Genomic DNA, 229,464 nt, shown 5'->3' on the forward strand with positions numbered 1-229,464 from the left:
GCCGGCATCTGGCACAACTGGGCCACCGACACACCCCGCAAACGATCACTAATCGCCTACGACCACTAACACCAGCTTCACGGAATCATTCATCTAGGCTCGGTGCATGGCGAAGTACTTCGATGTGCATCCGGAGAACCCGCAGCGGCGTGCGATCGGCAAGGTGGTCGACATCGTCCGCGCCGACGGTTTGATCGCCTACCCGACGGACTCCTGTTTCGCCCTCGGGTGTCAACTGGGCAACAAGGACGGCATCGACCGGATCCGCTCGATCCGCCGCCTCGACAACCGGCACCACTTCACGTTGGTGTGCCAGAACTTCGCACAGCTGGGGCAACTCGTGCACATCAACAACGTGGTCTTCCGCGCGATCAAGGCGTCGACGCCGGGCAGCTACACGTTCATCCTCCCGGCGACCAAGGAGGTGCCGCGCAGGCTGCTGCATCCGAAGAAGAAGACCGTCGGTGTCCGGATTCCCGATCATGCCACCGCTCAGGCATTGCTGTCCGAGCTCGGCGAGCCGCTGGTGTCGAGCTCGCTGCTGCTGCCCGATCAGGACGAGCCGTTGACCCAGGGCTGGGAGATCAAGGAGCGGCTCGATCACGATGTGGACGCGGTGCTCGATTCCGGTGACTGCGGCACCGAGCCCACCACGGTGATCGACTTCTCGGACGATGAGGAACCCGAGATCATCCGCCGGGGCGCCGGCGACACCACCCGGTTCGAGTGACACCGGCGGGATCGTACGCACGCTCACCGTTTCCCGATGCCCGGGCTCGGCTTTCGGCTGTGCTGCTCGGGGTGAGCCCGGCGAGCAGCTCTTCGATGCGGGAAGTCGTGCCGGTCGCCCGGGATGCGGCCGCACGCTTCGGCGCGCACCATGGCCGCAAGCGCCGTGGTGGAGCTTTGCGGCCCATCACCGCAGCGTGGTGACGAGTCGATCCCGCGGGGGAACGGGATCTCTGCGGGGCAGTGGCAGGAGGCTGAAGATGTGCGACATCGGTGCCGAACGACGCGAGGTGGAGTTCGAACCCGTCCCCGGGAGCTCACCTGTTGATCCCGATCGGACTCCTTCGGCTCCCGAGTCGACCCCACCGGTGGAGACATCGGCGAGGGCATCGGAGTGAGCAGCGGTCCCGTCGGCTTCGGCGGGCCGCCTGCGCTGGTGCCGCAGGAGTTGCGCGGGTACCGGCGCTTCCTGCTCACCGGCGGGAATCTGTGGCCGCCCGTCCATGCCGACTGCGGCCCGTGGGACGCTCGGCTCGAACGCGCGACCTGCGGGCAGGGTTCCGAGCACGCGGCGCCGGATGCGGAGTGCGGCTGTGGCCTGTACGGGTGGTACCACCCCAGCAGGGCCACCCGTTCCTCCGGATTCGGTGATGTCAGCGCCGTCATCGCCGCGCGAGGCCGCATCATCCTCGGCGAAGACGGTTTTCGGGCTGCCGGTGCCCGGATCGAAGCCGTCACCGTGCCCACGCGCGCACGCTTGTGGCCGGGGGCGTCCCACCGGATTCAGCGATTGCTCGCCGAGCGGTATCCGCAGACCGTGGTGTACCGCTCACGACGGCGGATGCTGCGCGATCATCCAGCCGGTGACCTGCGCGAACTGGGGATCACCGTGCGGGTGAGCACCACCGCTCGCTACGTGCGCAGCGCTCTGGGCGTCTGGGTGCTCGGCGTCCTCGCTCTCTGCTCGGCGGCGTTGCTGCTGCCGACATCGATGGTGCAGGCGAGGCCTGCGGTCTGGGCCACCGTGCTCGGCGGTGTCGTGCTGTGGCAGGCACTGCTCATCTGGTTGGCCGGCCGGTGTTCCGAGACCCCACGAACGCCGCCGCCCCGATAGGTGGTTTCTTTCCTCGGACGCAGGGCGCGAAGCTTCGGCAAGCGGGTCAGTGCGTGGCGAGAAGATGGCGGTAATGGGGGCGGTGCTGTGGTTCGACGATCGCGTTGAGTACGAGCGCGGTCTGCTTGGTGACGTAGTCGTCGAACCGGAGTGTTTGCTCGAGGTACCAATGTTTGAGGGCCCAGCCGTGGGCCATCAGCAGGAGATCGTGGGCCACCAGTTCGGTATCGACTGCGATGAGGAGCCCTGAGCTTGCGCCGTCGCGAATCGCGGCACGTAGTGGCTCGCTCGTGTCGATTTCCATGCTCTTGATCTTGTTGCGCCCTTCGGAGCCGAGGGTCCTGCTCTCGCGGTAGGTGAGAACCGCCGCGTGCCGGTGTTCGTCGATCACGTCGCAGTAGGCGCGAAATGCGGCCGCGATCCGCTCGACCGGGTCGTTGCCCGCTTCCTCGACCGCGGAGGGTACCCGAGTTGCGAACGCCTCGAGCACGTCGACGATCACGGCCAGCAGCAGGTCGTCCTTGCCGCCGAAGTATCGGTAGATCAAGCCGACACTGACGGAGGCCTCTTCGGCCAGGGCCTGCATGGAGACGCCGTGGAAGCCGTCCCGTTCCATGAGTCGGGCCGCCGCGTCCAGCAGCTGCCTGCTGCGCCATTCGGCGCGGGCCGCGCGGGCCGCCTCATCCGGGTCCTGGGCTTGTGAGCGAGGGCGCGAGGGCACGTGATCTCCATGAACATCGATTGCGGGTCCATAGTCACAAAAGGTTCGGTCGGCACATCGCCGCGGGTCGGTATCCACCGCTGTCGGTGTGTCCCTTGACACGTCGAACTTGATGAATCATTCTTCATCATAAGTGAATATGGATTCATCGCAAGTGAGTCCTTGTTCGTCCCATCGACCTCCCCGATCTGTCTCGGCGATCCGAGATGACCTCGACCATCACCAGGAGCACAAGCGATGGAATTCACGCTGTCGCCGGCACAGGAACAGTGGCGTGATGCGGCACGGTGCTTCGCGCAGCAGCGACTCGCTCCGCGATACCAAGCGCGGGAACAGCAGGGCCGCATCGAGCCGGAGGTACGGCTGGAGATGGGCGAGCACGGCTTCATCGCCCCCGAACTTCCGGCTGCGCTGGGAGGGCGCGATCTCGACCGGATCACCTCCGGGCTCCTCGTCGAGGAGGTCGCTCGCGGGGACTTCTCCGTGGCGTACTTGCAGATCGTCGGTTCCCTGGTCGGTCAGATCCTCGTCGACAACGCCCGAGCCGATGTCGCGGCCGACTGGGTACCTGCGATCTGCCGCGGGGAGCGGATCGTCGGCATCGGACTGACCGAACCGCACGCGGGGTCCGATGCCGGGATGCCGGAACTGCGAGCCCGGCGCGAGGGCGACGAGTACGTCCTCAACGGCGTCAAATCCCTGTCCTTCTGCAACGAGGCGGCCGCCGTCGTGGTCTTCGCGCGCACCAGCGAGCAGCAGCGTCGCGGCAAGGGGATCAGCACGTTCCTCGTTCCGCTGGACTCCGAGAGGATCACCCGGGAGCTCTGCTCGGACATGGGCACCAAAGCCGTCGGCCGTGGGGAGGTACACCTCGACGACGTTCGGGTCCCCGCCGATCACCTGCTCGGGGAGGAAGGAAGGGGATTCACCCAGGTGATGCGCGGCTTCGACTTCAGCCGGGCGCTGATCGGGCTGCAATGCCTGGGCATTGCCCAGGTCACCGTGGACGAGACCTGGCAGTACGTCAGCAGGCGGGAAGCCTTCGACCAGCCGTTGAGCACGTTTCAGGGAGTGTCCTTCCCGCTGGCCGAGTCCGAAACGTTGCTGTCGGCGGCCCGGTTGCTGTGCTACCGGACTCTGTCGCTGAAAGATCAGGGGCAGCCGCATACCGCGGAGGCCGCGATGTGCAAGTGGTGGGCGCCGAAGACGGCCTTCGACGTCGTCCAGAACTGCCTGCTGCTGCACGGTCAGTACGGCTACCGCACCGAGTTGCCGCTGGAGCAACGCCTGCGGGACGTGCTCGGACTGCAGATCGGAGACGGCACCGCCCAGATCATGAAGCTCGTCATCGCCCGGGAACGAGTGGGGCGCGCTCTGGCTCCGTGAAACGGCGTCAGCACCACGTTCTCGGCACGAGTCGCGCCCGCCGTTCGCCATACGAGTCGGGCCTGCACACATCGGGAGGGAAACGCACCATGACACGACTGGACGACAAGATCGCCGTGGTCACCGGAGCGGGCCGCGGGATCGGCCGGGCCATTGCCGAGAAACTCGCCGCCGAGGCGGCCACCGTCGTCGTCTCGGACGTCGATGAAGCCTCCGCGGTGGCGACCGCCCATGCGATCGGGGGCAAGGCCGTGGGGTTGCGTGCCGACGTGGCCTCCACCGAGTCGGTCGAGGCTCTGGTCGGCGACGTCAGGAGCCGATTCGGACGGATCGACGTGCTCGTCAACAACGCGGGCTGGGACAAGGCGGAACCGTTTCTCGACAGCCGTGAATCCGACTGGGAACGCATCATCGCGATCAACCTGGTCGGCACCCTCAACACGACCAAGGCGGTTCTGCCGCTGATGGTGGAGCAGGGTTCCGGTTCCGTCGTCAACCTCGGCTCCGATGCCGCCCGCGTGGGTTCCTCCGGCGAGGCGGTGTACTCGGCAGCAAAGGGTGGCGTGGTTTCCTTCACCAAGACGATCGCGCGCGAGATGGCCAGGCACCGGATCACCGTGAACTGCGTGTGCCCCGGACCGACCGACACCGAACTGTTCGCCTCCATCGGTGGGGACGACCCCAAACTCCGGGAATCGCTGACCAAGGCCATCCCGTTCCGCCGGCTCGGTGATCCGCAGGACCTCGCCAACACGGTGGCCTTCTTCGCCTCGGACGAGGCCGGCTACATCACCGGACAGACCGTCAGCGTCAGCGGTGGCCTCACCATGAGCTGAGATCTCCGTGCTCAGCGTCCCGACTGTTTCGATCTCGACGAGGAGGGCGGGAACATGACGACTTACGACCCGGCGGCGTACCGGGAGTTCTTCGAGCGCGAGTTCACCTACCTCGCCGGTTTCCGGCGCAACACGCACCGCTATGCCGACCGTGTGGCGATGCACTGCCCGGTGACCGACACGAGCTGGACCTATGCCGAGTTGGGGACCCGAGTCGACCGGTTGGCCGTCGGCCTGACCGAAGCGGGTGTGCGACCGGGCGACGTGGTCGTGTACCAGCTCTACAACACACCGGAGTTCGCGCAGCTGTATCTGGCCACCCAGGCGTGCGGTGCGGTGGGGGCGCCGATCAACTTCCGGCTCTCCCCGGGAGAGACGGCGTTCATCCTCGACGACAGCCGCCCGAGGGTGTTCGTTTACGACACCGCGCTGGCCGAGACTGCATCGGAGGCACTGGAACGTGCCGAGCACCGGCCCGACCTTGTCGTGGCCGTCGGTGGGGGAGAAGCGCCATCGCGTCCGGACGGTGGTCCGGTGGCACGGTTCGACGAGCTTTTCGCCTCCGAGGGACCGCCGCCGACCGTGTCGGGCACGGTTTACGAGGAGACCACCAGGCTCTACACCTCGGGCACCACGGGAATGCCCAAGGGAGTGCCGTTGAACAGCGTGATCGAGATCTTCACCGCGCACGACGTGATCATGCACTTCCTGCTCACCCCGGAGGATCGCACGCTGAACATGACGCCGTGGTTCCATCGCGGCGGCCTGTACGCAGGCGGGCCGAACCCGGCGTTCTACCTGGGTGCCCAGATCGTGCCGATGCGGGCGTTCGATCCCGAACTGTGTCTGGACTACGTGGAGCGATTCGGGATCACCTTCCTCATCGGTGCGCCCACGAACCTGGCGATGCTGGCGAATGTGCAGTCCGCGCGGCCGAGGGATCTGTCCGGTTTGCGCGGGATCGTCACGATGGGCGCGCCGCTGGAGCGTGAGGCAGCACTTCGCTATCAGGAGATCCTGTGCCCGCGGATCTTCAACGGGTACGGAACCACCGAAGCGTTCTGGAACAGTTTCCTGCGTCCGGCGGACCTTCCCGAGCACGCGGGAAGTGCGGGCAGGGCGTGCACCGACGACGACATCGCGGTGGTGAAGGTGTTCGACGATCGGTTGGCGAGTCCGCACGAGACGGTCGCCAAGGACGATGCGGAAGTGGGCGAGGTGATCGTGCGGTCACCGAAGTGCGGTTACGCCTACGCCAACGCGCCGGAGCAGGAGGCGGCCAAGTTCCACAAGGGGTGGCTCTACATCGGTGATCTGGCCACCTGGGACTCCGAGGAGTTCGTGACGATCGTCGGCCGCAAGGACGACATGATCGTCTCGGGTGGGGAGAACATCCATCCGGTGCAGGTGGAGGAGGCACTCAACGAGCACCCCGGCATCGACGATTCGATGGTGGTCGGTATCCCCCATGAGCAGTGGGGGCAGCTGGTGGTGGCCTATGTCGTGCCCGCCGAGGATGCTCTGACCCCCGACGACTGCGACCGGCATTGCCGCGGGCACCCCATGCTGGCCGCATACAAACGCCCCCGCGGCTACCGGCTCGTCGACGCTCTGCCGGTGACCGCCACGGGTAAGAAAGTGCACTACAAGGCACGCCAACAGGCGGCCTCGGACTACGCGCAGGGGCTGTTCACCGGCACGGAACCGGCCGGCACCAGCGAGACACCCCGGACGAAGGGAGCCACTCGGTGACATACTCCGACTACAAACAGCTGACGTTCGAGCACCGCGACAACGGTGTTCTGCTGATCACCCTGAACCGGCCGGACAAGTACAACGCCACCGACGAGGAGATGCACACCGAGCTGGCTCGGGTCTGGAGGGACGTCTCCGAGGACCCGGACACGCGAGTTGCGGTGGTCACCGGCGCGGGCAAGGCATTCTCCGCCGGCGGTGATCTGGACATGGTCGAACGCATGGCCGGCGACCACGAGCGAGTGGCGCACATGCTCTCCGAGATGAGCGACCTCGTCTACAACATGATCAACTGCGAGAAACCGGTGGTCTCGGCGATCAACGGTGCCGCGGTCGGCGCGGGCCTGGTCGTGGCACTGCTGGCCGACGTCTCGATCTGCGCCGAGGACGCCCGACTCGGGGACGGCCACGTCAAGCTCGGTGTCGCCGCCGGAGACCATGCGGCCATCGTCTGGCCGCTGCTGGCAGGGATGGCCAAGGCCCGTTACTACCTGCTCACCGGTGAGATGCTCAGCGGCGCCGAAGCCGAACGCATCGGCATGGTCACCAAGGCACTACCCCGGGACGGGGTACTCGACGAGGCGCTGTCCGTCGCCGAGACCTTGGCCACGGGCTCCCAGTTGGCGATTCGTTGGACGAAGCGCGCCCTCAACAACTGGCTCAAGACCGCCGGGCCGATCTTCGACCAGTCCGCCGCCTACGAGATGCTGGGTTTCATGGGGCCCGACGTCCCCGAGGGGGTCGCGGCGCTCCGCGAGAAACGTTCGCCCCGGTTCCCCTCCGCCCACCCGGCCACGTGATCTTCTCGTGCCGTTCCGCCTGCGCCGTGGTTGCCGGTGCAGGCGGAACGGTCTGCGCCCCTGTTCGATCTGTATGGCCGATCCCGCCCCGCGTCGGCAGGGGAAGCCGGAGGCGGTCTGGGTGGTCGGCGGGCGGCACGGGGACACCTACCACCGCTGGATGGAAACCGGTGCCGGGTGGTCGCTCACCAGCCATCCGGTGCTGAGTGTGCCGGTGGGTTCCAACAGCAAGGGCCTGCCGATGGGGGTGCAGATCATCGGCAGGAACAACGTGGATCCGGAGGTCCTCGAACTCGGCTACGCCTACGAGCAGGCGACCGACTGGGTCCACCGCATGCCCCGCCTCTCCTCGGTCGGGGCTGACAGTTCCCGGAACTCGCCGGTGCTCGCACGTTCAGACCGTGGCGAAGGGGGAGACGAAGCCGGTCCGGCGACCGTCGTGCCCGATGCGGTGGCAGAGCCGCTTGGCGAAGTGCGGGGTGATCCACCGGTCGAGGATGCGGGTTCCGGCGAACCTCGTGGTGAGCAGCATCTCGAACCGGTCCAGATGTTCGAGGCGGTGCAGCCAGATCTGCGCGACGAGGTTGGCCTCGCTGCCGATGGTGACGCAGAGCCGGATCTCCGGCAGCCGTGCGATCGCGGCGGCGACCGATTTCAGGTCGTGCTGGGGGACGTCGAGCCACAGTGTTGCCGCCACCTGCCACCCCGCCACGTAATGCGCGATCTCGCACCGGATCGCGGCGAACCGGGACTCGACGACGCGCGTGATCCACCGGCCTGCCGTGCTCGGTGAGCACCCGAGTTGTTCGGCGACGGTCGCAGCCGGAATCCGCGCGTCCGGTCCGAGTATCCTCAGCAGTTCGAGATCCCGCGGGCCCGGGCGGGAGGCGCCGTCGCGGGTGGGCGTCGGTGTCAGCGCGTGCCGCTGTTCCGGGGACAGGGCGTTGAGGCGCCAGCTGGAGCCGTCCCGGATCATCGATCGGAAGAAGTGCGTCCGGGTCGCCCGCACGCCGGGAATCGTGGCGACGGAGGTGTCGACCTCCTCGTCGAGATCGACGATGCTCGGCGCGACCATGGTCAGCATCAGGTCGCGCCGTCCGGACGTGGCGTCGATGTTCCACACGCGAGCCTTGCCCGCCAGTTCGTCCATGACCGTCTGGCGGTGGCCGGGAAAGCATTCGACCTCGACGAACGCGTGCGCCTCCCAGTCGTGCCCGGTCCAGTCCTTGCTTCCGGACGGGTAGCAGCTGAACCACGCCAAGCCCTCCCGCGTCAGCCGCGACCAGCGCCGGGTGAGCGTCGAGGCGTCGACGTCGAGGACGCGAGCCAGTCGGGACCAGGGGAAGCGGGGCTGGAGTTGCAGCGCGTGCACCAGAGCGAGATCCGTCTCGTCCAGATGTGAAGAATCCTGCACCGTGCATATTCCAACGAAATTTTCCTGCGATATCAAGGCACCGTCTGCAGGTTCGGCATACTCCTCGGGAACTGAGCCGAAGCACCCGTCCAGGGTGAGGTCCGGCCTTGGCCGGACACTCCCATCGACCGTTACCGGAGGTCCCACGTGAACACTCCAGGTATCGCCCACTCGCCGATCCTGTGGCTTGCGGTGTTCGGCGTTTTCGTGGTGATCGCAGTGCAATCCGTCGTCTACCTGCGCGCTGCGAAGCGCGCGGCGCCCGCGGCGGAGATGAGTCACGGCGAACTCGTGGCCGCCTTCCGGACGGGTGCCGTCTCCGCGCTGGGCCCCTCGCTGGCCGTGGTGTTCGTCGCGATCAGTCTGCTGTCGGTGTTCGGCACCCCTGCGGTCCTGGCCCGCATCGGGCTGATCGGTTCCGCTGCCTTCGAGACACTGTCCGCGCGTACGGCGGCCGAAACGGCCGGGGTCGAACTCGGCGGTGCCGGATACGACAACGCGGCGTTCGCTCTCGTGCTGTTCACGATGAGTGTCGGTGGTGCGGCCTGGATGGTCAGCACGCTGATCTTCACTCCGCTGCTCCGGCGTACCGACGACAGGATCCGTGCGCTGAACCCGGCCATCATGGCCATCGTGCCCAGTGCGGCGATGATCGCCGCGTTCTCCTATCTGGGACTGGACGAGATGCAGAAATCCCGGACGCATCTGGTCACCTTCGTCACCGGGGCCGCCGCCATGCTCGGTCTCCAGCTCGCCGGCGCCCGGCTGAAGGTGCGCTGGCTCAAGGAGTGGTCCCTCGGCATCGCGATGGTCGTCGCCCTGACCGCGGCCGGCATCACTCTGTGAGCTCGACACACCGACCGGCGCAACGAGCGTCGACCCCATGCTCACTGTGCTGGTCGCCGTGCTGCCCGCCGACGACGCCCTCCGATTGACGCGGCATCCGCGGGGAAGGAGCCATGCCGCATGTCCACCACCGCCCCGATCGACCTGTTCCACCGCACCACGTCCCGCTGGGGCCGGGCCACGATGCTCGCCGCGCTGGTGATCTCGCTGGCCGGGCCGACGTATCTGATGTTCGGCCTGGGTTATTGGCCCGGCTGGGGCCCGGTCCTGCAGGCCTGGTTGTCGATCGCCGCCGTGTTCGCGGTGATCTGGATCGCCGAGCCGATCACCTACTATCCGATGCTCGGTCCCGCGGCCACCTACCAGGCCTTCATGATCGGCAACATCTCCAACAAGCTGCTGCCCTCGGCGCTGGCGGCGCAGAACGTCGTCGGCGCCAAGCAGGGTACGGCGAAGGCCGAGATCACGGCGGTCACCGCCATCGTCGGTGCGGCCCTGGTGCACCTGCTGTCGCTGCTGGTGTTCGTGGGATTCCTGGGCAGCTGGATCGTGGCGACCATCCCGACCTCGATCCAGCAGGTTTTCGAGTACGTCGTGCCCGCGATCTTCGGGCCGGTGCTCATCCAAGCAGTGATGTCGGCGGGGCAGCGTCGCACTGTCGTGATCGCGCTCCTGTGCGGTGCGGCGGGGGTCTTCGTGCTGGTGCCCCTCGTGTCCTCGGCATCGATCTACGCCATGGCCGTGTGCGCCGTCGCCTCCGTGACGCTGTCCGTGCTGCTGCGCACCAAGACCGAATCCACGGCCGAAGAGGAGAAAAGCGAGGTAGCGGTATGACCTCTCCGGACACCACCGCCCGCACCGCCGCCGAAACGGTGCTCGCCGGGCTGGACGACGTGCGCAGCAGCCTGCACGGTCTCTACCGGCATCTGCATGCCCACCCCGAGTTGTCGATGCAGGAGCACGAGACCGCGCGGCTGATCGAGTCGCACTTGGCGGAGCTCGGTGTTGCGACCTTCCGGTGCGGCGGGACCGGAGTCGTCGGAGTCCTCGAGAACGGTCCGGGTCCGGTCGTCGCGTTCCGCGCCGACACCGACGCGCTGCCGATCGCCGAGCAGACCGGGCTCGATTACGCCTCGAGTGCGACCGGTGTGCTGGCGGACGGAACCGAGACGCAGGTCATGCACGGCTGCGGCCACGACACGCACACGGCGTCACTGCTGATCAGCGCCACGCTGCTGGCACGGTCGCGGCACGCCTGGTCCGGGACGATCGTACTGATCTTCCAGCCGGGAGAGGAGATCGCCGCAGGTGCCCGGGCGATGGTCGACGACGGGCTCTGGGATCGCGCACCGCGGCCCGACGTGGTTCTGGGCCAGCACGTCGGCCCGGAGCCTGCGAGAACCGTGCAGTACCGGACCGGCACGTCGGCGTCGATGGCCGACTCGTGGCAGGTGACGATGTTCGGGCGTGGCGCGCACGGTTCCCAACCGCATCTGTCCGTCGACCCGATCGTTCAGGTCGCGCACACCATCACCCGGATTCAGACCATCGCCGCGCGCGAGGTCGACCCGATGGACTCGGCCGTCGTGACGATCGGGCGGATCGCGGGTGGGATGAAGGAAAACGTCATCCCCGACTCGACGATGTTCACGGTCAACGTGCGTACCTTCGACGAGCAGGTGCGCGAGCGGGTCCTCGACTCGCTGCGGCGCATCATCACGGCCGAAGCCGCCGCGTCCGGCGCGCCGGAGCCGCTGATCACCGAGCTGTCGACCTTTCCGAGGCTGGTCAACGACGAGGCCACCACCACCCGGGTGATGACCGCGCTCGGCGAGTTCTGGGGCCCCGACAGCGTCGGTGAGGGACAGCTGCTGATGGGCAGCGAGGACTTCGGAGTGCTGGGGGAAGCAGCCGGTGCCCCGTACTGCTTCTGGTTCATCGGCGGGACGGATCCCGAGTTGTACGCGAAAGCCGAGGCCGCCGGTACGATCCCGAGCAGCGTGGCAGGCAACCACTCGCCCTTCTTCGCGCCCGAGATCGAGCCGACGCTGTCCCGCATGGTCGAGGCGGCCGTCGTCGGCATGGTGACGTTCCTGCACGACTGAACGCAGCGGGTCGGTGGTGTCGACGCCGGGGGCCGTGCAGCCGTGGCCGGGTCCCACACGATCAGCGTTCCGGCCCGGCCATGAGGCCGAGCGTGAGCAGCATCCGGTCCCGTGGATCCGCGACCTTGCGCCCGGTCAGGGTCTCGATGCGCTGAAGACGGTAGAGGACGGTGTTGCGGTGGCAGTACAGCCGCTGCGCGGCATGGGTCGCCGAGCCACTGCAGGCAAGCACCGCCTCGAGCGTGCCGAGAAGTACCTGCCGGTCCGCTTCGGGGAGGTCGCGCAGCTTCCCGAAGGCGACCCGGCGCAGCCGGGGTAGCAGTTCCGGGCTGCGCAGCAGCAGTGCTTCCGGCAACCGGTCGTCGAGCGTGGCCAGGCCGGGTTCGCGCAGCGTGTGCGCGGCGGTTTCGGCCATCCCGTAGGCGATGCCCACCTCGGCGAGCCCGTCGATCACGGGAGAGACCCCCACCCGGCCGGTCACGGCCGGTTCCAATGCCCGGAGTACCTCCGTGACGGAGCGGTCGCCGAGTGCGACCAGCCCGGCGACAGCGGCCGGCCGGACGTGCCAGGAGGAGACGAACCCGCGCGTGGCGAGCACGTCGTGTGGTGCGTGCAGCGGCTCGTCGCGGGGCGAGTCGACCGGCGCGACCAGGCACAGCAGCGGGCCGTCCTCCGGAAGTCCCAGGGTCTGCGCCGCCTCCCGAGCGAGCCCCGGCTCGTCGCCGCGACCTTCGAGCAGCGCGGTGACGAAGAGGTTGCGCCGGTCCAGCTCTTGGCTGCGCACCCGTGCCTCCTCCTCGCGGTAGGCCTCGGTCAGGGCGGAGGAACTGCTGTCGATCATCCGCCACACCTTGCCTGCCGCGTCCAGCAGCACGCCGTCGTACTCGCCCGCGCAATGCTCGCGGGAGGCGGTCAGCAGAGCCTCCCAGATCATCCGGCCGCCCAGCCGGTAGGCCCGCAGCACCGCTTCCAGCGGGATTCCCTGGCGGGCTCGTTGGCGCCCGGTTTCCCGGGAGACGTCCTGCGGGTCGGCACCTTGCGGAACATCGCCGGCCAGCGACTGGAGACCGCGTTGCACGTTGCTGCGGAGGCCGTTGCGGAGTTCCTCGTGGGCCACGAGGTCGAGCTGCGCATAGGACGGTTCGCGTTTCAGGACCATCTGCGTCAGCCGATCCGCCAGATCGTCGAGGTCGTCGAGTACCACGTGACTCAAGGTGAGCAGCGCTTCCGCCGCGGAGGCGGGCAGGGGACGAGCAGCAGACCGACCCGTCGGTATGTGCATACCGAACGATGGCATGCACCGGCCCGGGTGTCCATATCCCTACGGGCGCAGCGCCCAGAATCGGAAAAGATGTTTGGGCGCTGCGCCTATGGCTCCGGCCCGGTCCCTGCCCGCAATCTTGGAGCTCGGATCGTGGTCGCAGTCACCCTCCGAGGAATGCGGAGAGGAGGAGCATGGCATCGCCGGAGCAGCCCGACACGCATCGCTCGAACACCGGCACGGCGGGCGCCTCACCCGGCAGCGGCCCCCTGTTCGAAGCCGAGGGTGTCTCCGTGCGGTTCGGTGGCCTCGTGGCCCTCGACGACGCGTCACTGTCGGTGGCACCGCATCGGGTGCACGGCGTGATCGGGCCCAACGGCGCGGGAAAGACCACGCTGTTCAACGTCTGCTGCGGCTTCGTGCGGCCGTCGAGCGGACGGCTCACGTGGCGCGGCAGCGCGATCCCTGAGCTGCGCCCGCACCGGCTCGCCGGGATGGGCATCGCGCGAACGCTGCAGGGAGTCGGGCTGTTCCCAGGCCTCAGTGTCGTCGACAACGTCATGGTCGGCGCCGACCATCGCCGCAGGGCCGGCTTCCTCTCGGCGCTGTTCGCCCTGCCCCGGTCGGACACCGACGAGCGGCGATTGCGCGCGATCGCGATGGCCGCTCTGCGCGAGCTGGATGCGGACTCCTACGCCGACCGGTTCCCCGCGAGCTTGCCCTATCCCGTGCAGAAGCGGGTCGCCATGGCCCGGGCTCTCGCCGCGGAACCGGAGTTGCTGCTGCTGGACGAGCCGGCCAGCGGACTCGGATATGACGAGATCACCGAGCTCGGCGCACTCGTGCGCACACTCGCCACGCGCATGTCCGTGGTGGTGGTCGACCACCACATGGACCTCGTCATGTCGATCTGTGACCGCATCACCGTCCTCGACTTCGGCAGGGTGGTCGCCACCGGAACTCCGGAGGAGGTCCGGGACGATCCCGCCGTCATCGACGCCTACCTGGGTGAGGACGCCCGATCCCCGGAAAGGAGTCGGGATGACTGAGACGGCCGCTCTGGAGGTCCGGGACCTCACCGCCTCCTACGGTCCGGTCACGGCGCTGGACGGCGTGACGATCCGTGCCGAGCGCGGCCGGATCACCGCCGTGCTCGGTGCCAACGGGGCGGGGAAGACGACACTGCTGCGCAGTGTCTCCGGGTTGGTGCCCACCAGTTCGGGGCAGGTGCTTCTCGGTGACCGGGAACTCACCCGTGCCTCGGCCGAGACGATCGCGCGGGCCGGTATCGCCCAGGTACCGGAAGGGCGCGGCGTGATCACCGAGCTCACCGTGGAGGAGAACCTGCGGCTCGGTGACCTGCTCGGTACGGCGCGCCGCAGGCAGCGTCACCGGTTGGAACAGGTCTATGCCCTGTTTCCGGTCCTGGCCGAGCGCAGGCGCCGGGACGCGCACTCGCTGTCCGGTGGCGAGCGCCAGATGCTCGTCATCGGCCGGGCACTGCTGTGCGCGCCGGAGGTGCTGCTGCTCGACGAACCCTCTCTCGGGCTCGCCCCGCAGATCGTCGCGCAGATCTTCGGGGTGCTGCGCGAGCTGGTCGACCACGACGGGATGACGGTGCTGCTCGTCGAGCAGAACGCACGCAGTGCGCTGTCCATCGCCGATGCCGGGTTCGTGCTCAACCTCGGTCGGGTCGTGGCCGGCGACAGCGCCGCGGTGCTCGCCGCGGATGACGACCTGCGGCACGCATACCTCGGTTTCTAGATGAACAGTTCCAAGGATTTGCCGGGGTGGTTGCTCCCACCGCCGTCCCACGCGGCGCCGCGACCACCATGTCGGAACCGCTCATCGAGGGAATTGCCGGGAGGAATCGGCGCACCATGCAACAGTTTCTCAATGTCGCGCTCAACGGGCTGAGCCAAGGCGCGATCTATGCGGCCTTCGCGCTCGCACTCGTGCTGATCTGGCGTTCCACGCGGATCATCAACTTCGCGCAGGGCTCGATGGGCATGTTCACCACCTACATCGCACTCGCCCTGATCGAAAGCGGCCGGTCCTACTGGGTCGGGTTCGCCGTCGCGCTGCTGGCCGGGTTGCTGCTCGGCGCGTTGGTGGAGCGCCTGGTGATCCGCCGTGTGGAGGGCGGGCCGGAGCTCAACGCGGTGATCGTCACCCTCGGCCTGTTCGTGGCGCTGCAGGCCCTCGCGGCGATCCTGTTCGGCGCGACCTACCGCTCCTTCCCGGCCCCGTTCGGGCTGCACGGATTCGATGTCGGCGGCGTCAACATCGCACTGACCCCGTTCAACCTGTTCGCGATCGGAGCGGTCGTGGTGGTGATGCTGGCGCTGGTCGCGCTGTTCCGGTTCACCGATGTCGGGTTGCGGATGCGGGCCTCGGCGTTCAACCAGGAGGTTTCCCGACTGCTCGGGGTGCCGGTGGGGCGGATGCTGACGCTCGGCTGGGCGCTGGCCGCGATGGTGGGTTCGCTGTCCGGACTGCTCATCGCGGGCGGGAGCCTGGTGTTTCCGGCCTATATGGACGCGGTCATCGTCTACGGTTTCGTGGCCGCCGTGCTCGGCGGTCTGGACAGTCCGGTCGGAGCGGTCGTCGGCGGTCTGGTCATGGGGATGACGTTGTCCGTTGTCAGTGGCTACCTGGGTAGCGAGCTGGTCGCGCTCGCAGCACTGGCCATCCTGGTCACGGTGCTGCTGGTGCGCCCGCGCGGCCTGTTCAGCCGGACTGCTGTGAGGCAGGTGTGATGGTTTCCCTCGTTGCCGGCGTGCGTCGCCGACTCCCCGCTTCCACTCTGGGGCGCAACCTGCTGCTGGTACTTGCCGCGCTGGTCGTGGTGGTGCTGCTGCTCGAGCTGACCGACCCGTTCCGCAACTCGCAGCTGGCCACGATGTCCTACTACGCCATCGCCGCCGCCGGGCTGACCGTGCTCACCGGACTCAACGGGCAGATCTCGCTGGGCCATGGCGCCCTGATGGCGGTCGGTGCGTACGCCATGGGGCTGCTGCTGAACACCGGCGTCGTACCGTTCCCACTGGCGATGCTCGCGGCCGCCGCGGTCACCGCGGTGGTGGGCGTGGTGGTCGGTGCGGCGGCTGCTCGGCTGCACGGCCCGTACCTGGCCGGGGCGACCCTGGCGTTGGCGATCGGCGTGCCCGGGCTGGCCATCCATTTCGACGGGGTGTTCGGTGGCGAGCAGGGCCTGCAGATCAGCTCGCCACGGCCGCCGGACTGGTTCGCCGACGTGATCTACTTCCTGTTCGCCAACGAGGCAGGCAGCGCGAAGTATTTCGCCTACATCGGCTGGCTGACGCTGCTCGCGGTTCTGCTGCTGCTGTCGAATCTCGTCGCGAGCCGCTACGGGCGGGTGTGGCGGGCGATTCGGGACGACGAGGTCGCCGCCGAGCTCGCCGGGGTGCCGCTCGGGCGGCTCCGCGTGCTGGCCTTCGTGGTCAGCGCCGCATGCGCGGGGCTTGCCGGGGCGGTTCTCGGGATCGTCGTGCGGCTCGCCGCACCCAGCGGCTTCACCATCGTGCTGTCGCTGTCGCTGCTCACCGCCGTGGTGGTGGGCGGGCTCGGCAGCCTCGGCGGTGCGCTGCTCGGCAGCGCCCTGCTCGTCTTTCTGCCGCCGGCCGTCACCGGGCTCGGAATGCAGGCCGGGTTGACCGGTGTGCAGGCCGCTCAACTCGCGCCGCTGGCCTACGGCGTGGTGCTCGTGACGGTCATGCTGCTCGCCCCGGGCGGGGCGATGGGAATCGCCCGCGCGCTGTGGCATGCCCGGCCGCGCCGGCGCTTCGCGCAGCAGCCGGCGAACACACACCGGATGGACGAGGAACCGAGCACGACGGATGCCACCGAGCCAGGAGGTCGGACATGAACAAGCACATCGGACGCCGTGATCTGCTGCGGGCCGGAGGATGGGGACTCGCGGCCGCGACCGCGGGCTCCCTGTTCGGGGCGTGCGGCGCCGGTGGTCGCCCGGGCGGCTCCTCGGAGGTCGGCATCACCGGCAACACCGTGAAGATCGGCGCGCATTTCCCGCTGACCGGTGTCGCCGCGCCCGGGTACAGCGACATCCCCACCGGCACCAAAGCCTACTTCGACTACGTCAATGCCCACGGGGGAGTCAACGGCCGCAAGATCGAGTACATCTTCCGGGACGATGCCTACAACCCGAGCAACACCAGTCAGGTGGTCAACGAACTGGTGCTGCAGGATCAGGTGTTCGCCATCGTGGGCGGGTTGGGAACGGCGCCGCACAGTGCGGTGCTCGACTTTCTCAACAGCGAGGGTGTACCCGACCTGTTCGTCTCCTCCGGCTCGTTGCTGTGGGACCAGCCGAAGAAGAATCCCTACACCTTCGGCTGGCAGCCGGACTACGAGGTCGAGGGCAAGATCATCGGCCGGTACGTGCACCGGAACATGCCGAACGCCAGGGTGGGGCTGTTCCTGCAGGACGACGACTTCGGTGACGACGGCGAGAAGGGAGCGCGGGCCTACCTCGGCGATCAGGTCGTCGCCGCGCAGCGCTACGTGTCGGGCAACACCGATGTCGCGCCCCAGATCGCGGCACTGCAGGCAGCCGGCGCCGACCTCGTGCTCGGCTTCAACGTGCCCTCCTACACGGCGCTGAGCCAGCTGGCGTCGCTGAAGCTGAACTACCGGCCGCAGTGGTTCTACAGCAACGTCGGTTCCGACCCCGCGCTGGTCGGCTCCCTGCTCAGCCGTTTCTCCAAGGGCGAGGTCAGCGGTGCGAGCATGCTCGACGGGGTCATCACCACCGAGTACCTGGCCGGGGTCGAGGAGGCCGACGACCCGTGGGTCGAGCTGTGGCAGCAGGTGTGGGACGCCCATGGCGGCGAGGGCGAGCTCACCAATTTCCGCCTCTACGGCATGGCCGAGGCCTACACCTTCGTGCAGACCCTGCAAGCGGCCGGGCCCGACCCGACACGGGACGGACTCGTCGCCGCACTCGAGAAGGTCGGGGCCGAGTTGCAGGGGCCGGGGCTCGCGCCGTTCCGCTACTCGGGTGACTCGCACGCGGGAATGGCGGGGGTGAAGGTGTCCCGACTCGCGGGGAACTCCACGGAGAAGCTCAGCCCCGTGTTCGTCACCGACAACGGCAAGGCCGAGATCACCGAGTACACGGGCAGGAACCCGGGGCCGCCGCCCAACGGGATCCCCAGTGTGGAGCCGGTCGGCTGAGCAGCACCTCCTCGAGTGGTGAGGTGTCGTCGGCGAGGACAGCAGTCGCCGACCGCATCGCCACGGCGCCGGCACAGCGGGCCTTGCGGAGTTGGTGGATCGACACGCGCGATCACGGCGAGTGATTCCTGCGGCACTTGCATACGGCTTCACGTTTTTGGGTATTGCGGAATCACGACATCGAGCCCGCATTCCCAGTGGGGTGCTGTGCAAGGAGGTACCGATCAGTATGGCCAACACCGCACATCTGTTGACCGCAGGCGCCGGCCAGGAGATACGGATCGTCGTGCGCGACGACCGAGGGACTTCCGTCGCGGATCGGGAACTGTTCCCGGCGTCCGAATTGTCCCGGGCGGACAGTCAACTTCGTGCTGCCGGCTGGAACCGCAGTGCCGAGTGGATCGCCGCCAAAGACGGGTGGATTGCCCCGGTGATTCCCGTGTGATCAGCAGGAACAGCGCTGATCGGAAAAAAACGGGCTGATGTGCTCTTCGCCTTTCTTCGAATTGTGCGCCCGTGGAGTGAAGGAAGGAGTAATCGGTGGGTGTCCTCAGCTGGATCCTGTTCGGTTTGATTGCAGGTGCCATTGCCAAGCTCGTTCTCCCGGGCAGCGATCCGGGTGGCATCTTCGTGACGATCATCGTCGGAGTCCTCGGTGGCCTGCTCGGAGGGTGGCTCGGCAGTTCGGTCTTCGACAGCGGTGGGGTGTCCGGCTTCAACCTCACGAGTTTCGTCTGGGCCGTGATCGGATCGTTGATCCTGCTGGTCCTCTACCGCCTGGTGTCCCGCCGGGCGCGCGCGTGACGTGAGGGGCACCCGGAGGGCTGCCGGCGACCGTGGCGGCCCTCCGGGACCGCGCTCGGTTCCACGCCGGGGACTGTCGGACTGCTCACGGGCCCGGAAAACCCGAGTAGGCGGTGCCGGTAGTGGCTATGCCTCTGTGGGCGTGGCTTCGACGTACGGCCGCCGAGGTGGGGAAGGATGTGGCACTTGTGAGCAACGGCGAGCACGACGACGCACGCGCGATCCCCGACGATCCGCAGGACAAGCCGGAGGAAACCGTGGAGGCACTCGAGGAACGTGCCCTCGGGACGCCGGAGCACCGAGTGGGAGAGGAGGAATCCGAGGAGGAGTCCCCCGCGATCGAGCAGGATCTCGATGCCCAGGACATGCATGTGGGCAGATACTCGGAACCTCCGGACTGACCCGGTGTCGCCGATCACCACGACCCTGAACCGTCCGCGGTGCCAGCGGAGCGGGAACAGTGTGTACGGCAGGCCGCGTGGTGGTGGTGCCGACCGGCCTCGGATTCCGACAGGGCAGGGTGGTTCGCCGGGCCGAGTGGTTTGGAAGCCCCGGCCCGCGGGTAGAAAGCCATGCGGGAGCTCCGTCCCCGCATCGGGGGAGAGACCGGAGCGTTCCGGCATCGCCGGGAGTCACCCGTCCGGAACGGTCATGCGCGGCCGTGCGGGCATCACGAGAGACCGGGAAAGCCGCCAAGGAGAATCATGTTGGTTCGCAGCCTCGAAGACGTCGAGGGCACCGACGACGACATTCAAACATCGAACTGGCGCAGCAAGCGCATCATCCTCGCCAAGGAGAAGGTCGGCTTCTCCGTGCACGAGACGACGTTGTCGGCGGGGACGGTGAACAACTTCTGGTATGCCAATCACGTGGAGGCAGTGTTCATCACCCAGGGCGAGGGGGAGCTCACCGACCAGGAAACCGGCGTGACCTACCAGTTGCGGCCGGGCACGCTGTACCTGCTCGACGGCCACGAGCATCACCAGGTCCGGCCGAAGACCGAGATCAAGGCTGTCTGCGTGTTCAACCCGCCGGTGACCGGCCGCGAGGTTCACGACGAGAACGGCGTGTATCCCTTGATCACCGAGGACGAGTGATCCCGCTCGACGTGCAGGGTGCCGTCGTTGTCCATACATTGGATGTTCAGGCTGTTCCGGCGGCTGGAGGAGGGGTTGTGACTACGACGACGAGGACTCGATCCGGTGGGGCCGGTGGCACCCGGTCCAGGGACGCGGCGCGTGGCTCGCGAGCCCGGGGCATGAGCGCCGTGCCCGGCGAGTCCTCGCCCGGAGTCACGTCGTCGGAGGGGCAGGACCGGTCGCGGTCGAGCTCGACGAGTGCTTGATCCGCGATGCCGGTGAGCGTGGGCGCACTTGCCTCCCGATTGCTGACGCCGGTGACGGCTGCGGTCCGCACCGTCGCCCGGCTCGGCGCTTCCCGGGCCACCTGGTCGTCGAACGGCCGAGCCTATGTTGCGGCGCGGGGAGTGCACGTTCCCGGCAACGAGGAGCGGGCCGGGCTGATCTCCCGGCATCTGGAGCACCTCGGCGGAGTCGAGTGGGCGGAAATCAACGCCGCACTCGGGTGCGTGGTCGTCGGCCACGACCCGGAGACGATCGGCGTTGCCGAGTTGGCCGACGCGGTGGAGGAAGCCGAGCGCTTCAGCGGGTTGGCGGATGAGCCCCATGCCGAGGCCGGCACCATTCACCCGGCGAATCCCGGTAGCGCTTTCGGGCATGCGCTCGTGATTGCGGCGAATCTCACCGGTCTGGGCTATGCGACGGTCGCCCGGGCTCTGCCGGTGCCCGCCCTGCCGGAGTCGGTCCCGGCCATGCTGACGACCGCCGACTCGGCCCCACAGATCCGCGGGCCGTTGGAGGAACGCCTGGGGCGGGTTGGTGCCGATCTGGTGCTCAGTCTGGGCAGTGCCGCGGCGCACACGTTCGCCCAGCAGCCGACCAGCTTGCTCGCCGAGTCCGCGCTGCAGTACTGCCTGTTGCGGGAATCCCAGGCGTCCCATCGCAGTTGGCTGCGGTGGGACGCCCGATTCGGCACCCCGCCCGAGACGCGTCGCAGCGTCCCGCAGGATGTGCAGGACCGCCCCGGCTCGCTGCCGTTCGGGCCGGTCGAGCGGGTCGGCCACAGTGCGGTACTGGCGGGGCCCGCGGCATTCGCGGCGGCGCTGGGGATGACGCGCAACGTGCAGCGGGCGCAGGGTTTTCTGGTGGCGGCAGCGCCGCGTGCGGCCCAGCTCGGCCGGGAGGCCTTCGCCGCGCAGCTGGGTTTCGGCCTGGCCGAGAAGGGCACGCTCGTGCTGGATCCGCGCGCCTTGCGCAAGCTGGATCGCCTCGACACGGTCGTCGTCGATGCCGCCGCACTGACCACCGGGAGACGGGCCGTCCAAGATCTTGTTCCGCTGCACGACGATCTCGACAGCGCAGAGCTGTGGGAGTGGGCGCACGCACTCATCGGGCAGGGCGAATCCGTGGAGACCCCCGCGGAGGGCTGGAGTGCCCGGCCGGTGCGCGACCGCTCCACGCTGCCGCACCAGTGGCGGAACGGACCCACGACCCCGGGTGGTCGGTTCTTCTCCCTGGACCGGGGTGCCGACACGGTGGCGATGCTCGAGGTGGCCGACGAGATCGACCCGTTGACCGACAAGCTGCTGGCCGCAGCGCGCGGGGTCGGGACCGTGCGGATCGCCGGGCGCGGAAGCCGCCTGGCCGAGCGGCTCGGTGTGGAGGAGACGGTCCCCGGAGGGACCCATCTGGCGGGATCCGTACGCGCGTTGCAAGCCGAGGGCAGAGGCGTCGCCGTCGTCTCGCCGCACGGGGGTGCCGGTCTCGCCTCGGCCGACCTGGGGATCGGTATCGCGCGGGAGAAGAGCCCGCCGTGGGGCGCGGACATCTTCGGTGGTCCTGGCCTGGGGGAGAGCTGTGCGGTGCTCGGGCTGAGTCCGCTTGCGCGCACGGTCAGCCGGCGCAGTGCGCAGTTCGCCGCCGTCGCTTCGGTCAGTGGGGCGGTGCTGGCCCTGCTCGGGCCGGCCTACCGCAGCCAGGGCCGCGCCGGAGTGCCTGTTTCCGCCGCGACCGTGCTCGCCTTCGGTGCCGGCACCTGGTGGGGCATGCAGGCTGCCGGACGTCCGATGCCGCAGGCGGCCCCGCGCACTCCCTGGCACACCATGTCTCCGTCCACTGTGCTGCAGTTGCTGAGCAGCTCCCCGGATGGTTTGTCCGATGAGGAGGCACGGAACCGCGGGACGGAGCAGGCGCAGCGGCCCGAACGCCGACAGGTGAGTCTGGTGCGGGCGACCCTCGAGGAGCTGGAAAGTCCGTTGACTCCGGCTCTGGTCGGGGGTGCCACGCTCTCGGCGGGTATCGGAGCCGTCACGGATGCCGCCGTGATCGGTGCGGTGCTCGGCATGAATGCGCTGATCGGCGCGGTGCAGCGCCTCAGGGCCGACCGCGCGCTGGGCAAACTCCTCGAGGCGAGCACGATTCCCGTGGCGCTGCGCCGCGACGGCAGGCAGGTCAGCGTCGTCGAGAACGAGTTGGTGCCCGGCGACGTGGTCGAACTGGTCTCCGGCGATTCCGTGCCCGCCGACTGCCGCCTGCTGCACGCCGACGGTCTCGAGGTCGACGAGTCCAGCCTCACGGGGGAATCGCAGCTGGTGACCAAGACCGAGGCGGCGACACCCGCGGCAGCGGTCGCGGAACGACGCAGCATGCTGTATCAGGGCACGGCCGTCGCCGCCGGTGAGGCCAGAGCGGTGGTGGTGGCCACCGGGACGGACACCGAGGCCGGGCGCACGGCCGGGTTGGAGGAGGGCCCGGCTCGTACCTCGGGGGTGGCGGCGCGGCTGCAGTCGTTGACGAAGGTGACGGTTCCGCTGTGCGTGGGTGCCGGAGTCGTGTTGCTGGCAGCGGACCTGCTGCGTGGCCGCGCTCTGGGAGTGGCGGTGGGGCGCGCGGTGAGCTTGGCCGTGGCCGCGGTGCCCGAAGGCCTTCCGTTCGTGGCCACCGCCGCGGAGCTGGCGTCGGCGCAGCGGTTGTCCCGGCGGGGCGCTCTGGTGCGCAATTCCTCGACCATCGAGGCTCTCGGGCGTGCCCAGGCTCTTTGCTTCGACAAGACCGGCACGCTGACCGAAGGGCAGATCTCGCTGCGCTACGTCTCCGACGGCACGCGCAGTCTTCCCGTCGAAGAGTCCGCACGGGTGCATCGCAGGGTGGTCGGCGCGGCGTTGCGGGCCAGCCCCGCGGGGGAGAACGGGGAAGTCCTGCCGCATCCCACCGATCGTGCCGTGGTCGAGGGGGCGCAGGAACTCGGTGTGTCGCCGGACGAGGGTATGCCGGGGTGGTGGCGTCTCGAGGAGTTGCCGTTCGAGCCGTCCCGCTCCTATCACGCGATACTGGGGACTTCCGAGCAGGGACAGCTGCTCAGCGTGAAAGGTGCCCCGGAAGTCGTGCTGGCCCAATGCACGCACCGATATGCCGACGGCGAGCGGGTCCCGCTCGACGACGCAGCTCGGCAGTCCATCATGGACGAAATGGACAGGTTGGCGCGCAAGGGGTTGCGGGTGCTCGCCGTCGCCGAACGACCGGCCTCCGATCGTCGCGATCTCGACGAGTCCCGGATTCGTGACTTGACGTTGTCCGGCATGGTCGCCTTGGCGGACACGATCCGGCCCACTGCGGCCGAATCCGTTGCCCAGCTCCAGCAGGCCGGTGTTCAGATCGTCATGGTCACCGGCGACCATCCCAGCACGGCCCAGGCCATCGCCGCCGATCTCAATGTCCTCAATGGACACAGTGTGATGACCGGTCCGGACCTGGATGCTCTCGATGACACGCAACTGTCGACGGTGGTCGGTGATGTGGCCGTGTTCGCGCGCGTCACGCCCGAACAGAAGGCCCGCATCGTCCGCGCGTTGCAGGAGATCGGTCGCATCGTGGCGGTGACCGGTGACGGCGCCAACGATGCTCCCGCGATCAGGCTCGCCGACATCGGTATCGCTCTGGGCGCGCAGGCCACCCCGGCCGCTCGTGGAGCCGCCGATCTCGTGGTCACCGAGGACCGTATCGAGACCATCGTCGATGCCCTCGTCGAGGGCCGCGCCATGTGGGCCTCCGTGCGTGATGCGCTGGCGATCCTGCTCGGCGGCAATCTCGGCGAAATCGGCTACACCGTCATCACCGGCCTCGTCACCCCTCGGGGCGGGATGAACGCGCGACAGTTGTTGCTGGTCAACGTTCTCACCGACGTTCTCCCGGCGATGGCGATCGCCGTTCGCCCCCCGCCGCAGATCACCCCGCAGATGCTGCTGGCCGAAGGGCCGGAAGCCTCCCTCGGTGCTGCCCTGACCCGCGACATCTACCGCCGCGGTGCCATCACCGCCGGCGCCGCCACCGCGGCATGGTTCCTCGGCCGCATGACCGGCACCGCCCGGCACGCCAGTACGGTCGCCCTCGTTGCCCTGATCAGCGCGCAACTCGGTCAGACCATGGCCATCCGCGGGCGCACCCCCCTGGTTCTCGGATGTGCCCTCGCCTCGGTGGCCGCTCTCGTCGTGGTCGTCCAGCTTCCGGGGCTGAGCCAGTTCTTCGGCTGCACCCCGCTGTGGCCACACGGCTGGGGCATCGCACTCGGTGCCGCGAGTGCCGCGACTCTGGCCGGTCTCGCCGTCCAGTGACGGTGCCACCGGCCCGGGTCCTTCTGGTTCAGTATGCCCGCGCGGGCATACCTATCCCCATGATCAACCTTGCTGTGAAGGCGCTACACTGACTCGCGTCACTCGCTCGTGACCCCTGCGAGTGAACGTTCCGATGCCCTGAACACGTCTCCCCCCGCGTGTTCAGGGCATCTCCCGAGCGTCAGCACGGTGGCGCAGTACCGGCACGGGGGGTAGGTATCGCCGAGTCCGGGGACCTGCCACCGGGTGTGCGGTAGCGCGGATTCGAGGGTCATTGCGGAGCGTGGCCGGCCGGATCCCGCCTGGCCACGTAGACGGTGTTGGCCGACTGTCCGGCCGTGTAGGGGTTGTGGAAGGTCACCACGTGTGCCTCCGCGCTCGCGAAGACCTCCGCGAGCGCGGCGGTGACGTCGTCGTCGGGCGGATCGTCCGACCACAGCGCGAAGACTCCACCCGGGTGGAGATGGTCGGCGAGTCGACGCAAACCCTCGGGCCGGTAGAACGCGGCATGGCTCGGATGCAGAACCCGGTGTGGCGTGTGATCGATGTCGACGAGAACGGCGTGGAAGCGCCGCCCCGGCACTTCGGGGTCGAATCCCGAGTCGCTACCGGCCATCGCGAAGAAATCGCCGTGTACGAGCCGGCTTCGCGGATCCGCCGTCACGGAGGTGGCAAGGGGGAGCAGCTCACGCCGGTGCCACTCGATCACCTCGTCGAGCGCTTCCACCGCGATCAGTGAGCGCACACGCGAGTCCTCCAGCACGGTTCGGGCGGTGTAGCCGAGCCCGAGCCCGCCGACCACGACGTCGAGCTCGGTCCCCGCCTGCTCGGCCAGGCCGAGCCGTGCAAGCTCGATCTCGGCCACCGTGAACAGGCTCGACATGAGAAACTCGTCGCCGAGTTTGACCTCGTAGACGTCCGCTTTCAGGACGGGATCCAGTCTCCGCCGGAGACTGATGGCGCCGATGGGGGTCTCACGCCAATCGATTTCCTCGAAACGTCCACTCACCGAGCCCATCCGTTCCTCGCCGTATCGCGTGCCCCGGAATCGTACGGCGTTTCGAGCCCGACCGGCCGGCCCAGGTGCGGGAGTCGGGAACACGTACCGGCTGCGGTGGCAGCCTCTTTCAGAACAGCTCCCGAGCGAACAGCCCGGCCCCGGCCTTGGGATGGAAGCACGTCGACTTCGGCGGCATGACCAGCCCGGCATCCGAGACGGCCATGACTTGCTCGACGCTGGGCGGATGGGGAAAGAACCCGATCGCGTCCCGCTCGGCACACCAGCACGTGGCCCCGCCGGTGTTCTCCGCGGCGAACACCGGTGCGCCCCGGGGCCGGGATTCGACGGTGCCGAACATCGCGGGAAGGAGCTCCTCGTCGAGCGTGACAATGTCGAGCGAGGCACGAACGTGCTCGCTCTCCCGTGGCGCGCGGAGCCACAGCCGGTAGGAACGGCCGTCGAGACGCACCGTCACGATGCCGGGCGCGGGGCTTGCCGTCTCGGTGGAGGCGCATTCCTCGACCCGCGCGGTCACGGGCTGTGCGGCGAGCCGTTCGAGCACGTCCGACGCGGACATTCCTTCCGGAAGCGGGAGGCAGCGGTGGTAGCCGAGGATGCGCATCTCGTCGCTCGGGAAGAGCGCGGCGAGCGTGAAGGCCCCGGCATGGTCCTCGCCGAGGCGGCTGCGCCTGCCGGCGTATCGTTCCGCGGCCGCCATCCGGTGGTGCCCGTCGGCGATGTACAGCGTGTCGATGTGTCCGAGCTCGTCCTGGATGGTTCGCGCGAGTTCGGCGTCGTGCCGGATCCAGGCGGTGTGGGTGATCCCGTCGGCGGCGTCGAGGTGCACATCGGGTTCGCCCGCCGCGATCTCGGTGAGCAGCGAGCTCAGCCGAGCACGGCTCGGGTGGGCGAGGGTCACCGGCATGTGTTCGATACCGGTGGCCTCGATGATCTCGTTGAGTCGGCGCTCGCGTTCGGGCTGGGTGGCCTCGTGACGACGAATACGGCCGGTGCGGTAATCGTCGATCGACACCTCGACCACGACTCCGGTCTGCCGGTGCCGGTCGGAGCCCATCCGGTACACGATCACGGCCGGTGCGGGCGGACGGGTGTAGCCGCCGGTGTTGAGGTGCTGCCGTATCCGCACCGGGTCGGTGGCCCCCTCGGTGGTTCCCGCGCATCGTTGCGTGGCCACCAGTACGCGCGGCGGGCGCGTGGTGATCCCCGTGGTGCCTGCGGGGGATTCGGGCGCGGTGGTCGTCTGCTGGGCGTGGGAAGCGTTCATGAGACACCGCCGGAATCCAGCGACGACGTGATCCGGTCGGGCTGCACCGGCAGTGCGGTGTCGAGGTTGACGCAGTGCAGGACCCGGCCTGACTCGAACGTGTCGATCATCCGCACGACCTCGTCGGCCACCGCCTGCTGCGCCTGTTCGGTCGACGCTCCGATGTGGTGGGTGCCGTAGACGTTCGGATGCTTGGCCAGTTGTGAGTCGATGCTGCCCGTGCTCGCGCCCGGTTCGTCCGCGAACACGTCGAGGCCGGCGCGCACCCCCTTGGTTTCCATCGCCTCGATGAGTGCGTCCTCGTCGACGAGCTCCCCGCGCGAGGTGTTCACGATGAGTGTGCCGGGCTGGACGTGGGTGAGCAGGTCGCGGTCGATCAGCTGCCGCGTGTCCTCGGCTGCGGGCACGTGCAGGGACAGGACATCGCACGTTCGTGCGAGTTCCTCGAGGGTGTCGACGAAGCTGATGCCGATCGCCCGGGCCCGGTCGAGGGTCTCCTGGTCGCGCCCCGGCTTGGCCACGGCGTGGACCTGCGTGCCGAATGCTGCGGCTCGTTCGGCGAAGGCCAGCCCGATCTGGCCCAGCCCGACGACGCCGACCCGGCGCCCGAAGATGCCTTGCGCCCGGGAGTAGCGCTTCTTGTCCCAGCGGCCCGCGCGCAGGTCGGTGACGCTGTCGGCGATGTTGCGGTCCAGCGCCAGCATCAGGGCGCAGGCGAGCTCGGCCACCGCGAGTGCGTTCCGCCCCGGCACGTTGCAGACGTAGATCCCACGCTGGGCGGCCGTGTCGCAGTCGATGGTGTTGGTGCCCGAACCCGCTCGGATCACCAGACGCAGGGTGTCGGCTTCTTCGAGAACCGAGGCGGGGACTTTGGTGCTGCGTACGACGAGGACGTCACATCCCGCGAGCTTGTCGGGAAGCTGCTCGGTGGTCGTGTCCGGTTCGTAGGCACAGTCGTGAGCGCGCTCGGTCAGCTCGCTCAGGGACGCGTCCGGGAAGGCATCGGCGACAAGGATCCTCATCGGCTACCCCCTTGCGATCGGTGGACTCATCCGGGCGGTTCCCTGTGTGTACCCAGGCCCGGCGTCGTCCATGAGTCGAGCGGTGAGTCCTGACGCGGCACCATGCCCCACAGAACTTCCCTGTTGCTCATTGCGCAAGATATTGCTTATAGCGCAATGGTGGCTGCGCCGGTGGGGGACGTCAACACCCGCGCCCGAGCGGGTGGCGCCGACTCGCTCGGCAGCGTGACCACGCGTGTTTCGGTCTGCGAGCCGAGGTCGGAGTGGCTACCATGCGGGTCTGCGGTAGGCAATATCCGACTGCCATCACGGCAACGGCATCGGCGGGGCGCGTGGGCGCCGATGAGGTCCCTGTGGTCCACGAGAGGAAACGCGATGTTGGACGTGATTGGTGCCGGCTTCGGTCGTACCGGTACCGCCTCGTTGAAAGCCGCTCTGGAGCATCTCGGCTTCGGCCCCTGCTACCACATGTTCGAGGTCATCGCCCGGCCCGAACGGATATTCGAGTGGGCACGGGCGATCGATGACGAGTCCGTGTGCTGGGACGAGGTGTTCGACGGTTATCGAGCCAGCGTGGACTGGCCGGGAGCTGCCTTCTGGCGGGAGCTCACCGAGACCTACCCGAGCGCCAAGGTGATTCTGACCGTCCGTGACCCGCAACGGTGGTACGACAGCACCTACAACACCATCTACCGGTTCTCCGAGCAGACCCGCGATTCCGCCGGTGTGCTGCCGGTGGAACGAGGCTTTTCCGATCGATTCTCGTCCACGATCGACCGGATCATCTGGGGCGGCACCTTCGACGGCCGTTTCGCGGATCGCGAGCACGCGATCGAGGTGTTCGAACGGCACAATGCCGAGGTACAGCGCAGCGTTCCCGCTGAGCGTCTGCTGGTCTACCGGGTCGGCCAGGGCTGGCAGCCGTTGTGCGAATTCCTCGGTGTGGACGTACCGGACGAGGATTTCCCGCACGTCAACGAAGCGGCGTCGCTGCCGGAGCTGGCGGAGACGGTCCGGCGTGAGGGCCGGATTCCGTCACCGTTCACTTCGCCGAGCTGATACGTCGCTCAGAGCGGCAAGTCGCTCCCGCGCCGGTGTTGTTTCCCGGTACGGGAGCACAGGTGGGCGCTGAGTCCCTTGCAGGAGGAGAAATCGGCCGGTCACCACTCATTCTTTCCGCAAAGCTGAGACATCGCCCAGCAGCCGGGTGGTCGCCGCGCAGGCTTCGTCGGTGATGATGTGCTCGGTACCGGGATCGATGCGCAGGTCGACCCCGGCACCGGCGTGGGTCAGCAGCGCTGCGGTGTCTTCGACCCGGGAACGGGGAACCCACGGGTCCCGGTCGATGCTGCGCAGGACGGCGGGAACTTCTCGCAGCGGTTCGCCTTCGGGTGCTTGCCGTGGTCCCGGACCGAGATAGCCGCCGGTGAACAGGATGATCCCGGCGAATCGCCGCGGCGAGGACAGTACGTAGTGGGAGAGCAGGCAGGCGCCTTGCGAGAAACCCCAGAGAACTGTCCGGTCCGGCCCGAATCCGACCTCGGCGAGGTGGCCCAGACACAGGTCGATGGTGTGCAGGGCCTCGTCGAGATCAGGCTGGTTGCGTTCCAGTGGTTCGAGGAACGGCTGGGGATACCAGCTGTTGCCCGCGGCTTCGGGAGCGTAGAACCGTGCCGGACTCGCACCGAAGCGCTGCGCCGTCTGCTGCATGAACGTCGGGTCCTGGCCGCGCCCGTGCACGGCGAGCACCGCCAGTTCGGCGTCGGCCCGAGCGACGCCGAACTGCAGCATGGCGCCACCGTCGTGCCTGTTCGACAGGTACTGATGCATGCTCAAGCCAGCACCGCCGCTTCGTCGAGTGCGTACCACGTTCGATTCCGGTAGACGAGCGGCGAGTCGAGGTGCCGGCCGGCCTGCACGTGCAGGACACGGACGATGACCACGGTGGCGCTGCCTGCTTCCACCCGGTCGACCGTGCGCCCGCGCAGCCAGCTGTCCACTCCCGCCAGCAGCGGTTCCCCGGTTGCCAGGCGGGTCCAGCTGCCGGTGTCGGCGAACCGGTCGATCCCGCCGGTCGCGAACCTCCTGGCCAACTCCAGCTGGTCGGAGCCGAGCAGGTGGACGACCACCGTGTCGGCGCGTGCGATCAGCGGAGTGGCCGAGGAACTCGACGACAGCGAGAACGCGAGCAAGGCCGGCTCGGCGGAGACCGAGATCACCGAGGTGGCGGTCAACCCGGACGGTCCGCTGCCGTCATCGGCGGTGATGATGGCCACGCCCGCGGGATGGTTGCGGAAGGCGGCCTTGAAATCCGCGGTGACGGGCGTCTCCGACGGCAAGTCCCCGGTGGAGTCGGTGGGCGCGCTCGCGTCGTGCGAAGCCATGTCGTCGGCAACCTCCTTCGACGTTGTCGAGCATTCGCGCGGAAGCGGTTCACTCCTGTTCTTGCAGGTCCAGGAAAACCCACTGCGCATCGGGGGCCAGACCGCTCAGCCACTTGCCGCAGTTCTGCAGCACCACCGGACCGGAGGTGATGTGCTGGGTGCCCGCGTGGAGATCGCGGAAGTAACGCTGGAGAACGCCTCGCCGCAATGCGGCCGTAGCCGCCCACTTGTACACCGTTTGCCCCACGTCCTGCACGGACCATGTCGTGTTGTTCAGCATCAACCGGGTCAGGGTCTCCTGTTCCGTGCTGAGGAATTCCCCTCGATCCAGCGCCGCCTCGTTGTTCGCCCAGACCTCCATGGCCCATGCATGCGCCGACCGGAGCTTGCTCTCCGCGTTCGCGTACTCGGCATGGAACTGGTCGGTGTCCACCGGGGATTTCGGTGCTCCGGTTTTCTTCTCGGCCAGGGATTTCATCTCGTCCAGCATCCGGCGTCCCACACCGAGGGCCCACCCGGTGTGGCAGATCCCGGACATGTTCGCCAGGCCCATGCGGTAGATCGCTCCGCCGTTGCGGACGTCCATCGTGGCCACGTCGTGGACGTGGCTGTCGGGAACGAAGACGTCGTCGCAGGTGTAGTCGATGCTGCTGGTGGCTCGCAGCCCCATCACATCCCAGTTGTCGATCAACCTCGCCTGGTCCTTGGGCAGGGTGAACACCAGTGCCCGACCGTTTTCCTCGCACAGCGCGGCGGTGTGGATGTGGCTGGCCAGCGAGATGCCGGAGGCGAAGTGCCAGTGGCCGCTGATGCGGTAGCCCCCGTCGACCTGCACCGCTTTCCCGAGTTTGGTGCCCTGCCCGGCGATCAACGCATGGTGGCCGCCGGCGACATCGGGATAGAGATCGCGGGCCGCCTCCTGCCCGAGGTAGGCCGCCGTCGTGCCGGTGACCATTTGCAGCGCCATGAACGCCCAACCCGCGGAGGCGTCCGCGTAGGAAATCCGGGCGATGGTTTCGATCACCTGGCGCGGCGAGAATTCGTAGCCGCCCAGGCTGCGCGGGATCCCCACTCGGAAGGCGCCCGCTTCGTGCAGGGCCTTCGCCACCTCGTCGGTGAGCTGCCCCAGTTCCTCGCCTTTCTCGGCGTTGTCGCTCAAGATGTGGCTGATGCCGTCCAACCGCTCCAGGAGCGCATCGAACTCGTCGCTGACGTTGATGCCGGGCGTGGTCGTGAGCTCGGTGGTCATGCTTGTTCACTCCTCGATGGGCGTTTGATCGTGCTCGGTGATCCAATCGATGACCGGTGTGATCGTGTGATCGGAGTTCGCTTCGAAGGTCAGGCCGTGCCCGTTTCCGGTGATGCCGTACTCGGGCAGGTGCACGGGCTCGGCGCGGGCGCCTGCGGTGTTCAGGAAGTCGACCACGTGGGGGGCGAACTCGGCGAAGGCGGACGAGCCGCCGCTGACCACGGCGATCGGTGTGTCGGCGAGTGCGGGAATGCGCAGCGTGGCCGGGTCGGCGCTTTCCGCCTCCTCGGGGCGGTGCAGTGGCGGGTCGTAGGTGATCCGGTGCGCGGTCAGGCCCCAGGCGAGTTTGCCGAGGCCGGGGAAGTCCGCGAACGGCGGTCCTACCGGTTCGATCGCTGCGATCGCCGCCACCTGCTTCGGCCGGGAGTCGGCGACCAGCCATCCGACCGGTCCGCCCGCGGAGTGGGTGACCACCACGGCCGGCCCCACGATGTCCAGCAGGCGGGCGAGCCGGTCGGCATCCATGCGTTGCGATTCGGCCAGGTCCGCGGGCAGTGATCCCATGGCACCCAGCAGCTGATCGAGATCGTCGGAGCCGATGTCGCGCTCGTAGGTCCATTGGGTGTGCGTGGTGCGGGCATCATCGGGCAGGAACAGTGCCTGCGCTGCCTCGTAAGGGAACTGCTCGCCCATGGCGCCGACGATGTCCGGGTGGAGCGGGGAGCGGCCGTGGCCGCAGCGATCGACCACGTAGACCGCGAAGCCGGCCTCGACGAAGCGGGTTGCCCATCCGGGGCGCCCGTCCGGGGTGCCCGTCCAGTCGGTGCCCTGCCCACCGCCACCGTGGACGAGCACGAGCGGCTCCGGACGTGTGACCACCGGCGGTGCCTCCCAGTGGACGAACATCGGTGCCCGCTGAACGGTTCCGTGTTCGGCCTCGACCCGTTCCCCGGGGATCCAGAAATGCCCGCGCCTGACGGTGATCTCGTGGCCGGTCGTCAGGTGTGGTGCTTGCTGCGGTGTCATCGCACCTCCTTCGACGTTTGCTCGAAGCCCCGAAAATCCCTTAAATGTCGATCTTTTCCAACCGCTCGAAAATCTCCTCGCGGCGGTGCTCGAACTGCTCGGGCAACTGGAACCTGGTGCCCAGTTCCCGAGGGGATTCGTCGCAGGTCCATCCGCCGCCTTCGTGGGTGACGGCGAGTTCGAAAAGGGCGCCGCTCGGGGTGCGCACGTAGACGCTCTTGAAGTACTTGCGGTCCTTGAGTTCGGAAATGTCGGTGTAGCCGCGCCCTTCGATGGCGAACTTGACATCGTCCTGGTTGGTCAACGTGTCGACGTTCCAGGCGAAGTGGTGGAAAGTTCCGGCCCCGTACCCCCAGGTGCCCTGCTCGTCGGTGCGGTTGACGGTGATCTCCAGATGGTTTCCGTACTTCTGGTTGCCGATCTGCAGCGCGGCCTTGTCGCCTTCCTCCAGCAGCCGCCCTTGCGAGTGGAAGGACTCGTCGGCGAACTCCACCATGCGGTCGGGGGTGGTCACGTGGACGCCCACACCGTGCAGCCCACGAATGGCGTGCTCCTGGGGAACGCCGTAGCCCGCATGGCCGACACGTTCGTCGGCGGTGTTGCCGACGAGGACGTACTCGATTCCGGACGGGTGCCGAAACGCCAGCCGGCGTTGATCGAACACGTCGATGTTGTCGACGTCGATGCCGTGCTCGGTCAGCCGCTGGTGCCAGTAGTTCATCGATTCGTGCGGAACCGACAGCAGCACTTCGCGAGCCTGGTTGGTGCCGCGCTTGCCGTGGAATCCCGCTTGCGCCCACGGGAATGTGGTGACCACGCTGGACGGATCACCGTGCGCATTCGAGTAGTAAAGATGGTAGATGGGCAGTGCACCGTCGAACAGGACCGTGCGCTTGATCATGCGCATCCCCAGCACTTTGACGTGGAAATCCACGTCTTCCTGGGCACCTGCCACGGACAGGGTGACATGATGTGAGCCCTCGACGTACGCCATTGGTTTCTCCTCACCGAGTGCCGAGCGTTGCTGTTGCTTTCCGCAACCGGATCGGTCCGCTTCCGAGTTGCGTGGCGGAAACGCTAGGTCACCGGTTGAGCAGCGTTCATCGCTTGTGCGTGCACAGGAATGTCGAATGCGTGCACAGCAAATCCCTCAGCGCTTGCCGGCCGCGCCTCGCTGTCGTAGCAGCGAAGTGCGCTGTCGAATCCGTGCACGGATCAGGCGATGCCGATCTTGTACCTGATCGGGATATCCCGGCCCGGGCAGCGTCAACGGCGACCGGCGGCTCATGATCACATTTGTATGGTGACGTAGATCACACTGTGCTCTGGATCTCAGCATGTCAGACTCAATCCACTTCTTCGAAAACTGGCGTCTCCGCGCGGAGGCGAGGACGAGACTGCGAGCGGTTGGAGAAGAGGATGACGTTGCCGGTGGACGAGTTGCTGACCTCCGGGCTGGTGTCCCGCGACAGGGGGCCGGAGGTCGCCTTCGACTCCTGGAAGACCGTTGTTCAGCGCAGTGTCCTGCGGTTCGACTTCGACTGCGACCATCCTCGGGCGTTCAGGGGTGCCGTCAGTCGACGATCCCTGGCCGGGGTCGACTTCGTCAGCATGGAGTCCGAGAAGCACGGCGCGTATCGGGGTCCGGAGACGATTTCCTCGTCGGACATGGGGTATTACGTGATGTCCCTGCAGATGTCCGGAGAATTTCGGATGTTGCAGGACGGCCGGACTGCGGTGCTCAGGCCCGGCTTGTTCGCGATCTACGACTCCTCCAAGCCGGTCACCCTCGTTTCCAGTGACGACTACAAGTCGGTGTGCATCAAGTTTCCGAAGGAATCCATCGGGGCCCGGCGCGAGGACTGCCTGGCCGGCATCACTGCGACGGCGTTCGACTGCGGCGTGGGATTGTCGTCCGCGGTCTGGGCGATGGTGCTCAGCTTGAACCGGAGCTTGGGTTCACTGGGGCACAGTGGCCCGCTGGCCGTTCGCAACATGATGGAGCTGGTGACGGCCATGTTGCGCACGGAACTCGGCCAGAACGAGCTCGACGAGGCGGAACCGCGGGAGGCGCTGCTGCGACGGATTCGCGAGTACATCGACGCTCGGTTGTCGGATCCGGACCTGAGTCCGCATACCGTTGCGGCGGCGCACTACATCTCGCCGAGATACTTGCACAGCCTGTTCGCGGGGACGGATTTCACGGTGTCGGCGTGGATACGGGCACGGCGGATCGAACTGTGCCGGCGTGATCTCGCGGACCCGCGGATGGTGGATGTTCCGGCCGTGGCGATCGCCGCGCGCTGGGGCTTCAAGGGCGCCTCCCATTTCGGCCAGGTGTTCAAGCGGGAGACCGGATCGACTCCGGCGGAATTTCGCAGGCAGGCCATGGCGCAACTGCACGAGAGTCGGGGATGCTCGAGCTGAGAGCGTTCCCGCAGCCTGGCGAGGCTGGAATTCTGGGACTCGTCGCTGCACAGCCGCTGTATCCGGGCCTCCACCGTGCTTCGTTTCGGGGGACCGAGACCGCCGAGTCGCCGGCAGGGGCGAGTGCGTGACCGAGATGGGGCCGTGCCCGTCGAGGATCTCTCCGGGAGCAGGGCCTTCTTCCGGCAGCGTGCCTGCGGGGTTCGTTCAGTGTGGGAGTCTCCGCCTGCGAGCGCTGCGGGGGCGGTCGGGGTCGGTGCGGTGGAACCGGATCCGTTGCCCCGGCCGGGCCTGTGCCGCCGCGTCGACGTCGCTGGAGACGACCACCGCGATCACCGGGTAGCCACCGGTGGAGGGGTGGTCGGCGAGGAACAGGGTCGGTCGGCCGGACGGTGGCACCTGCACGGAACCGGCCACCATGCCTTCGCTGGGCAGTTCGGTGTCGGTGCGGCGCGCCGGCACCGGGCCGGACAGGCGCATGCCGATCCGGTTGCTGTCCGGCGTGACCTCGTACGGTTCGCCGAGCAGCGTGGCCAGGGCCTGCTCGGTGAACCAGTCGTCGCGGGGCCCGGTGACGACGGCGAGGGAGATCTCCCCCGCGCCGGGTGGGGCCACCGGCGCGGTCTCCACCGTCGGGAACTCCGCGGGTGCGGGCCCGACCGGCAGCAGGGTTCCGGAGGTCAGGGGATCCGGGCCCAGCCCGGCGAGCACGTCCGTGCTGCGCGAGCCCAGCACCGGCTCGACGGCGATCCCGCCGCGCACGGCCAGATAGCTGCGCAGCCCGCGGTCGGGTCTGCCCAGACACAGCTGTGCTCCCGCGGGCAGGCGCAGCACCGTGTTCGGCGCGGCACCGCGCCCGTTCACGGTGATCGGGCAGGGTGCCCCGGTGACGGCCACCGTCAGAGCTTCCCGTGCCCGCACGACCAGCCCACCGAGGGTGACCTCGACAGCGGCCGCGCCCTCGTCGTTGCCGACCAGGCGGTTGGCCAGCCGCAGCGATCCCCGGTCGGCTGCTCCCGAGGTGCCGACGCCGATCTCGGCCAGCCCCGGGCGGCCGAGGTCCTGGATCGTCGCCAGAGGGCCCGGTTCGACGACGTCGAGGCCGGGCTCGTGGCGCCGGTGGGTTCGCCGTGTGACGGGTTCGGTGCGGTTCACGGATCGACCTCCTCGAACCGCACCCGCACCCCGGGGCGCAGCAGCGCGGGCGGGTCCCGATCGACCTGCCAGATCCGCAGGTCGGTGTGCCCGATCAGCTGCCATCCTCCCGGGGAGGCTTGTGGGTAGATGCCGCTGAACTCGCCGGCGAGTCCGACCGAGCCGGCGGGAACCCTGGTGCGGGACTCGCTGCGCCGGGGGACGTGCAGCGTGCCGTCGCCGCCGGTGAGGTAGCCGAAGCCGGGGGCGAATCCCCCGAAGGCCACGGTCCACTCGGTTGCGGTGTGGGCCTGCACGACGGCCCGCTCGGACAGGCCGGTCAGGCGCGCGACCTCGGCGAGGTCCGCACCGTCGTAGCGCACGGGTACGGTCACCTGCCCGCGATCGGCCAGGGTGCCCTGTCCGGTGGGTGCGGATCGCACGGCCCGTTCCACCTCGGTGATGTCGGCCTGCTGCGGGTCCAGGCGCAGCAGCAGTGTGCGTGCGGCGGGGACCAGGTCGGTCACTCCGGGCGGTGGCCGGTCGGCCAGTGCGTTGTAGAGCGCGAGCACACCTGCGAGCTCGTCGAGCTCCACGAGCAGGCCCGAGTCCGCGCAGCGCAGCAACCGCACCGTGATCACTCCTGCCCGTCGGGGCGGGTGAAGGGGGCGATCGTGATGCCGTCGGCGGTAAGCGCGTCGCGGACCGCGCGAGCGATCGCCACCGCCCCGGCGCTGTCGCCGTGCACGCAGATCGACTCCGCCTCCACCGTGATCGGGGATCCGTCGATGGCCTCGATCGGCTCCCCGCGCACCAGTCGCAGGCAGCGCTGCGCGATCACTTGCGGGTCGTCGAGGACCGCGCCGGACTCTCGGCGCGACACCAGTGTTCCTTCCGGGGTGTAGGCGCGGTCGGCGAACGCCTCCCGGTAGCACCGCAGGCCGGCCGACTCGGCCAGGGTCAGCCACTGCGATCCGGGCAGCCCCAGCACCGCCAGGTTCGGGGCGTAGCGCAGGATGGCCTCCACGAGCGCCGAGGCCTGTTCCCGGTGCTGCACGATCGCGTTGTAGAGCGCGCCGTGCGGCTTGACGTAGGTGACCTCGGTCCCGGCCACGCGGGCGAACGCCGACAGCGCGCCGATCTGGTAGAGCACGTCGTTGACCAGGTCCTCCGGGGCGACGTCGATGAACCTGCGGCCGAACCCGGGCAGGTCGCGGTAGCCGACCTGGGCGCCCACCGCCACACCCCGCTCGGCGGCGCCGGTGCACGCCCGGCGCAGCACGCTCGGATCCCCGGCGTGGAAACCGCAGGCCACGTTCGCGCTGCTGACAATGCCCAGCAGCGCCTCGTCGTCGCCGAGTTCCCAGCGGCCGAACCCCTCCGCCAGGTCGGCGTTCAGATCGATCCGCGCGGTTGGTGCCATCGGTCTCGCTTCTTTCGGTTTCGTCCTGTCTGCATCGCGTGGCGGGTCATTGCCACAGGGCGGCGATCCCGCCGAGGGAGTTCGCGCCCAGGTACACCGTGAGTGCCCACGCCAGCGCACCGAGCACGAGCAGCCAGCGCGGGTAACGGTAGCCGCCGAGCAGGTCGCTGCGCCGGGCCGCGGCCCACATCAGCACGCCGAAGCCCACCGGAAGGATCAGCCCGTTGAGCGCCCCGGCCAGCACCAGCAGGGTGGTCGGGGTCTGGTCGACCATCAGGAACACCGCCGCCGACACGGCGATGAAGCCGACGACCAGCCAACTGCGCACTCGTTGCAGCCGTGGCGAGAAGGTCACGAGGAACGACACCGACGTGTAAGCTGCGCCGATCACCGAGGTGATGCCGGCCGCCCACAGGATCATCCCGAACAGCCGCAGCCCGACCTGTCCGGCGGCCTGCTGGAACGCGTCGGCGGTGGGGTTGTCCTGTGCCAGCGACACGCCCCCGGCGACGACGCCCAGCACGGCCAGGAACAGCACGATACGCATGACGCCGGTGACGACGATCGAGGTGATCGAGCTGCGGGTCACCTCCCCCACCCGGTCGGGGCCGGTCACACCGGCATCGACCAGCCGGTGTGCTCCGGCGTAGGTGATGTAGCCGCCCACGGTGCCGCCGAGCAGGGTGGTGATCGCCAGGAAGCTGACCTGCTCCGGTAGCACCGTCTGGCGCAGCGCGTCACCGACCGGTGGCTGCGAGACGACCGCGACGTAGCAGGTCAGGCCGATCATCAGCAGGCCGAGAACGACGACGATACGGTCCATCGCGATCCCGGCGCGCTTGCTGAGAAACACCGCGATCGCGATCAGCGCCGAGAGCAGTCCACCGCTCTCGGTGTCCATGCCCAGCAGTGCGTCCAAACCGAGTGAGGTGCCCGAGACGTTGCCGATGTTGAACACCAGCCCGCCGAAGACCACCAGCGCGGCGATCACGTAGCCGGCGCCGGGCAGCACCCGGTTGCCGAGGTCCTGAGCCCGCATCCCGGATACTCCGATCACCCGCCAGACGTTGAGCTGGACCGCGATGTCGAGCAGGATCGAGATCAGGATCGCGAAGGCGAACGTGGCACCGAGTTGCACGGTGAACTCGGTGGTCTGGGTGATGAAGCCGGGGCCGACGGCGCTGGTGGCCATCAGGAACACGGCACCGAGTACCGTGCCGCGCCCGACCGGCTTGCGCGTGCTTCCGGTTGCCGCGGCGGGTTCGTCCGTCATGCCACTCCGTTCTTTCCCCGGATGTGCTCCGGTCAAGCCGGATCGGTCCGTTGTCCTGCGGCGGCCGGTCACCACGTGCGTAAAACGCCGGTGCGTGCCCGTCGAAGGTGGCCGGAAGACTATTGAATTGTTGAACAATCCGTCAATCCCCGGGTAGACTGCTAAACTCCGGCCACGGATCACGGCAGGCAGTCACACGAGGACGGTGCAGGAAGCGACAATGACCACGACCGACCCGTGGATGGAGGCGCTCGCGGCGGACCGGGAACTGCTCGAGCGCACCGGGACGGCCGAGCGGGTCGCCGATGTACTGCGCCGGCACCTCATCGAGGGGCGCCTGCTCCCCGGAACGCGGCTGTCCGAGGAAAGTGTCGGGCGCGCGCTCGCAGTCTCCCGCAACACGTTGCGAGAGGCCTTCCGGTTGCTGGTGCACGAGCGGCTGTTGGTGCACGAGTTCCACCGCGGCGTGTTCGTGCGGACGCTGACCGTCGACGACGTCGCCGATCTCTACCGCCTGCGGCGGATGTTGGAGACCAGCGCCGTCCGGCACGCCCGCACTGCCGACTCCGAGACGATCGCGACCGTGGTCCGCGCTGTCGAGGAAGGGGAACAGGCCTCCCTACGGCAGGACTGGCAGGAGGTGGGCACGGCGAACATGCGCTTCCATCAGGCCATCGCCGCGCTGGCCTGCAGCCGGCGCGTCGACGAGATCATGCGTCAGCTCCTTGCCGAGCTGCGTCTGGCCTTCCACGCCATGTCCCGGCCCCAGGACTTCCACGGGCCCTATCTCGGTGTGAACCGCGTCATCGCCGACCTGCTCACGGCCGGGGAGTACGACCAGGCCGAGCGTCGCCTCGACGAGTACTTCGACACCGCCAGTACCCAGTTGGTGCGCGCCTACGAACAGTTGTGATCGGTTATACGTAGCGCGCAGACCCGGTTTCAACCGTGGGAGGACGTCAACTCGGAGCTCGGCGCCGGGTACATCATGCGGGCTCCTCACCGCCGGAAGCGGCGGTGAGGAGCGTGACCGCAGCAAGAACCCGTGTGGGTGCCGACGCTAGTCCTGCCGAGTGAGCGCTGTTTCCGGCGTCGACGGTGCCGGACGGCGGCCGAAGTACAGCAATCCCGTCAGCAGTGCGGCCACCAGGAGCACCGCCATCACGATCAGCAGCGGGACCGCCCCGAATTGCGCGATCAGCGGAATCGCCGAGGCGGTGACGAGTCCGCCGCCGAAGAAGGGCTCGACGATGAGCTGCTTGTACCCGAAAGCCGGATAAGCCGGGGTGCGCAGTTCCGGATCGGCGATGCGCATGAGGATCAAACCGGTGGCCGTCACGCCCATCGACTGGCCGAAGTCGCCGATGCCGCGTTCGAACCAATGGTCCGGCAGCATGCGCGGGGCCAGCAGCAGGAAAGCTCCGGCACACCAGATCAGACCGCATCCTGCCAGCAGCAGGAACGGAACGATGTTGTTGGCGATGACTTCCAGGGACAGCGTGCCCAGCGCCGCAATGATCAACATGTCGAGGGCGAATCCCTGGATCCGCTCGATCATCAACCGGTCGACGATCTGTGCCCGGTCGAAACGGTCGATGACGAACTGCAGCAGGATGCCGCCGAGCATCGCCAGGGGAAAGAGGGGAACGTAGCCGAAGATCTCGATGGTCTCGACCCACAGCATGTTCTCCAGCGCTTGGAGTCCCCACAGCAGGAGCTGGCCGATGATGATGGCCACTGCCAGGAGGCCGAAGTGCAACGCGAGCGGTTCGATGGAGGAGGGGTGCACGGTCAGTGTGGCGGCAGCGCGCCGGTTTTCCTTTTCCACCAGGCCCATTCGCTCGGCCACCGACGGTGTGGCGTCCGAGCGCAGTTGCGTGGTGCGGCCGCTGCGGACTCCCCAGTTGATCAGCACGATACCGAGGACGATGCCCGAGATCAGGCCGATGGTGGCCATACCGAGCGCGAGGTCCTGCCCCGCGGGGAATCCGACTTCGGAGAACGTGTTTCCCAGGCCGGCGGCAGTGCCGTGTCCGCCCTCGAAACCGATCTCGATGAGCGCGCCCGACAGCGGCGGCAGCCCGAACACCGGAGACAGCAGCAGCAGAGCCAACAGCAGCCCCACGACATACTGGCCGCTGCTGAGTGTCAGCCCGAACGCGATCTGGGGTCCGGCGAGCCGTCCGGCTTCCCGCATCTTGGGCATCTTCTGTCCGAGGAACAGGCCGGCGAAGACCACCGAGATGAGCAGGCCGGGCAGCGAGGACCAGACCTGCTGGATGTCCGAGCCGAACAGCCCGCCCTCGGTGAACCGGTCGGTTCCCAACGCCGAGGCGATATTGCCGAATACGTCGGGGCCAAGGAGCAGAGCGATCGCCCCGCCGATGATCGAGCCCGGCAGGAACAGTCTCTGCGCCAATCGCCACTTCACTCGTACGAGCTTGGCCACGAGCAGCAGCACTCCCAGCAGCAGGAGCGCGAACCCGATGTTGTCGGCAGACATGCTCACCTTTCGACAGCCGGTGGTTACGGCGATACCGCCACGGACGCGTCCGAGAGTGTCGGACCAGGAGCCGAACTGTGTTTACGGCGGCGCAATCCTAGAACCTGCTCGGTTGATCACGGAGTGCGGTTGCGGTACCAGAGGTGGAGACCGGCTGCGGTGGCGCGGTGGAATCCGGATGCCTACGGGCGCAGCGCTGCGGTGTCGACGGCGTCGAGGCGTGCTGTCCCGTCGTAACCACCGGCGGGCTCGGTGAGCTGGAACAGGGAACCCACGGTGGGGGCGATGTCGACCGTGCGGGCCGGTGCCGCCGAGATCTCGCCTAGGCGCACAGCGGGATGCCCACCGGAGACGAAGAACGGGATCGGCTCGGTGACCGGGTGTCCGTGGTTGCCGGGGATCGGGTTGGACACCACGGTCGGCTCGGTGAAGCGCCATCCGGGCAGGCAGTAGGCGACGAGGTCACCGGCTTCGGTACCCAGCCGCAGGTCCGCCGGGGCGTGCACGGCGAGCACTCCCTCGGTGGAGGAGGCGATCGTTCGCATGCGGTCGACGGCGTCCGCCCGGCGATCGGCGGGGCCGGTGTAGCTGAGCAGGTCGGCCCCGCCGTTCTGCGCGATCACCACGTGCCCGACCAGCATCGGGTCGGCGTCCATGACGGGCTGCAGCGAGACAGCCCTGTGCGGCAGGGACCAGTCCATGGAATGGTCGGCCAGGATCAGCAGAATGCTGGAGCTCCACCGGCCGGTGTGCACGAGGTGGTCGACGAAACGACCGACCTGGAGGTCGGTGGCGGCCAGCGCACTGGTGCGGGCTGCCTGCAGCGTCGTGCCGGTCACGTCACCGTGGCCGACGCGGTCCACATCGCCGAGGTTGGTGAAGATCAGATCGGGATCGGCGTGGTCGACCATCGAGATCAGCGCGTCGACGGTCGCGGCGTCGGGTGCGTGCTCGCTGACCGGGATCACCGGCTTCGGTTCCCAGCGCACGCTCGCCCGCTGCCCGAAGATCCCGTAGAGGTACTCCTTGCTGAGCACGCTGCCGGTGACTCTGCCGGTGCCGCGGAGCCGGTCGAGCAGCGTCGGAAACGTCAGATCGGAAGGCCGGTCGAGATCGCGCACGACCCCTTCGGCACGGTCGTAGACGGAGTTGGCGGGCACTCCCGAACGGTCGGGCCGTACCCCGCTCATCATCATCACGTGGTTGGGGATGGTCTCCATGACCGGCAGTGAGCGTGCCCGAGGATAGGTCGTTCCCGCGTTGCGCAACCGGTGCAGTCGGGGTGTGAGCACCGGGGTGATCTCGTCGGGCCTGCACCCGTCGACCACCACCGTGTAGACGCGCAGCCGCTCGCCCTGCGACGCACCGCCGGCGAGCGCTGTGCCGGAGGTCGACAGCGTGACGGCGGCGCCACCCGCGCCGGCCAGTCGCAGGAAGGTGCGGCGGTCCAGGGTGTGCTCGTGTCGTGCGCGGGTCATCGCAACGGCTCCTCGGCGGTGGTCACGTGCTGGGTTCCTGCGGGCACGGCGAACGAGGCGGCGCGGCCTACGCGGAGTGGATGTCGCCGGTCAAAAAGACGGTGTTGTGCACCCCGTTGCGCCGCAGCGTCGAGAACAGCTCGGCCCGGTCGGCGGTGTATCCGTCCCACTGGTCGACGTTGTAGGGCACACCCTCCACGGGAGGAGTACCGGTGAGCTCGTGGAGCGCCTGTCGATCCCGAGTGGACAGATTGGAGGGGAATCGCACCGGGGCGATCATCACCGGGTTCCCGATGAGCTTCCACTGCGCCTCGGTGGTGGTCACCCCGTTGGTCAGCCAGGTCATCTGCGCGTCCCCGGTGATGGTGCGCGCGGGATCGTCGATATCCGGGTCGGCCGGGCCGGAGGCCTGCTTGCTGCGGTAGGTGCGCAGGTCGAGCATCGACAGCTGCGCCAGACCGCCGAACGTGAAGCGGCGGTAGAGGTAGTCGCCGAGATGCAGTACGAGATCGAGGTCGTCCCTTCTTGCGAGGTGGCGGTAGGCCGCGAAGTGACCGGCCTGCCAGTTCGAACAGGACACCACGCCCATCCGCAGCCGGGAGACGGCCGCTCCGCCGGCGGGGGCCGTGCGGGTGCGCCCGACCGGGGAGGTCTCGGCGCCGCACCGGAACCGGTACCAGTACCGGGTCGCGGGGTTCAGACCTCTGACGTCCACTTTCACTGTGTGGTCGCGTCGGGCTCCGGTTCGGAGACTGCCCCGTGCCACGACCTGCCGGAACTGCTCGTCCGTGGCCACTTCCCACCGCACCGCGACGTCCGGGCCGTTCCCGGAACCCGGGGTGGCGTCCTCGGAGGGGGTGACCCGGGTCCACAGCAGCACGCTGTCGGGAAACGGGTCGCCGGAAGCCACTCCGTGCCGGAACGCCCGTCCGGTCGGGGCCGCGGCTGCGCCGGAGTTCGACAACGGGGTGGCGGCCACTCCGGCGACGAGCGCACCGACTTTCAACACGCCACGACGATCCACGGGACTCACGCGGAGCAACCTGCCAAAGTGAACCCTGCTCGTATCACTCCTTCGGGGAGACTGTCGATCGCTATTCACCCGAGCGATGCTCCTGCTTCTCCGTTTTCGTCGGTTGCCGCCCGGGTCGTGTCGCCTGCCGTACCGGGGCGCCGACTTCGACGACCTGCTGGAACGTCGGCCGGTTGACCCAGTCGATCTCCGGGATCGAGGTGAGCCCGAGTGGGGAGTGGACGATGGCGTCATCGGCAGGCACACGGCGCCAGCCCCGGACGGAAGGCGAGCCGAAGTCCTTTTCCAACTCACCGGCGACCGCCGACAGTGACTTCCACAGCGCGTGCCTGCACGCCTCGAGGTCACCACCGCCGCAGTATGTCGCTTGGAAGCGGTCGCGTACCGGCTCGTTCAGCACCTGCCGCAGGTCCTTGACGACGTGGCTGCCCGCACCGCCGTTGAAGGCGGAGCCGGTGTGGGTCAGTGGGGAATTGGCGATCGGGATGCTCAGGGTCGCGAAGGTCTTCCCGAAGATCGCTTCGATCAGCTGCGACGAGGCGTTCGGGTTGGTTTCGGTGTCGGTTGTGGCATCCGGCGCGCCACCCCACCAGGCGTCCATGATCGCAATGGCCGCGGCGTGCTCGTAGCTGCCGTCGGCGTCGTGGTCGCGCCGGTGTCCCAGATCGTCGGCGGCCCAGGCCCGCAACCGGTTCCACATGTCCTGGGTGCGGGGATCGACACCGTCCGGGGCCTGGCGGCCCATCACCCGATGCAGCCACGGCATGATCTCCTGAGCGCGCAGGTCCGTGGTGCCGGCCAGTGCCATCACGTCGACCAGGTCGCCGCGGTCCACCGGCCCCTCGGCGAGTTTCGCCCGCAGTCGCTGTTGCAGCATGTCGCTGCGATACACCGGCCCGTAGGCGAACTCGGCGTCGTTGGCCGCAAAGCCCGGAGCCTGCTTGTTGTTCCACGAGATCAGCGCGCCGTCCGGCGGGTTCACCGCATGGGGCTGCTCGGCGAAACCGAGATGCCCCTCGTGGTCGAACTCGCCGGTGCCCCACACCGGCAGGTACGGGTCGATGCCGTCGGCCCGGTCGGGGCACTTGCACGAGTGCTGGTAGGCGATGTCGTCACCGTCGACGTAGAACCAGTTGAAGGTGTAGTCGATGCCCGTGCCCATCGCTTCCCGGAAGGCTTCGGTGCCGCCGGACATGAACTGCGGGTCGTTGACCCGGGAGAAGCCGACCGTGGAGGTCACCTCCGACCGGTACGTCGACCGGTCGGAGGTGATCGCGATCGGGGTTCCGTCGGTGGTCTTGCCTCGGGCGGTCAGGAAGCCGTAGTGCTCGGTGCGCTGCACTTCCTGGTTCCACACGATCTCGTCCGCCGTATCGATGCTCGGCAGTCCGCCTGCGCTGGGCTTGGCGACCACGGTGTGGTCGAACGACTCGATCGGCAGGCACCGCCCGTGGTGGCGGTATCCCATCGATCGCACGGTCGGTGTCCCGCCGCCGGGTTCGCACAGCTCGAGCGTCCAGGTGTCGACGTTGTCGGCCCCGGCCGAGGTCGCCGACCACGCGTAGTCGGTGCCGCGGCCCATCTGGACGTAGAGGTCGGTGCCGGCGAAGGCCACGCCACGGGCGTCGATGCCGGGACCGTGGATGTCCTTTTCGACGAGCAGCTGCGGGCTGAAATACCCCGTCTGCGGACCGAAGACCGCGATCGGGTTCCCGCTGCCGGTGTGCTTGCCGCTGACCAGCAAAGCATTGCTCGCGGCCTGCTGGAAGGGCAGCCGGATCGTGCCGAGCGGGCCGTCGATGACGGCCGGTGCCCGCCGGCCGCTGTCGGCGGGATCCCAGCCGGTCTCGGCGGCTTCGGCGCCGTCGCCGCCCTCGGCCGGCGGTACGGGTGCCGCGGAGACGATCGCGTCGACGAGGTCCTCGGGTTCCGGGGCGCCGGGCGCGATCGGTTGCAGCGTGCCGCAGTCGATCCGCGGTGTGGCGGCGGGATCGGTCGGCCCCGCGGCGGTCATGTACGGAAACCGCCGCTGTGTCGTGGTCGGTGCCTCGGCATCGTCGGCGAAGTGCAGATCGTCGAAGGTAAGCCGTGCTTGCTCGGCGCTGCCGGTGCTCTCGGACAGTGCTCGCAGGTTGCAGTAGTTGGCCAGCTCGGAGCCGCCGCCCTTGCCGAAGATGCCACCCACGAGCGAGGCGATCGCGACGATGTCGGTGAGCTTCCACTGTTCCGGTACCTGTTGCAGCGCGGGATATTCGGCGGGCAACTTGGTCGGGTCGGCGATCGCCTCACGGATGTAGGCGTTGACTCCCGCGCTGTAGGCCGTGGCGTCACGGTGGATGCGGCGCCCCATCGGACCGCGGTTGCGCAGCCGCTCGACCTGCTGCCGCAGGTCCTGCTCGGTGTAGGGCGCGACCGCCAGCTGGCTGCGGTCCATGGCGAGGTTGGCTGCCGAGGGGCCGAGGAATTCGGACAGGCGCGCGCGGCCGAGGTGACGCAACACGTCCATGAGGAACAGCCGGTCCTCGGCGGCCGTGTAGCCGGCGGCGAACATGGTGCCCTGGCGGGTGTCACCGAAGATGTGGGGCACGCCGTGGCTCGCATCGCGCAGCACGACGACGTCGTCACGCCCGCCGGGACGGTAGCGGCGGGCGATGTCGCCGGGGGCTGCCCCGAACGAGGCGTCCTTGAAGTGCTCCAGCAGGTCGGCGTCGGTGAACCCCGGTGTGGCCTGCTCGTGGACGAGTTCCTCGTACCTCGCCAGCTGGTCCGTGACATGCGGAGGGTAGTGCCCGGTTCGGGCGGCGAGTGCCTCCGGCGCGTTGAGCGTGCCGTCCTGGCCCGGCGGCATGATGTTGACGAACCCGCCCGGGTCACCGAAGTCCCGGTAATGTCCGTCCACCTCGGTCGCCGCTGTGGTGATCTCCCCGGCGTGCGAGCGTGCTGCCGGCGCAGTGGGAGCGGAAAACCAGGCGGCGGCCAGAGCCAGGACGGTGACGGTGCGGGGCATGCGCATGCTCCTGAGCGGTCCGGTATTCGGCTGTCCGGTGGCTCGCCCGCAAGCCGGGAGCTGGCCTCGCGGCAGGGCGATCGTGCGGCCTCGTGTGGCAGAAGATCGTGCCGGACCCGACCGCGGCCGGGCAAGAGGCGAATCAGGTGATCGACGGCAGGATCATCACCCGGCTCCGAAAGCGCCCTGCTCGCGCTCTTGTGGCCTCTTTCGACCGTGTCCTTATCGGACTGCTGAATCCGGGTGAGGCGGCGTCACGTCCGGCAGTGTGATTCGTTGCACTCGGCATGGGCAGTAGTGGATTCCGATTGTTCGCGGTCCTCGCGATGACGTTCTCGTTTCTGGTCGGCGGGATGCTTCCGGCTCATGCCGGTGACGGGCCGGCGCTGCGGACCCCACAGTGGAGGCTGGAGCAGGCTCTGGAGTGCGGCGAGAAGGTCGCGAGCGCCGAGCGGACACCGGTGATCCTGGTTCACGGGACGGGAGCGACACCGGAGGAGAACTGGTCGGGCGGTTACGTGCAGGCGCTGCCGCGGGCGGGTTTCCCGGTGTGCACCGTGGAACTGCCCGAGCGGGCACTGGTCGACCTGCAGGTCTCCGCGGAGTACGTCGTCCACGCGATCCGAGAGGTGTACGAGCTCAGCGGCCGAGAGGTCGGTCTCGTCGGGCACAGCCAGGGCGGTCTGCATCCGGTGTGGGCACTGCGCTTCTGGCCAGACCTGGCCGACATGGTCGAGGATTCGATCGGGCTGGCCGCGCCCTATGGTGGCACCGCCGCGGCGAACGCGGATTGTGGCGACGGTTCCTGCGTGACCGCCTACTGGCAGATGCGGCGCGGGGCGGACTACATCACGGCATTGCGGCGGCAATCCCCGCCTGCGGGAGTGGCCTACACCTCGATCGGCACCCGCACCGACGAGCTCGTGCAGCCCGCACCGGAGGCGACGCACCTTCCGGGCGCGCGCAACATCTTCGTGCAGGATGTCTGCCCCGCCCGGCCGGTCGACCACCTCGCGATGGCTTTCGACGCGGCCGGTTACGCGCTGGTGCTGGACGCGCTCACTCATCCCGGCCCTGCCGAGGTATCCCGGATTTCGCCGCTGGTGTGCACGCGGCTGTTCGGTCCGGACATGGACCCGCCGCGGGTCCTGCTCGGTGGCCTGTCGTATCTCGAGGCCGAGACCAGCAGGACCATTGAGGGCTATCCGGAGCGTGACAGTGAGCCGCGGCTGCGCCCCTATGCCCGATGAGGCGGGCAGCGCTGTTCTCTGCTGAGGGCATGCCTGCCTGATCACGATGAACGGCAGTTTTGCCTCGGTCGATCGCGGGGCTGGCCGCGACGTGCGTCCGGCGCCAGTAATGTCCGGCTGCGGGAAGAGGTGCCAGTCGAGGGGGACCCGTGGCCGTGTGGATGTTGCTGCTTGCCGGAGTGATCGTGCTGGCCGGCGCCGTCGTGCAGGGCTCCGTGGGTTTCGGGATGAACCTCGTCGCGGCACCGCTGCTGGCGATCGCCGACCCGATCCTGGTGCCCGTGCCGCTGTTGCTGGTGTCCTCGGCATTCGCGCTGCTGCCCGTGCTGCGCGAACGGAGTCACACGGATTGGCACGGCGTGGGCTGGGGGATGCTCGGCCGGGTGCCCGGTACGGCACTGGGCGTGGCGGCGCTGGCGCTGCTTCCGGCGCGGTGGGTGGCGATCCTGATCGGTGTGGTCGTGCTGATCTCGGTGGGGCTGTCCCTGCTGGCCTGGCGTCCCAGGCCGACGCGGCCCGCCCTGCTCACTGCGGGCATGGCCAGCGGCACGTTCGGGACTGCCGCCGCGATCGGGGGACCGCCGATCGCGCTGGTCTATCAGCACACCGCCGGCCCGACCGTGCGGTCCACGCTGGGGGCCTACTTCGCCGGGGGCTCGGTGCTGTCGATCCTGGCGCTCTCGTTGGGCGGGCAGGTCCACGCTGACCAGCTGCTGGCGGCGCTGGCCCTGTTCCCGTTCGCCGTGACCGGTTTCCTGATCTCCGGGCCCCTGCGCAAGGTGCTCGACGCGGGCCGCACCCGGCCCGCGCTGCTGGTCGTGGCCGCCCTGAGTGCTCTGGCTCTGCTGCTCAAGGCCATTCTCTGACCACCCCCGGATCCCGCCGGGCTCGCTCGCCGCCCTCCGTGTCGCACCCGGGACGCGCACCCGAGGCACGTGTGCTGTGCGCGGCGCGGTGGCTCCTGGTAGAAGCACGGTCATGCAGACAATGTCCGAACAGCAGTGGCGGGAATTCGCCCTGCACGGCACCCGCACCGGCAAGCTCGCCGTGACCAGGGCCAATGGTGCCCCGCACGTCACCCCGGTGTGGTTCACCATGGACGGCGATCACGTCGTGTTCACCACAGCGGTCACCTCGGTCAAGGGCAGAGCGCTGCGGCACGAGCCGCGATTCGCCCTGTGCGTCGACGACGACGCGCCGCCGTACTCGTTTGTGCTGATCCGGGCACAGGCGCAGTTGTTCGAGGACACCGAGCAGCTGCTGCGGTGGGCCACTGTGCTCGGCGGGCGCTACATGGGTGCCGAACGTGCCGAGGAGTTCGGCAGACGCAACGCGGTTCCCGGCGAGTACCTGGTCCGTGGGCGGATCACCGAGGTGACCGCACTGGCCGGAATCGCGGACTGACCGGCCCTGGGGCAGGCGAGCTGTGCGCGAATACCTGTGCAACCACGGTGGGGATTCGAGTTGACACCGCCGCAGCGGGCACGGTTATTCTGAACGCACTATGAAGAACTGACATCGAGTCCGGCCCGCGCCCGAGGCCTGCGCGAGCGTTGCTCTCGCGCGTTTCCGTGCCCGGCGGGTATCCCTACCGCACTCCGGTCGGTGCTCCTCGATGTCTGCTTCCGCTCTGCTCGCTCGTGATCTCGCCAAGTCCTACGGACACATCCGCGTTTTCGACGGTGTGTCGATCACCGCCGCGCCGGGCCGTCGCATCGGGCTGGTCGGTGACAACGGCGTCGGCAAATCCACCCTGCTGCGCCTGCTCGCCGGTGTGGAAGACCCCGATGCCGGGGAGATCACCCGCCCCGATGATGCCGGGTTCCTGCACCAGGAGCTGCCCTTCGACCTCGCCGGCACGGTCGGTGACGTGCTCGAGGACGCGCTGGCTCCGCTGCGCGCCGCCGAACGCGAACTCGCCGAAACGGCCGAGGCGCTGACCCGGCGGCCGGACGATGCCGACCTGCTGGCGACCTATGGACGGTGTCTGGAGTGGGCCCAGGTCCACGAGGTCTGGGACGCCGACCATCGTGCCGGGAGGGTCCTCGACGGACTGGGGCTGGAGGGCGTCTCGCGGCAGCGAGTGCTGGCCACCCTGTCCGGTGGCCAGCGGTCCCGACTCGGGCTGGCCGCGTTGTTGCTGCGGCAACCTGGTGCCCTGCTGCTGGACGAGCCGACCAACCACCTCGACGATGCCGCGATCTCCTTCCTGCAACGGCATCTGTGCGACCTGCCGGGTGTGGTGGTGCTGGCCAGCCACGACCGGGTGTTTCTCGACGCGGTGTGCACCGACATCGTCGATATGGATCCCGGACTCGACGGGCCGACCCGCTACGGCGGTGCGTTCTCGGACTACCTGCGAGCCAAACACGCCGAACGGGCGCGCTGGGAACAGCGTTATGCCGCCGAGCAGGACGAGTTGGATCAGCTCCGGCACGCGGTGGCGGTCACCGCACGCAACGTCAGCCACGGTGCTGCGCGTGGCAACACCAGCAAGTTGGCCTACGACTACAAGGGTGCCCGGGTGGAGAAGCAGGTTTCCCGGCGGGTGCGCGACGCGCGGCAGCGCCTGGAGGAACTGGACCGCAGGCAGGTGCCCAAACCTCCCGCGCCGCTGCGCTTCGCCGCCGCGCTGACCAGTGCCGCCACGACCGGCGACGTGAGCGTGCAGGTGCGCCGGGCAGGGGTGCGCGGTCGACTGTGGATCGACGAGCTCGACCTGTCCGGTGACGGTCGCCTGCTGATCACCGGCCCGAACGGTGCGGGCAAGTCGAGCCTGCTGTACCTGCTGGCCGGGTGGCTGCACCCGGAGTCGGGCACGGTGTGGCACCGTCGCGGTCTCCGGGTCGGTCTGCTGGAGCAGGATGTGGTTTTCGCCGACGGTGCCCGCACACCACGCCGGGTTTATGCGGAATCCACGTCCGGGCGTGGTGACGTTCCCGCCTTGTCCGAGCTCGGGCTGCTGCCCCCTCGGGACATCGATCGTCCGGTGGGGACGCTGTCGGTGGGGCAGCGGCGCCGGTTGGCGCTGGCGACGCTGATCGCCGACCCGCCGCGAGTGTTGCTGCTGGACGAGCCGACCAACCACCTGTCGTTGACCCTGGCGAGCGAGCTGGAGGAGGCGCTGCGTACGGCGCCGGGGGCGACCGTGGTGGCCAGCCACGACCGGTGGCTGCGCCGCCGCTGGGATGGTGCGAGTCTGGCCCTGGTCTCCGGCAGGATCGCCTGAGAAAGTGTGCGGATTGGCGTGTGTGGTGGGGCGGAATCGACATCGATTCCGCCCGGTTTTCGCGGCCGAGAACCTGTTCTGCTCACTTCACGTGGGTCGCGAAGAACCGCGTGGTGGCCTCCCAGGAGTCGAGCGCGGCTGCGCTGTCCGGGCCGTCGTTGAGGAGCCCGCGCAGGAAGCCGTGCCCGACACCCGGGTAGATGGTGTGGTCGTAGGAAGCCCCGGAAGCGCGCATGGTGTCGCGGAATTGGTGCATCTGGTCGGTGCCGATGTAGTCACTGTCGCCCCAGAACGCGAGCACGTTGCCGGTGATGTGGTCGGTGAGGTCGATGGGACGTGGCACGGGGTCGGGATTCGGGTTGGACACGCCGAAGGGGAAGGCGTAGTAGCAGGCGGTTTCGAGATCGTCGCGCCGGGCGGCCAGGTCGAGGGCCAAGGTGCCGCCGAGGCAGAACCCGAGTGTGCCGAGCCGGGTACCGGTTGTCTCGGGCTGCCGGGACAACCAGTCCAGAGCTGTGTCGAGGTCGTGCAGCGCACTGCGCTCGCTGAGCCGGGAGTGGCGGGCGAAGGCCTCGTCGCGGGTGTCTTCGGTGAGACCGCCTTGCCGGAAAAAGTAGTCGACGAGTAGTACCACGTACCCGTCGCCGGCAAGTCGGTCCGCGATCGCCTGGTAAAAGGGTGTCGGCCCGTAGATATCGGTGATGAGCACAATCCCGGGACCGGACCCGTCGAGCGGTGTGTAGCAGGTCGACGGGAGAGCCTCGCCGGAATCCAGCGGTATGTGCACCTGCTGCGACGGCATGCCGAGGTCGTACGGGGGCGTGTCATGGCGGTGGCACATGGGGTTTCCTTGACGTCGGCTATGTGCAGGGGCGGTGAGGAATTCCCGGGTTGGTGCGTCGGCCGCAGGCTCGGTCGGTGGGTGATCCGAAAATGCCCGTTCCTGTTGAGGAAAAGTCCGTTGTGGACCGGTCTCGCAGTTGAGCTTTGTGGAGTTGGCGTTCGTGCTGAATGCGGTTGCTGTGGAAGGTGTGAACCGTGGCCGCCGGTGCGAGCCCTGGGAGGCTGCTGTCCGGGGCCGGTCGACTGCCTGACTGGCAGTCGTATGTAGCCGCTTTGCGTACAAAGCGACCGTTATTCGGTAATTTCGTTACTGTGGCTCGAGCCGTGCGGCCTGTCAAGAGTCAACGCGAGACGGGCCCGCTTCGCTCGATGTGGCGGCCCCCGGCGGACACAGTGCTCGCCGACGGCGAAATGCTTCCGCGTCTGCATCGATGGTTCGAACGAGCGGATGAGCAAATCCTGATTGCGGCATTCCTGTACGAGTTCTTCTCGGATGTGGTGGCACCGGAGCACCCCGGACGGTGGTCCTTCCCGGGGCTGTGCGGGCACATCATGAAATGTTCGGGATTCGCCGAAATTTCCTCTTGACAGGGACTGTGCCCCACTTCATAGTAGCGAACACCGGATAGCGGACAAATAATACGCATTGCGTACATCGGAGGGGCCCATGCGGATCGACCCCCGGCAACTCAGGAACTGTCTCGGCCACTTCGCGACCGGTGTCACCGTGATCACCTGCGACGTGGAGGGCGAGCCGCACGGCGCGACGGTCAATGCCTTCAGCGCTGTCTCTCTCGACCCGCCGCTGGTGCTGGTGTCGCTGGATCGCAAGACCAAGGCGTGCCAGTACCTGGAGGGCCGGCCGTTCACGGTGAACGTGCTGCAGGAAGGGCAGGACGACGTCGCCCTGCACTTCGCGGGCAAGCCCCGCAGCGAGCCGATCGAGTGGGTGCGTCCGGAGGGGGTTGCCCCCTGGTTGCCGGGGTCGCTGGCCCGCGTCTCCTGCCGGCCGTGGGATGCCCACGACGGTGGGGACCACGTGCTCTATGTCGGTGAGGTCGAGGAGTTCGAGTTCGACGATGGTCGGCCGCTGGTGTTCTACCTCGGCGCCTTCCGCCATCTGGGCGAGGCGTTCGAAACGGTGCCGTGGCTGGAGACGGGCGACTGCCCATCGGGTTTGAGCCGTCTGGTCGGGATGCCTGAGCCGGTGCGGGACGAACCCGTTGCCCAGTAACGAACCGCATCACCCAATGAACAGGAGTGACGACGTGACATCGCAGGAACAGCAGGCGAACCCGGAAGTCGCCCCGGAGGCCAAACAGCGTCCGATGACCGGCGAGGAGTACATCGAAAGTCTGCGCGACGGCCGGGAGCTGTTCGTCTACGGCGACAAGGTCGATGACGTCACCACGCATCCGGCGTTTCGGAACTCGGTGCGGATGACGGCGCGGATGTACGACGCGCTGCACGATCCGGACACCAAGGATGTGCTGACGACGCCGACCGACACCGGCAACAACGGGTTCACGCACCCGTTTTTCCGCACGCCCTACACCAGCGAGGATCTGTTCGCCGACCGCAATGCGATCGCCGAGTGGGCCAAGATCTCCTATGGCTGGATGGGCCGCAGCCCCGATTACAAGGCCTCGTTCCTCGGCACGCTGGGAGCCAACGCCGATTTCTACGAGCCCTTCGCCGACAACGCCCGCCGGTGGTACACCGAGTCGCAGGAGAAGTGCCTGTACTGGAACCACGCGATCATCAATCCGCCGGTCGACCGCGACAAGCAGCCCGACGAGGTCAAGGACATCTTCATCCACGTCGAGGAGGAGCGCGACGACGGCCTGATCGTTTCCGGCGCGAAGGTCGTGGCCACGGGATCGGCGATCACCCACTACAACTTCATCGCCCACTACGGCCTGCCGATCAAAAAGCGCGAGTTCGCCCTGGTGTGCACCGTGCCGATGGGTGCGCCGGGAATGAAGCTGATCTGCCGCACTTCGTATTCGGCCATGGCCGATCAGATGGGCAGCCCCTTCGACTACCCGCTGTCGTCCCGGTTCGACGAGAACGACACGATCTTCATTCTCGACAAGGTGTTCATCCCGTGGGAGAACGTGTTCATCTACGGTGATGCGGAGAAGGCCAGCACGTTCTTCCCCGGTTCGGGCTTTCTGCACCGCTTCACCTTCCACGGTGTGACCCGGCTGGCCGTCAAGCTCGATTTCATCGCCGGGCTGCTGATGAAGGGTGTGGAGTCGACCGGCACCAAGGACTTCCGCGGCATCCAGACCCGGGTGGGCGAGGTCATCGGCTGGCGCAACATGTTCTGGGCACTGTCGGATGCGATGGCGGCCAACCCCGACGATTGGGTCGACGGCGCCAAGCTGCCGAAGCTGGACTACGGGCTGGCCTACCGGTGGTTCATGACCGTGGGCTATCCGCGGATCCGCGAGATCATCATGCAGGATCTGGGGAGCGGACTGATCTATCTGCCGTCCAGCTCCGCCGACTTCGCATCCCCGGAAATCCGGCCCTACCTCGACCAGTACGTGCGTGGCTCCAATGGATACGACTCGGTCGAGCGCGTCAAGTTGATGAAGCTGATCTGGGACTCCATCGGCAGCGAGTTCGGCGGCCGCCACGAGCTGTATGAGCGCAACTACTCCGGCAACCACGAGGGCGTGCGTGCCGAGCTGCTGTTCGCCGCGCAGAATTCCGGTGCGGCCGATGCCATGAAGGGCTTCGCCGAGCAGTGCATGGCCGAATACGACCTCGACGGCTGGACCACCCCGGACCTGTTCAATCCCGACACCCCCGAGTGAAGATTCGGGTGGTGACCGGAGGTCCTCACCGGTCACCACCCTTTCCCGTGTTTCCTCCAGCGGCGGCACCGGTGCGCGCCCGCTGAACGAGAAAGGAGTGATCATGACGACGACGGAGAACACCTCTCCCACGGCCGCGGGTTCCGGCGCGTCGGCCACGCAGGCCTTCCGCGCCAGTCAGCAGCAGGGGGCGCCCGAGGGTGGTGTGTCGGCCGAGCGCGTCAGCACCGTGGTGCAGGCGGTGCTGGCCGGTGTGCACGAGGCCATCCACACCCACCAGGTCACCTACCCGGAGTTCCAGGCTGCCAAGCAGTGGCTGATCGACGTCGGCGAGGGCGGTGAGTGGCCGCTGCTTCTCGACGTGTTCGTCGAGCACGAGGTCGAAGACGTGGCTTCCCGAACTCAGCAGGGCAGCAAGGGAAGCATCCTCGGCCCGTACTACCTGCCCGACCAGCAGAAGCTGCCTGCGGTGACCGCACTGCCGATGCGCGCCGACGAGCAGGGCACGCCGCTGACCTTCGCCGGCCAGGTCCGCGACACCGCGGGCAACCCGTTGCCGGGTGCCGAACTGGACATCTGGCACGCCGACGACGAGGGCTACTACTCCGGGTTCGCCCCACACCTGCCGGAAGGCAATCTGCGCGGGGTCGTCGCCGTTGACGAGCAGGGTCGGTTCGAAATCGACACCATCCAACCGGCCCCGTATCAGATCCCCACCGACGGGCCGACCGGCATGCTCATCACCGCCGCAGGCTGGCACCCGTGGCGGCCGGCGCACCTGCATCTGATCGTGCGCGCGCCCGGCCACCGGTCGATCACCACCCAGTTGTACTTCGAGGGCGGCCAGTGGTTGGACAGCGACGTCGCACAGGCCACCAAGCCCGAGCTGGTGCTCGACCCGCACCCTCAGGAGGACGGTCGGCTGCGCTCGGAGTACGACTTCGTCCTCGAACCGGCCTGAGTCCCGGGCGCCGACGCATTCGTGGTGGCCGGATGTTTCCGGTGCGGGCATCCGGCCACCACGGGCCGCTCCGCCCGATCTCTGGCATCCCCTTTGTGGTGCGCATCCTGAACGAGTCCATCCGGCCGAGAGGCCGAGAAGGAGAGCCGTATGTCGTCCTTGACGATCCAGTCCGTTGACACGGTCATCGTCGACCTGCCCACGCGTCGCCCGCACAAGTTCAAGTCGGTCACCATGGATTACCAGAGTTACGTGATCGCACGGGTGCGCACCGCCGACGGGATCGAGGGCATCGGGGAATCGACGACCCCGGGCGGGCCCTGGTGGGGCGGCGAGAGTGTGGAGACGATCAAGGCGACCATCGACACCTACCTCGCCCCCGAGCTGATCGGACAGCAGGCTTCGCGAATCGACCTGCTGCTGGAGCGGATGGATCGCATCGCGGCGGACAACCAGTTCGCCAAGGCCTGCGTCGAGATGGCCTTGTTCGACGCCTGGGGCAAGGCTCTCGGAGTGCCGGTCCATGATCTGCTGGGAGGCCTGTTCCGGGAATCCATCCCGGTGACGTGGGCTTTGAGTGCCGACGACGCCGACATCGTCATCGGCGAGGCCGAGGAGAAACTCACGGCCGAGGGACACCGCAGCTTCAAACTCAAGGCGGGAGCCCAGCGGCCCGAGGAAGACGTCTCCCGCATCCTGTCGGTGGCCAAAGCTCTCGGTGATCGGGCCAGCGTGCGCGTCGACTTCAACGCCGCCTGGGACGCCAACACCGCGGCGCGCTGGTTGCCCAAGCTCGAGTCCGGAGGCATCGATCTGATCGAGCAGCCGATTCCCGGCTGGAACATCGAGGCCATGGGCCGTCTCGCCGCACAGCTGACCATCCCGATCATGGCCGATGAGAGCGTGCGCAGCGTGCAGGACGCCTACACGGTCTGCCGCTACGCCGCCGGCGACATCTTCTCGCTCAAGGTCAACAAACTGGGCGGATTGTCGCGGACCAAAAAGACTGCCGCAGTCGCCGAATCGATGGGAATACCGTGCCACGGTGGCACCAGCATCGAAAGCTCCATCGGCACGGCCGCTGCCGCGCACGTGTATGGTGCGTTGCCCAACGTGACCTTCGGCAGCGAACTGTTCGGTCCCAAACTGCTGGCCGATGACCTCACCGAGGAATCCCTCGTCTACGACAAGGGTGAGTTGCAGGTGCCCGACGGGCCGGGGTTGGGAGTTCGTCTCGACGAGGTCAAACTCGCCGAGTACCGGCGTTCGTGACGAAGCGGGTGCGGAGAGGAGGCCGCCATGCCAACCACCGTTTCACATGCGGTTCACCAGGAGCCGCTGGTTCTCTCGGGGCCCGGTGCGCTCGGTGAACTGGGGGACGCATCGGACCGACTCGGTATGGACCGGATCGTGGCCGTGTGCTGCTCGCAGGACGTGCCTGTCGCTCTGGGGCAGGTGATCGGCATACTCGGTAGCCGTGTCGTCGCAGTCGTCGACGACGCCGAGGAACTCCCCACGCCGCAGGCCGTGTTCGCCGCCGCCGATATCGCGGTCACCAGCGAGGCCAATGGTGTCCTCGCACTTGGCCGGCCCGGCCCTGTCGAGTTGCTCAAGGCTCTGCCCCTGGTCGTGGATGTGCCGACGGCAGTGGTGTCGGCGACGTGGCCGAACACGGCCGACGAGTGGTGGGCACTCAGCGATGGCGGCATCCTCACCAGTGGTCGACAGCAGCACGCACATCTGCGTCTCGTCTGCGACGACCCGCTTTTGAACACGCACCACTAATATACGATATGCGGCACATTTCACCGCTATGCGGCAGAAGACGAGTCGAGGGAGCACGATGGTGAAGCCGCAGGAACGCAGGGACTACCTCCAGTCCCTGGAACGAGGATTGTCGGTCATCCTCGCGTTCTCGAATCATCGTCCCCACCTCAGTCTCGGCGACTTGGCCGAAGCCACCGGGTTGAGCAGACCGACCGTACGTCGCATCGTGCTCACCTTGGAAGAGCTCGGCTACATTCACAGCGAAGGCCGCCAGTTCTCCCTCACACCGCACGTACTGGCGCTGGGCAACGCCTACCTCTCGTCGCTGAACATCACCGAGGTCGCCCAACCGTTCATGGAGGAGGTCACCCGGATCACCGGGCAGACGTGCTCCTTGGCCGCGCTCGACGGTGACCACGCCATGACCCTGGCACGCGTGCCCACGCGACGAGTTCTGAGCATCACCCTCACCACCGGATCCCGGCTGCCTGCCTACGCCACCTCGATGGGCCGGGTGCTGCTGGCCGGACTTCCCGACACCGAGCTGGACTCGTTCCTCGAAAACGCCGAGTTGGACCCGCTGACACCGCGGACCACGACGGACCCCGATCAGCTGCGCACGATCATCGCCGAGGTCCGTCAGCAAGGATGGGCGCTGGTGGACCAGGAGCTCGAGGAAGGGGTCCGTTCCTTCTCGGCGCCGATCCGGGACTTCACCGGGCGGGTCCTCGCCTCCTTGAGCATGTCGTGCGCGACCGTTCAGGTCTCCTTGGAGACGATTCGCGAAGAACACCTCCCCGCTTTGATCAAGACCGCACGGGACATCAGCGAACGTCTCGGTGCTCACATCGGACGGGACGACGAAGCGGGATAGCCGGTATCCGGATCGCGTCGCCGATGCCGACCGTGGCTCGGTCGAGGACGTCTCAGCTCATGAGCGCGATGTAGCGCCAGTCGAGCACATCGATGACTTCGTCGTCGGCGGGGTTGCTCGCGCGCACCAGGGAGCGCAAGTGCACCAGTCCGCCGCCGCGTGGCAGGGGTTCGGTGTTTTCCACCGTGACCGTGGAGAACAGGGTGTCGTCCTCGTGGACCGGTCCGGTGTGGTCGCAGGAGTGCCATCCGAGGACGGTCACCAGATTCGGGAGCGCGCGCAGGGTTTGGTGCAGCGCCAGCCCGATGGTGTGTCCGCCGTAGACCAGCCTCCGGCCGCCTGTGGTCGCTGTGCGGTCGTGGTGCACGGCGGCGATGTTGCCGGTGAGTCTGGCCAGTTCCGGAGCGCAGGAGACCACGTCTCCACCGTCGACGCGCCAGGTCGTTCCGGGGCTGATGTCGGCGAAGTGCATACCGGGGACTGCTCGACGGAAACGCGCCAGGTCCCAGGTCGACGCGACCTCTGCCATGGTCCGGGTATCGGCTTCGGCCCCGACTCGGGAGAAGTCGTCCGTGTGGCCGGTGTCCGTGCCGGCGCTGCGCAGCGGGAGCATCGCGCAGCGCCAGAAGTCCAGTACGGTGCGCTCGTCCTGGTCGGTGGTGGTCATGCGCAGTACCGCCAAGCCGGTGGGCCGGGATCGGTTCTGTTTCAGTGCGACGACTTCGGTCCTGGTGTGCAGGGTGTCGCCGATCGAGGGTGCGTGGTGGAAGGCGAATCCGCGGTAGAACAGGTTCGCCACGACGCGGTGGGTGACCAGGGTGCTCTGGCCGATGGCGACATCCCAGACCAGGCCCGGATGGGCGAGGGGGCGTTCGCGCCCGGTCACGTACCGCGACAGTCGCTCGTCGAGTGCGAGTCGCATCCGGTTGCCGAGCACCGACTGGTGCGTGGTGGCGTGGCCTGCCGTGAGGGTCACGGCGGGGGCCTGGTCGACGACGTCTCCCACAGCCAGATCCTCGAAATACGGACCACCACTGACGAACTCCGTGTTCGTCGGATTGCTCATCGGCATTCACCTCTCGCTGTTGACAATGCACGCGGGGACTTCACTGCCACGGCTTCGTCGCGCTTGCGGCCGGTGCACGAGGGCATGGTCACTCACGACCACCGACGATGCCCGCGTCTCGCAGTCGGCCGAATTCGAGCTGGGTCAGGCCCAGCCCGCCGCACAGCACTTCCTCCGTGTGCTCGCCCAGCGCCGGAGCAGGGGTGGGGCAGAGGCCGGTACCGGACCACCGCAGTGGTGAGCCGGTGGCCAGGACGGGGCCGACCTCGGGCTGGTCGACTTCGCCTGCGAGCGGGCCGGCCTCTCCGGCGGCCGCTTCGGCGGCGACATCGCTGACGCCGCGGTATCGGCTCCACAGCACTCGGGTTCCACCGAATGCCGTGGTGATGTCGTCGATGGTGCGTCCGGCGAACCAGGGGCGCAGGATCGCGGCGATGGTTTCCCGATGCCGGTACCTGCCCTCTTCGGAAGCCAGTTCGGTACCGAGGGAGGCTTCCAGTTCCGTGAAGACGGTGCTGGTTCCGGTGACCTCGGTCAGTGCGTGCCACTGTGCGGTGGTGAGTGCGACGATCATGACGCGGCCTGCGTCCGCGGTGGGAAAATCGCACCCGAAAGTGCCGTAGAGATAGTTGCCGTGGCGAGGGCGTTCCTGGCCGCTGAGCTGGGTTTCCGCGAGCCAGCCGAGATCGCCGAGGGCGCTCAGGGCGACATCGGCGAGAGCGAGCTCGATGTAGCGGCCGTGGCCGTTGCGGTCGCGGTCTCGGAGTGCCGCGAGCAGGCCCGAGACCGCCGTCATCCCCGTGAGCAGGTCCCATGCGGGCAGAACATGATTGACAGGTGCGGCGTGCTCGCTGGGTCCGGTCCATTCCGGAACGCCCATCTCGGCGTTGACGGTGTAGTCCACGGCCGGCCGCCCGTCGGAGTGCCCTTGGATGCGCAGATGAATCAGGTCCGCACGACGCCGGCTCAGGTTCTTGTGGGAGGTCCAGCCGTGATCGGGAGCGTTGTTGAGGAAGATCCCCCGGTCGGGACCGGGGCGGGTGATGAGTGCGGAGGCGAGCTCTCGCCCCTGTTCGGAACGTAGGTCCACGGTGATCGACCGCTTTCCCTTGTTCAGCCCGGTCCAGTACAGGCTTCCGCCATCCTCGGCCAGCGGCAGCCTGCGGTGGTCGGCCGCACCGCCGACGGGGTCGATGCGGATCACGTCGGCACCCATCCGTGCCAGGGCCATCCCGCCCGACGGGCCTGCGACGAAGGTGGAGCACTCCACGACCTGCAGCCCGTCCAGTGGCTGGTGTGCGTGCGATCCGTCGGCGTGTGGATCGCCGGAATGCGGCATGGCCGGCCTCCTGTCGTATTTCGCTCGTGGTTCTTCTGCGGTGAGTACCGCTCAACGAGCGGAGCCCTCTCCCCGGTAGCGCTGGTCCAGCGCCCCGGCAGCAGGTCTCCACTCGATGCGGCCGGGTGCCCAGCCGGAGGCCAGCGGTCCCCAGAAGAAGAAGGTGACCTTGCGCTCGCGGAACCGCCATTGCCCGTCCGAATCGCGAACCACATCGTCCTGGTAGCGCCCGGCGGCGATGTGGGCTTCACCGTCGACGACGCAGGGCTGATCGAGCCAGGTTTCCCCCCGGGCCTCGTCGCCGTCGACGGTGATGGTCTCGTTGCTGCTGAAGTGCCACCACGCCTGCAGCGGGCCGCTTTGCAGTTCGGCGAAGAAGGTGCGCAGCTCGTCGCGCCCACGTGCGGTGGAGAGCCCGACGAAGGCACCGTCGGCGGTGAACAGCTCGGCGAGCTCGCTCCACCGGCCGTCGTCGAGGTACTGGCAGTAGCGGGCGCGGAGTTGCCGGATCTCCTCGATGTCCTCGAGTCGGCGGATGCGTGCTTCCAGATCTGTCCGGCTCATTCGATGCTCATCTGCCCTTCCGGAGTGTGTTGCGGCGACTGCTGAGCGGGCTGGGAGGTCTCGTAGAGATCGCGGCGGAAGTGCTCGCGGATGGTGAACACCGATACGAACGTGATCGCGGCCATCGCGATGATGTACAGCGATACCGACCAGGCGGAGACGGTCACGGCCAGCAGGGCGGTCATGATGAACGGAGCGAAGCCACCGGCGAACACCGACGCGATCTGAAAACCCAGGGACGCCCCCGAGAAGCGCACGTCGGCCGGGAACATCTCGGCATACATGGCGGCCTGGGGCCCGTACATCACGGCGTGAATGGTGAATCCGAGGGCCAGCGAGAGCAAGACCAGCGGCAGCGACCCGGTGTCGATCAGCCAGAACAGCGGGAAGGCGAAAGCCGCCATCAGGACCGCTCCGGCAAGGTACTGCTTGCGACGCCCGAAGCGATCGCTGAGAGCACCGAACAGGGGGATGCTGATGATCTGCGTGGCGCCGGCTGCCATCACGCAGACCAGCGCGGCCGTGCGTGACATTCCGACCTGCTCGCTGGTGGCGTAGCTGAGCATCCCGGAGATGAGAATGTAGAAGGTGCCGTTGACGACGAAGAACGCGCCGGCCGCCTGCAGGATCTCTCGCCAGTAGCGCCGGAAAGCCACCCCGAGGGGCGTCTTGCGGACCCCTGCGGCTGCGTGTGCCGCTGCCGACTCCCGGCGCATCGCTTGGAACACCGGAGTGTCTTCGATCTTGAGCTGCACGTAGATCCCGATGGCGACCAGCAGCAGGCCCGCCAGAAAGGGGATGCGCCAGCCCCACGCCTCGAATTGGGCGGCGGAGAGAGCGCTGGTCAGCGCGAGGAACATCGCGTTGCCCGCCACGGCTCCGATGATCGCGCCGGTCTGAATGAGGCTGCCGTAGTACCCCCGGCGTTCGGTGGGGGAGTGTTCGACGAGCAGCAGGGCCGCACCACCCCACTGCGCTCCCACGCCGAGCCCCTGCATCAGCCGCAGGACGACCAGCAGGACCGGAGCCCACAGGCCGATCGAGGCGAAGCCGGGCAGCACGCCGATGCCGAAGGTGGCCACGCCCATGATCACCATCGCGGCGACCAACGGCGGTTTGCGCCCGAACCGGTCACCGAGGTGACCGGCGATGATCCCGCCGAGCGGGCGGGCGAAGAAGCCGGCACCGAAGGTCGCGAATGCCGCCAGCGTGCCGGCCACTCCGCTGAACGACGGGAAGAACAACGTCCCGAAGACGAGCGCGGCGGCCGTGGAATAGATGATGAAGTCGAACCACTCCAGTGCCGTGGCCGTCACCGCGGCCGCGGCGAGATTGCCCATCTTGGTGGGCACGGCCGTTTGGTCGGGAGGAAGGTCCAGATCCGTGCGCATTCGTGTCACCTCCGGGCTGCCGCTCCGCAGCCTCAGTACGAACGATCGTTCACAACGTAAGCGGGACCGCGGGAACTGACAAGGTGTGCGGCGAAATTCCCTCAGGGCCGTGCTTCGAGCAGGGCCAGCGCGTAGCGGGACTGCTCTTCGGCCAGCTGTGTCTTCGACAGCCGTCCCTCGGGGCGGTACCACGTGGAAATCGCCGAGCACATCGCCGTGATGTTGCGGGCGGCATCGCCGGGGTAGGGGGTGGTGAATTCTCCCGCGGAAACCCCGTCGGCCACGATCTCCTCGAAGATCGCCTGGGTCTGGTCGCGTGCTTCGACGACGTGCTCGCGGTTCTTGCCTGCGAGGTAGCGGATCTCGCTGATGGCGACCAGGGCGGCGACCTGGTGATCGACGACGAAGCCGACGTAGGCCTTCACGGCTGCACGCAGGCGTTCGGCGGCGGTGGTGGCTTCTGCGTTCGCAGCGTGGCGGGTGCGGGCCAGTTGTTCGTCATTGGCGCGCCGGAGCAGTTCGGCCAGCAGTTCGGATTTGGACGGGAAGTAGTTGTACAGGTTGGACAGGCTGGTCCGGGCACCGCGGGCGATGTCGCGCATGGAGGCGCCGTTGAACCCTTGTTCGCCGAATGCGTCGAGGGCCGCGTTCAGGATCGCGCTCTCGTTCCCCCGGGTGGAGGGAGCGATCAGTTCCGGCGCAGGAGAACGATCGTTCATAACCAGAGGCTATGGAGGGTCGCTCGGGGCGTCAAAAGGGGGTCGCACTCTTGACTGTGCTTGCCGTGCCTGCTTCTCTGAAGTGAACGTTCGTTCTCTGGAGGAGTCCGATGACCCACCGTCCGTCCCAGCGCGCGGAGCCCGCTCCGCACTACCTCACCGAGGAACGCCGGGAGATTCGGAAGTTGGCGCGGGAGTTCGCGATGAACGAGGTGCTGCCGCTGGCCGATGAACTGGATCCGCAGCACGGAACCATTCCCGACTCGTTGCGGGATCGCATGGGTGAGATGGGATTCTTCGGGATTCTCATCCCCGAGGAGTACGGCGGTCTCGGATTGGGTGTCTTCGAGTACTGCCTGGTGGCCGAGGAGTTGGCTCGGGCGTGGCTGAGTGTCTCCGGCTTGCTGGCCCGGGGCAACGGCATGGGAGGAGGCTTCACCGAGGAGCAGGAAGCTCGCCTGCTTCCCCGGGTGGCCCGCGGGGAGTACCTGGGTGCCTATGCGCTGTCGGAGGCCGATGCCGGTTCCGACGTCGCCAATCTCGCGTGCCGTGCACGGCGGGACGGTGACGAGTGGGTGGTGCACGGCACCAAGATGTGGTGCACCTACGCCGATGAGGCCGACTACCTGGTGCTGTTCGCACGGACCGATCCGGACAAGGACCCGCAGCGCCCGCACCGCGGCATCAGTGCCTTCCTGGTCGAGAAGGAACGCGGCTCGTTTCCCGCCGGGCTCACCGGCACGCCGGTGCGCAAGATCGGCTACTTCGGGTGGAACACCTGGGAGCTGTCCTTCGACGGCCTGCGGTTGTCCGCCGATGCCCTGCTCGGTGAGGAGGGGCGTGGTTTCTACCTGGCGGTGAGCGGGCTGGAGGTGGGTCGTGCCCACACGGCAGCGCGCGCGATCGGCCTGGCCCGGGCCGCGCTGGAGGATTCCCAGGCCTACGTCAAGCAGCGTGAGCAGTTCGGCCAACCGCTGGCCGATTTCCAATCGATCCGGTTCAAGATCGCCGATATGGCCTCCCGGATCGAGGCGGCACGGCAGTTGATGTACTCGGTGGCCACCGAGATCGACAGCGGCGGTCGCTGCTCGAAGGAGGCCGCGATGGCCAAGTTGGTCGCCAGTGAGATGGCCGAGCGGGTCACCAGCGAGGCGCTGCAGATCCACGGTGGTGCGGGCTACACCACCGACTTCGCCGTGGAACGGCACTGGCGCGATGCGCGACTGACCAAGATCTTCGAAGGAACTTCGGAAATCCAGATGCGCGTGATCGCCGACGAATTGCTGGGGAGGGCATGATGACCACGAGTGCTGCGCAACCGTCCTCGGCCACGGCCACCGGCGAAGGCGGGGAGAGGTATTTCGAGGACTTCGCCGTCGGGCAGCGATTCACCAGCGCCACGCGGGAAGTCACTCAGCGGGACCCGGAGGCGTTCACGGAGATCAGTGGTGATGCGCATCCGTTGCACACGGATCCGTCCTACGCCGCCACCACCCGATTCGCCCGGCCGGTATTGCAGGGCCCGTTCGGTATCGCCGTGGTGGCGGGGCTGTTCCACGACCTGGCTGTGGTGGACTCGACGGTCATCGCGATGCTGGACACGCACTGGCGCTACCTGCAGCCGATCCATGTCGGCGACACTCTGCACTTCGAGATGACCATCACCCGCTGCCGCCGCAGTTCCAGCGGTGACCGGGGTGTGGTCAACCGCCACGTGGCACTGATCGACCAGCACGGGCAGCGGGTGCAGGAGGGCACCACGGCGGTGCTGGTGCAGGCCCGCGAGACTCGGGACCCGAGCGAGGATCCGGTTGGTTGTGCCTTCGGGACCGCCGCCTGGGGTGAGGCGCTGGCGCGGCGACTGGAGGCCGACCGGGAGTTCGGTTCGGCCACCGCGAGCTGGGACGGCACGTTCGGGCTGCGCTGCGGCGAGGACGAGGTGCACCTGCGCGTCTACCGCGGGCGGGTCCTCGAAGCGACCCGCCGGGCGCCGCTGGGAGCCACGTTCACCGTCGAAGCCGACGAGCTGACCTGGACCGAGTTGCTGACCGGCCCCCGCAACGACTTCACCCACCGGGCCATGCGCGGCCAGTTCCGCACGCGCGGCAGCGGCTACGACTATCTCCGATTCACCAAGGCCCTGACGGTGCTTGTCGACAACGCACGCAGCCTCGCAACCGAGGAGACCCGATGATCCACGCCCAGTACTCGGAGATCGACGGTGCGTCGGCCTATGTCGAGCAAGCCGGCGCGGGAACGCCCGTGCTGTGCCTGCACACGGCCGGACAGAGCGGGGTGCAGTGGCGGCACGTGATCCGGGAGCTGGCCGAGCTCGGATATCGCGCCGTGGTGCCCGACCTGCCCGGGCACGGCCGTTCGGAACCCGCGCCCTCCGGCCCGGTCCGGGACTTGAGTGTGTACGCGGACTGGTGCCGGTCCCTGATCGGGGCGCTCGACCTGCAGCGCCCGTACGTGGTCGGCTGCTCGATCGGAGGCAAGATCGCTCTCGATCTGGCCGCCCGTGCAGGCAGTGCACTGTCCGGTGTGGTCGCCATGGCCGCCGACGCCCACAACGGAAACGTCAGCCTGCGAGGGCTGGAGCGCGAACTGGAGGACGCGGCCGCTCCCAGCCGCACCGACCGCACCTACTACGGCACCCTGGCCTCGGTCGGACGTTCGGTGCCTGCCCGGCAGGCGGAGCTCATCGCCACGATGCACCGCCGCGAGGACCCGGCGGTGTCGACCTCCGACCTGATCGGCTGGGGCAGCCACGATCTGCGCGCCGCGCTGCCTGCCATTGCCTGCCCGGCTCACCTGGTGGTCGGTGAGGACGACCCCTGGCTGGATTCCGAAGCGGTGCGGTGGGCGGCCGCGCAGATCCCGGGTGCGTGCTGCACGGTTCTGGAAGGGATCGGCCACTACCCGATGGAGGAGCTCGACGGATTCGCTCACGTCCTGCACGGGTGGCTGGCCGAACTGGGTGAGTCGGTTCCACGCGAGGCGGTGCGGCCATGAAGGTGCTGTGGCTCTCCGCCCATCCGGTCCTGCGAGACCACCTGGTTCCCGGACAGACGGGATCGGGCGTCCACGTGAAACGGGGTGAGACGAGATGAAGCACCGAGTCACCGACGAATCACCGCACGACCTGCTGTCCTTTCTGGAGGCACTCGTGCGGCAGGATCCCGACGCCATCGCCGTGATCGACGCGGATCCGGAACAACCTGTGCTGGTCAGCCGTGCGCAGTTGTGGCACCGCACGCTGCGGCTGCGCCACGATCTGCGGCAGTCCGGGATCGGCCGAGGCGACTGTGTGGCGGTGTGGCTCCCGAACTGGTCGGATGCGCTGTGCTGGCAGTTCGCCGCCGCCTCATTGGGTGCGCACGTGATCGGGGTGAACACCCGCTACAACGTCGACGAGGTCGCCCACGTCCTCGAGCGTGCCCGCCCCCAGGTCATGGCCCTCGCCCACGAGTTCCACACCCTCGACCTCGCCGACCGGTTGCACCGTGCGGTGCAGGCCGCGGATGCTTCTCCACCGGTGGTGGCGGTGGTGTCCGGGCCCGGCCGACCACCGGCCCAGGACCCGGCTCGCTACGACGTGGGGGCGGGAAGCTGGGTGCCTGCCACCGGTGCGGAGGACGCACCGTCGAGCCACGAGGCATTCGCCGACGAGTTGGCGGTGGCCTTCACCACCTCGGGCAGTACCGGCAAACCCAAGCTGGCCGCGCACACGCAGCGGGGGGTGACCGCGCACGCTCGAGCCGACGCCGGCGCGCTCGGCATCGGAACCGGCGACGTCATGCTGTGCGCGCTGCCGTTGTCGGGCGTGTTCGGGTTCAACACCGCCATGGCCGCCCTGGCCGGCGGCGGGACCTGCCTGTTCGAGCCGGTCTTCGACGAGAACGCCGTGGTCGCCGACATGGCGCGGTTCGCCGTCACGCACGCGGTCGGTGCCGACGACTTCGTCGTGCGTCTCGAGCGGGCCTGGCAGCACCGGCCGCACGACCTGACGAGCTGGCGCTGGCTCGGCATCGCGGACTTCCTCGGCAAGGTCGCGGAGCTGGCCGAATGGGCGCGGTCGGAGTTCGGCACGGTCACCGCCGGGGTCTACGGTTCCTCCGAGTTGTTCGCCCTGACCGCGTTCTGGCCGCACGACGAGCCGTCACCGCGACGATGGTCGGGCGGTGGCCGGGTGGTGTCGCCGGACATCCGGGTTCGGGTGGTCGATCCGGTGTCCGAGGAGGTCCTGCCCGCCGGACCCCGCGGTGAGCTCCAGTTCCGCGGGCCGAACGTGGTCGACGCCTATCTGGGTGATCCGGAGGCCGCGCAGCGCTCGTTCACCGCCGACGGCTGGTTCCACAGCGGTGACCTCGGCGAGCTCGACGCGGACGGCAGTTTCTCCTACGTCTGCCGGATGGGCGATGTGCTGCGGTTGCGCGGTTTCCTGGTCGAACCCGCCGAGATCGAGTACCGGCTGGTCGCGCACGAGGCGGTCGAAACCGCCAAGGTGGTCGGCGTCCGGGATGCCGAGGGGGCTGACCAGGCCGTCGCCTTCGTGGTCGCAGGCCAGGGGAGCACTGTGGAGGCCGAGGAGCTGCGCGCCTGGTGTGCGCAAGGGCTCGCCGGTTTCAAGGTGCCCCGGGCGGTGCACGTGGTCGAGGAGATGCCCACGACCTCGGGGACCAACGGCACCAAGATCCGTGCGGCCACGCTGCGGGAGTGGGCACAGCAATGGGAAACGGAAAAGCAAGGGGTGAGTCGGCAATGATGAGCGAGGTCGTGATCTGCGAGCCGATCCGCACACCGGTGGGTCGCCAAGGGGGAGTGTTCGCCGGGCTGGATGCCGCCAACCTGGCGACCACGGCCCTGACCGGGCTCGTGGAACGCACCGGCCTGGGGGAGGGCGATGTCGACGATGTGCTCCTCGGCCAGTGCTATGCCAACGGTGAGGCCCCTGCCCTCGGGCGGGTGGCCGCGCTGAATGCCGGTCTCGGTGTCGATACCGGCGGTCTGCAGATCGATCGGCGGTGCGGGTCCGGGCTGCAGGCCGTGCTGTACGCCTGCCTGCAGGTGGCCGCCGGGGTGAGCAATGTGGTGATCGCCGGCGGGGCGGAATCGATGAGCCAGGCCGAACATTACGCTCTCGGCCTGCGCAAGGGGGTCCGCGACGGTGGCGTCGAGTTGCGGGATCGCATCGCCCGGGGCCGCGTGACCGCCGGGGGAGATCGGTACCCGGTCCCGGGTGGCATGCTGGAGACCGCCGAGAACCTCCGAGCGGAGTACGGAATCTCGCGCCAGGAGCAGGACGAGCTCGCGCTGCGCTCGCAGCAGGCCGCCGGCGCCGCGGCGCGTGAAGGCCGTTTCGACGACGAGATCGTCGGTGTCACGGTACCGGCCACCCGCCGCGCTGCCGAGCGTGTGATCACCGCCGACGAGCATCCCCGGCCGGAGACCACCGGGGAGGAGTTGGCGTCCCTGCGGCCGGTCCGACTGGGGGTGGACGAGGACTCGACCGTCACCGCGGGCAATGCCAGCGGCCAGAACGACGGTGCAGCCGCCTGCGTGGTCACCACCCGCGAGCATGCCGAGCGGTTGGGGATTCGCCCGCTCGTGCGGCCGCTGTCCTGGGCGGTGGCCGGGGTGCCACCGGCCACCATGGGCATCGGTCCGGTACCGGCCACCGCCGAGGCTCTGGCCAAGGCGGATCTCACCCTGGCCGAGATCGACCTGATCGAACTCAACGAAGCCTTTGCCGCCCAGGTGATCGCCTGCTTGCGCGAATGGAAATTCACCGAATCCGATTACGAGCGCCTCAACGTCAACGGCTCGGGGATCTCCCTCGGGCATCCGGTCGGCGCGACCGGAGCTCGCATCCTGGCCACGCTGACTCGCGAAATGCACCGCCGGGACCACCGCTACGGGCTGGAAACCATGTGCATCGGTGGGGGACAGGGTCTGGCCGCGGTGTTCGAACGGGTCACGTGACCACGGGGACGCCGGTCATTCGTGGCGCCGGATGGCGGTGTTGAAGGCCTCGTAGGAGCCGTTGTCGAAGAGCACGAAACGCACCACGTCGACGTCGGTGGCAGTGTCGTGGACGGCCCGCACGGCGATGTCGGCGGCCTCGTCGAGCGGGTAGCGGTAGACACCGGTGGAGATGGCGGGGAAGGCGAGAGTGCGGGCCCCGAGGGTGTCGGCGACTTTCAGCGATTCGCGGAAACACGAGGCGAGCAGCTCGGAGCGGTCCTCGGAGGCGGCATAGGTGGGCCCGACGGTGTGGATCACCCACCGGGCGGGCAGCTTGCCCGCGGTGGTGGCCACTGCCTGCCCGACCGGGAGCCCGTCCGGGTAGTCGCCGGCTCGGAGCTTCTTGCAGGCTTCGAGGATGTCCGCGCCGCCGCGCCGGTGGATCGCCCCGTCCACGCCGCCCCCGCCCAGCAGCGCCGAGTTCGCCGCGTTGACCACGGCGTCGACGTCCTGCTCGGTGATGTCGCCCTGCACCGCTGTGATCCGCATACCCGGCAGTGTGCCACCCGTCCGCAGCGGTCACCCCGAACGACGCGTCCCCCGTCCCGGTAGCGGTGCGGTATTCGGCGCGCTGCGGGAGCAGTGCACCGGCATTAGCCTGCTGCTCGCCGGAAGTGGGAACATTTCGAGGACACGGGTGCGAGGACGGGTGCTATGGCCGAGTCGATCACCGGCAGAGCCGGGTGGAAGGTGATGTCGGTGGCGGCGGCCGCCGCTCTGATCCTGGTGGGGTGTTCCCCGCCTCCGGCGGATACTGTGGCCGGTGCCGACGGCCCGCAGGCCGCGCCCGCGCCGGCCACGGAGACCGGTGAGGACAGTCGTCCGGAACCCGTTCGGGTGATGTTCACCGGGGACATGCTGCCCAACGACGAGTTGCTGGCCCAGGCGAAGCGCAACGCCGGCGGCCGGGGATACGACTTCATGCCGATGCTGGAGGACATGGCCCCGATCATCTCCGCCGCCGACTGGGCCGTGTGCCAGCAGGAGACCCCGATCTCGGCGGACAATTCCACGATCAGCACCTACCCGCAGTTCTCCGCGCCCCACCAGCTGGCCCGGGCCGAAAGCGCGATCGGCTATGACGCCTGCAGCACGGCCTCCAATCACAGCGCGGACTACGGCGCCACCGGGATTCGGTCCACTCTGGAGGCACTGGATCGCTACGGAATCCGGCACACCGGCACCGCCCGCAGCCGCGCCGAGGCACGCGAATCGACGATCTACGAGGTCAAGGGCGCGCGGATCGGGCACCTGGCCTACACCTACGGGCTCAACGGGCTGCCCGAGCCCGAACCGTGGTCGGTCGATCTCATCGATGCGGAACAGATCCGAGCCGACGCACGCCGCCTGGATCGGGCCGGCGCCGAGATCGTGACCGTGAGCCTGCACTGGGGCACGTCGAAGCGCAAGCAACCCTCGGAGTATCAGCAGCGGGTGGCCGATGCGGTGCTGCGCTCGCCGCACATCGACCTCATCGTCGGCCATCACGCTCACGTGGTGCAGCCGATCGAGCAGCGCGCGGACGGGCAGTGGGTGCTCTACGGGCTGGGCAACTTCCTGGCCCAGCAGGACGTTTCCGCCTCCGATCCGAACCCGCCGCACCGCGACGGGATGATCGCCGAGGTGACGTTCACGCCCACATCCGGTGGCGACTGGCGGATCGACCGGGTCGGCTACATCCCCACCTTCTACGACGCCTCCCGCGGGCGGGTCGTCGTGGCTCCGCCGTTTTCCCGCAAGCGCACCACGAAAACGGTGACCTCGATGGGCGCCGACGTGGTCGAGCGCACTCCCGCCGAGCCGAACTGATCCGCACACTCTCTTACTGACCGCGCGGATTGGGGTCGGCTGACCGGTTGTTTGCGGTCGTTTCGGCAAGCGGCGTCAGCCGCTTCCTTTTCCACGTAGGCAGCCGGCACCGCTGCGGGTTCTCGCCGCACAGCCTCGCGAGGACAGTGCCGACGTGATGTAGTGACTACCTGATGTCGGGGCTCCCGCAGCGAGGCGCAGCCGGAGGTTCCGCCACCCGCACCGCCACCCAAGCCCATCCGCATACTCTCTTACTTGCTTTTGTTCTGCTCGACGATGGTCTGCCGGGCGGGCGTGACCCACAGGATGACGCGTTCGGACTTGATGCCTTCCGGCGGGTACTGCTTGCCGAGGTACTTCTGGGCCAGCTCGTCGATCTGCTCGCGCGCCTGCGGACCCGTGGTCGTCGCCGTGACCTCGCCGCGGACCTCGGCATAGCGGTACGGGTCGTTCTCGTCGCGGATGAGGACGGTGATCCGCGGATCACGTGTGATGTTCTGATATTTCGTGCGGTGGGTTTCGGTGTTCAGCACGATCTTGCCGTCCTGGGCGTGCACCCAGATGAATTGGGTCTGGATCGTGCCGCTGGGCAGCAGGGTCGAGATCGAGGCGTAGTTCTTTCCGGTGGCCAATTCCTCGGTCACCGGGTGCAGATCCGGACCGTTCTTCGTGTCCGCCATCGCGGAGCTCCTCTCGTGCGTCGGTGTCTTGGAACCAGCCGTTCGGAGTCAGTCGTACCGCACATGTGCCGGCCTTGCTGCCTCGGTGACCGGCCCGGCCGTCGGCATGGCAGCGCCGGTGAGCGGGTAACCGGGAGTGTCCCGCGTGGGTAACCGGAGGATCGGAGGGCTGCTGTGACGAGGGTGACCGTGCTGGGTACCGGGTTGATGGGGGCCGGGATGGCCCGGAACCTGGCCGGTGCCGGGCTGGACGTGACGGTGTGGAACCGCAGCGTGGACAAGGCGCGTCCGCTCGCCGACGCGGGCGCCACCGTCGCCGAGGACCCCGCCCGCGCCGTGTCGGAAGCGGACGTGGTCGTGACCATGCTGTTCGACGCCGATGCCGTGGCCCGGGTGATGGAGCAGGCACTGCCCGCTGTCGGCTCGGAGGCGGTGTGGGCGCAGACCAGCACGGTCGGTCTCGACGGCACCACCCGGCTCGCAGAGCTGGCCGAGCAGCACGGTGTCGGATTCGTCGACGCACCGGTGCTGGGCACGAAGCAGCCTGCCGAACAGGGAACACTCATCGTGCTCGCCGGTGGTTCGTCGCGGCTGCGCGAGGCCGTCACGCCGGTGTTCGACGCGATCGGCTCGCGCACGGTGTGGGTGGGGGAGCGGCCTGGTGACGGGCACCGGCTCAAGTTGGCCGCCAACTCGTGGGTGCTCTCGGTCGTCGGCGCCACGGCCCAGGCCATCGGGTTGGCCGGTGGCCTGGGGGTGGATCCGCAGCAGTTCCTGGATGCCATTTCCGGAGGGCCGCTCGACTGCGCCTATGCCCAGAACAAGGGGGCGGCGATGATCGACGGGGAGTTTCCGGCCGCGTTCACTCTCGGTGGGGCGGTCAAGGACACCGCGCTGATCGCCGAGGCGATGCGCACCGGCAGTACCGACGATCGGCTGATGGAGGCGCTGCACCAGCAGTTCCGGACGGCGGCCGAGGCCGGGCACGACGCGGAGGACATGGCCGCGGTGATCCACGCCCTGCGCTGCTGAGGAGCGTGCCTCGCCGCGTGCGAGCGGGTGCGCCCCTTCGTGATGTGCCCCGAAAGGGATCGATACAGCTGCCTTGTTCGCTCGGCGAGTTCGGTCCTTTTCATGCCCCTTTATGGGGAAAGTCAGACTGTGCCTGCTGCCGTAGAATGCGTGTTGAAATTGCGTTCCCCGTCTCCGCTGTCATGGTTGTTGCTTCCGGTCCGATCCTTCTTGTCACCTACTTTTGTCCTCGTGGAACCGGCCGAGACCGCATCGGTCGTTCGGATTCCGGTAAGGGGGTGTCGGTCGTGAGTGATCTCCCCGGCTTTGCCGGTGGAAGTACCGAGCCGGCTTTGTGCGTGTGGTGCCGGGAGCCCCTGGGCACGTCACCCTCGGACGATTTCTGCTCGGAGGGCTGTCAACAGACGTGGCACGCCACCCATCAGGCCGACCTGGCCATCACGAGGAACCAGCGCTCGGCGGCCTGACGCGGTGCTGCTCGGTGGGTTTGAGGGCGGTCAGTCGTTGGATCGCTCCGAGCCGGAAGTGTCGACGGTAGACGATGGTGAAGCCGGTATCGCGGACCAGCGGGGTGACCCGGCGGGTCTGGAAGTCCTGGACACCTCGTCGGGCGGAGAGCCGTTCGAGGAGGTGCTGCGCGGCGCGGACCGGACGATGGGGACTGGCGACATGCCCGAGCAGGATCAGGTGTCCGCCGGGACGCAGGACACGGTGCATCTGAGCAACCGCGGCCCGGTCGTCGGGGATGCTGCTCAGTCCGAGAGTGCAGAGCACGGTGTCGAAGACGGCGTCGGCGAACGGCAGATCCTGGGCATCTCCTTCCACCAGGTCGACCGAGAGCTCCGACTCGTCGGCCCGAGCGCGGGCGAGCGCGAGCATTCCGGGACTGAGGTCGATGCCCGTCAGGTGCACCCCCGGTGGGTAGTAGCCCAGGTTGCGTCCGGTGCCGACGGCGACTTCCAGGGTTTCCCCGCGGGCCTGTGAGCAGGCCCAGGACCGGCCGTCATCGAGCATGGCCCGTTCGTAGAAACTCGTCTCGGAGTCGTAGCGCGGTGCGTAGGCGTCGTAGTGGTGGCGCGCTCGCGTGGTCGCGTCCTGTTCGGTCATCGAGGGTGTCCTGTCGGGTCGGGGCCTGGCCATTGTGTGGTGCCGAGGATGCCGGGATGTTGCTGCTGCGGCTGTTCCGATGTGTCCACGACTCATTTCGGGGTTCTCCCCGATGCACCGGAGTGGTTCGCGTGGTGAGCTGAGCTCATGGTGACGAGGCTCATGAAGGTGCTCGATGCGGCTTTTGGTCATCCGCGTGGTCTCAGCGGACGGGTGGGCGGCATCATCATGGCACGCGGGAACGCGGAACAGGAGCGCTGGGCGGTACGGCAGGCCGGATTGCGCCCCGATGCGCGGGTCTTGGTCGTCGGGCACGGGCCGGGTATCGGGGTGGCCATGGCCGCAGCTGCGGTCCGGCCACCCAGCGGGCACGTCGTCGGTGTGGATCCGTCGTCGACGATGCGTGCCATGGCCGCTGAGCGATGCTCATCCCGGGGCGTGACCGGGCACGTCGAGCTCCGAGAGGGCCGTGCGGAACGGACTCACTGCTGCGATACCTCGATGGATGTCGCGATCTCGGTCAACAACATCATGCTCTGGGACCGAGCTGCGGGGTTCGCCGAACTCCATCGGGTGCTCAAGCCGGGCGGACGGCTGGTGGTCACCGTGCATCGGCACGTCCTCGACACCCGGCCGGAACAACTCCGCACCGACGCGGTCGCGGCCGGGTTCGTCAACGTCGAGGTCGCCCTCCGACAACGTCGCCTCAACAGCCCCGCCGTGGACCTGCGCGCGCAGCGTGCGCAGGTCCACGATCGGGTGGCCGATCCCGGCCGCGAGTAGTCCTCAGTGCAGGCCCATGAGGTGCTCCAGGGCGAGTTGGTCGAGTGTTTCGTAGTGCATTCCGCGGGTGGCTGCGGCCTCGGGATCGAAGTCGTCGCCGGAGGTGAGCAGATCCTCCGGTTTCTCACCGGAAGCCATGGTCGCCTGCGCCAGTTCGGATGCTCGGGTGGCTTCCCGAGCTTGTTGCACCCGTGGGTCGGCGCGGAAGGCCGCGGCACGTTCCTTGAGGATCAGGTAGTTGCGCATACCCCCTGCGGCCGAGGCCCACACGCCATCGTCGTTCTCGGTGCGCGGGGGTTTGAAGTCGAAGTGCCGCGGCCCGGCATAGCCGGCTTGCTCCAGGAGGTCGACGGTGAAGAAGGCGTTTTTGACGTCGCCGGCGCCGAAGCGCAGGTCCTGGTCGAATTTGGCGCCGTGTTGGCCGTTGAGGTCGAGGTGGAACAGTTTGCCCGCCCAGAGTGCCTGGGCGATGCCGTGGACGTAGTTGAGCCCGGCCATCTGTTCGTGCCCGGTCTCGGGATTGACGCCGACCATGTCGGGATGCTCCAGCTGTTCGATGAATGCCAGGGCGTGTCCGACGGTCGGTAGCAGGATGTCGCCGCGCGGCTCGTTGGGTTTGGGCTCCAGGGCCAGCCGCAGGTCGTAGCCGCGATCCCGGATGAACGCGCAGACGAGATCGATACCTTCCTTGTAGCGGTCGAGGGCGACTCGAATGTCCTTGGCCGCGTCGGTTTCGGCTCCTTCGCGCCCACCCCAGGCGACGAAGGTCTTGGCACCCAGTTCGGCGGCCAGTTCGACATTGCGCAGCATCTTGCGCAGCGCGAAGCGGCGCACGTCGCGATCGTTGGCGGTCAGCGCGCCGTCCTTGAACACCGGATGGCCGAACAGGTTGGTGGTGATCATGGGCACGACCAGGCCGGTGGTATCCAGCGCGGAGCGGAACCGGGAGAGTATCCGGCTGCGCTCGGATTCGGTGGCGCCGAAGCCGAACAGGTCGTCGTCGTGGAAGGTGATTCCCCAGGCGCCCAGGTCGGACAGGCGGTGCACGGCCTCGACCGGATCGAGTTCCGGGCGGGTGGCGGCGCCGAACGGGTCAGCGCCCCGAAACCCCACGGTCCACAGTCCGAACGAGAACTTGTCCGCACGGGTCGGTGTGTAGTCGTTCACGGGTGTTCCTCCTCGGTGCCGGCCATCGACGGTGGTGCACCGCCCGGCCTCGCTCGGTGTTGCAGCCTCTCGAACATTCGGGGGCGCGTGTGCGTTCCGGTTCAGTCGCCGGAGCCGAAGGCGGCGTCGAAGGCCGCAGCGGGTGGGGAGAAGTTGAGCTTGCGGACGAACTCGAGTGCTTCGGGTGCGCCGGTCAGGCGATCCATGCCTGCGTCCTCCCACTCGATGGAGATGGGGCCGTCGTAGCCGATCGCGTTGAGGGTGCGGAAACAGTCCTCCCAGGGCACGTGCCCGTGCCCGGTGGAGACGAAGTCCCAGCCGCGCCGCGGGTCCCCCCACGGCAGGTGCGATCCCAGCACCCCGCTGCGGCCGTTGCCCGTCTGCAGCCGGGCCTCTTTGCAGTCCACGTGCAGGATGCGGTCCTGGAAGTCCCACAGGAAGGTCACCGGGTCAAAGCCCTGCCAGACGTAGTGCGAGGGGTCGAAGTTGAGCCCGAACGCCGCGCGGTGGCCGATCGCCTCCAAGGTGCGCACCGTCGTCCAGTAGTCGTAGGCGATTTCGGTGGGGTGGACCTCGAGTGCGAATCGCACCCCATTTTCGTCGAACACGTCGAGGATGGGGTTCCACCGGTCGGCGAACTCCCGGTAGCCGCGTTCGATCATGGAGTCCGGGGTGGGTGGGAACATCGCGACGGTGTACCAGATCGGGGATCCGGTGAAGCCCACGACGGTGTCCACCCCGAACTTCGCCGCGGCCCGTGCGGTGTTCTGCATTTCCTCGGCGGCTCGTTGCCGAACGCCTTCCGGGTCGCCGTCGCCCCAGATCCGCGCGGGCAGGATCGCCTGGTGGCGCTCGTCGATCGGGTAGTCGCAGGTCGCCTGGCCGACCAGGTGGTTGGACAGGATCCGGCAGGAGAGGTTGTATTTGTCCAGCACTTCGCGCTTGCGCTGGACGTAGGTGTCATCGGCGAGTGCCTTGTCGACCTCGAAGTGGTCGCCCCAGCAGGCGATTTCGAGGCCGTCGTAGCCCCATTCCGAGGCCAGTCGGGCAACTTCCTCGAAGGGAAGGTCGGCCCACTGGCCGGTGAACAGTGTGATCGGTCGTGCCATGATCGTTCCTTCCGACGGATCCGGTGTGGATTCAGGTGGTCGATGTGGCCGGCTGTCGCAGCCCGGACAGTCGCAGCAGCAGGTCTTTGATCTCGGTGGCGTGGTAGCGCTCCCGGCCGTGAGCGGGGTCGGAGCACAGGAGTACGGGGCCGTCGGCCGGGGCGTCGGGCAATCGGCCGTGGGTGCCGCGCACCGGTGAGGGGTCGAGTCCGACGACGTTCATCCGGTAACGGAATCCGAGCTTCTTGCGGGCCAGCGCGGTCGCCGCCCGGAGTCGGACCGTGCGGTCTGCCGGGTCCATGAACAGCTCGGCGGGGTCGTAGCCGGGTTTGCGGTGGATCTCCACGTGCGTGGCGAAGTCCGGTGCCCGGTCGTTGTCGAGCCAGTAGTAGTAGGTGAACCACGCCCCGGGTTCGGCGATGGCGACGAGGTCGCCGGCGCGTTCGTGGTCGATGCCGTAGCGGGCCTTGCCGTCGACGTCGAGAACCTCGTCGACGCCGGGCAGCGCCGCGACGAGGTCGCGCACGCGGGGTCGGTCGGCCGGGTCGCGGACGTAGAGGTGCGCGGCCTGGTGGTCGGCCACGGCGAAGGCCCGCGAGGTCCACGGGTCGAGGTATTCCATGCCCGCCTGCGTGTGGACGTGCAGCAATCCCTCCCGGCGCAGCGCGCGGTTGATGTCGACCGGGCGACTGGCCGGTGTGATGCCGTACTCCGACAGTGCGACCACGGTCGCGCCCTCGGCATGCGCCTGGTCGAGCAGCGGGGCCAGGGCGGCGTCCACGTCGCGGGCGGCGGTGACGGCCTGCGGGCTGTCCGGCCCGTAGCGCTGCAGGTCGTAGTCGAGGTGGGGGACGTAGGCCATCGTGAGGTCGGACGAGCGGGTGACGAGCAGGTGGCGGGTGGCGCCGGCGATCCACCGCGACGAGGCGATCGAGGCGGTCGGTCCCCAGTAGTGGAACAGCGGGAACGTCCCGAACTCCTCGGTGAGTTCGTCGTGCAACTCGGGGGGATGGGTGTAGCAGTCCGGGGATTTGCGCCCGTCGGCGTGATAGACGGGCCGTGGGGTCACGGTCTCGTCGGTGGTCATCCCCATCGCGTACCACCAGCAGACGTTGGTGGCCCGGTAGTCGGGGGCGCTCTCGCGGGCGGTCTCCCAGATCTTCTCGCCCTGCACCAGGCGGTTGTGCTGGCGCCACAGGTACACCTCGCCGAGGTCGCGGAAGTACCACCCGTTGCCGACGATGCCGTGCCCGCCCGGGTAGCGGCCGGTGAGCAGGCTCGACTGCACCGAGCAGGTCACCGCGGGAAACACCGTGCCGAGTTCGGCCTGAAAACCTCGTTCGGCGACACGCCGGAGATTCGGCATGTGTGCCAGCAGCCGCGGGGTCATGCCCACCACGTCGAGCAGCAGGACCGGCGTGCGCGCGGCAGGGGGAGCGTTCATCGGGTGACCTCCGTGAGTCCGAGTGCGAGCAGGTGGCGGCGGGTCCAGTCGAGTTCGGCGGCGATGCCCTCCACCGGGCCGCCGGCCGGGCGTTGTTCGGCGGGGAGCACGTTCCAGGTGTAGGTCTCGACCTCGATGTGCCGGGTCCGGGCCGCCTCGCCGCCCAGCAGCTCCTCGAGGGAGGAGGCCAGCACCGGGCGGGTGGTGGCCAGCGGCGGGGGCGGGTCGGCGTGCAGCGGCACGTGGAAGTGCACGCGCCAGGGCTGCTCGCCGGGCAGTGGCCCGTGCTCCGCGAGCGCCTCGTCGAGGTCGTCGGTCCCGTGTGGACGCCCGATCGCGGCTTCCCGGGTCTGGTGCAGGAAACGTGGTTCGACGAAGGACTCCAGGGCCGCCCGGGCCTCGGGCCGATGTGGGTCCGGCACTTCCAGGGCGCACGAGGCCTGCGCCTTCACCACCGGCAGGCCGGCGGCAGCCAGGCGTTGCCACGCCTGTCGCGGGTCCTCGAAGCCGACCGCGAGGTGGCAGGTGTCGAGACAGACCCCGAGGTGGTCGGTGTCCACGCCCGCCAGGCGGACTGCGGCGTCGGCGGTGGTTTCGACGACGCAGCCCGGCTCCGGTTCGAAGCCCACGCGGATCGTGCGGCCTCGCTCGACGGCGGTCTTGGTCAGGCCGGCGGCGAGCTCGTCGAGCAGAGCACGGCTCTCCCGCGCGTGCTCGTCGGTCCACGGCAGGCGCCAGCCCAGCGGCAGTGTCGAGATGCTGCCCTGTTCGACGTCGTCGGGCAGCAGCCGGGTCAGCAGCCGCGCCAGGTCGAGCGTGTAGTCCAGCCGGGCGCGCTGGGTCCAGTCCGGGCGGTAGACGGCGTGCTTGACCACCGGCTGCTGGAAACCCCGGTAGGGAAACCCGTTGAGGGTGACCACCTCCAGGCCCCGCGCGACCAGCTCGGCACGCAGCCGCGCCAGTGCGGCACCGTCCTCGGTCAGGGTGGTCGCGACGTCGCGAGCCAGCCACAGGCCGAGCCCGAGCCGGTCGGTGCCGAGGCGTTCGCGGATCGGTACGGCACAGCGGTCGAGTTGCGCGATGATCCCGTCGAGGTCCTCGGCGGGATGCACGTTCGTGCAGTAGGCGAGATGGACGGTCGAGCCGTCGGGATGCCGCAGTCGCATGGGATCAGCTCTCCGGCCGCGCGCCGCGCAGGATGGAGTTGCCCGCGAAGGTCGCACTCCGGTCGACGGGGATGTCCGTGTCGCCGTCGAGGTCGAGCTTGCCGCTCTGGGCGTAGAAGGCGACCGGGTTGTGCCAGAGCACGGTGTCGACGTCGTCGTCGGTGAATCCCGCCTTCAACATCGCCTGCGCGGTCTTGGCCGTTTTCAGCGGGTCGCTCTTGCCCCAGTCGGCGGCGGAGTTCACCAGCATTCGCTCGGTGCCGTACTCCTGCAGGAGCGTCACCATCCGCTCCTCGTCCATCTTCGTGTCGGGGTAGATGGAAAAACCCATCCAGCAGCCGGTATCGGCCACCAAGTCCACGGTCACCTCGTTGAGGTGGTCGACCACGACATGCTCGGCGGCGATGCCGGACTCGCGGACGACGTCGAGGGTGCGGCGAGTGCCTGCGATCTTGTCGCGATGCGGGGTGTGCACCAGGGCGGGCAGTTCGTGCTCGACGGCCAGCGCGAGCTGGGCGGCGAAGACCTCGTCCTCCTCGGCGGTCATCGCGTCGTAGCCGAGTTCGCCGACGGCGACGACGCCGTCCTTGGCCAAGTACCGCGGCAGGATGTCGAGCACCTCGCGGCAGCGCGGGTCGTTGGCTTCCTTCGGGTTGAGCCCGATGGTGCAGTGGTGGCGGATGCCGTACTGGGCGGCCCGGAACGGTTCCCAGCCCACGAGCCCGTCGAAGTAGTCGACGAAGGTCTCCACGGAGGTGCGGGGTTGGCCCACCCAGAACGAGGGCTCCACCAGTGCCCGCACGCCCGCCTGGTGCATCGCGGCGTAGTCGTCGGTGGTTCGCGACGTCATGTGGATGTGTGGATCGAAAAGGCGCATCATGCCTCCCGGGACAGGGTGATGTCGGTCGGGTCGACGAGCCCGAGCACGTCGGCGGGGACGTCACGCCCGGCGGCTCGGCGTTCGCGGGCGTAGTCGGTGAGCATCCGGGCGAGTTCGGCATCGGCGCGCTCATCGAGCCCGGCGATGTCGGCCAGCGGGATGCCGAGGAAGACGCACTTGAGCACACCCTGGCGATACGCCGCCGGCTGCAGGTACCGGGCGCCGTAGGAGGCCAGGGCGGCGGTGATGAGCCGGGTGTCGTTGGTCCGCAGGCCGTCGTGGACCAGCGGTAGTGCGTGGTCGCCGAGCTTGCCGTCGGTGTCGAGCGGTCCCAGGCCGCGCAGCACCCCGCGCTTCTCCGCGGCGTCGCCGTACCGGTACAGCGCGGCCACCTCGTCGCCGAGGTCGGTGCCGTGCAGCGGCAGAGCCGCCATCATGAGCGTGCGCGCGGCGTCGTCGACGGTCCATCCCCGGAACCGGGGGTCGGGCGGGCGGGAGGATTCCACGTCGAGGAGGGGACCGCGGCCGCAGCGCCGCCCGGCCGCCGGGAACAGCGCTCCGATGGCAGCGCGGTCCTGGCGGGTCCGGTCTAGCGCGGCGGTCAGCCACTGCTCGCCCTCGCCGGTCAGCCGAGTACCGAGCAGAACATGCAGCTCGTCCGGGCTCGTCTTCCGAGTCATGCGGGCACCTTTCGCGACGCGTGCTCCAGGAAGTGGATCGAGCGCTGCGAGACGGCCGGGGCGGCGTGGCTGTGCCGGGGCAGTTCGACGGAGACCAGGCCGGAGTAGCCGACCTCGGTCAGTGCCGCCAGCACGGGCGGGAAGTCGATCTCGCCTTCGCCGAACTCGAGGTGTTCGTGCACACCGCGGCGCATGTCGTCGATCTGGACGTTGACCAGCCGCGTGCCCGCGCGGCGCACGCAGTCGGGCACGCTTGTCGGTTCGAGGCAGCGGCAGTGTCCGATGTCGAGCGTCATCCCCAGCGACCGCGGGTGCCCGAGTCGGTGTGCCAGCTCCTCGAAACCGTCGAGGGTCTCGACGAACATGCCGGGTTCGGGTTCGAAACCGAGCGTGACACCGTGTTCGGCGGCGGTGTCCAGCACGGCCGAGCACCCGTCGGTCAGGCGCTGCCATGCCTCGTCGTCACCGAGGTCCGGTGGTCTCGTGCCGCTCCAGAAGGACACCGCCTCGGCGCCCAGCTCCGTTGCCAGGTGCACGGCCCGGCGGAGGAAGTCGATCCGGCGTTGCTGCCCGGGATCCGACAGGAGAGTGGGGTGGTGCTTGTGCCGGGGGTCGAGCAGGTAGCGAGCGCCGGTCTCGATGACGACGCTCAGGCCGAGCCGCTCGAGACGGCGGCGAAGCCGCGCCGCGTGGGCGGAGGCCTCCGGGGCGAAGGGGTCGAGGTGCGCGTGATCCAGCGTGAGCGCCACTCCGGAGTAGCCCTGCTCGGCGAGAACGTCGAGGGCGTCGTCGAGCCGGTGATTGGCGAAACCGTTCGTGCCGTAGCCGAAGCGCAGGGCCTGCCCGGAGGAGGTGCCGGCCGGGGGAGCAGCCGGACGGGAGAACGTCGGACCACTCATGTCGGTGACACCTTCCTGGAGAGCCGTCGTGCCAGGGGGAAGGCCGCCATGACGGTGGCGGCGGAGCGGTAAGCCCCGCGGCTCGCGGCGAGGGAGGACTGCAGCGGGATCATCCCGAGAATTCCCGCACCGACCGCTCGCTGCAGCTGTCTCGGTTCCGGCCTGAGTACGGCCTGGATCTGGGCGCGGCCCACACTGGTGGTGTAGACGGCCAGCGGTGCGAGCCTGCATGCGGCGCGCAGGAATCCGCGAGCCGTCCGGCCGCTGCGGGCCGTGGTGTTCGTGGTCCCGGTGGTGTCGGTGCGCCGGGTGGTGTCGGTGATCCCGACCGCGGCCGTGACCCCGGCGGTGGCGGCCAGCGCGGTCGCGGGCAGGCGCCGGTCCGAACCGGTGACTTCGGCCCGGCTCAGCGTGGTGACCGCGAGCGTGTGGGCGCCCATCGTCACGGCTGCCGGAGCAGCTGGGCGCAGCCTGCCCGCACCTGCTCCGTGGAGCACGTCCAACGCTCGGGCGGTCGCCATCGCCGCGGGCCCCGCGGGGGTGTTTTTCAGCCCGAGGTTGTAGCCCCACACCGTGGCCGTCAGCGGTGCCGTGACCGCGAGCGCACGCCGCCCTCCGGCCAGCGCGGCGATTCCCAGGCCCGCTGCGGTGAGCCCGCTCGCCAGCCCCAGCGCGAAACGGGCGCTGACCTGTCCGGCCGGGATCGGTCGTGCGGGCCGTTCGGCCGCGTCGATGTCGCGGTCGGCGTAGTCGTTGAGTGCCATCCCGGCCCAGTACAGGCAGCAGGACGAGGCAGCCAGCGCCGGTGTTGCCGCACCGAACGTTCGTCCGGCCGCGGCGCCTGCGAGGACGTCTCCCGGCACGGACAGCGCCGCCGGTGCGCGGACCAGCTGGATCACCGATCTCGGTTCCATCATTGTGTCCTTCCCAGCGAGCCCGCGAAGTCCCGCAGCATCTCGTACTGCGGGATCAGCCGGTGTTCGTCGACGCCGAGCGGGTCTTTGAAGAAGAAGGCGAGTTTCTCGAGGGGGCCTGCGTGCCCGGTTTCGTGGGCGCGGGCGAGCAGCCGTGCGAGGTCGAGGATGAGGGGGGCGGCGAGGGAGGAGTCGCATCCCTGCCAGGTGAACTGCAGGGACATGCGGGCGCCGAGGAAGCCTTCGAAGAGGATGTGGTCCCAGGCGGTCTTCCATTCGCCGAGTTCGGGGACGTAGTCGATGTGCACGTTCCCGTCCACCGGGTAGCCCAGCGATTCGCCGATGGCCCGTTGCTTCGAGGTCGTCTTGCTCGTCACGGTCGTCGGGTCGGCGAGGTTCTCCCCGTCGCCGCCGCCGAGCAGGTTGGTGCCCGACCAGGCCAGAACATCGAGCCTGCGGGAGGCGAACATCGGCAGCAGTGCGGATTTCACCAGTGTCTCGCCGGTCTTTCCGTCGCTGCCTGCGTAGGGAAGTCGCTGCTTGCGGGCGAGTTCGTCGAGCGCGGGCAGGCGTGCTCCCAGGGAGGGAGTGAAGTCGACGTAGGAGCAACCGGCCTGCAGTGCCGCGTAGGCGTACAGCGAGCTCGGTGGCAGGACGCTCTGTCCACGGAGGGTTGTGTTGTCCAGTGCCCGTTCCAGTGCCGCCAGTTCCGCGTGTTCATCGCGTGGTTCCGGCCGTGGCTCCGTCGACGACACGTTGATGACGACGACGCGGGCGAGGTCGTGGCGTTCGCGGAACGAGCGCAGGTCTTCGGTGAGGATCGCAGCGGTCTCGCGCTGGCTGCGGTCCGCTTCGATCGCCGGGGTGCCGGGGCGTATCTCCGCGTCGGCCGCCGTGAGATCGGTGTGCACCAGGTCGGGGAGCTGTCGTGGGACGACGCCGGCGTGGGCGAGCTGCTCGGCACGCTTGGGCAGCGATGTCTCGGCGATGTCGTGACCGCCGAAGACCAGGTCGCCGAACGCGGGCAGCGTGGCTGCGGCGAAGTCCGGACTCTCGGTGACGCATCCGGTCGTCGGGGTGATCCGGTCACGAACTCCCGCTGCTCCCATGATCGCGGTTGTCGCGACCGAGCCGCGAGCGCCGACGAGCCAGACTCCGGTCCGGTATGTGGTGGGGGTGTTCGTCATGGGTTTCCCTCCGGTCCACCCTCGGAAATCTGGGGCCCTGGCGCGGGCGGCGAGGTCGGTGCTCGCCGCCCGCACCGGGGCGAATTTGCGGTTGCGGTCGCATCGACCGCTGCCTCGATCGCTATTCCATCAGTGACAGATCTTGTGGACACGGGCATGACGGAACTGCACCGATGTAGGCGGATGGTTCTGCAGACCGATGTAGCCCTCGGACAGGTCCACGCGCGGATCGTCGTCGACCCAGTGATTGACCTGCGTTCCGTTCAGGTGCACCGTGATCGCGTCCTCGCGAACGACGATCTTGTAGTGATTCCACTCGCCGATCGGGTTGGAGGCTCTCGCCGCAGGCTGCTTTTCGTTGTAGACCGCACCGGTCTTCTGCGGATCGCCCCCCGGATTGTCGTTGATCTGGATTTCCTCGCCCTCGCGCACCGCGCCCCAGGGATCGTCACCGGGGTCGGGGAAGCCGACGAACACACCGGAATTGTTGCTCTCGTCGAGCAATCGGAAATCGAGGTGCAGCGCGTATTCCTCGAATTTCTCCGCTTCATACCACAGCAATCCCATGCCGCCCTGAGTCTCGATGACTCCGTGCTCCTCCACGGAGAAGGAGCCGGGTCCGGCCATGTGCCATCCCTGCAGCGGGTTGGCACCGTCGAGCAGCTTGGTCGGTTTGGCGCACTGGTTCCCACCGCGCCCCTGGGGTGTTGCTTGCTCTCCGGCCACCGCCACGCCGCTCGTGAGCGGCAGGATCAGAGCAGCCGACAGTGTCAGCGCTTTGGCTAGTGTACGCAATGTATTCGCTCCTCCTCGGAACGTGTCACTCGGTAAACCCCTGTTTCCCGGGAGCCGCGATCCGTGCGAAACCCGGAGTTCTTCGCTCACCTGCCGATATCGGAACGGCCGGCGGCGCGCATGATGCGGCCCTTCTCCTTGCCGGAGATGACGTCGGCCGCCATGAGTTCGTTGGTGACCCGGTTGACGTGGCTGACGAAGGCACCGTGGTTGGCGTAGGTGGCGTCTTCGGCGATCAGGTCGTTGATCGTGCAGCCGTCGCCGGTGTTGGCGTTGTCCACGCCGGTGTCTTCGTCGCCGACGATCACCGTGTCGCGGGTGTCCGAGTCGGGGCAGGAATCCTCGGGTGCCGGTTCGGCCACGGTGAACGTCACCGATTTCGGTGTGGAGGTGTTCCCTGCGGTGTCGGTGGCCCGGTAGCTCACCGTGTGCTCACCCAGTTGGTTCACCACGATGGGACCGGTGTAGAGCGCGTAGGGATCCCCGTCCACCGAGTACTCGATGTCGGCAAGACCCGACTGCGCATCCTGGGCCGATACTGTCACTGTTGCCGACTCGACGTAGTTGCCGTCGGTGTCCTGTTTCCCGGATACCGTTGCCGAGGTTTGTGGTGCGGTGGTGTCCTCGGGTGCCGGTTCGGCCACGGTGAACGTCACCGTTTTCGGTGTGGAGGTGTTGCCCGCGGTGTCGGTGGCGCGGTACTGCACTGTGTGCTCGCCCGGCTGGTTCACCGTCACCGGGCCCGAATACTGCGTGTACGAAGCACCGTCCAGCGCGTATTCGACCGTGGCCACCCCGGACTCGCTGTCGCTGGCCGACACTGTCACCGTCGCGGCACCCACGTAATTTCCGTCGGCGTCCTGGTCTCCGGACACAGACGCCGAGACCTGTGGAGCCGTGGTGTCCTCGGGTGCCGGTTCGACCACGGTGAACGTCACCGTTTTCGGTGTGGAGGTGTTGCCCGCGGTGTCGGTGGCGCGGTACTGCACTGTGTGCTCACCCGGCTGGTTCACCGTCACCGGACCGGAATACGCTGCGAACGGTTGCCCGTCCAGCGCGTATTCCACCGAGTCCACTCCGGACCCGCCGTCCTGGGCCGATACTGTCACTGTTGCCGACTCGACGTAGTTGCCGTCGGTGTCCTGATTGCCGGATACCGTTGCCGAGGTTTGCGGTGCGGTGGTGTCCTCGGGTGCCGGTTCGGCCACGGTGAACGTCACCGTTTTCGGTGTGGAGGTGTTGCCCGCGGTGTCGGTGGCTCGATAGCTCACCGTGTGCTCGCCCGGCTGGTTCACCGTCACCGGGCCCGAATACTGCGTGTACGAAGCACCGCCCAGCGCGTATTCGACCGTGGCCACCCCGGACTCGCTGTCGCTGGCCGACACTGTCACCGTCGCGCTGCCCACATAGGCACCGTCCGTGTTCCGGTCTCCGGATACTGAGGCGGACACATCGGGGGCCGTGGTGTCCTCGGGCGCCGATTCGACCACGGTGAACGACACCGAACCCACCTGCGAGACGTTCCCTGCAGCGTCCGTGGCGCGGTACTGCACCGAGTGCTCACCCGGATCGTCGACCGTCACCGGACCCGAATACGGCTGGAAGCCGGTATCGTCGATCTCGTACTCCACCGAGTCCACTCCGGACTCGGAGTCGTTCGCCGAGACGGTGACGGTGGCACTACCCACGTAGTTGCCGTCCGGGTCCTGCTTCCCGGAGACGTTTCCCGAGACCTGCGGCGCCGTCGTGTCCCCACCACCGTCATCGGTGACCACGAGTTCACCGCTCATCGTGTGACCGTTGATCTTGCAGAAGTAGTAGTACGTCCCCGGTGTGAGGTCGACCTGGACCTCGTAGCGTCCTCCGTTGGAATCGAAGGGGTTGGCCAGGATGTCGACGTCGACGTCGTGGTTGTAGCCGGGCTTGGAGACGTCGAAGGTCAGGGTGTGCGACATCCCCATGGTGTTGCCGGTTTCCGTGCTGTTTTCGAACACGAGCGTCGCCGGCCCTGCCGTCGCCGTCGTCGGCGCGGAAACGTACTCGGAGACGCTGTTGCCTGCGGTCCAGGTGAGTACCTGCTCTTGTGCCTGCTTCGCCTGTGCCTGCGCCTGGGCAGCGGCCGGTAGCGGCACCAGCCACAGCGCTGTCAGCGCCGCGCCCAGCATCGCCGCAACCATGCGACGTGCTGTCGGCGGTCTGTACACCGTCCGTCGACGGCCGCCGGGCATGGCGGAAAGAAACCGTTCGAACATGGAAGTGCTGCACCTCTCGTGATCTCCGGAAGCCCCGGGCAGGCACCACGCTGCTGGTGGAACCGAGCCGGCCGGGTGGGTGCCGGGGACGGCCCCGGCACCCGTACCGGCTGACCACCGGGCTACGGCTCCCGTATCCGAATGTTGCGGAACTTGGTCAAGTTGTTGTCGCCGTGGTCTGCAGACCCACGGAACCGTTGCTGAGCCGGGTCACCTCGGTCCGGTCCCGCCGGTCCGCCCGGTGTTGTCCTTCTTGCCGATGTCGGACCTTCCCGCCGCGCGAGAGAGCATTCCCTTCTCGCGGCCGCTGATGATGCCGTCCTTCTTCAGCCGGTCGGCCAGCTCGCCCACGTAGCTCACGAACGTGCCGTGGTCGGACCAGTCGCTCTCGTCGTCGATGAGGTCGTTGATTGTGCAGCCGCCACCGAGCTGATGGTTGGCCACGCCCGTGTCGGTGTCGCGCAGCCGGACCGTCGGTCGGGTGTCGGGTGCTGCGCATTCGACGTTGACCTCGGTTTCCGTGGTCGCTGTCGCACCGTCGGCGTAGGTCACCGTCAGCGTTGCTGTGTAGGTGCCGCCGCTGGTGTAGGTGTGCGTCGGGTTGGCCTTGGTTGATGTGGCACCGTCGCCGAAGTCCCACTTGTAGGAGACGCCACCGGACCTCTCGCCGGTGAACGCCATTTTCATGGGGGTGTTCTGCGCGGCGGGTGTCGCCGACGCTGTCGGTGCCGGCGTGGCCGGACCCCCCTCGTAGGTGATGCGGATCAGCTTCTGGTTGTCGGTCAGGCTGAAGAAGCCGCCACCGTAGTCGATCATGTAGAGCGCACCGTCCGGACCGAACTGGGCACCCATCCAGCTCTGGAGCTGGTTGTCGCCGCCACCGACCTGGATGATGTGGCGCAGGCTTTCGGCGAACACGGGCGGGGCCTGCTTTTTGACTCCCTCGGAGGTCACGCTCACCGCGACCCGATTGGCCGGGTTGCACTGGTCCCCGATGAACCACTTGTCGTTCCAGTGCGCCGGCCAGGCGACACCGCTGTCGGTGTTGACCTCGGACCGGTGGTAGACCGGCCCGGGCATGATCGCCTGGCAGCCGCCCTTGACATAGGGCTCGGTGTAGGTCGCGTCCTCCTGCCTGTAGGTCGGGACGCCGCTGCCGTCGCCGCGCTCCGGGAAGACCGGCCCGCCACCTCCCGGCGAGTACCAGATCATGTTGTCGCGGGCATCGGGAATGTCGACGAGACCGGTGTTGCGTGGCGAGGTGTTCTTGAGGTCGTCGCAGTCGTACCAGTTGGTGGGGACACTGGCGTCGGTGTTGCTGCGGTTGCGGTAGGGCTGGCTGTTACCCATGCAGTAGGGCCAGCCCTGGTTGCCTGCGGAGGTGATGACCGTGGCGGTGTCATATTTCGCCGGGCCCCAGGTCGGGCTCGGCTCGAACGCGTCCGGGCCGACCCATCCGGTGTGCAGCCAGCCGGTTTCCTCGTTGATGTGCAGCCGCGTGGGGTTGCGCACGCCCATCACGTAGATCTCCGGGCGGGTCTTGTCGCCCGGGTCTTCGGACTCGGGGAACAGGTTTCCCTCGGGGATCTCGTAGGTCGAATCGACGCCCGGGGTCGGCTGCTCGCCGTCCGGGATCGGTAGCGGGTCGATACGCAGGATCTTGCCGTTGAGGTTGTTCGTGTTTCCGGAGGTGCGCCGCGCGTCCTGGAACGAGAGGCCCTTGTAGTCCTTGGTCCAGTTGTTGCCGGAGTACCCGCTCGATCCGCGGGAGGAGTTGTTGTCACCGACGGCGATGTAGAGGTTGCCCTCGTCGTCGAAGTCCAGCCCGCCGCCGGCGTGGCAGCAGCTGTGGATCTGGGCGTTCCACTGCAGAAGGTCCACGCGGGAGCTCGTGTCGATCGACTCCGTGGCGAAGTCGTAGGTCAGCCGCGAGACCGTCCGCTTGCCGATCCGCTTGTCGCGGTCGATGGACTCGTGCGGCATCCAGTAGATGTAAATCCACCCGTTGTCGGCGAAGTCGGGGTCGAGGGTGATGCCGATGAGGCCTTCCTCGGTTTTGACCAGCTCGCTCCCGCTGCCCCGGTTGCCGAACACATCCAGCGTGGTCAGCAGCTTGACCTTCTTGGTCTCCGGGTTCCACTGGTGGATGGTGCCGCAGCCGAGGCCGACGTCGGGGTTGTCCCAGTCGCGGACCGGGCCGGACGGGCAGGCCGCCTTGCCGATGTAGAAGACCGTGCCGTTGGGGCCGATGGTCAGGCCGTGCATCTCGCCGTGCTGGTCGAGCTGTCCCGACTTGTTCTCACCGGTCAGTCGCTCGATCTTGTAGTTCGATGCGATGGTCGCCTGGCAGTCACCCCGAACCATGCCGGTCGTCCACTGGATGGCGCCGAGCAGGTGGCTGCGGAAATTCTGCTCGGTGTAGCTGGCCTTGGTGGCACCCATGCCGGTGTAGAACGATCGCCCGCCGTCGTAGTCGCGGCACCACGAGATCGGGTGGAACGGGCCGTTGGCGCCCTCGCCCGGCTTGTACTCCTTCTCCTTGACCTGTGCGACCGTGTGGACCTTGCCGACCGGGTTGGGGGACCAGTTGAGCCACTGGTCGGAGCGGGTCCAGGTGAGTGGTAGTCCCTGGTTGGCCGGATGTTGCCGGTCGACGAGGCTGACGACGGCTTTCTGCACGTTCGTCGGGCTGGGCCCCGGGCGGGTGCCGATGAGGCCGGTGAACCAGTCGGAGCCGGATTGGGCGCGTGCGGCGTCGTGGATGCCGAGGAAACCGCCGCCGCCCTGGATGTAGTTCTGGAACGCGGTCTTCTGGTCGGCGTTGAGTGTCACGCCCTTGGCGGACAGGAACACCACGCCCCGGTACTGCTCCAGGTTCTCGGTGGTGAACACGCCCGGGTCCGTGGACTCGTCGACGGTGAAGCCGTTTTCCTCGCCCAGTTCCTCGAACGCCGTCGTGGCCTGGCCGACCGGATCGCCTTGCTTGGCTGCAGGGCCGTGGAACACCAGCACGTTCACCGGAGTCTTCGGTGCCCCGGGGTTTTTCGGTTTGCCGGGAGTACCGGGTTTCCCGGGGTTTCCCGGTTTCCCAGGGTTGCCGGGCTTTCCGGGAGTCCCGGGCGCGGCCGAGACGGGGATCGCGGAGAGCCCCAGAGCCAGCGCAACGCTGGTTATCAGAACCATCGCGCGTCGCCATCTCTTCGGCCGTGCATGTCTCTTGTGCGATGAGAGCAAAAGAGATCTTCGATCCATGCCTGCTCCTTCACTCGTGGTTCGACTCGGCGGAGTTGTGGGCTGGCGGACCCATGAGGTCTCCTAGCCGCCGTCGCGGTAGCGGTCCAAGGCGGCTTGTGCGCCGTCGGGAACGCTGCCGTCCTCGTTGAGGACGAGGAAGATCCCGGCCATTCCTTGGTCGGAGTGGAACTGCACGTGGCAGTGGTACATCCACGCTCCCGCCCCGACGCCTTCCCCGGCGATCACCTGGAATCCGAACGAGTCCCCGGGGTTGAGGTCCTTGTTGTCGATTGCCGGGCTCGGGTCATTCGGGCCTTCGAGCATGCCGGTGCGGTTGTCCACCCAGCGGTGGGCGTGCATGTGGAACGTGTGGAAGGTGTTGCCGTGCCCGATCGCGATGAACTCCACCCGTTCGCCGAGCCGAGCTTTGTACAGTGGCGCATCCGGGGCTATCCGGTTGTTGATCGTCATGTCGTTGAACACGACCGTGAACTGCCGGTCGGGCGTGATGTCGCCCTTGCGTCGAACGATCAGGGCACCGTAGAGGCCTTTGCGGATTCCCTCGGTGCCGTGCGGGGTGCCCATGGCGTGATCGTGGTAGTGCCAGTACCCGGCACTGCCGGGCATCCACCGGCCGCCCTCGGCCTTGTACGGGCTGTGCGTGCGCCAGACGTACGTGCGCCGCTCGCCGGGCTCGTTGAAGGACGCGTTGAGTGGGCTGCCATCGGAGTCGACGCTGTAGTCCACTCCGTGCGGGTGGATCGACAGCTGCCGGTCGGTGTTGTTGACCAGCTCGATCTCGAGAGTGTCCCCTTCCCACATTTCAAGGATCGGGCCCGGCACCGTGGCTTCCCCGGGGGCGAGCCCGTAGCCGATCATGCCGCCGGAGATCTCCTCGGCGTACATCGTGATCCGTCTGGTCTGGCCACGGTTCGGGTTGCCACGGCCGTTGCCGGGGGCAGCCGTGGCGGGCGGGGCACCCACAGTGGTGGCGGCGACGGGAACGGCAGCGCTCGCCGCGGCACCGGCCAGCATGGAGCGGCGGGACATCTGCCGCTCGATCGGGCCGGTCCGAGGCTGCTTGTCGGTCATGGGTCTCCCTTCGGTTCCCCCGGCCACAGGCACGGAAGTCTGAGGGCGTCGGTGCTTGAGCGGTGTGGTCGCCGAACTCGTTGCGGTTCGGTGCGGTAGGCGGGTTCGTGCGGTCCACCCGGTTGTGGGCGGCTCCTTTCCCGGGGCCCGGGTCCCCGGCAGTGGTGGCTGCAGGGAACCCGGGCGGTGGCGGGTGGGGATTACTTACTTGCCGACGTCGGAGCGCCCGGCGGCCCGCATGATGCGGCCCTTGTCCTTGTCGGTGATCACACCGTCGGCCACGAGCGTGTCGGTGACCTTCTCGACGTGGTCGACGAAGGCGCCGTGGTTGGCGTAGGTGGCGTCTTCGGCGATCAGGTCGTTGATCGTGCAGCCGTCACCGGTGTCCACGTTGTTCACCCCGGTGTCGGCGTCACCGATGATCACCGTCTCGCGGAGGTCCGAGCCGGGGCAGGCATCCGGCACGATCTCGAAACCGACCTTCGCGGTCTTCGAGGTGTTGCCCGCGTTGTCGGTGGCCCGGTAGGCCACGGTGTGCTTCCCGGCGGCTTCGACGGTCAGCGGATCGGTGTAGGTCTTCCACTGGCCGTCGTCGAGGGAGTACTCGAGCTCGGCCACACCCGAGCCCTCACCGTCGTCGGCCGACAGCGAGGTCGTCACCGGGGTGTTGTAGGTGCCCTCGTACTTGCCGTGCGGGTCACCGTTGGGGTCCGGTGGGTCCAGCTGTGCCGACACCGCCGGCGCCGCCACGTCGACGGTCGTGTCGATCCGGACGTTGCGGAAGGACACGTCGTCGCTGTCACCGTGGTTCTGCAGGCCGATGTAGCCCTGGGTCAGGTCCACGTTCGGGTCGTCGTCGACCCAGTGGTTGACCCTCGTGCCGTTGAGGTGGACGGTGATCGTCTTCTTCGTCACGACGATCTCGTAGGTGTTCCACTCCCCGTCGGGCTTCAGTGCCTGCTGGACCTTCTCCGGGTTCGGGGCCTGCTCGTCGTAGATCGCTCCCGTCCGGTTGGCCGGGTCGTCGGTCGGGTCGATCTGGATCTCCTCGCCCTTGTCGACCGCGACCCACGGGTCGTTGCCGGGGTCGGGGAAACCCACGAAGACACCGGAGTTGTCGTCACCGGGCTTCTTCCAGTCCAGCTTCAGCGAGTACGGCGCCTGGAACTTCTCGGCCGAGTGCCAGTACAGGCCCATGCCGCCGACCGAGCGCAGACTGCAGTTCTCGGTGTGCTCGAACCGACCCGGACCGGCCTGCGACCAGCCCTGCATGCTTTCGGTCGTGCCGTCGAACAGGCTGGTGTAGCCCTTCTCCGGATTCACCGGCTCGCAGGTTTGCGGGGGTGGTCCGTCGGAGCCGTGGAGGGTGAACGAGTCGACGTCGAACAGGCCGCCGGAGCCGCTGCCGGTGAAGACCAGGAACAACTTGCCCGTACCGCCCGGATCCGTCACCGGCACGGGTCCGGTTTCGGCGTAGTTCGTCCAGCCACCGGTGTTGGACACCTCGGCGGTGGCCACGAGCGGGCCGTCGGGGGAGCCGGAGTGCACCTCGATGGTGCCGCCGTCGCCGCCCGAGGAGACCCGGAAACTCATCGAGTTCACTCCGGCGAGGTTGTACGGCTGGAACGAGAGCCAGTCACCGGGCTGGATGTGTCCGACCCGGGCACCGGCTTGCGCTCCTTCGCTGTCCTCGACGACCTGCACGCCGTTGCTGTCGTCGAAGAACTCCGCCTGCTTGGTGGCGGGCTGCAGGGTGATCTCGGCTTCACCGGTCAGCTCGGGGGCTTTCCCGTTCGGTGAGCTGTCGGTGTAGCCGGCGTGCAGCACCCCGTAGATGTCGGCGCCCTGGTGACCGTCGGTGCTGGCGGTTTCGATCGTGCCTTCACACCCGTTGGCCTGGCTCAGCGGGTGGCCGTGGGCGTCGTCGCCGGTGGAGTGGCCGAGGATGTATTCGACCTCGACCTTCGAGCAGTCGACCGGCGTCCCGTCGGGGTCGGTGACCGAGACCTGGTACGCAACGGTGTCACCGAAGTCGAAGACGTGCCCGTTGGCCGGCTTCTGGAAGGTCACCTGTGGCGCGGTGTTGCCGACCACGATGGTTTCGCTGGCCGTTCCGGTCTTGCCGGTCTCGTCGGTCACGGTCAGTGTCGCGGTGTACTCACCGTTGCCGGTGTAGGTGTGGGTGGGGTTCGGGTCCGTGGCGTCGGTCTGCCCGTCACCGTCGAAGTCCCACGCGTAGGTGATCGAGCTGCCCGGATCCGGATCTGTGGATCCCTCGGAGGAGAAGCTCACCTCGAGTGGTGCCTGCCCGGAGGTCGGCTCGGCGGAGACTTCCGCGTTCGGCGCGCGATCACCCTTGACGTAGTCGATCCGGTACAGTGCCGAGTCCTCGGCCCCGCCGAAGTAACCGCTGCCGTAGTCGAGCACGTACAGCGAGCCGTCCGCGCCGAACTCGATGTCCATCGGCCGGGTCAGTTCCATCGTCGGGAAGAACGGGTCGATCTCGGCCGGCTGGCCGTCGTCGGTCGTGGAGATGGTCTTGATCCAGCCGCGGCCCCACTCGTAGGCGAAGAACTTGCCGCCGAAGTAGGCGGGCAGCTTCGTCTCCGAGGTGTTGTCGGCGTCGAAGTGGTAGACCGGTCCGCCCATCGGGGACTCGCTGCCGCTGCCGAATTCGGGGACGGAATCGCCGTTGTAGGGCAGCCACGCGGGCTTGGCCGCAGGAAGCTGGGTCAACCCGTCGTTGTTCGGCGATTCGTTGACCGGGTTCGCGCAGTCGAATTCGGGCCCCGATTCGCCGGTGGCGAAGTCGTAGTCGTGGTAGGCCTTGTTTGTGCCCACGCAGTACGGCCAGCCGTAGAAGCCCGGCTCGGTGATCCGCTCGAACTCCACGATGCCTGCGGGGCCACGCTGCGGATCGGCGGTGGCCGCGTCCGGGCCGTAGTTGCCGACGTAGAGCGTTCCGGTCTTGTGGTCGACGGAGATCCGGTACGGGTTGCGAAAGCCCATCGCGTAGATCTCACCGCGGGTTTTGTCGCTGCTGTCTCCGGCGAACATGTTGCCGTCCGGGACGGTGTACGAGCCGTCGTCCTGCACGCTGATGCGCAGGACCTTGCCGCGCAGGTCGTTGGTGTTGGCCGAGGTCCGCTGCGCATCGAAAGCGGGGTTGCGGCTACTGCGCTCGTCGATCGGGGTGTAGCCGCTCGACTGGAACGGGTTCGAGTCGTCGCCGGTGGACAGGTAGAGGTTGCCCTGCGGCCCGAAGGCGATGTCCCCGCCGACGTGGCAGCACATGCCGCGCGTGGCGTCGACCCGCATGATCTGCTGCTCGCTGGCCATGTCCAGCTTGCCGTTCCGGAACTTGAAGCGGGAGAGCTGATTGTGGCCCTGCCACTGCTCGAACACCGCCGGGTCGTCGGCCGTTTCCGGCGCATCACCCGAGGGGGTGTCCAGTGGCGGTGCGTAGTAGACGTAGACCCAGCGGTTCTGCGCGAAGTTCGGGTCGATCGCGATGGACTGCAGACCCTCTTCGTCGTGGGTGTAGACGGGGATGTCCGCCGCCACGCTGGTTTCACCGTCGGCGGTGGTGTAGGACAGGGTGCCCTGCCGTTCGCTGTGCAGCACGCCGCCGCCCGGCAGCACCGCCATGCCCATGGGTTCGCCGACCTCGTCGGGGCCCTGCGCGAGGGTCACCTGGTCGAAGTTGGACCAGTTCGTCACGCCGCAGTCGGCGTTCACGTCACCCGCGGCGGCGCGGATACCGCCTGCGATGTGGTCGAGGAACTTCTGGTCACCGTAGGACGCCGCGGTGTGGCCCATGCCGGTGTACCAGGCGCGGCCGCCCTGGTGAAGCTGACACCAGCTGATCGGGTGGTCGGCACCCATGGCCCCGCCGTCGTAGGTCGACTCGTCCAGCGCGGCGAGGACGTGCACGTCACCCCGGGGGTTGGACGCGTAGTTGTACCACTCGTCGGTGCGGGTCCAGGTTTTCGGCAGCGGCTTCGTTGAGGGGTGCACCCGGTCGGTGGTCCGGACCGTGGCTTCCTGCACGGACGGGTGGGAATCGAAGTACGCGCCGACGAGCTTGCCGTAGAACGGCCAGTCGTACTCGGTGTCGGCGGCGGCGTGGATGCCGACATATCCGCCGCCGCCCTTGATGTACCGTTCGAACGCGGCCTGCTGGGCCTCGTTGAGCACATCGCCGGTCGTCGACAGCCAGATGACGGCCTCGTACTGCTCGAGGTTGTCGTCGGTGAAGGCCCCGGCGTCCTCGGTGGCGTCGACACCGAAGTGGTGCTGGGCACCGAGTTCCTTGATCGCGGCGATTCCGTCCGGGATCGAGGCGTGCCGGTAGCCGGCGGTCTTCGAAAAGACCAGGACGTTGAACGCTTCGTGCTGGGCTTCGGCTTCGTTCCGGTTTTCGGTGGTCTGCTGGGCGCCCGCGGTTTCGCGGATTGTCGGGGCGGTTCGGCCCTGGGCGGGCGCGGCGAAGGCGACCAGGGTTCCCAGAACGAGTAAGGCGCTGAGTGCTGATCCGACTGCTCTGCGTAATGGTGTTGGCACGGCGTCTCCCCTGGAAGACAATGTCGAATGGGGGGTCTTGCGGGTCGGTGCCGGGCCGCGATCACGGAAGTGTTCTCGCGGCTTTTGGTGCGTACTGCCTCCGGGCGGATTTGCGATCCGCCGGTGGAAATACGCTTTTCGGAACTGTTCTCGGCTTGGTGCTGGGTATTTTTTCGCTCGGGTGGCCGAACGCCGCCGAAACGGTGGTCGGCCAACTGTCCGAGCAGGACGTCACGGCATTTTCTAGAAGGTCAGTTGCCGGAGGTGGCGGTAACTGTCCCTGGCGGTTTCCTTCGGGTGCGGCAGGTCGTCGCGTTCCACGAAATAGTGCTGCATGCCGGCGCGTTCCTTCTCGGCGAAGATGCGCCCGTAGTCGAGAACACCCTCTCCCACGTCGGCGAAGGAGCCGTCGGCGGACATGCCCTTGACGTGGCTGAGCGGGAAGCGCCCCGGCGCCCGGTCGAACAGGTCGGTCGGGTCCACGCCCGCCTTGATCGCCCAGTAGATGTCGAGCTCGAAGTCGACCAGGTGTGGGTCCGTCTCGCGGAGCAGCAGGTCGTACGGGCGCGTCCCACCGAAGGAGTCGAACTCGTGGGCGTGATTGTGGTAGCCGACGCGGAGGCCGTGCCTGCGGGCGATGTCGCCGGCCCAGTTGAGGCGCTCGGCGAGCTGGTGATACTCCTTCAGGGTGTCGGCGGCGAAGTAGGGCAGCACGACCCAGCGCTGCCCCAGCGTGCGGGCCTGTTCCAGCAGTTGCTCCAGCTGGTCCTGGTTGGACGGGATGCTGTCGTGGCTCGCGGGCGCCTGGAGCTTGAGGTGCCGCAGCAGGTCGCGCATGCGTTCGGGGCTGTAGCCGTACAGGCCGGCGAATTCCACTTCCGCGTATCCGACGCGGGAGAGGAAGGTCAGTGTGTCCTCCACGGACTCGCTCATCAGGGAGCGCATCGTGTAGAGCTGGATGCCGATTTTGTTCGGGGGAAGATGCCGCCCGCGGGCCGGGGTCTGCCCGGCGACGGCGGTGCCCATCCAGGCCGTCGACGCTCCTGCCGCGAGGACGGTTCCCGTCGCGGCACGGAGGAAATCGCGGCGGTTGCGTGCTGTGGATCTGTCCATGATCAGCGGTTTTCCTTTCTCGGTGGCGTGCAGGGCGATCGGTTCCTTACGGGGTGCTCACCTCCGTCCATCGGCTGCGATCGGCTGCGCTGCGCTCGACGGCGTCGAGCACCTGCTGCACCGCCAGGCCGTCGGCGAACGACGGGGCGGGGTCGGTTCCGGTCGCGATGTCCTCGAGGAGGTCGCGCATCTGGTGCGTGAAGGTGTGCTCGTAGCCGAGCCCGTGACCCGGCGGCCACCATGCCTCCAGGTAGGGATGCGACGGTTCGGTCGTCAGGATTCGGCGGAATCCGCCGGTGTCGGGGCTTTCGGTGTGGTCGTGAAACTGCAGCTCGTTCATCGCCTCGAAGTCGAAGGCGAGGCTTCCTGCCGAGCCGTTGATCTCGATGCGCATCGCGTTCTTGCGTCCGACGGCGAAGCGGGTGGCTTCGAAGGTCGCCATGGCTCCGCCGGTGAGGCGGGCGAGGAAGGCCGCTGCGTCGTCGACGGTCACCCGGGCGTACTGTCCGCTGCCGTCCGCGCGTGGGCGTTCGGGTACGAACGTGGTGGTCAGTCCGGACACGCCCGCGATCTGCTCACCGGTGAGGAACTGCGTGAGATCGACGATGTGGGCTCCGATGTCGCCGAGCGCGCCCGAGCCCGCGCGTTCGCGGTCGAGACGCCACATCATGGGCAGCTGCGGGTCGGCGAGGAAATCCTGCAGGTACTGGGCGCGCACGTGCCGGATCGTGCCGATCCGCCCGTCGGCGATCATCCTGCGTGCCAGGGACAGCGCGGGAACGCGCCGGTAGTTGAATCCCACCATGCTGCGCACGCCGCGCTGCCGGGCTCGTTCGGCGGCCTCGGTCATCGCGGTCGCGGCGGCGACCGAATTCGCCAGCGGCTTCTCGCACAGCACGTGCTTGCCTGCCTCCAGCGCGGCGATCGCGATCTCGGAGTGGCTGTCGCCGGGGGTGCAGATGTCGACGAGTTGGACGTCGTCGCGCCGGATCAGCTTCTGCCAGTCGGTTTCGACCGCGGCCCATCCGTGTCGGGTGGCTGCCGCGGCGGTGTTGCCCGCGTGACGGCCGCACAGCACGGCCATGGCGGGGTGCACGGGCAGGTCGAAGACTCGGCCGACGGTGCGCCAGGCCTGCGAGTGGGCCGCGCCCATGAAGGCGTATCCCACCATGCCGACGCCGAGTGGCTGCCTGTCTGTCATGTTCACCTTCTCCGGAGAATGTGGGTTGGGTATTGCCGGGACACAGCGAGCGTCGGGTAAGCGGCGTGAGCCGCTTTCGTCACGTGAGCAACCGGCACCGCCGCGGGTTCTCAGACGTCGCCTCGCGAGGACAGACGGCACGCGGCGCAGGTGGCTACTCGATGTGCCGAATCCCGGAGGCGAGGCGGCGCCTGAGGTGCCGCTACCCGCATCCTCACGCAAGCCGATCCGCTTCCGTTTCTCAAAATGCGATGTCGAGGTACTGGTCGACGTTGTCCTTGGTCACGGTGGCCGAGTGGAGCGTGATCTCGCTGGGAACAGCACGCCCGACCAGGTCCGTCATGCTGCGTCCCTGCGCGATGAGCCGGGCGAGGTTGACTGCCGAGGCGGACATGGTCGGCGGGTAGAGGACCGTGGCGGCCATGGGGCCGTCTCCGGAGCGGATGTGTTCCATCATGACTTTCGAGCCTGCGCCGCCGACCATGAAGAATTCGCCGGAGCGGTTGGCCTGCTCGATCGCCGCCAGCACGCCCACACCCTGGTTGTCGTCGTGGTTCCACACGGCATCGATCCGGTCCTGGGCCTGCAGGACGTTGCCCATGACCGTGCGTCCGGACTGGGGGGTGAATTCGGCGGCCTGGCGCATCGTGACCGTGAGCCCATGGGCGTCGAGCGCTTCGGAGAAGCCTTTGCTGCGTTCCTGCGTCAGCGGCAGGTTGTCGATGCCTGCGACCTCGACGATGACCGGGTTGTCGGTCTTGCCCTGTTCGGCGAGCCTGTTCGCGATGAAGTTGCCCGCGTTGACGCCCATGCCGTAGTTGTCGCCGCCGACCCAGGTGCGGTAGGCGAGTTTGGACCCGAAGATCCGGTCGATGTTGACCACGGGGATCGAAGCCTGCATGGCCTGCTGTGCCACGGCGGTGAGTGACTCGCCGTTGAAGGGCAGGATCGCCAGGACGTCCACCTTCTTGTTGATCAGGGTCTGGATCTGCGAGATCTGCTTGTTGACGTCGTTGGTGCCTTCGGTGGCCTCGAGCTTGACGTCGTCGAAACTTTCGGCCTGGGCGAGGGCATTGGCGCCGATGGCGCCCATCCATCCGTGGTCATCGGAGGGGATGGACAGTCCGATCGTCACCGTCTTGCCGGGTTTGGCGTTGGAGCCCTGCTGGTTTTGGTTGCCGACGAGTTCGCTGGCGTTGTTCTCCTCGCTGCTGCCGCTGCCGGTGCAGGCGGTGAGCAGTGCGCCCGCGCCGACGGCGGCGCCGCCGAACAGAAAGCGGCGACGGTGCGTGGTCCCGTTGGTGGATTGCGACATGATTCCGCCTCCTTGAAGGGAGTTGCGTTCGGCGAATGACCGGATCGGTGGGTCTAGGTGGCCGCTTCTTTGTTCGCGCGGCGCTGGAGCAGCACGGCGACGACGATGATCACGCCTTTGGCGATCTGCTGGATGGGTGTGGACAGGTTGTTCAGGACGAAGATGTTGGTGACCGTGGTGAAGACGAGGACGCCGAGAATGGAACCGATGAGGGTTCCGCGGCCGCCGGTGAGCAGGGTGCCGCCGAGGATGACGGCGGCGATGACGTCGAGTTCGTAGAAGGTGCCGTGGGTGCTGGCCCCGGTGTTGGTCCGCGCGGTCAGCATGATCGCCGCGATGCCGCAGCACAGGCCCGAGAGCGCGAACACGGTGGCCCGCACTCGCCGGACATCGATACCGGCGAGTCGAGCGGCTTCGGGATTGCCGCCGATGGCGAAGACGTGCCGTCCGAACGTCGTCCGGTTGAGCAGCAGCCAGCCGACTGCGACGACGGTGGCGAAGATGTAGACGAGCAGCGGGATGCCGAGGATGTCGGTCGTGGCGATCGCGCTGAAGGCCGAGGTCTCCACGACCTGGGACCGTCCTCCGGAGATGAGCGTGGCCAGGCCGCGGAAGCCGGCCATCCCGGCGATCGTCACGATGAGCGAGACGAGCCCTCCGTAGGCGATGAGCCCGCCGTTGACGAGGCCGCAGACGGTCGCCACGACGATCGCGGTGAACAGCATGCCTGCCAGCCCGAAGTCCTGCGTCGCGCCCGTGGTGGCCCACACCGAGGCGAGCGCGATGATCGCTCCCACCGACAGGTCGATGCCGCCGCTGATGATGACGAAGGTCATGCCGATCGACACGACGCCGATGATCGAGGCCTGGGTGAGCAGCAGGACGAGGTTGGAGATCTGGAAGAAGTTCTCCGTGGTGACGGATCCGGCCGCAACGAGGAGTGCCAGCACCGCCACGAGCCCGAGGACCTGCCGCTGGTTGGCGCCCGCGAGCCGGAGGCGATCGGTGGGCCTGCCTGACCGGGGGGTTGCCGTGCTGGTGTCCGGCGTCGCCTCGGGCACCGTTTCGGCGGCGGGGGGCTGCTCGGTCATGCCGCGCTCCCTTCCATGAACAGGTCGAGGACCTGGGGCTCGTCGATGTCGCGGGCGTCGGCCTCGCGGACGATGCGGCCTTCGCGCAGGACGAGGACGCGGTCGGCCAGGCCGAGGACTTCGGGGATTTCACTGGAGACCAGCACCACGCCGACACCGGAGTCGGCGAGCCGGCGCACCAGCGCGTAGATCTCGGCGCGGGCACCGACGTCGACGCCGCGGGTCGGTTCATCGAGCAGCAGCAGCCGGCAGTCGGCGAGCAGCCATCGCGCGACGACCGCTTTCTGCTGGTTGCCGCCGGACAGGACGCGCACCGGGCGCCGAGTGTCCGCGGGTTGCAGCTGCAGCGAGTCGGTCGCCGCGCTCGCGGCGGCGTGTTCACGTCCACGGTCGACCCAGCCCAGGCGGGAGTACCGCCCGAGCGAGGCCAGGGAGACGTTGCGGGCGATCGATTCGTACTGGACGAGGGCCTGGCTTTTGCGTTCCTCCGGGGCCAGGCCCATCCCCGCCCGCACGGCTGCCCGGACACTTCCCGGCCGCAGGTGTTCGCCGTCCACCAGGATCCGTCCGGTGGCGGGGGTGCGCGCGCCGTAGAGCGTCTGCAGGATCTCGGAGCGTCCGGACCCCACGAGCCCGGCGAGCCCGACGATCTCTCCGCGTCGCACGGTGAAGGAGATGTCGTCGAACTCCCGGGGGCGCGAGAGATGCTCGGCCCGGAGCAGTTCGGGGCTGTGTTCGCGGGCGCCCACCTGTGGGCGCTGCGGGAAGGCGTACTCCACGTCACGGCCGGTCATCAGCGACACGACCTGCTGCGTCGGTGTTTCCTCCGCCGGGAGCCCGCCGGCCACCGTCCGGCCGTCCTTGAGCACGGTGACGCGGTCGCCGATCTCGCGGATCTCCTCCAGCCGGTGGGAGATGTAGACCACGGCGATGCCCTGCTCGGTGAGCTGCCCGATGACCTCGAACAGCCCCCGGATCTCGTCATGGGCGAGCACGGCCGAGGGCTCGTCCATGATGATCAGCCGGGCATCGTGGGACAGGGCGCGGGCCATGCTGACGATCTGTTTGAGGGCCGACGGAAGCTCTCCGACTTCCCGTGCGGGGTCGAGGTCGCCGTGCCCGAGCCGGTCGAGCACTTTCCGGGCGGCCTGCAGCATCTCGGCGCGCCGGGAGAAGCCCAGTCGGGAGCGTTCGTGTCCGAGGTGGATGTTCTCGGCGATGGAAAGGCCGTCGACGAGGTCGAGCTCCTGGTAGATCGTGGCGATGCCCAGTTTCATCGCCGCCGAGGGGCTGCGCAGCGATACCGGGGTGCCTTGCCAGGTGATCGTGCCCTCGTCGGTGCGGTGGGCGCCGGACAGAATCTTGATCAGGGTCGACTTGCCCGCACCGTTCTGGCCGAGCAGGCAGTGGACCTCACCGGGGCGCACGTCGAGGTCGACACCGTCGAGTGCCCGCACACCGGGGAATGTCTTGACGATGTCGCGCATTTCGAGCAGGGGTGTGGTCATCGACATCTCCTCCTAGCGCTCCTCGGCTCCGCCGGAGACGGAGAAGACGTGGTCGCTGATCAGGCGAGCACCGCCGACGACACCGGCGGCATCGGCCAGTTCGGACAGGACGATGGGCAGGTTTCCCGTGGCCAGCGGCAGCGAGCGGCGGTAGACGACGCTGCGGATCTCCGCCAGCAGGGAGTGTCCGGCGCCTGCCACGCCGCCGGCGATGACGACCAGGCCGGGATTGAAGAAACTCACCAGACCGGCCAGCACCTGGCCGACCCGGTGCCCGCTGCCACGCAACATCTGCACGGCGGTCGGGTCACCGGCTGCGACGGCGGCCGTGATGTCGGCGGCGGACAGCGTGCCCGTCTCCTCGAGCCGCTCGGCGAGGTAGGTCGACTGGCCGACGCGGGCGGCCGCCGTCGCGTCGCGGGCGAGGGCGGCCCCACTGGCGTAGGCCTCCAGGCATCCGATGTTTCCGCACGTGCACGGGGGGCCGTCGTCGTCGATCCGGATATGGCCGATGTCGCCGGCGCTGCCGGACACGCCCCGGTGGACGTCACCGTCGGCGACGATGCCGCAGCCGATCCCGGTTCCGATCTTGACCAGGAGGAAGTCGTCGACCGAGCGGGCCACGCCCGCGTGGTGCTCACCGAGCGCCATCAGGTTCACGTCGTTGTCGACCAGCACGGGCGCACCGAGTTCCTGGCTCATCGCCTCCCGCACCGGATACTGGTCCCAGCCCGGCATGATCGGCGGCACCACCGGAACGCCGTCGCGGAAACTCACCGGGCCGGGGATGCCGATTCCCGCGCCGTGAATGTCGGTGGCCACCCCCTCGGCGCGGAGCTTGCCGACCAGTTCGAGCGCTTTGCCCAACACGGCGGTCGGACCCTCGTACACCGCGATCTCGGTGGAGAGGTGACCGAGCACGTCGAGCTCACCGTTGGTGACGGCGACATCGACCGAGGTCGCGCCGATGTCGATGCCGACGAACCGGGTTGTTCGGGACAGCCGCACGATCGACGAGCGGCGCCCGCCTCGGGAGGCGGCGAACCCGTCGCTTTCGACGAATCCCTGCTCGGTGAGCCGGTCGATTTCGAGTGCGAGCTTCGAGCGCGAGAGGCGCAGGGACTCACCCAGTTCCGCGCGGGAGGTGGGGCCGTTCCCGCGCAGCAGACGCAGCACTCGCGCTTGCTGCGCATTCTCCGGCCGTAGCGACATCCGCCTCACACCGCCTCGCCTCCTGGGCGTCGCCCTTGTCGAGTCGCGTTGAGACGTTAATCACTTTCGGGTCCGGCTTCAATACCTATCGACGCGAATGGACGAACTTTTGCTGTGTTGAGAACAAAGTGGGTAGTCCAAACGGGTCAGTGTTGGGCGGCTTTTCGGCCGAAGCAGCTGTTCCGCGCGGCAGCGGAGACCGGATAGTCCACAGTGGCTGCCTGTTGCGCACTGTCATTGCCGGGACGTGCTGCGGGAGGGAGGCGGTGCCGTGCGCACGAGCTCGGCCAGGTCCGCGGCGTTGGTCTGGGCGTAGTCGCGGTAGCAGTTGTTCATCACCACGTGCGTCGTGGTGGCCGAATCGGCGAGTTCGCGAAGCCTCGGTGCCCACTCGGCCAGTTCGCGATGCGAGTACTTGTAGCCGAATCGCTCTTCGATGTCGCGGCTGGTCCAGCGCTCCGAGCGCCCGTGGAACCGGACGACTGCGAGGTCGGCGGTGGCCGCCACCACCGGTGGGATCGAACTGGTGTGTCCCTGCGGCATGTCCACCACGACATACGGCAGGCCGTGGCTGGACAGGAACTCCAGCGTCTCCTCGCGGTTGCGTTCCTGCATCCAGGTGTAGTTGCGGAATTCCACGCACACCGGCATCGGTGCGACGCGGTCCCGGCACTCCAGCAGGTACTGCTTGTTGGTGCGGCCGATCGGGAACCACTGCGGGAACTGCAACAGGATCGCGCCGAGCTTGCCCGCCTCGTACAGCGGTGCCAGGGCGCCCAGGAATCGCTGCCAGAGCTCGTCGACCACGTGCGGGTCGAGATCGCGCAGGTAGACGTTCTTTCGATCGATGTGCTCGGTGGCCGACCGCAGGTCCTTGGGCAACGCGGAAGGCTTGGTCGGGTGCTGGGTGAACAGGCTGAAGGCCTTGACGTTGAAGGTGAAGTGCTCCGGCGTGCGCTGTACCCACAGTGCCGCGGTCCGTTCCGCGGGCAGGCCGTAGTAGGTGGCATCGACCTCGGCCAGCGGGAACGTGCCCGCGTAGAACTCGAGTCGCTTGGCGGGGGTGTTGGCCTCGGGTGGGTACCAGCCCGAGGCGATCAGCGTCCGGTCGGTCCAGGAGGCCGTACCGACGAGCAACTCTCCCATCCGGCCAGGGTCGCACCGTCACGCCGACCTCGCCGGTGCTCCGGCTCGGCCCCGATTGCCCCTCGACGAGGTGTTCGGTAAAACCGACGATGTCGAGGACGGGATTTCACCGTGCTCCACGCCCACCTGGGTGGCCGGCTCTCAACGGCTGCAGTGCCCTGTTCTCCCGAGTCGTCGAGGGGCCCGATGACCCGCTCCGTGAAGAGGAGGCTCAGTGGCTCGGGCACTCATCGTTTGTGGAGGAGGGCGACGAGGAAGTCCGAGTCGTCGGTGAACGGGCGCAGGTCCCAGGTGGACAGCAGCAGGTCGGGCTCGAGCGCGGCCGCTGCCGCGTCCTCGAAGAACTCGCTGAACGCGTAGCCGCGGCCGGCGCCGAAGCCGATCGCGGCCCGGCCGCCCGGCGCGAGATGCGCATGGAGCCGCTTCAGCACCTCGCCACGCGTGCTCGGAGCGAGGAACGGCAGCACGTTGCCGGCGCAGACGACGGCATCGAACGGTGTGGTGATGCCCTGGGCGGACAGGTCGAGTTCGGCCAGGTCGCCGACCATCCAGAGCGGGCCGGGATGGTCCTGCTCGGCGGCCTCGATCAGGACCGGGTCGACGTCGACGCCGACGACGTCGTGGCCCGCCTCGGCCAACGCGCCACCGACCCGGCCGGGTCCGCAGCCGGCGTCGAGGATGCGGGCATGGCGCGGCACCATGGCGTCCACGAGGCGGGCTTCTCCGGCGAGGTCGTCGCCGGCGCGAGCCATGGAACGGAAGCGCTCGACATACCAGGTGGAATGCCCGGGGTCGTCGGTGACCTTCTGCATCCAGATGCTCTGCTCGACCATGCCCGCATTCTCCCGAAGCGACGTGGACGCCCAGCCACCGGCCCGACCGGACGCCCTTCTGACCGCCAACCACGGCTACGACCACGGCCAGTACCGAAGACAATGCGTGAGGAACTCTTGGTGGAAAGCACGCAGGAGCGGTTCGACGCGGTGATTCACTCCGGATATCACTTCGGTGAGTGAGGGTTCTCGTGTAGCACAATTCAATACATGGTGAAGACGCAGATCGATCTCGATGACGAGGCTCTCGAACGGGCTCGTGCCGCTCTCGGTACGCAGAGCAAGGTCGATACGGTCAATACCGCCCTTCGCCTGGCTGCCGAGGTCGGCCCCAGACCCCGGCGGCGCTACGTTCCCGCGCGCGAGCTGAAGGCCGCTCTCGCCGACCTCCCGGATGTCGACATCGAGGACCTTCGTGCTGATGCCGATCGGTCCGGTGACGACAGTTTCGAGACCGAAGAGACCCATCTGGAAGAACTGTTCAACAACGCCGCCGATTCGGTCTGGCACACTCGATGAGCGACGGAGGATCGCGGGCACCGCTGGACACCAGCGCTGTGCTGAATCTGAAGAGGATTCCCGACGAGCAGCTTCCCGATTCGATCACTGTCAACCCGCGGGACTTCACCGCAGCCGAGGGCTTCATCCCCATTCACTCGCTCTGAGCGCCACGAGCCGTGGCGAACCGGTTAGCGGGCCGGAGGGCATCCCCGTCGGGGATTTCCCGGGGTGGTGTCCGGATCTTTTCCGGGACGTTCCCGAAGGCCACCGCCCGCGCGAAGCCGCAGGATGCGGGCATGCACCAGCGAAAGACGTACTCGCCTGCTGCCTCGTTGTCGCCACTGCGCAGCACGGCCCTGACGCAGCCCCGGACCGGGATCCCGCGGTGACCGAGTGCGTCACCGCGCTCCTCGGCACGGCGAGCGCCTCGCCGTGGGCGTATCCGGTGTTTGCCCTGGTGTGGGCGGTGGATGCTGTGTGCGGGCGGGAGATGCGGAAAGGTCGCTGACCGCAGCGGCGGCCTTCACCCGGCCGGTTCCGGCTCGGATGGGTCACCCGGAGGCGACCTCGGTGTCGCTGAACTCCTCACGCAGGACACGTTTGAGCAGCTTGCCCGCACTGTTGCGGGGCAGATCGTCGACGAAGCGGATCCGCTTGGGCACCTTGTAGCCGGCCAGCCGGCTGCGCACGTGTTCCAGCAGGGCGGATTCGTCCACCTCGGAGCGTGCGACCACCACCGCGGCGATGCTTTCGATCCACTGCGGGTCGGGCAGGGCGATCACCGCGACCTCGGCGACCGCCGGGTGGGTGTAGAGCACGTCCTCGACCTCGCGGGAGGCGACGAGCACCCCGCCGGTGTTGATCACGTCCTTGATCCGGTCGACGACGAAGAAGTATCCGTCCTCGTCGCGGCGCACCAGATCGCCGGAATGGAACCAGCCGTTTCGGAACGCCTCGGCGGTGTCGGAGGGCTTGTCCCAGTACCCGGTGCACAGCTGCGGCGAGCGGTAGACGATCTCGCCGAGCTCGCCGGGGGCGACCTCCTCGCCTTGCTCGTCGACGACCTTGGCCTCGACGAACAGGGCCGGGCGCCCGGCGGAATCGGGCCGGGTCTCGTGCTCCTCGGGGCGCAGGATCGCTGCCAGCGGGGCGATCTCCGACTGCCCGAAGCAGTTGTAGAACCCCAGCTGCGGCAGTGACTCCCGCAGCCGCTGCAGCACTGGGCCCGGCATGATCGAGGCCCCGTAGTAGGCCTTGCGCAGCGAGGTGAGGTCGCGCCGGGCGAAGTCGTCGTGGTTGGCCAGGCCCACCCACACCGTGGGTGCCGCGAAGAACGCCGTGATCCGCTCGCTTTCGATCCGGCGCAGCACCTCGCCCGGTTCGGGTGTTTCCACCAGCCGGTTCGTGGCACCGACCATCAGGTACGGCACGAGAAACACGTGCATCTGCGCCGAGTGATACAGCGGCATCGCGTGCAGCGGGTGGTCGTCGGCGGTGAAATCCAGCCCGACCACGCAGGAGAGGTACTCGTGCAGCAGCGCCCGGTGGGTCATCATCGCGCCCTTGGGCTGCGAGGTCGTGCCCGAGGTGTACAGCAGTTGGGTGAGGTCGTCGTCGGCGACGGAAATCTCGGGGTCGGTGGCCGGTCCCTCGGAGCACTGCTCCAGCAGCGAGCTGTCCGCATCGCGCAGCGGGATCACCCGCTCAACCCCGGTGTCCGCCCGGACTTCGGCCATGTTTCCGGCCAGGGTGGGGTCGACCAGCGCGACCGTGCTGCCGGACTGCTCCAGCAGGTAGGTCAGCTCCGTACCGGTCAGGTTGAAGTTGATCGGCACGTGCACCAGCCCCGCCCGGGCGCAGGCCAGGAAGCCGATCAGGTAGGCATCGGAGTTCTTGCCGTAGGCCGCGACCCGCTCGCCCTTGGTCGTTCCGGCTGCCACGAGCAGGTGCGCGGCCCGGCTCACCGCCGCGTCGAGTTCGGCGTAGGTCCACTCCCGCTCGTTTCCGGCGCTGTCGGCGAACCGCAACGCCACCCGCTCCGGCATTCGGTCGGCGCTGCGCCGGAGGACGTCGGCCACGGTGTTTGTCCGAGGATCGAGCATGTGCCCACCTTTCACCCGCGTGATGGGGCGCACACTAACCGCAGCATCAATCCCGCACCAGAGGTGACAACCTCCGAATGGCCCACCGGGATGCCCTGGCTCCCGGAGATCCCCGCTCGCTACGATCAGGAGGCCGGCAGGAACGATCTTGGCGGTTCCCGCCTGCGGTGGGCAGACGTGAATACGAGTATTCGCCTCCGGGAGGTGGGCCGTGCACCTCGATTCGTGTCGTGAGCTCAAACGCAGCGTGCTCACCCGGTTGCCCGACCTGGGGTTGCGGCCCGAAGCGGCGGCTCCGTGGCTGGCGTTGGGGGTGACGCGCCGAGATGCGGGGGCGTACTCGCTGGCTGTGCGGGTTCCCGAGACCGGTCCGCTCGGTGAGGTGCTGGGCAGGATCACCGAGGAGGCACGCCAGGAGGTCGACGTCCGCGGTGTGGGGCGGATCGAGCCGGTGCAGACCGCCGGCGACCTGCAGCGGCGCCGGCGGCCGCTGGTACCGGGGTGCTCGATCGCGCATCCGGACGTCACCGCGGGCACGCTCGGCGGTTTCGTCACCGTGGACGGCGTCCCGCACGTGCTGTCGAACAACCACGTGCTTGCCGACAGCGATCGGGGTGCCGCCGGTGACGGCATCCTGCAGCCGGGCCCTGCCGATGGTGGGCAGAGCCCGCAGGACCGGATCGGATCCCTGGCCGCCGCGGTCGAGCTCGTCACCGACCGCGGCAACCTCGTCGACGCCGCCGTCGCCCGCCTCGACGACGGCGTGGCCACTGAGATCGCTGCCTACCCGGGCGGGCACCTGTGCGAGCCGGTCTCGGGGCCACCGGACGGCGATGCCGTCGAGAAGGTCGGTCGCACCACCGGGCACACCACGGGTCGGATCACCGCCTTCGAAATGGACGGTTTGCGGATCTCCTACCCGGAAGGTGAGCTGGTCTTCGACGACCAGATCGAGATCGCCGGTGATTCGGGGCCGTTCAGCAGGGGCGGTGACTCCGGCTCGGTGATCTGGACCCGAGAGGGGAGGAATCCGGTGGGGCTGCTGTTCGCCGGGAGCACGCAAGGTGGTCCGGACGGTACGGGACTGACCTACGCGAACGTGCTCACCACCGCCCTGCAGCAGCTCGGCGCCACGTGGCTGCAGCGTTCATGAGCAGCCTGGAGCAGGCCAGGCACGCCAAGCGGGAGCTTCGCAGGCGCCTGGCCGAGCTGGCCGATGTCGTCGGCATCGGCGTGGCCCGGGAGCAGGGTGCGGCCGACAGCTACGCAGTCGTGGTGCGCCTGAGCCGCCCTGTCGGCGAGATCCCGCGCTCGGTCCGGGTGTTCGACACCGAAGCCGGTGACGTCGACGTCACCGTGCACACCGAGATCGTGGGCCCTCTCCGGCCGGAGTAGCCGTTCGGCCTGCGGCATCAGCCGCAGACGTCGTCGAGTGCGGCGGCGAGCAGGACCGGGCCATCGCCCCCTGCCCGGTGGTGCGGACCGTGAGTGAGGTGCGGGAGCGGCTGTTCCGCCGTCATTGCTGGTGACAGAGAGTTAGGTATGTCACCTGTTCGAGCTAACGATCAGCGGGGCGAGGTTCAATGCCGGGCAGGCGCCGTAGCCGTGAGGCCTGCGGCGGATCCCTTTTTTCTCGATGAGGGCGGCTACCGGTAACGACAACGGCGACCGGTGCGGCCGTCCGGTGGCAGGAAGTGAACGAGCCAGATGTCTTTCGAAGACGCACGTGCCGCCTTGACCAGCCTGTCGGACGTGGAGCGGCGGATCGCCGAAGGGGTGCTGTTCGGCAGCGCCACCCGCAGCACCGAGACCGGCTCTCCCCGCCTGGCGCAGTTCTGGCGCGCGCTGGCCGAGACCGTGGTCGACGAACGTGACCGGCGCCGCGAACTCGAAGACCACGCCCGCTCCGTGCTCGAAGCCGAGCTCTCCGAATCTCTCGGCGCCGAGTTCGACGAGACCCGTCCCGAGCCGCCCGACGTCACCCGCTGACACGAACGAACGGATCCGGGCAAGCGGCGTCAGCCGCTTCTACCCACGTAAGCAACCGGCACCGTCGTTCAGTGCCGGATCTTTGCTCTGGCTTTTCGCTTGAGTGACCGGCCTGGGCGGGGTGACCGGCTCCGGCGTTCCATTTGGATGCATTGCAAGGCAGCGGGGCACGTGGCGTAGGTGGCTACTCGATGTGCCCTGCAACGCCGCAAGGCGCCAAATGGGGCGGCGGTTCCCGGACCACCGCGCCAGGCCGATTCTGCAATGATTTCCTACGGGCGGAGTTTGGCGACGGCTGCCAGCAGCCGGTCCACGTCCTCGTCGTTGGAGTAGGGCGCGAGCCCGGCCCGCACCGCCCCGGCATCACCCAGTCCCATCCAGCGGGAGGCCTCGAGGGCGTAGAAGCTGCCTGCCGGGGCGTTGATGCCCTCCGCGGCGAGCTGCTCGTGGACCTCGCGCGGTGATCGGTCGGCCACGGAGAACAGCGCCAGGGGAGTGCGGTGGGCCGGGTTGCCGTGCAGCGTGACGCCGTCGAGCTCGGTCAGCCCGTCGAGCAGCCGGTCGAGCAACCGGTCCTCGTGCTCCTCGACGGCGCTCATCGACGCCAGCACGCGGCTGCGGCGATCGCCGTCGCCCGGGACCAGGTCGGCGATGACGTCGACGGCGGCGCGCGTGCCCGCCAGCAGCTCGTAGGGCAGCGTGCCGAGCTCGAACCGCTCGGGCACCGCCTCGGTCGACGGCATCAGCTTGTCGGGTGTGAGGGTTTCCAGCAGCGAGGGCGCCGCGACACTGACCCCCAGGTGCGGGCCGAAGAACTTGTACGGCGAGCAGGCGTAGAGGTCGGCGCCCAGGGCTTCGAGATCCACCGGCGCGTGCGGGGTGAGATGCACGCCGTCGACGTGCACGAGCGCGCCCACCCCGTGCGCGGCGCGCGCGATCTCGGCCACATCGGGCCGGGTGCCCAGCAGGTTCGACGCGGCGGTGACGGCCACCACCCGGGTGCGTTCCGACAGCAGGGTGGTCACGGACTCCAGCGGCAGGTCACCGGTGGCAGGATCCGGTTCTGCCCAGCGCACGGTCGCGCCTGCCGCGTGCGCGGCATGCACCCACGGCCGGATGTTGGCGTCGTGATCGAGCCGGGTGACGACGACCTCGTCGCCGGGAGCCCACTGCTTGGCCAGCGCGCGGGACAGGTCGAAGGTCAGCTGCGTCATCGACCGGCCGAACACGACCCCGTCCGGGGGACAGCCCAGCAGGTCGGCCACGGCCTGCCGCGCCTCGGTCACGGTCGTCTCGGCTCGCCGCTCCGCGGCCGTGACGGTGCCGCGGTTGGCGATGCCCGAGCACATCGTGTCGGCCACCGCCTGGGCGACCTCGGCGGGCACCTGCGAACCGCCGGGGCCGTCGAAATGCGCCACACCGTGGGCCAGAGCGGGAAAGTGAGAGCGGACTCGGGCGACGTCGAAGGCCATGCCCGCATCCTGCCAGGCAGCAACGGCGACACGGCAGCAGGGCACATCGCCTACTGCCCCCGGTCGGCGTGCATGGCTCCTGCGTTTTCCGCACGCCCGCCTCCGGGTATTGCTGCGCCACCGGCAGCCGCGCGAGGAGGAACGATGAGCCAGGACGTCGCCGACATCGCCGCAGCGGCCCTGCCGCTGCGTTCCGAGGACGATCTCGACCCGTTGCTGGAGCGCATCGGCGGCTCGCGGATCGTGCTGATCGGTGAAGCCACGCACGGCACCTCGGAGTTCTACCGGTGGCGGGCGGCGCTGACCCGGAGGCTGATCGCCGAGCGGGGTTTTTCGTTCGTCGCCGTGGAAGGCGACTGGCCGGACTGCCACGCGGTGCACTGCGCCGTGTCCGGTGCCGCGGGCAGCCCCGAGGACCCGGCCGAGGCGCTGCGCGGTTTCCACCGCTGGCCGCGCTGGATGTGGGCCAACGCCGAGGTCGCCGACTTCGTCCGCTGGCTGCGTGCGCACAACACGGCACGGCCCGGGCAGCAGCCGGTCGGTTTCCACGGCCTGGACGTCTACAGCCTGCAGGACTCGCTGCAGTCGGTGCTGGACTACCTGCGCGAGCACGCCCCGGAGCACGTGGACACGGCGCTGGCCGCGTTCCGCTGCTTCGAACCCTACGGCGAGGACCCGACCGCCGGGCCGCTGGTGCCGCTGTCCTGCAGGCAGGAGGTCGTCGCGCTGCTGCGGGCGGTCCGCGAGCGTCGTGAGCAGCAGTCCCGCGACGGGCTCGCCCCGGGGTTCGTGGCCGAGCAGAACGCCGCGGTGGCGGAGGGCGCCGAGCGGTACTACCGCACGATGCTCGGCGGCGGGGGAGACTCGTGGAACGTGCGCGACGAGCACATGGTCGACACGCTCGATCGCCTGCTGCAGGCGTACGGGACCGGGGCCGTGGTCTGGGAGCACAACACCCATATCGGTGACGCGGGCGCCACCCCCATGGTCTCGGCGGGGATGACCAATGTCGGCCGGCTGGTCCGGGAGCGGTACGGCGAGGGTGACGCGGTCCTGGTGGGCATGGGCAGCTACGAGGGTGAGGTCATCGCCGGACGACGGTGGGGGGCCACGCCGCAGCGGTTCCCGGTGCGGCCCGCCCGCCCCGGCAGTGCCGAGGCGCTGATGCACGAGGCGGTGTCGGGCGACGACGCGCTGTTCGTCTTCCCACCCGAACAGCACCAGCCGGACTGGCAGCAGCAGACGCTCGACCACCGGGCGATCGGGGTGGTCTACGGCACGGAAGGCGGCGGCTACGTGCCGAGCGTGCTGGGGCGGCGCTACGACGCTTTCCTGCACCTGGATCGCACGCGGGCACTGGAACCGCTGCACGAGCGGGAAACCACCGCCGAGGAAGCCGAGACCTACCCCAGCGGTGTGTGAACGGCTTTAGCGGCTCGTGGCACTCATCCCCGGTCCGGCACCGCAGGCAGCACCTCCTCCTCGCCCCGAGGTCCCGGCCGGACTCCCGTCCGGTGGGGCAGGAGGGAACCCACCACGCAGATCACCAGGTTCAGCAGCAGACCGACCATGCCGCCGTGCACTCCGTAGATCGCCTCGACACCGACGATCGTCATCCCACCTGCCAGGGCAGCACCGGCGGCCATGCCCCAGAAGACGGGACGAGCAGCCAGGCGGTTCCAGTACAGGCCGAGGATGAAAGCAGGTGCGAGCTGCACGAGCAATTCGATTTTGAGAACGAAGATGTTCACCAGCGTGCTCGGCGGGTTCCAGGCCAGAACGAGCAATCCGAAGACGACCACGACGCCGATGATCTTGCCGGCAAGCACCTGCCGGTGTTCGCTCGCCTCGGGACGTACGTAGCGCGCGTAGATGTCCTGGGACACGATCGAGGAGAAACTCAGCAGTACCGAGTCCGCCGTGGACACGATCGCCGCCACGACTCCGCCGAAGAGCAGGACCATCGCGATGTAGAACACGATGTTCACCCCTGCGACTTCGTTGGCGATCATGCCGACGAGCTGTTCCGCGTCACTGTCGGACAGTCCCGGAAACAGCCGGATGCCCACCATGCCGATGCAGAACACCACACCGGCTGTGATCAGCGGCATCCACACCATCGGCAGCAGCGATCGCTTCAAGGTGCGCTCGCTGCGCGCCGAATAAATACGCTGAATGGCGTGCGGGTACAGCGCGAGCCCGACCCCGACCATGATGATCATCGACAGCCAGTTGATCGACTCCGTCAGCGAGGGAACCGCCATGGCCTCGGGCTCGTTGTCGACGAGATACTGTGCCGTGTCCACCGGTGAACCCCCGGCGAGGGAGAACGCTCCGATCAGGAGGGCGAGAACTCCGAGCAGCAGCGCGACGCCCTGCATGACATCGGTCAGCGCAACGGCACGCATACCGCCCATCCACGAGTAGGTCAGCATCACGCAGACGAATACCGCGACTCCGGCCTGATAGGGCACCGTGTTGCCGGTCAATCCCGTGATCGCGTGCCCCATGGCGATGAGCTGTTCGAGCAGGTAGTTCGCCAGTCCCCACAGCATGAGAAAAGCCGCCAACAGGGTCACGGCCGGCGAGCCGAAACGATGGCGCACCCAGTCGGTGGGAGTGATGAACGAATGCTTCTTCGCAAGTACGTACAGGCGTGGCGCGAAAAGCATGTATCCGGCGATGATGGCGGTGAAGAAGGTGACCGACTGCCACCATGGGAATCCCTCGCGATAGGCTTGCGGCGCATATCCGATGACGGTGTTTCCGCTGTACTGCGTGGCGTACAGGGTGAAGAAGAGCACGATGACGCCGAGGTTGCCGCCGGCGAGGTAGTGGCCCTTCATGTCGTGGCGCGTGCCCTGTTTGCCGCGCCCCACGAAATAGCCGATGAGCAGCATCATCGCGGCGTAGGCCGACAGGACGACGATGCCGGCCGTACCGCTGAAGGTCAGGGTGTCCACGTCAGTGCCGCCCTTCGGTTCCGTCGGCGCCGGTGTCACTCGTCGGTGCGGCCGCCTCGGCTTCTTCGATGTCTTCGACGAGATGCCAGTGGCGGGTCAGGACCCAGGACAGGTACGCGCACAGCGCCACCGAGGATCCGATGGTCACCCATGTCCACAGTGGCATGCCGAGCACGGTCGGCCCGATCGTGCCTTCCGGCAAGTACCACGGGATGCCGGCCACGAGCAGTGCGACGAGCCCGGCCCAGATCCAGGGGATGCGGATGGGTTCTCTGCTGCGCGAGGGGTTGTCCGGTGCTGGCACTGGACCTCCTGTCATTCCCGTGGCCGGCGGTTCGGTTGTTGTTGCCGCGGTATGGCCGGTGATTGCCGGCCATGTCGAATCCGTCGGCGAGGCTGTGCGGTCCGACTGCCGGTCGGAATCATGTCAGGTGACCGCAACACCGGATGCGTCCAGAAGGGCGTATATCCCCACCAGAATGATGGCGATGCTGCTGAGCATGAGGAACACGTGGAAGGGGTAGCCCCCTCGAAGCCGCGGATCCGTCTCGTTGCTGCGTAGGTACCAGACAGCCACCACGATGGCGAGCAGGAATCCACCGCCGGCGATTCCACCGATCGTGACCATGAATACCGGTGCCGAGATCAAAAGATACGCAGCAGCCCAGGTGATGGGGAATGCCACGGTGAAGAAACGTATCCAGGCCATCCGGCGGCGTGTGTTCGTCCATTCCAGAACCCCGAGAAGAGCGAGCGCATTGGTGGAGAACCGTGTCCAGGCAGGCAGCGCTGCCCACAGTGTCGATCCCAGGACCGCGATCGCGCTGATCAAGAACAGGGTGCCCGCCCATTCGCCCAGCGTGTCGGTGTAGATCCGGGACAGCGTCGTGATCATGTCGTTGCCCTCAGGGGCCACTCCCAGCGGATGCAGGACCGCGGCGCCCATGGCGTAAAAAGCGAGGGTTCCCGCGGTGTAGATCGCCCAGGAGAACGCGGCGTCTTTGTACATGACCGTGATCCAACCGGTGGCGCGCTGTATCCACGCATCGCTGCCATCCGGTGGCCCCGACCACCGCGCGTATCCCTTTTCGAGGCACCAGTACGAGTAGGCTGTGATCTCTTCCGCGCCCACTCCGGTCAGTCCGAACATGGCCAGGGCGATTCCGAGCGAACCGGCCGGAATCCGGAAAGCGAGCCCGCCGGCGAGATCGTCGACTCCGTAGCCGAGCGGAGTGAACGGCAGGCCGATGGCGATTACCAGGGTCAGCAGTACGAACACGACCACGAGCAGGGCCGCTCCGCGCTCGATCAGGCCGTATCGGTTGGAGTAGAGCAGGCCAATGGTGACGGCGGTGACGATCACCGTCCAGATCGCCAACGATGTGAACCCCAGAGGAGCACTGCCGAGTGGTATCAGGATGCTGCAGGCGGCCGCGACTCCGCCGACGAGCCCACCGGTCTGGACGATCTTCACGAGAGCGAGCACGATCCACAAGAGGTTGACCCACCCGATCCGACCGATGTGCGGTGGCACCTTGTTGAACCCGGTCAGCGCGGGCTCTCCGCTGGAGATCGTCCATCGGGCGAGCTCCACCTGCAAGGCCACCTTGACCGAGGTGCTGACGATGACCAGCCACAGGAGAGCGAAACCGGCCTCGGCCCCCAGCGACGTCGTGGCAATGAGCTCTCCGGCACCGACGAGCGCGGCACTGAGGACCAGCCCGGGGCCGAAGAAACGGAGGCTCGCACGCCATCCAGCTGGGGGATCCTGTATGCCCTCCGGTGTCAGGTGGTACGGGTCGTCGACGTCGATGGTTTCCGTCGCGTTGGCCATGAATACCTCTGCGTGCTTCCTGTCGTTTTCCGGAGTCCTGCGCAAGCTCGCCTGGTGATTATTCGGGCAGGTCCTGGCTTGCCTCGACCATCAGCACCACATGCACGGCCGTCGGGCCGTGCATGCCCTGAATGTGGATCATTTCGATGTCGGCGGAGGCGCTGGGTCCGGTGATCAGCTGCATTCCCGAGGGGATGGGCGAGATGTCGGCCATGTGCTCGAGGAGTTCGGCATAGCGACTCACGAGGCGGGCAGCCGGGAGGACGGCGATGTGGCATGGTGGCACCAGCGAGGTGCTGCGCGCGTGCCGGCTGTCGAAGGCCAGGGCGAGGGTACCTGTCTCGGCGCATGCCGCGAACGCGGTGGTGATGCCGATCTCGGCCTGCCACGGATCAGGGGCATGGTGCAGCCCCGTGGTGGTCGCCCGCAGCAGTGGATCGTCGTCGATGACGGCAGGGCGGCCCTGGGCGATCTCGGTAACGCACTCGTGTGCGGTGGTGGTGTCGGACACCAGGTGGGTGTGGCCGCCCACGCCGGCCAGTGCCTCGCGGAACCGGGCAATCAGCGCGCTCGGGGCGAGCTTTTCGGTGACGTTCATCGGTGTGACCTCTCTGCGCCGTGCAGCCGCATACGTCGCAGTGCCTTGCGGAATCGTCCGGATTGGCGGAGATCCGGCAGCTTTCTGCCTGTTGCCCAGCGGCGTGGTGCTCCGGGCAGGGCGGCAGGCAGCCATCGCGGGAGCAGGCCACCGAGCCGTGTCACGACGATCGACAGGCGGTAGCCGAGCGGATGGGACCACAGTGCCGACCACGCCTTCCACCCGGCGCGGGCGGTGGCCGACTCCTGCGTGCGGGTGTAGTCCGCCCGGAGATCCACCAGCATGTCGGGCAGCGGAATCTGCACCGGGCACACATCGGCGCAGGACCCGCACAAGCTCGACAAAAACGGCAGCTCGGCGTCCTGCGGATGCTCGCCCAGCAGTGGGGAGAGCACCGCGCCGACCGGGCCTGCATATACCGAGCCGTAGGCGTGGCCACCACCGAGCGTGCGAAACACCGGGCACGCGGTTTGGCAGGCTCCGCACCGGATGCAGGCCAGAATGTCCCGGTATTTCGTCTCGGCGATGTCGCTGCGCCCGTTGTCCACAATCACCAGGTGCAGCTCTTCCGGCCCGTCGTCCTCGCCGTCGCGGCGCGGACCGGTGACCATCGTCTGGTAGGTCGTCACCTGCTGATGCGCCCCGGAGTGGGACAACAGCGGAAGGAGTGTCCCGAGGTCCCGCATCCGAGCAATGACCTTTTCCGGCGTCATCACAGCGATATGCACCGGTGGCTGGGAGGTTGCCATCCGCGCGTTTCCCTCGTTGGTGACGGTGACCAGGGTGCCGGTCTCGGCGACCGCGAAGTTCACACCGGTGATGCCGATGTCGGCATCCTGGTAGTCCTGCCGCAGTCGTTGCCGGGCGAAGGCGGCGAGTTCGTCGGCATCGGTGCTCATCGGTTCACCCGCGAGCGCGCTGAAGCGCTGGGCGACGTCCTCGCGGGAGAGGTGTGCGGCCGGTGCGACCAGGTGTGACGGTCGCTCATCGCCCAGTTGCACGATCCACTCTCCGAGATCGGTCTCCACGACCTGCACCCCGTCGGCTTCCAGCGCATGGTTGAGCCCGATCTCCTCGGTCACCATCGACTTGGACTTCACGACGAGCCGGGCCTGCCGTTCGGCGATGACACCGCGGATGGCGGCCAGTGCCTCGCTCGTATCGGCGGCGTGGTGCACCACCCCGCCGTGCGCGGAGACCTGGTTGCTCAGCTGCGCCACGTAACCGCCGAGGTCGTCGAGGGTTTCGCGGCGGAGGCGCGCGGCGTGCTCCCGCAACGGCACCAGGTGTTCCGGCCAGCCCTCGCCATGCCAGTCCTGGCTGCGCTGTCCGAGCCGATCGGCGGTCGGTGCCGCCGCTGTGCGTTGCAGTGCCTGTGCTGTGACCAGCGGTAGTGCCTCGCGCTCGGGCGGTTCCGGCGATGCCGCCCACGCGGGCCGCTCGGGGGCGATGCGCTCCCTGCCCTGTAAGGCATGGGAAATGTTGGATGCGCTCATGCGATTTCCTCCACGGTCGAGACGCCATCGGGCAGGGCGGCGGCCAGCAACTCGGCCACGTGTACCGTGCGCACGGCTGACCCGGTCGCCGCGGCCCGCCCGCCCAGCTGGAGCAGACACGTGGCATCGGCCGAGGCGACATGGGTGACGGGAAGCCGCATGGCGTCGGTGAGTTTGCGGTCGGCCATCGCGCAGGACAGTTCCGGAAACTTCACCGCGAAGGTGCCGCCGAATCCGCAGCAGGTCTCGCTCTCGGCCGCCTCCACCAGCTGCAGTCCCCGTACCCGCTGCAGCACCGCCCGGGGTGCGGCACGTTCGCCCAGCGTGCGCAGCATGTGGCAGGAGTCGTGCCAGGTGATGCTGCCCTGCAGGGACAGGTCCATGTCCCGGCCGTGGCGCTGTAGGAATTGGGTGAACTCGACGGTGCGCTCGGCGAGCTTTTCGGCGCGCCGGAGCCACTGCCCGGACAGTATCCGCGGGAATTGGTGATGGATCGATGCGGTGCACGAGCCGGAGAGACCGATGATCATGTCATAGGGCTCGAAGGTCTCGATCCAGTGCCGAGCCAACCGGGCCGCCTGTTCGGGATAGCCGCTGTTGACGGCGACCTGCCCGCAGCAGCTCTGAGCTTGCGGGCAGGTCGCCGCCACGCCGGCGGCGTGCAGCACATCGAGTGCTGCCAGCGCGGGCCCCGCCGCGGCCAGATCCGCGGCACAGGACGTGAACAGTGCGATCCGAGCCGGGCCGGCGTGTGTCTCCGACTGAGTCAATGGGATTGCCTCGCTACCGTGGATCCGCTTGCCCCGACGAGAAAGTCGAGGTCACAGCCCTGGTCGGCCTGCAGCACGTGGTCGGTGTACAGCTGTGCCCAGCCTCGTTGCTCTCGTGCCGGGGCGGGTTCCCATTCGTCGCGGCGGCGCGCCAGTTCCTCGTCGGTCACGTCGAGGTGCAACCGTCGGGCCTCGACGTCGAGTTCGATCCAGTCTCCGGTGCGCACCAGCGCCAGTGGACCGCCCACCGCGGCCTCGGGGCAGACATGGAGCACGACGGTGCCGTAGGCCGTGCCGCTCATGCGGGCATCGGAGATGCGCACCATGTCCTCCACGCCTTGCTCGGCGAGTTTGCGGGGAATGGTGAGGTTGCCGACTTCCGGCATGCCGGGATAGCCGCGCGGTCCGGCGTTTTGCAGCACCAGAACCGTATCGGCGTCCACGTCCAGTTCGGGATCCTCGGCAGCGGAGTCGTACTCCTCGATGCTGGTGAACACGCGGGCCCGCCCCCGGTGGCGGGCCAATCGGGCGGACACGGCCGATTGCTTGACGACTGCCCCGTCGGGGGCGAGATTGCCGTGCAGCACGGCGGTGCCCGCACCGAGCCCCAGCGGTTTCTCGCGGGTTCTGATCACCTCGGTGTCCGCGACGCGCGCAGCGGAGGTGACGGTGCTGAGCAGGCTGTCGCCGGTGACCGTGATCGCCCGGTCGTCCAGGAGATCGGTCAGCTCCGCCAGTACCGCGGGCAGTCCGCCGGCGTAGTAGAAGTCCTCCATCAGGAACCGGCCGGAGGGCTGCAGGTCCGCCAGCCACGGTACCTCGCGGCTCCAGGCGTCGAGGTCCTCCAATCGCAGCGGCAGTCCGAGACGGCCGGCGATGGCCAGCAGGTGGATCACGGCGTTGGTCGATCCGCCCAGGGCGGCGTTGGCGATCACGGCGTTGCGCAGGGCGGCGCCGGTGACCACGCGGCTGATCCGCAGGTCCTCGCCGACCATCTCGACGATGCGCTGCCCGGCGCGCTGGGCGGTGGCATAGCGCCGGGAGTCCACGGCCGGGATCGCCGCCGAGCCCGGCAGCGCCAGGCCCATCGCCTCGGTGAGGCAGGCCATGGTCGAGGCGGTGCCCATGGTCATGCAGTGCCCGTTGCTGCGGGACATGCCGGCTTCGGCGGCGGTGTAGTCGGCGTGACTCATCCGTCCCGCGTTGACGTCCTGGGTGAACTGCCACACCGCGGTCCCGGAACCGATGTCGCAGCCGCGGAACTTGCCGTTGAGCATGGGGCCGCCCGTGACCACCAGGGTCGGGAGATCGACGCTGGCTGCGCCCATGATCGATCCCGGAGTGGTCTTGTCGCATCCGGTCAGCAGCACCGTGGCGTCCACGGGATTGCCACGCAACGATTCCTCGACATCCATCGAGAGCAGGTTGCGAAAGAGCATGGCCGTGGGACGCAGCAGCGTTTCGCCCAGCGACATGACGGGGAACTCCACGGGGAAGCCACCGGCCTGCCACACTCCGCGCTTGACGGCCTCGGCCACCTGGCGCAGGTGCGCATTGCAGGGGGTGAACTCGGAGAAGGTGTTGCTGATTCCGATCACGGGTCGACCATCGAAGACTTCCTCGGTGAAGCCTTGCGAGCGCATCCAGGAGCGGTGGATGAATCCGCTCCGTCCCGTTTCGCCGAACCACTGTCGGCTGCGGTTTCCGTCGGTGCTCATCGAGTGCTCACCACCGCAGCCGTGTGCTCACCGTTGATGCGGCGCGACAGCCCGAGAGGGTTGTCATCGGCCAAGGGTTCGGGCAGCAGCGGTGCGGGGGTGTCCTGGTAGCACACCGGCCGCAGGAAGCGGCGGAGAGCGGTTGTGCCGACGGAGGTGTGCACCGAGGCGGTGGTAGCCGGATAGGGGCCGCCGTGGTGCATCGCCGCGGTCACCGCGACCCCGGTGGGCCAGCCGTTGAACACCACTCTGCCGGCACGAGCACGCAGCGTCGCCAGCAGTGGTCGCACCACTTCGGTGTCGGCGTCGGATTCCGTGCCGATCTCGCAGTGCACGGTCGCCGTCAGCGTTCCTCCGAAGGCCGCGGCGGCGGCCTGCAGCTGGTCGGTGTCCTCATAGGTCACCACGATGGAGGTGGGCCCGAAACATTCGGTGAGTGCGGCGTCGGCATTGTCCAGCAGTTCGGGAACGGTGGTTTCGAGCAGCGTCGCACCGACCTGGTCCTCGTTGTTGCAGCTGCGTGCCAGGGGCCGCATCCCCGGCAGTGCCGCCAGCCGGTCGCGCTCGGCGGCATGGGCTTGGTGGATGCGTTCGTTGAGCATCGTTGCCGGGGCCGTGCGTTCGACGGCGTCGATGATGTGTTGCTGCCGGCCGTGTCCGCTGGGCAGAAACAGCAGTCCGGGTTTGGTGCAGAACTGGCCCGCACCGAGAGTGAAGGAGCCCACGTAACCGTCGATGATCTCCGTGGCACGCGCCTGCCACGCCGATGGTGTGACGAAGGCGGGGTTGAGGCTGCCGAGTTCGCCGTAGAACGGAATCGGCTCGGGGCGGGAATTGGCGATCTCGAGCAGCGCCTTGCCTCCGGACTCCGATCCGGTGAAGGCGGCGGCGGTGATCCGCGAGTCCCGCAACGCGTCCGCACCGGCGGATTCCCCGTGCACCACGGACAGCGTTCCCTCCGGAGCGCCGGCGGCGCGGAGAGCCTCGGCCAGCAGGTCGCCCACGCGTTGGGACAGCTGCGGATGGCCCGGATGCGCCTTGACCACCACCGGGCATCCCGCGGCCAGCGCCGAGGCGGTGTCACCGCCGGGAACGCTGAAGGCGAAGGGGAAGTTGCTCGCGGCGAACACCAGCACCGGCCCCAGTGGGATGAGCATGCGGCGCAGGTCCGGCCGCCCACTGCTGGTGGCGGTGTCGATGATCGGTTCCAGGTAGGTGCCGTCCTCGAGTTCCGCGGCGAACATTCGCAGCTGTCCACTGGATCGCCCGACTTCGCCGGTGAGCCGTGCTTGTGTCAGGCCGGATTCGGACATGGCCTGCGGCACCAATTCCTCGGTCGCGGCATCCAGGGCGTCGGCTGCGGCACGGAGCAGCTCGGCTCGTTCGGCGGGTCGCAGCGCTGCCAGGGGGCCGGCGGCCTTCTGGGCGGTGGCCAGGACATTTTCCAGTTCGGCCGGGCTGGTCTCGGTGGGGATCGTGGTGGCAGACGTCAACGAAGCACACTCCTCACGTTGGGTTGATCGAGGGATTCGACGAGCCACGACATCGGCTCGCGGCCCCGGACCACGGGGTTGGACAGGCTGGCGACACCGTCGATCTCGATCTCGACGCGGTCGCCGGCGTGCAGCGTGAAGCTCAGCTCGGGGACGATGCCGGTGCCGGTGGCCAGCACCGCACCGTCCGGGAAATCGGTGCCCGCGAAGAGAGGAGCGACCAGATCCTGCAGTTTCCGGCGCAGCCGGCTGGTGGAGGTCTCGCCGTACCACACCTGTTTCCCGTCGCGGTGAATGCTCATCCGGATGGTTAGATCGGCCGGGTCCTCGACCTGCCAGAAGGGGCGGATGCCGGTGGCGAGGCTGCAGCTACCGCTGTAGATCTTGGCCTGTGGCAGGTACAGCGGATTGTCGCCCTCGATGGAGCGAGAGCTCATGTCATTGCACGCGGTCAGGCCGAGGATCTCACCGCTGCGATTGAGCACCAGCGCCAGCTCGGGCTCCGGCACGTTGAGCGGGGAATCCTCGCGGATGGCCACGGGCTCGCCGTGGGTGACCACCCGCCATGGCTGTGCTTTGAAGAACAGTTCCGGCCGCGCCGCGTCGTAGACCTGCTGGTAGATCGAGCCGTCGCTGCTCTCCTCGACCCTGGCGCCGCGCGAGCGCTCGTAGGTCACCCCGCTGGCCCAGACTTCGGTGCGGCCGTCGATGGGTGGTAGCAATTGCACGTTGTCGACGGGGATCGGCGCCTCGGTCGGGGGCTCCTGCGTCAGTCGCCGACGGAATTCGGCAAGCGGGAGGCGGAGCAGCTCGGCGATGGTTGCGGTCGAGGACAGTGGTGTCACGACGTTGTCGTTGCGGACACCGATGGTGGGTGTGTCCGTTCCCGGTAGCAGATAGCGAACGAGGTGCATGATGGGTGTCTCCTTGTTTCCACCGTTCACGGTGCGGGGACTGCCAGGTCGGCGGGCGGAGTGACCGGATCGGGACGCTCTGCCAGCTCGGGTGCGAGTTCGGTGAGCAGCCGTAGCATCAGCGCGGCTCGGCGTACTCGTTCCCGGCCGAGGTCGGTGGCCAGCGCGAGAAGGTGGCGGCCACAGGGGTAGAGGTTGGGGGCATTGCGGACCCCGAGCTTGAGATGTACCGGGGCGGCCTCGCGCACGATCTCGGGCACGTCGTAGTAGCGCACGAACCCGCCCTGGTCGTCGGGCACCTCCACGTACACGTCCAGCGCTGCGGTGCAGGCGGTGCGCAACTGCGCCAACTGTGCGGTTGTGAGATCCGTCGAGGCGTTGAGGCTGGTGGCACCGAGTCGCTCGTAAACAGCACCGGTGGAGGCATTGGGGAGTGGAAGCAGCACGGAGGTTTTCAGTGCCAGTTCCGCCGGCAACTCTCCGGCGGCTTTGAGTTCTCCCAGCACCGACAGGACTCCGAGGTCGGCGACCAGGAGGCTGCGAATCCCGAGCCCCACGGCGCGTCCGGCTTCGGCCACGCAGGCCTCCACGGCTTGGGAACCGCGGGCCACGCCGGCGGCCGATCCGGTTGTGGCGGCCTGTGCACCGATGTCCCAGCCGCCGCGTGGGCCGAGGAACAGATTCACCTCGATGTGGTGCTCGGCTCCGAGCCGAACCATCTCCCGGATCTCGGTGTCGGTGAGCATCATGATTCCGCTGCCCTGCGAGATCCGGTCGATGCGGATGTCGTGCTCGGCTGCTTCGGACAATACGGCCTTGAACACGTCCGGTCCTTCACAGCTCGGGATTTCGATCCGGAAGCGTGCTCCGTCGGTGAAACGGGTTTGCCGCGGCAACGTTCCTTGGCCAGTGGTCACGGGGTCGCCTCCTCGGCAGTGGTGAAGGCGGCCAGCGTCTGTTGCAGGGTGCCGGCATCGCGACGCGCCCGTCGGACTCGGAACAGGCAGAACAGTGCGGTGGCTGCCGCAGGCACGGCGAGTGAGGGCTCCACGAAAAGCAGCCCGGTGCTGATCACCGCGGCACCGACGGCCAGAATCCGCCAGCGCCGGATCGCACCACGGTGGGCGCTGCAGGAGCGAAGCAGAGTCTCGTGGTCCGGCAGCGGTGGAACCTGCGTGGGCCGCAGCCGTCGGCGTCCTTCGTGGACGGCCAGCCAGGCATTGACGCCGGCTGCCGCGGCGAACACGAGCCCCCACGTGAGGGCACCGCCGCTGAAGCGCACTGCGGCGAGAGCGATGAATCCCAGTGTCAGCAGCACGTATCGCCAACTCACCGGTATCGCGGCCGGGCTGCTCATGCGATCACGCCCGTGTAGGACAGCAGCGCCAGGATCCCCGCGATGGCCAGGAATGCCGAACCGAGTGCGACGAACAGGCGAAGGGCCGGCCCCATTCGATAGGCCAGGGGCATGTTGACATGATCGACGTAGAGCAACCCTGCCCCGTAAAGCCCGCAGGCGAAGACGCCGCCCAGTAGTGCCGCGGGGGTGATCAGCGCGACGAAGCTGGCTCCGGAGAGGATCATCATGGCGCTGCCGAGAGCGATCCAGCCGTAGACGTAGGGCCGGATACCACGCTGACCGCGGCGGCGGATCGACGTCGACACCGCGGCGAGGCTCTCGTAGGTTGTCCAGGTGTAGACCTCCCACAACGCGTAGACGGTGCCGAAGAGCACCATCACGATCGCCACGATGTAGAAGTACTCGAACAGCGGTGCCACCGTCGCCAGGAACTGGCTCTGCAGGTTCAACACCTCGTTGTCCGTCGGAACCTGGTGCTGCGTACCGAGAATGGTGGCACCGTTGATCATGAAGGCGGCCGCGATGATGCCCATCGCCACGAAGGCCGCCAGCGTGTCCAGCTTCGGTGCCCGGCTCCACGCCTTGGCCTTGGCCACCTCGGCGGGCTCGCTGCTCAGCGGGATCGGCGCGTGCTGGTCCATCGAAGAGAGCCGTTGTCGGATGGCGGCGATCTCGGGATGGCCCAGCATTCCCCACCGCTTCTCGCGGAGCATGCCCGAATATCCGATGTAGTCGTACATCCCGCCCCCCAGGCCGCCCATGAACACGGCGAGTTCGACCCAGGCAGGTGTGGCCGCGATCTCGGGATAATCGCTGAGGACGAACGGTGCATAGTCGAAATGTCCCGGAACGAGACCGCTGAGCACTCCGAGCCAGTCGGGACGGGCCACGAAGACGGCGGCGAGTACGAGCACGACCATGAAGCCGGCGATGGCGACCTGGGCCTTTTCGAGAAGCCCGTATCCGCCGAGGAAGGACAGGATGCCTGCTGCGGCGACCACGGCGAGGGCGTAGAACGTGGCATTGCCGGCTCCCAGGGATTGCAGGTAGTCACCCAGCGCGACGGCGACGCCACTGGCCCAGCCCGGAAAGGAAACCAGGCAGATGGCGGCCAGCAGCAGCGGGAACCACCCTCTCGGCCCGGGAAACACCTGCGCGAACCGGGTGATCGGATGTTCTCCGGTCAGCGTGATGTGCCGGTTGGAGGCGTAGACCAGCGCTCCTTTGGCGATCACGCCGATCATGATCGCCCACAGCACGGTGTAGCCGAAGACGGCGCCTTCGCGGGAGGCGAGAATGGACTCGCCGCTGCCGATGGTCAGTGAGGCGATGACCGCCCCGGGGCCGAAGAACTTCAGCGCCGTGATCACGCTGATGCGCTTGGTTTGCAGGGCGGCTGGGGGCGTCGGTAGACGCAGCACCGGTTCGGCGGCGGTATCGGTGTCTTGCGTGGTCATGCATCCCTCGCTTCGCAAGTGAGAGCGGGTGAACGGCGAGGAGAGCTCGCTTCGTTGAACATCGTTGCGATCGCGATCATTGGATCCTATAGGAAAGTTCGTATAGGATCCGGAGTATGAGAGTGGTTCACAGCACAGTCAAGAGTGTGGGAGTCCAGGCAGGACACAGGAGATCGGAATGAACCAACAGGGACCTGGTGATGCCGGGCCGCAGTCGGCGGATGGATTCGGAATCGAGGTGTTGCCTCGGCGACAGGCACTGGCCGATGAGGTCCACGAAGCGATCAAAGCCCTGCTGATGGACCATCGCATCGCCCCGGGGGATCGGGTCTCCATCGATGGCATGGCGCGCGAGCTGGGAGTTTCGCCCACGCCTGTGCGGGAAGCGTTGGCACGGTTGGAATCCGCGGAACTGGTGGTCAAAGCACCTCTACGGGGATACCGGGCGGCACCGCTGCTGACCGAGCAACAGCTCGAGGATCTTTACAGATTCCGGTTGCTCATCGAACCGTGGGCCGCGGCGCGTGCTGCCGAGGGGATTTCTGCGGCCGGAGCAATCCGGTTGCGTGCCGAGATGGATTCCTGCGACGCGCCGACCGAGTCCGGTTACCGCTCTTACAAGGAGCTCACCGCCCACGACACTCGTTTCCACCTGCTGACCGCCGAGCTTGCCGGTAGCGAGCAAGTACGACTGGCGCTCGAACGTACGCACTGCCACCTGCACATCTTCCGGCTCTACTTCGATCGCGCGGTCGGTTCGAAAACGCTCGAGGAGCATCGTGCGATCACCGAGGCGATCGCCTCCGCGGACGCGAGTGCTGCGGAGCAGGCGATGCGCCACCACCTGGAGGCTGCCTTCCAGCAACGGCTGCGCCCGCTGTATCACGCGCCGTCCAGCACGGAGAGGTAAGCCGCACGCACCGAGAGATCGCCACAGCCTGGGAGGGCTTTGATGAAATTGATGCGCCTGGGGCTGCCGGGAGCCGAACGGCCTGCAGTGCGCTCCGATGACGGCACGACCTATGATCTCGGTGCACTCACCGAGGACATCACCGGAGCGTTTCTCGCGGCTGACGGCATCGAGCGGACCCGCGAAGCCCTGCAGCACGGCCGGCTACGTCCACTGTCGACCACCGGGGTGCGAGTCGGTCCGCCGGTCGCGAGACCGGCCGCCGTGGTCTGCATCGGGCAGAACTATGCGGCACACGCTGCGGAATCGGGAGGTGCCCCACCGGCAGAACCCATCGTGTTCTTCAAGCATCCGAACACGGTGGTCGGTCCGCACGACGACGTGGTCCTGCCGGAAAGCAGCGGATGCACCGACTGGGAAGTGGAGTTGGCGGTGGTGCTCGGTCGTCGGGCGAGCAGACTTGGTTCGACAACCGAGGCCTTCGATCACATCGCCGGCTACGTTGTCGGCAACGACCTCTCGGAACGGAACTGGCAACTGGAACGTTCCGGGGGCCAGTGGTCCAAAGGCAAGTGCGCGCCCGGGTTCAACCCGCTCGGACCGTGGTTGGTGGCGGCCGAGGACATCGGTGATGTGCAGGCATTGCCGCTGCGGTCCTGGGTCAATGGACAGCTTCGGCAGGATTCCACCACCGCCGACATGATCTTCGGAGTCGCACACCTGGTCTGGCAGTTGAGCTGGTTCATGACCCTGGAAGCAGGGGACGTGATCAATACCGGGACCCCGGAAGGGGTCGCGCTTTCCGGTCGGTTCCCCTATCTGTCGCCGGGCGATGTCGTCGAGACCGAGATAGCAGGGCTCGGGCGCCAGCGTCAGCAGGTCGTCGGTACACAGTTGGAGGCAGCACGATGAGCAGGATCGTCTCGCTCGAGGTGTCCGATGTCCGGTTTCCCACCTCGCGGCAGCTGGATGGCTCGGATGCCATGAATCCCGATCCGGACTACTCCACGGCGTACGTGGTGCTGCGCACGGACGACGGGCCCGACGGGCACGGGTTCGCCTTCACCATCGGTCGGGGCAACGATGTCCAGTGCGCGGCGATTTCGCTGCTGACCAGCCAGGTGGTGGGCCGCGATGTCGATGCCCTTTGCAGCGCCCTGGGGGAATTCTCCCGCGAGCTGTCCGCCGACTCGCAGTTGCGGTGGCTCGGCCCGGAGAAGGGGGTCGTGCACATGGCGGCGGGGGCGGTGGTCAACGCCGCGTGGGACCTGGCCGCCAAACGGGCCGGTAAGCCGCTTTGGCAGCTGCTGGCGGAGATGCCCCCGGAACAGCTGGTGGATCTCGTGGACTGGCGCTACCTCGGTGACGCTCTCACGAGGCAGGAGGCGCTGGAATTGCTGCGCGGTGCCGAGCCCGGGCGTGCCGAGAGAATCCGGCAGCTGCACCGTGCGGGCTACCCGGCTTACACCACGACGCCGGGCTGGCTGGGTTACGACGATGCCAAGCTGGCGCGGTTGTGCCGCCAAGCGGTGCTCGATGGCTATGATCTGATCAAGCTCAAGGTCGGCGGCGATGTCGAGCACGATGTCCGGCGGCTTGCCATCGCACGGGAAGCGGTCGGGTCGGACGTGCGCATCGCCATCGACGCCAATCAGCGCTGGGACGTCGACGAGGCGATCCGATGGCTGGAGCGATTGGCACCTTTCGACCCGTGGTGGATCGAGGAGCCGACGTCCCCCGATGACGTGCTCGGCCACGCCGCGATCCGGCGAGCAGTGACTCCCATGCGGGTCGCCACCGGCGAGCACGTCCACAACCGTGTGATGTTCAAGCAGCTGCTGCAAGCAGGCGCGATCGACGTGCTGCAGCTGGACGCCACCCGAGTCGCCGGGATCAACGAGAACGTCGCCGTGTTGCTGCTGGCGGCCAAGTTCGGTGTGCCGGTGTGCCCGCATGCCGGCGGGGTGGGACTGTGCGAGCTGGTGCAGCATCTGTCGATGTTCGACTATGTTGCCGTCTCCGGCTCGATGGACGGCCGCGCGATCGAACATGTCGATCACCTCCACGAGCATTTCGTGGACCCGGTGCGCATGACCTCCAACAGATACCTGCCGCCGTGGAAGCCGGGGATGAGTGCCGAGATCCGGCACGACTCCCGGCTGCGGTTTCAGTACCCCGGTGGGGCGGCGTGGGAGGTGGCCTCATGACGGGGGCTTCCGGATCGAACCCGGCCGTATCCGAATTCGCAGGTCTGTCGGCACTGGTGACCGGGGGTTCCTCCGGCATCGGCCTGGCCACCGCTCGGCTTCTGTCCGAGCGCGGGGCGCAGGTGGCGTGTGTGGATCTCGCTTTCTCGAATCTTCCCGAACCGCTGGTGCCGGTGGTCTGCGATGTGACCGACGATGCTGCGGTTCGGGCGGCTGTGGAGTATGTGGCCTCGACTTTCGGCGGGTTGGATGTGGTGGTCAACAACGCCGGTATCGGGGCCCAGGGCGGTGTGGAACACGCTGCCGACGAGCAGTGGCGCGAGGTGTTCGAAGTCAATGTCCTCGGTGTGGCCAGGACCAGCAGGGCGGCCCTGCCGATGCTGCGCCGCTCGGAGCATGCCGCGATCGTCAACACCTGCTCGGTGGCCGCGGAAGTGGGCCTGCCGGACCGCGCTGTCTACAGTGCCAGCAAGGGAGCGGTGCTGGCACTGACGCGGGCGATGGCTGCCGACCACGTCGCGGACGGGATCAGGGTGAACTGCGTGACCCCGGGTACTGCCGACACTCCCTGGGTGCAGCGGCTGCTGGACGCCGCACCCGACCCCGCTGTCGAGCGCGCGGCTCTGGAAGCGCGCCAACCCACCGGGCGGCTGGTCGGTGCCGACCAGGTCGCCCATGCGATCTGCCACCTCGCGTCACCGGCCGCGCTGGCGAGCACGGGTACGGCGCTGCCGGTCGACGCGGGCATGTCCGGACTGCGACTGCCGGCATCGGGGAAGGGCAGGTATGACTGAGCCGATACTGCGGGAGCTGCGAGCACAGCTTCCGGATGATGCGATCCTCACCGACCCTGCCGGCACCGAGGCCTACCGCTACGACAAGGCCGGCTTCTGTACGGCGGGTACCCCGCTGGCAGTGGTGCGGCCGAGCACCGGCGAGCAGGTACAGCACGTGTTGCGGGTGGCCACCCGACACCGTGTGCCCGTGGTGCCGCAAGGGGCACGTTCGGGGCTTTCCGGCGCGGCCAACGCCGTCGAGAGTGGGCTGGTGCTCTCACTGTCGCGGATGAACCGCGTCCTCGAAATCGATCCTGTTGACCAAGTGGCGGTGGTGGAGCCCGGGGTGATCAACGCCGACCTCTCGCGAGCCGTCGCCGGGCACGGGTTGAGTTATCCCCCCGACCCCTCTTCGTGGGAACTGTCGACGATCGGTGGCAACCTGGCGACCAATGCCGGCGGGCTGTGCTGCGTGAAGTACGGGGTGACCGCTGATTTCGTACGTGCCCTCGAGGTGGTCATGGCCGATGGGCAGGTGCTGCATACAGGACGGCGCGCGGCCAAGGGGGTGGCCGGCTATGACCTGACCCGGTTGCTGGTCGGTTCCGAGGGCACGCTCGGAGTGATCACGAAGGCGGTGCTTGGCTTGCGTCCCGCGCCGGAGACCGACCTGACCGCAGCGGCGGTGTTTTCCGCGGCCGAACCTGCGCTGCATGCGGTGAACCGGATCGTCGCCGACCGGGTCCAGCCCTCGATGCTGGAGTTCCTGGACGGCACCACGATGCGCGCGATCCAGGACTATCGGGACATGGGTCTGCCCGCCGAGGCGGAAGCGATGGTGCTGGTCCAGTCCGATCGTGGTGTGCGAGCCGCCGACGACGTCGCGGCAATCGGGCGGATCTGCGCCGAGGAGGGGGCTGTGCAGGTGGCCGATGCCGCCGATGCCGCCGAGTCGGCGATGCTCTGGCAGGCACGCCGGATGGTGAATCCGGCGATCGAGCGGCTCGGGGCCACGCTGGTCGACGACGTGTCGGTACCTCGCTCGCGGCTGGCGGAACTGCTCGACGGGGTGGCACGCATCGCGGGGAAACACGACGTGCTTGTCTCGTGCCCCGGCCACGTTGGGGACGGCAACATGCACCCGACTGTCATCTTCGACCGCGGTGATGATGCCGCAGCGGTCCGTGCCGAGCGAGCCTTCGACGCCATCATGCAACTCGGCCTGGAGCTGGGCGGAACGATCACCGGGGAACACGGCGTGGGGCTGCTCAAGCGGCGCTGGCTGGAGCACGAACTCGGGCCGTTGAGCACGAGTCTGCAGCACAGCATCAAGGCTGCGTTCGATCCGCTGGGAATTCTCAATCCCGGCAAGGTGCTCGACTGACCTGTCCGCGTGCTGTTCCTCGACTTGCGAGTGATCACGGTTGACGAGGGGACGCTCCTGCGGATCCACTGGGATGCAGGCAGGGAGGAGTGGTGGCAGTGCAGCGTTTCTCGGCCGAGGCGGAGCCGGTGCGGATCTTCACGGCCCGGCGGATCATCACGATGAGCACCCCGGAGCCGCAGGCTCTCGCCAGTCGCGGAGAGTGGATCGTGGCCACCGGCGGCCTGGAGGAGTTGCGGCGGGAGTTCCCGTCGGCGCACGTGTGCGACTTCGGGCAGGCCACCGTCGTGCCGGGCTTCAACGATGCCCACCAGCACCCCACGATCTGTGCCGAGCAGTCCCTGCAGGTGGACCTGTCGCCGCAGCGCATCGGCTCGACCGGCGATCTGATTGCCGCTCTGCGGCAGCGGGCCTCGCAGACGCCGCCGGGGCAGTGGGTGCTCGGCTGCGGCTACGACCACTTCCGCAGCAATGCGGGAGTGGAGCTGACCCGGGCGGAGCTGGATCGCGCGTGTCCCGACCATCCGGTTCTGGTGGTGCACGTGACGTTGCACGCGGGTGTGGTCAACACCCGCGCGCTGGAACTCGCCGGCCTCACCGACGACAGCGACCCGCCCGCCGGGGGTGAGCTCGGCCGCGATGCGAGCGGCGGGCTCACCGGGGTGCTGCACGACCAGGCCCTCTACGATCTGGCCTTTCCCGCCTTCACGCGGCGGCGCACGATCGTTCCCCAGCCCTCGATGGACGACCGCGCGGAGGCGTTCCGGCGCTATGCGCACGCCCTGCACGCGGCCGGCATCACCTCGGTCGGCGACGCCCTCGTCGGGCCGCAGAGCTGGGAGCTGCTGCGCCGTGTCGAGCGGGACGGCCGGCTCACCCTGCGGGTGAACGCGCTGGCGGCCCACGAGCACTTCGACCACTTCCGCTCCCTGCAGCTCGAGCCACCCGAGCCCGGCGATCGGCTCCGTCTCGGCGGGGTCAAGGCCTTCGCCGACGGCGCGGTCAACGGCGGGACCTGTCTGGTCGAGCAGCCCCTCGAAGGCACCGATCGGCACGGGATCGAGCGCCTGTCCGCGGCGGAGCTCGACGACCTCGTCCGCGAGGTCCACGAGGCCGGGTGGCGGGTCGGTGTGCACGCCAACGGCGACCGCGCCATCCGCCGGGTGCTCGATGCGGTGGACAAGGCGCAGAGCAACGACCCCCGGCCCGACATGCGCCACCGCATCGAGCACTGCTCGATCGTCGACGACGAGCTGCTGGTCCGGATGCGGCAGCACGGTATGGTCGCCGTCCCCTTCGGCAACTACGTCGCCGCGCACGGTGACAAGCTCATCGGCTATTACGGGCCGCAGCGGGCCGAGCGGATGTTCGCCCATCGCGGGCTACTCGATGCGGGTGTGGCGGTCGCCGGCTCCTCGGACTATCCCTGCGGACCGTACGAGCCGCTGTTCGCCCTGCGCAGCTGCGTGACCCGGCTCGCCCCGGACGGCGAGCCGTTCGGGCCGACACAGCGCATCACCGCTGCCGAGGCACTCGCGCTGTACACCACCGGGTCGGCGTATGCCTCGGGGGAGGAGACCACGAAGGGACGGCTCGTGCCCGGGCAACTGGCGGATTTCGCGGTGCTGGGCGAGAACCCGCTCACCGTGGACGCCGACCACCTGGCCCGAGTTCCCGTCCTCGAAACCCGGGTCGGCGCCGAGGCCGTGTGGGCGGCCGAATGATCGGCCGGCGCACACCCGCCACCCGGGTGATGCGGTTGATTTCCCCTGCGCACGGGTAAGACGGGCGTGGGTGTCCGTATGCAGCCCTCCCACTCGGGCCGGTCCCGCCCTGGGCCGGCGCGGAGGGCGCTCACCAACGGAGAGGTGAATGACTCGTCCCGACGCAGGCCCCTGGGCCGGAAACGGGCAGCGCACCATCCCCACCTTGGGAGTCGAGGAGGAGTTCTTGCTTCTGGACTCCGAGAGCCTGCAGCCCACGGGGGACGGGGGCGCTGCCTCGCGCATCCGGCGCAGCCAGGAGGAGGGGGAGGTGCAGCTCGAGCTCGCCCCCGCCCAGATCGAAACCTCCAGCTCGGTGTGTCACGAACTGGAGGAACTGCACCGGAAGCTGGCGTATCTGCGCACGGACCTGGCCGCTGCCGCCGGGCAGCGTGGCCGCAGGTTGGCCGCGATCGCCGCGCCACCGACCGGGCAGGCGGGGCCACCGCCGGTGACCGATACCCCGCGCTACCGCCGGATGTACGACAACTACGGCGTCCTCGTCGAGGACCAGGGGGTGTGTGCCTGTCACGTGCACGTCGGCACGCTCGATCTGGAGTCCGCGTTGCTGGTGAGCAACCATCTGCGCCCGTGGCTGCCCGCCCTGCTGCTGGTCACCACCAATTCTCCGTTCTTCCGCAGCGCCGACACCGGCTACGCGAGCTGGCGCACCGTCCTGTGGTCGCGATTGCCCACCGCGTGCCCGCCCCCGCATTTCACCTCGGTCGAGCACTACCGCACCCTCGTCGACACCCTGGTGGATTCGGGCATGGTGCTCGACCTCGGCATGCTCTACTGGTACGTGCGGCCGTCCGAGCGTCTGCCGACCCTGGAGATGCGGGTCGCCGATACCGCTGCCACCGCCGAGGAGGCGGTGCTGCTCGCCGGTCTGGTCCGGGCGCTGGTGATCACCGCGCTGGACGACATCGCCGGTGGCAGGCCCGTGGCGCCGGTGGACGATCAGATGCTGCAGGCGGCCTGCTGGCGTGCCGCGCGCGAGGGGTTGGAGGGGGTGGGGTTCGATGTGTTCACGCGTCGGGTGCTGCCCGCCTGGGATCTACTCGATGGGCTGGTGCGGCACGTGCACCCGGCGCTGGAGGAATCCGGTGACCTGGACCGGGTTGCCTCGCTGCTGCGGGAGCTGCGGGAGCGGGGCAGCGCCACGAGCAGGCAGCGCGAGGTGTTCCGCCGCCATCACGACATCGGCGAGGTCCTCGAACACGTGCTGACCGAGACGATGCGCGGCACCACCGCGCAGGCACGGTCCGCAGACGAGTAACGCGCAGGCAACCTGCCGAAAGCCCCTGCTCTCTGCCGGCGGGCAGTGTCCCGGCGTGGGCAGTTCTGTGCTGTGTGATGCCTTGCTTTCGGTGGCACCGCCCTGCTCAGGAGCCGCTGCTGGAGTGCCCGGCGCCGCGCGTGACCAGCAGTTCCAGCAGGGCCGGATCGTCGGCGGTGGGTTCCTCGGGCGGTTCGGCGTGGCCGCTGCGATCACCCGCGGCCAGCACGCTCAGCCAGGCGGCCACGGTGTCGGGTGCCGGGATCACGCCCGCGGCGTCGGCTTCCCGGGTGACCCGATACGCGCGGCTGCCGTCCTCGGTGTTCAGATACCACCCGGCTGCGGGGACCCACTCCACGGTGAGTTCCGGCTGCGTGGCCGGCCGCACCGAGATCCGCGTCCCGTCACCGGCCACGTCGACTCCGGCGAGTGCGACACCGACGGCTTCGGCCGCTTCATGCACGGCCTGCGCGTATCCCTCGGCCGCATCGCGGAGCCCGAGCTTGCCTGCGGTGTGGGCCAGCAGGGATTCGTTCAGCGCCGCAGCATCCATACGCACCTCGCACCGTGGTTGTTCGCGGCCAACGCTCGCATTCGGGGAGATACCCACATCCTCGGCGCGGCTCACCGCGTCGGGGCGGATCAGTGTGGTCAATGGACGAGCAGACTCTCGCGCAGCACTTGCAGATGCTCGGGCGAGCAGGCGGTGAGCACGGTCGCGGTGCCGTCGACGGGGTCGTGCGCCAGGCTGCGCAGCACGGTGCGGGAGTCGAGCACGCGCCCGCACCGGTGACACCGGGGCGGGCGGGCCCCGCCCGTCTCAGCGCGTGCGGGCACGTGCCCTCCTGGCACGGAGTCCCTCGGCATGGTGCTCCTTTACGTGTTCATCACGCGGTGCGCCCCGCATACCCGGCAGATCAGCCGTGAGCTCAGCTCCTGCACGAACCCCTCGTGCAGCTCCTGGGCTTGCAGGGCGGGATGTCCGCAGACCTGGCACGTCATCGCGGACGGTGGTACCGAGAGGGAATCGGCATCGGGACGGGCAGCGGAGGGAATGTGCGGGTCGGTTTCCATGAGCAGTTCCTGCTTCGTCGATCTTCAGGGAGGGGTGCGCTTCCGGAAACAAGCCTGCGGGATGACAGCGAGCATCGATCCTTTCCTGAAAGCCCGGGCTCCCGGTTGGTTGCTCAACCGGGAGCCCGGGCGGGACGGCACCGAGGGGTTATCGGGGAGCCGGCACGGGACGGGGGGTGTGTTCCCGGCCGGTGGTGTCGTCTCCACGCATGTGCGTCAGGGCGTCGGTCACCGTGCCGAAGCACGGCAGGACGGTGGTGAGTCCGCCGGCTGCCAGTGCGCGGTCGACGGCGTGGTTCCGGTTCACGGCACACAGCGGAATGCCGCGGTGGGCGGCATAGGTATGGGCGTTTGCCAGCAGTTCCAGTCCGGTGAGGCCGAGGAACGTCACTTCACCGAGGTCGAGCACCAGCGCGGACACCGTGCTGTTCAAGCGTGGCCACAGCAGCCGCTCGAGCTGCGGGGTCGTGGCCAGGTCCAGGTCACCGGCCACGCTCAGCACCGCCACTTGTGGGGCGGCGTAGCTCATGCGCAGCAGCAACGGGGGGCTGCCCGCGGGCGTGGCCCGCCTGTCGGTGGAGACTCCTGCGACGTCCGCAGGAAAGTCGGTACCGGCCGGGCCGAGGTGGTTGGTGATCGGAACGTCGGTGGGCACGTCATTCTCCTCTGGGTCGAGGGCTCACGCCGTGCGTTCGTCAGCAGCAGCGCAGCCGCAGGGGAGGGCCCGCAAGGAAGATCCCATCGCCGTGCCCCTCGGCGTCTGAGCGGCATGGGAACAACCAACGCGGCGACCCTCACGCGGTCGGTCTGCCGGCTGCTTGTTCAACCAGCCACCTCCACCCTAAGGAAGACAGACAGGTCCGTCCACGTGGAGCGCTGCCGCTCCGCGGAGTTTCTGTGCCCTCGGAGGAAGCGGTAGAGTGGAGAGAATATGGCTACTGTCGGCGATGTGTCTGCGCGTGCGGGTCCGCGGGAGCGCATTCTGGACACCGCCTATGCGCTGTTCGCCCGGCGCGGGGTCGGCGACGTCGGTATCGACGAGGTCATCGCCGGCTCCGGGGTGGCCAAGGCCACCCTGTATCGGCACTTCCCGTCCAAAACCGAGCTGGTGCTGGCCTTTCTGGCCGAGCGCGAGCAGCGCTGGACCCGCGAGTTCCTCGCCGTCGAATCCGCCCGGCGCGGCACCACGCCGCAGCAGCAGCTGCTGGCCCTTTTCGACGTGTTCGACGAGTGGTTTCACCGCACCGACTTCGAGGGCTGCTCGTTCATCAACGTGCTGCTGGAAATGCACGGCCACGGCCCCGAGCACCCGCTGGGCCGGGCCAGCGCCCAGTACCTGGACAACATCCGCGCCCTCGTGCGGCAACGGGCCGAACGTGCCGGGCTGGCCTGCCCGGCAGAGTTCGCCCACTCCTGGCACATCCTCATGAAAGGCTCCATCATCGCCGCCGCCGAAGGCGACCGCCACGCCGCCCGCCGCGCCAAACCCATGGCCCACTGCCTCATCCAACAACACAGCACCCCCTGACACCGCACAACGCGGCCGGGTGGAGTCTGCATGCTGCCGGAGTTCGTTCGGCGGAACTACTCGGCGTCGAGAATCGCCCGGAGCAGGCCGGGAAAACGTTCGTCGAGTTCGGTGGTGCGCAGTTCGCTGTAGCGGGCCGTGCCCTCCTCGTACTGCGAGATGATCCCGCTTTCCCGGAGTACCCGGAAGTGGTGTGTCGAGGTCGACTTGGACACACCGAGCTCGAAGGCGCCACAGGACATCGGGTGCTCGGCGCACGCGAGAGCCCGCACGATCCGCAGTCGCACCGGTTCACCGAGTGCCCGCAGCACCTGCTCGACACCGATGTTTCGAAGGTCGGGCTGCTCCAGTGCCTTCCCCGCCGCGGGACTCCGGGCTCGACTGGTGAGCATGCCCACAGTGTACGACAGGAATCGTACGAGCAGAGGACGTGTTTGTAGGGCCGAGTTCGTAGTACGACAAACGTCGTACAAGCCTGGACGAGCTCGCGTGCCGACGACAAGGAGACCTGCGATGCGACTGTTCGACCCGTACCGTCTGGGGCCCCTCACGCTGCCGAATCGGGTCCTGATGGCTCCGATGACCCGCAGCCGCGCTCCGGAGACGGTGCAGGGCCGGATCAACGCCCGCTACTACGCGCAGCGGGCCGGTGCCGGACTCATCATCAGCGAGGGCACCCAGGTCAGCGTGCTGGGGCAGGGCTATCCCTACACGCCCGGCATCCACACCGAGGAGCACGAGGACGGGTGGCGCGAGGTGACCGAGGCGGTGCACGCGGCAGGCGGGCGGATCTTCGCCCAGCTGTGGCATGTGGGCCGCATGGGACACGAGTCCGTGCACGGCCGGACCCCGGTCGCCCCCTCGGCGGTCAACCCCGACACCGACATCTTTACCCCCTCGGGGATGCAACCCGTTCCGACACCCAGGGCGTTGAGCACCGAGGATCTGTCGACGGTGATCGGCGAGTTCCGTCAGGCGGCCCAGCGGGCCCGGAACGCGGGCTTCGACGGCGTGGAGGTGCACGGCGCGAACGGGTACCTGCTGGACCAGTTCCTGCAGAGTGGTTCCAACCGGCGCACCGACGAATACGGCGGTTCGGTGGCCAACCGGACCCGGCTGTTGCTGGAGGTGACCGAGGCGGTGGCCGACGTGTGGGGCGCCGACCGGGTGGGTGTCCGGCTGTCGCCGGGCGGCACTTTCAACGGCACCTTCGACGACGACCCCGTCGAGACGTTCGGCTACGCGGCCAAGGCCCTAGACGGCTTCGGTCTCGCCTACCTGCACGTGGTCGAGACCTCACAGGTCCTGCCACCGCAGGGGTTGGAGCACGTCGGGGGGCCCACCGCGCTGTCGCGGTCGGCGTATTCCGGGACGATCATCACCAACGGTGAGTACACCCGCGACACCGCCGAGGAGGCGCTCGCCTCGGGTGCGGCCGACCTGGTCGCGTTCGGGCGCTCGTTCCTGGCCAACCCCGACCTGCCGGAGCGATTCCGTGTCGGTGCCCCGCTCAACGAGGGTGACCACGGCACGTTCTACGGCGGTGACGAGCGCGGGTACACCGATTACCCGTTCCTCGCCGAAGCCTCCTGAGGCTGCTCGGAAACCCCGAGGGCGCGCCGGGCTCCGCACAGCGGGGCCCGGCGCGCTCGCTCGGTGCGCAGCGGGCAGGACGCCGTGTCGTGCTCGCTGCCGAAGGCCCCGGCAGGACTGGTCAGTCCCGGTGCACGATGACGCAGCAGCGGCCCGGCCGGGGGTCGAGGGCGGCGTGTGCACCTGCGCCCACACCGGCGATCACTCCCTCGATCAGGTGCAGGTTGAGGCCGCACACCAGGTCCCGGTGATCCCGGGCGAGGCGGTGGAACGGGCAGTTGCGCAGCTCGATGTCGTTCCCGCTCTCGCACGGCTCGTAGCCGCACTCGCGCAGCGCCACCACCATGCCCGCGCCCGGTTCGGTCACCATCCGCATGCCTGCCTCGCGAGCCGTTTCGTCGATGGCGACTCGCACCGCACCGGAGGTGTCGTGTTCGGCGGATTCGACCAGCAGCCGCGCCAGCAGTTCGTAGTCGCGCGGGGGGACGCTGACCGCCAGTTCCTGCTCGGCCCTGGTGTAGAGCTTGGCCGGCCGCCCGGCGCCCGGTCCACCCCGCCCGGCAGGGCGCTGGTAGGTGGTCGCCAGCAGACCGGCCTCGACCAGCTTGTCGAGGTGGTAGGCCGCCAGCGTGCGCCCGACTTCGGCCGCGGTGGCGGCCTGGTCGCGCGAGACCGGCTCGTCGTGCTCGCCCACGTACTCGTACAGCCGCCGCCGCACCGGGTCTTCGAGGCTGCTCAACCCGGCCAGTTCCGCCTGATCGGGCGGTCCGTTCGTCGCCATACCACATTCTAGCGCCAACGAGTATTGACAAATCGCGGCGACGTGCGATTCTAAAAATACATCTCGTTGTTTTTACATGGAGGCTCACAATGACCACCACCGAACTCCACCCACCCAGCGCACACGGGATGAACGAGATCGCACACCGGGTTCGCACCGAACCCGCCTATGGCGCGTACCTGCTGCTGCGGGTCGGTTTCACGGTGCTGCCGATCGTGGTCGGGGCGGACAAGTTCGCCAACCTGCTCACCGACTGGCAGCAGTACCTGGCTCCGTGGATCGCCGCGCTCGTTCCGTTCAGCGCTCACCAGGCGATGCTCGTGGTCGGGGTGATCGAGATCGTCGCCGGGATCACCGTGGCGGTCAAACCCCGCTACGGGGCTCTGCTCGTGGCCGCCTGGCTCGCCGGGATCGTGATCAGCCTGTTGAGCTATCCGGGATTCTTCGACGTCGCGCTGCGCGACTTCGGACTGATGTTGGGCGCTCTCAGCCTGGCGTGGCTGGCCACGGCTTACGGATCGGCCCGCTCCCGGCGCCGGAGCACCACCGGCAGCTGAGCTCGCCTGCGGAACCGGTGATCACAGGGCAGACTCCGCTCAGGGGTCTGCCCTGCGCGGCCGGTCACCGCGCCGATGTCCGGGACAGCAGCAAGTGGCGGCCGAACATGATGATGCCCACGGCGATCAGGAGCATGGCACTCGCGGTCGGCCAGCCCTGGCGGCGATGGGGGGGCTGCCCTGCCTCGAGGTGAACGCTTACCAGATCACCCCCGCCGCGAGCGTGGCGATCACAAGACCCCCGACAACCGGTAGGAAGAGCCTGCGTGCCAGCTCGATCACCGATACGCCGGTGACTCCGGCAACCGCGATGAGTGTCGACCAGATCACGAGAGTGCCGCCGCCGACCCAGGTCGAGCCGTTCTGAGCCACTGCGGCCAGAACCGCAGGGTCCACACCCGTCTCATCGCCCAGGGCCGAGGCCAGCGTGCCGGTGAAGGGCAGCCCTGGCCAGCCGTTGCCGTCCAGGCCGAGCATCATGCCGATGAACAGCATGGCGAAGAGCACGACGAATGGATTGGCCGGAATGTGTTCCTGCACCTTCGCGACGACGTCGAGGAGGAGGCTGGGTGCTTCGGCATCCTCCGGCAGGCCGAGGATCCGGCCGGAGAAGCTACCGAGACCGACATAGATGAAGCCCGCTACCGGGATCACCATGCCCATCACTCGGAACGCGAACGACACGCCGTGCACGAAGTGGTCAGCGGATCGCTCGAGCCACTTCGGTCCTGCGGACAACCCGGTGATCGCTATGAGCAGCAGCGCCGCGGTCCCACCGACCAACGTTGCTCCCGCACCGTCGTCCATGGTGGGGACGACCGAGGTAAAGCGTCCCAGCAGGATGAAGACGAGCAATGCACCGAAGCACACCGGGACCGAAAGAGACAGCAATTTCGAGCGCTGCTCGCTGATCACCTCTCGTGGAGCCTGGTGGCCCATGTCCAGCTCGTCGTTGACCGCCTCGCTCTCGCCGGCGTCGGTGCTGCCGCCGGAGCCACTGCTCGGCCCGCCCGCCATGGCATGCATGGGTGCGCGCACTGTGTCGGATTGGGCGATCGTGCTTCGCACCGTGATGAAGTAGGCGGCAACGAGCGCGACCGTCCCCACGATGAGGGCGATCACCAGCGCCCGGTCCGCGATGTCACTCGCGGGAACCCCGGCTCCTTGAGCGGATAGACCCGGTGCCACGCCGAGGATGTAATCCGAAGAGAGAGCCATGCCTTGCCCGGCGATCGCGATGGCGATTGCCGCGCCCATCGGGCTCAGTCCGACCCGCAGTGCCGCCGGGATCAGGATGGCAGCCAGTAGTGGGATCACCGGGGTCGGCCAGAACACCAGCGAGAGCCCGAAGGTGATCACGGCCAGTACCACGTACGCGGTCGGACCGTTGCGCATCAACCGTTGGAACGGGCTGATCATGCGTTCGTCCGCGCCGGCGGCGCGGAGCGCTTGAATGAGCGAGGTCATGATCGCGATGATCAGGAAAATGGTCAGCAGTTCGGTGGTGGAGGTGAGTGTTGCCCTGAAGACGGCGCTGATGCCGGTCGTGATGCTTTCTGTCATCACCGCCGCGGTGAGGAAGGTGGCGGCGATGGCAGGCGCCACCACGTTCTTTTTCAGTACGACCAAGGAGATCAGCAGTGCGATTCCGGCGAGGTAGATCCAATGGGCAGCGGTGAGATCCATACCGGCACCTCCGGTGGGTGATCGGCCAGCAAGTCGAGAGCGATGCGAGTTGAGGTTCGACTCGATGCACAGTGCACCGGTTCGATCGAGTCGTGAGTCCGACCGGCACGGACTTCTCGTGTGGTGACATCGGGGACCGAGGGAATCCCCGCGTGGTGCCGAACGTGTTGCCGTTGTTCGCACAGCCTCCGGCGGCGCTGAATGATGAATCAGGATGACAGCCGCGAGTGCGATTGAACCAGGAACAACTGCACAGAATGCTTCGAATTCATTGTGCAGTGCGTCCCATTGACAATCCGGGAATTCGTCGAATGCGTCCTCGGACATGGTGCCCGAAATATGTGCTCCGCTCTGTGCAGAGTGGACATGGCTCTTGGTCGTCCGCAGCTGCTAGGACTGATCCATATGCGCGACCGTTGTCGGCGCCACGGGCGAGCCGAGGATATCGCGCAATGCATCGGACCCGAGCACGGGCACTTCTCAGTGGAGGCGCTATGACGAGCACATCGGACGTCGAGTCACTGCGTATCGAAGTCAATGGGGTGGAACTCGCGGTGAGAATCGCGGGGTCGGGCCCGCCGGTGGTGCTGGTGCACGGATCGTTGGACGATCACCACGCCTGGGATCGAGTGGTCCCGTCTCTCACCGGCAAGCACCAAGTGGTGACCTACGATCGCCGAGGCCACAGCGGGAGCAGTTGCCCACCCGGTCAGGGCACGATATGGGAGGACGTCGAGGACCTGGCCGAGCTGCTGGGCGCACTCGAACTCGACGCCCCGCTGGTGGTCGGTCACTCGTACGGCTCGAGCACGACGTTGTTGCTCGGAGCCCGTCATCCCGACCTGACCGGTGGCTTGTTGGTGCACGAGCCGCCGCTGTTCGCTCTGCTGCGCGACAGGGAGCCGACCCGGCACCTGGCCGAGGAGGCCGGTGAACATCTGCGCCGTGCGGCCGCGCTCATCACCGAGGGAGCCGTCGACGAAGGGGTGCGGCATTTCGTGAACAATGCCGCATTCGGTCCCGGCACCTGGGAGCACGTGTTCACCCCGGAAATCCGGCAAACCTGCATCGCCAATGCCGACACGTGGCTGGACCAGTCCCGCGATCCACAGCGGCTTGCGGTCCGGCCGGAGTTGCTCGCCGATTATCCGCATCCGATCACGGTCAGCCACGGTGACGTGAGTCTGCCGGCCTACGCCCCGGTGGCCGAGATGCTCGCCGCCACGCCGCCACGCTGCCGCCGTCATGTCGTGGCCGGAGCCGGCCACGCGCCACACCTCAGCCATCCGGCGGTATTCGCCGAGCTGGTGCTGGATTGCGCACGGCAAACCAGTGCACGAAAGGTGTGATGGCAAAAAAGGGCCGACCGAGCAGGCATGGTGCCTCTGCACAGGATCGGAGAGGTCACATGTGCACACTGCCTCTGGCGGTCATGGCTCATAAGGCGGAGCCTGCGACTATGGTCTCGATCATGGCGCAGCAGAGGGGCACGGTGTGACGGCGGTGGAGCCGACTTCCCGGCGAGCATGGTTCGCGCTCGTGCCCCTGCTCATCGGCACGTTCACCGGTACCGTCAACAACAGCGTGGTCAACGTGCCGATGACCGAGATCCTGGCCGACTTCGACGTGTCTCTGGCCTACGGTGCTCTGGTCGTTGTCGCCTTCGTCCTGGCTTTCGCCGTGTTGATGCCTCTTTCCGGCTGGCTCGGTGATCGGCTTGGTCACCGCCAGGTCTTCTGCGCCGCAATGGTCCTGTTGGCGGTCGGTGCGGCCGGTGCGGCGCTCGCGCCGAGCCTGCCGCTGCTGGTCGCCTTCCGCGCCCTGCAAGGGGCCGCGACCGCTGCGGTCCTGCCCGGGGTCATGGTGCTGATCGCGGCGATGTTCGGCCCGGGGAGCCGAGGCCGCGCACTGGGATTCTGGGCCGGCGTCAATGGCGCCGGACAGGCGGCCGGGCCCGCTCTCGGCGGCCTCCTCGCGGACTGGGTCGGGTGGCGGGCGATTTTCTGGCCCACGATTCCGTTGGCGCTGCTCGCGCTGGTGATGGCTCTCCGGCTCGTGCCTCGGGGCTCGGCTCGGCCGATTCCGCTCGAGTGGCGTGGCGCGCTGCTTCTGACGCTGAGTGCCGCTCTGTGTCTCGGTTCCGCGAGTCTCGTCGGGCCGTTGGGCCTCTCCTCTGTGGCGGTGTGGATCACTGCCGCCGGCGGCGTGTGTGCCGGTATGGGGTTCGTCCGGGTGGAATCGGGGCGTCGGGATGCTTTTCTGCCTCCGGGGCTGTTGCTGGAGCCGCGCTACCTCCGGTCGTCGATCGCTGTCCTGACCCAGATGTTCTGCCTGGGTGCCACCTTGCTGGGTGTGCCGCTGTATGTGACACAGCGCCACGGCGTGGCGACGGCTACGGCGGGACTGCTGGTACTGGCCATGCCTCTCGCGATGGCTGCTCTGGCTCCTCTGGCAGGGCTTGCCACGGAACGATTGACACCGCGCATCGCACTGCGCACCGGCTTGGTCGCTCTTGTCCTGGGGCAGGTGGTGCTCACTGTCCAGCTCGGAATCGGTCGCCCCCCGGATGTGCTCGTGATCGTCAATCTCGCGGTGGTCGGTGCCGGCGTCGCATTCGTGCAGACTCCGGCAGCCGCGGGGTCGACACGTTCCCGAGCCGGTCAGCGCGGGTCCGGCCTGGGTCTGTTCAATCTGCTCCGCTTCGGAGGGTCCGCGCTCGGCGCGTCCTGGGTCGGTGCGGTCGCCGGCCCCGATTCGTCCTATGGGCTCGTCTTCGGGGTCTGCACCGGCATCGCGGTGCTTGGCCTGGTTGGTTCCTTCGCCGGACGCGATACGGCAGTGGTGTCGAAAGCCGGGGAAGCCGAGGCGCCCTCCGCTGAGGCCGCTGCTTTCCGCTGACCGACTCCCGGCCGTGGGGCGTGATTCACTCCGTCGGCGGTGTGAGCTCGTTGTCGAGGGCGCTGTGCACCTCGCTGAGCGTGTCGATGTGGCTGGCGAGCCAGACCATGAATTGCGTCTCGGACATCCGCACATCCATTTGCAGTGCTCGCGAAGCCCGTTCCAGCTTGTAGAGCATGGTGTTGCGATGCAGCTGTAGTCGTCGGGCGGCGGCGTTGAGGTTGCCGGATTCCTTGATGTAGGCGAGAACGATCTCTTCGAGATTGCCGGTCTGTCCGTCGGCTCGGCGCAGCGGTTCGAGCAGTTCCGTCGCGAATGTTCGGCCGGGCTTGCTGTCGGCGATCTCCTGAATCGCTGCGAACACGCGCAACTCGTCGTAACCGCAGACGGACGGCACGGTGACTCGCTGTCCGAGAGCCACTGTCGTACGTGCCTCGCGGTAGCTGTCCGCCACGCCGGCCGCACCCGTACCGCCGCGTCCGTAGACAATGCGCACTCCGTCACCGAGGCGAGTACGCATCATCCGGCTCAGCTGCTCGGCGAAGTGGCGCAGGGCCCGGCTCTCGGCGAGTGCTTCGCCACGTTGTGGAGGAATGGAGTCCGGCAGCTGGCGGACGACCACGATCATGGAGCCGATCTGGGTCGTGAGGGTGAGCATGTCGACGTTCGGCTCCAGCTCCGCGGCGGCTCTGGTGGCCGCGGCGGCTCGGGACACGTCCGGCCTGCGCTCGGGATCCATGTCGTGCAGGGTCACGACGAAGACGGCGAAACGCCCCTCCGGATCGAACCGGTAGTGCCGGGAGCGAGCGGCGAGTTCGTGTTGATCGGTGAATCGTCCGTGGAGCAACGCGTCCACGAAGTCGTCGCGTGCTCGCTCTTCGGCCTCGTGTACCGAACGCTGCCGCAGCAATTCCGAGCCGGCGAGTGTCGCCCCCTGCTCGGCGATGACGCTGTGCTGGGCGAGGTCGTGCTCGTCTGCGGGCCAGACCGGCTCCACGATCGCGACGAGACCGTACGGATCACCTGCGACCGTCACCGGCGCCACGACCGCGTGCGTGGGGTGGTCCTGTGATCCGAGTGCGGCGGTGTGTGCGTGTGGCACGGTCCCATTGCCCGAGGCCGCGGCCCGATCCTGCCCGTTCCGGGTGATCAGCCGGGTCACGATGGCGGGGTCGACGTCGACGGGGGGCTCTTCTGTTTCCGTGGCGCCGGCATGGGCCAGTACCTCGCCGTCCGCGCCGAAGAGGAGCACCGGGGTGCGGGACAAATGCGACATGGTGCGCGCCATCGCGGCGAGTCCGGAACCCCGAGCGAAGACTTCTCCGAGAGCTTGGTGCACCCGCATGCTGTACTCGAGTACATGCGCGCTCTGCGCGAGCACCTTGGTGGCCACCAGATGCCCGATCCGTCGGAAGGTGGCTTCCTGGCCGAGCGCGAGCAGCGGGATCGAGGTGGTGTCCGCCGAGCGGGCAGCGGCATCCAGACCGGTCTTGATGCCATTGTCGGGCCAGGCGAGTACGGCGGAGGCACCTCGCTGGGCGAGTCGGGTCATCAGGGACTGCGCCCGATCGCCGGTGGCGAAGTGACTGTTCGGGACATGAATGGCGACTCCGGCGAGATCGCAGCCCTTGTTCCGGGCCGGGAACGAGCTTGTGCCATCCACTTCGGACAACGGCAGGCACCAGGTCACGCCATTGGCGAGACCGGAGCGCCCGCCGACCAGGCAGCCGCGCAGCAACGGCTCGGCCAGCAGCATCTCCACCGTGACGTGCGGTTCGGAGTCGGTGCGGTCACCCGCATACGAGGAAGCGGATTCATGTGCCATTTGCCCATATCCTCCTCGAATTATCGTGCAGATCATATGGTGTCACGGCGGTCGCTTCAATGGTCAACTTTTCGGTACCGGATATCCATCCCGTGCTGAGGAGAATGATGAGCCAGGCGATCGGGGAGATGAAATCAACGGTGGCGAGCACGTCCTTCTGGTCGGTGAATCCGGCGGTACCGGGCCAGGTGGGGCGCGAGTTCACCGCTGCCACTGTCGACCAGGTGCGCGATGCGGTACGCACGGCAAGGGCTGCTGCCCCCGAATGGGCTGCCACTCCACCGGGTCGGCGCGCCGCCGTCTTGTCCGGGGTCGCCGACGAGTTGACCGCTCGCACTTCCGAACTCGCACTGCTGATCACACGTGAGGAGGGCAAGACACTCGCTGCCGCTACCGGTGAGGTGGGCAAGGCCGCCGAGCAGTTCCGATTCGCAGCGCAGCTTGCCCACCAGGTGGAGGGCAGCACGTACCCGCAGGAAAGTCCGGGTACGTTCGCCTACACCCTGCGGTCCCCGCTCGGTGTCGTCGTCGCGATCACGCCGTGGAACTTTCCGGTGTCACTCGCGGCCCGCAAGATCGCTCCCGCTTTGGCCGCCGGAAACGCCGTCCTGTTCAAGCCTTCCCGGGTGACTGCCGGTGCGGGTGAGATTTTCGCCGAGGCCTGCCATGCCGCCGGTGTCCCCGAGGATGTGCTGGCTCTCGTCCAGGGTGACGATCGTGCGGCGATGGACGCCCTGGTCGGGGGCCCCGAGATCGATGCTGTGTCTTTTACCGGTTCCGACGCCGTCGGCGAATTGCTGCGGGGCACCACGAACGCGCGAGCGCGGCTGCAGTTCGAGTTGGGTGGCCACAATGCCGCGGTTGTGTGCGCCGATGCCGACCTCGCTCGTGCCGCGCGTGCCGTGGCTTCCGGCGCATTCGAGCTCACCGGGCAGGCGTGCACCGCCACGGACCGCGTACTGGTGGAGCAAGACGTCTACGACGATTTCGTGACGTTGCTGAGCCAGGAGGTCCGGGGGATGCGTGTCGGCTCGGGCGAGGATCCTGCCAGCAGGGTGGGGCCGGTGGCGACCGCGGCCCAGTACGAGCGTCTGAGCGCGCTGCTCGACTCCGCTGCCGGTGCGGGGACGGTGGCCGGCCAGGCCGAACTGGATCCCTCCGTCGACCCCGATGGCTACTGGGTGCTGCCGACGGTACTCACCGACGTGCCTGCGGAGCATCCGCTGAACACCGACGAGATCTTCGGGCCGCTGCTGTCGGTCGTACCGGTCGATTCCGTCGAGACCGCCACGGCGAGGGTGAACGCCTCCGCCCACGGCTTGGTCACCGCCCTCCACACGACCGATCTGCGCCGGGCACATCGCTTCGCTCACCAGGCGACCTGCGGGATCGTCAAGATCAACGAGCGCACGACCGGCAACGGGCTCGCACCACCTTTCGGTGGCTGGAAGGCCTCCAGTTCCGGGGCTTTCCCCGAGGGAGGGCGTACAGCGCTCGATTTCGTCACCGACACCAAAACCGTGTACTTCGGATACGAGGAGACCTGATGCTGACCGTTCACCGCCTGACCCTCGACGAGGCGCTCACCATCCTGCAGGCCGCGGAGAAGGAGGCCGAGCGGATCGGTGTCAAGGAGACGATCTGCGTCGCCGATGATGGTGGCCACGCGATCGCCCTGCATCGCATGACCGGCGCCCGACTGACGGGGGTGGACATCGCGACCGCCAAGGCGTTCACGGCGGCCGGGCATGAGCGCGCCACCCACCTGTTCAACGAGCCTCCGAACGGGCCCGCACTGCCGGGCAACGAAGCATTCGGCATCAATCAGATGCATCCCGGCAAGTTCGCCACCTTCGTCGGTGGGTTCCCCCTCGTCTACAACGGCAATGTCGTCGGTGGTGTGGGAATCAGCGGCGGCAATGGGGAACAGGACAAGGCCGTGGGAGCCGCGGCGCTGAAGGCGTTCGAGGAGAGCGTGGCCGACTGACGGCTCTCCGGGACCACATCGAGCATCACCACCGGAAAGAAGTCCGGGGTGATGCTCGCTGTGTTGTGTTCGCCGACCTACGGCGGTGTTGATACGGCGGCGGTGAGTTCGACCTCCACCGGCGCACCGGACGGCAGGGATCGGACGCCGATCGCGCTGCGCACCGGCAGTGCTGCGGTGTCCGTGTGCTCGGCGATCGCCGCTGTCGCACCGTCGGCGACCGCCGACAATTCCCGGAATTCGTCCGTGCAGGCCACGAACACGCTCAGGCGCAGACAGCGTTCGATTCGTTCGAGGCCGCCTGCCGCGCCGGTGATCGCCGCCAGGGCGTTTCGCGCAGCGATGGCCGCCGCGGACTGCGCCGCTGCGACATCGAGGTCCCGTCCGACGATGCCGCGAACGGCGAGTTCACCGTGCACGCGCGGGGTCATTCCGGCACTGAAAGCGATCCCCGCGTGCACGAGAGCCGGGCCGTAGGTTCCCTGCGGGGCAGGAGCTTCGGGCAATGGTTCAGGCACCGAGAGCCACCCCTTCCTGGCGTGAGTCCGCGCCGCCACGGAGGCATCCGCGCGCGGAGTCGGCCGAGATGACGAGGGCACTGCCACCGGCATCCCAGGGCCCGTCGACGCGTACTGCGTGGCCACGGTGCCGCAGGCGTTCCAGCACCGTGTCACCGAGTCGGGATTCGCACCGTACTTCCTGGGGACTGCCGAGAACATCGGCGTCGCTGCCGGGGAACACGGTGAAGCGGGGAGCGTCGACAGCTTGTTGCGGGTCACATCCGTGGTCGATGAGGTGGGAGAGAAGTTGCATGTTCCACTGCACCTGACCATCGCCGCCCGGTGTGTTGCCGACATGCAGGAGATCGCCGGCTTCGTCGGTGACGATCCAGGCGTTGAGGGTGTGCAAGGGTCGCCGGCGCGGAGCCACCGCGTTGGGGTGCTCCGGTATCGAATAGGCACCCCGGCCCAAACGGTTGTTGAGCAGTACACCGGTTCCGGGCACCGACAGGCGTGCACCGAAGGTGAAGGCCAGCGAGTGAATCAGGCTCACTGCCCGCCCTTCCGCATCGACGGCGACCATGGAGGTGGTGTCCCCGTCAGGGGCGCCGACGGGTCCGGTCGGGGCATTGTCGAAGGCGATGCGGTCCCGAGCGGCCGCGATCGCCGACGACTCCATCGTCGCCCGCCAGGAATCCGTGTCGCTGCCGCAGTGCTGTACTCGGTCGGCGAAGGCGGTGTTCGCGGCACCTGCCATGACATGTACGGCTTCCGCGTCCAGCCAGGGCATTCCCGCGATCCACCGATCACAGATCGCAGCCTGCTGCAGCACCATCCACCCCGGTGTCGGCAGCGGTGTCTGGTGCACGATGTGGCCCCCGTATCGGCCGAACAGCGCCGGTTCCGGCACCACTCGTCCGCAGGCGGCCCACTCGTCACCGCTGAACGGTGCGCCACCTGCCTGCAGCGTTGCAACCGCTTGCTCGGCGAAGTCGCCCGTGTAGAAGGACGCGGGGTTCTTGGCCAGCGTGCGCAGTGTCGCCGCGAACTCGGGGTGGTGCAGGCGCCGGCCCACCTCGGGAATCCGGCCGTCGGGAAGCAGGACCCCGGCGGCTCCGGGATCCCGGCCGAGCACATCGGCATGGGCCGCGATGTCCGCCCGTGTCTTCGCGGTACACGGAACACCCCGCTCCGCGGCCTCCGTCGCACGCCCCCACAGGGCGGAAAGTTCGCGCGTCGCGCCGTGGGCGTGCAGCGCCGCAAGGCCTGCGACGGCACCCGGTACCGCCACGGCCAGCGCCCCCTCGAGAGGGACTGCGGTCAACTCCCGGGACGAGTAGAAGTCGAGATCGCCGCCATCGGGGCCGAAGCCACTGCCTCCCACGGTCCGGACCGAACCGTCCGGTTCCCGTACCACGGCGAAGGCGTCACCGCCGAGGCCGCACTGTCCCGGCAACACGAGCCAGGACATCGCGGCCATGGCGAGCGCGGCATCAACGGCGTTGCCGCCGTCGGCCAGGATGTGTGCCCCGGCAGCGCTGACAGCAGGATGGCTGGAGGACACCATCCCTTCGCCGGCGAGGACAGCTGGGCGTTGGGGGCCGATTTCCTGTTCACGGACGCTCATTCACCCGAGTCTGCAGCGATTCCGGCATCACTTGCCATGGGCGAATTGCCCTGCCCGCCCTTTCCTCCATGGGCGACGTGCACACGAAGTATCCCGGGATTTCCGGTGTCAGTATGCACAACCCCCGGCGGCCGGAATGTGCACGGGTCTCGTTGATTCACGGCCTCCGAATGGTGAATCGTGCCCAGCCATCCGTGCCACGTGGCGCCGGGATGAAACCCGAGCGCCTGAAGGGAAGGCGCACATGGAGGTTACAGCTGCACATTGGGTGTATCTGGCGGGGGTCGTGGTCATCATTGCCGTGATGATCATGCGCAAGAACGTCGTTGTTCCGGCTGTCGCGGCGACGTTCTTCACGGCCTGGGTCTTCACCGGAAGTCTTCCGACGGGGCTCTCCTCCGTCTTCAATGCGAGCCTGGTCGCCGCGTCGGAGTTGTTCAGCATCTTTCTCATCATCGCCTTGATCACTGCTCTGCTCGGATCGCTGCGAGCTCTCGAGGCGGACAAACGCATGATCATGCCATTTCAGCGGATCATGCGAAACGGGTCACTGGCCTTCGTCATCGTGTTCGCGGTGACCTACGTGATCAGTTTGTTCTTCTGGCCGACACCGGCGGTGCCGTTGATCGGTGCGATTCTGTTGCCGGCCGCGATCCGGGCGGGACTGCCTGCGATGGGCGCGGCGATGGCGATGGCGATCGCCGGGCAGGGCATGGCTCTTTCCAGTGACTACGTCATCCAGGTCGCTCCGGGGTTGTCGGCGGTCTCCGCCGGTGTGGACACGGGTGCCGTGACCGATCGAGCCATGCTTCTGTCGCTCATCACCGGTGGAGTCGCCATCGTTCTGGTGTTCATCAGGGTGCGTGGTGCGATCGCTGCTCCGAGCGAGGCGCATTTGACCCGTTGGGAAAACACCGCCGAGGACGGCACGCTGCACACCGCACAGAACGGTGGCGAGGGCTCCGCGGATGACACGGTGCTCTCCGAAGAGGCTCCCGCCCGACGTGCCGGAGCCGACAGCGGCGACGGGACCGTCGTGGGGACGGGCGACGAAGCTCGACATGGCGATCGGGTGCCCACCAGCGGCAAGGACGATGCGCCGACGCTGTCCCGCGTTCCGGCGGGCGACGTCACCCTGCAACAAGGACGTATCGCCACGCGGTCGAAGACCTTCGCGATCCTCGTGCCCGTCATGTTCGCCGCCCTCGTCGGCTACATGCTCCTGGGCAAGTTCACCGGCCTCGTCGAGGAGACCTCGGGCGGGGATGCCGCCGGCCTGGTCGGCGGTACCGCAGCGCTTCTCCTGCTGGCGGTGACCATCACCAGTGACGGTCGCGGTTGTCTGGAGACGTCGGCCACGCACGTGGTGGACGGTCTCGTCTTCGCGTTCAAGGCGATGGGCATCGTCATCCCGATCGCGGGCTTCTTCTTCATCGGCAACGCCGACTTCGCAGGGCGGATCATGTCGCTGAGCGAGGACGCTCGGGCACCGGGATTCCTTCTCGACCTCGTGTCCCGGGCGCAACATGCCATCCCCGAGTCCCCCGTGGTGATGGGCATCGGAATCCTCCTCGTCGGCATGGCCACAGGACTCGACGGATCCGGTTTCTCGGGACTACCGCTGACCGGGTCGCTCGCCGGAACGATGGGCTCGGTTTCGGAGGTGGACATCGAGACGCTGGCTGCCATCGGCCAAATGGGCTCCATCTGGACCGGTGGCGGCACACTCATCGCCTGGTCCTCACTGCTTGCGGTGGCAGGCTTCGCCAGAGTCCCGGTCATCGAATTGGCCCGCCGTTTGTTCCTGCCGGTCGTCACCGGCCTCACCGTCGCCACGGTGGCGGGTGTCCTCCTCTTGTGAACCCCCGTGGTCACTGTGCACACATTCTCCGACGTTTCCTGTGCCGAATAACCCTAAGAACACGACATGTCCCCGCCTAATATATCCATCGGGGATCACGGAAGGAGAAACCGATGACCGAAGTACTCACCCGGGATACCGAACTCCTGTCCAAGGAGGATTTCCGCACCGCTCTCGAAGACGCCATCAAGGGGCGCGAGGCAAAGGACGCGTCATTCAGCACGGCATGGGCGGAAGGTAAACTCACACGCGAGCACTTCGCCCGCTGGGCGGAGAATCACTACCACTATGTGGGGCCGTTCGCGGACTACCTCTCCTACATCTACGCGAACATCCCCGAACAATTCAGTTTCGCCAAGGACTTCACGCTGCAGAACATGTACGAGGAGGAATTGGCCGACGTCCGGCACACCGACCTTCTCATCAAGTTCGCCGAAGCGTGCGGTACGACGCGGGAGCGCGTCGAGGACCCGAGGAACATGAACCCGGTGACTCGCGGTCTGCAGTCGTGGTGCTACGCCATCGCGATGCGCGAGAACTTCGTGGCCGCCACGGCGGCGCTCGTCGTCGGTCTCGAGTCTCAGGTACCGAGCATCTACAAGAAACAGATCGTGCCGCTGCGCGAGTCGTACGGCTTCACCGAGGACGAGATCGAGTTCTTCGAGCTGCACATCACCTCGGACGTCGTACACGGTGAGCGCGGGTATCAGATCGTGCTCGACCACGCCGACACGCCGCAACTGCAGCAGCGCTGCTTGCAGCTGGTCCGCTGGGGTGCCGAGATGCGGTTTGCCTACACCCGGGCTCTCTACGACTACTACGTGGCCCCCGACCTCGAGGGCAGCAAGTAGTCATCCACCGACGGCGGGGAGGCGGGGCTGCCCCTTCCCGCCGTCGCTGTTTTTCGGACGTGCAACGGATTCGGTGTGGGGAGAGCGCGATGTCCGAGTGGGTTCATGTGGCGCACCTCGAGGAATTGACCCGGGGACGCAAGAAGGTCGTCACGGTCGGCAGTGAGGAGATCGCCCTGTTCCTGGTCGGCGATCGCGTGTACGCGCTGCACAACGTGTGCCTGCACAAGCAGCGGTCCCTGGCCAAGGGCACCGTGTTCAACGGTCGAGTGGTCTGTCCCGGTCACCAGTGGGCTTTCGACCTCGAAACGGGCTGGGAGGAGGAGAAGGAGGAGTGCCAGCCGACCTACGAGGTCAAGGTCGAGGGCGACTCGGTGCATGTCATCCCGCAGCGCCGGGTCCTCACCGAAGCCCCGGCTGTTCGCGACTAGTTGTCCGCTCCACGGAGGGAGAGCGCCATGCCTCACACAGTTGTCACCATCGGTGCCGGCCAGGCTGCGGCTGTCGCCGCCCGCACGCTGCGGCGCCGCGGCCACGACGGCCCGATCGTCCTCGTCGGCGACGAGAAGTACCGCCCGTACCAGCGTCCTCCGCTGTCGAAGGAGTATCTCTCCGGCGAGCAGGAACCGGAGGACGGTTTCCTGCTCGACGAGCAGTGGTGTGCCGATCACGACATCGAACTGCGCCTCGGTGTCCGTGCTGCTCGGCTGGATACGACGCAGCAGTGCGTCGAGCTGGAGGACGGGAGCCGAATTCCCGGCGACGGGATTCTCATCGCCACCGGATCCCGGGCCCGCCGCCTTCCGGGAGTGGAGGGCGATCGCATTGTTTACCTGCGCGATCTCGATGATGCCGCGCGGCTGCGTGGATATCTCCAACCGGGCAGCCGAGTCGTCCTCGTCGGTGCCGGCTTCATCGGCTCGGAGGTCGCCTCGACCGCACGCTCCGCAGGCGCGGATGTGACCATGCTGGAGCAGCTCGATGTTCCGCTCGAACCGGTTCTCGGACGCGAGATGGGGGAGGTCTGCGCGCGTCTGCACCGTGACCACGAGGTCGATCTGCGCACGGGTGAGGTGGTGGAATCCGTGACCGAGACACCCGACGGCGTCACCGTGCGGACCCGGCGCGGAACCGTCGTCGACGGCGACGTCATCGTCATCGGCATCGGCACGGTGCCCAATATCGAGGTGGCCGAGCGGTCCGGTATCGCCGTCGACGATCACGGAGTGCTCGTCGACGAGTACTGCCGCACGAATATCGACGGGGTGTTCGCCGCAGGGGACATCACCAGCCACTGGCATCCCCTGTTCGGGCGCCGACTCCGGGTCGAGCACTTCGACAACGCCAACAAGCAGAGCATGGCCGCCGCCAAGAACATGCTCGGTCGCACGACGGTGTTCGACGATCCGCACTGGTTCTGGTCGGATCAGTACGATCTCAGTCTCCAGTATGCGGGCCATGCCGAGCGGTGGGACGAGGTGGTCGTCCGTGGCTCGGTGGAGGCCCTCGACTTCGTCGCGTTCTACCTGGATGCCGGTGTCGTCCGTGCGGCTTTTTCCGTGGAACGTGGTGCGGAGATGTATCTGGCCAAGGAGCTCATTGCCGCGCAGGCGAGGGCGGACCCGGCGAAGCTGCGCGACGAGGACATCGACCTTGCCGCGCTCGTGTCCTGAGCGGCTCCGACCTTTTTTCGATACTCGGGCATTACCGTCAGCGCCTTCACCATCCCTGGTGGCGCTCTCATCGAGGGAGTTTTTCCGTGGACTACGTTCGGGTGGCACGTTCGGGGCAGGTTCCCGACAAGACGGTCCGTCGTTTCTTCGTCGACGATGTCGAGCTGGCCGTCGCGCGCTGGGAGGGAACGATCTACATCACCTCCAACTACTGCACTCACCTCGACTGCCTGCTGTCGAGCGGCAGGGTCACCGATGACGGGCTGCTGTGTTCCTGCCACGGCAGCGTCTTCGACTTCGAAACCGGGGAACCGTTGGCTCCACCGGCCAAGAAGCCGATCCGGCTCTACCCCGCCTACGAGGAGGACGGGGAGATCTACGTCGGCCTCGATCCCGAGGCGATCGCCGACGGGGGGCCGCGTCGTAGGAAGCGGCTGCAAACCGACGGGTAGGGGCGGGAGTTCGGCACCGTCGCAGCCCGCTCATCGATGACATGTGAGGTCATCGGGTGCTTCGGTGCCGATGATGTCGCGCCACTCGCCCGCCGTGAGGCCACGGCCTGCTGTTGCGCAGGCGGTCCGTAGCCACGCGGCTTCGTCGAATCGCCATCGGACGAGCTTGCCGCCGGAGGTGGCGGTCAGCAGGTCACCGCTGGAAGTCGAGGTGAGTGCCGTGGCACTCCATGGACTGATCAGAGAGCCCCGCGTCATCGGAGGCAGGGAGAAAGAGCCCAGTATTTTTCCGGAGGTGAGGTTGGCGATGACCGTGGTGCCGTCGGCCCGCAGCCGTGCGACCAGGTTGGTTCCTGCGAGCGGAGCCAGGGAACGGGTGTATCCGGTATCGCCGGGAAAGGAACGAAGCTTGGTCGTTCCACGGAGGTCCCACACTTCAAGTGTTCCATTGTCGCGCTGGACGAGGAGGTTCTTGCTGCTGAAGGCGACGGCACTTGCCTGTTGCCCGGGCAATTGATGCGACTGCTCGGTCTCGGTGTCGATCACCGTCACGAAGCGGTCCGGACTGCCCTGGGAAGCGCTATCGCTTTTGCGGTCTTGTATCACGGCGACCATGCGGGCATCCTTGCTCACTGCTGCAGAACCTCGTTGCCCGGTCAGTATTTCCTCGATCCCAGATCCGCTGGCAATGGTGCGTACTACCTGACCGTTTTCAGCGTCCCGAACGTGGACGCCGCCCTTGTAATCGACCAGAACGAGACGCTCCCCATCGGCTGTGACACGTCCGTCTATGATCGGGCTGTCCCCGGCTGCCGGCCACCGTGCGGTGACCTGCCCTGCGGTGACGACTGTCGCAGCGCCTCCCCTGCCGATGAGGAACAGGCGGGAGCCATCGGCGCTCCACACCGGGAGAAGGTCGCGCCCCTCGACATCCAATTTCCTGCGCTGAGGTTCTGCGGAACTCAGGTCATGGACAGCAGGCCGGTCACCGTCGCCGGAGACCACGGCTATGCGTTCCGCACCGGAGGTCACAGCGAGCCGTGGCGGCCCGCCCGCGTTGCTGGTCGACGGCATGTCCAGAGCCGGTCCCCGACTCAGGCGAGACCACTGGTGCGGGTTCCACAGCGTCAGAGTCTCATCGGCGGCTGATACGAGCATGGGACCGTTTCCCAGGAAGGTGATCGCATCCACGTGCCCGTGGCCGGTCAGTGCCGTGTCAACGTGCACATGTCCGGTCTGTGCCAGTTCATACGTGTTCTCCCGTAGCTCGATGAGATGAAATGCTCCGCCTCCGGCGGCCGCAGCGTAGGTGCCGTCATTGCTGATGATGAGGTGCTCCGGTTGCTCAACCGGAACGTTGACGGTGTCCGTGAGACCGTCCTCGGGCGTACCGCGAGTGGCGGTCGTGGTGATGTCGCCGTATTTGATGTAGCCGAATCGACTGGCATCTTGGGAGAACCCCCCGAGGAAACTTCCTGCGGGAGTAAACCCCGGTCTCTCCAGGCTTGCTGATTCCTCCAGACTTTCCATGGAGAAACGACGCCATTGCCCGCTGGGACCGACGAGGGCCAGCGTCGAATCATCGGGCATGCCCAGCGCATCCCAACCGGACCCGTACGAGTTCCACCCGATCTTTTTCCGGTGCAGCTGCTTTCCGGTCCGAGTGTCGACCAGAGAGAGGACGGAAGACCCGGAAGGCTGCCGACTCTCACCCGAATCCGACTGTGTGGCCAGGATTTTGCCGGAAGGCGGGAGAGCGACGGACCGGGCCTCGATATCGAGGGGACGCGTGGACTTTTCTTCGGTGGTGGTATCCCACAGGACGGTTGTGGATCCGTCCGCGGCGGCGATCGTTTGCCCGTCGGCGTCGACGGCGATGTCCACGACTGCTCTGTCGCCGACGGTGACCTCGGTGGAAGCGTTTCGGTTGATGTCCCAGCGCACCAATCGCCCTGTACGGGTTCCCGCCACCACGATGCTGCCGTCACGCGAGCTTGCCAGAGCTGTGACCGGTGCGCCGACAGGATGCTGGCGCACCAGGTGCGGACTGGCTGTGACCGCTTGGAACAGTGCGGAACGGCTCTGCGCGCTACGGTCCAGTCGGTACGCTTCAACGGCAAGCAACTGAGCCAGCCCCAGCTGTGTGTCCAAGTTGGCCACTGCGGTGGAGGCGAGCTGTCTGGCTGTGGCGATCCTGGCCTGAGTGCGTGCTTCGTTGCGCTGCACCATTGCGATTCCCCAGGCGACGAGGGCGAGCACCAGGAAGATCGCGAGCGCCGTCACCCCGGACCATGCGGTCCACATGGCCTTGCGGTGATGCCGAATGTGCTCGCCCACGATCTCGTCCTTCGCGACGCCACGAACGGCTGCCGCGATGTCGGCGACGCAATCCCGCACCGTCGGATTGGAGCGGTCTGCCTGCTCGGCATTGCGCAGGGATCGCATGTCGACCCAGCGCGGCTCCTCGTCGAACGCGCCGTGCAGTGCAGGAGGCACTGCTGTGCTGAGGTCTCGGTCCACATCCCGCCCCTGTTCGTCCCACACGAACTCGCCGCTGGTCACGACGAGAAGGATTCGATGCGGGGAGCGGTTCGCGAGCCACCACGAGACCTCATGGTTGACCCAGGGCGACTGTGCCGCCTCCGGTGAGGCCATCAGCACCAGCCACGTGGAGCCGGCCAGGGCTCTCTCGATCGACGACCACAGCCCCGGGCTGGCCGACAGGCTGACGTTGTCCCGGAAGACGCGGAGAGCGCGCATCCGGTACCACGGTTTCGCGAACCGTTCCAGTTCTTGCTGGATCGTGGGTGCCAGCTTTCCGTCCAGAGCATGGCTGTAGGAAATGAACGCGTCGTATCCTGCTGCCTCGGCCACGGATGCCCCCAGGGATCATTCGGGTCGACCGGGAGCACCGAGCATAATGATCTTCACGGAACGGCGGAAGACTCCGGGCGAGTGTGGAGCGCGTGCCGATCGCCGTAGGCTCCGAACCACCGTTCCACGGTGATTACCCTGCTTGCCCGCCGTGCGAGGAACGCCATGTGCTGTGTTCGCGGCTGACCGCTGCTTCGGCGTCGGCGACGGCGTTGGCCCACTGGTGCTCGTCGGTGCAGTGCCGGAGACGTTCCCGAGCCAGGGCGAGGTCGTGGGTGGCGACGATGTAGGCGTTGGCAGTGGTGGTGTGCTGCCGGGTCGCCGACCAGGCCGCGAATGCCGCCAGGGTGGCTGCGATGATTCCGGACAGGTCGAAGGTGATCGCGCCGAAGGCTTTGGCGAGTGCGGCGGCGACACCGGCGATTTCGAAGCTCAGCACGAGTGCCTGGTAGATGTCGGCTCGGCGTTGATGGAACACGGCCTTGTCGGCGTACCAGGATTGTTGTTCCTGAATACGTTCGGCGAGATACACCTTGCGCCGTTCCGGCAGGGAAGCAGCGCGCAGTTCCCGCATGCGTTCGCTGATCACCGCAGACAGTGTCGGCAGCAGCCGCACGGCTGCCAGGTCGCGGTGGAGCGCGCCCAAGCGTTCGATGAACATCCGGTCGGCTTCCGCCGCGTCCAGCGACCGGGGAAACGGTGCTCCCCCGGAGACGTAGCGCCAAGCGAGGGTCTTCGTCGATTCCGCCAGGGCCCGGCCCTGGTACCAGGCTTCGTTGGGTTTGCCGCGCAACACCAGCATGTCGATGCCGAGCGCGCTGACGAAGAACAGCGCTGTGCCCACTGCAGCGATGTCGGCCACGCCGACGGTGATCGTGATCGCCGCCGAGGTAGCCGCGAGTACCGACAGAACAAGACGTGCTCGGACAGCTCGCAGGTAGCTCCGCTGGCCACGCAGCGATGCCGCGTCCGCGGCCTGGAACAGTCCGGGGTAATCGTGGTGTTCCAGTGCCGATGTCGTGGACGACTCGGTTGTGCTCATTGCTGCTGTGGTCTCTCGCTCGGGGTTCGGAGTCGGCCGGAGGAGGGTCGGGACTGCTCGATCAGTCGTCCTCGACAAGCCGCGACTCTACCCGGTTTTTCAGCACGGATCGGGAGAATGCGTCGAGCGGCCTCCGGCGTTGTCGTCGAAGGCCGTCGGGGTGCGCACAGCGGGAGAGCACTGTCCACGCGGGATCGCTCGCCCGATCTTCTGATCTCGTCCCCACAGGGGCTCGGTGCACGCCACCGAGTCGACGGAGGCTTCGACGACATCCATCGTCCTCGGGATGCTCCTGCCGATACTCCTGCTCGGTTTGTCCGTGATGAGCTACCTCGTCGCCCGGAAGTATCTGCCCCCACGGCCCGACGTGCTCCGCAAGTACGGTCTGTCGGGTGTGGTGGTCGGACCACCGGCTCCTTCGAGCCCACCGCAGCACTGAGTTCTGTGGCGGCTGCCGCAATACGGACGGATTCCTTTCGAGTCGGCCCTACCCGGCGTCCAGCACGGGTTGCAGGAACTCGCTGGGCCGGCCGTGCCAGGTCACGCACAGGGAGTCGCGGGCGCGGGTGCAGGCGACGAACAGCAGGTTGCGTTCGGCCTGCAGGTCCTGCTGGTGCTGCTGTGCATCGACGGCTTCGTCGGTGACCGCGCTGGGCATGGGCACGGTGCGCTCGCCGACGTCGGCGACGAGCACGCAGCGGAACTCCAGCCCCTTCATCTTGTGCATCGTGCCGATCCGCACGCCGTCCTGACCGGCGTCGCCACCGAGTTGGGCCGTGCCGATCCCGGCGGCTTCCAGCCCGGCGGCGACGTCCTTGCCGAACTGGGAAGTCCGCGCGGCGATGCCGATCGTCTCGGCGGGAATCCCGGTGGCCAGCCATCCCCGCACGCGGTCGACGATGCCGGCGATCTCGGCGGTTTTGTCGTCGAAGGCCGCGGTTGCGGGGATCTCGCCGCGGAAGCTGGAGCGATAGCCGGCGAGGTCCTCCTCACCGCCGTCCATGTCGTCGGCGCGCTCACCCAGCAGCAGGGCGGTGCTCCACACCAGGATCTCCCGGGAGGTGCGGTAGTTGATGCGCAGCTTGGACGACCGCCCGGCCACGTGGATGCCGAGGCTGCGCAGCGAGGCCCTGTTGTCGTAGATCCGCTGGTGGGTGTCTCCGGCGATGAACAGGTCGTCGGTGCCGTGCTCGACGAGGGCGCGCAGCATGCGCCACCGCGAGGGGTGCAAATCCTGGGCCTCGTCGACGACGACGTGCCGGTACGGCTTGTCGGTGTGCTCGCGCAGGGCATGCGCGGCGGTGTCGGCGACCTCCTCGAACGTCCAGTACCCCTCCTCGCGGAGTTGGGCGGTGAACTCCGCGAACACCTCCCACAGCGCGTCCTTCAGCGTGGGCGGGAGTGCCTTGCCGCGCCCGCGGCGGTCGGCGGCGCGGTACTGCTCGGCGGTGGTGATCTCCTGGGCGAGCACCACCTGGCGCCATTCCTGGTCCAGGAACGACTCGGGCAGGTCGAGCTCGTGCTTGCGCAGCAGCCGCCGCCAGCGCACGAGCCGGTCGGTGCGGTCGATGATCGCCGGGATCTTGCCGCTGCCCTGGGGGATGTGGCGGCGGGCGATCACGTCGACGTTGACGACTTCGATGCGGGAGCGCACCACCGGGTCGGCGATGAGGACGTCGAGGTTGCGGGCGAGTTCCTCGGCGAGGTTCTTGGTGAAGGTGGTCAGCAGGATGGCGTTCTCGGGCAGGTCCGGGTTGCGGGCGAGGTGGTGGGCGCGGTGCAGGGCCACCACCGTCTTGCCGGTGCCCGCACCGCCGGTGATGCGCGCGGGGCCGCTGTAGGGCGCGTGCTCGGCGATGCGCCGCTGCGCCGGGTGCAGGAACACCCGCCACAGGTCGAAGGGCCATTCGAGGATGTCGGCGAGCTCCTCCGAGTCGTTGACCACGGCGATGTAGCCCTGGGAGCGCTTCATCGCCGCGGCGAGCTCGTCGGTGTCGCCGGTTTCCCCGGTGGAGGACTCGGGTTCCTCGGCGGGAAGGTGGTGCTGGGCGAGTTCCTGCCACACGGCTTCGGGGGTGAGCCCCGCGGCGAGTCCGGCCAGCGCGTCGTACTGCGTTTCCGGGATGAGGTTGCCGAGCGCGTCGAGCTCGTCGGCGCTGCGCAGCAGCCGGCACATGGTGCGGATGTCGTCGTCGATGCCGAGCCGGCTCAGGTCGGCGTCGGAGACGTGGTCGAACAGTTTCGCCGACGCTTCTGCCGGGGCGGAGTCGAGCCGGCGGAAGTTCTGCGTGGCGGTGGCGAGGGCGACGTCGTTGCGGACCTCGATGCCGCCGCTGAGCTTGTTCTCGGTGACGCGGCGGTTGCGTGCCCACTCGATGGCCTTGTCGTGCGGCAGCACGTTGAGCAGCAGGTAGCTGCTGCCGGAGTCGTGCGCGACGACCACGCCGCGCCAGAAGTCGGTGATGCGGATGGTCCGGATCTTCGAGTCCTTCGCCCCGGTGATCTTTTCCAGGTGGAGCCCGGCGTGGGTGTGGGCGTCGAACTTGCCGAAGACCTTGTCGACCCGGTCCCGCACGCTCTTGTCCAGCTTGGCGTACTGGGGCAGGAAGTCCCGGTGCAGACCGAGAGTGGCCACGCGGAGCTCCTTTCGCGCTACGGCAACCTGTCCCGACGGTGACACAGATGATCACGCATGTGGGTGATCGTGAGGGAATCGTTCACCGGGGCGCCGTGGGGGCGTCGGACGGGTGCTTTCCGGCGGCGGCAGGCGCCCGCGAGCCCGCAGCAGGGATCGGGAGCAGGCCGGTGCACGGGGAAGGGGACACCGGCCTGCGGCGGTCGGAGGAGACACCACTCGACCGTTGGCAGCACGCGGTGGAACACTCCCTCCGCCTGGAGAGCATGCTGTCCGAGGGTGAGCTGTCCCCTCGGACGTCGTTCTTTCTCTCAGTTGCCGAAGATGGTGGTTTCCACCATGGGGGCGGCTTTCTTGACCAGTTTGCAGGCTTTTCCGGCAGGTGCCGAGACGTCCACTGTGCTGTTCACCGACACCGAGGTGGCGTCCGAGGTCGCGAAGGCAAGTGAGCACTGATCTTTGTTCGGACGGACCAGTAAGGCCTTGTGTCCCTGGAAGGTTATCGAGGTCTTCTCATCGCCGGAGAAGTTGATCTCATCGAGTGCCATGTCCTTGTAGACGGACACGTTGATCAAATGGTCGCCTATATCCCATTTGCAGGTGGAGTCGTCGAACTCGCTGATGGCGCCTGGTCCGTTCAGTCCGAGTTGCTTCGCCTGGTGGGGGGTGAAGACCTCACAGGGTTTGACGTCGGCCAACGGCCGATCGGTGGATTGGTCCGGCTCCGACTGTGTCGGCTTCGGTGCGGCTTGACCCGGAATTTCGGTGTTGCCGGCGGAGTCGCCGCATGCCGACAGAACCAGTGCTGCCGTGGCGAGTACGGTCGCAGCGGACGAGTGCCGCATGTTCCTGTGCACTGTGATCGTCCTCACTGCTGTGCCCGCTCGCCGAAGCCGGTGGCGTTGCCTTCGTCGATTTCCTGGTACAGGGCGATGCCCTTCTTGATGGCCTCGATCACCTGCGGAATCTGTTCACGGCTCTGCAGGATTGCTTGCTCGAAGGAGTCCTCGCCGCCTGTGGCGACCTGCTCGTTGAAGTCCGCGATGGCCTGTCCGGCGGGGCTGTCCCCCAGCGGTGTCCGCCGCTTGACGATGTGCATGTCGCCGAGTCGGGCATTCAGGTAGTCGGCGTACTCCTGGAAGATAGTGATGAGTTCGTCGCCGGCTTCGGGGGTGACCTGGAACTGGCCTTGGCCCGCCGAGCTGATGATCTCCTGCATGGCGTTGTTGGTGGCCGACAGGCTGCTTGCCACCTGTTGCGAGTCCGTCATGACGGGTTCGCGTCCCCCAGCCGTTCGCGTGCGCGCGCGTGCGCCTTCCGGTGATCGGACTGTACTGATCATGGTACGGAAGTTCAACGCACGATGTGAAGGAGCTGCACAGCGGCGCGACAGACGGAGTGAACGGAACTTTCGCCTCGATAGATGTGACGAAAGTTCCGTTCACTCCGTACCGCGTACGCTCACGAGAGGGTGGATCAACTCTCTACATCTGGGACATGTGGTTTCTGGTGTGGGGTGTACTGCTCGGGCTGGCGATGCTGCGGTTCACCCGCCTTCGCGCGCGGCACAGCACACATGACGGCGAGAACCATCAGGCGTAATGTTCGGTGAGCATACTCGCAGGTCAAGCGGATGCCGGTGTGGAGCGCGCCCCGAATTCCCGATAATTCGGACAACTTTGGCAATGTCGACACCGCTTCGGCAGTAGGTGACGATCGATTTCGCGGGAAACTGTCCAATCCTGAGCCGGAGGCAGAATCGACCGGACACGGCGTGCCCCGCATCTCCCGGCTGCTGTTGCCTCTCGGGCCGGTGGGGAGCCGCAGGCCGGTGCACGGGGGAAGGGGAGACACCGACCTGCGGCGACGGTCCGGGTACCGCGTGTCGGGGGTTACGGGCCGGACCGTGGTTTCTGACAACCGCGCAGCCCGTCGAGGACGCGCTGCAGCGGCGGCAGTGTTGGTTCGGAGAACGTGCCGGTCTCGTCAACGAGCGGCGAGGCGCTGTAGTTCCTGGCTCGTGCTGGAGTCCCGGTACCGGGGCGTTTCCCGGGGATTGTCGGTGGGGTTGCCGTCGGGGTCGGTGGCGGGTCAGGTGATCGCGGGCGGGTCGGTCATTCGGCGTTGCCGTCGATGACGGTGGGTTGGTCGTGGCCGCGCAGGGCGTGGGTGAGTTGTTCGAATCCGGCGGCCAGGTGGGCGAGTTCATCGTTGCTGTAGTGCCCGGCGGCCACGTCATCGAGGGCGTGATCGAGTGCCGTGCGGGCGTAGCGCATCAGGCTGACCAGGTGGGTGTGGCCGGTCATGATCCCTCCCGTACGCGTGCTGCTTGCTCGGCGATCGCGGCCCGGCTGGGCAGTCCGGCGAGCTGGCGTGCTTGCTCGTCGCAACCGGGGCAGGTTTCCCACAGCCACGGGATCTCACCCCGCTCGGTGGTCACCTCCCGACCGCACAGGGTCGTGACAGTGGCCTCGGCCGGAAACGCGCGGCCGGGACCGGGCACCGGATCGCAACTGGCGTGCCGCTGCCGCGCGGCAGGAACCCAGGTGAAGGGATGGGGCATGATCTCGCCTCTCGATCGCCAGCGATAGCTGTTTGGTTGCAAACCAATATGACGGTTGCGCAACCACTTACACAATGCCCCGTTCGCATGACTATGGGTAGTTGCTTCGCTAGGATTGGTTCATGCCTGCAACCAGTGGGACTCCGCGTGGCCGTGCCCTTGCTGCCGCTCTGCGAGAGGCTCGAACCTCTCGCCAGATCGGTCTGCGTGATCTGGCTCGGCGCATCCGCATCTCCCACACTCTGGTGTCCCAGTGGGAGCACGGTCATCGCGTCCCGAAGACCGAGGACGTCTCCGCTGTGCTGACCGGATTGGGCGTGGATGCGCGTGAGCGCGAACGCATCATCGAGTTGGCGCGCAATGCCGGTGAGAACGACTGGCTGACCTCGGGGCTTCCGGGCATGTCCCAGCAAATGGCGGGAATGCTGGAATGCGAGCGGGAGGCATCGACCATCGTCGACTGGTCACCGTTGCTGGTACCGGGTCTTTTGCAGACCTCCGACTATGCCCGGGCAATCCTCGGCGCAGGTGGGGTGCCGCGTGAGCAGGTTGAACCGCGAGTCCTGTTCCGTTCGGGGCGGCGCGACATCCTCAGCAAGAACCCGCCGGTTCAGTTACGTGCGCTGATCGGTGAGGGTGCTCTGCGCGTGCGGGTGGGTGGTGACGCGGTATTGGCAGACCAACTGCGCTACCTGCTCAAGACTGCGGAGAACTGGGAGAACGTCACTGTCCAGATCGTTCGTAACGACGTTCCGTGGCATCCGGGTACGGCAGGACCGTTCGTGCTCTACGAGTTCGAGTCCAGCCCACCAATCGTGCTGCTCGAACACCACCGCTCGTCCGTGTTCTTGCACAACGAGGACGACCTGGTCGAGTACCGCTCCGCAGCGGATAGCCTTCGCGAGGAAGTGGCGATGGGCCCGGAAGCCTCGGCGGAGCTCATCGCCGATGTCATCAGGGCACTGGAGACGACAGGATGACGATATCGCAGCTCCCCGGGAACTGGCGCAAGTCCAGCTACAGCGGCCAGGACACGAACTGCGTCGAGGTCGGCCGTGTCGCCGGTGGTGCGGCGGTTCGCGACAGCAAGGACCGATCCGCCGGCTACGTCACGATCACGGGTACTCAGTGGCGGGCGTTCGTGGCGGCGATCAAGACCGACCGGTTCACCTGACCCGAGCCGGGTCGTGCCGGCCGGGCGTCTTGCCGGGGTTTCCCGGTGGGCCCCGCGTGCTTCTCAGGCGGTGCACGTGGCAACCCGCCGCCCACGCGCGCGTCCGCGATGCGCTCGGTCCGAAGTTGTGCCGAAAACTTCGGGCCTCATAGGCCGTCCGGTGGGGCATACTCGCCGTGAAGCAGTGATCAAGTGGCAAGAGGAGATCGGCGTGCGTGAGGGGAACAGCCCGAGGGTGGAGTGCGAGGTGCACGTCGAGGCGGATCCGGATCGGGTGTGGGAGCTGGTGACCGATATCGAGCTGCCTGCTCGGTTCAGCCCCGAACTGCAGCGCGTGCGGTGGCTGGACGGTGCCGACCGGCTGGGCTTGGGCGCCCGCTTCGAGGGCCACAACTGCAATCAGGCGCTGGGCCAGTGGCGCACCGTCTCGCAGGTGGTCGAGCTGGAGGCGCCGCGCGCGTTCGCCTGGGCCGTGCTGGATCCGGACGGTCGCTACGGCAACGGCGCGACCGACCCGCAGGCGCCGATGGCCACCTGGCGGTTCGACCTCACCCCCGCAGCAGGCGGCACCCGGCTGCGGCACGCCGCGCGGCTCGGCCCGGCCCGTTCCGGGCTGGACCTGGCCATCGAGGACATTCCGGACAAGGAAGACGCCATCATCGAGCACCGGCTCGCCGACCTGCGCGCCGCGATGCAGGAGACGCTGCACGGCATCAAAGCCCTCGCCGAGCAGTCCCGGTAGTCACTCGATGCCGGGGCCGGAGATCGCCTTCGTTGAGGATTTCCTCGGTGGAGCACGGGAATTGCTCTCCGGCAAGGCCAGGGCTGGCGAAGATCTCACCACGGCGCTGCGGCATCGATAATCCCGTATCGAGCGATCCTGTGGATTTCCCGCATCCATCGACTCCGGCCGGGAACGAGCAGCCTTGCCCACTCCCGGCCGTCGCGTAGTCGGAAGTCATGCCCGTGGGGCGTTCGGGTACCACGAGGTCACAACGGTGGCGAGATGCTGCAGGTTCTGCGTGCGCATGACGGGTGCCGAAGCAGCCTGCTCGAAATCACGACCTGCCTCGGTGCGGCGCCAGATCCCGTCATCCGGAACCGGTGCGGCCATGTGCGGTGCGAGCGTGGTGAAGAACGCGGCGATGTCGTTTTCCGCCACATCCTTCTCGCGGAGTGCCCGGTAAGTACCCGCGAGTACCCGCAGCATGCCGACGGAGCCCAGCAGCGATCGGCTTCGCAGGTCCGTCGGGGTGAGTGTGCCATCCGCGACATCGGCGAGATCCGGAAACGCCGTGGTGATGCTGTCGAGGAAGCCGTGCACCTCTTCCACCACTGCTTCGTCGGACAGTTCCGATTCCCGGCGTTTGCTGACCCGGCCACCCACTCCGACAGCGACCGCCTTTGTCAGGTCGGCGACGTGTTTGGCTCCGAGCAGGTTGACGCTGTTACGGGTCATGCGGTCCTGTTCGAGGTCGACTCGGCCTTTCAGCAAGGCGTGGTCGATGACCCGGTCCAGAGTGCGATTGACGATTTTCGACCCGTCGAAACGAGCACGCAGTGCTGTGGAGATGCCCTTGGCGTTGTCGGCGACATCGACGAACATCTGCCGTGCCTGCACGGAGTCGGGTTCGACATAGATGTCCAGGCCGATTGCTTCCTGCTGCAATCTGTCCAGGGATGCGCGCAGCCGTTCGAGTTTGGTGCGCAGTGTGGCGATCCGGTTCTCGGAGCGTGTGCGCGTCAGGTCCCGCTCGACCTTGTTGATCTCTTCCGACAGGCGCTGCGTTTCCAGGCGGGTGCCGAGGATCCGGTGCTGACCGTCGATGGTGCTGAGCGCACCGACTGATCCGGTGGCCCAGGGGATGTTCAAATAGCCAACCCGGTGATCACCGTCGTCCAGTGGTTGAAACGTGCATCCGCCGTTGTCCCGGGCGAGCAGCGTGGGGGCGACCCAGTTCTGATGTGTGGTCATGTAGTCGCCGAAGGACTTGGCGTGGCGGGTGTTGACCTTGCGGTTGTCCGGGTCGGTCTGGTTCGGATTCGGTACGGGCAGGATCTTGTCCAGGTCCAGCAGTGGCACGCGTGTGCTGTAAACGACCCGACCGCCTTGGACGCTGCGCATGGCGAGGTAGGTGTCCGAGCGGCGGCCGGCGGTGATTCGGTCGGCGTCGATGCTGAGTGACATGGGGACTCCTGAATCGTGATGAACGCTGTCGTGAAGGGGCGCTCCGGCGGGAAGAGCAGGCGATCGCCCTGCTCACCGGCCGGGTCGGCGGCACTGCTCGCCGGAGTCGTCGGAGGTGTGGGGGGAGTAGGTGGCGTTGCGGCGGTTGAAGCGGGCGTCGTTGCCGCAGTAGGGGCAGACGCGCCACTCGGTTTTCGAGTGTCCGGTGCCGGATCCGGCGCCGTCGCGCGACTCCGCTCGGTTTCCCGGCTTTTTCGCATGCTCGTTGTCCGGCAGTGCGATCACGCGAAGCGAGTTCGCCACGTACCTGCGGACGAACCATCTGCGTTGACCCATTCCTTCCCTCCGGGAGCTGTGTGCCGTCGGTGTCGTCGAATGAGGACGGTGTTTCTTTCGGAAACGGCCGGGATCGTGCAGTGTGCTGCGGTGAAGCGGAGCCGCCTTCGGGAGGAGATTCGCGCCGGGACGGCACGGGGCAGGCTCGAGGTGGAGAAAGCGAGACATGGCCGGTGGGATCGCGGGCCCCGGCGCCGGAGCCCGCGGGGATCACCTCACACGAACAAGGGCACCTGCTGGCCCTCGCCGACACCGTAGGAGTCGGCGATCTTGTTGAGTTCCGCCTGGTAGTACAGAACGCCCAGGCCGAATACGAGCATCAGCACCGTGCCGGCACCGGGTGAGCAGGTGGCCTGCAGTCCGGCGGCGCGTTGGGCGTTGCGGATCCGGTCTCCGCAGTTGTAGTAGCTCACCAGGGGCGCGATGATCGTCCAACTGAGCAGGAGCAGCACCAGCACCGGCCCGGCCGTGGGAACCGCCCGGCGGCGGTCGAACTCGGCCATCTCCTTGTGGATCTTGTAGTACCACACCAGGACGTAGATGCCGAGTGTGAGGCACGGCCACAGCAGCCACGCGGCCACGGGATGCCGGTTTTTCATGGCGAGGCCGAACGCGGCGGGCTCGCCGGGCACGGCCGGAGGCTGCGCGCCGGGGTGCGGCGGCTGGTGCGGCATGGCGGGCACGTTCGGCGTCTGGCTGTATGGGTTCGGCTCGGTCATTGCTTCGTTCCTTTCGTGAGTGGTGTCAGGCGGCGGTCGCGGCGGTGCGGGCGAGGTTCTCGGTGTGCGTGGTGTCGCCGAGGGAGCCGCGAGGGCGGATGTTGAGCAGCTCGGCGAGTGCCGCGGTGGCCTCGGCGCGCAACGCGGCGGTGGCTTCGGCCAGCTCGGGGTAGGTGGCCGCCACGTGCTCGGGCAGGGCCGCGTTGTCGTCCGGGAGCTGCGCCCACCGGGTGTGTGCCGCCTGCGCGCGGGCCAGTGTGGACAGTGTGAGGGTGTCGGGCGTGGTCAAGGCGGGGACCCGGGCGACGAGTTCGCGGACGATGCGGGCGTGCTGGCCGACCGCGTTGCGGGCCTGCCGGACGGTGGTCAGCCTGGCCTGGTCGTCGGCGAGCTGGTCGAGCACGCGCCGGCCCCATTCCTCGTCGAGAGTTCCCTCGCCGCAGACCGGACACGAGGTTTCCCCGTGCCGGTGGTGGAACTCCAGGGCCTGCCGGAGCAGATCGGTGCGGCGGTCCTCACCGAGGAGGGAGTCGTCCAGCAGACGGGCCGACTCGGCGATGGCCGAGCGGAGGTTGCCGACGGCGTTGTCGACGTCCTGCTGGGACGGGATCCACGTGTGGGCCAGTTTCCGGAGCCGGACGAAGTCGCCGCCGTGTTCGTCGGTGCCGTGGGGTGATTCGACCATCGGGTTTCCCGCCTTTCGGCGTTGAGGAGCTCGCGCACCGCCGCGCGAGCGTGGGGGGGCAGGGGTCCTGTCGGGCAGGAGGGGGAGCGCGGCAGGACCCTCGATGGGTCAGCGGGGCAGGGCGGCAGGACCCGCCCGGCCGCCGGAATCCGTCAGAACTGGCCGGAGAAGTACACGGTCTCGGCGGCGAAGGGGTTCGGCTGCACCGAGATCTGCAGCTTTCCGGCCTCCTCGCCGATCTCGTAGACCGAGGTGAACGTGGTCGAGCCTCCCGGCGGGAGTTCGACGTCGGGCAGGGTGTCGCCGGCCGCGTAGTTCTGCTGGGCCACTTGCCCGTTGTGCTGGGCGGTGAGCTTGGTGGACATGGCGTTGTACTCGTCGTCGCCCTTGTTGGCGATGGTCACGTCGAGAGCGACGAAGCGCTTGCCCTCCGGGGCCTGCAGGAACTGGTTGGACGGGGTGTACTCCTCCGGCGCGGAGACCGTGATGGCCTCGCCGCCGCTCCAGGTGTGGGTCTCGCCGAACTCGAGGCGGGTCACGCCGCCTGCGTTGCTCTGCTCCGCTTCCGGTGACTTCTGCTTGCCTGCGGACTTCGCCTCGGTGCCCGACTCCGCCGAGGGAGTGGTGGTTTCCTGCCCGTTGGCCGCGGCGAACAGGAAGACGATCAGCACGAAGCCGCCGACGATCCACGGCCACTTCTTGCGCTTCTTCGGCTGCGGCGGCTGGGGCTGCTGCGGGTACATGGCGGCAGGCTGCTGCGGATATGACATGGCTCTTCCTTGGTCGTGCTGGGGAACGGAGTGCTGTGTGGCTTCCGCGGTGGTCCCTGCTGGGCGGGGCTGCGGCTGACGGAGCGATGTCCGGTGGGTCGCACCGGCGCTGCTCTCTCGTTGACAACAAGAGATAACCATAGCCATGTGAACGTTGTCAACACACATCTTTGGTGTGCTACTGTTTTCGGTGTGACCGAGCACGAGGGGGCGCCGGCGGGTTCCGGCGCCACGATCAACGCGGTGGACATCGCCCGCCTGGCGGGCGTGGGCCGGGCAGCGGTGAGCAACTGGCGCAAGCGTTACGCGGACTTCCCCGAACCCGTCGCGGGCACGACGAGCAGTCCGCTGTTCGACGCCGAACAAGCTCGTGCGTGGCTCCGGGAGCAGGGCAAGCTCCGAGAGCTACCGCTGCGCGAGGAGTTGTGGCGCGCGCTGGATGTGCTGCGCGGCAGCACGCCCCCCGGAGCGGCGTTGGCACTGTTCGCGGTGGGCCTGTGCTACCTGCGTAGCCGGGGCGGCAAGCTGACCGAGGAGCTCGGCGACGAGGTGCTCGCCGATGACGCCTCGCTGGTCGAGGCGGTTCGGGAACGCATTGCCACGATGCGGCCCGAGCAAGTGCCCATCGAGCTGCCCACACCGGATCGGACGTGGGCGACGTTGCTGCGGCTGCTCGACCGGGTGGCCGACGAGCCGGATGTCTTCGACGAGCTGGTTCCGTCCGCCGTGGAGGGGTCGGCTCGGCATGGCGGTTCGTGGAGGATTCCTCCGGAGTTGGCGGAGCTGATGTATCGCCTCGCGGGGGGCACCACGGTCCTCGATCCCCACTGCCATGCCGGCGAGCTGCTGCGGCCCGCGCTGCGAAACGGCTCGGAAGGGGCGCTTGTTGCCGGTCAGTACCCGGACCGGCAGGCCGTGCAACTGGTGAGGGCGGCGCTGTGGCTGCACTCCGAGGACGTGCCCCGGATCGAGGTGGGCGACGCCCTGCGTGCCGATGCTTTCCCGGGCGAGACCTTCGGCTCGGTGCTGTGCGTCCCGCCGTGGGGTGGCAAGGACTGGGGTTTCGAGGAGCTGCAGTTCGACCCGCGTTGGGAGTACGGCCTGCCGCCTCGCTCGGCCCCGGAGCTGGCGTGGGTGCAGCACGCGCTGTCGCATCTCGAACGGGAGGGGGTCGCCGTGCTCGCCCTGCCCGTCGCGGTGGGGACGCAGGCGCGGGGCAGGCGCATCCGCGCGGAACTGGTGCGGCGCGGTGTGCTGCGCGCGGTGATCGCGCTGCCCGCCGGGGCGTTCACCACCTCGTCGGCGTTGACCGTGCTGTGGGTGCTGCGTTCTTCCGCGGCGACACAGCCCGGGGGGATCCTCATGGCCGACGGTTCACGGGCGCGGGCTGCGCGCGGCCCGGACTGGCGGGCCGTGTCGGACCTGGTGCTGCCCGCGTGGCGCGAGTTCGATTCCACGGGCGAGTGCGCGGAGCAGCCGGGGGAGTTGCGGGTGGTGCCCGCGATCGATCTGCTCGACGACGAGGTGAACCTGACCCCGGCCCGGCACCTGGCTTCGGCGCCCGAGACCGATGTGGACGGTATCCGCACGACCCGGGATCGGCTGCTCGACGTGCTCGGGCAGGTGCCGCAGCACGTTCCGGAGGTGACTGCGCGGACCGAACCGCCCGCGCCGTCCACCACGGTCAACGAGCTGGCCCGCATCGGTGCTCTCACGCTGCTGCAGCAGAGCGGCTCCGGTTCCCGCGAGGAGCAGGAAGGATTGTTCACGGCCCTGACCTCGCGCGACGTGATCCAGGGTGGTGCCCCGTCGGGGTCCTGGGGTGGGTCGGGAACCCGCGAGCCCGTCTGGCTGCAGCCCGGCGATGTGGTGCTGCCGATGCTGGGCGGGCAGTTGACCAGCCGCGTGATCGGTGACGAGCAGGCCGTGCTCGGTACGCACCTGTGGTTGCTGCGCCCCAACCCGGAGCAACTCGACCCGTGGTTTCTGGCCGGTTTCCTGCGCAACTCTGCCAACGCCACCCTGAGCAGCGGGTCGTCGATGTCGCGTCTGGACGTGCGGCGAGTGGAGCTGCCGCGCCTCCCGCTGGCCGAGCAACGCGCCTACGCGGCCGCGTTCCAGCAGCTGTTCCGGCTCGAACACGGCTTGAGTCAGGCTGCGCAGCACGGCAGCGAGCTGATCACCGCGATGATCGACGGACTGACCGGCAACGGGCTGCAGCCACCCGAGGAGGCGGGACAGGACGGCGACGCCTTCGGCGCTTCCGGCAGCGCGCGCGAGTGACCGGCCCCAGCTCGCTTCGAGTCTCGCTGGAGCCCTTGGTTGTTCAGGCGGGACCAGCAACGATGCTCGCTGTCGTTCAATTCCTCACGGTTCTTCTCCAGACCCGGATCCTGTACCGCTGCTACTCAGGCCCCTGGGCACGGTGCGCCGTGGGTGCCGGACCATGAGTCGCTGAGTGAGCTGGGGAGGCGATCGCGGCGTGCCAGGCGGGGGTATTCGGCGAAATTTTCGATCGCGTCTTCGATCGCGTCTTCGATCGCGGCGGCGTCGCCGGGCTGTTTGCGGGCGAGCTCGTCGAGTTCTTTTTCGGCGCGGGGTACGAGGTTGATCTCGTAGCGCACTCAGGTGTTCCGGCGCTGGGTGCGACGCACGAACGGGACCGGCTGTTCTTCGCCGGAATCGATCGCGGCGAGGCGGTCGCGGGCTGTTTCCAGGTCGTCGAGGTCTTCGAGGAGTTCGGCGGCTTGGGCGGAGACGACGGCGGCGGCGCGGCGGCCGTGTTTGGTCAGGTAGGTGATCTCACCGGTGTATTCGGCGCGGTCGGTGACTGGACCGATGTCGGTGCGTGCGGAGGAGACGGGCATCTCAGCGGACATGTTTTTAATGTGCATTATGTATATATGGGTGTGCCAGGCTTGCCCGGCTCTGCTTGCCGTGGCGTCGAGCGCGGGTACGGCGGGCCGCGGGGACTCGCGCGCGTGGACGTGAACACCTGGGGTCGCCGTGTTTGTCGTGGTAGCCGAACATGCTGGCGACCACCGGTGCCGGGGCTTGCAGGACGAGGTGGCGTAGGCCGCACCTCCGCGCTGCGCTACCTCGTCGGCGCCGGCGGCCTCGGCGCGCTTGGCTTCCCTGACCAGTATTGCCCGGGCCTCATCCCAGCGTGATGCGGCCTGCAGCGCTTCAACCTGGGCGAAATCGACTGGCAACAGCACGCACTTTGCCGAGTGCAGCCCTCCGAGCCGATCACGGACCAGCTCGTTGGCCAACCGGTAGTACTGCGCGCTGGACTCCAGCTTATCCCTCCCAGCAATCCAATGGTCAACACAGGAGTCATGCTGTCATAACGTTCCGAAATTCCGGATAGCTCGTAAGCCCCGCGACTCAACGGCCGAGGAGTGCCTGCATTGTTCGAGTGCCGACCGGCAGGCCGTGGCGGTCGTAGTAGGCGAACATCGCGTCCAGCCACGCTCCTTGCCCCGACGGGCCAGGCACCCGCGTCGCCGTCACTCCTGCTTCGGCGGCGAGTTCGGCGACGGTGGCGCTGCGGGACGCCAGTTCGTAGGTCGCGCCCGTGTGACCGGGCTCGGTCAGCACCGTCGCGGCCACCTCGGCGACATCGTCGAGATCGGCGAATCCGAACACGGCATGCACGTCGTAGGGTACCCGCACGGGGCGAGTCAGATCCAGATTCTGCACATAGGCCCCGGGCTGCAGGATCGTCCACGCGAGACCGCAGCGGCGGAGCAGGTCCTCGGCGCGTGCCTTGCCGAGATGGTGGGGCATGTCGGGGGTGTATGGCGCGGCCACCGAGTGGTAGACGACCTGCTCGATGCCGCAGGCCCGCAGGTCGTCGAGGACGTCGGCGACGTAGCCGGGCTCGTCGGCGTGCATGTTCGGTGCGATCAGGTATGCCGCACTGCATCCGTGGAACGCGAACGAGCCGCACGCCCGCTCGGCCCGGCCGAGCGGAACGGCCTCGACTCTCCGCTTCCGGAGCGCCGAAGCCACCGCCCGGCCGGTTTGGCCGTGTCCGCCGGGAATCGCGACACGCATCAGAGCAGGTCGACGGCTGCGTGTTCGGCGCCTGCCGCCAGCGTGGCATAACCCGCGCCGCGGTCGAAGAACGCGGCGTCGGCCTCGGTGCGGCTGGCCCGCTCGGCGGTGGTGGCCGCCGCGTCAAAGGACAGCGTGTCGTTCTCAACGGACCCGGTCAGCACGATGCCGTAGTCCTTCAGCGCGCCTTCGGTGGATACCTTGCGCCATAGCACGTCGCGCACCACAGCTTCCGGATCGCGGCACAGTGGATCGCCCCAGCCACCGCCACCCGTGGTGCGGATCCGGATGACCTCGCCCGCGGTGACCGGCTCGGCGTCTACCAACGCGTCGACGTTACGCTCGTTCGGCCCATCCGGGTCGATTGTGACCTCGAACGGCCGCCCTGCCTTGCCGCCCTTGACGCCCCAACAGGACAGAATGGATCGATCCGCGATAGACATGAAATGCCCGTCCTTGAGCATCCTGATGTGCTTCTCGTAGCCGAGCCCACCCCGGAACTGCCCGGCGCCGCCGCTGTCCACAGCAAGCGAGAGCGACTCGACCCGCAATGGGAACCGTGACTCGGTGAATTCGGTCGGCAGGTTCCGCGAATCCGGGACGACATGGATCGTGTCCTCCCCGTCGGCGTAGTAGCGGCCGCCCGAGCCACCGCCGAGCACCTCGCGCATCAGATACGTACGCCCCTCGAAGTCCTCACCGTACACGCCGGTGTAGCGGATCGTTTCCTGATCGGCGGGCATCTGGCCGTCCACGGCCTTGGCGACGACCCCGGCCAGCACCCCAAGCAGCCGCAGGATGACGAAGGTGCGGGCGTTGGTCGGGGCGGGAAATACCGGGGTGAGTAGCGTGCCGGGTGGCGGGAACCGCATTTCGATCAGCGGTACGATCCCCTCGTTGACGTCCAGTTCGGCCATTCGCTCGGGGGAATCGGCCAGGTTGCGCAGGATAGGCGCGAGCCACTTCTTCAGGAAAACCCCGTCGGAGTAGTCGCCGCAGTGATTGATGGGCCCGTTCGCCTGTGGGGACGTGCCCGCGAAGTCCAGGATCAGTCGTTCGCCGTCCGGGTCGTCGGCAGCGGTGCGGGTCAGCGTGATCCGCTGGGCGTGCAGCTTGGGCTCGTCGATGCCGTCGTGCTCGGCATAGTCCTCCCAGGTCCAGGTGCCGACCGGGATGCGGGAGAGGATCTCCCTGCGGTAGGTCTCCGTGGTTTGGGAGATGATCGCGTCGAAGCAGGACTCGACGGTGTCGATGCCGTAGCGGTCGAACAGCTCACCGAGCCGCCGGGCGCCCATGATGCAGGCGGAGCACTCGGCGTCGAGGTCTGCGGCGAGCGAGTCGGGCGTCCGCGAGTTCCGAGTCATGATCGACAGCGCGGCACGGTTCGGCACCCCGGCGTCCCACAGGCGGATCGGCGGGACCATCAGCCCTTCTTCGAACACGCTTGTCGCGTTCGACGGCATCGAACCGGGCACAGCGCCGCCGATGTCGTCGTGGTGTCCGAACGCTTGCACGAACGCGACCAGGCGCCGCTGCCCTTCGGGGCCCGCGAACACCGGCACGGTCACGCACAGATCCGGCAGGTGCCCGATGCCGCCTTCGGAACGGTACACATCGTTGTGGAAAAAGACGTCGCCCTCGCGCATTTCCTCGATCGGGAACTCGCGGGCGATCGGGTGCACAAGTGCGGAGTAAGAGCGTCCGGTGAGTTTGCGCAGCCGCCGGTCGTGGATACCGGCGCGGAAGTCGTGCGCGTCGCGGATCATCGGACTGCGGCTGGTCCGGGCGATGGCTGTCTCGACTTCCATCTCCACGCTGGCCAGCGAACCCTGCAGGATCTCGACAAGGACGGGATCGGCGGTCGCGCCGTTGTCCGGGGTAAGCGGGCCGAACGGGAACTGTGTCGGGGCCCGCCGGGAGTCGGTGTCGGTCGTTGCGGTCACTGCGCCACCTTCCGGGTCACGATGATGTTCAGGTACTCGTCGATGCGGGCGGTGAAGCCCGGATGTAGCGGGACGGTCGAGCCGAACTCCTCGACGATCGCCGGGCCATCGAGAACCGTGCCGGGCACGAGGTCGGCTCGGCGATACACCGGGGTATCGAGGAAAGCGTCATCGGCATCGAAACAGACCGGCCGCCGTTCAAGCTCGGTCACGACCGGGTTCGCGGCCAGCTCATAGGTCGGGATCTCGGGTTGGCGGATCGGGCCGAGCCCGGAGACCCGCAGGTTCACCCACTCGACCTGCTGGGCCGGGTCGCCGGCGAAGTCGTATCCGTACAGCGCGCGGTGTGCGGCGTGGAACTCCTCGGCGACGGTGTGCAGGGTCGCCGCGTCGATCGGCCCGTCGGGAACGTTTACCCGCACCTCGAAGGCCTGCCCGAAGTAGCGCAGATCGGCGGAGCGGACGAACTGGTGCTGCTCGGCTGGGAAGCCTTCCTGCGTCAGCGCCGTGGCCGCCTGCCCGGTCAGTTCGTCGATGATCCGGGTGACATCGGTGGGCCGCAACGAGTCGGCCAGGGCGATGTGGGTCTGCACGTAGTCGTTTTTGACGTCCACGGTGAGTAGTCCGAATGCCGAGACGTTGCCCGGGTCCGGTGGGACCAGCACGGTCGGCACGTCGAGCACGTCGATCAGCCTGCACAGCAGCAGCGAACCGGACCCACCAAATGTGGTCAGCGCGAAATCCCGGACATCGAGGCCGCGTTTGACGGTGACCTGACGCAGCGCGTTGGCCTGGTTCCAGGCGGAGATCTCCAGGATGCCGGTCGCACAGGCCTCCGGGGTCAAGTCGAGCTGCTTGGCCAGCGCCTCGATGCCGCTGCGGGCCGCGTCGACATCGAGCGGGATCTCGCCGCCGAGCAGATGCGCCGGCACACGGCCGAGGAAGACGTGGGCGTCGGTGATGGTGACCTCGGTGCCGCCGCGGCCGTAGCACAGCGGGCCGGGATCGGCGCCCGCCGAGTGCGGACCGACCTTGAGGGTGCCTTCCGGGGAGATCCAACCGATCGAGCCACCGCCTGCGCCGACCGTCACAACATCGATCATCGGGATCTTGGATGGGTACTGGCCGACGGCGCCTTCTGTAGTCAGTGTCGGCTCGCTGTCGATCACCAAAGAAACGTCGGTGGAGGTACCGCCGCCGTCGGAGGTCAGCACCTTGTCGAAACCGGCATTCTTGGCGATCAGCGCCGTGCCGAGCGCGCCCGCCGCGGGGCCGGAAAGGACTGTGGTGATCGGCTGGTGCACCACTTCCTCCGCGGAAAGCACACCGCCGTTGGATTTCATCACGTAGAACGGCACTTCGCGGTCGCCGTAGGCGGTGAGGCGGTTCTTGATGTTGCCGACGTAGGCCGATAATTTCGGTTTCACCGCCGCGTCGACGAGCACGGTCGTCGCCCGCTCGAACTCGCGGTACTCGCGCAGCACCTCGCTGGAGAGCGAGACGATCGCCTCGGGATGTTCCTCGGCGAGGATCTCGCGCATCCGCTGCTCGTGCGAGGAGTCGGCGTAGGCATGCAGGAAGCACACTCCCAGTGTGTTGATGCCCTTGTCGCGAAACCAGCGTGCGACGGCACGGGCGCCGTCCTCATCGAACGGGCGAACCTCGACTCCGGTGTGTTCCAGCCGCCCCTCGACGCCTTTGACCAGATCTCGCGGCACGATCCGGCTCGGCTTGACCCAGAAGTAGGAGTTGCCGTAACCGTCGGGAACGGACTGACGGGCGATTTCCAGCATCGCTTCATAGCCGCTGGTGGTGATGAACCCCAGCCCTTCGACCTTGCGCTCGAGGAGCTGGTTCGTCGCCACAGTGGTGCCGTGGCTGATGGCATCTACCGCCGATCGATCCGCCTGAAGAGAGGTCAGGACCTTGTCGATGCTTGCCAGGAACCCATCTGCCGGATTGTCGGGTGTGGACGGTGTTTTGGTCGAGACGAGTTCGCCCGCGTCTTCGTCGAAGGCGACGACGTCGGTGAACGTTCCACCGGTATCGATACCGATTCGGATACGGCGAGTCATACGGTTCCCTCCTGCCTGCGTGCTCGTGCGACGGGGCACAGCAACGATTAAAGCGCTCGGCCGAGGTGGCGGACATGGCAATTCTTGCCGAGGCATGCCCGCATGGCTGGTAAGTTTCGCCGAGACGGCCCAGGGCCTGCCGCGAAAGCCCACGTTGTGTCGCGGAGGAGAAGGCTTTCCCGACAGGCCCTGGGCCGGTCGTTGATTACTGCGGTTTTGTTTGTCGCTATCGCGGTTCGAGGTCGGAGTCGCCCTGTCCGGCATCGGTGAACGTGCTGTCGTCGCCCCCGCCTGCGGGGACAGCGTCGCGTCGCGAGCGCCTGCCGCGCAACATGTGGAAGTAGACGATGACGAAGATCGTCCCGAGCGCGATACCGCCCAGTGCGAAGTTGTCGGTGATCTCCAGTTTTACGCCGCCGATGCCCGCGATCAGGCCGCCAGAGAGGCCGATCAGGTTGACCGGGTCGCCGAAGTCGATCCGGTTCTCTACCCAAATCTTCGCACCGAGTAGCCCGATCATGCCGTAGAGCACCACGGTGATGCCGCCGAGCACTCCACCGGGGGTGGCGCTGACGATCGCGCCGAACTTGGGGCACAGTCCGAGCACGATCGCAACACCCGCCGCCGCGTAGTAGGCGGCGGTGGAGTAGATGCGGGTGGCGGCCATAACACCGATGTTCTCGGCGTACGTCGTGGTCGGTGAGGCGCCGAATGCGCTGGCGAACGCGGTCGCGATACCGTCCGCACCGATCGCGCGCCCCATGTAGGGATCGAGGTCCTGGCCGGTCATCTCCGAGACCGCTTTGACGTGGCCGGTGTTCTCCGCGATCAGGGCGATCACGCCGGGCAGCGCCAGTAGGATGAAAGTCAGCGAGAAAGACGGGGCGTGCATGACGGGGACACCGTCGGCGAGTTGCCCGCTGGGCAACCCAAACCAGTCCGCGCTCGCGACCGCGTCCCACGAGACCCGTTCGTGGGGTACAGCCTCGCCGTTGCTGTTCGGGGTGACCGAGGTGATCTCGCCGAAGAGCAGGTCGGCGAGCCAGGACAGCGCGTAGCCGAAGATCAGCGCGAGGAACACCGCGATCCGCGACCAGAAGCCCGGCAATCGTACCGCCGCGAACGCTAGGGCACCGGCGGTGATCAGCGCGATCCACTGGTCCTGCGGCCAGTAGGTACTGGCGACCACGGGCGCCAGATTGAAGCCGATCAGCATGACGACCGCGCCGGTGACAGCCGGTGGCAATGCACTGTGGATGAATCTGGAGCCACCGAAGTGAATCAATAACCCGACGAGTGCGAGTACCAGGCCCGCGACGAGAATCGCCCCGGTGACGTCTGCGGAGTCACCGCCCTGGGCCCGGATCGTCGCGACAGCACCGACGAACGCCGCACTCGTACCCAGATAGCTCGGCACCCGGTTCTGGCAGATCAGCAGGAACAGGATCGTGCACAGTCCGGAGAACAAGATGGACAGGTTAGCGTCGAGCCCCATGATGAGCGGGAAGACGAATGTCGCGCCGAACATCGCCATCACGTGCTGCGCACCGAGACCAGCCGTTCGCGTGACACTGAGCCGTTCCATGGGGCCGACATACTCGCCGTGCGGCGGCGTCTTACCGCCGTGCACAACCTGCCATCTGAACATCGACATGGCACGCCCTCTTTTCCGTACTGAACTCTTGCACCCGTGCGGAGACCCTAGTGCGCCGGATCACAGCCGAGCATTAGCAGTACTTGCTGAACGATGACGTGCTGAACTGGCACAGGTTGCCGATAGCGCTTGGATCCAGGTCGGCCAGTGAGCGCGACAGGAAGTCTGCCTGCTTCTGATTGTTTCCCTTGATGAACACGCGGTCTCCGCTGCGCACCAACGTGCGCAGAGCCCCGGCGATGCGTCGGGTCGGCAGACGTTTTCCGTCAGCCAGGCCGGCCACCTCGGCTAACCTGCGCTTCTTGCTGGCGCGACCTGTCGCCCAGTCACGATTCGCGGGCCGGATCGGCAGCGGAGTCATCTCCTCGTGGAGGTTGCTGGACACAACTCGATCATCCCAGGAAGAATCGTAAATCCATATTGGATATCAGAGCCCGACCGAATGCCAACGAGTCATACGAGTGTCGATGCGTTCCTGAATCGCGTGCGCGGGCATGTCCGCGAGTTCAACGTCGATGGCTCTCGCGATGCGCCGCAGAAAGGTCTCCGGTTCGCGACTCGCGTCCGGCTGCTCCGGCACAATCCTGTCGACCGCTCCGGTTTCGAGCAGGTCGATGCTGTGGATACGCTGCTCTGCGGCGAGTTCCGGCGCTCTGTCCGGAGTTCCGTGCACGATCGCGCTCGCGCCTTCCGGGGGTAGCGGTGTCAGCCATGCGTTTTCGGCAGCGAGGACACGGTCCGCGGGTAGCAGAGCCAACGCCCCGCCGCCGCAGCCCTGCCCGAGCAGCACCGACAGCGTCGGCACCGGCAGCGCGCCGAGGTCGGCGAGGCACCGAGCGATCTGTCCGGCCAACCCAGCCTCCTCGGCTTCTGGTGAGAGCACCGCACCGGGCGTGTCGACCACGGTCACGAGCGGGAGCCCCAGTTCGGCTGCGAGTCGCATCCCGCGCCGCGCGGTGGCCAGACTGTCCGCGTTGAGCGGTACCTCATCGGGCGCGGCGCGGTCCTGTCCTACCACGACGCATGCGGATGAGCCGAACCGTGCCAGACACAGCACGACGGCACCACCGCGGTTGCCTTCCCCGGAGCCTGATAGCTCGACGACATCGATGGCTTGTTGTCGAATCAACGCCACCACTCCAGGACGCTCAGGTAACCTTGTCGATTCGACGGCGTGCCAAGCCTCGGGTGCCGGACGCTCCGGCGACTTGTATGTCGCGACATCGTCCGGTTTGCCCGGACCTTGCCGTAGCAGCGACAAGAACCGGCCGACGGTCGCGGCGAACTCGTCAGCGGTAACGACGGCGTCGACGATGCCGTGCTCGTACAAGTTCTCCGCGATTTGCACACCACGTGGGAAATCGATCCCGGTCAACGCGCGGTACACCTTCGGCCCGAGGAAGCCGACGAGCGCACCGGGCTCGGCGAACGTGAGGTGGCCCAGCGAACCCCACGACGCCAGCACACCGCCGGTGACGGGATGGCGCAGGTACACCAGGTACGGCAGGCCGGCCGCCTTGTGCTTGGTGACCGCGTTACTGATCGACACCATCCGCAGGAACGCTGGTGTGCCTTCTTGCATCCTGGTCCCACCTGATGCCGGTGCGGCGATCACCGGCAGTCCCTCGGTTGTCGCGCGCTGCAGCGCGGCGAGGACACGTCCGGCCGCGTCGCGGCCGATCGACCCGGCGAGGAACGAGAACTCACTGCACACCACAGCGACCCGGTGGCCGCCGATGAGCCCCTCACCGGTCACGATCGACTCGTCAACCCCTGAGCGTTGGGCCGCACCGGCACGCTCTTGACGGTAGCCGGGGGAATCGGATACATCGCTGAGCACGCTCTGCGGAGCCTGCCACGGCAGGAACGAGCCCGCATCGAGTACCTCGCGAAGCCACCGCTGCGAGCGTGACTCGTCTTGTTCGTCGGCTGTCCTTGCCGTTCCTTCGACAGCGGCCCCGACATCGGCCAAAGACTCGCTCACGGAACCTCCTCACGCTCGGCACGTTGGCAGGCGCACCGCTGCGCGACGCGCGACGCACTTGCTGTACTCACCATGAACTATCCACGAGTAGCCGGTCGCCGGAGAGTGGCGAAACTTGACCAACAATCGGAAGTGGTGTCGGCAACTTTTGCCGACGGTATTCGCCGGGTGCCCTTCCTACGGTGGAGTCGTCTGCTCGTCCTTGCGGATCTGTTGGCTCGAGGGACGGGGGTTGTTCACCGGAGAAACCAGATTGGATGGAAGGTATGACACGACCAGTCGAGGTCCACAAGGTGGCGATCGAGAGCGTCACGGATGCATCTGGTCTTGCCACGCTGATCGACAAGGGCGTATTCGCCGCCGACGACGTGCTCGCCGTCGTCGGCAAGACCGAAGGCAACGGTGGGGTCAACGACTACACCCGCATTCTCGCCGACCGTGCGTTCCGTGAGGTGCTGCTGGACAAGGGCAGCCGCTCACTGGCAGATGTCAAGCAGGTACCGCTGGTGTGGTCCGGCGGCACCGACGGCGTCATCTCGCCGCACGCGACGGTTTTCGCCTACGCGCCACAAGGCCGCTACGAACCCAGCGATGAACCGCGGGTGACGGTCGGCGTGACCATGAGCGAGGAAATCCTTCCCGAAGACATCGGCAGGCCGGCGATGGTGAGCAAGGTCGCCGACGGCGTGCGGGCGGCGATGAAGGCGGCGGGGATCACCTCGGCCTCCGACGTGCACTATGTGCAGACCAAGACACCGCTGCTGGTGCTGGACACCATCAATGATGCGAAAAGCCGCGGCCACGACGTCTTCACCGAGGACACGCTGAAGTCGATGGACGTGTCGAACTCGACGACCGCGCTCGGTATCGCCGTCGCGCTCGGCGAGATCGATGAGCCGACCGCGGAACAGATCCACAGCGACCTGTCGCTGTACTCCTCGGTCGCGAGCTGCTCGTCCGGTGTGGAGCTCGACCGCGCGCAGATCGTCGTGGTCGGCAACGCGACCGGCATCGGCGGCAGGTTCCAGGCAGGCCACTCGGTGATGCAGGACGCGCTGGACGGCGACGGCATCTGGTCGGCGATTCGTTCCGCCGGGCTGTCCCTGCCGGATCGACCACACTACAGCGACCTGGACGGCCGCCTGGTCGGCGCGTTCCTCAAGTGCGAGGCCGACCCGACGGGCAGCGTGCGCGGCCGTCGCAACATCATGCTCGATGACTCCGACGTGCACTGGCACCGCCAGATCAAGGCAACCGTCGGCGGCGTCACCGCTGCGGTAACCGGCGACCCGGCGTCGTTCGTGTCGGTCGCAGCCGTGCACCAGGGTCCCTCCGGTGGCGGTACGGTCGCCGCGATCGTCGACCACGGCGACAACCCCACCGGCTACCGGTGGCCGCAGAACTGACCGTGCGACATACGCTGGTGGGGCGGCGCGTTGATCGGCATTAGCCATCGACCCGCCGCCCCACCAGAGCGTATCTCCTGATCAACAAACTCAGTGCGCGAACTCGTATGCCTGTAGTGCGACGGCGACGTTCAGCCGCAGCCGCGGGTTGGTGGTCAGTGGCCCGAGTAGGCGTTCGAGCTTGCTGAGGCGGTAGCGCAACGTGTTGTAGTGAAAGAACAGCTCACGCGCGGCCTGCGCGAGATTGAAATTCGTGTCCAGCAGCGTCTGCAGTGTGGTGCGCAGCCCAGCGGCCTCCTCGGTGTCCTCGGCAAGCGGGCCGAGGACATCGACGACATAGGTGCGCAGTTCTTCCGTTCGGTCGATCAGGGCGATCAGGCGGTGTAGCCCGAGCTCGTCGAAGTGCATGATTGTCGAACCTTCGGAGGTCCGCCGCGCGACGTCGAGGGCGCGGCGCGCCTGCATGTAGGCCTCGGGCAGATCGTGCAGCCCTTCGGTGCGCCTGCTGGCGCCGACCGAGAAGGGCCGCCTGCCGCCGCCGCGATCGCCTGCGACGTCCCGGGTGGCTTGCCGCACGATCTCGGCGGCCTCGTCCACGGTCGCGGCAGGCATTATCGTGACGACTTCCGAGCTGTAGTCCACACACGCTGCTGCGGGATCCGTCTCCTGCGCCACCTTGCGCCAGCCCGCGGCGAACCGTTCGTGCCAGCGCCGACGCTGGGTTTCGTCCACGGTCAGGCTGTCGCGGTCGAGCATGGCGACGATGACGACAGACGGCCGTTGCAGGTCCCAGCCGAAACCACCCGTGTGGTGCAGCACGTACTGCTCGTCGCCGGTCCTGCCGAGTAGCACGTCGCGCAGCAGGTCGCCTTGGTACTTGTTCTCCACCGCGGTCACGGCCTGCTCGCGAGTGATCAGCAGCGCCGCCACCGCGGCCGCCCGTTCCAGCGCTTGCACGTCGGCGGGCCGGATCGGCCCCGAACACCGGACCGCGATGAGTCGGCCGAGCTCGACGCCGCCTGCGGCGACGCGCACCATGAGGATCTCGCCGTCGTGGACGCCGACCGGGTGGGCCAGGCGCTCGACCCGCGCCCGCCCGGTCATGTCCAGCAGTTCCCGCTCGGATAGTGACTCCGTGGTGGCATCGGTCAGGGCATTCGCCCATTGCCTGCCGTCGGTCGTGGTGAACAGCACTTCCAATTCGAGCAGGCGGGAGGTTTCGCCCGCGATGCGGTCGAGATTCCCGCCGTCGAGCACGATGCTGGTCAACGCGGTGTGCAGCGCGTCGATCCGCAGCAGTTCGGGGTCACCCTCGGCGCCGCGCATCGGCTCGGGCTCGAACGCGACCGGCTTAGCCGGGAACATCGCGGAGGTGGCTGCGCCATTTCGGTCGGTACCAGCTGAGCCGGATGCGCGGGGACTCATCGCCGCAGTCCTGCTCCGAGTGCCACACCAAACGCCACCAGTCCCGCGCCGATACCGACACCCATGAGCAGTTCCCGGCTCGAGTGTTCGCTGCTTGCCGCGACCGGCGTGGTGATCGCGCGAGCAGGTGCGGATTCGGCCGTCGCGCCCGTGGCCTGCTCGCCGGCCGAGGTTTCGACAGTCGGGGCTTCGACGGCCGCGGTTTCGGCTGCCGGACCACCGTTGTCGATGATCTTGCCAACGTTGCCGAAAAACTCGCCTGCCATGCGTTTGGACACCGACGTGAGCATGCGGCTGCCGACTCCGCCGACCATGCCGCCAACCGTGGCGTCGGCCTCATAGGTGATACGGGTGCCACCACCGTCGGTCGCGGTGAACGCGACATCGACCTTCGCGTCCACTGTGCCAGGAGCTCCGGAGCCACTCAACGACATCACCAGCGACTCGTGTTTGACCAGGTTGCTGAGCTCGCACTGGCCGCTGTAGGTGCCCTTGACCGCTGCTACCCCGGCGGTCACGGTCATCGCATAGGAATCGGGGCCAACCGTCTCAATCTTCTCGCACCCAGGAACCGCATGACGAAGCGTCTGCGGGTCCAAAATGGCGTCCCAAACGGTTTCCACCGGATAGGGAACCACGTTTTCGCCGGCGAACTTCATGCTGACTCCTCTCCTGACCCGTCCTGCTTCGGCGGGCGTGCTGATGTGGTGCTGGTGTGCTCGGCGTGGCGCTGCCGAAGGTCGTACAGCTCCGCGGGGGATATCGGCATCGACGTGATGGAGAATCCCTCGGCGTTTTCGACGGCTGCCGCGATGGCCGCCGAGACAGGAATGACGCCTGCCTCGCCCGCTCCCTTGATCCCGAGCGGATTCAGCGGGGAGGGGGTTTCGAGATGGTCGACGTCGATCTCGCCGGGGATTTCGGTGACGTACGGCATCAAAAAGTCCATGAAGGACGCATTGAGTAGCTGGCCCGAGTCGTCGTATGCCATGCGCTCGTACAGCGCACCTCCGATGCCCTGTGCCATGCCGCCGTGGATCTGTCCCTCGACGATCATCGGATTGATCATCCGGCCGCAGTCGTGCACGATGGCGTAGCGCAAGATCTTGATTTCTGCGGTTTCCGGGTCGGTTTCGACGATGGCGGCGTGCATGCCGGAGGCGAAGGTCGAACGGTTCGGCGAGTAGAAGTCACGCCCCTCAAGGCCGGGCTCGTCGTCCTCGTCAACCGGCGGCTTGTCCTGATCTCCGACCGAGAACTGGGTCGCCGCCTGGGAGGCCTTGTCGAACGCGTAGCGCAGCGGGTTGGACAGTACAGCGAGCGTGCCCAGCGCGATACTGTTGGACGGGCTGCCCTTCACCTGCACGGATCCGTCCACCATTTTCAGGTCGGCCTCGTCCGCCTCGAGCGCGTCGGCCGCGAGTCGCAGGGCCTTCTCCTTCGCGCGCAGCGCCGCCAGGTGCATCGCCGAGCCGCTCATAACCGCGGCCCGGGACGCGAATGTGCCCACGGAGTACGACATCCGTCGCGTGTCGCCGGTGACGACCTCGACGTCCTCCATCGGTACGTCGAGTGTGTCCGCGACGACCTGCGCGAACGCCGTCTGATGACCTTGACCCTGGGTGGTGAGTCCGGTGGCGACCTTGACCTTGCCCGAGGTTTCCACGTGCACATGGGCCCCTTCGTAGGGACCGACGCCGGTGCCCTCGACGTAGCAGCCCAAGCCGATGCCCACGCGGCGACCTTCCGCCTCGGCCTCGGCCTTGAACTGTTCGAATTCGTCCCAGCCGATCAGCTTACGGATCTTCTCCAGCATGGCCGGGTAATCACCGGAGTCGTAGATCAGCGGGCGCCCGTCCTGGAAGATGAGGCCCTGGTCGTAGGGGAACTCATCCGGCTGGATGAGATTGGCCGCGCGCACCGCGGTGCGGTCGAGTCCGAGGTGAGCGGCGATCGCGTCGATCGTGCGCTCCATCGCGAAGCAGCCTTGCGGTCGCCCTGCGCCACGGTAGGGCGTGACGATCACCGTGTTGGTGTAGAGGCTGTCGAAACGCACCCGGTAGTTGGCCGGCTTGTAGGGACCGAGCAGCTGGGTCGAGGTGATGATCGGCACGATGAGCCCATACGGCGTGTAGGCGCCGTTGTCGTGCCAGAACTCCACATCCAGCCCCTGGACGCGCCCCTGATCGTCGAACCCGACTCGGATGTGGTGTTCCTGCGCGCGCTCGTGCGCGGCGGAGATGAAGTGCTCTCGACGGTCCTCTGTGAACTTGACCGCCTGTCCCGTAACCTGTGCGGCCCGGGTGACCAGCAGGTCCTCCGGCCACGGATGATTGATCTTGACGCCGAAACCACCCCCGGTGTCTGGGCAGATGACGTCGACCTGGCCGAGGTCGAGTTCGAGTTTCGCGGCGACCGCGGCGCGCACCCCGGTCGATGCCTGGGTCGATGTCCACACCTGCAGCCTGCTGGTGTCGTGATCCCAGCGGGCGACGGTGCCGCGGCCTTCCAGAGGCATCGCCGCGCTGCGTTCGATGGAGAGATCGAGTTCGAGCACGTGCGGCGCGGCGTCGATCGCGGTGGGTGCGTCACCGACGTTCTGCTCCATCCGCGCGGCAACGTTGCCAGGGACGTCGTCGTGCACCAGATTCTCCGCCGCGCGTGCCGATTCGATGCCCACTACCGCGGGCAGCGGCTCATAGCTGACGCTGATGCGTCCGAGCGCGTCCTCGGCGAGGTAGCGATCGTCGGCGACAACGAAAGCGACCGCTTCGCCCACGTAGTTCACGGTGTCCTTGGCCAGCGTGTACTGAGTGCGCCCGTGGGTGAGCGCGGGATGCGGGATCAGCAGCGGTAGCGGTTCCGCCATGGCGCCCGCGAGATCCTCATGAGTCCACACCAGGTGGACGCCGTCCATGTCGATAACGTCACTGACGTCGATGTCGAGGATCCTGGCGTGTGCGTGCGGGCTGCGCAGTACCGCGGCATGCAGGGTCGCGGATGGCGTGTCGACGAGGACGTCGTCGACGTAGCGGCCCTGACCGCGAAGGAAACGCTGGTCCTCGACCCGTGGTACTTTCTCGCCGAACAGTTGTGTGCTCATCGCGAATCCCTCTTCAGTTCGGCGGCACGATGCACCGCCCCGACGATGTTCTGGTACCCGGTGCACCGGCAGAGGTTGCCCGCGACCATTTCCCGCGCCTCATCGTCAGTCGGTGCGGGTTGCTGTTTCAATCCCGCCTCGATGGTTGTCATAAAGCCCGGCGTGCAGAACCCGCACTGCAGCCCGTGGCATTCCAGAAGCGCTTGCTGCACGCATCCCAGCGATCCGTCGGGATTGGTCAGTCCCTCCACGGTGGTGATCTCTTGGCCGTCCAGTGCGACCGCGAGTACGAGGCAGGACCTGGTTGGCTTGCCGTCGATCAGAACGGTGCACGCCCCACAGACCCCGTGCTCGCAGCCCACATGCGTGCCGGTGAGTTTGAGGTCGTGCCGCAAGCAGTCACTGAGCAGTCTGCGGGCGGGCAGGTTGAGCCGATGCGGCACCCCGTTCACCGTCAGCAGCACGTCGTGTCGGGTCTCTGTTGATGTCATGCTTCGCTCCCTACGGCCGGGCGGGTGGCGGCTCGATGCGTCGCGTCGGAGAAGGCGGCGGCAACAACACGCTTGGCGAGTACGCGTGCCAGGTGTGCCCGGTAGGCTTCGGAGGCGTGTACGTCGGCCGCGGGATCGAGCGCGCCCATCGCGTGTTCGACGGCCGCTTCAAGGACCACCCGACCTTCCTGCGTGCTCAGCGACATTCCCGCGAGATGCTCGGTCAACTCGGCCACCACGGGGACGTCGTGCACGGACATGAACCCTGCCCGCGCCGAGCGGACGTGTCCGCCGTCGACCTCGACGACTGCTCCGACGCCACACAGCGCGTAGTCGCCCTGGCGGCGCGCCACCTCCTCGAATGCGATACCGGTCATCGGCGGCAAGGCAGGGAAGAAAGCCTCCACCGCGACCTCGTCGTGTTCCAGCGACGACTCCAGCGGACCGATGTAGAGAGACTCGGCGGGGATCGTGCGGCGTCCGCGCGGCCCGACGACATCCAGTGAACCAGCCAGCAACAGCAGTATCAGCGGCATCTCGGCCGAGGCGTCGGCGTGCACGAGTGATCCGACGGTGGTGCCGCGATTGCGGATCGTGGCATGCCCGACATGGCTCAGCGCGGCGGCGACCAGTGGCTGTACCTCACGGGCTGCGGTGTTGGCGAGGACATCGGCGTGCCGGGCGAGCGCGCCGAGGTGCACTCCGTCGGAGTCCGCACGTACCTCGTCGAGCCCCGCGATGCCGTTGATGTCGACAAGCAGACTCGGACCCGCCAGGCGCATCGACAGCAGCGGGATCAGGCTCTGCCCGCCCGCGAGGACCTTGCCGTCGCTGCTGCCCGCGAGTGCTTCGACGGCCTGCTCGATGCTGTCGGCGCGGACGTAGTTGAACGGGGCGGGTTTCATGTCGCCGCCACCACCTTGTGGTTGCGGGCGGGGAACGAAGTTCGGAGAGTAAACGGCTCAGGCATGGCACCCTGGTCTTTCGGATTCCTGGTGTTTCGCGCATCGTGTCGTGGATCACGGAACACGGCGTTTCCAGTGACCGTAGGGCCGTATGTGGTGGCGGTCACCACCCTGCTGAGGTGGTTCCACACCACACGAGAGCGGGCCGATATCACCCCAACGGGGTGATGACGATCACCCGCCGTTGAGGCTCACTGTTGGCAGCCGTCGCAAGGCCCCGCAGGGAGTCCCAACTAGAGCAAGCCGAGGGATCGGCCTCGCTCCACGGCGCCGCGCCGACTGCCGACACCCAGCTTCCGATACAGGCTGCGGAGATGAGATTTGAGCGTATTCACGGAAACGAACATCGCCGCGCTGATCTCCGGGAGGGTGGCGAGCCCGTCCAACGCCTGCAGCACTTCGAGTTCGCGTTCGGTGGGCGGTTCCTCGACATCGACGCCGCCGGCATGCAGCTGCGGGCCCGCGTTCACCGGCCATAACGATGTGGCTCGTGCGCGGATGAGGTCGGTGAAATCCCGATGAGGGCTGCCGTTGCGTTCGGCGGCGCTCAGCAGCCTGGCAACGGGCTTTCCGAACTGCAGGAACGGCTGCACCAATTGTTCAGGCGCGGCCACTTGAATCGCCTCGGCTGCGGTCGTCACGGCCGCCTGCTCATTACCGCCTTGCAGCTGTAGCAGTGCCAGCAAAACGATTGCTTGCAGCCGCTGGTCGGTCAGGCCCTGCCCGATCCGGATGGCCGGGTCCAGCAACTGGATAGCCGGCTCCGGCTGACCGTCGCTTGCCAGTAACTCGGCTTTGGCGATCGTCAGGTGCACGGGACCGCCGGGGTCGTCGGGATACTCCTCGAGCAGGGCGCGTGCTTCGGCGACATCCCCGATCGCCAACCGCAGACGCGCGCGTTCCACGAGCAGGTAGTCGGCGAAGACGTAGCGCGCCCGCAGGCGGGCCATGACCTGCGCCGCGGACTCGAGCATGGCTAGCGCGTCACGTTTTCGCCCCTTGAGCCCGACGATCAGACCTCGCACGAGCAGTACTGTCGTGCTGACGGCCGCGTCCTGCCTGCGCACCGCGACGCTCGCGCCGTCGAGATACTGTTCCGCGAGGTCGAGATCGCCGCGCATATATGCCGCCCAGCCCAGGGCGTGCCACAGTTCGGCCGCCGCACCGGTGAACTCCCAGCCGTGCTCGCGCACCAGCGTGAGCGCATCGTCGGCTTCCCGCAATGCGTCCGTGATGCGGTTCTGCGGTGTCAGCACGCCGACGAGCTGCCCTCGGCAGCCGAGTTGCACGTAGGCCCGCCCATTATCGAGTGCCACGGAAAGAGCTTCCCGCAGATGTGCCTCCGAATCGGTACGTCGACCGGCCCAGAATTCGGTGACACCAAGCTGTTGCAGCGCAAGTGCCTGCAGGTCGCTCGCCGTGGCACTGCCGCGGTACTCATCCGATTCGGACAGCGCGATCAACCGCCGTGCGATGCACACCGCCGCGACGAGATCGCCCGCGAGGCGAGCGCGTTCCAGCGCGACAACAAGTGCGGGCGCCGAGGAAGGGGACTCGGTGCCCGCCTCGTCGATGAGTTTTTCGATCCCGGCCGGTTTGGCGGGTTCGTGGGCCGCGGCCTCCATTCGCTGTGTCACGGGGACAGCTGCCGGGCCGGTGTAGGAGTCGAACCCCGCCCCGGTCAGTGCACTGTCCGTCGTGTTGTGGTTCCCGTCGCCGAGCGCGAGCCCAACCGCGGTGCGCACGTCCGCCAGCTCTGATCCGGCGACGCGCTCGGCCGGTAGCCGGTCGATCAGCTCGCGCAGCGTCATCAGCTTGCCGTCGAGATACATCGACAGCCAGCGGTCGCCAAGGAGGTTCTCCGCCGGAGCCCAGTCCTCGGCGCGCACCGCGTGGTCGAAGGCTTCCGAGGGCATGTCGTGTGCCGCGTACCAGGAAGACGCCGACCGATGCAGCTTGCGGACGGCGTTGGAGCCGAGACGATCGAGTCTGCTGCGTAGCAGTTCCCCAAGCATGGGGTGGTAGCGGAACCAGACCTGGCGCGGGTTCTCCGCGGTGGTGAACAGGTTATGTCGCGCCATCCAACGCAGCAGCTCCATGCTGTCGTCTCGGCCCGTCAGCTCCGCCGCGAGGTCGCCGGTCAGCCTGCCACAGATTGACGTCTTCAGCAGGAAGTCTTCCACGTCGGGCGGGAGCCTGGACAGCACCTCCGCCATGAGGTACTCGGCGACCTCCATGTGCTCCCCGCCGAACTCGTGGAGCAGATCTTCGGCGGGCAACCCGTCCAGCAACGACAGCGCCGCGAGCCGCAATCCGGCCGACCAGCCCTCGGTGCGCTCACAAAGGACGGACGCGACCTGTTCCGGAATGTCGACGCCGGATTCGGCGAGCATGGCAGCCGATTCGCCGAATGTGAACGCCAGATCCTTACCGGTGAGCGCATAGACCTTGTGCTCGACACGAAGCCGCGCCATCGGGAGTGTCGGTAGGTAGCGGCCGGACAAAACCAGCCGAACCTGTGGGGGCAGGTGTTGCACCAGCCGAACAAGTTCCGACTCCACAGCCGAACGTTCGAACAGGTGCACGTCGTCGAGTACCAACAGCAGTGGTTCCTCGATCGCCAGCAGTGCTTCGACGACCGGCGCGACCGAGTCCACCGCGCCGCCCGCGGCGCGGTCCCTGGTGCGGGCACGTGCCACGGCGGACATAACGGCAGGCCAGAACAGCCGCGGATCCGTGTCCGAGTGTTCGACGGTGAGCCACGCGCAGCTCAGCGAGCATTCCGGTGAGCGAACCCAGGACGTCAGGAGCTGTGTCTTGCCCCAGCCTGCCGGGCCGGTCACCGTCGTGATCGGGTAGGCCGTGGCTTCGCCGAGGCGGTGGAACAAGCGGGAACGGTTGACGACTCCGCTGGGCAGTTCGGGCACCCTCGTGCGGTCGAAGAGGTCACCAGGTGCTCCGGCCTCGACGGAGCGAACCTCGGTGTCGTGCCGCATCCAGCCTCCACTTCTTCCGGTCGGCACGGGCAAGGGCCGCACACCGTCCGTGCACCGGATATCAGCCGAGGGGAGCGCACCTGCCTCGTCGCATTCGGCGCGCTTTCAGCCTACGCTCGCCGTCCCGGCGCCGGAAAGCCGTTGAGTGCAGCGCAGACCTGCCTTGTGGCAACCGGTAGCGCTCGCGCTACGTCGGGTCGTCGGCGACCCATTCCCGAACTGCCTGGGTGTGCTGACCCAACGTGGGAGGAGGGAGGTGCTCGCTGCGCCCGCCCGAGTAGGGCTGGGAGTCGAACCGCAGCGGCGAACCGGGCAAACCCAGCTGGCCCTGTGTGGCATGCTCGACTTCGAGTAGCAAACCCTGCGAGCGGGTCTGGTGCCAGTCGTAAACCTCGTCCAGCGAACGTACCTTGCCGCTCGGTATCCCTGCAGCGGCGAATTTCTCCAGCCATGCCTCGGCGGGTTCGCCGCGGAAGTGCTTCTCCAGCAGCTCGCAGAGAAGGTCATGGTTGGCTACCCGATCGGGGTTCGTGGCGAATCGCGCATCGTCGGCGTCAATGCCGACGACCGAGCACAGGGCCTGCCACAAGCCTTCCGATCCGCAGGCGATTTGGATGGGGCCGGTGGCCGTGGCAAACATGCCATACGGCGCGATCGACGGATGGTGATCGCCTGCCGGGGCGGGCACCTCGCCCGCGACCGTGGCGCGGGTTCCCTGGAAGGCGTGCACACCCACGATCGAGGCCAGCAGCGACGTCCGCACGACACGGCCACGCCCGGTCCGCGTGCGCTCGTGCAACGCGCCAAGGACACCGAACGCACCGTTCATCCCTGCGAGCAGATCCGCGATCGGCACGCCGACCTTGGTCGGCTGGTCCGAGCCGGTCAGCGACATCAACCCGCCCTCACCCTGGGCGATCTGGTCGTAACCGGAGCGGTGCGCCTCCGGCCCGTCGTGGCCGAAACCGGTGATCGAGAGGATCACCAGCCGCGGGTTGAGTTCGTGGAGCTCCTCGACACCGAATCCCAGGCGCTCCAGCACTCCGACGCGGAAGTTCTCCAACAGCACATCGGCTTTGCGCACCAGCTTGCGCAGCACATCGGCGTCCTCGGCGGCCTTGAGGTCGAGGGTGATCGACTCCTTGTTGCGGTTGGCCGCCAGGAAGTACGTCGCGACCCGTTCGTCGTCTTCGCCGACAAACGGAGGTCCCCAGTTTCGGGTGTCGTCTCCGGAGGGGGACTCGACCTTGATCACGCGCGCGCCGAGGTCGCCGAGCATCATCGCGGCCTGCGGGCCGGACAGCGCGCGGGTCAGATCGACGACCACAAGGTCCGAAAGCGGTCCATCGGTCGTCATCAGGAATGCACCTCCGTCCCATTGAGCGCGGAATTCTCCAGTAGCTCCGCTACCGCGAGGGCAACGTCTTCGCGGCCGGGGCGAGCGACGACCTGCACCCCGATCGGGCGTTCGTCGGGTAGCGCTCCGACTGTCGCGACAGCGGCGGGAAGCCCCAGAAGCGTCACCGCGCGGCAAGCTGACACGATCTGCCAGCCATCGAGCGTCTGGCCCTCGACGTCTACTTCCCACGCTTCCGTCGCCGGTGCCGCCACACTGGAGACCGGCAGGATCAGCACATCGGCCATCTGCGCCAGGAACGTGTCGCGAAGCTCGCGAACCCGGCCCCACAGCCGCTCGACGTGCTCGCGGCTGACCGGTCGCACGCTCGCCAGCAGTTGCCGCACCACCGGCCCGAACTCCTCGGGTGCTGCCAGCGCGCGGATACCGTCCTGCTGATCGGTCGCGCGGAGTTCGCTGAACAGCGGGTCCGCAGCTGTCAACGTTTCCGGCCGGTCGTGCACCACGCTCGCGACCCGATCGGCCAGAGATGATGCGGCCTGTGCCACGGCGGCCCGGATCCGGGCGTCCACCGGCATCGTGCCCTCGTCGTCGCACCAGCCGACCCGCAGCCCGGAAACATCCGGCGTGCCGAGTGACTCGCCGAGCAGCACCTCGGAAAGCAGCCGAACATCGGCGATGGTTCGCGCGATCGGTCCGACGACCTGCAACTGGCCCTGCGCGGAATCAGCATCGAGCTCGGGGTGTTGACCGGGCACAAGGCCCGGCAGCTGACCGTCGGCGGGGACCCGGCCGACGCCGGGTCGAAGCGAGGCGATGCCGGTGCAGTGCGCGGGCCACCGAACGGACCCGCCGAAGTCCGTTCCCATGCCGAACGCGCTCATGCCGGAGGCCACGGCCGCCGACTCACCACCGCTGGAGCCGCCGGGGGAGAGGCGCTGGTGCGGCGCGATCGGGTTGATCGTGTACCCGTGTGTCGGGCTCCACGTCTGGGTGGACAGCGCGAACTCGGGTGTGTTCGTCTTGCCGAGGCAGATCGCGCCCGCCGTGCGTAACCGAGCCACGGCTGTGGCATCCTGCTCGGCCCGCACACCGGCCATCGCCGGGCTGCCGGCCTGAAGCGGCAACCCGCTGACCGCGATCACATCCTTCACGCTGAACGGCACCCCGGCCAGCGGAGGAACCTCCTCGCCCGCGGACAACGCATCGTCGACGGCGCGAGCGGCAGCGAGCGCCTGATCATCAACGACAGCGGTGAACGCGTTGAGATCGGTATTGAGGGCAGCGACTCGCCGCAGGTGTTCGGAGACCACGTCTGTCGCGGTGACGACGCGGCGGCGCACCAGGTCGGCGATCTGCCGAGCGGGCAGCCCGGTTGTGGTGACAGCGGCCTCCCGGCCCACGTCAGAGCTGGTACTCATGGCACTCCCGAAGTTCGGCTCACAACTCGTGTAGCCACGGTAAGAACCATGCGTGCACCAGCGAACCGGCAAGAATCGCCATAACTCGGCACTCCCGCTGGGCAAAGTTTGCCAAGTCGCTTTATCGCCAGCACACCGGAAACTCGAGCAGACCGCCGGTGAGGCTGGCGGTGTTGATCTGGAGCCGGTCACCGGCACGGCCAGGTGCAGGTTGGGGAACCGTGCGGTCAGCTCGGTGAACACGGCTCGCAACTCCAGGCGCGCAAGCGGGGCCCCGATGCAGTAGCGCGGACCGTGTCCGAACGCCAGATTGGTGGCCTGACGGCGGGTCGGGTCGAACCAATCCGGGTCGCTGAAGATTGTCGGGTCGTGGTTGGCCGCGTCGGTGTCCGGCAGTTGCAGGTCTCCGGCCCGGACGTGCACGTCATCGATGTGGAGATCGGTGCGGATCGTGCCCGGGACCTCTGACAGTTCCGGCGCTGCCGGGTGGATCTGCGCTGCTTCGTGGTGCTTCTCGGGCCGGTGGGGGCCGCAGGCCGGTGCACGGGGGAGGGGTGGCACCGGCCTGCGGTGACGGTCCGGCCCGCGTGTCGGGGGTTACGGGCCGGACCGTGGTCTTTGACTACCGGCGCAGCCCGTCGAGGACGCGCTGCAGCAGCGGCAGTGTTGGTTCGGGGAAGGCGCCGATCCCGTCAACGACCGGCGGGGCGCTGTGGTTCCTGAACCCCGCGGGAGTGCCGGGGTCGGGGAGTCTCCCGGGAGGGATCGGCCTGTCGGGGTCGGTGACCGGCCAGACGATCGCGGGCGGGTCGGTCATTCGGTGTTGCCGTCGATGACGGTGGGTTGGTCGTGGCCGCGTAGTGCGTGGGTGAGTTGTTCGAATCCGGCGGCCAGGTGGGCGAGTTCGTCGGCGTTGTAGTGCCCGGCGGCGATGTCGTCGAGGGCGTGGTCGAGTGCTGCTCGGGCGTAGCGCATCAGGCTGACCAGGTGGGCGTGGCCGGTCATGATGTCTCCTGCGTGTGGGGCGCCTGCTCGGCGATCGCGGCTCGGCTGGGCAGTCCGGCGAGCTGGCGGGCCTGCTCGTCGCAGCCGGGGCAGGTTTCCCACAGCCACGGGATCTCGCCCCGCTCGGTGGTCACCTCCCGACCGCACAGGGTGGTGATGGTGGTCCCGGCCGGGAACGCGCGGCCGGGTCCGGGTACCGGATCGCAGCTGGCGTGCCGCTGCTGCGCGGCAGGAACCCAGGTGAACGGATGGGGCATGGTCAGCGCTCCTCTCTCAACATCCACTGCTGTCGCTAGCAACGAACTATTGTCGCTAGCAACAGATTCCGCAATAGCTTGATCGAGTGACAGCGCTACCCGTCACCGGGGCGGGTTATTGTTGGCGCATGGGCGGCGACAGTCGAGGATCACCCAAGATCCGCACACTGGGCGCTGAGCTGCGAGAAGCACGCGAAGCGGCCGGGTTTTCCACGCGCAAACTGGCGGAGAAGCTGCAGAAGCATCACAGCGTGCTCGCCCGGTACGAGACCGGAGCAAAGCGTCCGGAGCCCGAGACCGTAGCCGCCATCTTGACTGCGCTCGATGTGTCGGATGCCGAGCGGACACGCATTGTCAATCTTGCCCGTGCTGCCGAGGATGCGAACTGGGTGGCGGTCGGCGACTCGTCGCACAGGGACATGACCACGCTGATCGAGTACGAGCGCACTGCGAGTGCGATCGTCGAGGTGGCCACGACAGTGATTCCTGGTGTCTTGCAGACCCATGATTATGCGCGGGCCATCATCGCCACCTGGTCACCGCGAGATGCGGATACGCGCACAGCTATCCGTCTCGGGCGTCGCGACATATTGACCAAGCGTGAGGCGCCTACGTTTACGGCCATCATCACCGAGAACGCGCTTCGCGAACCGATCGGTGGACGTGAGGTGCATGCCGAGCAACTACGCCACCTGCTGAAGATGCAGGAGCTTGCCAACGTAGAGGCTCTGCTCGTCCCGAGCCGTACGGAGCGCTGGAATCCGGCACATGCGGGCAACTTCATCCACTTCGCATTCGAGAAGGCTGCGCCCATCGTCTACATCGAGCACTTCAGCTCGCTGACGTTGCTGCACACACCGAAGGAGGTGAACGCGTTCGAGAACGCGATTACTCATCTTCGGGAGGTCGCGATGGGTCCTGATGAGTCAGCCGAGCTCATCGCCGAGATCGCTCATGGACAAGGAGAGCCCAATGACTAACAGGGATGTTCCGGAGAACTGGCGAAAGTCCAGCCGGAGTTCCACCGGTAACGCATGCGTCGAGGTCGGCCGTCTCGCCGGTGGTGCGGCGGTGCGCGACACGAAGGACCGCACTGCCGGGTACTTCACGACCACCGGCCGTCAGTGGCGGACCTTCGTGGCAGCGATCAAGGCCGACCGGTTCGCCTGACCCGAGCCGAGCTGTGCCGGCCGGGCGTCTGCCGGGGCGTCCGTGGGCGCCCGGCGTGCTCTTCGGGCGGTGGCACGGGCAGCTCGCCGCCCGTGCGCGTCCGCGATGCGTTCGATGACACCCCCGGCAACGGCTGGCACACCCGGTCGGTCACGGTCACCGTTACCGGCAATGCCCGGCCCGGCGAATACGATATGCACGCCTGAATCACCGGCAGTGACGAATACCCGGGCAGCCCGCACGTGCAGGCCGTGCTCGACTGGCGCTTCCCTGCCGAATAGAGCTGTCCATTCCGTACCGTGACGGGATAGTAGCGGCGAGTAATCCGGTCACCGTGCTGCGCACAGTAGTCGCCCTCTTCTCTTTGGTGCCTTCTGCCGGGATTTCCTCCTGCTGTCTACAGTGGACTACTTTCCGAAGTCATTCTCTCGCTCTGCGTATTCACCAACCCCTGTGCATGCCGTGATCGCGCTGCTCGGTTCGCAACTTCCTCGTTGTAGGAAAGAGACACAAACCGGCCATGGTGAAAGCAGTGGTTTCCAACCCTCAACCATGAAGTCACGATCCGGACAAACCTCTCAAGTTTCCCTGGTGAGCCCAGTACCTTCGCTGCCGTGACAGGGGAGACGCAGGCATCGGACATCGCGGCAGGCGCACAGATCGTGGTGCGGGACGAGGAGTGGTTGGTTCGTTCGGTACATCGCACCGAGCACGACGGATTGCGTATCGAAGCCAGTGGAGCTTCCGAACTGGTCCGTGATCAGGACGCGGTGTTTTTCACCGAGCTGGACGATGTCGAGGTGCTCGATCCGCGCAAGACCGAGCTGGTCGCCGACGACACCCCCGGTTTCCGTCGATCGCGCCTGTGGCTGGAATCGCTGCTGCGGCAGAGTTCCACGCCGGTCACCAGCAGCGACATCGTCGCCGGTCACCAGGGTCTCGCCGACCGGATGGACTACCAGCTCCGGCCCGCCCATCAGGCCCTGTCCAACCTGCGCCCGCGCATCCTGATCGGCGACGCGGTGGGGCTGGGCAAAACCCTGGAGATCGGCATCACGCTGACCGAGCTGATCGAGCGGGGCCGCGGCGAGCGGATTCTGGTGGTCACCCCCCGCGCGGTGCTGGAGCAGTTCCAGCACGAGATGTGGACCCGTTACTCCATCCCGCTGGTGCGGCTGGACTCGGACGGCATCCAGAAGGTGCGCCAGACCCTGCCTGCCTCGCGCAACCCGTTCAGCTACTACCGCCGCGCGATCGTCTCGATCGACACGCTGAAGAACCCGGCCCGTTACCGGCACCACCTGGCGGGCCAGCACTGGGACGCGATCGTCATCGACGAGTGCCACAACCTCATCAATCGGGGAACGCAGAACAACGAGCTCGCCCGGTTGCTCGCCCGGCAGACCGACGCGCTGATCCTGGCCAGCGCCACCCCGCACAACGGCAAGCCGGAGTCGTTCGCCGAGCTGATCAACCTGCTGGACCCGACCGCGATCGCCGACCCCTCCGACTACCGTGCCGGCGACATCAAGCACCTCTACGTGCGCAGGCACCGCAACTCCTCCGACGTCAAGCTCGAGGTCGGGCACAAGTGGGCCCCCCGCCACGAGCCGAGCATCGTGCCGGTGACGCCCACCGCCGAGGAGCACGCCGTGCTCGACGAGCTGCGGGACGTGTGGCTGCACCCGGAAAGCGGCACGGCCCCGGTCACCGGCAAGGGACGCAGCCTGTTCCCGTGGACCCTGTTCAAGGCATTCCTGTCCTCCCCGCACGCACTGCGCAGCAGCATCAAGCGACGGCTGGCGACGCTGGAATCGCGCACCGACGGCGCGGCCGAAGCCACCGCGCTGAGCAGGCTGGACGAGCTCGCCGAGGCCACCCAGCAGCGCGGGCCCGCGAAGCTCGAAGCCCTGATCGACTACCTGCGCGAGATCGGTATCGCCCGGGGCAGTGATGCCCGCGTTGTGGTGTTCTCCGAGCGCATCGACACCTTGCTGTGGTTGCGCGAGCAGCTGCGCAGCCGGCTGAAGCTGCCGGAGAAAGCGGTGGACCTGCTGCACGCGCAGTTGCCGGACGCCGACGTGCAGGACGTGGTGGAGGACTTCGCGCTCGCCGCGAGCCCGATACGGGTGCTGCTGGCCAGCGACATGGCCTCCGAGGGCATCAACCTGCACAGGCAGTGCCACCGGCTGGTGCACTACGACCTGCCGTGGAGCTTCATCCGGATCCAGCAGCGCAACGGCCGCATCGACCGCTACCTGCAGGAGAACGAACCGCGGATCACCGCGCTGGCACTGACCGCCGACGATCCGACCACCGACAGCGACCTGCGGGTGGTCACCAAGCTGCTGGACAAGGAACACACCGCCAACCAGGCCCTCGGCGATGCGGGCGCCCTGCTCGATCTGCACGACGAGGACATCGAGGAAGACACCGTGATGCGCTACCTCGAACAGGGCCAGGACCTCGACGAGGCGGTGCCGCAGCCGGAACCCGAGCAGCTCAACGAGTTCGCCGCCCTGATGGCCACCGGTGGCGAGCACGAGGGCGAGCCTGCCGTGCCGACGGCGCCGAGGCGCACCCTGTTCGACGACGACGACAACTTCCTCACCGAAGCGCTCGAGGAGATCGCCCCCGACGCCGGAAAGCTGAACCTCTACCGCGAGCGGGAAACCGACCTGATCGCGTTCGACACGCCGAAGGACCTGGCCGAACGACTCGGCGACCTGCCGGAGAGCTACCTGCGCGAGCGGGAGATCCGGGACCGCATCCGGCTGTCCGCCCAACCCGGATTCGCCGAGGAGCGCCTGGCCAAGGCCCGCGCCGAAGGGGACACGCTCTGGCCGGACGTGGGCTACCTCGCGCCGATCCACCCGGTGCTGGAGTGGGCGACCAGCCGCGCGCTGGCCCGGTTCCGGCGCGATCAGGCACCGGTGGTGGCCGCCGAGGTGCCCGAGCCGGTGTTTCTCACCCAGGCCACCTGGTCGAACGCGCTCGGCCAGGCGGTGCTCACGCACTGGGGCGCGATCACCGGGCTGCCGGACCAACCTGAGGTGGGTGACCTGCGCGAGGTGGTGGAACGCGCCGGGCTCAAGGAGCAGGCCCGCAACCCCGGCGAGGTGCAGGACTGGCTGGAGCGGATGCAGCCGCTGGTGCCGCAGGCCGTGGAGGCCGCGAGCGCGGACCTGCGCCACCGCCGCGAGGCGATGGAGGGTGACCTGCTCGCGCGGCTGGACGAGCACCGCAAGCGGCTCGGCAAGTGGGAGCAGCAGGCGCTGTTCGTGGTCGAACGCAGCAACGCCTCCACCAAGCGCAAAGACGACGTGGCATCCACCCGCGACGAGACCTCCGCCCTGATCGACTCGCTGGCCACCTCGGGTGAGCCGTTCGTGCGGGTGGTCGGGCTGATCGTGCCCGCGGGCCGCGCGGCGTAACAGGAAAGCAGAGAAAAGGGCGATGTACGACTCCATCCGCAATGTCGGTGACTTCCTGTCCCCGCACTGGCTGTCCGAGGCCTTCCCCGGCAAGCTCAAAGCACTGGCCAAGGAGTGGCGTGAGCGCGGCGAATACGGCAAGCACAGCCCGCTGCGGGGCCTGTCCGGGGTCTCCGGCGTGTTCCTGAAGGCCAAGGCCGAGCTGCCGCAGCCCCGCGAGGAGGGCTACGCGGCGGCGGTCACCGAGCTGCACCGGCTGGTGCTCGGAGCGCTCGGCATCGAGGCCGAGACGACCGAGCTGGACACCGAACAGTCCGAGACGCCGGTGACCGTGCCGCTGCTGGCCCGCAACCAGAGCCCCACGGGTGAGGCGCTGCACGTGCTGCAGGCCGCGCCGGTCGACGACGTCGACGACCTGTTCGGCGAGGAGGGCCGGCTGCTCGACCCGGTACGGGTGCACACCGGCGCCCGCGCGGACACGGCGAAGTCCGAGTCGATCACCGCGGTGCCGAAGGCCGTGCAGCAGCTGTTCCTCACCGAGGCCGCGCCGCGTTTCGTGCTGGTGCTGGCCGGCGGGTGGATGGTGCTGTCCGATGTGGAGCGCTGGGCCGAGGGCCGCTACATCGCCTTCGACATGGACACCGCGCTGTCCCGCAAGGACGACAAGGCCACCGGCGAGCTGGCCTGGCTGGCCGGGCTCGCCTCGGCCGACGTGCTGCTGCCCTCTCAGGAGGGCACGAGCCTGCTGACCACGTTCAGCGAGGACTCGATCAAGCACGCGGTCGGCGTCAGCGAGGACCTGCGCGAGGGGTTGCGCATCTCGGTGGAGCTCATCGCCAACGAGGTGATCGCCCAGCGTCGCAAGCGCGGTGAGCCGGTGGAGGGCATCCCGGAGCTGCCGCGCGAGCTGACCACCCAGTCGCTGCGGTTCCTGTATCGCATCCTGTTCCTGCTGTATGCCGAGGCCCGGCCCGAGCTGGGCATCCTGCCGGTGGGCGCGCCGGAGTACGACGCGGGCTACGGGCTGGACCGGCTGCGCGAGCTGATCCAGGTGCCGCTGACCGGCCCGTCCCGCGACGGGCATCACCTGCACGACTCGCTGCGGCTGCTGTTCCGGCTGGTCAACGACGGTCATCGCGTGGGCACTTCGGGCGGCGACGGGCTGGTGTTCGAGCCGCTGCGCGCCGACCTGTTCGATCCGAAATACGCCCAACACGTGGACAACGTGAACCTGAGCAACGCCGTGCTGCAGCGGGTGCTGGCGTTGCTGCTGCTGTCCAAACCGTCGAAGCGCAAGGGCGACCGGCGCGGCTTCGTCTCCTACGCCCAGCTCGGCATCAACCAGCTCGGCGCGGTCTACGAGGGGCTGATGGCCTACAGCGGGTTCCTCGCCGACCGCGATCTCGCCGAGCTGGCCAAGGACGGCGACGCCGACAAGGGCTGCTGGCTGGTGCCGGTGGAAAACCTCGGCCGCTACGACGAGAAGCACGTGGTGCGCCGGGAGGACCCGATCTCCGGGGAGAAGCGCAACGTGGTGCACCGCACCGGCACGTTCGTCTACCGGTTGTCCGGGCGGGACCGGCAACGCAGCGCTTCCTTCTACACACCCGAGGTGCTGACCCGCACGGTGGTGCGACACTCGCTGGCCGAGCTGTTGTCCGAGGACACCCGCGCCGAGGACATTCTCGAGCTGCGGGTGTGCGAACCGGCGATGGGCAGCGGCGCGTTCCTCAACGAGGCGCTCAACCAGCTCGCCGCCGAATACCTGCGGCGGCGGCAAACCGAGCGGGGCGAGCAGATCCCGCCGGAGGCCTATCTCGACGAGCTGCAGAAGGTGAAGGCCTACCTGGCGCTGCACCGCTGCTACGGCGTGGACCTCAACGACACCGCCCGGGAGCTGGCCGAGGTGTCACTGTGGCTGAACGTGATGCACCCCGGTTTGCAGGCCCCGTGGTTCGGCCTGCACCTCAAGCGGGGCAACTCGCTGATCGGCGCGCGGCGGGCCGCCTACGATCTCACCTCGCTCGGTCGCGCCAAGAAGAGCTGGACCAGCACCCCGCCCACCGACCGGCCGCTGAACGAGGGGGCGCTGCCGGAGGGGGAGATCCATCACTTCCTGCTGCCCGCCGCGGGCTGGGGCGCCCCCGGCGATGCCAAGCAGGCCAAGGAGCGCGCCCCGGAGCGGGCCAAGCAGCTCCGGGACTGGTCCAAGTCGGTCACCAAGAAGCCGAGCGAGAAGCAGGCGCAGCGGTTGCGCGGGCTTGCCCGGCGGGTGGAGCGGCTGTGGGAGCTGTCCCTGCGGCGGCTGGAGATCAGCGAGCGCGAGGTGGCCCGGCACGTCGACGTGTGGGGCGCGACGGTACCGCAGGAGGCATCGGCGGTCAGTCGGGAGCAGGTGGAATCCGAGCTGCACGATCCGGACGGGCCGTATCTGCGGCTGCGGCTGGCCATGGACGCCTGGTGCGCACTGTTCTTCTGGCCTCTGACCGGCGAGGCCGAGCCGCCGGACCTGGAGGAGTGGATCGGCACCCTGGAGGGGCTGCTCGGGGTGCACGGCAAGCAGGCCCCGAAGGGGCAGGGCTCGCTGCACGAGACCGTGGAGCGGTTCGACGAGCTGGCGAACCTGGACGAGCTGGAGCGCGGCTACTTCGGCATGCAACCGGTGGCCACACTCCTCGGCAAGCACCCCTGGCTCGGTGTGGCTCGCACGATCGCCCAGCAGGAAGGCTTCTTCCACTGGGAACTCGACTTCGCACAGGTCTTCCGTCGCGGTGGCTTCGACCTGCAGCTCGGAAACCCGCCGTGGGTGCGGCCGACGTGGAAAGACGACGAGACGTTGGCCGAGTTCGACCCTTTCTTCGTGCTACAAGAGAAGATCCCGGAAGCCACTTTCCGCAAGTGTCGCGCCGAAGTGCTCGCCGAGCCTGCTGCCGAGCGGCAGTATCTCGACGAGCTGGCCTCCTGGTCCGGCTTGAACGAGCATCTCGGCTCAGCGGTGGAACATTCGGTACTACGTGGGGTGCAGACAAATCTGTACACCAACTTCATGGAACGCACCTGGCAGTCCATGGCCGATACCGGAATTGTCGGGTTACTGCATCCGGAGGGCCACTTCAACGATCCCAAGGCTGGGAAATTGAGGACTGTCACCTACCAGCGACTACGACGACACTGGCAGTTCGTCAATGAGTCCCAGCTTTTCGTGGACGTGAATCATAAGGAAATTTACGGGGTGCATATATACGGTGCTCCACGCGAGGTCGATTTCGTCCAGGTAGCCAATCTGCTCGTGCCGGATACCCTGGAGCGCTCGCTGGATCACGACGGTAGTGACGAAGTCCCTGGCATCCAGCGCCCGTGGGGCGGCTGGGATCATCGGCCGCATGCTTCTCGTGCTATGCGCATCACCGAGCAGACTCTCGCCCAGTGGGCGGCCTTGTTCGATGAGCCGGGAACGCCCGCGACGCAGGCCCGCCTGCTGCGTCCGATTACTCGGGAGCAGCTCGACGCACTCGGTGCGATCTCCACATATCCCACGCGGATGGCAAACCTCGACTACCGCTGGTCCAGCGGTTGGCACGAGAAGGGCGCCAAGGAAGACGGTTACATCGAGTGGTGCACCGAGTACTCACCAAGCTGGGACGAGGTGATTCTGCAAGGCCCGCAGTTCTCGGTGGCGACCCCGTTTGCCAAAGAGCCGAATGAGAACTGCAAGAGCAATCTCGACTACTCCGACTGGACTCTGGAAGAGCTGCCGGAGCGGGTGATTCCGCGTACCAACTACCAGCGCGCCACCGATCGCGACCGCTACGACGCGGGCCTCGACATGTGGAACGGCCAGCCCTACACCGACTACTACCGCCTCGCCTGGCGAAGTATGTCTCAGCCAGGACTAGAGAGGTCCTTGGTTGCCGCATTAATACCGTCTGGTCCCGCGCATATTCATGCTGTCAATACGCTTACAGCCGGGTCACTGCGAAACACAGCAGTTACTTCCGGGATGTGGGCATCACTGCCACTCGACTATCTCGCCAAGAACAGCGGCGGAAATATCAAGAAAGATATTGTCGACCGTTTCCCCGCGCCGCTGGACCATCCGGCCGCGCCGCTCCTACTCCTCCGCACGCTGCGGCTGAACTGTCTGACGCGGGACTACGCGCCGCTGTGGGAGGAGCTGTACGAGTCCGGTTTCGCCGAGGACTCCTGGACCGAGCCGTTCGCGGGCTGTGCCAAGCGTGGCTTGGCCAAACTCGGCGTGGAAAAACGGGAGTGGAACTGGGAGACGCCGCTGCGCTCGGAGTTCGAGCGTCGGGCCGCGTTGGTGGAGATCGACGCGCTGGCCGCGATCATGCTCGGGCTCACGGCCGATCAGCTCTGCCTGATGTATCGCGGGCAGTTCGCGGTGCTGCGCAAGTACGAGTACAACATGTACTTCGACAACCTGGGCCGCAAGATCGCCAAGGACCACCACGCCCACGGCGTCAAGCAGCAGCCCGAGGACTTCAAGCTCCTCCAGGCTTACCTCGACGAGGAGGACTCCGGCGACCTCCTGGACCGCTACGAGGAACCTATCACCCCGGTGGACCGCGAAGCCGAAATGCGCGCCGCCTACGCCGACTTCACTCGCAGGCTGGAGCAGGAAAACCGATGAAGTCCGACACGCACACGGTCAAGCAACTGTTCAAGCAGGACGTTCGCTACATGGTGCCGCTCTACCAGCGGCCCTACGTCTGGAACAGGGCGGAGCAGTGGGAACCACTGTGGAAGGACGTCACCGATCTGCTCCAGCACCAGGAGAGCGGCACCGAGTCGTGGTCGCACTTCCTCGGCGCGGTCGTGCTGGACCACGAGAAGACGGTGCCGGGGCAGATCCCGCGCTACACGGTGATCGACGGGCAGCAGCGGCTGACCACGCTGCAGCTGCTGATCGCGGCGGCGGCCAGGGCCGCGGCGGAGGCCGGAGCGGAGAAGGACGCCAAGCTGCTTCGTGGCCTGGTGGCCAACGATCCGCTCGAAGCCGAAGGCATCGACCGGTTCAAGGTGTGGCCGACGAACGCGAACCGCGCAGCCTTCGCGGCCGTCATGGCCGAGGACGGGCCGCCGCAGGGCCACACCGACGACCCCGGCAACCTCATCGACGAAGCGTTCGACTACTTCACCGACCGGGCCGCCGAGTACCTCAAGGGCGAGGGGGTGGAGCACCCGGACGAGGAGGAGATCGCCACTCGTGCCGAGCGGCTGCGGATCACGCTGTGCGAGCTGCTCAAGGTCGTCGCGATCACGCTGGAGCAGGACGACAACGCGCAGGTGATCTTCGAGACGCTCAACGCGCGCGGAACTCCGCTGCTGTCGCTGGACCTGGTCAAGAATGCGGTCTTCCACCGGGCCGGCAACGAGGGCCGCGACACGGACAGGCTCTACGAGCGGGTGTGGAAGCCGCAGCTCGACGACGACCACTGGCGCGAGGAACAACGCCAGGGCAGGCTCAACCGCCCCCGGGGTGAGCTGTTCCTGATGCACTGGCTGACCATGCGGCTGGAGCGCGTCGTTCCCGCCACCGAACTGTTCGCGACCTTCCGGCAGGGCATCCTGGACCGGACCGGCGACGCGGAGGCGCTGATCCGCGAACTCTGCGCCGACGCCGAGGTCATACGCTCGTTCGAGAACATGTCCCCGGACACGCCGGAAGGCGAGTTCTTCGCCCGCTTCGAGGCGCTGAACGCGGGAACCTTCCAGCCGCTCGTGCTGCTGCTGTTCCGCTCGCCGGAGGTGACCGTCGAACGCAGGCGGCGGGCGCTGCGCATCCTCGAGTCCTGGCTCGCGCGGCGTGCGCTGATGCGGCTGACCACCCAGAACTACAACAGGCTCGTCGCGAGCCTGCTCGGGAAGATGAAGGCCGACCTCCCGCGTGCCGACGAGGTGCTGCGGGATGCGCTCGCCGGCCCCGAGGGCGCCTCCGGCCACTGGCCCCGCGACGCCGAGTTCGTCGACCACCTGTGCAGCCGCGAGGCCTACAACAACGTGGCCAAGTACCGCCTGACCATGGCGTTGGCGGCGGTCGAGGCGAGCCTGCACTCCAACAAGACCGAGCAACTGCTGGGCGGTGAGTCCTACTCGTTGGAGCACCTGCTGCCGCAGAACTGGGAGCAGCACTGGCCGCTGACCGACTCCACCGGCGCCCCGCTGGAGGGGGAAGCGCTCGCGCGGGCTTCGGAGGAACGCTCCGCTCGGCTGCACCGGCTGGGCAACCTGACCATCGTCGCGCAGTCGCTCAACTCGGCCCTGTCCAACGCCCCCTGGACGAAGAAGCGCAGCGAGCTGAACCGGCACAGCGTCCTGCTGCTGAACTCCCGGCTCGCCGAACGCGACACCTGGGACGAACAGGCCATCGACGAGCACGGCGAATGGCTGGCCCGGCGCCTGACCGAAATCTGGCCCGGCCCGGAAAGCAGCAACTGGGCATGAATCCTCAACGCGACATCACCAGTGCCGTGCGGCTGCACAAGCCACAAAACGCGATGACCTGCGTCAGCTCAGCGACAACGTCGAACGCGGTAGTGCGGGTAGGTGTCACTCGCATCGAGACGAGCGAACTCGCCCGGGGAAGGACATGACCATGTATCCGTCGTTGCTGGCGGAGGAGACCAAGCGTGCGGTCACCGAGTACCTGTCCACGACGTTCGCCCTGACCGACGACGACACGCGCGCGGCACTCGAGGACTTCCTGCTGGACCCCTCCGGCGGCATCTTCCGCGGCCCCTACCTGCGTGTGCGGACACCCTTCCAACCGGTGACCGAAACGTGGCGCTCGCCGCTGGACTGGCAGCCGAAAGATTTCCAGCCGTACCGGCACCAGGCACGTGCCTTCGAACGCCTCGCCGACCGGGACTCACCGGCTCAGCCGACGATCGTCACCACCGGAACCGGCTCGGGCAAGACCGAAGCCTTCCTCTTCCCGCTGCTGGACCACGCGGCACGTGCCAAGGCACGCGGCGAGACCGGCATCAAGGCCATCGTGCTCTACCCGATGAACGCGCTGGTGTCCGACCAGGCCCGGCGCATCGCCGAACTGCTGCACGACGAGCCACACCTGCACGGGGTGACCGCCGGCGTGTACATCGGCGGGGAAGGAAACCACACCCGGCTCAGCCGCGAGCACCTCGTGGACTCCCGCCAAGCACTGCGGGAAGAACCGCCGGACATCCTGCTGACCAACTACAAGATGCTCGACCTGCTGCTGCAGCGCCCCGCCGACGCGCCACTGTGGTCGCAGTCGGCCACCAGCCTGCGCTACCTGGTGCTCGACGAGTTCCACACCTACGACGGCGCCCAGGGCACCGACGTGGCGATGCTGCTGCGCAGACTCGGCGCCACGGTGAAAGTCGCCGAACCCGGCAAACCGCTCGGGCGCATCACCCCGGTGGCGACCTCGGCCACGCTCGGCGGCACGACCCGCTCGGCCGAACTGCGCACCTTCGCCGAAACGATCTTCGGCACCCCCTTCGACCCCGACTCCGTGGTCACCGAGGAGCGGCTCGACGCGGCCGACGTGGTCTCCGATGTGGACTTCGAGCTGGACCCTCCCGACGTGGAGTCGGTGACGGCCCTGCCGGTACCGGACGCGGCCCGGAAGGACTCGTGGCAGCCGCTGGCGCACATGTTCCTGGGCGGGGCCATGTCGAGCCGCACCTCCCTCGGACACCGCCTCAGCCGCAGCTACCTGACCCGCGCGGTCATCCAGGCGCTGTCGTCCGGACCGTTGACGCTGACCGAAGCAGTCGATGCGGTGGCCAACTCGGGAGTGCTGCAGTGGGGCGTTGCCAAGCAGCGAAACCCGCGCAAGGTCGAACAGGCGCTGCTGCGGTTCCTCGCCGTCCTGTCGGCCGCGCGGGTGCACACCGACCACGGCCGCACCCGGCCCCTGGTGAACCTGGAAGTGCAGCTGTGGGTCCGCGAGGTCACCCGGATGCTGCGCGCCGTGTCCTCCACGCCGCACTTCGCGTGGTGGCACGACGGCCCCCGCGAGGACGAAGTCCGGTACCTGCCCGCCGCCTACTGCCGGGTGTGCGGACGATCCGGATGGCAGGCCGTGGCCACCGAGCTGGACGAAGCGCTCGAAGGCGCCCCGGAGAAGATCTGGCGGGCCAGCGTCACCGACCGCGCCAGCATTCGCACCGTGCTGCTGGCCGGAGAGGACGAACCCGGCGCGCGCCGGATCGACCCCCACACGCTGGCCTACGGCCGCGACAACGAAGAAGGCCTGCCCGTCCTGGTCACGCCCGACGCCGACGCGGCCAAGGAGCAGCGCTGCCCCTCCTGCGGTACCGACGACGCGGTGCGGTTCCTCGGCTCGTCGGTGGCCACCCTGGTCAGCGTCGCGCTCACCCAACTGTTCGGCTCCGACCTGGTGGCCGACGAGGAGAAGAAAACCCTCGTGTTCACCGACTCGGTGCAGGACGCCGCGCACCGGTCCGCGTTCATCGAGGGCCGTGCCTTCCAGTTCAACCTGCGCTCGGCCGTGCTGTGCGAAACCGGCCGGGAACGCCGCAGCCTCGCCGACGTCACCCGGGGCCTGGCCGCCAGCAGCACCGACGATCTCTACGCCATCGCACCGCCCGACTTCTCCCAACGGCTCGGGCTGACCGGGCAGTGGCTCGACCGCGATTCCGGCGGTCAGTACCGGTCGCTGCTGGGCACCCGCTTGGGCTTCCAGACCCACCTCGAACTGGGACTGCGCTCCCGGATGGGGCGCACCCTCGAACTGACCGGGGCGCTCGCGGTCGACTACGACCTGGACCTGGACCGCCACGCCGACCTGGCCCGCGACACCCACGAGGGCCTTCCCGAGCGGGGCCTCACCATGCCCGGCACCGCGGCCTACCGCACCTGGATCCTCGGGCTGCTCGACCGGCTGCGACGCCGCGGCGGCATCGCACACCCCTGGCTGACCTCCTACATCGCGCGGGACGGCAATCCGTGGCCGATCTCGCTGGGCAGCCCCCGAGGCATGCAACGGTTCCCCTACGGCAGGCGAGCACCGCAGTTCTTCACCGACGCCTCGAAATCCCGCTTCGACAGCCTGCGCCCGCGCAGCGACTCCTGGGTGACCGACTGGACCGTGCGCTGCCTCGGCGCCACGCCCACCGAAGCTCGGGCACTGCTGGAATCGGTCATGCGCACCCTCGCCGACAGCGCCGAGTCACCGCTGGTGCGGCACACCTCCCACTCCGGGGCCTCGATCTACGGGCTCGACCCGGCCCGCATCCTGCTGACCCCGCTGGAGAAGGCACAACTCGAAACCGCGCAGCTGCGCTGCCCCAAATGCCACCACATCCAGCCGGTTTCACCCGAACGCCGCGACTCGTGGCACGAAGCGCCGTGCCCACGGATGCGCTGCACCGGGGCCCTCGAACCGCACCCGGTGCGCGAGGACAACTTCTACCGCCGCCTCTACCGCTCGGGACGGCTGCGGCACCTGGTCACCCACGAGCACACCGCCCTGCTGGACGACAAGACCCGCCAGCGGGTCGAGCGCAGCTTCTCGTCCGGGCAATCCCCCATCGACCCGAACGTGCTGACCTGCACGCCCACGCTCGAGCTCGGTATCGACATCGGCGACCTGTCCACCGTCGGGCTGGCCTCCCTGCCGCGCAGTCCCGCGAACTACCTGCAACGGGCGGGACGTGCCGGACGTGCCACCGGCAACGCGCTGATCCTCGCGGCCGTGCCCAGCAGCCCCCGGGACCTGTACTACCTGTCCGAACCCAAACACCTCATCGACGGCGAGATCACCCCGCCCGCCGCGTACCTGGCCGCGACCGAGCTGCTGCAGCGGCAGTACCTCGCGTTCTGCCTCGACCGGGTGGCGAACGGTGACCTGCGGCTGGGTCGCGACATGCCCCGGCTGCTCGGGCCGTTGCTGGAACACGGGCTGGCCGAGGGGAGCTGGCTGCGGCAGTTCGTGGACACCGTCACCGAGCGTGCTGCCGAGCTGGCAGCACAGTTCCTCGAGCTCTACGCCGAGCAGCTCGACGAACCCGCCAGGTACAGCATCCGCGAATTCGCCGCGAAGGGTCTGCGCAACGCGATCGCGCAGGCCTCCGCCGAATGGTCGGCACACCGGCAGGAACTGCAGAAACGGTTCGGCGAACTCGCCACGGCCATCAGCGACCTCGAAAAGCAGGGCCACCTCGACGACACCCAGCTCGAGGACCGCAGGCGCTGGTCCGGGGAATCGAAGGCAGTCTCGGCGATGCTGCAGGAAAGCTGGCAACGCAACGCCCTCACCGGGCTCGGCGAGCTGGGCCTGCTGCCGAACTACAACCTGCGGGACGACTACACGGAACTGGACGTCTCACTGTGGTGGACCACCGACGACGAAGGTGACCGCAGCCTGCAGACCAGCGAGCACAGCTACGGCCGGGGCAGTAAAACAGCGCTGACCGAATTCGCCCCGGGAGCCGTGTTCTACGCGCAGGGCTACCGGGTGGAGGTCGACGCCCTCGAAATCGGTCCGGCAGGGCAGCCGCACTGGCGCTCCACGCGGCTGTGCCCCGAATGCGGCTGGGGCACCACCACCGTGACGCCGGCGCCCGGCTCGTGCCCCCGGTGCGGCAACACCGGGGTCGCCGACGCGGGCTCAGTGCACAAGGTCCTGGAGCTGCGCAGGGTCTCCGCGGTGCACCACCGCGACGAGGCGCTGATCGAGGACGAGACCGAGGACCGCACCCGTACCCGGTTCGCCACGGTCACCGGAGTCGATGTCGCACCGGAGCACATCGAGCACGCCTGGCGGCTCTCCGAGCGTGTTTTCGGCGCCGAGTACGTCCGGCAGGCCACGATCCGCACGCTCAACCTCGGCAGGGCGGACCGGAAGGGCTCGGAAGCGGCGATCAGCGGCGAGCGAGGATCGACACCGCGCTTCACCACCTGCGGCTACTGCGGCGTGGTCTGGCAGCACGGACCCGAGGAGAAGGTCCGGCACCGCGGCTGGTGCTCCACCCGGCGCGGAACCCCCACCAGTTGGGAAGAGCTGCTGCTGTCCCACCAGATCACCACGCAGGCCGTGCGGCTGCTGCTGCCGGTGTCGACCTTCCACGCCGACACGCGGCTGACCTCCTTCAAAACCGCCCTGCTGCTGGGGCTACGGCACGACTTCGGCGGAGACCCGCAGCACCTCGACGTGGTCACCGCCCGCATGCCGGACGAGTACGGCCGCACCCGGCGGTTCCTGGTGCTGCACGACACCGTGCCCGGCGGCACCGGCTACCTCGACCGGTTCGGCGAGCCGCAGCGGATGCGCCGGATCCTGCAGCAGGCCCACGACGTGCTGGCCTCGTGTTCCTGCCAGCACGAAGGCAGGGCGGCCTGCCACCGCTGCCTGCTGGGGGTGGCCACGCGCAACGAGGTGGAGCACGCGCACCGGCGCGTCGCCCGCGAACTGCTCGCGGACCTGCTCGAAAACTGGACCGTGGAGGACATCGGCAGCGTCACCGGCATCGACATCTCCTCGGTGCAACTGTCCGAACTGGAACTGCGCTTCCGCGAACAACTCAAACGCGGGGTGGACCAGCACAGCGGCCAATCGTGGACCGCCGCGATGGGCAACAAGGGCGAAGAGCTCGACATCCGGCTGCTCGGCCCGGACGAGCAGCCGCGGCGGTGGACCCTGCGACCGCTGGTGCCGGTGCAGGCCGGAAGCGTCGCCACCGAACCGGACTTCCTGCTCACCCGGCAGGATGCCCAGGACGCTCCCGTGGCGATCTACCTCGACGGCAAGGCCTACCACGCCTCGGCGGAAACCGACCGCACCGCCGATGACGCGCGCAAGCGCTGCGCCCTGCGCGACAACGGCCACCGGGTCTGGTCCCTGACGTGGGACGACGTCGAGAGCTACACGCGTCTGCTGGACGGGCACCGCAGCAAGCAGCCCGACCTCGTCGACACCGCCGTGCGCAACGCCGCTCGCTCCCACGTGGCCGACACCCGAGTGGAAGCGCTGTGGGGCAACCCGATGGCGGCGCTGCTGGCGTACCTGTGCGACCCGTCCGCACCGGTGTGGGAGGAAACCGCGGTACAGACCTGCCTCGCCCTGCTGAAAGCGCAGAAGGACGCCGCCACGAAATTCGTCCAGCGCGAGCCCGACGGGCTCGCCGGTGCGCTCGCCTCCTGGGCCGGCGGGGAGAAGCTCCCAAGCGGCAGCGGCACCATCATCCTCGCCCCGCGTGCGGGGCTGTCCGGGCTGCCGATCGCCGTCGTCGGCAGTACCGAAGGCAAAGGAACACACAGCGTCGGTGCCCTGACCGTGCTCGACGACCGCCCCAGCGAAGTCGGCGGCCCCACCCATGATCAACAATGGCGAGACTGGCTGCGCTGGTCGAACCTGCTGCAGTTCCTGCCGCTGCCCCGCATCGGCCACACCATGCCGCTGCGGATGGCCGAAATCTGGACACGTCGATCGCTCGACGTGTTCCGGGGCCGCACCCCGCCGCTGGCGCTGAGCGGCCAGGAGAAGGTACCGGTCACCGTCGACGTCAGCCACCCACAATGGGAGATCGTGCTCGAATACACCGACGAATGCCTGGAGCACGTGGGCAGACGGCTCGCCGAACTCGGCATTCCCGAACCGGAAGCCGGCGGCGAGGTCGGTGACTCGGAACTCTGGCAAGTCGAGTACAGCTGGCCCGACAAGCGGATCGCGGTCGTCGTCGACACCGATGGCGAGCGCGACAACTGGCTCGCGGACCACGACTGGCACACGTTCGTTTATCACGGCACGGATGACGAGGAGGAGCTCGTGCAGGACATCGCATCGGCCTTCGGGGTGCATACCGGATGAGCGTGCGCGTGGTCATGTCCGATCTGTTCAGCGGCTCCTACTCCGATCTGGACGGCAACGTCAAAAACCGGGTCCTCGACTTCGTCGTCAAACTCCAGGAACGGCCGGACATGCCCGGCCTCGACGTGAAGACCCCCACCGGGGTGTCGGACTCGCGGATCAAGACCGCCCGCGTCAACGACTTCTGGCGAGCCGTGCTCATCGAGCTGCCGGAATCCAGCGGGTACGTCCTGGTGGCGGTGAAACCCCACGACGACGCCTACACCTTCGCCGGCCGGTTGCGGTTCGGCGTGAACGAGGTGACCGGCGCGCTCGAAGTGGTGGACCAGGCATCGTTGAACGAAGCCATCACCCGCGTCGAGACGACCGACACGGCCGCGGAATCCCCGGCACCGATCCTGAAAGGCCTGCGGGCACGCGATCTGCGCCCCTTCGGGATCGACGAAGAAGTCGCCGAAAGGTTGGTGGCGATCACCGACGAGAACCAGCTGTTGACCGTCGCCGAAGAGCTTCCCGGGCTGCAGGCCAACGCCGTCCTCGACCTGGCCGCCGGTCACGACGCCGACACGGTGTGGACCAACCTGGTGGCCGAGCAGGAACGCGACATCGACACCAGCGACGTGATGCGGGCACTCGACCGGCCGCTGTCCCGGCTGACCTTCACCGACGGGCGCGACGCCGAAGAGTTGCGAGCCGTGCTGGAAGGAAGCTTCAAGGCCTGGCGTGTCTGGCTGCATCCTCTGCAGCGCAAGCTCGCCTACCACGACGGGTGGCGCGGCCCCTACCGCGTCACCGGTGGCGCGGGAACCGGCAAGACCGTCACCGCCATCCACCGGGCCCGACACCTGGCGAAGCGTCTCGAACAGCAGGGCGACGACTCCAAGGTGCTGTTCACGACCTTCACCAAAAACCTCGCCCAGAACATCGAGTCCCAACTGAAAGAGCTCGCAGGCCCGGACATCCTGAAACGGGTCGACGTGCTCAACATCGACGCACTCGCACAGCGAATCCTGACCACCGGCAAGGACAGCGGAGCCCGCCCCCGACCGCGCGGCGACAGCGACTCCCCGATCACCGAGGCCTGGAACACCGCACGAGCCCACGCCGCCGAGCACTGGGACATCGACTTCCTGCAAGCCGAATGGTCGGAAGTCGTGCTCGCCCAAGGCATCGAGAAACGCAGCACCTACCTGCGTGCCTCCCGCAGCGGCCGGGGCAAGCGAGTGTCCCGCCCGCAACGGGCGGATCTGTGGTCGGTCTTCGAACGGTTCACGCAGTTGCTGACCGCGCAGGAGTTGATGACGTTCACGCAAGTCGCTGCGCAGGCTGCTTCGGTGGCCGGCCAACTCGCACTCGGCGGCGACGACATTCACGACAGCAGCAGCCGCCGCCTGGAGCTGCCCCGGTACCGGCACGCCATCATCGACGAAGCCCAGGATCTGCATCCGGCGCACTGGCGCCTGGTGCGCGCGCTGATCCCGGACGGCAACGACGATCTGTTCATCGTCGGGGACGCGCACCAGCGCATCTACGGCAAACAGGTCGTGCTGTCCCGGCTCGGGATCGAAACGCGGGGCCGTTCGCGCAGGCTCACCGTCAACTACCGCACCTCGCGGCAAATCCTGAACTGGTCCCTGCGTGTGGCCTACGGGCAGTCCGTCGACGACCTCGACGGACAGGGCGAGTCGCTGGCCGGGGCACGCTCGGAATTCGACGGCCCCGAACCCGAGCCGTGTGGTTTCGACAGCAGCGCCGACGAGAAGTCCGCACTCCTCGACAAGCTCCGCGCCTGGTCCGAGGCCGACATCCCGTGGTCGCAGATGGCGGTGGTCGCGCGTACCCGCTCCCTGGTCGGCGAGCTGAGCGAGGCGGTGAGCGACTCCGGCATTCCCGTGGCGACAGTCGAAGCGGGCACCGACGAGAACACGTTGGGCGAACAGGTGCGCGTGATGACGATGCATCGTGCCAAGGGGTTGGAATACCGCGCCGTGGCGCTCGTGGGTGTCGGCAGCAAGGAACTGCCGCCACGGACGGTGCGGCAACTCGAAGGCGAGGAGAGCGAAGCAGCCCGGGCCCGGGAGCGGAACCTGCTGTACGTGTGCGGATCGCGCGCACGCGAACAGCTGTATGTCTCCTGGGTCGGAGAACCCTCGGAACTGATCAGCGGCGTCTGAACCGATGCCGGTGGCCGCTGTCTGGAAACCCCGTGGCAAAGCCGCGGATGATGGACCGGGCGCGTCGGCTGATCGACTCTTCGGCAGGGCTTTCCATCAGGGGGAGCTGTTTCGGCACAAGCCGCACCGCAGCACGGATCTCGGTGACACACTGGTAAAGCTCGGTGTGCCCGGACTTGTCGAGAGCAGGCTTGCTTCCCACGGAACGGAGGGACCAACGAGGTGATGATGCGCGCGCGGGACCGTTCTCGGGAGGGAACGTGGCGGCACGAACACTGATCAACGATCGCTACGAGCTCCAGCCTCTTCCGCTCGCCAAGGGCGGCATGGGTGAGGTGTGGGAAGGACGCGACACCAAGCTCGAGCGCGAGGTCGCCGTCAAGTTCATCCGCCTTCCCGAAGGAACCACCGACGACGAGCTGGTGCGCAGGTTCGTCCGCGAGTCCCGCATTACCGCGTGCCTGCAGCACCCGGGAGTGCCCGCCATCTTCGACGTCGGCACCCACGGGGAACGCCCCTACCTGGTGATGCAGCGCATCCGCGGCATCAGTGTCTCCGACCTGGTCGCCGAGCACGGTGCATTACCGCTGGGCTGGGCCGCGGCGATCGCGGCCCAGGCGTGCGCGGTGCTGGAGGCCGCCCACGGTGCCTCCCTGGTACATCGGGACCTCAAACCCGCCAATCTCATGCTGGAACCCGACGGCACCGTCAAGGTGCTCGACTTCGGACTCGCCGTTGCACTCGACATGACCGACGAGTCCCAGATCACCCGCACTGGCCAGACCGTCGGCACCCTCGCCTACATGGCCCCGGAGCAGATCAAGCTGGCGAAGAGCTCGGCGCAGAGTGACCTCTACTCGCTCGGCTGCGTGCTGCACGAGATGCTCACCGGGCAGCAGTTGTTCACCGGATCGACCGCCTTCGAGGTGATGAAGAAGCAGGTCGACGACCGGCCCCTGCCGGTGCAGCAGTACCGCTCCGATGTTCCCGCCGAGCTGGACGAGCTCATGGCCGCGCTGCTGGACAAGACAGCGGAAAACCGGCCTGCCAGTGCCCACGCGGCTTACGAGCGCCTGCTGCCGTTCGCCGAGAACTTGGGAATGTTGCCCGGCGCGTTGCATTCGCCGTCGGCTCCCAGCCCCACCCGGATGTATGCCTCGGTGCTGAGCCGGGTGTTCCGGCAACCCCCGCAGCCGCAGCAACCGGACCCGGACGGAGTAGCCGATACGGACTCGGAAGTCCCGGAAATTCCAGGGGATTCGGGCATACGGGCAACGGCGGAAACATCCAGGACGGAGAACTCGGCTCCCTCCGGGAGGGAAGCCCCCGAGCCGGGTACCGCCTCCACGGGCTCGGCGGCGATCCGCTCCGACATCAGTCGCAGCGAGGTGGAGAAAGCCAAGACCGAGGCCGCTTCCTACATGCAGCAGTCCCACTACAGCCGGGCCGCCGAGCTGCTGCGGTCGACGGTCGACTCGGCCGACCACGCTTTCGGGAGCACCGACAGCGACGTCATCGACCTGCGCCTGGAATGGGCCAACGTGCTGTTCGAAGGCGGTGAGTACAGCCGAGCGGAACCCGTCTACCGGGAACTGGCCACCGACCTGGCCGAACGCGACGGACCCGACGCCGAACTCGTCTTCCGCTGCCGCTTGTACAACGCCACCTGCCAAGCCCTCGACGGGAACACGAGCCAGGCGCTGCAAACCATGGACAGCCTGCTGGCCGATGAGCAGCGCGTGCTGGGTTTCGACGATCCCCGCACTCTCGACCTGCGTCGCGAGATCGGGCGGCTGCAACTGGGGGCCGGGCGCAACGAGGACGCCGAAACCACCCTGACCGCCCTGCTCGACGACCTGCTCCGGATCCACGGCACCGAGGACCACCCCACCGTGGCCAAGGTGCGCGAGCTGCTCAACGATCTCCCAGGTCACAAGAGGTAAGCGAAACGACATCTCGATGATCGAGCGGGCCCGCGTCGTACTGCCTTCCGGCGCGGTGCAGGCACACTCGCCATGCTGTGCGCGCGCCGGGTCACCTCTCAGGTAGCCGAGCACGACGGAGCTGGTCACACCACTGATACACGGAGGATGCTCGAACGAGCCGCATCGACATAGCATTTTGTTGACGCTGTCGTGCAAACGTATGTTTGTGAACGTTGTCAACGGCAGATTGGTGTGCTACTGTTTCGATGTGACCAAGGAAGAGGCAGCGTCGGCGGGGCAAGGGGTGAGTCCGCCATGATGAAAATGAGCGCTGGCGTCCTGCCCGAGGCCATCGAACACGTGCTGTGTCAGGTGGAGACGTTCGCCTCCGACTGGACATCCGACATCCCGACGATCACCGACACGCCCGCGTAACTACCACTTTCTTCAGCGCCTCCTCGTATTGCCGCGAAGGCACACTTCCACTTCAGGTGAGACTTCGCCCGGAAAGGAAGAGCTTCACTTCCTTCCCGGGTTGACTCGTCCTGTCTCGAAAAGTCGGCGATGTGCCGTGTTTCCATCCTCTGTCCGCGCACCACGAAAGGGATCCACCATGAGCGATGGACTGAACTTCACCATTCCCGTCGATTCCATTCCCGGACCCGGCGAAATCATCGAGACCGAGCAGAACGGCTACCTCCTGCTCGTGGAAAACACCCACCCGCCGCGCGAAGCCGGTGAAGCGAGCGACGAGGCCGGTTTGCCTGATGCTACCGGGAGTGGTTACTCGTGCCCGGGCCCGCATACGGACGACATCGTCAAGTACGTGCCGGTGGAGACCACCGCACGCCAATCGGTGGTGCGGCACGCGGCGCCGGTGTATCAGCGACCGAAGTCCACCCGAGTCGACCGGTGGACCCTGTGCGATCGGTCCGGCACCCGTGAGGTCGAGCGCAGGCTGGACCGCGAACCGCTGACGAACGTGACCTGCACACAGTGCCGCAACGCCCTGATCGGCGAAGGAGTATTGGCCTGATCCGAAGCGCCGCGGCCCGCACTGATCGGGACGCGGCGCTGTTCCTCCTCTTCTGCTCCGCGACGCATCGCACGCTTCGAGCTTCCCCCGGATTCCTCGCCCGAAAAAGGACACGACCATGGCTCATGAGCACTTTCCCGAAAAACCCGATCCGCTGAGACCCGATTCGGATCCTCCGCAGGGTCCGTCGCAATCCCCGCAGGAGCAGCAGAATTCCGCTGCAGCCGGCTCGGAAGCTGTATCATTCGGAGCGCAATCCTCCGCTCCGTCGGCCTCGCCGCAGTACACAGCAGCGCAGCAAGCCGAATTCGATTTCGCTCGATATTCCGCCGGCCCCATCGCCCCGCGACGACGAAAAAACAAGACCGCACCGATCGTTCTCGGTGCTGTTCTCGGGACGGTCGCGATGGTGGCCGTGGTCGCCGCCGTGCTGTTCAGTGCCAACCGCACGTTCGTGCTGCACGGCACGTTCACCCTCCGGGACACCTCGTACAGCAGCTTCGGCGGCTCGAGCGTGTACACCCACAACGACGGTTCGTGCTCCGGAACCGGCGGTTACAACGACATCGCCGAGGGAGCCTCGGTGCAGGTCTACGATGCAGCCGGAAAGGTCATCGCCACGGGCGTGCTGGGCGCGTCGGACATGGTTTCCTCCGAGTGCGTGTTCACGCTTCTCGTCCCCGAGGTGCCCACCGGGGAGGAGTTCTACCAGGTCGAGGTCACCAACCGTGGAAAAGTCACCGTCACCGCAGAGGAAGCCAAAGCGGGCAAGGTCGCTTTGACCCTGGGGAATTGATACGGCAACCGGATGGTGAAGCGAGCCGTTCGACGTCCCGGTTCAGAGCCGATGCATCAAACCGATGATCGTTTACCAGCTACTTTGCCGGGACCGCCTGTCCGGGGTGGCGGTAGTGGAAAGTGAGGAAAAAAGTGTCTAAACAGCCGAAGTGTGGACGCCTGTTGAAGACGGGCTCCCCGTGCCGGACGACCGTGCGCCGCTCCGTGCCGTTGGATTCGTTCGCTCCGGCATGCCGGCGCCACATGACCACCGCAGAACGGACGGAGCTCGAGACGAATCCGCTGTGGTTGACCAGGGGGCAGGTCCTGTGGGCGTTCGATCAGCAAGGCGAAGACTCCGAGCTGATGATAGCGGCAGAGATCGCCGAGCGGCTGCAGCTGCCGAAGGCAGCGGTGTCGCAGGTCCTTCGGGGGTTACGTTCGGAGGGCAAGGCGCTCAGCCGGAAAGTCGACCGGTGCGAACTCTGGGGTACGACTGATCAGGTCGAGCGATGGATCGAGCGACGCGAACGAGAAGAACGGCGAGTTGCCGCGGAAAAGGCAGCTGCTCGCGCGCGCACCGTGGAACGCAACGACGCGCTGGCCGAGGCCGCACAGCAGTTGCGGGAGATCTGTACCGACCATCAAGTAGAAGTATCGATTTTCGATTGGTCTTTCGGACGCTCGGAGGAACCGTGCAAACACACGCTGGTTCTGTCCGTCGACGATCCGGCAGCCGCGAACTGGTTGCTCGGGAGGTTGAACATGCCCGCACCGGACGAGGGGAAACCCACCGACGAGCAGTGGAGTGAGCACTTCGACCACCTTGAGCGGCTCCTGGGCTGCTTGACCTGGGCCGGGTGGCTTGAAAACGAGGACAACTACTTTGGTGAGTACGACCGGGAAGTAGGTCCGGTGCTGTGCACGACGCTACACCGAACTTGTATGGAGCTCTCCGCCGAATATCGCCCGGACGAGCACGTGCTCCGGCTGCAGCCGTTCGAGAATCCTGCCGGTGGATGGCCGCAGACCTTCAGCATGCTGGAGGACGAGGTCGTCATCGAACTGGCCGGAGATGTCAATGAGCAGGCGGAGAGCGTCGCTCGGCGAGCGGGCGAGCTCGGTCTCCTGGACGCCACGCGAGTCGAGATCGACGAAGATGCGGACGTGTCGCTGAGTCGGTTCATGAGTGTCCAGTACGACGAGTGGATCTTCGAGGAGGTTGCGCAGTATCGCGGGATACCCGTGTCGGAGCTCATCGAGGAATTCGATGAGAATCCGGAGCTGAAGAGCTACCTCAATGCGGTGGTCGGCATGTTCGGGCGCAACGTGCTGCCGGATGCCGTACCGGACGCGGCTGTTCTCGGCATCGCGGCCTGGTGTTGGCGCAACGAAACAGCGGTCGAGGACTGGCACGTGCCGAGCGACGTGCTGATGGCCCGGATCAACATTGCGGTCACCAAGGTCATCGACGAACACGTGAACCCCATCGAGGGTGTGGACTGGGTGAATCTCCGAGCATCGCTGACCGACCCCGAGTGGGCGTTGCCCGACGGGCGCAAAATCGCCGAGCTCTTCGGGGAAGGGTGGCCGCAGGTGCGAGACACCGTCGGCGAGCAACTCGAACAGTGGCGCCTGCTCGACGAGAATGTGCTCGGCCCCGAGGTGACCCTCAGGTTGCTGACGATCGGAGGCTCGACCAGCTACACCCAGAACTGGTGGGGCCAGGGACGTTGGCCCGCGATCTGCCGCGCCATCGTCGAGGACGCGGTCGAAGGTGGCATCGCGCTGCCCGCGCCCTACGACACGGCGGGTGTCGAGCGGTTCATCGCCGACCTCGAGGAACCGGACCAACTCGATGACGATGTCCTGCACTGGCTCATCGACATGCCCGCGAGCGGCGTCGAGGGACCGCGCGGACTCCGATCCCACAAGGCTTCACAACCGGTGATGCGTGTCGTGGAACCGATCAGCTGGGATCTGGACTGAGCGACTGTCGGTAGCTGGTGGTCAGAAATGACAGCACCAAGCTTTCGTTTTGTTCGTTTTGGGTCTAGATTGAGGGTATGAGGTCACCCATGTCCGAACGCACCGTGCTCCCTCCCCGGCGGACCGGCGAGCTGTCGCACCTGCTCTCCGCGCTCAACGACACGGCGGGGGGCGCCCAACCCGCTCTCGTGGCCAGGGACGGCTCCCGCATCGAACTTCCGGACGAACTGTTCGAGGTGTTGCAGGACGTCGCCACGGCACTGAGTCAGGGAATGGCCATCACCGTGGCGCCGCAGCACACCGTGCTGACCACCAGTGAGACAGCGGAGCTGCTCGGAGTGTCCCGTCCGACCGTGGTACGCCTGCTCGAATCCGGTGAAATTCCCTATGAGCAGCCGGGGCGGCATCGCCGTCTGCGCTTGGCCGACGTGCTGGCCTACCAGCAGCGGCGGCGGCGCTCCCGCGCGGCGGGGCTCGACGAGATGGTTCACGAGTCGGAGGAGGACGGCATCTACGATCTTCCCGATGACGCTGTCACACAGCGGTCGAGTGACCTCAGCCGGGAGGACTGACCGCAGCGATGATCCGCGTCCTTCTCGACACGTGTGTCCTGTTCAAACCTCTGCTGTGCGACACCCTGCTTTGCATTGCCGAAGAGGAGGTCTACCAGCCCCTGTGGTCGGTCGACATCCTGGAGGAACTCGAACGCAACCTGATCAGGCACAACATCACCGAACAGGCGGCGCAGCGCCGTATCGGCCGGATGCGGCAACACTTTCCCGATGCCCTCGTGGAGGATTACCAGGACTTGATCCCGGCAATGCGCAACGATCCCGGAGATCGGCACGTGCTCGCCGCAGCCGTCGCCGGTAACGCCGAACTGGTGGTGACCGAGAACCTCCGCCATTTCCCAGAAGAAGCTGCCAATCCCTATGGGTTGGAGATCGTGAGTCAGGACAAGTTCCTGCTGGATCAGGTCGACCTCGTTCCCCGGGCAGTCCACGAAGCATTGACACGCCAGGTATCTCGCTACCGGCGGGAACCGCGCACCCTGGAGGACCTCGTGATCGCCCTGGGCACTCCGGGCAACGGATGCCCCCAATTCGCCAAGCGCTGTCACGCCGACAGCTGCTGATCAACGTTTCGATGGCTCCGTACCTGTAGCTGCTCATCGTTCGTGAATCGCTCCTCGCGTGAACGACTCACCGGACCCCGGTAGGCGAAGGGCCGTCCGGAAACCCGCCATACTCTTCGCCTCGTGCCGGCGTCGTGCTGTCTCGACCCGAAGACATCGAAGGGAACTCGTCCAGCGCCGTGCTGCGTCAACCTGTGATGCGGGACACGGGCAGCGATCGCCCTCCGGAGCCCGAAGCAGCGCCCTGAACGCCAGGTATGCCCGGGGTGAGCATCCCGGCGTCCCGAGGGGAGCGGCGGTTCCTCGGTGAATTCGCTGTGGAAGGATTGATCGGCAGGATCGAGGACGGAACGCCGAGAGGTGGAGATGGCCGGCCACGGGGGCACGCGGGACGATGGTTCCGCCGCGGCTTCGAACGCAGCAACCCCGGCACGCCGCCTGCTCCGTCTTCCCCGGCGACGCGGGAGCAAGCGGGCGTCGACGCCGGCCTCCGAAACCCTGCCCGGCAGCAGGCGACGCACCCGCCGGATGCGGAAACTGATCCGCCGGGTCGACCGGCATCCCGGATTGCTCACCGTGACGGAATGGCTGCGGCGCAGCCTGCCCGGCGACTCGAGCTATGGCGACCCGTTGTCGGTCGGTGGTGCCGGTGCGAGCAGCGTGGTGGGTCGCCAGCTGACGACCGTGGCCGCGCAGCAACCCAGCGTGCTGCGCGAAATCGGGCTCGGCGCCCTGCAGGTCTGGCAGGCCCACGCGGACAGCCACCCCGGCGACGAGGGCGAGCGCAAGATGGCGGTGCTGTTCACCGACCTCGCCGGATTCTCCACCTGGACCCTCGAAGTCGGCGACGACCTCGCCGTGCGGATGCTGCGGGAAGTGGGTGCGGCCGTCGAGCCGCTCGTCCGGCAGCGCGGCCACGTCGTCAAATGGCTCGGTGACGGGCTCATGGCGGTCTTCGACGACGCCGACGACGCCGTGGCGGCCGCGATCGCCGCCAAGGACGCGACCAGTGCCGTCGACGTTGCCGGCCACCGCCTGCACCTGCGTGCCGGAGTGCACGTCGGCACGCCGCGCCGGCTCGGCGACGACTACTACGGCCAGGACGTCAACATCGCCGCCCGCGTCGCGGCCGCCGCCGGACCCGGCGAGGTGCTGATCTCCAACACCGTCCGGCAGAACCTGAACGGCAGGCAGATACGGCTGCGCAGGCGGGGCCGCTTCGAGGCCAAGGGCGTTCCCGACGACGTTCGCGTGTGGAGCGCCACCGGCGCGTAGCCCGGCTCTCCCGCGAGCGGCCCACCCGAACGTGCTGTCCCTATGATCGCTTCGCGGTCTCGTCGTGATCGCCCGGCGCCTCGGTGCCCTGCGCCAACTCGTGCGGGGGCGGCAGGGGCCGATGCGGATCCAGTTCCACGCCACCGGCGCGCAGGGTGTGGTCGAGGATGGTCCAGATCGTCTCGGTGAGCTGCTCGACGAGTTCCTCGCGGCCGATGCCCGCGGGATTGTCCAGCCAGCGAGCGCTGGCGGACTCCACATAGCCGACCAGGCCGAACGCGGTCGTCTCCGCGGGCCGCGGATCGAGACCGAAAGTTCGCAGGTACTCGCCGAACAGTTGAGTGAGGTGCCTGCCCAGGGCGGTTTTGATGTCGGTGAAGCCGCCGGCGGCCTCACCGGCCGGGGAGTACCGCAGCAGGTAGCGGTACAGGTGGGCGTGCTCGGTCAGCCAACGCAGGTGCGTGTCGACCGCCACGGTGATCATCCGCATCGGCGATCCCCGCGGGTTCCACACCGGTTCGAGCTCCTCGGTGATCAGCTCGGTGACCCGGCGCGAAACGGCGCGCTGCAGGTCGCTCGCGCCGTCGAAGTGCTTGTACAGCCGGGTGCGGGCCACCCCGGCCCGCTCGGCGATCCGCTCGGTCGAGACCTCGGGGCCGTGCTCGGCGATCGCGGCCAGTGCCGCGTCGACGAACTCCGCCCGGCGGCGCTCGTGCTGGCCCGCCCACCGCGTCGCGCGGCCGTCCGGCCGGAGTTGGCGGGTGCTCGTCGGCATGCCGTCGAGTCTACCGAGTAACCGGTACAGGATGTACGCTCCCAACTGCCGAGTACAGCTTGTACCCCGTAATGCTGTGCAGCCCGTAGTGCTCGGTGCAACTGCCCGGTGATGTGGAGGACGACCATGGCCCGAACAGAGCAGATCAGGGACCGCGAGACCACGGCCGCGCGGCTGCTCACCTCCTCGGCACGCAGCTCCTTCGACCCGGACCTGGACGTGGACTGGGACGCGCCGCTGGTCGAGGGCAAGCCGTTCATGCCGCTGGAGCGGACCTCGCTGTACGGCACCGAGCTGTGGCAGCGCCTGTCCGACGAGCAACGCATCGAGCTGTCCAAGCACGAGATCGCCAGCATCATGTCCGTCGGGCTGTGGTTCGAGATCTGCCTGATGCAGGCGCTGACCCGCTATGCCTACGATCGAGACCCGCGCAGTGCGCACGCGCAGTACGCGCTGACCGAGATCGGCGACGAGACCCGGCACTCGGTGATGTTCGCCCGCGCTGTGGAGAAACTGGGCGTGCCCCGCTACGGGCCCTCCCGGGCGATCCACAACCTGGCGCGACTGTTCAACACCACCGCGGCCGGACCGTCGATGTTCGGCTCGGTGCTCGTCGCCGAGGAGACGCTCGACCGGCTGCAGCGCTCCATGATGGACGACGAGAACATCCAGCCGCTGATCCGCGCGATCAACCGGATCCACGTCGTGGAGGAGGCCCGGCACGTGCGCTACGCCAAGGAGGCGATCAGCCGCACGATGCCGAAGCTGGGTCCGGCCGCCCGGCACTGGCACCGGTTCCAGACCGCGCTGGTCTCGTACTTCGTCGTCGACAGCCTGATCGACCCGAACGTGTACGCCGCTGTCGGCATCGACCCGCAGGAAGGCAGGCGGGCCGCGCTGGCCAACCCGCACTACCAGGACACCCGGCGCTGGATGGGCGAGAAGATCATGCCGTTCCTGCGCGAGGAGGGTCTGGTGGGTGGTGCCGGGATGCCGCTGTGGCGCCGCGCCCATCTCGTCTGAGAGCGCACCGATGATCGCCGGTGGTGCACTGTCCGGCACGGCACCGGGCAGTGCCGAGGCGAGCCGAGTGGGCCCTTCCGGCAACCGGGGAAAGTGGTGGACCGGTTCCGGTGAGCGACGGCTGTGTGCAGTTCATGTGGAGGAACCGCCGGACCGAACTCGGCGAGATGCTCGTGCACGATGCCGCGGATCCGCCACGCACCTCACCGGCCCGGGTCAAGCTGCCCGCCCGCGTTCCCTATGGTTGTCACGGAAAGCCGGGCCGCTCAGCAGCTTCTGGAACATGGCATCGCCGTGCTGCAGCGATCCGAGTGAGCATCGACGAACGTCCATCGCGAAACACCGAGGAGCGATCATGAGCATGCTGGATCCGGAGGTCTGGGCCGGCAAGATCCACGTCAACGGCTGGCGGGCCGGTTCCGGCGGTAGCCGGTCGGTGACCGAGCCTGCCACCGGCGACAGTCTGGGTGAGATCGGGGTGGCCACGGCCGAGGACGTCTACGAGGCCTCGTCGAAGGCCGCGGCGGCCCAGCAGGACTGGGCCGGTAGGAAACCGGCGGAGCGGGCGGCCGTGCTGCGCCGGGCGGGGGAGCTGTTCGAGCAGCACGCCGACGAGGTCAAGGAGTGGCTGGTCCGCGAAACCGGCGGCATCGACGCCAAAGCCGCGCTGGAAGCCGACATCGCCGCGGCCGAATGCCACGAGGCCGCCGCGCTGCCGACGCACCCGCACGGCGAGGTGCTGACCTCCAACGCGGACCACTGGTCGTTGGCGCGGCGCCGCCCCGCCGGGGTGGTCAGCGTGATCTCGCCGTTCAACTTCCCGCTGATCCTGTCCATCCGCTCGGTGGCCCCGGCGCTGGCGCTGGGCAACGCGGTGCTGCTCAAACCCGATCCGCGCACCACCCTGTCCGGTGGGGTGAGCATCATGCGCGTGTTCGAAGAGGCAGGCCTGCCGGAGGGGCTGCTGCAGCTGCTGCCGGGTGAGGCCGACACCGGTAAAGCCGTGGTCGACGCCCCCGAGGTGCGCATCGTGTCGTTCACCGGCTCCACCCCGGCCGGACGAAAGATCGGCCAGGCCGCCGCGGCCCACCTCAAGCGGGCGCATCTGGAACTGGGCGGCAACAACGCCCAGATCGTGCTGCCCGGCGCCGACGTGGCCAAGGCCGCCTCGGCCGGGGCGTTCGGCTCCTTCCTGCACCAGGGCCAGATCTGCATGGCCACCGGCAGGCACCTGGTGCACGAATCGCTGCACGACGAGTACGTGGCCGCGCTGGCCGACAAGGCCCGCACCCTGCCGGTCGGCAACCCGGCCACCGAGCAGGTCGCCATCGGGCCCATCATCGACGAGGGCCAGCTGAAAAACATCGATTCCCTGGTGCAGCAGACCGTGCAGGCCGGAGCCACCCTCGCCGCCGGCGGCACCCACGACGGCCCCTACTACCACCCCACGGTGCTGTCCGGACTCACTGCGGACATGCCGGCCTGGCGCGAGGAGATCTTCGGGCCCGTGGCCCCGGTACTTCCCTTCTCCACCACCGACGAAGCCGTCGAGATCGTCAACAGCAGCGCCTACGGGCTGTCGGTGAGCGTCCTCGGCAACGTCGGCGAGGCCATGCCCCTGGCCGACCGCATCGCATCCGGCAAGATCCACATCAACGAGCAGACCGTCGCCGACGAGGCCAATGCGCCCTTCGGTGGCTGGGGTGACTCCGGAACCGGCTCCCGCTTCGGCGGAGCCCAGGCCAACATCGACGCCTTCACCGAAACCCAGTGGCTGACCATGCGCCCGGACATCGCCGACTACCCCTTCTGACACCGGCTGGTGCTGCCGGGACCGCGGAGGGCGAGTCCCGGTAGCACAACCCGGCGACGGCCCCCCGGGGTGCGCTCCGGGGCGATACGACGGGTGCGGGTGTGCACCGAGCCATCTTCGACTTCGTTCTCGTGCTTGCCGAACGCATCGGCCCGGACGGCGATGCTGAGCAGCGCCCGTCCATCCCGGTGTCTGTGATGTTGACGACTCGGGCAGGACGTCGGACAGGGGGGACACGAACAATCCCCGCATGTCGACGATCGCGGGAACCGTGGAAGCCGCCTCGGAGTTCGACCGAGGTATCGCGCTGGAGCAGCGCCACGACGAGCCGAGTGTCCTCGACGCGGACGTGGGCGGCGGCTGGCAGGTCAGCAAAGGCATCAACGGGGGATTCCTGCTGGCCGTGGCGGCCAACGCACTCCGGTCGACCTGCGCCCCGGCGGGGCATCCCGATCCGCTGTCGATCAGTGCCCACTACCTGAGCCCGGCCCGGCCCGGGCCCGCGGTGCTGCGCACGGATCTCGCCCGCACCGGCCGGTCGATGTCGACGGGCAGTGTCTCGCTGCTGCAGGACAAAGACGGCGCGGAAACGGAACGGATCCGGGCCACCGGCACCTACGGCGATCTGGACTCGCTGCCCGACGAGGTGCGCACCACCGCCACTCCTCCCGAGCTGCCCGCCCCGGAGGAGTGCGTGGCCTGGAGCGCCCGGTTCTTCGACAACTCCGGGGAGTCGGCCCTGCTGGAACGTCTGGACCTGCGCCTGGACGAGGAGAGCACCGCCTGGATCGACGGCACGCCGAGCGGACGTGGGCGCATGCAGGGCTGGTTGCGGATGGCCGATGGCCGCGAACCCGACCCGCTGCTGCTGTTGCTCGCCCTCGACGTGCTGCCCCCGGTGACCCTGGATCTCGGCCTGGGCGGGTGGACGCCGACGCTGGAGTTGACCGCGCACGTGCGGGCGAAACCCGCACCGGGCTGGCTGCGCCTCACACATGCCACTCGCAATTTCGCGGGCGGGCTGCTCGAGGAGGACGCCGAGGTGTGGGACTCCGCCGGGCGTCTGGTGGCGCAGTCCCGCCAGCTCGCCAGTGCCCCGCGCCCGG

At 67.7% G+C, this 229,464-nt stretch carries 192 protein-coding genes and 3 pseudogenes (1 of these 195 only partly in view); 88 read left to right on the forward strand and 107 right to left on the reverse strand.

Going from position 1 to position 229,464, the window contains the following annotated elements:
- The first annotated feature begins 106 nt into the window (after positions 1-106).
- Together DFQ14_RS03355 and DFQ14_RS03360 are read left to right on the forward strand one after the other, a co-directional pair.
- Positions 107-730, forward strand: a complete 624-nt coding sequence (locus DFQ14_RS03355; protein WP_114451596.1) for an L-threonylcarbamoyladenylate synthase — start codon at positions 107-109, stop codon at positions 728-730.
- 393 nt (positions 731-1,123) lie between these two features.
- Positions 1,124-1,843 (forward strand): hypothetical protein, encoded by a 720-nt coding sequence (locus tag DFQ14_RS03360; RefSeq protein ID WP_114451597.1) that lies wholly within the window; start codon positions 1,124-1,126, stop codon positions 1,841-1,843.
- 46 nt (positions 1,844-1,889) lie between these two features.
- Here the strand turns inward: DFQ14_RS03360 and DFQ14_RS03365 are convergent, their stop codons facing one another.
- Positions 1,890-2,564 (reverse strand): TetR/AcrR family transcriptional regulator, encoded by a 675-nt coding sequence (locus DFQ14_RS03365; protein ID WP_246195648.1) that lies wholly within the window; start codon positions 2,562-2,564, stop codon positions 1,890-1,892.
- 237 nt (positions 2,565-2,801) lie between these two features.
- On the opposite strand from DFQ14_RS03365, the gene DFQ14_RS03370 reads away from it, so the two are divergent.
- From DFQ14_RS03370 to DFQ14_RS03385, 4 genes are all read left to right on the forward strand, one after another.
- Positions 2,802-3,950 carry an acyl-CoA dehydrogenase family protein gene (locus DFQ14_RS03370; RefSeq protein WP_114451598.1) on the forward strand — a complete coding sequence of 383 codons (1,149 nt, stop codon included), beginning with the start codon at positions 2,802-2,804 and terminating at the stop codon, positions 3,948-3,950.
- Positions 3,951-4,039: 89 nt separating this feature from the next.
- On the forward strand, positions 4,040-4,786 hold the full coding sequence (locus DFQ14_RS03375) for an SDR family NAD(P)-dependent oxidoreductase (protein WP_114451599.1): 747 nt from the start codon (positions 4,040-4,042) through the stop codon (positions 4,784-4,786).
- A gap of 54 nt (positions 4,787-4,840) precedes the next feature.
- The gene (locus DFQ14_RS03380) at positions 4,841-6,538 is read left to right on the forward strand and encodes a class I adenylate-forming enzyme family protein (protein WP_114451600.1); all 1,698 of its coding nucleotides are present in this window, start codon (positions 4,841-4,843) and stop codon (positions 6,536-6,538) included.
- A complete protein-coding gene (locus DFQ14_RS03385) occupies positions 6,535-7,341 on the forward strand; it encodes an enoyl-CoA hydratase/isomerase family protein (protein WP_114451601.1) in 807 nt (268 codons plus the stop codon). Before DFQ14_RS03380 ends, DFQ14_RS03385 begins: the two co-directional genes overlap by 4 nt.
- 394 nt (positions 7,342-7,735) lie before the next feature.
- Here DFQ14_RS03385 and DFQ14_RS03395 read toward each other — a convergent pair whose 3' ends face one another.
- Entirely contained in the window at positions 7,736-8,755 is a 1,020-nt protein-coding gene (locus DFQ14_RS03395) for an Lrp/AsnC family transcriptional regulator (RefSeq protein WP_158546642.1), read from the reverse strand.
- Between the two features lie 147 nt (positions 8,756-8,902).
- Between DFQ14_RS03395 and DFQ14_RS03400 the strand changes: the two genes are divergently transcribed.
- The 3 genes from DFQ14_RS03400 to DFQ14_RS03410 all read left to right on the forward strand — a co-directional run bounded on the left by DFQ14_RS03400 (position 8,903) and on the right by DFQ14_RS03410 (position 11,706).
- On the forward strand, positions 8,903-9,601 hold the full coding sequence (locus DFQ14_RS03400; RefSeq protein ID WP_246195649.1) for a DUF5058 family protein: 699 nt from the start codon (positions 8,903-8,905) through the stop codon (positions 9,599-9,601).
- Positions 9,602-9,721: 120 nt separating this feature from the next.
- The gene (locus DFQ14_RS03405) at positions 9,722-10,435 is read left to right on the forward strand and encodes a hypothetical protein (protein ID WP_114451604.1); all 714 of its coding nucleotides are present in this window, start codon (positions 9,722-9,724) and stop codon (positions 10,433-10,435) included.
- The gene (locus DFQ14_RS03410; protein ID WP_114451605.1) at positions 10,432-11,706 is read left to right on the forward strand and encodes an amidohydrolase; all 1,275 of its coding nucleotides are present in this window, start codon (positions 10,432-10,434) and stop codon (positions 11,704-11,706) included. Before DFQ14_RS03405 ends, DFQ14_RS03410 begins: the two co-directional genes overlap by 4 nt.
- Before the next feature lie 61 nt (positions 11,707-11,767).
- Here DFQ14_RS03410 and DFQ14_RS03415 read toward each other — a convergent pair whose 3' ends face one another.
- Positions 11,768-12,988 (reverse strand): PucR family transcriptional regulator, encoded by a 1,221-nt coding sequence (locus DFQ14_RS03415; RefSeq protein ID WP_114452081.1) that lies wholly within the window; start codon positions 12,986-12,988, stop codon positions 11,768-11,770.
- Positions 12,989-13,161: 173 nt separating this feature from the next.
- On the opposite strand from DFQ14_RS03415, the gene DFQ14_RS03420 reads away from it, so the two are divergent.
- The 10 genes from DFQ14_RS03420 to DFQ14_RS03465 all read left to right on the forward strand — a co-directional run bounded on the left by DFQ14_RS03420 (position 13,162) and on the right by DFQ14_RS03465 (position 24,677).
- Complete coding sequence (locus tag DFQ14_RS03420; protein ID WP_114451606.1) at positions 13,162-14,016, forward strand: ABC transporter ATP-binding protein; 855 nt, start codon at positions 13,162-13,164, stop codon at positions 14,014-14,016.
- Complete coding sequence (locus DFQ14_RS03425; protein WP_114451607.1) at positions 14,009-14,731, forward strand: ABC transporter ATP-binding protein; 723 nt, start codon at positions 14,009-14,011, stop codon at positions 14,729-14,731. The genes DFQ14_RS03420 and DFQ14_RS03425 overlap by 8 nt, the downstream gene beginning before the upstream one ends.
- A gap of 116 nt (positions 14,732-14,847) precedes the next feature.
- Positions 14,848-15,726, forward strand: coding sequence for a branched-chain amino acid ABC transporter permease (locus DFQ14_RS03430; protein ID WP_114452082.1), 879 nt, complete (start codon positions 14,848-14,850; stop codon positions 15,724-15,726).
- The gene (locus DFQ14_RS03435; protein ID WP_114451608.1) at positions 15,726-16,856 is read left to right on the forward strand and encodes a branched-chain amino acid ABC transporter permease; all 1,131 of its coding nucleotides are present in this window, start codon (positions 15,726-15,728) and stop codon (positions 16,854-16,856) included. Before DFQ14_RS03430 ends, DFQ14_RS03435 begins: the two co-directional genes overlap by 1 nt.
- A complete protein-coding gene (locus DFQ14_RS03440; RefSeq protein WP_114451609.1) occupies positions 16,853-18,184 on the forward strand; it encodes an ABC transporter substrate-binding protein in 1,332 nt (443 codons plus the stop codon). The genes DFQ14_RS03435 and DFQ14_RS03440 overlap by 4 nt, the downstream gene beginning before the upstream one ends.
- A 229-nt stretch (positions 18,185-18,413) precedes the next feature.
- On the forward strand, positions 18,414-18,629 hold the full coding sequence (locus DFQ14_RS03445; RefSeq protein WP_114452083.1) for a hypothetical protein: 216 nt from the start codon (positions 18,414-18,416) through the stop codon (positions 18,627-18,629).
- A gap of 95 nt (positions 18,630-18,724) precedes the next feature.
- Positions 18,725-18,988, forward strand: coding sequence for a GlsB/YeaQ/YmgE family stress response membrane protein (locus DFQ14_RS03450; RefSeq protein ID WP_114451610.1), 264 nt, complete (start codon positions 18,725-18,727; stop codon positions 18,986-18,988).
- Between the two features lie 179 nt (positions 18,989-19,167).
- The gene (locus tag DFQ14_RS03455; RefSeq protein WP_141921338.1) at positions 19,168-19,389 is read left to right on the forward strand and encodes a hypothetical protein; all 222 of its coding nucleotides are present in this window, start codon (positions 19,168-19,170) and stop codon (positions 19,387-19,389) included.
- Positions 19,390-19,692: 303 nt separating this feature from the next.
- Entirely contained in the window at positions 19,693-20,085 is a 393-nt protein-coding gene (locus DFQ14_RS03460; RefSeq protein ID WP_114451612.1) for an ectoine synthase, read from the forward strand.
- Positions 20,086-20,351: 266 nt separating this feature from the next.
- Positions 20,352-24,677, forward strand: coding sequence for a cation-translocating P-type ATPase (locus DFQ14_RS03465; protein WP_246195650.1), 4,326 nt, complete (start codon positions 20,352-20,354; stop codon positions 24,675-24,677).
- A gap of 271 nt (positions 24,678-24,948) precedes the next feature.
- Here DFQ14_RS03465 and DFQ14_RS03470 read toward each other — a convergent pair whose 3' ends face one another.
- The 3 genes from DFQ14_RS03470 to DFQ14_RS03480 form a co-directional block, all read right to left on the reverse strand.
- Positions 24,949-25,686, reverse strand: a complete 738-nt coding sequence (locus tag DFQ14_RS03470) for a polyamine aminopropyltransferase (protein ID WP_114452085.1) — start codon at positions 25,684-25,686, stop codon at positions 24,949-24,951.
- Between the two features lie 118 nt (positions 25,687-25,804).
- Positions 25,805-26,962, reverse strand: coding sequence for a DUF1015 family protein (locus tag DFQ14_RS03475; RefSeq protein ID WP_114451613.1), 1,158 nt, complete (start codon positions 26,960-26,962; stop codon positions 25,805-25,807).
- Positions 26,959-27,984 carry a 3-phosphoglycerate dehydrogenase gene (locus tag DFQ14_RS03480; RefSeq protein ID WP_114451614.1) on the reverse strand — a complete coding sequence of 342 codons (1,026 nt, stop codon included), beginning with the start codon at positions 27,982-27,984 and terminating at the stop codon, positions 26,959-26,961. Before DFQ14_RS03480 ends, DFQ14_RS03475 begins: the two co-directional genes overlap by 4 nt.
- Positions 27,985-28,359: 375 nt before the next feature.
- On the opposite strand from DFQ14_RS03480, the gene DFQ14_RS21765 reads away from it, so the two are divergent.
- Positions 28,360-29,043, forward strand: coding sequence for a sulfotransferase family protein (locus DFQ14_RS21765; protein WP_158546643.1), 684 nt, complete (start codon positions 28,360-28,362; stop codon positions 29,041-29,043).
- 108 nt (positions 29,044-29,151) lie between these two features.
- Here DFQ14_RS21765 and DFQ14_RS03490 read toward each other — a convergent pair whose 3' ends face one another.
- Genes DFQ14_RS03490 through DFQ14_RS03510 form a run of 5 tightly spaced genes read right to left on the reverse strand, consistent with a single transcriptional unit; the run spans position 29,152 to position 33,637 of the window.
- Positions 29,152-29,814, reverse strand: a complete 663-nt coding sequence (locus DFQ14_RS03490) for an alpha/beta hydrolase (RefSeq protein ID WP_114451615.1) — start codon at positions 29,812-29,814, stop codon at positions 29,152-29,154.
- A 2-nt stretch (positions 29,815-29,816) separates the two neighbouring features.
- A complete protein-coding gene (locus tag DFQ14_RS03495; RefSeq protein ID WP_114451616.1) occupies positions 29,817-30,368 on the reverse strand; it encodes a flavin reductase family protein in 552 nt (183 codons plus the stop codon).
- Positions 30,369-30,417: 49 nt separating this feature from the next.
- A complete protein-coding gene (locus DFQ14_RS03500; RefSeq protein WP_114451617.1) occupies positions 30,418-31,617 on the reverse strand; it encodes an acyl-CoA dehydrogenase family protein in 1,200 nt (399 codons plus the stop codon).
- 6 nt (positions 31,618-31,623) lie between these two features.
- On the reverse strand, positions 31,624-32,643 hold the full coding sequence (locus DFQ14_RS03505; RefSeq protein ID WP_246195651.1) for an alpha/beta fold hydrolase: 1,020 nt from the start codon (positions 32,641-32,643) through the stop codon (positions 31,624-31,626).
- Positions 32,644-32,683: 40 nt separating this feature from the next.
- The gene (locus DFQ14_RS03510) at positions 32,684-33,637 is read right to left on the reverse strand and encodes a VOC family protein (RefSeq protein WP_114451618.1); all 954 of its coding nucleotides are present in this window, start codon (positions 33,635-33,637) and stop codon (positions 32,684-32,686) included.
- Between the two features lie 425 nt (positions 33,638-34,062).
- On the opposite strand from DFQ14_RS03510, the gene DFQ14_RS03515 reads away from it, so the two are divergent.
- Positions 34,063-35,070 carry an AraC-like ligand-binding domain-containing protein gene (locus tag DFQ14_RS03515; RefSeq protein WP_114451619.1) on the forward strand — a complete coding sequence of 336 codons (1,008 nt, stop codon included), beginning with the start codon at positions 34,063-34,065 and terminating at the stop codon, positions 35,068-35,070.
- A gap of 207 nt (positions 35,071-35,277) precedes the next feature.
- Here DFQ14_RS03515 and DFQ14_RS03520 read toward each other — a convergent pair whose 3' ends face one another.
- From DFQ14_RS03520 to DFQ14_RS03535, 4 genes are read right to left on the reverse strand one after another with little or no spacing between them, the layout of a single operon-like run.
- On the reverse strand, positions 35,278-36,225 hold the full coding sequence (locus DFQ14_RS03520) for a 5-oxoprolinase subunit C family protein (protein WP_246195652.1): 948 nt from the start codon (positions 36,223-36,225) through the stop codon (positions 35,278-35,280).
- Positions 36,222-36,836: a 5-oxoprolinase subunit B family protein gene (locus DFQ14_RS03525; protein ID WP_114452088.1), complete on the reverse strand. Its 615-nt coding sequence runs from the start codon at positions 36,834-36,836 to the stop codon at positions 36,222-36,224. Before DFQ14_RS03525 ends, DFQ14_RS03520 begins: the two co-directional genes overlap by 4 nt.
- A gap of 5 nt (positions 36,837-36,841) precedes the next feature.
- Complete coding sequence (locus DFQ14_RS03530) at positions 36,842-37,627, reverse strand: LamB/YcsF family protein (protein WP_114451621.1); 786 nt, start codon at positions 37,625-37,627, stop codon at positions 36,842-36,844.
- A gap of 46 nt (positions 37,628-37,673) precedes the next feature.
- Positions 37,674-38,900 carry an NRAMP family divalent metal transporter gene (locus DFQ14_RS03535; protein WP_114451622.1) on the reverse strand — a complete coding sequence of 409 codons (1,227 nt, stop codon included), beginning with the start codon at positions 38,898-38,900 and terminating at the stop codon, positions 37,674-37,676.
- A gap of 220 nt (positions 38,901-39,120) precedes the next feature.
- On the opposite strand from DFQ14_RS03535, the gene DFQ14_RS03540 reads away from it, so the two are divergent.
- Positions 39,121-39,813, forward strand: coding sequence for a GntR family transcriptional regulator (locus DFQ14_RS03540; RefSeq protein ID WP_114451623.1), 693 nt, complete (start codon positions 39,121-39,123; stop codon positions 39,811-39,813).
- A 147-nt stretch (positions 39,814-39,960) separates the two neighbouring features.
- On the opposite strand, the gene DFQ14_RS03545 is transcribed toward DFQ14_RS03540, so the two are convergent.
- From DFQ14_RS03545 to DFQ14_RS22155, 4 genes and pseudogenes are all read right to left on the reverse strand, one after another.
- Complete coding sequence (locus DFQ14_RS03545) at positions 39,961-41,403, reverse strand: sodium/glutamate symporter (RefSeq protein ID WP_114451624.1); 1,443 nt, start codon at positions 41,401-41,403, stop codon at positions 39,961-39,963.
- A gap of 182 nt (positions 41,404-41,585) precedes the next feature.
- Positions 41,586-42,881, reverse strand: coding sequence for an alkaline phosphatase family protein (locus DFQ14_RS03550; protein ID WP_114451625.1), 1,296 nt, complete (start codon positions 42,879-42,881; stop codon positions 41,586-41,588).
- Between the two features lie 73 nt (positions 42,882-42,954).
- Positions 42,955-43,914, reverse strand: a pseudogene (locus DFQ14_RS03555) (alkaline phosphatase D family protein); the annotation flags it as partial.
- 61 nt (positions 43,915-43,975) lie between these two features.
- Positions 43,976-46,921 (reverse strand): penicillin acylase family protein, encoded by a 2,946-nt coding sequence (locus tag DFQ14_RS22155; protein WP_158546644.1) that lies wholly within the window; start codon positions 46,919-46,921, stop codon positions 43,976-43,978.
- 308 nt (positions 46,922-47,229) lie between these two features.
- Between DFQ14_RS22155 and DFQ14_RS03570 the strand changes: the two genes are divergently transcribed.
- The 4 genes from DFQ14_RS03570 to DFQ14_RS03585 all read left to right on the forward strand — a co-directional run bounded on the left by DFQ14_RS03570 (position 47,230) and on the right by DFQ14_RS03585 (position 51,400).
- The gene (locus DFQ14_RS03570; RefSeq protein ID WP_114451629.1) at positions 47,230-48,171 is read left to right on the forward strand and encodes an esterase/lipase family protein; all 942 of its coding nucleotides are present in this window, start codon (positions 47,230-47,232) and stop codon (positions 48,169-48,171) included.
- Between the two features lie 161 nt (positions 48,172-48,332).
- On the forward strand, positions 48,333-49,037 hold the full coding sequence (locus DFQ14_RS03575) for a sulfite exporter TauE/SafE family protein (protein WP_114452089.1): 705 nt from the start codon (positions 48,333-48,335) through the stop codon (positions 49,035-49,037).
- A 112-nt stretch (positions 49,038-49,149) separates the two neighbouring features.
- Complete coding sequence (locus DFQ14_RS03580) at positions 49,150-49,575, forward strand: PPOX class F420-dependent oxidoreductase (protein WP_114451630.1); 426 nt, start codon at positions 49,150-49,152, stop codon at positions 49,573-49,575.
- 211 nt (positions 49,576-49,786) lie between these two features.
- The gene (locus DFQ14_RS03585; RefSeq protein WP_114451631.1) at positions 49,787-51,400 is read left to right on the forward strand and encodes an ABC-F family ATP-binding cassette domain-containing protein; all 1,614 of its coding nucleotides are present in this window, start codon (positions 49,787-49,789) and stop codon (positions 51,398-51,400) included.
- Positions 51,401-51,482: 82 nt separating this feature from the next.
- Here DFQ14_RS03585 and DFQ14_RS03590 read toward each other — a convergent pair whose 3' ends face one another.
- Entirely contained in the window at positions 51,483-52,241 is a 759-nt protein-coding gene (locus DFQ14_RS03590; RefSeq protein ID WP_114451632.1) for a dienelactone hydrolase family protein, read from the reverse strand.
- Positions 52,242-52,910: 669 nt separating this feature from the next.
- On the opposite strand from DFQ14_RS03590, the gene DFQ14_RS03600 reads away from it, so the two are divergent.
- The 6 genes from DFQ14_RS03600 to DFQ14_RS03625 all read left to right on the forward strand — a co-directional run bounded on the left by DFQ14_RS03600 (position 52,911) and on the right by DFQ14_RS03625 (position 58,670).
- A complete protein-coding gene (locus tag DFQ14_RS03600; RefSeq protein WP_114451634.1) occupies positions 52,911-53,477 on the forward strand; it encodes a flavin reductase family protein in 567 nt (188 codons plus the stop codon).
- Between the two features lie 94 nt (positions 53,478-53,571).
- Positions 53,572-55,068, forward strand: a complete 1,497-nt coding sequence (locus DFQ14_RS03605) for a 4-hydroxyphenylacetate 3-hydroxylase family protein (RefSeq protein WP_246195675.1) — start codon at positions 53,572-53,574, stop codon at positions 55,066-55,068.
- 103 nt (positions 55,069-55,171) lie between these two features.
- Positions 55,172-56,029, forward strand: a complete 858-nt coding sequence (catA, locus tag DFQ14_RS03610) for a catechol 1,2-dioxygenase (RefSeq protein ID WP_114452090.1) — start codon at positions 55,172-55,174, stop codon at positions 56,027-56,029.
- A gap of 150 nt (positions 56,030-56,179) precedes the next feature.
- A complete protein-coding gene (locus tag DFQ14_RS03615; protein WP_114451636.1) occupies positions 56,180-57,301 on the forward strand; it encodes a muconate cycloisomerase family protein in 1,122 nt (373 codons plus the stop codon).
- Positions 57,302-57,328: 27 nt separating this feature from the next.
- A complete protein-coding gene (locus tag DFQ14_RS03620; RefSeq protein WP_114451637.1) occupies positions 57,329-57,814 on the forward strand; it encodes a dehydroquinate synthase/iron-containing alcohol dehydrogenase family protein in 486 nt (161 codons plus the stop codon).
- A gap of 58 nt (positions 57,815-57,872) precedes the next feature.
- Complete coding sequence (locus tag DFQ14_RS03625) at positions 57,873-58,670, forward strand: IclR family transcriptional regulator domain-containing protein (protein WP_114451638.1); 798 nt, start codon at positions 57,873-57,875, stop codon at positions 58,668-58,670.
- A 52-nt stretch (positions 58,671-58,722) separates the two neighbouring features.
- Here DFQ14_RS03625 and DFQ14_RS03630 read toward each other — a convergent pair whose 3' ends face one another.
- The 5 genes from DFQ14_RS03630 to DFQ14_RS03650 form a co-directional block, all read right to left on the reverse strand.
- Positions 58,723-59,736 (reverse strand): MaoC family dehydratase, encoded by a 1,014-nt coding sequence (locus DFQ14_RS03630; protein ID WP_114452091.1) that lies wholly within the window; start codon positions 59,734-59,736, stop codon positions 58,723-58,725.
- Positions 59,737-59,824: 88 nt separating this feature from the next.
- Positions 59,825-61,075, reverse strand: coding sequence for a CoA transferase (locus DFQ14_RS03635; protein WP_114451639.1), 1,251 nt, complete (start codon positions 61,073-61,075; stop codon positions 59,825-59,827).
- 51 nt (positions 61,076-61,126) lie between these two features.
- Positions 61,127-61,639 carry a nuclear transport factor 2 family protein gene (locus tag DFQ14_RS03640; RefSeq protein ID WP_114451640.1) on the reverse strand — a complete coding sequence of 171 codons (513 nt, stop codon included), beginning with the start codon at positions 61,637-61,639 and terminating at the stop codon, positions 61,127-61,129.
- Positions 61,636-63,030, reverse strand: a complete 1,395-nt coding sequence (locus tag DFQ14_RS03645) for an MFS transporter (protein ID WP_114451641.1) — start codon at positions 63,028-63,030, stop codon at positions 61,636-61,638. The genes DFQ14_RS03640 and DFQ14_RS03645 overlap by 4 nt, the downstream gene beginning before the upstream one ends.
- A gap of 101 nt (positions 63,031-63,131) precedes the next feature.
- Complete coding sequence (locus tag DFQ14_RS03650) at positions 63,132-63,749, reverse strand: TetR/AcrR family transcriptional regulator (RefSeq protein WP_114451642.1); 618 nt, start codon at positions 63,747-63,749, stop codon at positions 63,132-63,134.
- A gap of 110 nt (positions 63,750-63,859) precedes the next feature.
- Here DFQ14_RS03650 and DFQ14_RS03655 point away from each other — a divergent pair, with 110 nt between their 5' ends.
- The 5 genes from DFQ14_RS03655 to DFQ14_RS03675 all read left to right on the forward strand — a co-directional run bounded on the left by DFQ14_RS03655 (position 63,860) and on the right by DFQ14_RS03675 (position 69,734).
- Positions 63,860-65,047 (forward strand): acyl-CoA dehydrogenase family protein, encoded by a 1,188-nt coding sequence (locus DFQ14_RS03655; RefSeq protein WP_114451643.1) that lies wholly within the window; start codon positions 63,860-63,862, stop codon positions 65,045-65,047.
- Positions 65,047-65,943: a MaoC/PaaZ C-terminal domain-containing protein gene (locus DFQ14_RS03660; RefSeq protein ID WP_158546645.1), complete on the forward strand. Its 897-nt coding sequence runs from the start codon at positions 65,047-65,049 to the stop codon at positions 65,941-65,943. The genes DFQ14_RS03655 and DFQ14_RS03660 overlap by 1 nt, the downstream gene beginning before the upstream one ends.
- On the forward strand, positions 65,940-66,764 hold the full coding sequence (locus tag DFQ14_RS03665; protein ID WP_114451645.1) for an alpha/beta fold hydrolase: 825 nt from the start codon (positions 65,940-65,942) through the stop codon (positions 66,762-66,764). Before DFQ14_RS03660 ends, DFQ14_RS03665 begins: the two co-directional genes overlap by 4 nt.
- A 94-nt stretch (positions 66,765-66,858) precedes the next feature.
- Positions 66,859-68,517, forward strand: a complete 1,659-nt coding sequence (locus tag DFQ14_RS03670; protein ID WP_114451646.1) for an AMP-binding protein — start codon at positions 66,859-66,861, stop codon at positions 68,515-68,517.
- The gene (locus DFQ14_RS03675) at positions 68,517-69,734 is read left to right on the forward strand and encodes an acetyl-CoA C-acetyltransferase (protein WP_114451647.1); all 1,218 of its coding nucleotides are present in this window, start codon (positions 68,517-68,519) and stop codon (positions 69,732-69,734) included. The genes DFQ14_RS03670 and DFQ14_RS03675 overlap by 1 nt, the downstream gene beginning before the upstream one ends.
- A gap of 15 nt (positions 69,735-69,749) precedes the next feature.
- Here DFQ14_RS03675 and DFQ14_RS03680 read toward each other — a convergent pair whose 3' ends face one another.
- Positions 69,750-70,265, reverse strand: a complete 516-nt coding sequence (locus DFQ14_RS03680; RefSeq protein WP_114451648.1) for an O-acetyl-ADP-ribose deacetylase — start codon at positions 70,263-70,265, stop codon at positions 69,750-69,752.
- A gap of 165 nt (positions 70,266-70,430) precedes the next feature.
- Here DFQ14_RS03680 and DFQ14_RS03685 point away from each other — a divergent pair, with 165 nt between their 5' ends.
- Positions 70,431-71,585, forward strand: a complete 1,155-nt coding sequence (locus tag DFQ14_RS03685) for a CapA family protein (protein ID WP_114451649.1) — start codon at positions 70,431-70,433, stop codon at positions 71,583-71,585.
- Positions 71,586-71,836: 251 nt separating this feature from the next.
- On the opposite strand, the gene DFQ14_RS03690 is transcribed toward DFQ14_RS03685, so the two are convergent.
- Complete coding sequence (locus DFQ14_RS03690; RefSeq protein ID WP_114451650.1) at positions 71,837-72,265, reverse strand: PPOX class F420-dependent oxidoreductase; 429 nt, start codon at positions 72,263-72,265, stop codon at positions 71,837-71,839.
- Between the two features lie 174 nt (positions 72,266-72,439).
- Here DFQ14_RS03690 and DFQ14_RS03695 point away from each other — a divergent pair, with 174 nt between their 5' ends.
- Complete coding sequence (locus DFQ14_RS03695; protein WP_257233571.1) at positions 72,440-73,297, forward strand: NAD(P)-dependent oxidoreductase; 858 nt, start codon at positions 72,440-72,442, stop codon at positions 73,295-73,297.
- A 438-nt stretch (positions 73,298-73,735) separates the two neighbouring features.
- Here DFQ14_RS03695 and DFQ14_RS03705 read toward each other — a convergent pair whose 3' ends face one another.
- Positions 73,736-74,404 (reverse strand): class I SAM-dependent methyltransferase, encoded by a 669-nt coding sequence (locus DFQ14_RS03705; RefSeq protein ID WP_114451651.1) that lies wholly within the window; start codon positions 74,402-74,404, stop codon positions 73,736-73,738.
- 162 nt (positions 74,405-74,566) lie between these two features.
- Between DFQ14_RS03705 and DFQ14_RS03710 the strand changes: the two genes are divergently transcribed.
- On the forward strand, positions 74,567-75,187 hold the full coding sequence (locus DFQ14_RS03710) for a class I SAM-dependent methyltransferase (protein WP_218956395.1): 621 nt from the start codon (positions 74,567-74,569) through the stop codon (positions 75,185-75,187).
- Positions 75,188-75,190: 3 nt separating this feature from the next.
- Here DFQ14_RS03710 and xylA read toward each other — a convergent pair whose 3' ends face one another.
- From xylA to DFQ14_RS03820, 22 genes and pseudogenes are all read right to left on the reverse strand, one after another.
- A complete protein-coding gene (gene xylA / locus DFQ14_RS03715; protein WP_114451653.1) occupies positions 75,191-76,354 on the reverse strand; it encodes a xylose isomerase in 1,164 nt (387 codons plus the stop codon).
- 101 nt (positions 76,355-76,455) lie between these two features.
- Complete coding sequence (locus DFQ14_RS03720) at positions 76,456-77,463, reverse strand: sugar phosphate isomerase/epimerase family protein (protein WP_114451654.1); 1,008 nt, start codon at positions 77,461-77,463, stop codon at positions 76,456-76,458.
- A 31-nt stretch (positions 77,464-77,494) separates the two neighbouring features.
- A complete protein-coding gene (locus DFQ14_RS03725; RefSeq protein WP_114451655.1) occupies positions 77,495-78,907 on the reverse strand; it encodes an alkaline phosphatase family protein in 1,413 nt (470 codons plus the stop codon).
- On the reverse strand, positions 78,904-80,073 hold the full coding sequence (gene eboE, locus DFQ14_RS03730) for a metabolite traffic protein EboE (protein WP_114451656.1): 1,170 nt from the start codon (positions 80,071-80,073) through the stop codon (positions 78,904-78,906). The genes DFQ14_RS03725 and eboE overlap by 4 nt, the downstream gene beginning before the upstream one ends.
- A gap of 4 nt (positions 80,074-80,077) precedes the next feature.
- Positions 80,078-80,950, reverse strand: coding sequence for a TatD family hydrolase (locus DFQ14_RS03735; protein WP_114451657.1), 873 nt, complete (start codon positions 80,948-80,950; stop codon positions 80,078-80,080).
- Positions 80,950-81,633, reverse strand: coding sequence for an EboA domain-containing protein (locus tag DFQ14_RS03740; protein ID WP_170206353.1), 684 nt, complete (start codon positions 81,631-81,633; stop codon positions 80,950-80,952). The genes DFQ14_RS03735 and DFQ14_RS03740 overlap by 1 nt, the downstream gene beginning before the upstream one ends.
- Positions 81,630-82,532, reverse strand: a complete 903-nt coding sequence (locus DFQ14_RS03745) for a sugar phosphate isomerase/epimerase family protein (RefSeq protein WP_114451658.1) — start codon at positions 82,530-82,532, stop codon at positions 81,630-81,632. Before DFQ14_RS03745 ends, DFQ14_RS03740 begins: the two co-directional genes overlap by 4 nt.
- Positions 82,529-83,446, reverse strand: coding sequence for an SCO3242 family prenyltransferase (locus tag DFQ14_RS03750; protein ID WP_338072568.1), 918 nt, complete (start codon positions 83,444-83,446; stop codon positions 82,529-82,531). The genes DFQ14_RS03745 and DFQ14_RS03750 overlap by 4 nt, the downstream gene beginning before the upstream one ends.
- Positions 83,446-84,633 (reverse strand): inositol-3-phosphate synthase, encoded by a 1,188-nt coding sequence (locus DFQ14_RS03755; RefSeq protein ID WP_114451660.1) that lies wholly within the window; start codon positions 84,631-84,633, stop codon positions 83,446-83,448. The genes DFQ14_RS03750 and DFQ14_RS03755 overlap by 1 nt, the downstream gene beginning before the upstream one ends.
- A 129-nt stretch (positions 84,634-84,762) precedes the next feature.
- Positions 84,763-85,428 (reverse strand): 3-keto-disaccharide hydrolase, encoded by a 666-nt coding sequence (locus DFQ14_RS03760; RefSeq protein ID WP_246195654.1) that lies wholly within the window; start codon positions 85,426-85,428, stop codon positions 84,763-84,765.
- A gap of 317 nt (positions 85,429-85,745) precedes the next feature.
- Positions 85,746-87,656 (reverse strand): annotated as a pseudogene (locus DFQ14_RS03765) (OmpL47-type beta-barrel domain-containing protein); the annotation flags it as partial.
- 234 nt (positions 87,657-87,890) lie between these two features.
- Complete coding sequence (locus DFQ14_RS03770; protein ID WP_420810130.1) at positions 87,891-90,698, reverse strand: ThuA domain-containing protein; 2,808 nt, start codon at positions 90,696-90,698, stop codon at positions 87,891-87,893.
- A 297-nt stretch (positions 90,699-90,995) separates the two neighbouring features.
- A complete protein-coding gene (locus DFQ14_RS03775) occupies positions 90,996-92,006 on the reverse strand; it encodes a multicopper oxidase domain-containing protein (protein ID WP_114451663.1) in 1,011 nt (336 codons plus the stop codon).
- Positions 92,007-92,210: 204 nt separating this feature from the next.
- The gene (locus DFQ14_RS03780; RefSeq protein ID WP_246195655.1) at positions 92,211-96,569 is read right to left on the reverse strand and encodes a ThuA domain-containing protein; all 4,359 of its coding nucleotides are present in this window, start codon (positions 96,567-96,569) and stop codon (positions 92,211-92,213) included.
- Between the two features lie 243 nt (positions 96,570-96,812).
- Entirely contained in the window at positions 96,813-97,682 is an 870-nt protein-coding gene (locus DFQ14_RS03785) for a sugar phosphate isomerase/epimerase family protein (RefSeq protein WP_114451664.1), read from the reverse strand.
- 46 nt (positions 97,683-97,728) lie between these two features.
- Entirely contained in the window at positions 97,729-98,883 is a 1,155-nt protein-coding gene (locus DFQ14_RS03790) for a Gfo/Idh/MocA family protein (RefSeq protein ID WP_114451665.1), read from the reverse strand.
- Between the two features lie 241 nt (positions 98,884-99,124).
- Entirely contained in the window at positions 99,125-100,198 is a 1,074-nt protein-coding gene (locus tag DFQ14_RS03795) for a substrate-binding domain-containing protein (RefSeq protein ID WP_114451666.1), read from the reverse strand.
- Between the two features lie 53 nt (positions 100,199-100,251).
- A complete protein-coding gene (locus DFQ14_RS03800; RefSeq protein WP_114451667.1) occupies positions 100,252-101,289 on the reverse strand; it encodes an ABC transporter permease in 1,038 nt (345 codons plus the stop codon).
- Positions 101,286-102,803, reverse strand: a complete 1,518-nt coding sequence (locus DFQ14_RS03805; protein ID WP_114451668.1) for a sugar ABC transporter ATP-binding protein — start codon at positions 102,801-102,803, stop codon at positions 101,286-101,288. The genes DFQ14_RS03800 and DFQ14_RS03805 overlap by 4 nt, the downstream gene beginning before the upstream one ends.
- Before the next feature lie 6 nt (positions 102,804-102,809).
- Entirely contained in the window at positions 102,810-104,009 is a 1,200-nt protein-coding gene (locus tag DFQ14_RS03810) for an ROK family transcriptional regulator (protein ID WP_420810136.1), read from the reverse strand.
- A gap of 234 nt (positions 104,010-104,243) precedes the next feature.
- Positions 104,244-105,155: a DUF72 domain-containing protein gene (locus DFQ14_RS03815; RefSeq protein WP_114451670.1), complete on the reverse strand. Its 912-nt coding sequence runs from the start codon at positions 105,153-105,155 to the stop codon at positions 104,244-104,246.
- A 227-nt stretch (positions 105,156-105,382) separates the two neighbouring features.
- Positions 105,383-105,988 (reverse strand): class I SAM-dependent methyltransferase, encoded by a 606-nt coding sequence (locus DFQ14_RS03820; protein ID WP_114451671.1) that lies wholly within the window; start codon positions 105,986-105,988, stop codon positions 105,383-105,385.
- A 210-nt stretch (positions 105,989-106,198) separates the two neighbouring features.
- Here DFQ14_RS03820 and DFQ14_RS03825 point away from each other — a divergent pair, with 210 nt between their 5' ends.
- Positions 106,199-106,507: a type II toxin-antitoxin system VapB family antitoxin gene (locus tag DFQ14_RS03825; protein ID WP_179951489.1), complete on the forward strand. Its 309-nt coding sequence runs from the start codon at positions 106,199-106,201 to the stop codon at positions 106,505-106,507.
- Complete coding sequence (locus DFQ14_RS21770) at positions 106,504-106,653, forward strand: hypothetical protein (protein WP_158546646.1); 150 nt, start codon at positions 106,504-106,506, stop codon at positions 106,651-106,653. Before DFQ14_RS03825 ends, DFQ14_RS21770 begins: the two co-directional genes overlap by 4 nt.
- 387 nt (positions 106,654-107,040) lie before the next feature.
- Here the strand turns inward: DFQ14_RS21770 and DFQ14_RS03830 are convergent, their stop codons facing one another.
- Positions 107,041-108,591, reverse strand: a complete 1,551-nt coding sequence (locus tag DFQ14_RS03830) for an acyl-CoA synthetase (RefSeq protein WP_114451672.1) — start codon at positions 108,589-108,591, stop codon at positions 107,041-107,043.
- 211 nt (positions 108,592-108,802) lie between these two features.
- On the opposite strand from DFQ14_RS03830, the gene DFQ14_RS03835 reads away from it, so the two are divergent.
- The 3 genes from DFQ14_RS03835 to DFQ14_RS03845 all read left to right on the forward strand — a co-directional run bounded on the left by DFQ14_RS03835 (position 108,803) and on the right by DFQ14_RS03845 (position 110,580).
- On the forward strand, positions 108,803-109,744 hold the full coding sequence (locus tag DFQ14_RS03835) for a Nal1-like putative serine protease (protein ID WP_114451673.1): 942 nt from the start codon (positions 108,803-108,805) through the stop codon (positions 109,742-109,744).
- On the forward strand, positions 109,741-109,986 hold the full coding sequence (locus DFQ14_RS03840; protein ID WP_114451674.1) for a hypothetical protein: 246 nt from the start codon (positions 109,741-109,743) through the stop codon (positions 109,984-109,986). The genes DFQ14_RS03835 and DFQ14_RS03840 overlap by 4 nt, the downstream gene beginning before the upstream one ends.
- Positions 109,987-110,298: 312 nt before the next feature.
- Positions 110,299-110,580, forward strand: coding sequence for a hypothetical protein (locus tag DFQ14_RS03845; RefSeq protein WP_114451675.1), 282 nt, complete (start codon positions 110,299-110,301; stop codon positions 110,578-110,580).
- Positions 110,581-110,852: 272 nt separating this feature from the next.
- Here the strand turns inward: DFQ14_RS03845 and DFQ14_RS03850 are convergent, their stop codons facing one another.
- A complete protein-coding gene (locus DFQ14_RS03850; protein ID WP_114451676.1) occupies positions 110,853-112,052 on the reverse strand; it encodes a cysteine desulfurase-like protein in 1,200 nt (399 codons plus the stop codon).
- A gap of 144 nt (positions 112,053-112,196) precedes the next feature.
- Here DFQ14_RS03850 and DFQ14_RS03855 point away from each other — a divergent pair, with 144 nt between their 5' ends.
- Positions 112,197-113,474: an erythromycin esterase family protein gene (locus DFQ14_RS03855; RefSeq protein WP_114451677.1), complete on the forward strand. Its 1,278-nt coding sequence runs from the start codon at positions 112,197-112,199 to the stop codon at positions 113,472-113,474.
- Between the two features lie 23 nt (positions 113,475-113,497).
- Here the strand turns inward: DFQ14_RS03855 and DFQ14_RS03860 are convergent, their stop codons facing one another.
- The 12 genes from DFQ14_RS03860 to DFQ14_RS03915 form a co-directional block, all read right to left on the reverse strand.
- On the reverse strand, positions 113,498-115,015 hold the full coding sequence (locus tag DFQ14_RS03860) for a sodium:solute symporter family protein (RefSeq protein WP_114451678.1): 1,518 nt from the start codon (positions 115,013-115,015) through the stop codon (positions 113,498-113,500).
- A gap of 1 nt (position 115,016) precedes the next feature.
- Positions 115,017-115,319 carry a hypothetical protein gene (locus DFQ14_RS03865; RefSeq protein ID WP_246195656.1) on the reverse strand — a complete coding sequence of 101 codons (303 nt, stop codon included), beginning with the start codon at positions 115,317-115,319 and terminating at the stop codon, positions 115,017-115,019.
- A gap of 123 nt (positions 115,320-115,442) precedes the next feature.
- Positions 115,443-116,849: an Nramp family divalent metal transporter gene (locus tag DFQ14_RS03870; protein WP_114451680.1), complete on the reverse strand. Its 1,407-nt coding sequence runs from the start codon at positions 116,847-116,849 to the stop codon at positions 115,443-115,445.
- Between the two features lie 58 nt (positions 116,850-116,907).
- Entirely contained in the window at positions 116,908-117,447 is a 540-nt protein-coding gene (locus DFQ14_RS03875) for a LutC/YkgG family protein (RefSeq protein ID WP_158546647.1), read from the reverse strand.
- Positions 117,444-118,943, reverse strand: a complete 1,500-nt coding sequence (locus DFQ14_RS03880) for a lactate utilization protein B (protein WP_114451682.1) — start codon at positions 118,941-118,943, stop codon at positions 117,444-117,446. The genes DFQ14_RS03875 and DFQ14_RS03880 overlap by 4 nt, the downstream gene beginning before the upstream one ends.
- Positions 118,940-119,713 (reverse strand): (Fe-S)-binding protein, encoded by a 774-nt coding sequence (locus DFQ14_RS03885; protein ID WP_114451683.1) that lies wholly within the window; start codon positions 119,711-119,713, stop codon positions 118,940-118,942. Before DFQ14_RS03885 ends, DFQ14_RS03880 begins: the two co-directional genes overlap by 4 nt.
- Positions 119,710-121,431, reverse strand: a complete 1,722-nt coding sequence (locus DFQ14_RS03890) for an IlvD/Edd family dehydratase (RefSeq protein WP_114451684.1) — start codon at positions 121,429-121,431, stop codon at positions 119,710-119,712. Before DFQ14_RS03890 ends, DFQ14_RS03885 begins: the two co-directional genes overlap by 4 nt.
- Positions 121,428-122,924 (reverse strand): aldehyde dehydrogenase (NADP(+)), encoded by a 1,497-nt coding sequence (locus DFQ14_RS03895; RefSeq protein ID WP_246195657.1) that lies wholly within the window; start codon positions 122,922-122,924, stop codon positions 121,428-121,430. The genes DFQ14_RS03890 and DFQ14_RS03895 overlap by 4 nt, the downstream gene beginning before the upstream one ends.
- Entirely contained in the window at positions 122,921-123,838 is a 918-nt protein-coding gene (locus DFQ14_RS03900) for a fumarylacetoacetate hydrolase family protein (protein WP_179951490.1), read from the reverse strand. Before DFQ14_RS03900 ends, DFQ14_RS03895 begins: the two co-directional genes overlap by 4 nt.
- Positions 123,839-123,864: 26 nt before the next feature.
- Complete coding sequence (locus DFQ14_RS03905; RefSeq protein WP_141921340.1) at positions 123,865-124,662, reverse strand: hypothetical protein; 798 nt, start codon at positions 124,660-124,662, stop codon at positions 123,865-123,867.
- A gap of 89 nt (positions 124,663-124,751) precedes the next feature.
- Positions 124,752-125,195 carry a hypothetical protein gene (locus tag DFQ14_RS03910; protein WP_114451686.1) on the reverse strand — a complete coding sequence of 148 codons (444 nt, stop codon included), beginning with the start codon at positions 125,193-125,195 and terminating at the stop codon, positions 124,752-124,754.
- On the reverse strand, positions 125,192-126,655 hold the full coding sequence (locus tag DFQ14_RS03915; protein WP_114451687.1) for an Nramp family divalent metal transporter: 1,464 nt from the start codon (positions 126,653-126,655) through the stop codon (positions 125,192-125,194). The genes DFQ14_RS03910 and DFQ14_RS03915 overlap by 4 nt, the downstream gene beginning before the upstream one ends.
- Before the next feature lie 178 nt (positions 126,656-126,833).
- On the opposite strand from DFQ14_RS03915, the gene DFQ14_RS03920 reads away from it, so the two are divergent.
- The 7 genes from DFQ14_RS03920 to DFQ14_RS03950 all read left to right on the forward strand — a co-directional run bounded on the left by DFQ14_RS03920 (position 126,834) and on the right by DFQ14_RS03950 (position 134,974).
- Positions 126,834-127,565, forward strand: coding sequence for a GntR family transcriptional regulator (locus DFQ14_RS03920; protein ID WP_114451688.1), 732 nt, complete (start codon positions 126,834-126,836; stop codon positions 127,563-127,565).
- Positions 127,566-127,607: 42 nt separating this feature from the next.
- The gene (locus tag DFQ14_RS03925; RefSeq protein ID WP_114451689.1) at positions 127,608-128,477 is read left to right on the forward strand and encodes a fumarylacetoacetate hydrolase family protein; all 870 of its coding nucleotides are present in this window, start codon (positions 127,608-127,610) and stop codon (positions 128,475-128,477) included.
- A complete protein-coding gene (locus tag DFQ14_RS03930) occupies positions 128,474-129,772 on the forward strand; it encodes an enolase C-terminal domain-like protein (RefSeq protein ID WP_114451690.1) in 1,299 nt (432 codons plus the stop codon). Before DFQ14_RS03925 ends, DFQ14_RS03930 begins: the two co-directional genes overlap by 4 nt.
- Positions 129,769-130,566, forward strand: a complete 798-nt coding sequence (locus tag DFQ14_RS03935) for an SDR family NAD(P)-dependent oxidoreductase (RefSeq protein WP_114451691.1) — start codon at positions 129,769-129,771, stop codon at positions 130,564-130,566. The genes DFQ14_RS03930 and DFQ14_RS03935 overlap by 4 nt, the downstream gene beginning before the upstream one ends.
- Complete coding sequence (locus tag DFQ14_RS03940; RefSeq protein WP_114451692.1) at positions 130,559-131,932, forward strand: FAD-binding oxidoreductase; 1,374 nt, start codon at positions 130,559-130,561, stop codon at positions 131,930-131,932. Before DFQ14_RS03935 ends, DFQ14_RS03940 begins: the two co-directional genes overlap by 8 nt.
- A 92-nt stretch (positions 131,933-132,024) precedes the next feature.
- Positions 132,025-133,656 (forward strand): amidohydrolase, encoded by a 1,632-nt coding sequence (locus DFQ14_RS03945; RefSeq protein ID WP_338072572.1) that lies wholly within the window; start codon positions 132,025-132,027, stop codon positions 133,654-133,656.
- Positions 133,657-133,804: 148 nt separating this feature from the next.
- Positions 133,805-134,974 (forward strand): carboxylate-amine ligase, encoded by a 1,170-nt coding sequence (locus DFQ14_RS03950; RefSeq protein ID WP_114451693.1) that lies wholly within the window; start codon positions 133,805-133,807, stop codon positions 134,972-134,974.
- A 106-nt stretch (positions 134,975-135,080) separates the two neighbouring features.
- Here DFQ14_RS03950 and DFQ14_RS03955 read toward each other — a convergent pair whose 3' ends face one another.
- From DFQ14_RS03955 to DFQ14_RS03965, 4 genes are all read right to left on the reverse strand, one after another.
- On the reverse strand, positions 135,081-135,629 hold the full coding sequence (locus DFQ14_RS03955; RefSeq protein ID WP_147275561.1) for a DUF6292 family protein: 549 nt from the start codon (positions 135,627-135,629) through the stop codon (positions 135,081-135,083).
- Positions 135,626-135,811: a hypothetical protein gene (locus tag DFQ14_RS21625; RefSeq protein ID WP_147275562.1), complete on the reverse strand. Its 186-nt coding sequence runs from the start codon at positions 135,809-135,811 to the stop codon at positions 135,626-135,628. Before DFQ14_RS21625 ends, DFQ14_RS03955 begins: the two co-directional genes overlap by 4 nt.
- 39 nt (positions 135,812-135,850) lie before the next feature.
- Positions 135,851-136,048: a hypothetical protein gene (locus DFQ14_RS03960; protein WP_114451695.1), complete on the reverse strand. Its 198-nt coding sequence runs from the start codon at positions 136,046-136,048 to the stop codon at positions 135,851-135,853.
- A gap of 148 nt (positions 136,049-136,196) precedes the next feature.
- Positions 136,197-136,703, reverse strand: a complete 507-nt coding sequence (locus tag DFQ14_RS03965) for an STAS domain-containing protein (RefSeq protein WP_114451696.1) — start codon at positions 136,701-136,703, stop codon at positions 136,197-136,199.
- A 276-nt stretch (positions 136,704-136,979) separates the two neighbouring features.
- Between DFQ14_RS03965 and DFQ14_RS03970 the strand changes: the two genes are divergently transcribed.
- Entirely contained in the window at positions 136,980-137,576 is a 597-nt protein-coding gene (locus DFQ14_RS03970; protein ID WP_114451697.1) for a TetR/AcrR family transcriptional regulator, read from the forward strand.
- 56 nt (positions 137,577-137,632) lie between these two features.
- Here DFQ14_RS03970 and DFQ14_RS03975 read toward each other — a convergent pair whose 3' ends face one another.
- A complete protein-coding gene (locus DFQ14_RS03975; protein WP_114452100.1) occupies positions 137,633-137,968 on the reverse strand; it encodes an ArsR/SmtB family transcription factor in 336 nt (111 codons plus the stop codon).
- Positions 137,969-138,089: 121 nt separating this feature from the next.
- Here DFQ14_RS03975 and DFQ14_RS03980 point away from each other — a divergent pair, with 121 nt between their 5' ends.
- Complete coding sequence (locus DFQ14_RS03980; protein WP_114451698.1) at positions 138,090-139,169, forward strand: alkene reductase; 1,080 nt, start codon at positions 138,090-138,092, stop codon at positions 139,167-139,169.
- A 121-nt stretch (positions 139,170-139,290) separates the two neighbouring features.
- Here the strand turns inward: DFQ14_RS03980 and DFQ14_RS03985 are convergent, their stop codons facing one another.
- On the reverse strand, positions 139,291-139,950 hold the full coding sequence (locus DFQ14_RS03985; protein ID WP_114451699.1) for a helix-turn-helix transcriptional regulator: 660 nt from the start codon (positions 139,948-139,950) through the stop codon (positions 139,291-139,293).
- 89 nt (positions 139,951-140,039) lie between these two features.
- Here DFQ14_RS03985 and DFQ14_RS03990 point away from each other — a divergent pair, with 89 nt between their 5' ends.
- The gene (locus tag DFQ14_RS03990; RefSeq protein WP_114451700.1) at positions 140,040-140,507 is read left to right on the forward strand and encodes a hypothetical protein; all 468 of its coding nucleotides are present in this window, start codon (positions 140,040-140,042) and stop codon (positions 140,505-140,507) included.
- Positions 140,508-140,705: 198 nt separating this feature from the next.
- Here DFQ14_RS03990 and DFQ14_RS03995 read toward each other — a convergent pair whose 3' ends face one another.
- The gene (locus DFQ14_RS03995) at positions 140,706-142,193 is read right to left on the reverse strand and encodes a permease (RefSeq protein WP_114451701.1); all 1,488 of its coding nucleotides are present in this window, start codon (positions 142,191-142,193) and stop codon (positions 140,706-140,708) included.
- Positions 142,194-142,687: 494 nt separating this feature from the next.
- Here DFQ14_RS03995 and DFQ14_RS04000 point away from each other — a divergent pair, with 494 nt between their 5' ends.
- Entirely contained in the window at positions 142,688-143,542 is an 855-nt protein-coding gene (locus tag DFQ14_RS04000) for an alpha/beta fold hydrolase (RefSeq protein WP_158546648.1), read from the forward strand.
- A 145-nt stretch (positions 143,543-143,687) separates the two neighbouring features.
- Complete coding sequence (locus DFQ14_RS04005) at positions 143,688-145,091, forward strand: MFS transporter (protein WP_246195288.1); 1,404 nt, start codon at positions 143,688-143,690, stop codon at positions 145,089-145,091.
- 25 nt (positions 145,092-145,116) lie between these two features.
- On the opposite strand, the gene DFQ14_RS04010 is transcribed toward DFQ14_RS04005, so the two are convergent.
- Positions 145,117-146,916: a PucR family transcriptional regulator gene (locus DFQ14_RS04010; protein ID WP_114451703.1), complete on the reverse strand. Its 1,800-nt coding sequence runs from the start codon at positions 146,914-146,916 to the stop codon at positions 145,117-145,119.
- 107 nt (positions 146,917-147,023) lie between these two features.
- Between DFQ14_RS04010 and DFQ14_RS04015 the strand changes: the two genes are divergently transcribed.
- Both DFQ14_RS04015 and DFQ14_RS04020 read left to right on the forward strand, forming a co-directional pair.
- Positions 147,024-148,463 carry an aldehyde dehydrogenase family protein gene (locus tag DFQ14_RS04015; RefSeq protein ID WP_246195290.1) on the forward strand — a complete coding sequence of 480 codons (1,440 nt, stop codon included), beginning with the start codon at positions 147,024-147,026 and terminating at the stop codon, positions 148,461-148,463.
- Positions 148,463-148,903: a GlcG/HbpS family heme-binding protein gene (locus DFQ14_RS04020; RefSeq protein ID WP_114451704.1), complete on the forward strand. Its 441-nt coding sequence runs from the start codon at positions 148,463-148,465 to the stop codon at positions 148,901-148,903. The genes DFQ14_RS04015 and DFQ14_RS04020 overlap by 1 nt, the downstream gene beginning before the upstream one ends.
- Positions 148,904-148,980: 77 nt before the next feature.
- Here DFQ14_RS04020 and DFQ14_RS04025 read toward each other — a convergent pair whose 3' ends face one another.
- Both DFQ14_RS04025 and DFQ14_RS04030 read right to left on the reverse strand, forming a co-directional pair.
- A complete protein-coding gene (locus DFQ14_RS04025; protein WP_246195292.1) occupies positions 148,981-149,421 on the reverse strand; it encodes a RidA family protein in 441 nt (146 codons plus the stop codon).
- Positions 149,414-151,030 carry a gamma-glutamyltransferase family protein gene (locus DFQ14_RS04030; RefSeq protein WP_246195294.1) on the reverse strand — a complete coding sequence of 539 codons (1,617 nt, stop codon included), beginning with the start codon at positions 151,028-151,030 and terminating at the stop codon, positions 149,414-149,416. Before DFQ14_RS04030 ends, DFQ14_RS04025 begins: the two co-directional genes overlap by 8 nt.
- 244 nt (positions 151,031-151,274) lie before the next feature.
- Between DFQ14_RS04030 and DFQ14_RS04035 the strand changes: the two genes are divergently transcribed.
- The 5 genes from DFQ14_RS04035 (at position 151,275) to DFQ14_RS04055 (ending at position 155,867) form a co-directional block, all read left to right on the forward strand.
- Positions 151,275-152,891 carry a hypothetical protein gene (locus DFQ14_RS04035; RefSeq protein WP_114451706.1) on the forward strand — a complete coding sequence of 539 codons (1,617 nt, stop codon included), beginning with the start codon at positions 151,275-151,277 and terminating at the stop codon, positions 152,889-152,891.
- A gap of 113 nt (positions 152,892-153,004) precedes the next feature.
- Positions 153,005-153,742 (forward strand): iron-containing redox enzyme family protein, encoded by a 738-nt coding sequence (locus tag DFQ14_RS04040; RefSeq protein ID WP_114451707.1) that lies wholly within the window; start codon positions 153,005-153,007, stop codon positions 153,740-153,742.
- 89 nt (positions 153,743-153,831) lie between these two features.
- Positions 153,832-154,173, forward strand: a complete 342-nt coding sequence (locus DFQ14_RS04045; RefSeq protein WP_114451708.1) for a Rieske (2Fe-2S) protein — start codon at positions 153,832-153,834, stop codon at positions 154,171-154,173.
- A 27-nt stretch (positions 154,174-154,200) separates the two neighbouring features.
- A complete protein-coding gene (locus DFQ14_RS04050; RefSeq protein ID WP_114451709.1) occupies positions 154,201-155,415 on the forward strand; it encodes an NAD(P)/FAD-dependent oxidoreductase in 1,215 nt (404 codons plus the stop codon).
- Positions 155,416-155,501: 86 nt separating this feature from the next.
- On the forward strand, positions 155,502-155,867 hold the full coding sequence (locus DFQ14_RS04055; protein WP_114451710.1) for a Rieske (2Fe-2S) protein: 366 nt from the start codon (positions 155,502-155,504) through the stop codon (positions 155,865-155,867).
- Positions 155,868-155,897: 30 nt separating this feature from the next.
- Here the strand turns inward: DFQ14_RS04055 and DFQ14_RS04060 are convergent, their stop codons facing one another.
- A complete protein-coding gene (locus DFQ14_RS04060) occupies positions 155,898-158,741 on the reverse strand; it encodes a TIR domain-containing protein (protein WP_158546649.1) in 2,844 nt (947 codons plus the stop codon).
- Between the two features lie 133 nt (positions 158,742-158,874).
- Positions 158,875-159,783 carry a DUF4231 domain-containing protein gene (locus DFQ14_RS04065; RefSeq protein ID WP_114451712.1) on the reverse strand — a complete coding sequence of 303 codons (909 nt, stop codon included), beginning with the start codon at positions 159,781-159,783 and terminating at the stop codon, positions 158,875-158,877.
- 286 nt (positions 159,784-160,069) lie between these two features.
- Here DFQ14_RS04065 and DFQ14_RS21775 point away from each other — a divergent pair, with 286 nt between their 5' ends.
- On the forward strand, positions 160,070-160,222 hold the full coding sequence (locus DFQ14_RS21775) for a hypothetical protein (protein ID WP_158546650.1): 153 nt from the start codon (positions 160,070-160,072) through the stop codon (positions 160,220-160,222).
- Positions 160,223-160,270: 48 nt separating this feature from the next.
- Here DFQ14_RS21775 and DFQ14_RS04070 read toward each other — a convergent pair whose 3' ends face one another.
- From DFQ14_RS04070 to DFQ14_RS04090, 5 genes are all read right to left on the reverse strand, one after another.
- A complete protein-coding gene (locus tag DFQ14_RS04070; protein ID WP_114451713.1) occupies positions 160,271-162,418 on the reverse strand; it encodes a UvrD-helicase domain-containing protein in 2,148 nt (715 codons plus the stop codon).
- A gap of 311 nt (positions 162,419-162,729) precedes the next feature.
- Positions 162,730-163,275 carry a DUF3558 domain-containing protein gene (locus tag DFQ14_RS04075; RefSeq protein WP_147275563.1) on the reverse strand — a complete coding sequence of 182 codons (546 nt, stop codon included), beginning with the start codon at positions 163,273-163,275 and terminating at the stop codon, positions 162,730-162,732.
- Positions 163,276-163,286: 11 nt separating this feature from the next.
- A complete protein-coding gene (locus tag DFQ14_RS04080; protein WP_114451715.1) occupies positions 163,287-163,688 on the reverse strand; it encodes a hypothetical protein in 402 nt (133 codons plus the stop codon).
- Positions 163,689-164,532: 844 nt separating this feature from the next.
- Positions 164,533-164,724, reverse strand: a complete 192-nt coding sequence (locus tag DFQ14_RS04085; RefSeq protein ID WP_114451716.1) for a hypothetical protein — start codon at positions 164,722-164,724, stop codon at positions 164,533-164,535.
- Complete coding sequence (locus tag DFQ14_RS04090; RefSeq protein ID WP_114451717.1) at positions 164,721-164,981, reverse strand: HC3 family zinc finger protein; 261 nt, start codon at positions 164,979-164,981, stop codon at positions 164,721-164,723. The genes DFQ14_RS04085 and DFQ14_RS04090 overlap by 4 nt, the downstream gene beginning before the upstream one ends.
- A gap of 122 nt (positions 164,982-165,103) precedes the next feature.
- On the opposite strand from DFQ14_RS04090, the gene DFQ14_RS04095 reads away from it, so the two are divergent.
- From DFQ14_RS04095 to DFQ14_RS04105, 3 genes are all read left to right on the forward strand, one after another.
- On the forward strand, positions 165,104-165,961 hold the full coding sequence (locus DFQ14_RS04095; protein ID WP_114451718.1) for a helix-turn-helix domain-containing protein: 858 nt from the start codon (positions 165,104-165,106) through the stop codon (positions 165,959-165,961).
- Positions 165,958-166,155 (forward strand): DUF397 domain-containing protein, encoded by a 198-nt coding sequence (locus tag DFQ14_RS04100; RefSeq protein WP_114451719.1) that lies wholly within the window; start codon positions 165,958-165,960, stop codon positions 166,153-166,155. The genes DFQ14_RS04095 and DFQ14_RS04100 overlap by 4 nt, the downstream gene beginning before the upstream one ends.
- 211 nt (positions 166,156-166,366) lie before the next feature.
- On the forward strand, positions 166,367-166,897 hold the full coding sequence (locus DFQ14_RS04105) for an SRPBCC family protein (protein WP_114452103.1): 531 nt from the start codon (positions 166,367-166,369) through the stop codon (positions 166,895-166,897).
- 216 nt (positions 166,898-167,113) lie between these two features.
- Here the strand turns inward: DFQ14_RS04105 and DFQ14_RS04110 are convergent, their stop codons facing one another.
- The 5 genes from DFQ14_RS04110 to DFQ14_RS04130 all read right to left on the reverse strand — a co-directional run bounded on the left by DFQ14_RS04110 (position 167,114) and on the right by DFQ14_RS04130 (position 170,853).
- The gene (locus DFQ14_RS04110) at positions 167,114-168,343 is read right to left on the reverse strand and encodes a DNA sulfur modification protein DndB (protein ID WP_114451720.1); all 1,230 of its coding nucleotides are present in this window, start codon (positions 168,341-168,343) and stop codon (positions 167,114-167,116) included.
- A 72-nt stretch (positions 168,344-168,415) separates the two neighbouring features.
- Positions 168,416-168,679, reverse strand: coding sequence for a hypothetical protein (locus DFQ14_RS04115; protein WP_141921290.1), 264 nt, complete (start codon positions 168,677-168,679; stop codon positions 168,416-168,418).
- Positions 168,680-168,894: 215 nt separating this feature from the next.
- Positions 168,895-169,398, reverse strand: a complete 504-nt coding sequence (locus DFQ14_RS04120) for a DUF4234 domain-containing protein (protein ID WP_420810131.1) — start codon at positions 169,396-169,398, stop codon at positions 168,895-168,897.
- 25 nt (positions 169,399-169,423) lie between these two features.
- Positions 169,424-170,083, reverse strand: coding sequence for a hypothetical protein (locus DFQ14_RS04125; protein ID WP_114451722.1), 660 nt, complete (start codon positions 170,081-170,083; stop codon positions 169,424-169,426).
- A gap of 152 nt (positions 170,084-170,235) precedes the next feature.
- Positions 170,236-170,853 carry a DUF4352 domain-containing protein gene (locus tag DFQ14_RS04130; RefSeq protein WP_158546651.1) on the reverse strand — a complete coding sequence of 206 codons (618 nt, stop codon included), beginning with the start codon at positions 170,851-170,853 and terminating at the stop codon, positions 170,236-170,238.
- Positions 170,854-171,045: 192 nt separating this feature from the next.
- Here DFQ14_RS04130 and DFQ14_RS04135 point away from each other — a divergent pair, with 192 nt between their 5' ends.
- Positions 171,046-173,136 carry an N-6 DNA methylase gene (locus DFQ14_RS04135; RefSeq protein WP_114451724.1) on the forward strand — a complete coding sequence of 697 codons (2,091 nt, stop codon included), beginning with the start codon at positions 171,046-171,048 and terminating at the stop codon, positions 173,134-173,136.
- 125 nt (positions 173,137-173,261) lie between these two features.
- Here DFQ14_RS04135 and DFQ14_RS04140 read toward each other — a convergent pair whose 3' ends face one another.
- The 8 genes from DFQ14_RS04140 to DFQ14_RS04180 form a co-directional block, all read right to left on the reverse strand.
- Positions 173,262-173,477: a type II toxin-antitoxin system RelE family toxin gene (locus tag DFQ14_RS04140; protein ID WP_114451725.1), complete on the reverse strand. Its 216-nt coding sequence runs from the start codon at positions 173,475-173,477 to the stop codon at positions 173,262-173,264.
- Positions 173,478-173,732 (reverse strand): type II toxin-antitoxin system prevent-host-death family antitoxin, encoded by a 255-nt coding sequence (locus DFQ14_RS04145; RefSeq protein ID WP_158546652.1) that lies wholly within the window; start codon positions 173,730-173,732, stop codon positions 173,478-173,480. It lies immediately after the preceding gene.
- A 508-nt stretch (positions 173,733-174,240) separates the two neighbouring features.
- Entirely contained in the window at positions 174,241-174,912 is a 672-nt protein-coding gene (locus DFQ14_RS04155; protein ID WP_114451726.1) for an SDR family oxidoreductase, read from the reverse strand.
- Positions 174,912-176,855 carry a hydantoinase B/oxoprolinase family protein gene (locus DFQ14_RS04160; protein ID WP_114451727.1) on the reverse strand — a complete coding sequence of 648 codons (1,944 nt, stop codon included), beginning with the start codon at positions 176,853-176,855 and terminating at the stop codon, positions 174,912-174,914. The genes DFQ14_RS04155 and DFQ14_RS04160 overlap by 1 nt, the downstream gene beginning before the upstream one ends.
- On the reverse strand, positions 176,852-178,930 hold the full coding sequence (locus tag DFQ14_RS04165) for a hydantoinase/oxoprolinase family protein (protein WP_114451728.1): 2,079 nt from the start codon (positions 178,928-178,930) through the stop codon (positions 176,852-176,854). The genes DFQ14_RS04160 and DFQ14_RS04165 overlap by 4 nt, the downstream gene beginning before the upstream one ends.
- Before the next feature lie 226 nt (positions 178,931-179,156).
- Entirely contained in the window at positions 179,157-180,578 is a 1,422-nt protein-coding gene (locus tag DFQ14_RS04170; protein ID WP_114452106.1) for a uracil-xanthine permease family protein, read from the reverse strand.
- Between the two features lie 79 nt (positions 180,579-180,657).
- The gene (locus tag DFQ14_RS04175) at positions 180,658-180,969 is read right to left on the reverse strand and encodes a malonate decarboxylase subunit alpha (RefSeq protein WP_114451729.1); all 312 of its coding nucleotides are present in this window, start codon (positions 180,967-180,969) and stop codon (positions 180,658-180,660) included.
- A 42-nt stretch (positions 180,970-181,011) separates the two neighbouring features.
- Positions 181,012-182,448 carry a carboxyl transferase domain-containing protein gene (locus DFQ14_RS04180; RefSeq protein WP_114452107.1) on the reverse strand — a complete coding sequence of 479 codons (1,437 nt, stop codon included), beginning with the start codon at positions 182,446-182,448 and terminating at the stop codon, positions 181,012-181,014.
- 386 nt (positions 182,449-182,834) lie between these two features.
- On the opposite strand from DFQ14_RS04180, the gene bar reads away from it, so the two are divergent.
- The gene (gene bar / locus DFQ14_RS04185; RefSeq protein ID WP_114451730.1) at positions 182,835-183,974 is read left to right on the forward strand and encodes a barbiturase; all 1,140 of its coding nucleotides are present in this window, start codon (positions 182,835-182,837) and stop codon (positions 183,972-183,974) included.
- A gap of 90 nt (positions 183,975-184,064) precedes the next feature.
- Here bar and DFQ14_RS04190 read toward each other — a convergent pair whose 3' ends face one another.
- From DFQ14_RS04190 to DFQ14_RS04240, 12 genes and pseudogenes are all read right to left on the reverse strand, one after another.
- Positions 184,065-185,339 carry a PucR family transcriptional regulator gene (locus DFQ14_RS04190; protein ID WP_158546653.1) on the reverse strand — a complete coding sequence of 425 codons (1,275 nt, stop codon included), beginning with the start codon at positions 185,337-185,339 and terminating at the stop codon, positions 184,065-184,067.
- Positions 185,340-185,395: 56 nt separating this feature from the next.
- Positions 185,396-186,058: an SRPBCC family protein gene (locus tag DFQ14_RS04195; RefSeq protein ID WP_114451732.1), complete on the reverse strand. Its 663-nt coding sequence runs from the start codon at positions 186,056-186,058 to the stop codon at positions 185,396-185,398.
- Positions 186,055-188,502, reverse strand: a complete 2,448-nt coding sequence (gene cutA / locus DFQ14_RS04200) for an aerobic carbon-monoxide dehydrogenase large subunit (protein ID WP_114451733.1) — start codon at positions 188,500-188,502, stop codon at positions 186,055-186,057. Before cutA ends, DFQ14_RS04195 begins: the two co-directional genes overlap by 4 nt.
- Complete coding sequence (locus DFQ14_RS04205) at positions 188,499-188,993, reverse strand: (2Fe-2S)-binding protein (protein WP_114451734.1); 495 nt, start codon at positions 188,991-188,993, stop codon at positions 188,499-188,501. The genes cutA and DFQ14_RS04205 overlap by 4 nt, the downstream gene beginning before the upstream one ends.
- Positions 188,990-189,898, reverse strand: a complete 909-nt coding sequence (locus DFQ14_RS04210; RefSeq protein WP_114451735.1) for an FAD binding domain-containing protein — start codon at positions 189,896-189,898, stop codon at positions 188,990-188,992. The genes DFQ14_RS04205 and DFQ14_RS04210 overlap by 4 nt, the downstream gene beginning before the upstream one ends.
- 293 nt (positions 189,899-190,191) lie before the next feature.
- Positions 190,192-192,954, reverse strand: a complete 2,763-nt coding sequence (locus DFQ14_RS04215; protein WP_114451736.1) for a winged helix-turn-helix domain-containing protein — start codon at positions 192,952-192,954, stop codon at positions 190,192-190,194.
- Between the two features lie 187 nt (positions 192,955-193,141).
- Entirely contained in the window at positions 193,142-194,311 is a 1,170-nt protein-coding gene (locus DFQ14_RS04220; protein WP_114451737.1) for a CaiB/BaiF CoA transferase family protein, read from the reverse strand.
- A complete protein-coding gene (locus tag DFQ14_RS04225) occupies positions 194,311-195,732 on the reverse strand; it encodes an amidase (RefSeq protein WP_170206294.1) in 1,422 nt (473 codons plus the stop codon). Before DFQ14_RS04225 ends, DFQ14_RS04220 begins: the two co-directional genes overlap by 1 nt.
- A 276-nt stretch (positions 195,733-196,008) precedes the next feature.
- Positions 196,009-196,293 (reverse strand): annotated as a pseudogene (locus DFQ14_RS22595) (cytochrome P450); the annotation flags it as partial.
- A gap of 61 nt (positions 196,294-196,354) precedes the next feature.
- Positions 196,355-196,549, reverse strand: a complete 195-nt coding sequence (locus tag DFQ14_RS04230) for a hypothetical protein (protein WP_114451739.1) — start codon at positions 196,547-196,549, stop codon at positions 196,355-196,357.
- Positions 196,546-196,737: a hypothetical protein gene (locus DFQ14_RS04235; protein WP_114451740.1), complete on the reverse strand. Its 192-nt coding sequence runs from the start codon at positions 196,735-196,737 to the stop codon at positions 196,546-196,548. The genes DFQ14_RS04230 and DFQ14_RS04235 overlap by 4 nt, the downstream gene beginning before the upstream one ends.
- Positions 196,734-196,994: an HC3 family zinc finger protein gene (locus tag DFQ14_RS04240; protein WP_114451741.1), complete on the reverse strand. Its 261-nt coding sequence runs from the start codon at positions 196,992-196,994 to the stop codon at positions 196,734-196,736. The genes DFQ14_RS04235 and DFQ14_RS04240 overlap by 4 nt, the downstream gene beginning before the upstream one ends.
- A gap of 128 nt (positions 196,995-197,122) precedes the next feature.
- Here DFQ14_RS04240 and DFQ14_RS04245 point away from each other — a divergent pair, with 128 nt between their 5' ends.
- From DFQ14_RS04245 to DFQ14_RS04310, 14 genes are all read left to right on the forward strand, one after another.
- Positions 197,123-197,974 (forward strand): helix-turn-helix domain-containing protein, encoded by an 852-nt coding sequence (locus DFQ14_RS04245; RefSeq protein WP_114451742.1) that lies wholly within the window; start codon positions 197,123-197,125, stop codon positions 197,972-197,974.
- Positions 197,967-198,164: a DUF397 domain-containing protein gene (locus DFQ14_RS04250; protein WP_114451743.1), complete on the forward strand. Its 198-nt coding sequence runs from the start codon at positions 197,967-197,969 to the stop codon at positions 198,162-198,164. Before DFQ14_RS04245 ends, DFQ14_RS04250 begins: the two co-directional genes overlap by 8 nt.
- 614 nt (positions 198,165-198,778) lie before the next feature.
- Positions 198,779-201,598, forward strand: coding sequence for a DEAD/DEAH box helicase (locus DFQ14_RS04255; RefSeq protein WP_170206295.1), 2,820 nt, complete (start codon positions 198,779-198,781; stop codon positions 201,596-201,598).
- Positions 201,599-201,620: 22 nt separating this feature from the next.
- Complete coding sequence (locus DFQ14_RS04260; RefSeq protein ID WP_114451745.1) at positions 201,621-206,249, forward strand: restriction endonuclease subunit M; 4,629 nt, start codon at positions 201,621-201,623, stop codon at positions 206,247-206,249.
- Positions 206,246-208,063 (forward strand): DUF262 domain-containing protein, encoded by a 1,818-nt coding sequence (locus DFQ14_RS04265; protein WP_114451746.1) that lies wholly within the window; start codon positions 206,246-206,248, stop codon positions 208,061-208,063. Before DFQ14_RS04260 ends, DFQ14_RS04265 begins: the two co-directional genes overlap by 4 nt.
- A gap of 145 nt (positions 208,064-208,208) precedes the next feature.
- Positions 208,209-214,436 carry a DEAD/DEAH box helicase gene (locus DFQ14_RS04270; RefSeq protein WP_246195298.1) on the forward strand — a complete coding sequence of 2,076 codons (6,228 nt, stop codon included), beginning with the start codon at positions 208,209-208,211 and terminating at the stop codon, positions 214,434-214,436.
- On the forward strand, positions 214,433-216,610 hold the full coding sequence (locus DFQ14_RS04275) for a UvrD-helicase domain-containing protein (RefSeq protein ID WP_114451747.1): 2,178 nt from the start codon (positions 214,433-214,435) through the stop codon (positions 216,608-216,610). Before DFQ14_RS04270 ends, DFQ14_RS04275 begins: the two co-directional genes overlap by 4 nt.
- Positions 216,611-216,870: 260 nt before the next feature.
- Positions 216,871-218,553 (forward strand): serine/threonine-protein kinase, encoded by a 1,683-nt coding sequence (locus DFQ14_RS04280; protein WP_246195300.1) that lies wholly within the window; start codon positions 216,871-216,873, stop codon positions 218,551-218,553.
- A 595-nt stretch (positions 218,554-219,148) separates the two neighbouring features.
- Positions 219,149-219,571 (forward strand): hypothetical protein, encoded by a 423-nt coding sequence (locus DFQ14_RS04285; protein WP_114451748.1) that lies wholly within the window; start codon positions 219,149-219,151, stop codon positions 219,569-219,571.
- Between the two features lie 409 nt (positions 219,572-219,980).
- Entirely contained in the window at positions 219,981-220,367 is a 387-nt protein-coding gene (locus tag DFQ14_RS04290; RefSeq protein WP_246195302.1) for a hypothetical protein, read from the forward strand.
- 245 nt (positions 220,368-220,612) lie between these two features.
- Complete coding sequence (locus DFQ14_RS04295) at positions 220,613-222,337, forward strand: hypothetical protein (protein ID WP_141921291.1); 1,725 nt, start codon at positions 220,613-220,615, stop codon at positions 222,335-222,337.
- 89 nt (positions 222,338-222,426) lie between these two features.
- The gene (locus DFQ14_RS04300) at positions 222,427-222,909 is read left to right on the forward strand and encodes a helix-turn-helix domain-containing protein (RefSeq protein WP_246195303.1); all 483 of its coding nucleotides are present in this window, start codon (positions 222,427-222,429) and stop codon (positions 222,907-222,909) included.
- Positions 222,910-222,917: 8 nt separating this feature from the next.
- Positions 222,918-223,472 carry a PIN domain-containing protein gene (locus tag DFQ14_RS04305; protein WP_114451750.1) on the forward strand — a complete coding sequence of 185 codons (555 nt, stop codon included), beginning with the start codon at positions 222,918-222,920 and terminating at the stop codon, positions 223,470-223,472.
- 528 nt (positions 223,473-224,000) lie between these two features.
- A complete protein-coding gene (locus tag DFQ14_RS04310) occupies positions 224,001-224,747 on the forward strand; it encodes an adenylate/guanylate cyclase domain-containing protein (RefSeq protein WP_246195304.1) in 747 nt (248 codons plus the stop codon).
- 40 nt (positions 224,748-224,787) lie between these two features.
- Here DFQ14_RS04310 and DFQ14_RS04315 read toward each other — a convergent pair whose 3' ends face one another.
- The gene (locus DFQ14_RS04315) at positions 224,788-225,522 is read right to left on the reverse strand and encodes a TetR/AcrR family transcriptional regulator (RefSeq protein ID WP_114451751.1); all 735 of its coding nucleotides are present in this window, start codon (positions 225,520-225,522) and stop codon (positions 224,788-224,790) included.
- A gap of 126 nt (positions 225,523-225,648) precedes the next feature.
- Here DFQ14_RS04315 and DFQ14_RS04320 point away from each other — a divergent pair, with 126 nt between their 5' ends.
- The 3 genes from DFQ14_RS04320 to DFQ14_RS04335 form a co-directional block, all read left to right on the forward strand.
- Entirely contained in the window at positions 225,649-226,545 is an 897-nt protein-coding gene (locus DFQ14_RS04320) for an AurF N-oxygenase family protein (protein WP_114451752.1), read from the forward strand.
- A gap of 355 nt (positions 226,546-226,900) precedes the next feature.
- Positions 226,901-228,358 (forward strand): benzaldehyde dehydrogenase, encoded by a 1,458-nt coding sequence (locus DFQ14_RS04330; protein ID WP_114451753.1) that lies wholly within the window; start codon positions 226,901-226,903, stop codon positions 228,356-228,358.
- Between the two features lie 250 nt (positions 228,359-228,608).
- Positions 228,609-229,464, forward strand: partial view of a thioesterase family protein gene (locus DFQ14_RS04335; RefSeq protein WP_114451754.1) — the 5' portion only. 14 nt of this gene lie beyond the right edge of the window; only the first 856 of its 870 coding nucleotides appear in the window; its start codon is at positions 228,609-228,611; the stop codon falls past the right edge of the window.

The organism is Halopolyspora algeriensis (genome assembly GCF_003337235.1).
GTDB lineage: Bacteria > Actinomycetota > Actinomycetes > Mycobacteriales > Pseudonocardiaceae > Haloactinomyces > Haloactinomyces algeriensis.

What these genes read in the sequence shown, in the direction of transcription:
- DFQ14_RS03810 (WP_420810136.1), bottom strand. Translation starts at nt 104,009, where the DNA reads ATGTCGCTACGGCCGGAGAATGCGCAGCAAGCGCGAGTGCTGCGTCTG.
- DFQ14_RS03685 (WP_114451649.1), top strand. Translation starts at nt 70,431, where the DNA reads ATGGCCGAGTCGATCACCGGCAGAGCCGGGTGGAAGGTGATGTCGGTG.
- DFQ14_RS04190 (WP_158546653.1), bottom strand. Translation starts at nt 185,339, where the DNA reads ATGTTCCCGGCTAAGCCGGTCGCGTTCGAGCCCGAGCCGATGCGCGGC.
- bar (WP_114451730.1), top strand. Translation starts at nt 182,835, where the DNA reads ATGACACGACCAGTCGAGGTCCACAAGGTGGCGATCGAGAGCGTCACG.
- DFQ14_RS03750 (WP_338072568.1), bottom strand. Translation starts at nt 83,446, where the DNA reads ATGGAACCGAGATCGGTGATCCAGCTGGTCCGCGCACCGGCGGCGCTG.
- DFQ14_RS03990 (WP_114451700.1), top strand. Translation starts at nt 140,040, where the DNA reads ATGACCACCACCGAACTCCACCCACCCAGCGCACACGGGATGAACGAG.
- DFQ14_RS03690 (WP_114451650.1), bottom strand. Translation starts at nt 72,265, where the DNA reads ATGGCGGACACGAAGAACGGTCCGGATCTGCACCCGGTGACCGAGGAA.
- DFQ14_RS03975 (WP_114452100.1), bottom strand. Translation starts at nt 137,968, where the DNA reads ATGCTCACCAGTCGAGCCCGGAGTCCCGCGGCGGGGAAGGCACTGGAG.
- DFQ14_RS03820 (WP_114451671.1), bottom strand. Translation starts at nt 105,988, where the DNA reads ATGGTCGAGCAGAGCATCTGGATGCAGAAGGTCACCGACGACCCCGGG.
- eboE (WP_114451656.1), bottom strand. Translation starts at nt 80,073, where the DNA reads ATGCGACTGCGGCATCCCGACGGCTCGACCGTCCATCTCGCCTACTGC.
- DFQ14_RS04245 (WP_114451742.1), top strand. Translation starts at nt 197,123, where the DNA reads ATGGGCGGCGACAGTCGAGGATCACCCAAGATCCGCACACTGGGCGCT.
- DFQ14_RS03515 (WP_114451619.1), top strand. Translation starts at nt 34,063, where the DNA reads ATGACGTTGCCGGTGGACGAGTTGCTGACCTCCGGGCTGGTGTCCCGC.
- DFQ14_RS03785 (WP_114451664.1), bottom strand. Translation starts at nt 97,682, where the DNA reads ATGGACAGATCCACAGCACGCAACCGCCGCGATTTCCTCCGTGCCGCG.
- DFQ14_RS03935 (WP_114451691.1), top strand. Translation starts at nt 129,769, where the DNA reads ATGACGGGGGCTTCCGGATCGAACCCGGCCGTATCCGAATTCGCAGGT.
- DFQ14_RS03805 (WP_114451668.1), bottom strand. Translation starts at nt 102,803, where the DNA reads ATGTCGATGACCACACCCCTGCTCGAAATGCGCGACATCGTCAAGACA.
- DFQ14_RS04100 (WP_114451719.1), top strand. Translation starts at nt 165,958, where the DNA reads ATGACGATATCGCAGCTCCCCGGGAACTGGCGCAAGTCCAGCTACAGC.
- DFQ14_RS03545 (WP_114451624.1), bottom strand. Translation starts at nt 41,403, where the DNA reads ATGTCTGCCGACAACATCGGGTTCGCGCTCCTGCTGCTGGGAGTGCTG.
- DFQ14_RS03825 (WP_179951489.1), top strand. Translation starts at nt 106,199, where the DNA reads ATGGTGAAGACGCAGATCGATCTCGATGACGAGGCTCTCGAACGGGCT.
- DFQ14_RS03840 (WP_114451674.1), top strand. Translation starts at nt 109,741, where the DNA reads ATGAGCAGCCTGGAGCAGGCCAGGCACGCCAAGCGGGAGCTTCGCAGG.
- DFQ14_RS03650 (WP_114451642.1), bottom strand. Translation starts at nt 63,749, where the DNA reads ATGAACGATCGTTCTCCTGCGCCGGAACTGATCGCTCCCTCCACCCGG.
- DFQ14_RS03720 (WP_114451654.1), bottom strand. Translation starts at nt 77,463, where the DNA reads ATGGCACGACCGATCACACTGTTCACCGGCCAGTGGGCCGACCTTCCC.
- DFQ14_RS03680 (WP_114451648.1), bottom strand. Translation starts at nt 70,265, where the DNA reads ATGCGGATCACAGCGGTGCAGGGCGACATCACCGAGCAGGACGTCGAC.
- DFQ14_RS03585 (WP_114451631.1), top strand. Translation starts at nt 49,787, where the DNA reads ATGTCTGCTTCCGCTCTGCTCGCTCGTGATCTCGCCAAGTCCTACGGA.
- DFQ14_RS04035 (WP_114451706.1), top strand. Translation starts at nt 151,275, where the DNA reads ATGGAGGTTACAGCTGCACATTGGGTGTATCTGGCGGGGGTCGTGGTC.
- DFQ14_RS03590 (WP_114451632.1), bottom strand. Translation starts at nt 52,241, where the DNA reads ATGTGCCACCGCCATGACACGCCCCCGTACGACCTCGGCATGCCGTCG.
- DFQ14_RS03705 (WP_114451651.1), bottom strand. Translation starts at nt 74,404, where the DNA reads ATGACCGAACAGGACGCGACCACGCGAGCGCGCCACCACTACGACGCC.
- DFQ14_RS03375 (WP_114451599.1), top strand. Translation starts at nt 4,040, where the DNA reads ATGACACGACTGGACGACAAGATCGCCGTGGTCACCGGAGCGGGCCGC.
- DFQ14_RS04090 (WP_114451717.1), bottom strand. Translation starts at nt 164,981, where the DNA reads ATGCCCCATCCCTTCACCTGGGTTCCTGCCGCGCGGCAGCGGCACGCC.
- DFQ14_RS03530 (WP_114451621.1), bottom strand. Translation starts at nt 37,627, where the DNA reads ATGGCACCAACCGCGCGGATCGATCTGAACGCCGACCTGGCGGAGGGG.
- DFQ14_RS04040 (WP_114451707.1), top strand. Translation starts at nt 153,005, where the DNA reads ATGACCGAAGTACTCACCCGGGATACCGAACTCCTGTCCAAGGAGGAT.
- DFQ14_RS04195 (WP_114451732.1), bottom strand. Translation starts at nt 186,058, where the DNA reads ATGAAGTTCGCCGGCGAAAACGTGGTTCCCTATCCGGTGGAAACCGTT.
- DFQ14_RS03460 (WP_114451612.1), top strand. Translation starts at nt 19,693, where the DNA reads ATGTTGGTTCGCAGCCTCGAAGACGTCGAGGGCACCGACGACGACATT.
- DFQ14_RS03635 (WP_114451639.1), bottom strand. Translation starts at nt 61,075, where the DNA reads ATGCCGCATTCCGGCGATCCACACGCCGACGGATCGCACGCACACCAG.
- DFQ14_RS04020 (WP_114451704.1), top strand. Translation starts at nt 148,463, where the DNA reads ATGCTGACCGTTCACCGCCTGACCCTCGACGAGGCGCTCACCATCCTG.
- DFQ14_RS03950 (WP_114451693.1), top strand. Translation starts at nt 133,805, where the DNA reads ATGACTCGTCCCGACGCAGGCCCCTGGGCCGGAAACGGGCAGCGCACC.
- DFQ14_RS04285 (WP_114451748.1), top strand. Translation starts at nt 219,149, where the DNA reads ATGAGCGATGGACTGAACTTCACCATTCCCGTCGATTCCATTCCCGGA.
- DFQ14_RS03615 (WP_114451636.1), top strand. Translation starts at nt 56,180, where the DNA reads ATGTCGTCCTTGACGATCCAGTCCGTTGACACGGTCATCGTCGACCTG.
- DFQ14_RS03550 (WP_114451625.1), bottom strand. Translation starts at nt 42,881, where the DNA reads ATGACCCGCGCACGACACGAGCACACCCTGGACCGCCGCACCTTCCTG.
- DFQ14_RS03790 (WP_114451665.1), bottom strand. Translation starts at nt 98,883, where the DNA reads ATGACAGACAGGCAGCCACTCGGCGTCGGCATGGTGGGATACGCCTTC.
- DFQ14_RS03920 (WP_114451688.1), top strand. Translation starts at nt 126,834, where the DNA reads ATGAACCAACAGGGACCTGGTGATGCCGGGCCGCAGTCGGCGGATGGA.
- DFQ14_RS04220 (WP_114451737.1), bottom strand. Translation starts at nt 194,311, where the DNA reads ATGACGACCGATGGACCGCTTTCGGACCTTGTGGTCGTCGATCTGACC.
- DFQ14_RS04260 (WP_114451745.1), top strand. Translation starts at nt 201,621, where the DNA reads ATGTACGACTCCATCCGCAATGTCGGTGACTTCCTGTCCCCGCACTGG.
- cutA (WP_114451733.1), bottom strand. Translation starts at nt 188,502, where the DNA reads ATGAGCACACAACTGTTCGGCGAGAAAGTACCACGGGTCGAGGACCAG.
- DFQ14_RS04230 (WP_114451739.1), bottom strand. Translation starts at nt 196,549, where the DNA reads ATGACCGACCCGCCCGCGATCGTCTGGCCGGTCACCGACCCCGACAGG.
- DFQ14_RS04275 (WP_114451747.1), top strand. Translation starts at nt 214,433, where the DNA reads ATGAGCGTGCGCGTGGTCATGTCCGATCTGTTCAGCGGCTCCTACTCC.
- DFQ14_RS04265 (WP_114451746.1), top strand. Translation starts at nt 206,246, where the DNA reads ATGAAGTCCGACACGCACACGGTCAAGCAACTGTTCAAGCAGGACGTT.
- DFQ14_RS22155 (WP_158546644.1), bottom strand. Translation starts at nt 46,921, where the DNA reads ATGCCCCGCACCGTCACCGTCCTGGCTCTGGCCGCCGCCTGGTTTTCC.
- DFQ14_RS04305 (WP_114451750.1), top strand. Translation starts at nt 222,918, where the DNA reads ATGATCCGCGTCCTTCTCGACACGTGTGTCCTGTTCAAACCTCTGCTG.
- DFQ14_RS04235 (WP_114451740.1), bottom strand. Translation starts at nt 196,737, where the DNA reads ATGACCGGCCACGCCCACCTGGTCAGCCTGATGCGCTACGCCCGAGCA.
- DFQ14_RS03795 (WP_114451666.1), bottom strand. Translation starts at nt 100,198, where the DNA reads ATGTCGCAATCCACCAACGGGACCACGCACCGTCGCCGCTTTCTGTTC.
- DFQ14_RS03900 (WP_179951490.1), bottom strand. Translation starts at nt 123,838, where the DNA reads ATGCACCTCGTTCGCTATCTGCTACCGGGAACGGACACACCCACCATC.
- DFQ14_RS04015 (WP_246195290.1), top strand. Translation starts at nt 147,024, where the DNA reads ATGAGCCAGGCGATCGGGGAGATGAAATCAACGGTGGCGAGCACGTCC.
- DFQ14_RS03740 (WP_170206353.1), bottom strand. Translation starts at nt 81,633, where the DNA reads ATGACTCGGAAGACGAGCCCGGACGAGCTGCATGTTCTGCTCGGTACT.
- DFQ14_RS03910 (WP_114451686.1), bottom strand. Translation starts at nt 125,195, where the DNA reads ATGAGCAGCCCGGCCGCGATACCGGTGAGTTGGCGATACGTGCTGCTG.
- DFQ14_RS04170 (WP_114452106.1), bottom strand. Translation starts at nt 180,578, where the DNA reads ATGTTCAGATGGCAGGTTGTGCACGGCGGTAAGACGCCGCCGCACGGC.
- DFQ14_RS03620 (WP_114451637.1), top strand. Translation starts at nt 57,329, where the DNA reads ATGCCAACCACCGTTTCACATGCGGTTCACCAGGAGCCGCTGGTTCTC.
- DFQ14_RS03370 (WP_114451598.1), top strand. Translation starts at nt 2,802, where the DNA reads ATGGAATTCACGCTGTCGCCGGCACAGGAACAGTGGCGTGATGCGGCA.
- DFQ14_RS03425 (WP_114451607.1), top strand. Translation starts at nt 14,009, where the DNA reads ATGACTGAGACGGCCGCTCTGGAGGTCCGGGACCTCACCGCCTCCTAC.
- DFQ14_RS03355 (WP_114451596.1), top strand. Translation starts at nt 107, where the DNA reads ATGGCGAAGTACTTCGATGTGCATCCGGAGAACCCGCAGCGGCGTGCG.
- DFQ14_RS03435 (WP_114451608.1), top strand. Translation starts at nt 15,726, where the DNA reads ATGGTTTCCCTCGTTGCCGGCGTGCGTCGCCGACTCCCCGCTTCCACT.
- DFQ14_RS03490 (WP_114451615.1), bottom strand. Translation starts at nt 29,814, where the DNA reads ATGCATCAGTACCTGTCGAACAGGCACGACGGTGGCGCCATGCTGCAG.
- DFQ14_RS04320 (WP_114451752.1), top strand. Translation starts at nt 225,649, where the DNA reads ATGGCCCGAACAGAGCAGATCAGGGACCGCGAGACCACGGCCGCGCGG.
- DFQ14_RS03800 (WP_114451667.1), bottom strand. Translation starts at nt 101,289, where the DNA reads ATGACCGAGCAGCCCCCCGCCGCCGAAACGGTGCCCGAGGCGACGCCG.
- DFQ14_RS03665 (WP_114451645.1), top strand. Translation starts at nt 65,940, where the DNA reads ATGATCCACGCCCAGTACTCGGAGATCGACGGTGCGTCGGCCTATGTC.
- DFQ14_RS04215 (WP_114451736.1), bottom strand. Translation starts at nt 192,954, where the DNA reads ATGCGGCACGACACCGAGGTTCGCTCCGTCGAGGCCGGAGCACCTGGT.
- DFQ14_RS03735 (WP_114451657.1), bottom strand. Translation starts at nt 80,950, where the DNA reads ATGCGCCTTTTCGATCCACACATCCACATGACGTCGCGAACCACCGAC.
- DFQ14_RS04000 (WP_158546648.1), top strand. Translation starts at nt 142,688, where the DNA reads ATGACGAGCACATCGGACGTCGAGTCACTGCGTATCGAAGTCAATGGG.
- DFQ14_RS03405 (WP_114451604.1), top strand. Translation starts at nt 9,722, where the DNA reads ATGTCCACCACCGCCCCGATCGACCTGTTCCACCGCACCACGTCCCGC.
- DFQ14_RS03870 (WP_114451680.1), bottom strand. Translation starts at nt 116,849, where the DNA reads ATGGCCAACGCGACGGAAACCATCGACGTCGACGACCCGTACCACCTG.
- DFQ14_RS03445 (WP_114452083.1), top strand. Translation starts at nt 18,414, where the DNA reads ATGGCCAACACCGCACATCTGTTGACCGCAGGCGCCGGCCAGGAGATA.
- DFQ14_RS04205 (WP_114451734.1), bottom strand. Translation starts at nt 188,993, where the DNA reads ATGACATCAACAGAGACCCGACACGACGTGCTGCTGACGGTGAACGGG.
- DFQ14_RS03440 (WP_114451609.1), top strand. Translation starts at nt 16,853, where the DNA reads ATGAACAAGCACATCGGACGCCGTGATCTGCTGCGGGCCGGAGGATGG.
- DFQ14_RS03480 (WP_114451614.1), bottom strand. Translation starts at nt 27,984, where the DNA reads ATGAGGATCCTTGTCGCCGATGCCTTCCCGGACGCGTCCCTGAGCGAG.
- DFQ14_RS04310 (WP_246195304.1), top strand. Translation starts at nt 224,001, where the DNA reads ATGCGGAAACTGATCCGCCGGGTCGACCGGCATCCCGGATTGCTCACC.
- DFQ14_RS03510 (WP_114451618.1), bottom strand. Translation starts at nt 33,637, where the DNA reads ATGGCGTACGTCGAGGGCTCACATCATGTCACCCTGTCCGTGGCAGGT.
- DFQ14_RS04125 (WP_114451722.1), bottom strand. Translation starts at nt 170,083, where the DNA reads ATGGTCGAATCACCCCACGGCACCGACGAACACGGCGGCGACTTCGTC.
- DFQ14_RS03660 (WP_158546645.1), top strand. Translation starts at nt 65,047, where the DNA reads ATGACCACGAGTGCTGCGCAACCGTCCTCGGCCACGGCCACCGGCGAA.
- DFQ14_RS03980 (WP_114451698.1), top strand. Translation starts at nt 138,090, where the DNA reads ATGCGACTGTTCGACCCGTACCGTCTGGGGCCCCTCACGCTGCCGAAT.
- DFQ14_RS03540 (WP_114451623.1), top strand. Translation starts at nt 39,121, where the DNA reads ATGACCACGACCGACCCGTGGATGGAGGCGCTCGCGGCGGACCGGGAA.
- DFQ14_RS03960 (WP_114451695.1), bottom strand. Translation starts at nt 136,048, where the DNA reads ATGGAAACCGACCCGCACATTCCCTCCGCTGCCCGTCCCGATGCCGAT.
- DFQ14_RS04110 (WP_114451720.1), bottom strand. Translation starts at nt 168,343, where the DNA reads ATGTCACTCAGCATCGACGCCGACCGAATCACCGCCGGCCGCCGCTCG.
- DFQ14_RS04330 (WP_114451753.1), top strand. Translation starts at nt 226,901, where the DNA reads ATGAGCATGCTGGATCCGGAGGTCTGGGCCGGCAAGATCCACGTCAAC.
- DFQ14_RS03880 (WP_114451682.1), bottom strand. Translation starts at nt 118,943, where the DNA reads ATGAGCGCATCCAACATTTCCCATGCCTTACAGGGCAGGGAGCGCATC.
- DFQ14_RS04130 (WP_158546651.1), bottom strand. Translation starts at nt 170,853, where the DNA reads ATGTCATATCCGCAGCAGCCTGCCGCCATGTACCCGCAGCAGCCCCAG.
- DFQ14_RS03675 (WP_114451647.1), top strand. Translation starts at nt 68,517, where the DNA reads ATGAGCGAGGTCGTGATCTGCGAGCCGATCCGCACACCGGTGGGTCGC.
- DFQ14_RS03915 (WP_114451687.1), bottom strand. Translation starts at nt 126,655, where the DNA reads ATGACCACGCAAGACACCGATACCGCCGCCGAACCGGTGCTGCGTCTA.
- DFQ14_RS03380 (WP_114451600.1), top strand. Translation starts at nt 4,841, where the DNA reads ATGACGACTTACGACCCGGCGGCGTACCGGGAGTTCTTCGAGCGCGAG.
- DFQ14_RS03855 (WP_114451677.1), top strand. Translation starts at nt 112,197, where the DNA reads ATGAGCCAGGACGTCGCCGACATCGCCGCAGCGGCCCTGCCGCTGCGT.
- DFQ14_RS04145 (WP_158546652.1), bottom strand. Translation starts at nt 173,732, where the DNA reads ATGTCCGCTGAGATGCCCGTCTCCTCCGCACGCACCGACATCGGTCCA.
- DFQ14_RS04030 (WP_246195294.1), bottom strand. Translation starts at nt 151,030, where the DNA reads ATGAGCGTCCGTGAACAGGAAATCGGCCCCCAACGCCCAGCTGTCCTC.
- DFQ14_RS03505 (WP_246195651.1), bottom strand. Translation starts at nt 32,643, where the DNA reads ATGACACCGCAGCAAGCACCACACCTGACGACCGGCCACGAGATCACC.
- DFQ14_RS03940 (WP_114451692.1), top strand. Translation starts at nt 130,559, where the DNA reads ATGACTGAGCCGATACTGCGGGAGCTGCGAGCACAGCTTCCGGATGAT.
- DFQ14_RS04085 (WP_114451716.1), bottom strand. Translation starts at nt 164,724, where the DNA reads ATGACCGGCCACACCCACCTGGTCAGCCTGATGCGCTACGCCCGCACG.
- DFQ14_RS03655 (WP_114451643.1), top strand. Translation starts at nt 63,860, where the DNA reads ATGACCCACCGTCCGTCCCAGCGCGCGGAGCCCGCTCCGCACTACCTC.
- DFQ14_RS03850 (WP_114451676.1), bottom strand. Translation starts at nt 112,052, where the DNA reads ATGGCCTTCGACGTCGCCCGAGTCCGCTCTCACTTTCCCGCTCTGGCC.
- DFQ14_RS03845 (WP_114451675.1), top strand. Translation starts at nt 110,299, where the DNA reads ATGTCTTTCGAAGACGCACGTGCCGCCTTGACCAGCCTGTCGGACGTG.
- DFQ14_RS03775 (WP_114451663.1), bottom strand. Translation starts at nt 92,006, where the DNA reads ATGACCGACAAGCAGCCTCGGACCGGCCCGATCGAGCGGCAGATGTCC.
- DFQ14_RS04065 (WP_114451712.1), bottom strand. Translation starts at nt 159,783, where the DNA reads ATGAGCACAACCGAGTCGTCCACGACATCGGCACTGGAACACCACGAT.
- DFQ14_RS04010 (WP_114451703.1), bottom strand. Translation starts at nt 146,916, where the DNA reads ATGGCACATGAATCCGCTTCCTCGTATGCGGGTGACCGCACCGACTCC.
- DFQ14_RS03645 (WP_114451641.1), bottom strand. Translation starts at nt 63,030, where the DNA reads ATGCGCACGGATCTGGACCTTCCTCCCGACCAAACGGCCGTGCCCACC.
- DFQ14_RS03625 (WP_114451638.1), top strand. Translation starts at nt 57,873, where the DNA reads ATGGTGAAGCCGCAGGAACGCAGGGACTACCTCCAGTCCCTGGAACGA.
- DFQ14_RS03815 (WP_114451670.1), bottom strand. Translation starts at nt 105,155, where the DNA reads ATGGGAGAGTTGCTCGTCGGTACGGCCTCCTGGACCGACCGGACGCTG.
- DFQ14_RS03630 (WP_114452091.1), bottom strand. Translation starts at nt 59,736, where the DNA reads ATGAGCAATCCGACGAACACGGAGTTCGTCAGTGGTGGTCCGTATTTC.
- DFQ14_RS03745 (WP_114451658.1), bottom strand. Translation starts at nt 82,532, where the DNA reads ATGAGTGGTCCGACGTTCTCCCGTCCGGCTGCTCCCCCGGCCGGCACC.
- DFQ14_RS04115 (WP_141921290.1), bottom strand. Translation starts at nt 168,679, where the DNA reads ATGGGTCAACGCAGATGGTTCGTCCGCAGGTACGTGGCGAACTCGCTT.
- catA (WP_114452090.1), top strand. Translation starts at nt 55,172, where the DNA reads ATGACGACGACGGAGAACACCTCTCCCACGGCCGCGGGTTCCGGCGCG.
- DFQ14_RS21775 (WP_158546650.1), top strand. Translation starts at nt 160,070, where the DNA reads ATGCTCCTGCCGATACTCCTGCTCGGTTTGTCCGTGATGAGCTACCTC.
- DFQ14_RS04300 (WP_246195303.1), top strand. Translation starts at nt 222,427, where the DNA reads ATGTCCGAACGCACCGTGCTCCCTCCCCGGCGGACCGGCGAGCTGTCG.
- DFQ14_RS21770 (WP_158546646.1), top strand. Translation starts at nt 106,504, where the DNA reads ATGAGCGACGGAGGATCGCGGGCACCGCTGGACACCAGCGCTGTGCTG.
- DFQ14_RS03925 (WP_114451689.1), top strand. Translation starts at nt 127,608, where the DNA reads ATGAAATTGATGCGCCTGGGGCTGCCGGGAGCCGAACGGCCTGCAGTG.
- DFQ14_RS04270 (WP_246195298.1), top strand. Translation starts at nt 208,209, where the DNA reads ATGACCATGTATCCGTCGTTGCTGGCGGAGGAGACCAAGCGTGCGGTC.
- DFQ14_RS04080 (WP_114451715.1), bottom strand. Translation starts at nt 163,688, where the DNA reads ATGACGGACTCGCAACAGGTGGCAAGCAGCCTGTCGGCCACCAACAAC.
- DFQ14_RS03600 (WP_114451634.1), top strand. Translation starts at nt 52,911, where the DNA reads ATGCGGATCGACCCCCGGCAACTCAGGAACTGTCTCGGCCACTTCGCG.
- DFQ14_RS04155 (WP_114451726.1), bottom strand. Translation starts at nt 174,912, where the DNA reads ATGCGTGTCGCGATTCCCGGCGGACACGGCCAAACCGGCCGGGCGGTG.
- DFQ14_RS03410 (WP_114451605.1), top strand. Translation starts at nt 10,432, where the DNA reads ATGACCTCTCCGGACACCACCGCCCGCACCGCCGCCGAAACGGTGCTC.
- DFQ14_RS03580 (WP_114451630.1), top strand. Translation starts at nt 49,150, where the DNA reads ATGCAGACAATGTCCGAACAGCAGTGGCGGGAATTCGCCCTGCACGGC.
- DFQ14_RS03930 (WP_114451690.1), top strand. Translation starts at nt 128,474, where the DNA reads ATGAGCAGGATCGTCTCGCTCGAGGTGTCCGATGTCCGGTTTCCCACC.
- DFQ14_RS03970 (WP_114451697.1), top strand. Translation starts at nt 136,980, where the DNA reads ATGGCTACTGTCGGCGATGTGTCTGCGCGTGCGGGTCCGCGGGAGCGC.
- DFQ14_RS04165 (WP_114451728.1), bottom strand. Translation starts at nt 178,930, where the DNA reads ATGACTCGCCGTATCCGAATCGGTATCGATACCGGTGGAACGTTCACC.
- DFQ14_RS04050 (WP_114451709.1), top strand. Translation starts at nt 154,201, where the DNA reads ATGCCTCACACAGTTGTCACCATCGGTGCCGGCCAGGCTGCGGCTGTC.
- DFQ14_RS03415 (WP_114452081.1), bottom strand. Translation starts at nt 12,988, where the DNA reads ATGCACATACCGACGGGTCGGTCTGCTGCTCGTCCCCTGCCCGCCTCC.
- DFQ14_RS04210 (WP_114451735.1), bottom strand. Translation starts at nt 189,898, where the DNA reads ATGAAACCCGCCCCGTTCAACTACGTCCGCGCCGACAGCATCGAGCAG.
- DFQ14_RS04095 (WP_114451718.1), top strand. Translation starts at nt 165,104, where the DNA reads ATGCCTGCAACCAGTGGGACTCCGCGTGGCCGTGCCCTTGCTGCCGCT.
- DFQ14_RS03640 (WP_114451640.1), bottom strand. Translation starts at nt 61,639, where the DNA reads ATGAGCCGGACAGATCTGGAAGCACGCATCCGCCGACTCGAGGACATC.
- DFQ14_RS03985 (WP_114451699.1), bottom strand. Translation starts at nt 139,950, where the DNA reads ATGGCGACGAACGGACCGCCCGATCAGGCGGAACTGGCCGGGTTGAGC.
- DFQ14_RS03710 (WP_218956395.1), top strand. Translation starts at nt 74,567, where the DNA reads ATGAAGGTGCTCGATGCGGCTTTTGGTCATCCGCGTGGTCTCAGCGGA.
- DFQ14_RS04045 (WP_114451708.1), top strand. Translation starts at nt 153,832, where the DNA reads ATGTCCGAGTGGGTTCATGTGGCGCACCTCGAGGAATTGACCCGGGGA.
- DFQ14_RS03830 (WP_114451672.1), bottom strand. Translation starts at nt 108,591, where the DNA reads ATGCTCGATCCTCGGACAAACACCGTGGCCGACGTCCTCCGGCGCAGC.
- DFQ14_RS03605 (WP_246195675.1), top strand. Translation starts at nt 53,572, where the DNA reads ATGACCGGCGAGGAGTACATCGAAAGTCTGCGCGACGGCCGGGAGCTG.
- DFQ14_RS03670 (WP_114451646.1), top strand. Translation starts at nt 66,859, where the DNA reads ATGAAGCACCGAGTCACCGACGAATCACCGCACGACCTGCTGTCCTTT.
- DFQ14_RS03890 (WP_114451684.1), bottom strand. Translation starts at nt 121,431, where the DNA reads ATGAGCACCGACGGAAACCGCAGCCGACAGTGGTTCGGCGAAACGGGA.
- DFQ14_RS03430 (WP_114452082.1), top strand. Translation starts at nt 14,848, where the DNA reads ATGCAACAGTTTCTCAATGTCGCGCTCAACGGGCTGAGCCAAGGCGCG.
- DFQ14_RS04315 (WP_114451751.1), bottom strand. Translation starts at nt 225,522, where the DNA reads ATGCCGACGAGCACCCGCCAACTCCGGCCGGACGGCCGCGCGACGCGG.
- DFQ14_RS03875 (WP_158546647.1), bottom strand. Translation starts at nt 117,447, where the DNA reads ATGAACGTCACCGAAAAGCTCGCCCCGAGCGCGCTGATTGCCCGGTTC.
- DFQ14_RS03575 (WP_114452089.1), top strand. Translation starts at nt 48,333, where the DNA reads ATGTTGCTGCTTGCCGGAGTGATCGTGCTGGCCGGCGCCGTCGTGCAG.
- DFQ14_RS03420 (WP_114451606.1), top strand. Translation starts at nt 13,162, where the DNA reads ATGGCATCGCCGGAGCAGCCCGACACGCATCGCTCGAACACCGGCACG.
- DFQ14_RS03475 (WP_114451613.1), bottom strand. Translation starts at nt 26,962, where the DNA reads ATGAACGCTTCCCACGCCCAGCAGACGACCACCGCGCCCGAATCCCCC.
- DFQ14_RS04225 (WP_170206294.1), bottom strand. Translation starts at nt 195,732, where the DNA reads ATGAGTACCAGCTCTGACGTGGGCCGGGAGGCCGCTGTCACCACAACC.
- DFQ14_RS03755 (WP_114451660.1), bottom strand. Translation starts at nt 84,633, where the DNA reads ATGACGAACACCCCCACCACATACCGGACCGGAGTCTGGCTCGTCGGC.
- DFQ14_RS04240 (WP_114451741.1), bottom strand. Translation starts at nt 196,994, where the DNA reads ATGCCCCATCCGTTCACCTGGGTTCCTGCCGCGCAGCAGCGGCACGCC.
- DFQ14_RS03495 (WP_114451616.1), bottom strand. Translation starts at nt 30,368, where the DNA reads ATGGCTTCGCACGACGCGAGCGCGCCCACCGACTCCACCGGGGACTTG.
- DFQ14_RS21765 (WP_158546643.1), top strand. Translation starts at nt 28,360, where the DNA reads ATGTTGGACGTGATTGGTGCCGGCTTCGGTCGTACCGGTACCGCCTCG.
- DFQ14_RS04295 (WP_141921291.1), top strand. Translation starts at nt 220,613, where the DNA reads ATGACCACCGCAGAACGGACGGAGCTCGAGACGAATCCGCTGTGGTTG.
- DFQ14_RS03725 (WP_114451655.1), bottom strand. Translation starts at nt 78,907, where the DNA reads ATGAACGCTCCCCCTGCCGCGCGCACGCCGGTCCTGCTGCTCGACGTG.
- DFQ14_RS03535 (WP_114451622.1), bottom strand. Translation starts at nt 38,900, where the DNA reads ATGACGGACGAACCCGCCGCGGCAACCGGAAGCACGCGCAAGCCGGTC.
- DFQ14_RS04250 (WP_114451743.1), top strand. Translation starts at nt 197,967, where the DNA reads ATGACTAACAGGGATGTTCCGGAGAACTGGCGAAAGTCCAGCCGGAGT.
- DFQ14_RS03995 (WP_114451701.1), bottom strand. Translation starts at nt 142,193, where the DNA reads ATGGATCTCACCGCTGCCCATTGGATCTACCTCGCCGGAATCGCACTG.
- DFQ14_RS04120 (WP_420810131.1), bottom strand. Translation starts at nt 169,398, where the DNA reads ATGACCGAGCCGAACCCATACAGCCAGACGCCGAACGTGCCCGCCATG.
- DFQ14_RS03500 (WP_114451617.1), bottom strand. Translation starts at nt 31,617, where the DNA reads ATGACCACCGAGCTCACGACCACGCCCGGCATCAACGTCAGCGACGAG.